Annotated in this window: 181 protein-coding genes, 1 tRNA gene and 1 pseudogene; 103 read left to right on the top strand and 80 right to left on the bottom strand. The window is 46.4% G+C overall.

Annotated features, from left to right (window positions below; genetic code table 11):
- Positions 1–185: 185 nt before the first annotated feature.
- Positions 186–1454 (bottom strand): DUF1517 domain-containing protein, encoded by a 1269-nt coding sequence (locus NC997_RS01195; RefSeq protein WP_190528703.1) that lies wholly within the window; start codon positions 1452–1454, stop codon positions 186–188.
- 409 nt (positions 1455–1863) lie between these two features.
- On the opposite strand from NC997_RS01195, the gene NC997_RS01190 reads away from it, so the two are divergent.
- Genes NC997_RS01190 through NC997_RS01180 form a run of 3 tightly spaced genes read left to right on the top strand, consistent with a single transcriptional unit; the run spans position 1864 to position 4914 of the window.
- Complete coding sequence (locus NC997_RS01190; protein WP_190528702.1) at positions 1864–3030, top strand: tetratricopeptide repeat protein; 1167 nt, start codon at positions 1864–1866, stop codon at positions 3028–3030.
- Positions 3031–3070: 40 nt separating this feature from the next.
- Positions 3071–4204: a WG repeat-containing protein gene (locus NC997_RS01185; protein ID WP_190528701.1), complete on the top strand. Its 1134-nt coding sequence runs from the start codon at positions 3071–3073 to the stop codon at positions 4202–4204.
- A 41-nt stretch (positions 4205–4245) separates the two neighbouring features.
- Positions 4246–4914: a hypothetical protein gene (locus NC997_RS01180; protein WP_190528700.1), complete on the top strand. Its 669-nt coding sequence runs from the start codon at positions 4246–4248 to the stop codon at positions 4912–4914.
- Here NC997_RS01180 and NC997_RS01175 read toward each other — a convergent pair.
- The 3 genes and pseudogenes from NC997_RS01175 to trmD form a co-directional block, all read right to left on the bottom strand.
- Positions 4911–6161 carry a PQQ-binding-like beta-propeller repeat protein gene (locus NC997_RS01175; protein WP_190528699.1) on the bottom strand — a complete coding sequence of 417 codons (1251 nt, stop codon included), beginning with the start codon at positions 6159–6161 and terminating at the stop codon, positions 4911–4913. The genes NC997_RS01180 and NC997_RS01175 overlap by 4 nt on opposite strands.
- Before the next feature lie 116 nt (positions 6162–6277).
- Positions 6278–6865 (bottom strand): DUF1517 domain-containing protein, encoded by a 588-nt coding sequence (locus NC997_RS01170; protein ID WP_242031435.1) that lies wholly within the window; start codon positions 6863–6865, stop codon positions 6278–6280.
- 27 nt (positions 6866–6892) lie between these two features.
- Positions 6893–7576 (bottom strand): annotated as a pseudogene (gene trmD / locus NC997_RS01165) (tRNA (guanosine(37)-N1)-methyltransferase TrmD); the annotation flags it as partial.
- 140 nt (positions 7577–7716) lie between these two features.
- On the opposite strand from trmD, the gene NC997_RS01160 reads away from it, so the two are divergent.
- The 3 genes from NC997_RS01160 to cphA all read left to right on the top strand — a co-directional run bounded on the left by NC997_RS01160 (position 7717) and on the right by cphA (position 11821).
- Entirely contained in the window at positions 7717–7905 is a 189-nt protein-coding gene (locus NC997_RS01160; RefSeq protein WP_190429442.1) for a hypothetical protein, read from the top strand.
- A 99-nt stretch (positions 7906–8004) separates the two neighbouring features.
- Positions 8005–8856, top strand: coding sequence for a cyanophycinase (locus NC997_RS01155; RefSeq protein WP_190528782.1), 852 nt, complete (start codon positions 8005–8007; stop codon positions 8854–8856).
- A gap of 268 nt (positions 8857–9124) precedes the next feature.
- Complete coding sequence (cphA, locus tag NC997_RS01150) at positions 9125–11821, top strand: cyanophycin synthetase (RefSeq protein ID WP_190528780.1); 2697 nt, start codon at positions 9125–9127, stop codon at positions 11819–11821.
- A gap of 53 nt (positions 11822–11874) precedes the next feature.
- Here cphA and tatA read toward each other — a convergent pair whose 3' ends face one another.
- Together tatA and NC997_RS01140 are read right to left on the bottom strand one after the other, a co-directional pair.
- Positions 11875–12051 (bottom strand): twin-arginine translocase TatA/TatE family subunit, encoded by a 177-nt coding sequence (tatA, locus tag NC997_RS01145; RefSeq protein ID WP_190412322.1) that lies wholly within the window; start codon positions 12049–12051, stop codon positions 11875–11877.
- A 40-nt stretch (positions 12052–12091) separates the two neighbouring features.
- A complete protein-coding gene (locus NC997_RS01140; RefSeq protein WP_190528697.1) occupies positions 12092–13510 on the bottom strand; it encodes a serine/threonine-protein kinase in 1419 nt (472 codons plus the stop codon).
- A gap of 131 nt (positions 13511–13641) precedes the next feature.
- Here NC997_RS01140 and NC997_RS01135 point away from each other — a divergent pair, with 131 nt between their 5' ends.
- The 4 genes from NC997_RS01135 (at position 13642) to NC997_RS01120 (ending at position 17809) form a co-directional block, all read left to right on the top strand.
- Positions 13642–14382, top strand: a complete 741-nt coding sequence (locus NC997_RS01135; RefSeq protein WP_190429440.1) for a phycocyanobilin:ferredoxin oxidoreductase — start codon at positions 13642–13644, stop codon at positions 14380–14382.
- A 77-nt stretch (positions 14383–14459) separates the two neighbouring features.
- A complete protein-coding gene (locus NC997_RS01130) occupies positions 14460–15776 on the top strand; it encodes an ABC exporter membrane fusion protein (RefSeq protein ID WP_190528696.1) in 1317 nt (438 codons plus the stop codon).
- Positions 15777–15841: 65 nt separating this feature from the next.
- Positions 15842–17047, top strand: a complete 1206-nt coding sequence (gene devC, locus NC997_RS01125) for an ABC transporter permease DevC (RefSeq protein WP_190528694.1) — start codon at positions 15842–15844, stop codon at positions 17045–17047.
- Positions 17048–17098: 51 nt separating this feature from the next.
- Complete coding sequence (locus NC997_RS01120) at positions 17099–17809, top strand: DevA family ABC transporter ATP-binding protein (protein WP_190434372.1); 711 nt, start codon at positions 17099–17101, stop codon at positions 17807–17809.
- Positions 17810–18194: 385 nt separating this feature from the next.
- On the opposite strand, the gene NC997_RS01115 is transcribed toward NC997_RS01120, so the two are convergent.
- The gene (locus NC997_RS01115; RefSeq protein WP_190412316.1) at positions 18195–18995 is read right to left on the bottom strand and encodes a hypothetical protein; all 801 of its coding nucleotides are present in this window, start codon (positions 18993–18995) and stop codon (positions 18195–18197) included.
- Positions 18996–19504: 509 nt separating this feature from the next.
- Positions 19505–20965: a hypothetical protein gene (locus NC997_RS01110; RefSeq protein WP_199306243.1), complete on the bottom strand. Its 1461-nt coding sequence runs from the start codon at positions 20963–20965 to the stop codon at positions 19505–19507.
- A gap of 23 nt (positions 20966–20988) precedes the next feature.
- On the opposite strand from NC997_RS01110, the gene NC997_RS01105 reads away from it, so the two are divergent.
- On the top strand, positions 20989–21162 hold the full coding sequence (locus tag NC997_RS01105; protein ID WP_348257751.1) for a hypothetical protein: 174 nt from the start codon (positions 20989–20991) through the stop codon (positions 21160–21162).
- A 66-nt stretch (positions 21163–21228) separates the two neighbouring features.
- On the top strand, positions 21229–21810 hold the full coding sequence (gene rdgB / locus NC997_RS01100; RefSeq protein ID WP_190528689.1) for an RdgB/HAM1 family non-canonical purine NTP pyrophosphatase: 582 nt from the start codon (positions 21229–21231) through the stop codon (positions 21808–21810).
- Positions 21811–21944: 134 nt separating this feature from the next.
- Here the strand turns inward: rdgB and NC997_RS01095 are convergent, their stop codons facing one another.
- The 3 genes from NC997_RS01095 to thiD form a co-directional block, all read right to left on the bottom strand.
- Positions 21945–22283, bottom strand: a complete 339-nt coding sequence (locus NC997_RS01095) for a P-II family nitrogen regulator (protein ID WP_190412314.1) — start codon at positions 22281–22283, stop codon at positions 21945–21947.
- 354 nt (positions 22284–22637) lie between these two features.
- Complete coding sequence (locus tag NC997_RS01090) at positions 22638–23267, bottom strand: DUF3450 domain-containing protein (RefSeq protein WP_242031431.1); 630 nt, start codon at positions 23265–23267, stop codon at positions 22638–22640.
- Positions 23268–23420: 153 nt separating this feature from the next.
- A complete protein-coding gene (gene thiD / locus NC997_RS01085) occupies positions 23421–24248 on the bottom strand; it encodes a bifunctional hydroxymethylpyrimidine kinase/phosphomethylpyrimidine kinase (RefSeq protein WP_190412313.1) in 828 nt (275 codons plus the stop codon).
- Between the two features lie 289 nt (positions 24249–24537).
- Between thiD and NC997_RS01080 the strand changes: the two genes are divergently transcribed.
- Positions 24538–24741, top strand: a complete 204-nt coding sequence (locus NC997_RS01080; protein ID WP_190412312.1) for a hypothetical protein — start codon at positions 24538–24540, stop codon at positions 24739–24741.
- A 12-nt stretch (positions 24742–24753) separates the two neighbouring features.
- Here NC997_RS01080 and ftsZ read toward each other — a convergent pair whose 3' ends face one another.
- Positions 24754–26034: a cell division protein FtsZ gene (gene ftsZ, locus NC997_RS01075; protein ID WP_190412850.1), complete on the bottom strand. Its 1281-nt coding sequence runs from the start codon at positions 26032–26034 to the stop codon at positions 24754–24756.
- Positions 26035–26294: 260 nt separating this feature from the next.
- Positions 26295–27164: an FtsQ-type POTRA domain-containing protein gene (locus tag NC997_RS01070; protein WP_190528687.1), complete on the bottom strand. Its 870-nt coding sequence runs from the start codon at positions 27162–27164 to the stop codon at positions 26295–26297.
- A 686-nt stretch (positions 27165–27850) separates the two neighbouring features.
- Here NC997_RS01070 and NC997_RS01065 point away from each other — a divergent pair.
- The 3 genes from NC997_RS01065 to murD all read left to right on the top strand — a co-directional run bounded on the left by NC997_RS01065 (position 27851) and on the right by murD (position 33262).
- Positions 27851–29188, top strand: coding sequence for a P-loop NTPase fold protein (locus NC997_RS01065; RefSeq protein ID WP_190412310.1), 1338 nt, complete (start codon positions 27851–27853; stop codon positions 29186–29188).
- A gap of 322 nt (positions 29189–29510) precedes the next feature.
- Positions 29511–31661, top strand: a complete 2151-nt coding sequence (gene glyS, locus NC997_RS01060; RefSeq protein WP_190412309.1) for a glycine--tRNA ligase subunit beta — start codon at positions 29511–29513, stop codon at positions 31659–31661.
- Between the two features lie 227 nt (positions 31662–31888).
- Complete coding sequence (murD, locus tag NC997_RS01055) at positions 31889–33262, top strand: UDP-N-acetylmuramoyl-L-alanine--D-glutamate ligase (protein WP_190412308.1); 1374 nt, start codon at positions 31889–31891, stop codon at positions 33260–33262.
- 33 nt (positions 33263–33295) lie between these two features.
- On the opposite strand, the gene NC997_RS01050 is transcribed toward murD, so the two are convergent.
- The 5 genes from NC997_RS01050 to NC997_RS01030 form a co-directional block, all read right to left on the bottom strand.
- Complete coding sequence (locus NC997_RS01050) at positions 33296–33571, bottom strand: DUF1830 domain-containing protein (RefSeq protein ID WP_190412307.1); 276 nt, start codon at positions 33569–33571, stop codon at positions 33296–33298.
- A 115-nt stretch (positions 33572–33686) separates the two neighbouring features.
- Complete coding sequence (locus NC997_RS01045; protein ID WP_190412306.1) at positions 33687–34004, bottom strand: hypothetical protein; 318 nt, start codon at positions 34002–34004, stop codon at positions 33687–33689.
- A gap of 391 nt (positions 34005–34395) precedes the next feature.
- Positions 34396–34758, bottom strand: coding sequence for a winged helix-turn-helix domain-containing protein (locus NC997_RS01040; RefSeq protein ID WP_199302601.1), 363 nt, complete (start codon positions 34756–34758; stop codon positions 34396–34398).
- A 465-nt stretch (positions 34759–35223) separates the two neighbouring features.
- Complete coding sequence (locus NC997_RS01035; RefSeq protein WP_190528685.1) at positions 35224–35907, bottom strand: response regulator transcription factor; 684 nt, start codon at positions 35905–35907, stop codon at positions 35224–35226.
- Positions 35908–36043: 136 nt separating this feature from the next.
- Positions 36044–37111 carry a M20/M25/M40 family metallo-hydrolase gene (locus NC997_RS01030; protein ID WP_190528683.1) on the bottom strand — a complete coding sequence of 356 codons (1068 nt, stop codon included), beginning with the start codon at positions 37109–37111 and terminating at the stop codon, positions 36044–36046.
- Between the two features lie 131 nt (positions 37112–37242).
- On the opposite strand from NC997_RS01030, the gene NC997_RS01025 reads away from it, so the two are divergent.
- Both NC997_RS01025 and NC997_RS01020 read left to right on the top strand, forming a co-directional pair.
- Complete coding sequence (locus NC997_RS01025; RefSeq protein WP_190528681.1) at positions 37243–38520, top strand: sulfite exporter TauE/SafE family protein; 1278 nt, start codon at positions 37243–37245, stop codon at positions 38518–38520.
- On the top strand, positions 38495–39178 hold the full coding sequence (locus NC997_RS01020) for a hypothetical protein (protein WP_199306242.1): 684 nt from the start codon (positions 38495–38497) through the stop codon (positions 39176–39178). Before NC997_RS01025 ends, NC997_RS01020 begins: the two co-directional genes overlap by 26 nt.
- Before the next feature lie 215 nt (positions 39179–39393).
- Here NC997_RS01020 and NC997_RS01015 read toward each other — a convergent pair whose 3' ends face one another.
- Both NC997_RS01015 and smc read right to left on the bottom strand, forming a co-directional pair.
- Positions 39394–40383 carry a PRC-barrel domain-containing protein gene (locus NC997_RS01015; protein WP_190528679.1) on the bottom strand — a complete coding sequence of 330 codons (990 nt, stop codon included), beginning with the start codon at positions 40381–40383 and terminating at the stop codon, positions 39394–39396.
- A gap of 52 nt (positions 40384–40435) precedes the next feature.
- Positions 40436–44122 (bottom strand): chromosome segregation protein SMC, encoded by a 3687-nt coding sequence (smc, locus tag NC997_RS01010; RefSeq protein WP_190528676.1) that lies wholly within the window; start codon positions 44120–44122, stop codon positions 40436–40438.
- Between the two features lie 221 nt (positions 44123–44343).
- Between smc and NC997_RS01005 the strand changes: the two genes are divergently transcribed.
- On the top strand, positions 44344–46461 hold the full coding sequence (locus tag NC997_RS01005) for an NACHT domain-containing protein (RefSeq protein ID WP_190528675.1): 2118 nt from the start codon (positions 44344–44346) through the stop codon (positions 46459–46461).
- Positions 46462–46722: 261 nt separating this feature from the next.
- Positions 46723–49464 carry a protein kinase gene (locus NC997_RS01000; protein ID WP_190528674.1) on the top strand — a complete coding sequence of 914 codons (2742 nt, stop codon included), beginning with the start codon at positions 46723–46725 and terminating at the stop codon, positions 49462–49464.
- A gap of 107 nt (positions 49465–49571) precedes the next feature.
- On the opposite strand, the gene NC997_RS00995 is transcribed toward NC997_RS01000, so the two are convergent.
- The 4 genes from NC997_RS00995 to pheS all read right to left on the bottom strand — a co-directional run bounded on the left by NC997_RS00995 (position 49572) and on the right by pheS (position 54144).
- The gene (locus NC997_RS00995; protein WP_190528673.1) at positions 49572–51026 is read right to left on the bottom strand and encodes an adenylate/guanylate cyclase domain-containing protein; all 1455 of its coding nucleotides are present in this window, start codon (positions 51024–51026) and stop codon (positions 49572–49574) included.
- Between the two features lie 146 nt (positions 51027–51172).
- Positions 51173–51655 (bottom strand): hypothetical protein, encoded by a 483-nt coding sequence (locus tag NC997_RS00990; protein WP_190528672.1) that lies wholly within the window; start codon positions 51653–51655, stop codon positions 51173–51175.
- Positions 51656–51722: 67 nt separating this feature from the next.
- Positions 51723–52772: a molybdopterin-dependent oxidoreductase gene (locus NC997_RS00985; protein ID WP_190528671.1), complete on the bottom strand. Its 1050-nt coding sequence runs from the start codon at positions 52770–52772 to the stop codon at positions 51723–51725.
- 376 nt (positions 52773–53148) lie between these two features.
- Complete coding sequence (gene pheS, locus NC997_RS00980) at positions 53149–54144, bottom strand: phenylalanine--tRNA ligase subunit alpha (protein WP_190415893.1); 996 nt, start codon at positions 54142–54144, stop codon at positions 53149–53151.
- Between the two features lie 152 nt (positions 54145–54296).
- Here pheS and surE point away from each other — a divergent pair, with 152 nt between their 5' ends.
- On the top strand, positions 54297–55097 hold the full coding sequence (gene surE / locus NC997_RS00975) for a 5'/3'-nucleotidase SurE (protein ID WP_190528670.1): 801 nt from the start codon (positions 54297–54299) through the stop codon (positions 55095–55097).
- Between the two features lie 155 nt (positions 55098–55252).
- On the opposite strand, the gene NC997_RS00970 is transcribed toward surE, so the two are convergent.
- The 3 genes from NC997_RS00970 to NC997_RS00960 form a co-directional block, all read right to left on the bottom strand.
- Entirely contained in the window at positions 55253–56158 is a 906-nt protein-coding gene (locus NC997_RS00970) for a cistern family PEP-CTERM protein (RefSeq protein WP_190528669.1), read from the bottom strand.
- A 254-nt stretch (positions 56159–56412) separates the two neighbouring features.
- On the bottom strand, positions 56413–58101 hold the full coding sequence (gene hflX / locus NC997_RS00965; protein WP_190528771.1) for a GTPase HflX: 1689 nt from the start codon (positions 58099–58101) through the stop codon (positions 56413–56415).
- 125 nt (positions 58102–58226) lie between these two features.
- Positions 58227–58649: a tetratricopeptide repeat protein gene (locus NC997_RS00960; RefSeq protein WP_190528668.1), complete on the bottom strand. Its 423-nt coding sequence runs from the start codon at positions 58647–58649 to the stop codon at positions 58227–58229.
- A 55-nt stretch (positions 58650–58704) separates the two neighbouring features.
- Here NC997_RS00960 and NC997_RS00955 point away from each other — a divergent pair, with 55 nt between their 5' ends.
- Positions 58705–58842 carry a hypothetical protein gene (locus tag NC997_RS00955; protein WP_190528667.1) on the top strand — a complete coding sequence of 46 codons (138 nt, stop codon included), beginning with the start codon at positions 58705–58707 and terminating at the stop codon, positions 58840–58842.
- A gap of 218 nt (positions 58843–59060) precedes the next feature.
- On the opposite strand, the gene NC997_RS00950 is transcribed toward NC997_RS00955, so the two are convergent.
- Positions 59061–59318 (bottom strand): hypothetical protein, encoded by a 258-nt coding sequence (locus NC997_RS00950; RefSeq protein ID WP_190528665.1) that lies wholly within the window; start codon positions 59316–59318, stop codon positions 59061–59063.
- Positions 59319–59467: 149 nt separating this feature from the next.
- Positions 59468–60445, bottom strand: coding sequence for a 7,8-didemethyl-8-hydroxy-5-deazariboflavin synthase subunit CofG (gene cofG, locus NC997_RS00945; RefSeq protein WP_190528663.1), 978 nt, complete (start codon positions 60443–60445; stop codon positions 59468–59470).
- Positions 60446–60595: 150 nt separating this feature from the next.
- Here cofG and NC997_RS00940 point away from each other — a divergent pair, with 150 nt between their 5' ends.
- The 4 genes from NC997_RS00940 to NC997_RS00925 all read left to right on the top strand — a co-directional run bounded on the left by NC997_RS00940 (position 60596) and on the right by NC997_RS00925 (position 64648).
- On the top strand, positions 60596–63538 hold the full coding sequence (locus NC997_RS00940; RefSeq protein WP_190528660.1) for a glycerol-3-phosphate acyltransferase: 2943 nt from the start codon (positions 60596–60598) through the stop codon (positions 63536–63538).
- Between the two features lie 108 nt (positions 63539–63646).
- On the top strand, positions 63647–63910 hold the full coding sequence (locus tag NC997_RS00935) for a PEP-utilizing enzyme (RefSeq protein ID WP_347276141.1): 264 nt from the start codon (positions 63647–63649) through the stop codon (positions 63908–63910).
- A gap of 46 nt (positions 63911–63956) precedes the next feature.
- Positions 63957–64244, top strand: a complete 288-nt coding sequence (locus NC997_RS00930) for a Ycf66 family protein (RefSeq protein ID WP_190528656.1) — start codon at positions 63957–63959, stop codon at positions 64242–64244.
- Between the two features lie 11 nt (positions 64245–64255).
- Positions 64256–64648: a hypothetical protein gene (locus NC997_RS00925; protein ID WP_190528655.1), complete on the top strand. Its 393-nt coding sequence runs from the start codon at positions 64256–64258 to the stop codon at positions 64646–64648.
- An 11-nt stretch (positions 64649–64659) separates the two neighbouring features.
- Here NC997_RS00925 and NC997_RS00920 read toward each other — a convergent pair whose 3' ends face one another.
- On the bottom strand, positions 64660–65538 hold the full coding sequence (locus NC997_RS00920; RefSeq protein WP_190528653.1) for a DUF72 domain-containing protein: 879 nt from the start codon (positions 65536–65538) through the stop codon (positions 64660–64662).
- Between the two features lie 75 nt (positions 65539–65613).
- Between NC997_RS00920 and NC997_RS00915 the strand changes: the two genes are divergently transcribed.
- Together NC997_RS00915 and NC997_RS00910 are read left to right on the top strand one after the other, a co-directional pair.
- Positions 65614–66126: a DUF393 domain-containing protein gene (locus NC997_RS00915; protein ID WP_190528651.1), complete on the top strand. Its 513-nt coding sequence runs from the start codon at positions 65614–65616 to the stop codon at positions 66124–66126.
- A 90-nt stretch (positions 66127–66216) separates the two neighbouring features.
- On the top strand, positions 66217–66429 hold the full coding sequence (locus NC997_RS00910; protein ID WP_190528649.1) for a hypothetical protein: 213 nt from the start codon (positions 66217–66219) through the stop codon (positions 66427–66429).
- Positions 66430–66647: 218 nt separating this feature from the next.
- Here NC997_RS00910 and NC997_RS00905 read toward each other — a convergent pair whose 3' ends face one another.
- The 5 genes from NC997_RS00905 to NC997_RS00885 form a co-directional block, all read right to left on the bottom strand.
- Positions 66648–67256 (bottom strand): Uma2 family endonuclease, encoded by a 609-nt coding sequence (locus tag NC997_RS00905; RefSeq protein ID WP_190528647.1) that lies wholly within the window; start codon positions 67254–67256, stop codon positions 66648–66650.
- A 299-nt stretch (positions 67257–67555) separates the two neighbouring features.
- Positions 67556–69769 (bottom strand): nuclease domain-containing protein, encoded by a 2214-nt coding sequence (locus NC997_RS00900; RefSeq protein WP_190528645.1) that lies wholly within the window; start codon positions 69767–69769, stop codon positions 67556–67558.
- Between the two features lie 3 nt (positions 69770–69772).
- On the bottom strand, positions 69773–71488 hold the full coding sequence (locus tag NC997_RS00895; RefSeq protein WP_190528643.1) for an AAA family ATPase: 1716 nt from the start codon (positions 71486–71488) through the stop codon (positions 69773–69775).
- 16 nt (positions 71489–71504) lie between these two features.
- Positions 71505–71714: a type II toxin-antitoxin system HicB family antitoxin gene (locus tag NC997_RS00890; protein WP_190528641.1), complete on the bottom strand. Its 210-nt coding sequence runs from the start codon at positions 71712–71714 to the stop codon at positions 71505–71507.
- The gene (locus tag NC997_RS00885; RefSeq protein ID WP_190528639.1) at positions 71714–71926 is read right to left on the bottom strand and encodes a type II toxin-antitoxin system HicA family toxin; all 213 of its coding nucleotides are present in this window, start codon (positions 71924–71926) and stop codon (positions 71714–71716) included. Before NC997_RS00885 ends, NC997_RS00890 begins: the two co-directional genes overlap by 1 nt.
- A gap of 41 nt (positions 71927–71967) precedes the next feature.
- Here NC997_RS00885 and NC997_RS00880 point away from each other — a divergent pair, with 41 nt between their 5' ends.
- Both NC997_RS00880 and NC997_RS00875 read left to right on the top strand, forming a co-directional pair.
- A complete protein-coding gene (locus NC997_RS00880; protein ID WP_190528637.1) occupies positions 71968–72138 on the top strand; it encodes a hypothetical protein in 171 nt (56 codons plus the stop codon).
- A 98-nt stretch (positions 72139–72236) separates the two neighbouring features.
- A complete protein-coding gene (locus NC997_RS00875) occupies positions 72237–73952 on the top strand; it encodes an NAD(P)H-quinone oxidoreductase subunit 4 (protein WP_190528635.1) in 1716 nt (571 codons plus the stop codon).
- 214 nt (positions 73953–74166) lie between these two features.
- Here NC997_RS00875 and NC997_RS00870 read toward each other — a convergent pair.
- Positions 74167–74240 (bottom strand) — tRNA-Val (locus NC997_RS00870).
- A gap of 159 nt (positions 74241–74399) precedes the next feature.
- Between NC997_RS00870 and NC997_RS00865 the strand changes: the two genes are divergently transcribed.
- From NC997_RS00865 to NC997_RS00820, 10 genes are all read left to right on the top strand, one after another.
- On the top strand, positions 74400–74903 hold the full coding sequence (locus NC997_RS00865) for a DNA recombination-mediator protein A (protein WP_190415828.1): 504 nt from the start codon (positions 74400–74402) through the stop codon (positions 74901–74903).
- Positions 74904–74954: 51 nt separating this feature from the next.
- A complete protein-coding gene (locus tag NC997_RS00860) occupies positions 74955–75365 on the top strand; it encodes an MAPEG family protein (RefSeq protein WP_190430638.1) in 411 nt (136 codons plus the stop codon).
- Between the two features lie 43 nt (positions 75366–75408).
- Positions 75409–75900, top strand: a complete 492-nt coding sequence (locus NC997_RS00855) for a YajQ family cyclic di-GMP-binding protein (RefSeq protein ID WP_190528633.1) — start codon at positions 75409–75411, stop codon at positions 75898–75900.
- Between the two features lie 173 nt (positions 75901–76073).
- Complete coding sequence (locus tag NC997_RS00850) at positions 76074–76553, top strand: paraslipin (protein ID WP_190415834.1); 480 nt, start codon at positions 76074–76076, stop codon at positions 76551–76553.
- Positions 76554–76648: 95 nt separating this feature from the next.
- The gene (locus tag NC997_RS00845) at positions 76649–77137 is read left to right on the top strand and encodes a DUF202 domain-containing protein (protein WP_190528631.1); all 489 of its coding nucleotides are present in this window, start codon (positions 76649–76651) and stop codon (positions 77135–77137) included.
- A gap of 579 nt (positions 77138–77716) precedes the next feature.
- The gene (locus tag NC997_RS00840) at positions 77717–78076 is read left to right on the top strand and encodes a response regulator (protein WP_190415835.1); all 360 of its coding nucleotides are present in this window, start codon (positions 77717–77719) and stop codon (positions 78074–78076) included.
- Between the two features lie 68 nt (positions 78077–78144).
- Entirely contained in the window at positions 78145–78603 is a 459-nt protein-coding gene (locus tag NC997_RS00835; protein WP_190415837.1) for a chemotaxis protein CheW, read from the top strand.
- Positions 78604–78627: 24 nt separating this feature from the next.
- Positions 78628–82947 carry a PAS domain S-box protein gene (locus NC997_RS00830; RefSeq protein ID WP_190528629.1) on the top strand — a complete coding sequence of 1440 codons (4320 nt, stop codon included), beginning with the start codon at positions 78628–78630 and terminating at the stop codon, positions 82945–82947.
- Between the two features lie 287 nt (positions 82948–83234).
- Entirely contained in the window at positions 83235–86300 is a 3066-nt protein-coding gene (locus NC997_RS00825) for a hybrid sensor histidine kinase/response regulator (protein ID WP_190528627.1), read from the top strand.
- Positions 86301–86307: 7 nt separating this feature from the next.
- Complete coding sequence (locus NC997_RS00820; protein ID WP_190528625.1) at positions 86308–86757, top strand: chemotaxis protein CheW; 450 nt, start codon at positions 86308–86310, stop codon at positions 86755–86757.
- Positions 86758–87071: 314 nt separating this feature from the next.
- On the opposite strand, the gene hemL is transcribed toward NC997_RS00820, so the two are convergent.
- The gene (hemL, locus tag NC997_RS00815) at positions 87072–88370 is read right to left on the bottom strand and encodes a glutamate-1-semialdehyde 2,1-aminomutase (RefSeq protein WP_190415898.1); all 1299 of its coding nucleotides are present in this window, start codon (positions 88368–88370) and stop codon (positions 87072–87074) included.
- A 486-nt stretch (positions 88371–88856) separates the two neighbouring features.
- Here hemL and hisIE point away from each other — a divergent pair, with 486 nt between their 5' ends.
- Positions 88857–89507 (top strand): bifunctional phosphoribosyl-AMP cyclohydrolase/phosphoribosyl-ATP diphosphatase HisIE, encoded by a 651-nt coding sequence (gene hisIE / locus NC997_RS00810; protein ID WP_190528623.1) that lies wholly within the window; start codon positions 88857–88859, stop codon positions 89505–89507.
- Between the two features lie 37 nt (positions 89508–89544).
- Here the strand turns inward: hisIE and NC997_RS00805 are convergent, their stop codons facing one another.
- Complete coding sequence (locus tag NC997_RS00805) at positions 89545–90813, bottom strand: MFS transporter (protein WP_348257750.1); 1269 nt, start codon at positions 90811–90813, stop codon at positions 89545–89547.
- A gap of 303 nt (positions 90814–91116) precedes the next feature.
- Here NC997_RS00805 and NC997_RS00800 point away from each other — a divergent pair, with 303 nt between their 5' ends.
- The 3 genes from NC997_RS00800 (at position 91117) to ruvA (ending at position 92888) form a co-directional block, all read left to right on the top strand.
- On the top strand, positions 91117–91296 hold the full coding sequence (locus NC997_RS00800; RefSeq protein WP_190415851.1) for a chlorophyll a/b-binding protein: 180 nt from the start codon (positions 91117–91119) through the stop codon (positions 91294–91296).
- Between the two features lie 190 nt (positions 91297–91486).
- Positions 91487–92236: a sucrose-phosphate phosphatase gene (locus NC997_RS00795; protein ID WP_190528015.1), complete on the top strand. Its 750-nt coding sequence runs from the start codon at positions 91487–91489 to the stop codon at positions 92234–92236.
- A 28-nt stretch (positions 92237–92264) separates the two neighbouring features.
- Positions 92265–92888 (top strand): Holliday junction branch migration protein RuvA, encoded by a 624-nt coding sequence (gene ruvA, locus NC997_RS00790; protein ID WP_190429000.1) that lies wholly within the window; start codon positions 92265–92267, stop codon positions 92886–92888.
- Between the two features lie 103 nt (positions 92889–92991).
- On the opposite strand, the gene NC997_RS00785 is transcribed toward ruvA, so the two are convergent.
- Positions 92992–94998 carry an AAA family ATPase gene (locus tag NC997_RS00785; protein WP_190528013.1) on the bottom strand — a complete coding sequence of 669 codons (2007 nt, stop codon included), beginning with the start codon at positions 94996–94998 and terminating at the stop codon, positions 92992–92994.
- Between the two features lie 676 nt (positions 94999–95674).
- On the opposite strand from NC997_RS00785, the gene NC997_RS00780 reads away from it, so the two are divergent.
- From NC997_RS00780 to NC997_RS00755, 6 genes are all read left to right on the top strand, one after another.
- Positions 95675–98290, top strand: coding sequence for a DUF4157 domain-containing protein (locus NC997_RS00780; protein ID WP_242031394.1), 2616 nt, complete (start codon positions 95675–95677; stop codon positions 98288–98290).
- Complete coding sequence (locus NC997_RS00775) at positions 98290–99138, top strand: AAR2 pre-mRNA splicing protein (RefSeq protein WP_190528011.1); 849 nt, start codon at positions 98290–98292, stop codon at positions 99136–99138. The genes NC997_RS00780 and NC997_RS00775 overlap by 1 nt, the downstream gene beginning before the upstream one ends.
- A gap of 283 nt (positions 99139–99421) precedes the next feature.
- Entirely contained in the window at positions 99422–101152 is a 1731-nt protein-coding gene (locus NC997_RS00770) for a M48 family metalloprotease (RefSeq protein ID WP_348257749.1), read from the top strand.
- Between the two features lie 200 nt (positions 101153–101352).
- On the top strand, positions 101353–102018 hold the full coding sequence (locus tag NC997_RS00765) for a class I SAM-dependent methyltransferase (RefSeq protein WP_190524437.1): 666 nt from the start codon (positions 101353–101355) through the stop codon (positions 102016–102018).
- Between the two features lie 118 nt (positions 102019–102136).
- A complete protein-coding gene (locus NC997_RS00760; RefSeq protein WP_190524434.1) occupies positions 102137–103003 on the top strand; it encodes an NAD(P)-binding domain-containing protein in 867 nt (288 codons plus the stop codon).
- 212 nt (positions 103004–103215) lie between these two features.
- Positions 103216–104538 (top strand): alkaline phosphatase PhoX, encoded by a 1323-nt coding sequence (locus NC997_RS00755; protein WP_190524430.1) that lies wholly within the window; start codon positions 103216–103218, stop codon positions 104536–104538.
- A gap of 90 nt (positions 104539–104628) precedes the next feature.
- On the opposite strand, the gene NC997_RS00750 is transcribed toward NC997_RS00755, so the two are convergent.
- Positions 104629–105369, bottom strand: coding sequence for a class I SAM-dependent methyltransferase (locus NC997_RS00750; protein ID WP_348257748.1), 741 nt, complete (start codon positions 105367–105369; stop codon positions 104629–104631).
- 453 nt (positions 105370–105822) lie between these two features.
- Positions 105823–106329, bottom strand: a complete 507-nt coding sequence (locus NC997_RS00745) for a hypothetical protein (protein WP_190524425.1) — start codon at positions 106327–106329, stop codon at positions 105823–105825.
- Positions 106330–106486: 157 nt separating this feature from the next.
- Between NC997_RS00745 and NC997_RS00740 the strand changes: the two genes are divergently transcribed.
- The 5 genes from NC997_RS00740 (at position 106487) to NC997_RS00720 (ending at position 114459) form a co-directional block, all read left to right on the top strand.
- A complete protein-coding gene (locus NC997_RS00740; protein WP_190429335.1) occupies positions 106487–107071 on the top strand; it encodes a thioredoxin family protein in 585 nt (194 codons plus the stop codon).
- A 60-nt stretch (positions 107072–107131) separates the two neighbouring features.
- Positions 107132–108151 (top strand): molybdopterin-dependent oxidoreductase, encoded by a 1020-nt coding sequence (locus NC997_RS00735; protein ID WP_190524422.1) that lies wholly within the window; start codon positions 107132–107134, stop codon positions 108149–108151.
- Positions 108152–108318: 167 nt separating this feature from the next.
- On the top strand, positions 108319–109737 hold the full coding sequence (locus NC997_RS00730) for an adenylate/guanylate cyclase domain-containing protein (RefSeq protein WP_199299567.1): 1419 nt from the start codon (positions 108319–108321) through the stop codon (positions 109735–109737).
- Between the two features lie 760 nt (positions 109738–110497).
- On the top strand, positions 110498–112120 hold the full coding sequence (locus NC997_RS00725) for a ferredoxin--nitrite reductase (protein WP_347276034.1): 1623 nt from the start codon (positions 110498–110500) through the stop codon (positions 112118–112120).
- 92 nt (positions 112121–112212) lie between these two features.
- Complete coding sequence (locus NC997_RS00720; protein ID WP_190524416.1) at positions 112213–114459, top strand: nitrate reductase; 2247 nt, start codon at positions 112213–112215, stop codon at positions 114457–114459.
- Between the two features lie 59 nt (positions 114460–114518).
- Here NC997_RS00720 and NC997_RS00715 read toward each other — a convergent pair whose 3' ends face one another.
- The gene (locus NC997_RS00715; protein ID WP_190524412.1) at positions 114519–114752 is read right to left on the bottom strand and encodes a hypothetical protein; all 234 of its coding nucleotides are present in this window, start codon (positions 114750–114752) and stop codon (positions 114519–114521) included.
- Between the two features lie 1010 nt (positions 114753–115762).
- Between NC997_RS00715 and NC997_RS00710 the strand changes: the two genes are divergently transcribed.
- The 8 genes from NC997_RS00710 to NC997_RS00675 all read left to right on the top strand — a co-directional run bounded on the left by NC997_RS00710 (position 115763) and on the right by NC997_RS00675 (position 124108).
- Positions 115763–117271, top strand: a complete 1509-nt coding sequence (locus NC997_RS00710; protein WP_190440015.1) for a NarK family nitrate/nitrite MFS transporter — start codon at positions 115763–115765, stop codon at positions 117269–117271.
- A gap of 302 nt (positions 117272–117573) precedes the next feature.
- Positions 117574–118971, top strand: coding sequence for a chloride channel protein (locus NC997_RS00705; RefSeq protein WP_190524410.1), 1398 nt, complete (start codon positions 117574–117576; stop codon positions 118969–118971).
- Between the two features lie 141 nt (positions 118972–119112).
- Positions 119113–119583, top strand: a complete 471-nt coding sequence (locus NC997_RS00700; RefSeq protein ID WP_190524407.1) for a nitrate reductase associated protein — start codon at positions 119113–119115, stop codon at positions 119581–119583.
- 66 nt (positions 119584–119649) lie between these two features.
- Positions 119650–120666 carry a peptidoglycan-binding protein gene (locus NC997_RS00695; RefSeq protein ID WP_242031222.1) on the top strand — a complete coding sequence of 339 codons (1017 nt, stop codon included), beginning with the start codon at positions 119650–119652 and terminating at the stop codon, positions 120664–120666.
- A 340-nt stretch (positions 120667–121006) separates the two neighbouring features.
- A complete protein-coding gene (locus tag NC997_RS00690) occupies positions 121007–121891 on the top strand; it encodes a TIGR02587 family membrane protein (RefSeq protein WP_190524404.1) in 885 nt (294 codons plus the stop codon).
- A complete protein-coding gene (locus NC997_RS00685; RefSeq protein WP_190415885.1) occupies positions 121888–122313 on the top strand; it encodes a TIGR02588 family protein in 426 nt (141 codons plus the stop codon). Before NC997_RS00690 ends, NC997_RS00685 begins: the two co-directional genes overlap by 4 nt.
- 54 nt (positions 122314–122367) lie before the next feature.
- The gene (locus NC997_RS00680; RefSeq protein WP_190524401.1) at positions 122368–123504 is read left to right on the top strand and encodes a serpin family protein; all 1137 of its coding nucleotides are present in this window, start codon (positions 122368–122370) and stop codon (positions 123502–123504) included.
- Between the two features lie 4 nt (positions 123505–123508).
- Positions 123509–124108 (top strand): DJ-1/PfpI family protein, encoded by a 600-nt coding sequence (locus tag NC997_RS00675; RefSeq protein WP_190415889.1) that lies wholly within the window; start codon positions 123509–123511, stop codon positions 124106–124108.
- Positions 124109–124471: 363 nt separating this feature from the next.
- On the opposite strand, the gene NC997_RS00670 is transcribed toward NC997_RS00675, so the two are convergent.
- Positions 124472–124867 carry an S-layer homology domain-containing protein gene (locus NC997_RS00670; RefSeq protein ID WP_190524398.1) on the bottom strand — a complete coding sequence of 132 codons (396 nt, stop codon included), beginning with the start codon at positions 124865–124867 and terminating at the stop codon, positions 124472–124474.
- 231 nt (positions 124868–125098) lie between these two features.
- On the opposite strand from NC997_RS00670, the gene NC997_RS00665 reads away from it, so the two are divergent.
- Both NC997_RS00665 and NC997_RS00660 read left to right on the top strand, forming a co-directional pair.
- Entirely contained in the window at positions 125099–126637 is a 1539-nt protein-coding gene (locus tag NC997_RS00665) for an FAD-dependent oxidoreductase (protein ID WP_190524396.1), read from the top strand.
- Positions 126638–126768: 131 nt separating this feature from the next.
- Positions 126769–127629, top strand: coding sequence for an SDR family oxidoreductase (locus NC997_RS00660; protein WP_190429986.1), 861 nt, complete (start codon positions 126769–126771; stop codon positions 127627–127629).
- Between the two features lie 344 nt (positions 127630–127973).
- Here the strand turns inward: NC997_RS00660 and NC997_RS00655 are convergent, their stop codons facing one another.
- Together NC997_RS00655 and NC997_RS00650 are read right to left on the bottom strand one after the other, a co-directional pair.
- On the bottom strand, positions 127974–129023 hold the full coding sequence (locus tag NC997_RS00655; RefSeq protein ID WP_190524392.1) for a hemerythrin domain-containing protein: 1050 nt from the start codon (positions 129021–129023) through the stop codon (positions 127974–127976).
- Positions 129024–129566: 543 nt separating this feature from the next.
- The gene (locus NC997_RS00650; protein ID WP_190415051.1) at positions 129567–130604 is read right to left on the bottom strand and encodes a hemerythrin domain-containing protein; all 1038 of its coding nucleotides are present in this window, start codon (positions 130602–130604) and stop codon (positions 129567–129569) included.
- 461 nt (positions 130605–131065) lie between these two features.
- Here NC997_RS00650 and NC997_RS00645 point away from each other — a divergent pair, with 461 nt between their 5' ends.
- Positions 131066–131812, top strand: a complete 747-nt coding sequence (locus NC997_RS00645) for a DUF2993 domain-containing protein (protein ID WP_347276033.1) — start codon at positions 131066–131068, stop codon at positions 131810–131812.
- A gap of 127 nt (positions 131813–131939) precedes the next feature.
- Entirely contained in the window at positions 131940–132458 is a 519-nt protein-coding gene (locus tag NC997_RS00640; protein WP_190415052.1) for a DUF2231 domain-containing protein, read from the top strand.
- Positions 132459–132569: 111 nt separating this feature from the next.
- Here the strand turns inward: NC997_RS00640 and NC997_RS00635 are convergent, their stop codons facing one another.
- Positions 132570–132971 (bottom strand): hypothetical protein, encoded by a 402-nt coding sequence (locus NC997_RS00635; protein ID WP_190415053.1) that lies wholly within the window; start codon positions 132969–132971, stop codon positions 132570–132572.
- A gap of 285 nt (positions 132972–133256) precedes the next feature.
- Between NC997_RS00635 and NC997_RS00630 the strand changes: the two genes are divergently transcribed.
- Positions 133257–133682: a DUF2809 domain-containing protein gene (locus tag NC997_RS00630; protein WP_190524389.1), complete on the top strand. Its 426-nt coding sequence runs from the start codon at positions 133257–133259 to the stop codon at positions 133680–133682.
- Positions 133683–133737: 55 nt separating this feature from the next.
- Here the strand turns inward: NC997_RS00630 and NC997_RS00625 are convergent, their stop codons facing one another.
- A complete protein-coding gene (locus NC997_RS00625; RefSeq protein WP_190524387.1) occupies positions 133738–134085 on the bottom strand; it encodes a hypothetical protein in 348 nt (115 codons plus the stop codon).
- A gap of 153 nt (positions 134086–134238) precedes the next feature.
- Positions 134239–134520: a hypothetical protein gene (locus NC997_RS00620; protein ID WP_190524384.1), complete on the bottom strand. Its 282-nt coding sequence runs from the start codon at positions 134518–134520 to the stop codon at positions 134239–134241.
- 422 nt (positions 134521–134942) lie between these two features.
- Between NC997_RS00620 and NC997_RS00615 the strand changes: the two genes are divergently transcribed.
- The 6 genes from NC997_RS00615 (at position 134943) to NC997_RS00590 (ending at position 141223) form a co-directional block, all read left to right on the top strand.
- A complete protein-coding gene (locus tag NC997_RS00615) occupies positions 134943–135167 on the top strand; it encodes a DUF167 domain-containing protein (protein ID WP_190440034.1) in 225 nt (74 codons plus the stop codon).
- A gap of 321 nt (positions 135168–135488) precedes the next feature.
- A complete protein-coding gene (locus NC997_RS00610; protein ID WP_190415056.1) occupies positions 135489–135878 on the top strand; it encodes a response regulator in 390 nt (129 codons plus the stop codon).
- Positions 135879–136041: 163 nt separating this feature from the next.
- Entirely contained in the window at positions 136042–137352 is a 1311-nt protein-coding gene (locus NC997_RS00605) for a HAMP domain-containing sensor histidine kinase (protein WP_348257747.1), read from the top strand.
- Positions 137353–137880: 528 nt separating this feature from the next.
- Positions 137881–139404 (top strand): ABC transporter substrate-binding protein, encoded by a 1524-nt coding sequence (locus NC997_RS00600; RefSeq protein ID WP_190524381.1) that lies wholly within the window; start codon positions 137881–137883, stop codon positions 139402–139404.
- Between the two features lie 125 nt (positions 139405–139529).
- Complete coding sequence (locus NC997_RS00595; RefSeq protein WP_199306008.1) at positions 139530–140348, top strand: ABC transporter permease; 819 nt, start codon at positions 139530–139532, stop codon at positions 140346–140348.
- Between the two features lie 50 nt (positions 140349–140398).
- Positions 140399–141223 carry an ATP-binding cassette domain-containing protein gene (locus NC997_RS00590; RefSeq protein WP_190524453.1) on the top strand — a complete coding sequence of 275 codons (825 nt, stop codon included), beginning with the start codon at positions 140399–140401 and terminating at the stop codon, positions 141221–141223.
- A gap of 84 nt (positions 141224–141307) precedes the next feature.
- On the opposite strand, the gene NC997_RS00585 is transcribed toward NC997_RS00590, so the two are convergent.
- On the bottom strand, positions 141308–143317 hold the full coding sequence (locus NC997_RS00585; RefSeq protein WP_190524375.1) for a LysR substrate-binding domain-containing protein: 2010 nt from the start codon (positions 143315–143317) through the stop codon (positions 141308–141310).
- Positions 143318–143556: 239 nt separating this feature from the next.
- Between NC997_RS00585 and NC997_RS00580 the strand changes: the two genes are divergently transcribed.
- The 4 genes from NC997_RS00580 to NC997_RS00565 are packed head-to-tail and all read left to right on the top strand — an operon-like array spanning position 143557 to position 147563.
- Positions 143557–145245 (top strand): fumarate reductase/succinate dehydrogenase flavoprotein subunit, encoded by a 1689-nt coding sequence (locus tag NC997_RS00580; RefSeq protein ID WP_190524450.1) that lies wholly within the window; start codon positions 143557–143559, stop codon positions 145243–145245.
- A 33-nt stretch (positions 145246–145278) separates the two neighbouring features.
- Positions 145279–145506, top strand: a complete 228-nt coding sequence (locus NC997_RS00575; RefSeq protein WP_071958132.1) for a ferredoxin family protein — start codon at positions 145279–145281, stop codon at positions 145504–145506.
- Between the two features lie 10 nt (positions 145507–145516).
- On the top strand, positions 145517–146485 hold the full coding sequence (locus NC997_RS00570) for a HEAT repeat domain-containing protein (RefSeq protein WP_190524372.1): 969 nt from the start codon (positions 145517–145519) through the stop codon (positions 146483–146485).
- On the top strand, positions 146478–147563 hold the full coding sequence (locus NC997_RS00565) for an Mrp/NBP35 family ATP-binding protein (RefSeq protein ID WP_190524369.1): 1086 nt from the start codon (positions 146478–146480) through the stop codon (positions 147561–147563). Before NC997_RS00570 ends, NC997_RS00565 begins: the two co-directional genes overlap by 8 nt.
- A gap of 542 nt (positions 147564–148105) precedes the next feature.
- Here NC997_RS00565 and NC997_RS00560 read toward each other — a convergent pair.
- The 6 genes from NC997_RS00560 to NC997_RS00535 all read right to left on the bottom strand — a co-directional run bounded on the left by NC997_RS00560 (position 148106) and on the right by NC997_RS00535 (position 153614).
- The gene (locus NC997_RS00560) at positions 148106–148555 is read right to left on the bottom strand and encodes a hypothetical protein (protein ID WP_190415064.1); all 450 of its coding nucleotides are present in this window, start codon (positions 148553–148555) and stop codon (positions 148106–148108) included.
- 347 nt (positions 148556–148902) lie between these two features.
- The gene (locus NC997_RS00555; RefSeq protein WP_206753338.1) at positions 148903–149910 is read right to left on the bottom strand and encodes a hypothetical protein; all 1008 of its coding nucleotides are present in this window, start codon (positions 149908–149910) and stop codon (positions 148903–148905) included.
- Positions 149911–150073: 163 nt separating this feature from the next.
- Positions 150074–150601 carry a hypothetical protein gene (locus tag NC997_RS00550; protein WP_190524363.1) on the bottom strand — a complete coding sequence of 176 codons (528 nt, stop codon included), beginning with the start codon at positions 150599–150601 and terminating at the stop codon, positions 150074–150076.
- A 144-nt stretch (positions 150602–150745) separates the two neighbouring features.
- A complete protein-coding gene (locus NC997_RS00545; protein ID WP_190524360.1) occupies positions 150746–151396 on the bottom strand; it encodes a retron system putative HNH endonuclease in 651 nt (216 codons plus the stop codon).
- Positions 151393–152652 carry an AAA family ATPase gene (locus NC997_RS00540; protein WP_190524357.1) on the bottom strand — a complete coding sequence of 420 codons (1260 nt, stop codon included), beginning with the start codon at positions 152650–152652 and terminating at the stop codon, positions 151393–151395. Before NC997_RS00540 ends, NC997_RS00545 begins: the two co-directional genes overlap by 4 nt.
- A gap of 8 nt (positions 152653–152660) precedes the next feature.
- Complete coding sequence (locus tag NC997_RS00535) at positions 152661–153614, bottom strand: metallophosphoesterase (RefSeq protein WP_190524354.1); 954 nt, start codon at positions 153612–153614, stop codon at positions 152661–152663.
- Between the two features lie 144 nt (positions 153615–153758).
- Here NC997_RS00535 and NC997_RS00530 point away from each other — a divergent pair, with 144 nt between their 5' ends.
- On the top strand, positions 153759–154799 hold the full coding sequence (locus NC997_RS00530; RefSeq protein ID WP_190524351.1) for a hypothetical protein: 1041 nt from the start codon (positions 153759–153761) through the stop codon (positions 154797–154799).
- 89 nt (positions 154800–154888) lie between these two features.
- Here the strand turns inward: NC997_RS00530 and NC997_RS00525 are convergent, their stop codons facing one another.
- Both NC997_RS00525 and NC997_RS00520 read right to left on the bottom strand, forming a co-directional pair.
- Positions 154889–155044: a hypothetical protein gene (locus NC997_RS00525; protein ID WP_190524348.1), complete on the bottom strand. Its 156-nt coding sequence runs from the start codon at positions 155042–155044 to the stop codon at positions 154889–154891.
- A gap of 222 nt (positions 155045–155266) precedes the next feature.
- Positions 155267–155959: an N-acetylmannosamine-6-phosphate 2-epimerase gene (locus tag NC997_RS00520; protein WP_190524345.1), complete on the bottom strand. Its 693-nt coding sequence runs from the start codon at positions 155957–155959 to the stop codon at positions 155267–155269.
- A 136-nt stretch (positions 155960–156095) separates the two neighbouring features.
- Between NC997_RS00520 and cobN the strand changes: the two genes are divergently transcribed.
- From cobN to NC997_RS00505, 3 genes are read left to right on the top strand one after another with little or no spacing between them, the layout of a single operon-like run.
- Positions 156096–160211, top strand: coding sequence for a cobaltochelatase subunit CobN (gene cobN, locus NC997_RS00515; RefSeq protein WP_190524341.1), 4116 nt, complete (start codon positions 156096–156098; stop codon positions 160209–160211).
- Positions 160212–160248: 37 nt separating this feature from the next.
- Positions 160249–161379 carry an AAA family ATPase gene (locus NC997_RS00510; RefSeq protein WP_190524338.1) on the top strand — a complete coding sequence of 377 codons (1131 nt, stop codon included), beginning with the start codon at positions 160249–160251 and terminating at the stop codon, positions 161377–161379.
- Positions 161379–162050 (top strand): DUF3226 domain-containing protein, encoded by a 672-nt coding sequence (locus NC997_RS00505; RefSeq protein WP_190430185.1) that lies wholly within the window; start codon positions 161379–161381, stop codon positions 162048–162050. The genes NC997_RS00510 and NC997_RS00505 overlap by 1 nt, the downstream gene beginning before the upstream one ends.
- A 53-nt stretch (positions 162051–162103) precedes the next feature.
- Here NC997_RS00505 and NC997_RS00500 read toward each other — a convergent pair whose 3' ends face one another.
- The 4 genes from NC997_RS00500 to NC997_RS00485 form a co-directional block, all read right to left on the bottom strand.
- On the bottom strand, positions 162104–166561 hold the full coding sequence (locus NC997_RS00500; RefSeq protein ID WP_190524336.1) for an EAL domain-containing protein: 4458 nt from the start codon (positions 166559–166561) through the stop codon (positions 162104–162106).
- Between the two features lie 441 nt (positions 166562–167002).
- Positions 167003–168805: an ATP-binding protein gene (locus NC997_RS00495; protein WP_190440094.1), complete on the bottom strand. Its 1803-nt coding sequence runs from the start codon at positions 168803–168805 to the stop codon at positions 167003–167005.
- Positions 168806–168816: 11 nt separating this feature from the next.
- Positions 168817–169782, bottom strand: coding sequence for a phosphate/phosphite/phosphonate ABC transporter substrate-binding protein (locus tag NC997_RS00490; protein WP_190524333.1), 966 nt, complete (start codon positions 169780–169782; stop codon positions 168817–168819).
- A 451-nt stretch (positions 169783–170233) separates the two neighbouring features.
- The gene (locus NC997_RS00485; RefSeq protein ID WP_190524330.1) at positions 170234–173047 is read right to left on the bottom strand and encodes a PAS domain S-box protein; all 2814 of its coding nucleotides are present in this window, start codon (positions 173045–173047) and stop codon (positions 170234–170236) included.
- Between the two features lie 687 nt (positions 173048–173734).
- Here NC997_RS00485 and NC997_RS00480 point away from each other — a divergent pair.
- Positions 173735–174235: a hypothetical protein gene (locus NC997_RS00480; RefSeq protein ID WP_190415077.1), complete on the top strand. Its 501-nt coding sequence runs from the start codon at positions 173735–173737 to the stop codon at positions 174233–174235.
- A gap of 91 nt (positions 174236–174326) precedes the next feature.
- On the opposite strand, the gene NC997_RS00475 is transcribed toward NC997_RS00480, so the two are convergent.
- Both NC997_RS00475 and dnaK read right to left on the bottom strand, forming a co-directional pair.
- The gene (locus NC997_RS00475) at positions 174327–175325 is read right to left on the bottom strand and encodes a J domain-containing protein (RefSeq protein WP_190524327.1); all 999 of its coding nucleotides are present in this window, start codon (positions 175323–175325) and stop codon (positions 174327–174329) included.
- Positions 175326–175474: 149 nt separating this feature from the next.
- Positions 175475–177622: a molecular chaperone DnaK gene (dnaK, locus tag NC997_RS00470; protein ID WP_190524324.1), complete on the bottom strand. Its 2148-nt coding sequence runs from the start codon at positions 177620–177622 to the stop codon at positions 175475–175477.
- A gap of 105 nt (positions 177623–177727) precedes the next feature.
- Here dnaK and NC997_RS00465 point away from each other — a divergent pair, with 105 nt between their 5' ends.
- On the top strand, positions 177728–179152 hold the full coding sequence (locus tag NC997_RS00465) for a hypothetical protein (RefSeq protein ID WP_190524322.1): 1425 nt from the start codon (positions 177728–177730) through the stop codon (positions 179150–179152).
- Positions 179153–179288: 136 nt separating this feature from the next.
- On the opposite strand, the gene NC997_RS00460 is transcribed toward NC997_RS00465, so the two are convergent.
- Complete coding sequence (locus NC997_RS00460) at positions 179289–179690, bottom strand: hypothetical protein (protein ID WP_206753608.1); 402 nt, start codon at positions 179688–179690, stop codon at positions 179289–179291.
- 198 nt (positions 179691–179888) lie between these two features.
- Here NC997_RS00460 and pds point away from each other — a divergent pair, with 198 nt between their 5' ends.
- Both pds and crtB read left to right on the top strand, forming a co-directional pair.
- Positions 179889–181322: a 15-cis-phytoene desaturase gene (gene pds / locus NC997_RS00455; RefSeq protein ID WP_190524315.1), complete on the top strand. Its 1434-nt coding sequence runs from the start codon at positions 179889–179891 to the stop codon at positions 181320–181322.
- A 125-nt stretch (positions 181323–181447) separates the two neighbouring features.
- Positions 181448–182377 (top strand): 15-cis-phytoene synthase CrtB, encoded by a 930-nt coding sequence (gene crtB / locus NC997_RS00450; RefSeq protein ID WP_190410266.1) that lies wholly within the window; start codon positions 181448–181450, stop codon positions 182375–182377.
- Positions 182378–182632: 255 nt separating this feature from the next.
- Here the strand turns inward: crtB and NC997_RS00445 are convergent, their stop codons facing one another.
- Both NC997_RS00445 and NC997_RS00440 read right to left on the bottom strand, forming a co-directional pair.
- Positions 182633–182992, bottom strand: coding sequence for a DUF952 domain-containing protein (locus tag NC997_RS00445; RefSeq protein WP_190524312.1), 360 nt, complete (start codon positions 182990–182992; stop codon positions 182633–182635).
- 234 nt (positions 182993–183226) lie between these two features.
- The gene (locus tag NC997_RS00440; protein ID WP_190524309.1) at positions 183227–184114 is read right to left on the bottom strand and encodes a PhzF family phenazine biosynthesis protein; all 888 of its coding nucleotides are present in this window, start codon (positions 184112–184114) and stop codon (positions 183227–183229) included.
- A gap of 160 nt (positions 184115–184274) precedes the next feature.
- On the opposite strand from NC997_RS00440, the gene NC997_RS00435 reads away from it, so the two are divergent.
- A complete protein-coding gene (locus NC997_RS00435) occupies positions 184275–185573 on the top strand; it encodes a septal ring lytic transglycosylase RlpA family protein (RefSeq protein ID WP_348257746.1) in 1299 nt (432 codons plus the stop codon).
- Positions 185574–185649: 76 nt separating this feature from the next.
- Here the strand turns inward: NC997_RS00435 and NC997_RS00430 are convergent, their stop codons facing one another.
- The 3 genes from NC997_RS00430 to NC997_RS00420 form a co-directional block, all read right to left on the bottom strand.
- Positions 185650–187197 (bottom strand): anthranilate synthase component I family protein, encoded by a 1548-nt coding sequence (locus NC997_RS00430; RefSeq protein WP_190524306.1) that lies wholly within the window; start codon positions 187195–187197, stop codon positions 185650–185652.
- Between the two features lie 437 nt (positions 187198–187634).
- The gene (locus NC997_RS00425; protein ID WP_190410263.1) at positions 187635–188060 is read right to left on the bottom strand and encodes a photosystem I reaction center subunit II PsaD; all 426 of its coding nucleotides are present in this window, start codon (positions 188058–188060) and stop codon (positions 187635–187637) included.
- 171 nt (positions 188061–188231) lie between these two features.
- Positions 188232–190481 carry a DICT sensory domain-containing protein gene (locus NC997_RS00420; protein ID WP_190524303.1) on the bottom strand — a complete coding sequence of 750 codons (2250 nt, stop codon included), beginning with the start codon at positions 190479–190481 and terminating at the stop codon, positions 188232–188234.
- Positions 190482–190955: 474 nt separating this feature from the next.
- On the opposite strand from NC997_RS00420, the gene NC997_RS00415 reads away from it, so the two are divergent.
- The 6 genes from NC997_RS00415 to NC997_RS00390 all read left to right on the top strand — a co-directional run bounded on the left by NC997_RS00415 (position 190956) and on the right by NC997_RS00390 (position 200340).
- Entirely contained in the window at positions 190956–192491 is a 1536-nt protein-coding gene (locus NC997_RS00415) for a ferredoxin--nitrite reductase (protein ID WP_190524300.1), read from the top strand.
- An 80-nt stretch (positions 192492–192571) separates the two neighbouring features.
- Complete coding sequence (locus tag NC997_RS00410) at positions 192572–193906, top strand: CmpA/NrtA family ABC transporter substrate-binding protein (RefSeq protein WP_190524297.1); 1335 nt, start codon at positions 192572–192574, stop codon at positions 193904–193906.
- A gap of 90 nt (positions 193907–193996) precedes the next feature.
- Complete coding sequence (gene ntrB, locus NC997_RS00405; protein ID WP_190524295.1) at positions 193997–194839, top strand: nitrate ABC transporter permease; 843 nt, start codon at positions 193997–193999, stop codon at positions 194837–194839.
- Between the two features lie 181 nt (positions 194840–195020).
- Positions 195021–197021, top strand: a complete 2001-nt coding sequence (locus NC997_RS00400; RefSeq protein WP_190440143.1) for a nitrate ABC transporter ATP-binding protein — start codon at positions 195021–195023, stop codon at positions 197019–197021.
- Positions 197022–197100: 79 nt separating this feature from the next.
- On the top strand, positions 197101–197946 hold the full coding sequence (locus NC997_RS00395; RefSeq protein WP_190430024.1) for a nitrate ABC transporter ATP-binding protein: 846 nt from the start codon (positions 197101–197103) through the stop codon (positions 197944–197946).
- 102 nt (positions 197947–198048) lie between these two features.
- Complete coding sequence (locus NC997_RS00390; RefSeq protein ID WP_190524293.1) at positions 198049–200340, top strand: nitrate reductase; 2292 nt, start codon at positions 198049–198051, stop codon at positions 200338–200340.
- 276 nt (positions 200341–200616) lie between these two features.
- Here NC997_RS00390 and NC997_RS00385 read toward each other — a convergent pair whose 3' ends face one another.
- Complete coding sequence (locus NC997_RS00385; RefSeq protein WP_190524289.1) at positions 200617–201558, bottom strand: DUF5996 family protein; 942 nt, start codon at positions 201556–201558, stop codon at positions 200617–200619.
- A 253-nt stretch (positions 201559–201811) separates the two neighbouring features.
- Here NC997_RS00385 and NC997_RS00380 point away from each other — a divergent pair, with 253 nt between their 5' ends.
- The 3 genes from NC997_RS00380 (at position 201812) to NC997_RS00370 (ending at position 203373) form a co-directional block, all read left to right on the top strand.
- Complete coding sequence (locus NC997_RS00380; RefSeq protein ID WP_199324082.1) at positions 201812–201874, top strand: DUF4351 domain-containing protein; 63 nt, start codon at positions 201812–201814, stop codon at positions 201872–201874.
- A 13-nt stretch (positions 201875–201887) separates the two neighbouring features.
- A complete protein-coding gene (locus NC997_RS00375; RefSeq protein ID WP_190524287.1) occupies positions 201888–202727 on the top strand; it encodes a M28 family peptidase in 840 nt (279 codons plus the stop codon).
- Between the two features lie 73 nt (positions 202728–202800).
- Complete coding sequence (locus NC997_RS00370) at positions 202801–203373, top strand: metalloregulator ArsR/SmtB family transcription factor (protein ID WP_190524283.1); 573 nt, start codon at positions 202801–202803, stop codon at positions 203371–203373.
- Between the two features lie 47 nt (positions 203374–203420).
- Here NC997_RS00370 and NC997_RS00365 read toward each other — a convergent pair whose 3' ends face one another.
- Together NC997_RS00365 and NC997_RS00360 are read right to left on the bottom strand one after the other, a co-directional pair.
- The gene (locus NC997_RS00365; RefSeq protein ID WP_190524280.1) at positions 203421–205403 is read right to left on the bottom strand and encodes an alpha-amylase family glycosyl hydrolase; all 1983 of its coding nucleotides are present in this window, start codon (positions 205401–205403) and stop codon (positions 203421–203423) included.
- A 129-nt stretch (positions 205404–205532) separates the two neighbouring features.
- Entirely contained in the window at positions 205533–206462 is a 930-nt protein-coding gene (locus tag NC997_RS00360; RefSeq protein WP_190524277.1) for a ribonuclease D, read from the bottom strand.
- Between the two features lie 248 nt (positions 206463–206710).
- Here NC997_RS00360 and NC997_RS00355 point away from each other — a divergent pair, with 248 nt between their 5' ends.
- From NC997_RS00355 to NC997_RS00340, 4 genes are all read left to right on the top strand, one after another.
- Entirely contained in the window at positions 206711–210439 is a 3729-nt protein-coding gene (locus NC997_RS00355) for a hydantoinase B/oxoprolinase family protein (RefSeq protein ID WP_190524274.1), read from the top strand.
- A gap of 720 nt (positions 210440–211159) precedes the next feature.
- Positions 211160–215866, top strand: a complete 4707-nt coding sequence (locus NC997_RS00350) for an MHYT domain-containing protein (protein WP_190524271.1) — start codon at positions 211160–211162, stop codon at positions 215864–215866.
- Between the two features lie 272 nt (positions 215867–216138).
- A complete protein-coding gene (locus NC997_RS00345) occupies positions 216139–217950 on the top strand; it encodes a GGDEF domain-containing response regulator (protein WP_190524267.1) in 1812 nt (603 codons plus the stop codon).
- A gap of 182 nt (positions 217951–218132) precedes the next feature.
- Complete coding sequence (locus NC997_RS00340; protein ID WP_190524264.1) at positions 218133–219431, top strand: response regulator; 1299 nt, start codon at positions 218133–218135, stop codon at positions 219429–219431.
- 107 nt (positions 219432–219538) lie between these two features.
- On the opposite strand, the gene NC997_RS00335 is transcribed toward NC997_RS00340, so the two are convergent.
- From NC997_RS00335 to NC997_RS00320, 4 genes are all read right to left on the bottom strand, one after another.
- Entirely contained in the window at positions 219539–221086 is a 1548-nt protein-coding gene (locus NC997_RS00335) for an ATP-binding protein (protein ID WP_190524262.1), read from the bottom strand.
- Positions 221087–221094: 8 nt separating this feature from the next.
- Positions 221095–221541 (bottom strand): response regulator, encoded by a 447-nt coding sequence (locus NC997_RS00330; RefSeq protein WP_190410245.1) that lies wholly within the window; start codon positions 221539–221541, stop codon positions 221095–221097.
- Positions 221534–222991 carry a sensor histidine kinase gene (locus NC997_RS00325; RefSeq protein WP_190524259.1) on the bottom strand — a complete coding sequence of 486 codons (1458 nt, stop codon included), beginning with the start codon at positions 222989–222991 and terminating at the stop codon, positions 221534–221536. Before NC997_RS00325 ends, NC997_RS00330 begins: the two co-directional genes overlap by 8 nt.
- A 365-nt stretch (positions 222992–223356) precedes the next feature.
- On the bottom strand, positions 223357–224814 hold the full coding sequence (locus tag NC997_RS00320; protein ID WP_190524256.1) for a heme peroxidase family protein: 1458 nt from the start codon (positions 224812–224814) through the stop codon (positions 223357–223359).
- A 775-nt stretch (positions 224815–225589) separates the two neighbouring features.
- Between NC997_RS00320 and NC997_RS00315 the strand changes: the two genes are divergently transcribed.
- Positions 225590–225802: a DUF2945 domain-containing protein gene (locus tag NC997_RS00315; RefSeq protein ID WP_190410242.1), complete on the top strand. Its 213-nt coding sequence runs from the start codon at positions 225590–225592 to the stop codon at positions 225800–225802.
- Between the two features lie 9 nt (positions 225803–225811).
- The gene (locus NC997_RS00310; RefSeq protein ID WP_190524253.1) at positions 225812–226141 is read left to right on the top strand and encodes a DUF3140 domain-containing protein; all 330 of its coding nucleotides are present in this window, start codon (positions 225812–225814) and stop codon (positions 226139–226141) included.
- Positions 226142–226432: 291 nt separating this feature from the next.
- Here NC997_RS00310 and NC997_RS00305 read toward each other — a convergent pair whose 3' ends face one another.
- Together NC997_RS00305 and NC997_RS00300 are read right to left on the bottom strand one after the other, a co-directional pair.
- On the bottom strand, positions 226433–227422 hold the full coding sequence (locus NC997_RS00305; RefSeq protein WP_190524250.1) for a pentapeptide repeat-containing protein: 990 nt from the start codon (positions 227420–227422) through the stop codon (positions 226433–226435).
- A 399-nt stretch (positions 227423–227821) separates the two neighbouring features.
- On the bottom strand, positions 227822–228061 hold the full coding sequence (locus NC997_RS00300) for a hypothetical protein (protein ID WP_190410239.1): 240 nt from the start codon (positions 228059–228061) through the stop codon (positions 227822–227824).
- Positions 228062–228237: 176 nt separating this feature from the next.
- Here NC997_RS00300 and NC997_RS00295 point away from each other — a divergent pair, with 176 nt between their 5' ends.
- Positions 228238–228963: a TPM domain-containing protein gene (locus tag NC997_RS00295; protein ID WP_190524247.1), complete on the top strand. Its 726-nt coding sequence runs from the start codon at positions 228238–228240 to the stop codon at positions 228961–228963.
- Here the strand turns inward: NC997_RS00295 and NC997_RS00290 are convergent.
- On the bottom strand, positions 228960–229343 hold the full coding sequence (locus tag NC997_RS00290; RefSeq protein ID WP_190410237.1) for a DUF4346 domain-containing protein: 384 nt from the start codon (positions 229341–229343) through the stop codon (positions 228960–228962). The two genes, NC997_RS00295 and NC997_RS00290, sit on opposite strands and share 4 nt — an antisense overlap.
- Before the next feature lie 110 nt (positions 229344–229453).
- Entirely contained in the window at positions 229454–230635 is a 1182-nt protein-coding gene (locus NC997_RS00285) for a GNAT family N-acetyltransferase (protein ID WP_190524244.1), read from the bottom strand.
- Between the last annotated feature and the right edge of the window lie 51 nt (positions 230636–230686).

The raw sequence follows: 230686 nt of genomic DNA, 5'->3' as shown, positions 1-230686 counted from the left end.
TTTCAACAACAATACTTGGCTTGGCGACTCGAAGCCGCAGCTACACAAACGAAGTCCGCGCAACGCGAGACTATAAAATTATTTCGGCTTGAAGCCTGGGTCGGCAGGCTTTGTTTGTATAGCCCCAAACTTACAGTCTGAGGGCATTGAAGGACTTTTGCAAGCGGTAGGACTAAACGCTGCGGCTATATCTGTGCCATCTCCGTGTATTCAGTTAATAGCTCATCGTAGGTAAGGCTATCGGTTTCCGCTTGGGGACTCCATAGCAGTTCAAACACCATCAGGTAGTCAGGGGAGATGGACGCTACTTTCTCTAAAGCTGACTTCAAAGCTTCAGCGGTGCGAATTTCTTCAAATAACGGCTTGTCATCCGCTGTTCCGACGAGCAACGTGACCACAATATAAGCTGCTGGGCCATCATCCAAGTCAGGCATCGCGGGTTTTTGTTGTCTGACTCTACCACCCACATTTGTAAGGGTTTCCGCACTAAATTTGCTGCGTTCTTGTATAGAAACTTGGTTGAAAATTGCCTCGGCGTCCTCTCGACTTTTCACCGTCTGCGAACTCGCTAGAACATGAGTCCAATTTTCGGGCGAGCGCAATAACGCTAAAGCTGATTCTTGTAGTAGCTGCATCAACCCTTCAGAAGTATCTGTATCTACATTCAGGCTCAGTTCCGTCAGCTGAGATTGTATGCTTCGAGCTTGAGCCAGCAACGCCACCTGTATCTTGCTGACCGTAACCGTATCATTCTCTAGCTCATGAGCCGCACTCCCACCCTTCTTCTTCAAAAAGATAAAATAAGCCCAAAGCCCAATACTCCCAACTGCCAACAACATCAATAAGAAAAGCCAAGGAAAGTCACTCGATGAGTTACTAGCGGTGGAAGAATAGCCAGAATTGGTTGGTACTTGAGCAGGAACAGAATTTGCCGTTCCCGGCGCAGTTTGAGGGTAAGTTGATTGATTCGCAGGAACGTTATTGGGATAATAATTCGGCGGAACGGTGTTGGGATAGGTATAGACGGGCGGCGGTGCAACAGGAACCGGCACGATGACAGTGCTTCCCGGTTGTCTATAGTAAGGTTCATTCCAAGACGAGTTCGGACGCGTCGGTTGAGTTCTCACTGAGGACGGTAGGGGAGTGGTTCTTTGAAAAGAGCCGCCGCCTGCTCGTCCACCTGTATTGCCCCCGCTCGACTGCGACGGTGTAGAGTATCTGGGAGAGGAGCTACTACCGCTACTGGAGCGACTGGGACTGGAACTAGAACGCGACGGTGAAGAGCGAAAAGAGCCGCCACCGCTTCGTCCACCACTACTTCTAGCCTCGGCTTCATTGCCAATCTTCAGCCCGGTTTCTTGATTGCCAATGGGCAGATGAATATTCACACTGTTGACTACCGTGAAACTCAGGACTGTAGCCCAAAGCAACTGAAGTTTTACGTTTCGTAGCATTTTCGCAGTTCCATTCTTCTCCTCCACGCTAGCTTTTCCTTGCCGCTATTGTCGAGGTGATAAGGTTGCAGTCAATCTGCTGATATCTTTACATTAATTCATTAAAAGAAGATTTTAGAATTAATTTAGGTTTGGAGTGCTAGATTAATGGCTAGATATCAGAATTCTGGGTGAGTGGACACTTACAATAAAGCGGAGATTATTATGTGAATAAAACCCGGCGGCAAAATTTTCACTGAGTCGAGAAAAAGCTCACGCTTAGGAAAAATAAATTATTTTTTAGTTTAGTTCATTGAAATCAAAGAATACTTAATAATCTATTAAATTTATACGTCAAAAACAATTTTCACCTATTATCTTACCAATTCCTGATAATCGGATTAGAGTCAGTAAATATTAAAAAATAATTATGATTTTTAAAATCAAGCAACCTCGGAAAATTTTTATTTTCTCTATTCTTGGTTTGGGTCTAGCGGTAGGAGCTTACTACGGCTGGTTTTTTCTCAGAGACTACCAGACCTTGAGGCAGGTGCAAGCAGATCAAAAAAAGATTGCTGCCTATCGCCAAAAGACTCAAGCGATGCCTACAGATCCTCAAGCCTTTCTTAACCTTGGCAATGCCTACATGACATTCTGGGAAAGTTCAGGTAAAGGCATTCGGATCGCTAGCCAGTTACAACAACAATCTTTGGCATGGGAGTGGCTATTCACCAAACCGAAGATGCTCAGCGAAGCTGTAATAGCTTATAACAAAGCTCTACAACTTGACCCAACGTTGGTTGATGCCCACTTTGGTCTGTGTTTTGCGTTAGTGGAACAAGGAGAAAGTGCAAAAGCGATCGCACCTTGTCGCAAAGCCGCTGAACAGCAACCCACAAAAGCTAAGAGTCATCTATGGTTGGGGCTTGCTCTCACTTACGAACGTCAATGGGACGAAGCAGAGGCAAGTTTTCGCAAAACTCTTGAGCTAGAACCGAAGAATGACGATGCATACTACCACTTAGGTAACGTCTTGCTGGTAAAAGAAAAAACAAATGAGGCAGTCGCAGCTTATCGTCAATCGATTGAATTAGACCCCAATGCCAACCTGACGTACCTGCGTTTAGGTGACGCTTTTACTGTACAGAAAAAACCAGAAGAAGCCATTGCTGCCTACAAAAAATCAATTCAGGTTGTACCTAATTATCATCTGCCTTACGAAGGGCTGGGGTGGATACTGGCTGAGCAAAACCGATTAGATGAGGCGAGCGCGGCTTACCGCAAAGCGATTGAACTCTATCCTTCCTATACAGATGCTTATCAAGGGTTGGGACAGGTTCTAGTTAAACAAAACAAATTAGATGAGGCAGTTGCTACTTACCGTAAAGGGATTGAATGGAAATCTAAAAAGAAAGATAAAAATGGTGACATCTATTACCTTTTGGGAATAGCTTTGATGAAACAGAAAAAGTTACCGGAAGCGATCGCAGCTTTTAAGCAAGGTCTAAAACTCAGCCCTAACGATGCAGATGCGCGTCAGAGTATGCAACAGGCAGAGAAACAATTAGCATCTACTCAAGGGAAAAAACAGCGATAATTCTTCAATCCATCATCTGCAACGTTGAGAGATTTTGCTCGTGAACAAAAAATCCATACATTCCTTAAGTGCAGCTGTCCTATCTGGTGGATTCTTGCTACTGGCTATAAGTCTGTGTCCTCAAACTCAAAAAGCTTCCGCCGATGTAACAGATGAGCAGATGTTTGTAACCAAAGCAACTCTGAATCTGGCGATCGCTCCTCAGTTTGATGATGTCTACCCATTTTCTGATGGGCTGGCTAAGGTTGAAAAAGAGGGCAAAAAAGGCTTTATCGACAAAACTGGTAAGTTCATCATTCCTCCCAAATTTAGGATTGGACCTGACAATGGCGAAGGAGAGGAAGCACCTGATATTGTTGGCTCGTTTTCTGAGGGACTGGTAGATGTGCAACTGGGCGGTTTTACTGGCAAATGTGGCTATTTCAGTAAAACAGGTAAAGTTGTCATCCCGTTACAGTTTGAGCGTTGTAGTGGATTTTCCGAAGGGCTGGCAGCCGTCCGGCAGGGTGGCAAAACTGGCTACATTGACAAAACTGGCAAGTTTATCATTCCTCCTCAGTTTGATTCCCAGATTTTACCCGCTATGCCTTTTTCTGAGGGATTGGCAGAGGTTCAGCAGGGCAAGAAATGGGGCTTTATTAATAAAACTGGCAAGTTTATTGTTCCACCCAAATTTGAGGCGACAGTCGCATATTCTCAGGGTTTAGCAGCCGTCAGACAAGTCAAGAAATGTGGCTATATTGACAGTAAAGGTAAGGTTGCTATCCCACTCCAGTTTAATGACTGTACTCCTTTTTCTGAAGGATTAGCTGCTGTCCAAAAACAGGGAAAATGGGGCTATGTTGATAAAGCAGGAAAGATGATTATCTCTCCTCAGTTTGACCAAGCGATAAATTTCTCTGAAGGACTGGCAGCCATCAATCAGGCGGGTAAATGGGGTTACATCGGTAAAACAGGGAAAATCCTTATTTCACCGCAGTTTGAAGAGACAGACCAATTTGTTCAGGGGCTGGCACCGGCTGCTCAGGGTGGTAAATGGGGTTTTATTGATAAAACTGGCAAGTTTATGATTACCCCTCAATTTGATGTAGCGACGAAGTTTTCTGAAGGTCTGGCAGCTGTTTATCAGGACGGCAAATGGGGGTTTGTCGCCAATAATCTGCCCTTAAAATAAGCCACATTTGACAGAATAAATGACTTAAAGAGTGATTGAGCGTGACGATAGACAAATCTTTGGCATGGAAGAAACTTTTGTGGCAATGGTTAGTTGCCTGTGTCGTGGCTAAACTGCTGCAAATCATTGTGGACGGAGTTGCCGGAGCGGTTGCATCAGCGACAGGGGGAGGATTCACTGGAGGTAGCACTAGCCTTTTGTTGATCCTCATCGTATTTAGATTGATCGGCGGTGCTTTAGGTGGAACTGCTCAATGGCTGGTTTTAAGGCAGTGGCTCCCATCTATTCGCTCCTGGGTGCTGGCAACCAGTTTGGGAAGTGCGATCGCCCTAGCGGTAATCAACGGGCTGTGGGCAGCGACACTCATGCCCCCAGCTTCCGGCTTGATAGGTGGCATGATGCCCCCCATGTCTGTGCTGCCTCAGTTTTTGTTTGATGGTACCTACGGCATCTTGCTGGGGGTAGCTCAGTGGCTAGTGCTGAGAACAAAAGTGCCGCAAGCAGGTTGGTGGGTACTGGTCAGTGGTGTTGGCGCGATCGCAAGTAGTATCGGTATCGATGTGCTGCAAAGGTTTGTCGGCCCGATGGGGATTGATGTCAGCCAGAGTGCTTGGAATCCATTCTTTTGGGCGATCGCAGCTGTCAGCGTTGTGCTTTACGCTGCGATCTCAGGCGGGTTTCTGGTCTGGAGTTTGCGTCAGCGGTTCTAGCGAGTAGAAAAGGACTGCACAACACTCTGGACATTGTTTTCTAGCCCGTTACTGCTTAAGAACAAGCGATCGCCATTCAGAACAAATCGATAAATATGGCTTTCACGGAGTGTCGGGGTGTGCCAAAGCACCTGTCCGCTTGTGGCATCGAAGGCATTCACCCGACTATGGTTCTTTGCTGAACCATAGAAACCAAGAGCTCTGACACCTTCGATTTCCATATCAGCCGTGTAAATAATATTGTCCGCCAGAGCGATGGGTCTGGGTTCTTGCCGATCCTGGCGAGATAAGGTAAATTGCCGAAGCATAGCCCCAGTCTGCCGATCCAAAACGACAAATCGCGTACTCGTCTTGACATCACCATCCCAGATGAAGACTTCGCGATCACTCGCTAGCTTGGCTTCACCGCCCCGCATCGTATGAGTCCAGCGTTCCTTGCCCGTTTTTAAATCGAGTGCCTTGACCCAACCAGGTTCCTTTCCTGTACGGTCTTTGCTATACACTGCCGGATATACAGTGTCTCCTAAAACTGTGACATCCGTTAGCTCAGCTGAGGTGTTCCAAGTCCAGAGGACTTTGCCTGTAGCGGCATCCAATCCGGTGAGTTGGTATCCTCTTTGCGGTGTACTGGGATTAACTAAGATGGGCAAAAACACTACCCCATTTTGAACCACAGGCGATTTGGAGTCCACACTCTCAAAGGTAGAAACCATACTGTCTTTGGGGGTGACAAACTTCCAGAGCAGTTTATCTGGAGTACGGGCAGAAATTTCGTTGCGATCGCTCTCTACTCCCTGTCTGACATAGCTGTTGAGAATGAAGGCTCCCTGAGATACTCCAATCATTCCCGCAAAGTCTGAATTGTCAAGTGGCAATACTGCTTTTGTCTTGCCTGTGTTGGCATCAAGCGTCACCAGGTTTTTGGGATCGTTAACTAGTGGCAGTAGCCCGAAATCGCTGGCATAGATAGTATTACCCTCTATAGCAAACACCCTGCCAATCGGCTGCTGGCTCCGCCATTGCACCTTCCCGGTTGCCGGATCGAGTGATTGAAGTGCTGAGGGCTTTGTATTCCCCGTTGGCACCAGCAATCGGTTCTGTGTTGCGATTGGTGCCGTACTAGCGTGTAGGTTTATTGACCACACAGGCTGACGAGTCGATGCCGCACTAATGGCAGAAGCGATCGCGTGGTAGCCCAGCACCAGCACTACACCTACCAGTACATATTTGAAAAGCTTTTTTAACACCGGGACGACTCCACTTCAACCTGAGAAAATCATAATTTGGAACAAACTAAACCCGGCTGATTTTCCCCATAATTTAAGCTTTTTAGCCTGCAAGCAGTCAGTTGTAAAACTTGAGATTAAGCGATCGCTATCAGGTCACGGTACTCGCTCAAAAGCTCCTCTTGAGTAAGTGCATCAGTTTCTACCTGAGGACTCCAGAGTAGTTCAAACACCATTAGATAGTCGAGGCTGATGGCTGTAACTTTCTCTAAAGCAAGCTTTACAGTATGTGCAGAATTGAGGTTTTCAAATAATGGCTGATCGTCAGCCGTGCCGATTAGCAATGTTACGACGATGTATGCAGGTTGTTCTTCATCTGGATCGAGTTCAACTTGTTGCTGGGTAACTTTGCCATCTACGTTAGAGAGGGTTTCAGCCGTAAATTTGCTACGTTCTTGTAACGAAAGTTTGTTGAAGACTGTTTCAGCTTCCTCCCGACTAGAAACTGTCTGTGAACTCCCCAACACATGAGTCCAGCATTCGGAATTTTCTAGCAGTGCTTGCACAGATGCTTGTAGTAGCTGCATCAACCCTTCCTGGGTTTGAGTATTAGCCGTAAGACTTAATTCAGACAATTTTGATTGAATCGTACCCGCTTGGGCTGTTAGCGCGATTTGTAGTTGGCTAATGGTGACGATATCATTTTCAAGCTCATTCTGATTCATGGTTTTTGGTTTTTGGTTGGAACTGGAATCTTGCAACCAAGCAGCAAATAAATCGGGACGGCGATCGCGCGTTCTCTCGATTTGTCTGTCTCGCCGCCAGCGTTCAATCTCCGCATGATTCCCCGATAGTAAAACATCCGGCACCTTCCACCCGCGAAAGTCAGCAGGACGGGTGTATTGAGGATAATCTAACAACCCCGCCTCGAAACTTTCTGCTTTTAAAGACTCTTCCTTCCCCACCGTTCCCGGTAGTAGGCGAATGGTGCCGTTGAGTAGTGCCAGCGCCGGGATTTCTCCACAAGTCAAGACAAAATCCCCTAAAGATACCTCCCGTGTCACCAAATTCAGCACCCGCTCATCGACACCTTCATAATGACCGCAAATAATTACCAATTGGTCATAATTGGCTGCCAATTCTCGAAACAGCGGTTGCTTCATCGGTTCTCCCTGCGGCGTCATCAGGATCGTCTCGCGTCTGGCTAGAACTGGCAGTGACTCCACAGCACCAAATATCGGCTCTGGCTTCATCAACATCCCTACTCCGCCGCCGTAAGGCTCATCATCCACTCGGCGGTGTTTATCGGTGGCAAAGTTACGGGGATCGATCAGATGCACAGAAGCAATCTGTTTGGCTAAAGCTTTCCCTAACAGTCCCGAACTCAGAGGAGAGGAGAAAAAATCTGGAAAAAGAGTAACAATATCAAATCGCACAGCAGAAGTCGGTGATAGTTAAGTAGTAGGTTGATTTTACCCATTCCCTACGAATTCCTACCGATTACCCACTACCCGGTATCCCTAATCGCAAGATAATGTTAAATATTTTATAAAAAAAGTTGACTCGATCTGGCATTATGCATATAGGATTAAGCCCAAAAGCGACAAGCTATGGGCGATCTGTAACGTTTGTTACTCAACAACCTAGAAAAACAATTAAATTGTTTGGTGATGTTGATGGAACGCCTGCCAGAAAGATTGATAAGGAAATTGAGACGATTGACAAGCGTGAAAAGAGAGATTGTCCTGGTGAGCAAGGGGGTTAGAGGGAGTTGAGCAAGAACCATGCATCAGGATAAATTGGCATTCCTATCAACTGGCAGAACGATAGTATTCGATATCACCCTATGCTCAAGAGCAACATGATGCTGCAGTTAGAACCTCAATCCTTAGTACAGAGGATGCCCCAATCAACGAAAACCGCCATCATGGTGATCGGCGGTGCGGAAGACAAAGTTCACGGACGAGAGATATTACAAACCTTTTTTAATCGTGCTGGCTCGACAGATGCCTGTATTGCGATTATTCCGTCAGCATCCAGAGAACCTGCGGTGATTGGCGATCGCTACCTCACCATCTTTCAAGAAATGGGTGCGAAAGTAGTGAAAGTGTTAGATATCCGCGAACGGGAGCAGAGTTACGATCCCTTGATGCAGGAGTACATTGAAGAGTGTACAGGGGTTTTCATGACTGGAGGCGATCAACTGCGACTCTGTGGACTGCTTGGCGAGACGCCATTTATGGAAAGAGTCCGATACCGCGCGCAACTGGGAGAGATTACGCTGGCAGGAACCAGTGCAGGAGCGGCGGTGATGGGACATCATATGATTGCGGGAGGCGGTAGCGGCGAGTCTCCCAATCGTTCCCTAGTCGATATGACGCTAGGGTTAGGGATTTTACCGGATGTGATCGTAGATCAACACTTTCACAATCGCAATCGCATGGCGCGTCTGATTAGTGCGATTTCGGCTCATCCAGACAAATTAGGGATTGGGATTGACGAAGATACTTGCGCCTTAGTGGAAGCGGATGGTCTTTTACAGGTAGTCGGCAAAGGCACCGTGTCTATCGTCGATCCTGGGGAGATATCTCACACGAATCAATCTTTAGTGGGAGCAACCGATCCGATTAGTATTTTCAATCTACGGTTGCATATTCTTAGTTATGGTGATCGCTACCATTTACAGCAGCGAGTCATCCTGCTACCCGATGGCTGATGAGTGAATATTACTAGCGGTACTTCAATTCCAAATTTAAAACTTGTCATGATTGCCTTTTTGGCAAAAAACTGTTCGTGGAGAACAGTCTAGTGACTTTTTAAAGCTGGAAACTAGGGAATTGCTTAAAGTAGCAGCGGATTCAGTAAGGGCGAAGCCTTTCTGGCAAAGTTTTCTCTTAAAAGCAGCAGATGTGAAATCGCTTGCATCTTCGTCCCTACCCGCGATTCGACAGCCCACATCCTCTGAATCACCCGCAAAAGTAGCCATGAGAATTTTAAAAATCCAGACATTACGGGGTCCCAACTACTGGAGTATTCGACGGCAAAAATTGGTCGTCATGCGCCTAGATTTAGAAGAACTTGCAGAAAAGCCATCCAATCAGATTCCTGGCTTCTACGAGGGATTAATCCAGGTGCTGCCAAGTCTGGAAGAACACTTCTGTTCCCCTGGCTGTCGAGGTGGTTTCTTGAGCCGAGTCAAAGAAGGCACGATGATGGGACACATCATCGAACACGTTGCCCTAGAACTCCAGGAACTCGCTGGGATGCCATCTGGCTTTGGTCGTACCCGCGAAACAGCCACCCCAGGCATTTACCAGGTGGTCATTGAGTACCACGATGAACAAGCCGGTCGCTATGCCTCCAGAGCCGCCGTGCGCCTTTGTCAGAGTATTGTAGACACCGGCACCTACTCCGCTCAGGAGTTAGCACAGGATCTCAAAGACCTGAGGGATTTCGCACGGGCTGCTGCCCTCGGTCCCAGCACCGAAACCATTGTCAAAGAAGCCGAAGCGCGGGGAATTCCCTGGATGCCTTTAAGCGTTCGCGCCATGATTCAGATAGGGTATGGCGTCTACCAGAAGCGGATGCAGGCGACTTTGAGCAACCACTCTAGCATTTTGGGTGTCGAACTTGCCTCCGACAAAGAAGGCACCAAAAAAATGTTGCGCCAAGCCGGGGTGCCGGTTCCGCGCGGCACGGTAATTCACTACCTGGACGAACTTGAAGACGCCATTCAAGAGGTGGGGGGATATCCAATCGTCCTCAAGCCCCTCGACGGCAACCACGGACGGGGCATTACTATCAATATCACCGACTTCCAACAAGCAGAAGAAGCCTATGATGCTGCCAAGAGTGCTTCTAAAACTCGCTCGGTGATTGTTGAACGCTACTATACTGGAAGCGACCACCGAGTATTGGTGGTCAACGGCAAATTGGTGGCAGTTGCGGAACGAGTCCCCGCCCATGTGGTAGGAGATGGCACATCCAGCATCGAGCAATTGATTGAGCTAACCAATAGCGATCCCCATCGGGGTGAAGGGCACGATAACATCCTCACCAAAATTGAAGTAGATCGCACCACCTTCACGCTGTTGCAACGGCAGGGGTATACCCTGGAGACCGTGCTACCCGCCGGAGAGATTTGTTATCTGCGGGCAACCGCCAACCTCAGCACTGGCGGGATTGCTGTTGACCGGACTGACGAGATCCATCCCGAAAATATCTGGCTTTGCGAACGAGTCGCCAAGATTATCGGGTTGGATATTGCTGGAATTGATGTGGTGACATCCGATATCAGCAAACCCTTGCGAGAAATGGATGGGGTGATTGTTGAGGTGAACGCCGCCCCCGGATTCCGGATGCACGTTTGTCCCAGCCAGGGTTTGCCGCGAAATGTAGCTGCCCCAGTGCTAGATATGCTCTTTCCGCCTGGAGCGCCCACTCGCGTTCCCATCATTTCCATTACTGGCACCAACGGTAAAACAACAACGACTCGTCTAATTGCCCACATCTTCAAGCAGACGGGGAAAACGATTGGCTACACTACCACCGATGGCACTTACATTGGGGATTATATGGTGGAACCGGGGGATAACACCGGCCCTCAAAGTGCCCAGCTGATTCTTTCAGATCCCACGGTAGAAGTGGCGGTGCTAGAAACGGCGCGGGGGGGGATTCTCCGCTCTGGTTTAGCCTTCAGTGCCTCTGATGTGGGTGTCGTCTTAAACGTGGCTGCCGACCACCTGGGAATTGGCGATATTGAAACGATCGAAGATATGGCTCATCTCAAGAGCGTCGTGGTGGAATCGGTGATGCCAGAAGGCTATGCCGTCCTGAACGCCGACGATCCCTTGGTAGCAGCGATGGCGCGGCGGGTGCAAGGACAAGTAGCTTATTTCACCATGAATCCAGAAAATGAGCTGGTGCGAGAACATACCCGTCGGGGCGGTTTGGCAGCGGCTTATGAAAATGGCTATTTGTCGATTTTGAAGGGAGATTGGGTACTACGGATTGAACAAGCGGTGAATGTGCCGCTGACGATGGGGGCACGGGCACCTTTTCAGATTGCCAACGCGCTAGCGGCGAGTTTGGCGGCTTTTGCGGAAGGGGTGAAGATTGAGGAAATTCGTCAGGGCTTAAATACGTTCCGCGCTTCAACCGCTCAGACACCAGGACGGATGAATATGTTCGAGATGGGCAAATATAATGCTCTGATCGATTATGCTCACAATGCAGCCAGCTATGAGGCGTTAGGTGGTTTTGTCCGCAACTGGCCTGGTGAGAGAATTGGTGTGGTAGGTGGCCCTGGCGATCGCCGCGACGAAGATTTCATCACGCTGGGCATACTCTCGGCTAATATGTTTGACCGCATCATCATCAAGGAAGATGATGATACGCGGGGGCGTCCTCGCGGTGAGGCAGCTGCCTTAATCTCTCAGGGAATTCAGCAAGAAAAGCCAGATTGCCGGTATGAAACCATTCTGGATGAGACAACCGCCATAAATACGGCGCTGGATCAAGCACCAGAAGGCAGTTTGGTGGTCATTTTGCCAGAAAGCGTCACCCGTGCGATTAGCTTAATTGAGGCGCGTCGTCCTCAAGGGGAAAACGGACATCAGCCGGTTGCACCGTCGATAGAAAATCAAAATAGCTTGAAGGCGTCTGTAGCACAGACCCTTTAAACGCTCATCAGTTATGTATTTGTAGGGACACGGCAATGCCGTGTCCCTACCCGTTATTTGAGGTCTTGATTTTCATCTGATGGTTCCTCGTCCACGCCCCTTACTCCGTCCTTGAAGCCGCGTAAAGTCTTACCCAGCGAACTTCCCAGTTCGGGAATCTTCTTGGGACCGAAAATTAAAATCGCTGCGATCGCGATTACTCCCACTTCAGGCCATCCTAAACCAAACATACCCGTTTCCTGCGAACTATCCACAATCAACTATAGGAGACTATCGAGCGGCTGGAGGAAGATAATCTCTTGTAATGGGTATTTCCAACCATTCGCTAAGTTCTTGGGTTAACCATTCGAGTTCCGCTTCATGGATGCCGCCACTCTCAGCGTTAAGTTCATACTGCCTTAATCCTGCCTCAATAATGATTTTGCCTGGAACATCAACCCGGTTTCCTTCTGAGTCTTTTTTATGGTGTTTCGGGATGTATACCAACCTGTTAATATCCTGTCTCAATGCTGGACGAGGACGATGGAATTTAAATCCAAATATTTCCCATGTCAGTGAAATTTGCTTTTGATTGCTGTAAAGCTGCGATCGTCCAAATAACGCAAAGAGAATCTGCCAGCTCATACTCACGCCAGCAAACCAAAAGGGTAGTGAAAACAACACCATAAACAAGTTGAAGCCTAGTGGTGCAAATAGGACAGAGCTTGTCCACACGAAGATGAATGAATTCCAAGCGATCGCAAAAAAGCACAACCCTATCGTAGAAGCAGTAAGTCCCTTCGGAGGGATACTAATTTTAATAAAATCTGCATTTTTAGTCAGTGAAATTTTGCTACCAGTTGGTTTCTTGACAACTAGAGGAAAGCTATCTGCTGTTGGATGTTCTTGTTTTAATGCTTGTAGTGCTTCACTAGCAGAAGCCAAGCGTCGATTTAAGCTGGGATGTGTCATCCGCTTTAACCAATTGATTAAAACAGGACTGAGATTGGCAGTTTTTTCAAATTTAATTTGCAGGTTATCTGTTTGAGGTAAATCAGCAGGATGTTGACCTATTGCCAGATAAATTAAAGTTGCGCCTAGACTGTAAATATCGGATGCGGGAACTGCACGTCCGCCAAATTGTTCTGGCGGCATATAACCATAAGTTCCCACAACTGTAATTGTCCCGCCTTCCCTGGCGACGAGAGTCTGCACCGCCCCAAAATCAACTAAATAAACTCCGCCAACATTATTACCAGAACGGCTGGTTAATAAAATATTGCTGGGTTTAATATCTCGGTGGATAACTGGAGGTTGACGACTATGCAAATAGTTGAGAATTTCGAGAATTGCAGTGCTAATTTGCTTGATATCTGCTTCGCTGAAAGTTCGTCCTCCTTTGAGATGTTCCTCTAGAGATTTCCCTTCCACGTAGGTTTGGACGAGGGCAAATCCTTTGTAGTTCGGTGAATTTAGCTCAAAATAATCCAGGTAGCGCGGAATCGCCGGATGTGTCAAAGATTTTAAAGTTTCCGCTTCCCGTTCAAATAACTTAAGCTCCTCCCACTCAAAATCACTGCCAAAAGTCAATAGTTTGATTATTACTAATTGTTGCGTTTTTTGGTCACGCGCTAGGAGTGTGCGTCTTCCAGCGCGTTTTCCAAGCTGTTGTTCGATTTGGTAGCGATCGCCAAAGACTTCACCCTTCATACTTATCGCCTGCCCCTAGCTATTAGCTGTTGTTATAACTCTGGGTTATCGCGGGTGGCAAGCTGATATCCTTAACCTACCTGCCTTTATTACTGGATTCTTGTACGCTAAAGAAAACAAATTTTAAAAAAATGCTCGAAACTTCTAAGCCTTCCCTACGCGAACAACAACACCCTCTGATTCGCAATTTAGCGGACACTATCGAGGCAGTTTGGCACCGCCATCTCGACCTTTCTCCCTACCACCTGCCAGAAGAGTTGGGGTATGTGGAAGGGCGATTAGAAGGTGAAAAGCTAACGATTGAAAATCGCTGCTACCAGTCGCCGCAGTTCCGCAAAATGCACCTGGAATTGGCAAAAGTCGGCACAATGCTGGATATTTTGCATTGCGTGATGTTTCCGCGTCCAGAATACGCGCTGCCAATGTTTGGCTGCGATTTAGTCGGGGGACGGGGACAAATTAGTGCTGCGATTGCAGATCTTTCTCCTACAAGCAGCGACCGCACCTTACCGGCAAACTATACCGCTGAACTTCAGGCGCTACCTGCCCTTCAATTTTCCCAACCGCGCGAACTACCCGCTTGGGGCGCAATCTTTTCAGAATTCTGCATCTTTATTCGACCCAGTAATCCAGAGGAAGAAACCCAGTTTCTCTCTCGCGTCGAGGCGTTTTTAGAAATTCATTGTGTTAATGCCAAAGCCGCCAAACCCGTTTCTGCCGAACAACAAGCTGAAATTTTGCAGGGTCAACGCAACTACTGCACCCAACAGCAGCAAAACGACAAAACCCGTCGAGTGCTAGAAAAAGCTTTTGGCGAGGAGTGGGCAGAACATTACATGACGACAGTTCTGTTTGACTTACCGAGTGCTTAATCTGCTAGTAAGATTCCCTCGCCAGATTGATGCCTACCTCTTAAGATTAATTAATAAAAATAATTTCCTTAAAGGCTATGGCACAGGAATCTGGCTCCAAGAATCAACCATTCGTAAAACCTGTAGGGCGGTGGGCGATCGCGGTTGTCGTGGCTGGTGCTTTAGCAACCAGCGGCGTTACCGTTTACAACCTCTATGCCTTGCGAGAGGCTGCTCAGCAGCCGGTGCCAGCAGTAGAGCCGAGTACGCCTCCTAAGCTTGCTGTGACTGCCTTAGGGCGTCTGGAACCACAAGGGGAAGTGATCAAACTCTCTGCTCCCATGTCAATTCAGGGCGCTGCTCGCGTGGAGCAACTTTTGGTCGGTGAGGGAGATAAGGTCACAAAAGGTCAAGTGGTGGCAATTCTCGACAATCGCGATCGCTTACAAGCAGCTTTGGACAAGGCAAAACAACAAGTCAAAGTCGCCCAAGCCGATCTCAATAAAGTTAAGGCTGGAGCGCAAACCGGGGAAATTACCGCTCAGAAGGCAGCGATCGCTCGTACTCAAGAGGAGTTACGCGGGAGAATTGCCACTCAACAGGCGACGGTAGCTCGTTTAGAAGCCGAACTGCAAGGGGAAAAAAATGCGTCTGTTGCCAAGATTGCCCGCCTGACTGCCCAGATGGATAATGCGAAAAAGGAGTTTGAGCGCTATGAGCAGCTATATCAACAAGGTGCAGTTGGAGCTTCTCTCTTTGACACCAAGCGCTTAGAAGTAGAAACGGCACTTCGGCAACTCAACGAAACTCAAGCCACTGCTAACCAGAAAGTAGCCACCCTGGAACAGCAAATTAACGAAGCCAAAGCCACTGCTAAAGAGACAATCGCCACTCTAGAACAGCAAATCAACGAAGCGAAAGCAACGTTAGAAAAAATTGCGGAAATTCGTCCCGTCGATGTCCAAGCAGCGCAAGCCGAAATTGAGAACGCGATCGCATCCGTCAAACAAGCGCAAGCCGACTTGGAATCAGCCTATGTCCGCGTACCCGTTGCTGGTCAAGTTTTGAAAGTTCATACCCGTCCTGGAGAAACCATTGGTAATAATGGAATCGTCGAAATTGGTCAAACCGATTTAATGGTTGCTGTCGCAGAAATCTATGAAAGTGATATCGGAAAAGTGCGGCTAGGGCAGCAAGCGACGATTAACAGCGAGGGCAATGCTTTTGCCGATGAACTCAAAGGAACGGTCAATCAAATTGGCTTGCAAATTGGGAAAAAAGATATTTTAAATACCGATCCAGCCGCAGATGTAGATGCCAGAGTGGTGGAAGTAAAAATTCGCTTAAATGCAGAGTCCAGCCGCCGCGTTGCCGGTTTAACTAACTCTAAAGTTACCGTCAAAATTCATATTTAGCTATTTTTGCTAATGGCTTTTGAACAATTAGCCATTAGCCCCTTGCCAACAAGTTTTGTAGAATCATGCCAAAAATTCCTCTAGCCTGGTTACAGCTTACCCGTGAAAAAATGCGGCTGCTGGTGGCACTTGCCGGTATTGGTTTTGCTGACATTTTGATGTTTGTGCAGTTAGGGTTTCGCGATGCCCTTTTTCAAAGCTCCGTAAGCTTGCATGAAAATATGCAGGGGGACGTTTTTTTGGTCAGTTCCCAGTCCACGGCTTTGATTGCCATGAAAAGTTTCCCACAGCGGCGACTGTATCAAGCTCTCAGCTTTGACGGAGTAGAATCGGTCAGTCCAGTATATCTTGGCTTTGGCTTGTGGAAAAATCCAGAAAATCGCCGCACTCGCCAATTGATGGTAATTGGATTTAATCCCGCAGCAGAAATTCTAAATTTACCCGAAGTTAAAAATAACCGAGATAAAATTAAACTTCCAGATGTTGTTTTATTTGATGAAGCGTCTCGTCCAGAATTTGGGGCAGTTGGTGATTGGTTTAAGCAGGGAAAAACTGTTGAAACAGAAGTAGAAAGCCGTCGCGTCAAAGTACAAGGCTTATTCACGCTAGGCGCATCATTTGGAGCCGATGGTAATCTGATAACGAGCGATTTGAACTTTTTTCGGATGTTCCCTAGACGACAGAGAGGATTGATTGATATTGGAGTGGTTAATTTAGAAGCCGGTGCGGATGTAAGTCAAGTTATTCAAAATATGAAGGAGTCCTTTAATTTAAAGAAGAATGATGAAAAATGCCAAGACTTAAAAAATATGGATAAAGATTGTACAGATGTACAAATTTTGTCCCATGAAGAATTTATTGAGTTTGAAAAGACATATTGGCAAACCAGTACATCAATTGGATTCATTTTTGGTTTAGGAACCTTAATGGGATTTGTTGTTGGTACAGTTATTGTCTACCAAATCCTATACACTGATGTTGCCGATCATCTAGCTGAATATGCTACGTTAAAAGCGATAGGCTATACGGATTTATACTTACTAATTGTTGTTTTTCAGGAAGCTTTAATTTTATCAGTTTTAGGTTATATTCCTGGCTTTTCGTTAGCGTCAGGGCTTTATATTTTTATAAAAGGCGGTACAAATTTACCGATTGCAATGACTGTTGTTCGAGCAACCGTAGTGTTGCTTTTAACTATTTTTATGTGCTTGATTTCAGGTGCGATCGCAGTCCGTAAGCTCCGAGCTGCCGACCCCGCTGATATTTTTTAAATGGTATTTTTTAACATAGCTAGTTGCTAATTTTAATGTAATTGAAAAATTATGCTGCAAGAACCGATTGTTGCAATTAAAAATCTCAATTATTACTTTGGCAAAGGTTCGCTCAGGAAACAGATTTTATTTGATATAAATCTGGAAATGCAGCCGGGAGAAATTACAATCATGACTGGGCCATCAGGGTCAGGAAAAACTACATTATTGACTTTAATGGGCAGTTTAAGGTCTCCTCAAGAAGGTAGCCTGAAAGTATTAGGACAAGAACTAATTGGAGCTTCTAAAAGCCAAATGGTGCAGGTACGGCGGCACATAGGCTATATTTTTCAAGCTCACAATTTGCTGAAGTGCCTAACAGCGCGACAGAATGTACAAATGTCGGTGGAACTGCATCGGGATATTCCGTCACAGGAAGCTGCAACCAGGTCAGCCGCGATGTTGGAAGCGGTGGGGTTAGGCGATCGCATAAATTACTACCCGGAGAATCTTTCTGGGGGACAAAAACAACGGGTAGCGATCGCGCGTGCTTTAGTGAGTCATCCTAAATTAGTATTAGCTGACGAACCTACTGCTGCTTTAGATAGTAAGTCCGGTCGCGATGTTGTCGAGCTGATGCAGCGATTGGCAAAGGAACAAGGATGTACGATTTTGATGGTAACTCACGACAATCGTATTTTAGATGTTGCTGACCGAATTATTCACATGGAAGATGGGCGTCTAGTCCGCGATACAATTATTTCCGAAAAAACGCCTGCTTAAGTCAGATTTCTGAGTGAAAAATTCGATTGAAGTGGGTTGATTTCTCTTTACACACTACATAGTTTTGGCGAATGGCTCATTCTACAAAAGGCAATCTTTTCATTTGCCATCTACACTTCAAGAAAGCCTGTTGTTTAGAGCTGATTGTAGCTAAGCTCATATCTTGCATCAAGCTCTCAGAATAGAATGCTGGGACGATTGCATTCCAAATCCAAAAGCGCGGACTAACCGAAAACAAGGGTTTTGTAACCTGCTCTCGGCAGGCTTCGTTTGCGTGCTTCCTATCGCTGTCCGGTTTCAACCGCCCGGAGCAAGATGTCACTAAAGGATAACCAAGCAGAATCTACCCTGGTTGCTGATGGAAAATAACTTTTTTCTCAACATCCTAGCGCTTCGTGCGAATAGTGACATTGCCACCTTCACTCAATTGTTCTAGCACCAATAAAGGTGTCGGTTTGGCTTTTTGATCCCATTGTAGTTTTGCAAGACGACCCTGAATTGTGGGTTGCCAAGTATCGTGGTCTTCCGCTGGACTGAGGAATGTTTCAATACAATCAATAATTTGGCTAATCGTAGCAGAAGTTGCTTGGGTAGGTAATTTCATTAACTTGATTTGAATGCGGAAAAGCACCCGCTTAGAGCGCTTCGTACCCTCTCCCGTCTCATAAATGACATCAAAAATCTCATCAACTTGGCGTCCCGCTGTACTGGCAATGCCCACTGAGGCTTGTGATGCTTGGGTAGGACGCAGGGCGATAGTGATTAAGTCTTTTACTCTGACTTTGATTTGATTAACAATGGCAAAGTGAAATACCTCTTCATCCATTCGCATTCTGAGGTAATCCAGGTTGAATTCGCGTGAGTTAACCAAGTCAGGATTGCTTTCCATTCTATGAATAGAGTCAAGCGCCAACTTTAACTTTTTCTGGAGGTCTTTGACTTTAAAATCCTGGATCTTGGCTTTCTTTGCCATCTCATCCTTTTTAAGCTTGACAAATACTGCCCCAGCAATGAGAAGTAACAGCAGTCCTCCGGAAGTGTACATCCAGATGGGCGCAGGTTGAGCGTTGGCGGCTGCGGCTGCTGGTTGGGCGGTTTGAGTTTTTTTGGCAGGGGCTTTAGGTTGAGCCTTCTTGGCAGGGGTTTGAGCCAATCGCAAGTCTACAATAAGGAACGGAGTGGACATAGTCGCTAGCCTAAAAAAATTCATGTCTATTTTCAGGATGCCCAAAAAAGCAGAAATTACAAAGTAAAAAGTATGAAAGATAAATAATCAAGTGTGAAATTCTGTCAAATCCTTTTTCGGAAAGCGGCTCGACTCTTAGTTTAGACCCAAATCACACTTCATTAGAGCTGACTTTAACGTGCTGTTAGCGCAAAGGCGCGATCGCGCGGACTAGGCAAAACTACAGAGACTTTCATTGTTGGGTGTGAAGTACGCTCAGGGGAGCTTTTGCAAAAATACCGATTGGCAAGACTCTCTAAAACTCTTGAAACCCTTGAAAAGTCGTAGCGATCGCCAAAACACCTTCCTCAAGGATCGGTAGTCGGAATTGTTTAGCGATCGCCAAACAGCAATCCCTGTGTTATTCAGTTGCTTCACTGGCAAGATATCAGCCAATAGGGAAAGCAGCCCCAGACTGGGGCTGCTTTCCCTATTGGCTAAGAATGAGAGTATCTAGATTCTGCCCGATCTTATCTTTGGGCGCTGCTGCCAAGCTGATTCCAGGTTTGGATCACCTTCTCTAAAGGTGCAGGTAAACTCCCTTGATTAATCTCGGTGTAGCGAACTGTACCTTTGCGGCTGCTAAGGGTGTAGGTGATGTGATCGGCAGCACCGCTGGGTGCTGGGTAGCTTAGGTTCTTAAATTGGGCAAATTGCTGCCGTTCTAGCATTTGCTGAAACTGTCGTACCTGTTGCACAGGAATGCGGAGAACGCTACGTTCGGAGTCATTAGCATCGCCGATGCGAACCCGCATCAAGCTTCCGTCATTCAATAAAACAGTTTCGTAGGTTCTGCCAGTAAAACCGCCACTGGCGATCGCTCGAAACACCACATTTTTATCTAAGGATGGTGGTAGTTCGCTAGTCGGGATTGGCATTGGCTTGAGGATGCCAGCATCGCTTAGTTTACTTGCTGCTTGATTGAACTTAATAATGGAACCATCGCTGTTGGTGTGATAAACCAACAGTTGTAGCTTGCTTTGTACAGTTACCTGCCACCCAGGTATTGCATTAGTAAGACAACTCTCGTTAATACCGCCCAAACCCAGACAGCTATCCCAATTGTACTGTTGAGCTTGAACGATGCTGAGTTCGGTAGTGGGCACTTTGAACTGTCTGGAAGCTTCCCTTAAGACTGCATCTCGAACGGAATTCGGCAAACTCGCGAGTTGATCCACCTTCACTACAGAACCAGCTGCATTCGTGCGATAGACCAAGCGTTTTCCGCTTGCTTCTACCGTCACCTGCCACCCTTCTACTGTCGCTGGCGCACACAAAATATCAGGTGCGTAAATCCCTAGACACGCATCAGGCCAAGTCTTCTGTTCGGCCTGGACGACGCGAATCTGGTTTACCGGCAAACCCAGCTGCGTGGAGGCATCAGAAATCACAGCATTGGCAACAGATTTGGGGAAGTTTCCTGGGATGTTACTGCCAGGAGTATTCGACTTTTCTTGACGTAAAACTTGCCCTGTAGAATTGGTGCGATAGACCCAAGTTTTGTTATTGCTAGACACGACAACACGCCAACCGGGAACTAATGCTTGAGTACAAAATTCACCCGATTTCGGAAGTCCTAAACAGCCATCAGGCCAAGTTTCCTGGCTAAACTGAGTAATCTTGAGCTTTCCCGGAGCGATGCCAGTTTGACGCGACAAATCTTGACGAACAGCGTTAGCAATTCGAGGCGGTAAGCGATTAGCTTGCTTACGGTCAAGATTTTGCCCCACTTTCTGGTCTTTAACCTTAACCAGTCTGGTGATAGACTCAGAAAGTCCGGCTGGGGCAGCAAATGCGGTTTGTAACAGTGTCAGACCTGCGCCTAAAGACAAGATGCCAGTTAGAACTAAAACTGCAAAAACCCGATCGGATTGGTGAACTGTTTTACCAGAGTTTACGGGTTTGGAGTGATTTTTGAAAATCTGTCTCATAGAAACCTCAAATAGATTTTTTTTTGCAAGCGGAGAGCGTGTTTGTGGAGACGAGCGGCACTCCAACGCTCGTCCAATGCGATATAGCAGATAAGAAGCTTGACGCTGCTATCCTGCGAGTTAGTTCCGCTGTTTGGTTCACCCGAATGGGTGATTTTTTAGAAGTTTCAGATAGCGATCGCACGCAAAGAAGTTAACTTCTGCAAAAACAGGTTTCTATAATCGTGTAGGTGTGTATTTATTCCAGCAAGGGAGCGATCGCGATGACTGTGTTGGTAGTCGCTACGGGAAATCCAGGCAAGCTGCGAGAGATGCAGAAGTATTTAAGCGGATTTGGCTGGGAATTGACCCTGAAGCCAGAGGAACTGGAGATTGAGGAATCGGGTGACACCTTCATGGCTAACGCTTGTCTGAAGGCATCCCAGGTGGCAGAGGCGACTGGAGAGTGGGCGATCGCAGATGATTCTGGCTTGGAAGTAGACGCCTTAGAGGGCGCACCCGGTATTTATTCCGCTCGTTACGGCAAAACCGACCCCGATCGAATTGAACGCCTGTTGAATGAACTCGGCAACGAACTGAATCGGGAAGCCCAATTTGTGTGTGCGATCGCGATCGCTCGTCCCGATGGTGCGATCGCCCTGCAAGGCGAAGGAGTTTGCCGTGGCGAAATTCTCCACGCCCCTCGCGGTACGGGAGGATTCGGCTACGATCCGATTTTTTACGTTCCTAAAGAGCAAATGACCTTTGCGGAAATGACTCCTGAGTTGAAGCGTCAGTGGAGCCATCGCGGTCAAGCTTTTAAAATTCTCTTACCCCAGCTACAGACTTTAAAGACTGAGGGTTGAGTCCAGAAGTTAGAAATCCAGTAACCAGAAATCAGAATTTTGCGATCGCCAAAAATTCTAATTTCTGATTTTTAATGACTCCTGACTTCTAACCTTGATGACTCACTCCTCAGTCCTCAGTCCTCAGTCCTGACTTAGACAGCTTCCAGATTCTTTTCCCCCGTCCGAATTCTGATGACCTGCTCTACCGGGCTGACAAAAATCTTACCATCACCGATTTCACCCGTTCGGGCAGCGGCAATGATTTTCTCAATCACCATATCAACCTGGCTGTCTTCAACAACGATCTCTACTTTAAGTTTTTGCAGAAACTCAACCGTGTACTCGGAACCGCGATAACGTTCGGTTTGACCTTTCTGCCGCCCAAATCCTCGGACTTCAGAAACGGTCATTCCCACAATTCCCGCATTGACTAGCGCAATTTTAACTTCGTCGAGTTTAAAAGGCCGGATAATCGCTTCAACTTTTTTCAAGCTTCTAACTCCTCAGTTCGTTCTGGATTTGATCTGTACAATCAATTTGTACAACCAAAGGTACTCGTAAAGCGGCGGCTATGTTTTATCACTGCTCAAACAAAGATTTTTGTATTATATGATACATATTGCTCTTCACTCCTACCAGAGGCATCCATTGTGCCAACCCTAACTAAGGGGTTTCTCTAGATATCGCTGACTCGTTAACTAGACATCGTTGACTAGACAGTACAGTGAAGATGCGCGGGTTTAGCAATATTTTCCCCATTTGTATCAAAGCGGTTGTTCCAGGCAGATGCACCCGGTTCTTCCGACTCCTAGCAGAGTTAATCTTTCAGCCGTCAACCAGCAAGCTCAACGACTATTATTCAAAAGCGGACGCACAATCAAAAAGCCAGTGCCAAACGCTGTCGCCACAATCAAAAAGATGACGATGATTAACCACCAGCCACTCACATCTGCGGAACGCTCTGGCTGAGTTGGGCGACGATACCGACCTTCTTCTTGTTCGATTACCAAGCTTTCTGAAAAATCAGGTAATGGTGCTGGTTCCGCTTTGGGAGGGGAAGGAGGTAGAACTTCCACTGGCGGAGCGATCGCAGCCGAACGAGGAGGACGAGGAGGCTGCGGAGGACGCCGCTTAGGTGTTGCGTTTGATCCAGTCCGAATTTCCGGTTCAATGGGGGGAGGGGGAACTTCAACTCGACCCCCGGAGGGAAACGAAGTTACTACCTGTTGTGCGTGCAAAGCTGACTGAACAACTTTTTCGATTTCTTGGCGCAGCTGTTGATTTTCTTTGGCTAACTGCTGATTTTGGGAATTCAGCGAGTCCAGCATCGCTTGCGCTGTTTGTAACTCTGCTGAGAGTTCTTTGTAAACCGAAATTGGCACTGAGGGACGGTAGGTATTCATTGGGCTTTGGGGAGTCTGCTCAGAAATATAAGCATTTTGCATTGGCGAGCGGGTCGAGGGATTAGACATCATGGATTTAGTTTAAGTTTGGTAAGGCAACAATAATGGAAAGTGAGGCGACTCTGACAGCCATTTTTTAACAAATTTGCTATTTAATCAACTAGGAATGTGCCCCAATCGATCTTTACGGTGTCATTGCTATAACCTTTGTATTCTCCGATTGTTTTAATTCTCCGATTGTAGGAGGGGAAAAAAGTGTCCCACTGGCCCTTGACCCTGACCAATGGCTAAAGCGTATTTTAGAGCAGTGGTGACATAATCTTTGGCTTTTTGAACCGCAGACCACCGATCTTTGCCCAAGGCTAGATTAGCCGCGATCGCGCTACTGAGCGTACACCCTGTGCCGTGAGTATTGGTCGTCTCTACGGTTGCGGTTTTCAAGGTTTCCAGATGGTGCCCATCGAACCAGATATCGATGCCGCGTAGATTCCCCTCCATTCCGCCTCCTTTCACTAATACAGCCGCACCACCTCCCAAATGATAAATCCGTTGGGCAGCAGAGCGCATATCATCCAAGTTATGAATCGGCAATCCGCTCAGTAATTGAGCTTCGTAGCGGTTGGGGGTCACAATCGCTGCTTTGGGGATTAAGACATCCCGCAACGTTGCCACAGCGTTATTGTCAATCAGCTGGGCACCCGTGCGCGATACCATGACGGGATCGACGACTAATTTGTCCAGTTTGAAACCTTCCACAGCTTGCGCTACAGCCGCAATAATCTCCCCATTCAGCAACATCCCCGTTTTCGCTGCTTGGACGCCAATATCCGTCACCACAGCCTCAATCTGGGCGACAATTGCTGCTGTCGGTAAAGCATCCACCCGCGTGACTCCCAGCGTATTCTGCGCTGTCACGCAAGTAATGGCACTGGTGCCGTGAACGCAGTGAAAGGCAAATGTCCGTAAATCGGCCTGAATGCCAGCACCGCCGCCGCTATCTGAACCGGCAATTGTGAGAGCAACAGGTACGCTTGAAGGGTTTTTAACGGTCATAGGAATGAGGAATGGGTAATTAGTTAATACCCGCAAATTAAGGACTACTAACAATTACTTTTACTCTAAATTTTCATGAAACCAATCCCAATCTAAATTGAGTTGAATGATTAGATTTTACAAATCGCTGCAAATCGGGTACTGCTCAATTTACAATTTGCCGACAAATCGGCAAATTATTGCAATGCTGCCCTTGAGAAGCGAGTAGAACTGAGTTATGTGCCTAAAGACCTAATTAGAGGAAATATACGATGAGCCGCACTAATTTCCAGTTTAGGAGGGGAAATTCGTGCGGCGTGAGAGCATGGATGTAGCGATCGCTCCCGTAATCAGTCAAGTCTTCCCACTTTTGGGACAGGTCATCATTGAATTCGGAACTTCTACCGAATTCAATCGGCTTCGTGGAAGTTTAGAAGAATTTCGCACCCTGCTAACTAAGGCTGGATTGCCCACGCATCAATTAAAAATTAAAAAGGAAATGTTCCATTTTTAATTTTTAATTCTTCTAGCGTTGCGGACGCCGTCTTTGGAGAAATTCCGGAATATCCAATCCTCCACCTTGTTGTTGAGGTTTAGGCTCAAACGTGGGGGTAGAAGGAGGAACGGGTGACGGTGCAATGGGTCGCTGTGGCTGTCTAGAAGTGCGTGCCTCCCTCGCCGCCGGTGTAGACTGAGTTTCCCCGCTAAATCCAGTCGCAATGACGGTAATTCTTACCTCACCTTGCATCCGGTCATCAATCACTGCCCCGAAAATGATATTCGCATTCGGATCGACCACTTCATAGATTGTTTCGGCTGCGGCATTCACTTCGTGCAGCGTCAGGTCGCTACCGCCGGTAATGTTAAAGACCACCCCTCTGGCTCCTTCAATCGAAGACTCTAGCAAAGGTGAGGAAATTGCGGCGACGGCGGCTTCTCTGGCTCTCGATTTCCCAGAACCCACACCAATCCCCATCATTGCCGATCCCGCATCTGCCATCACGGCTCGGACATCAGCAAAGTCCACATTGACCAGTCCGGGAATCGTAATAATATCCGATATCCCTTGCACACCTTGACGCAGGATATCATCGGCGACGCGAAAGGCATCTTGAACGGGCATGGTTTCTGGAATCACTGCCAGCAGCTTATCGTTAGGGATGACGATGAGCGTATCTACCCGACCCTGCAAAGCGGCAATGCCTTCATCTGCCTGAGAAGTGCGACGGCGTCCCTCAAAGGTGAAAGGACGAGTGACAACACCCACCGTTAAGGCTCCCATTTCTTTGGCAACTTCTGCCACAATCGGGGCTGCACCCGTACCCGTACCGCCTCCCATCCCAGCGGTAATAAATACGAGATCGGTATTTTCTAAGGCATGAGCGATCTCGTCGCGCGATTCTTCCGCTGCCTTTTGACCAATGGCAGGATTACCTCCAGCACCTAAACCTCGCGTTAACTTCTGTCCCATTTGCAAGCGTTTAGCAGCTGAGGAGTGAGACAGCGATTGGGCATCAGTATTGATTGACCAAAACTCTACGCCGCTGACATCACTGGCAATCATGCGGTTCACCGCATTGCCCCCACCCCCACCAACACCAATGACTTTAATTTTGGCGACGCTACCTAGCACGATGTTGTCACTCCTAGATTCTTCCCTGGGTGTTCCGTTAGCATCGTGATTATGGCCTAAATGTAACACGGTGTTATTAAAAGGATTCGCGCCGTCCACTGCGGGTGAACGACCTGCGTTCCCTGAGGGATTTGAGTTTTGGTGGGCAAGCCCTGGTTTACTATTGAGCGTCATTGCAATAGAAAGGGTCAATAAACAACTTTTTAGTTTAGGTAGCGATATGAGTCAACTATAGGGTAAGTTGACCCTTAAAACCAATGAGAGTCATAGTGCATTGACGTTCTTGAAGAGGTCTGGAGTCAACTGTCTGAAGGCTGATCCTACTAAAAGATGAAGGATATTCGTAAAGTAGATGCGCTCTTGGCAGGATGAAGAATGAATTTAGCTCAAAAGACGCCTTCTGCCTAAAGCCAGAACTCGCGTTCCTTCCAAGCTTATAAGGTTTTGGTTTTTTTGGAAGGGTTGCCTTTTTTCATTTGAATTGCTGGGGATTCGGGGTTTTTGAGGTCAATATAGGCAATTTCGCTGGTTGAAAAATGTGCTGGCAAATCTCGCATTCGATCGAGGACGGTGAGCTGATAGGCAAACCGAGAAGTGTAAGCACCACAATGTACCCATCCTTGCTCGGTTTTCAGAATTAAATTGGCTGGGTTTTGCCAATCAATTTCAAATACTTTGACCGGACTGCGGCTAACGGCTTGGTAAAGTGCCGACCAGTAGGGGCGATATTCATCCCGATAGCCAATGATTTTTAAGGTCGGCAAGGGAATGGTGCGCTCTAGCTCGGTGTAGCTTTCTAAGGGCATCCAGACGCCTTGTTCGTCCAACAATCCCAATACCGGCTGCGATCGCGTTTTGCTATTTGAGGAGGTTTGGCTGGAAGCAGGAGTCTGGCGCGTGCGCGTGCGGAGGGCGATCGCGACTGGCTGTCGTTCCGTAACTTGTACGGTGAGTCCTGGCGGCAACATTTGCCGGGTAACGGTAGCTTCCTTGATGGCAGGTTGTAATTCCAACTTATCGGCGATGATTTGCGGCTGTAGCCGCAGCAAATACTGAGGGTAAGATAGAGGCAGCAGCGACCGAATCGCTTGGATTGAAAGCGTTTTATTGCCCTCAATCGCAATTTGATCGGGTTTGCGGATTACCCAAGCAGGTAAAGTTGTCACCCAAACTAAACTGCCTGCTAAACCGGCGACGAAGATCGCTCGCCACATCGCTTGAAAAGATTTTATCCGTCGTTGGCGACGTAGTTTTTGACGCCGTTGGCTCAATTCGGTTTGTGATACTGATGCGATGCTTGTCATCCTAACTTCTCAATCGGGAGTTTGTGGTGCTTGAGGTAGACTGCACTCAACACAGCTTGATGGTGGTTCGCCGTAAGTTTAGGCGCGTCCTTCTTTAACTTAAACAGAGCGCTTGGGAGTTCCGACTATCCCCTCCTGACGGGGCTATCGCCCTATGCTCGCCAATCCGCTGACCGGGGAGAAAGTCACGATCGGTTCCCTCGGCAATTTCATCTAACAGGACGTTAACAGAATCTCTTTCTCTTTTCAGTACGGCTCATCAGGAACTGTAGCGGGAAATTCTAACGTCTAAATATTAACGTGACCGGGTCATTATGAACTCTGTTTAGCCTACGGAAAAAGAATTTAAAATTGGGGATCGCTCTTCGCCGCCAAAATCTGGGCTTTTTCCATCGCTTTTTGGCTCACTCGGCACGATTCGGCGAGGCAATCATCGCAATTCGACCTGAATCGAAGCGCATCTGAGAACCAAGCTGAGAGCGATCGCGTTATAGCCGCAAAGTAGCCGGTGGTTATACGACTCAGGGCGAAGCATTCCTCTCAAATCCCCTCAACTCTACCAGGATGTATCTATCTCAGTGCAAGAGGGGTGCGCCCCTCCAGTCCGACTAGGGTCGCTTTAACGGAAGCTGTCTAGCAGTACAAAAATCAGTACAGGGATTGATCTGCATACTCAAGAGGTCGGCATGAAATTGGATTTGGAGAGATTCTATAAGGCTTGTAACCCTGCGAAGACGCTCATCTTCTCTAGGGCGGAAGATCGTCCCTACTATATCGATTTCTCAGCGGTGCGAGGTGGCAAAATTATTGAGGCGGTGGGGCGAACCATTGCCCGGATTTCACCCGACGATCCCACCAGTCAGCTATTTACCGGACACATCGGCTGTGGGAAGTCTACAGAGCTATTTCGCTTGAAAGCCGAGTTAGAACGGCAGCAATTTCATGTGGTTTATTTCGAGTCCAGTCAAGAATTAGACATGGCGAATATCGATATCAGCGATATTTTGCTGGCGATCGCGCGTCAAGTCAGTGAAAGCCTGGAAGAAATTCAGATTCGGCTCAAACCGAGTTACTTTTCCAATCTCTTCAACGAGATCAAAGACATCTTGCAGACTCCGATTGATGTCTCCGCTGAAGCCCAATTGTCTGTGGGGATTGGCAAAATTACCGCCAAAACTAAAGATAGCCCTAAGCTGCGGGATCAGTTGCGGCAGTACCTAGAACCCCGCACCGAAGGCTTTTTAAAAGCAATCAATGAAGAAATCCTGAAACGGGCGAACGAAGAACTGAAGCGACGCGGTCAAAAAGGCTTGGTGGTGATTATCGATAACCTGGATCGGGTCGATCCTCGACCGATGCCTTCGGGAGGTACCCTGCCAGAATATCTATTTATCGACCGGGGGGCACAGTTACGCCGCTTGAGTTGCCATGTCGTTTACACGATCCCCTTGTCCTTAATTTTCTCTAACGATTACGAAGCTTTGAAGAATCGTTTGGGGGGTGGGGTGGCTCCCAAAGTGTTGCCAATGGTGCCGGTGCGGAACCGCGATGGTCGGGATTGCGAGGCAGGAATGACGTTGCTGCGAAAGATGGTGATGGTACGAGCCTTCCCAGAAGCGAACGAACAGCAGCACCTAGAGCTATTGACCAAGGTTTTTGATGCGTCTGAAACCCTGGATCGGTTGTGTCGTGTCAGTGGTGGTCATGTGCGGAACTTACTGGGATTGCTTTACAGCTGTCTTCAGCAAGAAGATCCACCGTTCTCCCGTGCTTGTTTAGAGAACGTGATCAAAGAATACCGCGATGATTTGGCGCTGGCGATTGACGAAGAGGAGTGGGACTTATTGTTTCGGGTGGTGCAGCAGCAAAATGTGAAAGGCGATAAAGAATATCAGACGCTACTCAGAAGTATGTTTGTGTTTGAATATCGGGATGAGAATGGGCGTTGGTTTGGGCTGAATCCAGCTTTGATGGAGACGCCAAAATTCAAGTCTTTAGTGGCTCTTCACCCCTTAGAAGCGTGATATATCGAATTTTGTCAGGATCGCGCTCCGATTGTTTTGCGTAGGGGCATGGCAGGGGCATCGCAATGCCACGCCCCTACAGAACGTGAATGCGTGAATGAGTGTAAGTTGATTTGATCCACGTTCCCGATCGGAGAGATTGACTTAAATCTAGGTACGGAGGAGGCGATCGCTTCCTCAACCTGATTACCAGTAGGGGCACGGTATTGCTGTGCCTCTACTCGACATCGTTTTAGATGCAGCCTGTCTGGATTCCCAGCGCGGTAAACTGTTTAAACTAGCTGGTAACGTTCAGCCCCCGAAGAATTAAAGATAGTGCGCTATGAGTTCATTTTTATTGGAAGTCGGTACAGAAGAATTACCTGCAAGCTTTGTGAATGATGCGATCGCGCAATGGCGATCGCGCATTCCTGCCAGTCTTACCGAAAATAGCTTGGCTCACGAGGCGATTGAAGTTTATGGCACACCCAGACGCCTCGCGGTGCTGATAAAAGGGTTGCCGACTCAGCAACCGGATCGAGAAGAAGAAGTCAAAGGGCCACCCGCGCAGGCAGCGTTTAAAGATGGGCAACCAACAAAAGCAGCAGAAGGGTTTGCGCGGAAGCTCGGTGTGGAAGTCAACGCTTTAGAAATTCGCCCCACCGACAAAGGCGATTTTGTCTTTGTTCGGCAAACCATCGCCGGACGCCCAACGGCTGAAATTCTCACCCAGTTAGTTTCCCAGTGGATTTTTGGATTAGAAGGCAAGCGGTTGATGCGCTGGGGCGATGGGGACATCAAGTTTCCGCGACCGATTGAGTGGTTGGTGGCTTTATTAAATGATGCCGTACTGCCTATAGAGTTAGTCAATGGTTCGGAGACGATTAAAAGCGATCGCATTACACGCGCTCATCGGGTTTTGCACCCCGAATCTGTGACGATTTCTCAGGCAGATGATTATGTCGATTCTCTACGTTCTGCTTCAGTGGAAGTGAATCCAGAATCGCGTCAAACCAAAATTCGAGAGCAAGTCCAGGCTGCGGCTCAAAAGATGGATGGCTACACCGAAATCTACCCAGATTTGCTGCAAGAAGTTACTCATTTAGTAGAGTTTCCCACAGCAGTTGTCGGAAAATTTGATTCTGAGTTTTTGAGCCTTCCGACTGAAGTGATTACCACAGTGATGGTAACTCACCAGCGTTATTTCCCAGTTTTTAAAACTGAAAAATTTAAAGAATTACTTCCCTATTTCATCACAATTTCTAATGGCGACCCGGCGAAGTCGGACATTATAGCCGAAGGAAATGCACGAGTAATTCGGGCACGATTAGCGGATGGTCAGTATTTTTATAAAGCTGACTTGTCCCAATCTTTAGAGAACTATTTACCTCAACTGGAAAAAGTAACCTTTCAGGAATCTTTAGGGTCAGTTCGGGAAAAAGTGGAGCGGTTGGTTAAAATTGCCGGTCACATTAACGAGCAACTGCAATTAGGCGAGGATGAAAGGAACAATATCGAACGAGCTACCTTGTTATGTAAAGCGGATCTCGTGACCCAAATGGTGGGAGAATTCCCGGAATTGCAAGGCATTATGGGACAGAAATATGCCTTAGCAAGTGGCGAACCGGAGGCTGTAGCAACCGCAATTATTGAGCATTATTTGCCGCGAGGTGCAGGGGATTCTTTACCCCAAACGATAACAGGGCAAGTTGTTGCTTTAGCGGATAGGTTGGATACTTTGGTCAGTATCTTCGGGTTGGGAATGCTACCTACAGGTTCTTCCGATCCCTTTGCTTTACGTCGTGCGGCGAATGCAGTGATTAATATCACTTGGGCAGCAGATTTACCAATTAATTTGCATCAATTGCTGCAAAAAATTGTTGCTGATTTTGTGGCTAAATATCCGAAGACAAAATCGGAGGAATTAGTGCGGCAATTGCAGGAATTCTTCTTGCAACGCATTCGCAATCTTCTACAAGATGAGCGCAATACTGATTATGACTTGGTGAATGCAGTTCTGGGAGAAAACGATCCGGAGTACACAGAACGAGCGTTAAAAGATTTATTGGATGTACGCGATCGCGCTTTATTCCTCCAGACAATTCGCAATAATGGCAAGCTGAATGAAATCTACGAAACTGTCAACCGTTCGACTCGTTTAGCAGCCCAAGGCGATTTAGATAAAGCTCAGTTACAACCAGAGACGGTGGTGAGTCCAGAACTATTCCAGAAAGCATCAGAGCAAGCTTTTTATGATGCTTTAGTGCAGATAGTTCCGCAAACTCAAGCATCTCAAGAACAGCGAAATTACCAGCTATTAGTGGATGGTTTGGCGCAGATTGCCCCGACTGTTAGCACTTTCTTTGATGGTGCTGAAAGTGTTTTGGTAATGGATGCCGATCCCAATATCAAGCGCAATCGGTTGAATATCCTGGGTTTGCTTCGGAATCATGCCCGTGTGTTGGCTGATTTTGGGGCGATTGTAAAGAGTTAGTCGGCGGTTAGGAAGGTTTGATTTTGGGAATTTTCTTGCTGAGCAAGCAGAAATTAAAAAGAAAAAAACCGCGAAGGCGCACTAGCGGAGCCATGTGCTCTCTTCGCTATAAAGAGCGAAGGAAGAATCAGGAAGGAGGCGATTGGTGGGATATGAGTTTTTAAATACCGTTATCGCGGTATGATACAGGATTGCTAAACCAGGGACTTTGCACTGCCATTGAGTTTATGCCCATCGCTCATATTATCGGTCTAGGAAAATCGGGAATTGCCGCTGCACGGTTGTTAAAACGGGAAGGTTGGGCGGTGACGATTAGCGATCGCAATTCGTCCGAAAATCTTCGCCAAGAGCAACAACAGCTTGCCAACGAGGGCATTGACGTGAAGTTGGGCTATTCCTTGGAACTTAACGGTTCCGATTTGCCCCAGATGATTGTCGTCAGTCCCGGCGTTCCTTGGGATGCACCGATATTAATAGAAGCGAGGAAGCTAGGTATCGAGACAATTGGAGAAATAGAACTCGCGTGGCGATATCTCCAATCTTGTCCTTGGGTAGGCATTACTGGCACTAACGGCAAAACTACCACGACAGCTTTAGTTGCTGCGATTTTTCAAGCGGCTGGTTTCCATGCTCCCGCCTGCGGCAATATCGGCTATGCTGCTGGGGAATTAGCGCTGGCGGAAAAGCCTCCAGATTGGGTAATTGCAGAACTCAGCAGCTATCAAATCGAGTCCTCTGCTACAGTTGCTCCGAAAATCGGGGTTTGGACAACCTTTACGCCGGATCACCTCAGCCGTCATAAAACCCTAGAAAACTACTACAACATTAAGGCACATCTACTGAGTCAGTCTCAGCAGCAAGTATTGAACGGAGACGATCCCGAACTGCGGAAAACTGCACGCGATCGCTTTCCCAATGCTTACTGGACAAGTGTGAATAAAGCCGATTTGATTGGGGAGAAAGGTTTCTACATCGAAGACGGGTGGGTTGTAGAGACGCAAATGGAATCTCCACAAGCTGAAAAACAAGGTGAAAAAATCGTGCAAGCATCGGCGTTGCGGATGGTGGGAGAACACAATCTGCAAAATCTCCTGATGGCGGTAGCGACGGCGAGACTGGCAGGAATTGAGAAAGAGGCGATCCAAGAAGCGATCACAAACTTCCCCGGCGTTCCCCATCGCCTGGAACACATCTGCACGCTGGCGGGGATTGACTTTATCAACGACAGCAAAGCCACCAACTACGACGCCGCCCAAGTTGGATTAGCTTCCGTTAACAGTCCCGCGATTTTAATTGCTGGTGGTGAAGCCAAAGCGGGTGATGACACCAGTTGGCTAGAGACGATTCAAACCAAAGCCACCGCCGTATTACTCATCGGTGACGCCGCCACTGTTTTTTCCCAGCGACTACAAGACGTTGGCTATTCCAGTTACGAAATTGTACAAACGATGGAGAAGGCTGTCTCTAGAGCGGCTGAATTAGCTCAAGCTCATGGCGCTAAAGTTGTCTTACTTTCTCCAGCCTGTGCCAGTTTCGATCAATACCAAAATTTTGAGCAACGCGGCGACCATTTCCGCCAACTTTGCCTTGAGTTATTGTAGCAATTAGAACTGTAGCATTTAGAACTGTAGCAATTAAACGAGTTCAGCTGTCAATTCTTGAATATATAGCTGATTGCAAGGGATTGTATCCGCTAGACTTGCATCGAATATCATACCCGTATGAATTTCTAGCTGAGCATCCGGTAACGCTTCAAAGAAAAAACGTTCTTTTGGAAAAACAATCCGCTCAAAGTACCAATTTGGGATATTCGCAATCCGAGCGATCTGAATTTGGCTGGTGGAATTGATATAACAGCAGAGAATTCTATCAGACGAATTTGGAGGAAGAGAATCAAGTATCTGAGTCATAACTATCCTACTTCTGTAAGGCTGATGATGAATGAATCTGGCTTTGCCGAAAACTCATACCAATTCGGTTGCTAATTTATAAAGCAGGGAATCGGTAATTTGTAATGTCTTTTCTTTACAGGATAGGGGTAATGCGAAAAGGCTGTCGGGTAAAATCCTGCCTTAACTGGGTGCTTATCCCATCAAGATTAAACTGAGCAACAGTCATTTTGTTATACTCATCTTGCATAAATTCATGCAGCATCCAAAACCATCTATCTCGATAGGGGGTTCCTTCAGTAAATCTTGAAGCAAGTTTGTAAGCATCTCTCATGGATACCAAGAACCCGTATTTATCGATGTCTTCTTCTTTTATACAATTTTTCTGCCAATAGACTGTAAGAGCATTCAGAGTTGCTTCATCAAGTAAATAAATTTCTTCTTTTTGACTCATTTTGTATTGTTCAACAGAATCTGTTGCCCTGAATAAACTGCTGTGAAAAATATCTTAATATTAACCAATTAGATAAATGAAGAAGCAGTATCGCAGATGATTTTTTGAGATCGTTCGCTCAATGTTGGTTGTTTAAGCTTCTTCCCATCTAACGGTCTATGTGAAACCCTGGTTTAGCTTTGACAAGAGTGATTAAATTTGGCATTTCCTGGTAACAATAGCTACAAAACCAGTAAACTTTCCCCAAAGCAGCATGGCGGACTAAGGGCTGGGAACAGCAAGGGCAAGAAGGCATTTTTCTTTTCTATTCAAACGCTTTATCTAAAAGTTAACGCCTAAAAGTGAAGAAGTCGGGAAGAAGGAAAGTTAGATTTTGTCAGCGTAACCATGCTTAAGGTCGGGGCGGGCTGTTTTGGAGACGATAACCTACGCCATAAACGGTTTCAATTAAATCAGCGGGTGCGCCCACTGCTTGCAGTTTCCGCCGTAAATGCTTAATGTGAGCCTTGATGGTCTCTTCATGAGGCATTTCTTCAGGCTGCCAAAGGCGTTGGAGAATCTCATCTCGCTTTAATATGCAGCTACCCTTTTTCAAGAACAGTTCTAGTAAGCAACACTCTTTTGCAGTTAAATTCAGAGGTTGACCGGCATAGGTAGCTTCATGGGTAGCTGGATTGAAGTGTAAGTCTCCCCACTTCAACACCGACTGCAAAGCCGAACCCTCTGAGTCCATTACCGTTTTGGCAGAAGCCAATAGCCTTATCAGTTTTTCTCGCTCTTTTCTTAGTTTTCTTAGGCTATTTCGCTGAGTGATTAGGAGCTTTTGTTGCTCAGTTAGTGCTTTTTGTCGCTTTTCATGGTTATTTTGACATGTAATCAAGTTTTTTTGGCTCCTTATCCTCGCTTGTTGTTGTCTTTCACTGGCTTCTGATTGATTAAGAGAGTTATCTGTATCGCTACTATGTGTGAAATTCATTTGTTTTAGGTGTAAACAAAAACGACACTAGCAGAGTAAAAGTTGCATTACAGCTAGAAGATTTATGGCTGTATGGCTGTAACGAACTTCGATTTTTTTAACTTATCTACGATCTATGACATTAGTGCCAACTATGACGTTAGTGCCAAAAAGTGAAAATCTGAGGTCAGGGTAAGATTCAATCGATAGTTTGGGGGACTTCCCTTCCGATGAAGCGATCGCCCTCGTTTCACTGAACGCTACTTAAACCTGAGACTCTTGTTTCAAGCGATAGCCCAAACCATAAACAGTTTCAATCAAATCACTCGGGGCACCAATCGCTTGCAATTTCTGCCGTAAACGCTTGATGTGGGTCTTGATTGTTTCTTCTTGCGGGATTTCTTCAGTGGGCCAAAGGCGGTCGAGAATCGCACTCCGACTCCACACCCGGCGACCATTTCGCACGAACAGCTCGATTAAGCGATACTCTTTTGCCGTCAATTCCAGAGGATGACCGCCATAGGTGACTTCACAGGTAATCGTGTTACAGCACAAGCCTTCCCAGTTAAGGATGGGTGGTACCGTCAAACTACCCCGACGCAGTAAAGCACGGATGCGAGCGAGTAACTCTTGCTGGTCATAGGGGTAAACAACATAATCATCTGCGCCTGCATCTAATACCATTACCTTCTGAGCAGCGCTATCCTGAGTCGCCACGATGAGGACAGGGGTGCGATCGCCCATGCACCGCAATTGTCGGCAAAAGTCGATACCGTTCAAGTTCGGCAAGCACAAATTCAAGATAATCAAGTCGTAGGGAAAGGTTTGCGATTGCTCCCATCCGGCTTGACCATCAGGGGAAAAATCAACTACATAATTTTGGTCAACGAGCGCTTGGTTCAGGGTTTTAGCAAGGTATTGCTCATCTTCCACTAGCAGAATTCTCATAGGAGCTTCACTGAAAAAGTGAAAAACTAGGGAAAAGTTAGGTGTTTCCCTAGAGTATCACCGAGAAGCTGATTAAAGCATTGCTCTTTAGCATAGGATATAAAAAACGTCAACTATTTTTGGGCAATGCCAGCCGTTATTGCCCGAAATTGCTGCCAGCAGATGGTGAGGAGGTGGATGGCTCCGATTCCAGGCGATCGCTTTCCAAAAGCCGAGCGATCGCGTTCGCAACGAGCTGGGCGGCTCCTTGGAAGAAGGGTCGATCTAAATTGGTCGGCGTATCGCTGGGCTGATGATAGTGGGGAGTCCGCAGATTCGCTGTATCGGTCAACAGCACTGCACCCACTCCCCGATACCAGAACGGCGCATGATCGCTACGCAACACATCGGGGGTCATGAGACCTTTTAAAGGCACGGGTACGGTGAGAACCAGGGGTAAACCGGGTTGAGCGGACTTTTTAAAAGCGTCTAGCAGTGGCAAGTGTTCGGTGTCCCCAACGACCGCTAGAAAGTCGCCTTTATCGCTGGGTGGAGTGATGGGCAAACCAGGGGGAAATTTCTGGCAGCCTGGGGTGTAGCAAGCATAGCCCACCATATCCATGACGATGACGCCGCGCAGGTTATCTAAATTTGTCTGCTTTGCGGCAAAGGCAAGACTGCCCCGGAGTCCCAATTCTTCTTGGTCAAAGAATGCTAATTGTAATGTCTGGGGAGTGGGGCGGGAACCGAAAAGATGAGCCATTTCCAGAATTACGGCAACACCGCTAGCATTGTCATCGGCACCAGGAGAACCGGGAACGGTATCGTAATGGGCGGCGATGAGAACGGTTCCCGCTTTCTTATCGGTGCCTTTGCGAGTCGCAACAACGTTGACGCCGCCCTCGAAAGTTTGTAATTCGGGCGACCAGCCCAACTTTTTGAGCGATTGCGTCAGGTATTTGCGAGTGCGATCGCGTTCTGTCTGGGTGTAGCGCTGAAAGTTTAATGCGTTGACGTGCGCCATCAGCCGCTTTGGGTCTACATTCGGGGCATTGACGGGTTTCTCAGACGCCACTGCTATGTCGAAATGCTGGACTGGAGGTGCTGGAGTGCTTTCTACCCGGCTTTCAATGACTGGTTGCGATCGCGGCTGGAAGAATTCATGGCTGCTGACGGCGACTGCGATCGCGACCAGTGCTAACACCGAGACTATCCATTTCCTCATTTTTCTACCTAAAATTACCGTTTGTTTATCGCCGCCCCCCGTCCAGACCTAGAATAACGACTGAGGGAGTTGGGTCTATTCCAGCTTTCGACCGAACAAGCCGCTGGAGAGGTTCCTAAGAAACAAACATAATGTTGGATTTGTTGCTAGTCATGGCTCTGGGATTTTTGGGGAGTTTTGGTCACTGCGTGGGAATGTGTGGCCCTCTCACCGTAGCGTTTTCCCTGTCCCATCAGCAAAATACCGCTCCCCGCTGGCAGCAGCAACTGTATTTTCACGGGCTATTAAATTTGGGGCGGATTGTTAGTTATACCCTCACGGGTATTGGACTTGGGGCACTGGGTTCTCTATTAATTGCCGGAGGGCAATTCGCTGGAATCGGAAGTGACTTGCGCCGCGCGATCGCTATTTTGACCGGACTGATGCTGATCTGGTTTGGCTTGGCACAGATTAAACCAGATTTCCTGCCTCGGCTCCCGATTTTACATCCCCTCAAGCAAGGCATCTGGCACAATCGTCTGAACGCCGCAATGGTCAAGCTGTCACTGAAATCGAGCCAGCCGCCGCCCGGAGGGGTATCTACAAGCGATCGCCAAAATCGTCCCTCCTTAACACCGGCTTTATTGGGGCTGGTTTGGGGCTTAATTCCCTGCGGATTCTTGTATGCGGCTCAACTCAAGGCAGCGGAAACGGGCAGTCTCTGGATGGGAGCCGCAACCATGCTGGCTTTTGGGCTAGGAACGCTCCCAATGATGCTGGGCGTCGGAGTGTCGGCATCTAAATTAAGTGCTGACAAACGCAGCCAGTTGTTTCGGTTGGGCGGTTGGGTGACGCTGACGATTGGTATCCTCACCCTGATGCGAACCGGCGACACAATGGTAGATTACACAGGACACGCGGCGTTACTGTGTTTGATGCTGGCGCTGATTGCCCGTCCGGTTAGCCGCTTCTGGGCACAATTGTTACATTACCGCCGCGCCTTGGGAGTGGGAGCTTATGTGCTGTCCCTTGCCCACATTTTTCACATGGTAGAGCATACGCTGAACTGGAATTTCAACGCGGTGTTTTTTATGCTGCCGGTGCATCAATGGGGAGTGGGCGCGGGAGCGATCGCTTTGGCGTTGATGACTCCAGCGGCACTAACCAGTTTTGACCGGATACAGAAATCTTTAGGCAAACGCTGGCGACAGATTCATCTGCTGAGCATTCCAGCGTTTCTCCTGTGTGTAATTCATGCGGTGCTAATCGGTTCCCATTATCTCGGTACTTTAGGGGGGGCTTGGGCGAATCAGCTGCGGGTAGTCTTACTGGGAATGGTGGCGTTGGCTGTATTGCTGGTGCGAGTTCGCTGGATTTGGTCACTTTTTTCACTTGAAAAATTATATGTCCCTCCTTCCCAGTCTCGGTAAAAGCTCTTTACAAATTGACCAACCGTATCTTAATCAAAAGGGTTGGGGGAATCGCAGGTATTTGTTGCAGACAATGGGTGAAACGGTGTTCTTCCTGACACTACTGGTTACACCCGCTGCTGCCCATAAGGTGCAGATTGCAGAAGATGTCGGTGGCACCCTGCACATCGAACCCAATGACAACCCCAAAGCTGGAGAACCTTCTCTTACCTGGTTTGCACTCACGCGCAAAGGGGGTCACGTCATCCCCTTGCAGCAGTGTAATTGTCAGTTAACTGTCTACTCTGAACCCCGCCCCCCAAACGCCGTCCCCGTCTTGTCACCCCCACTGAAAGCCATTTCCGCAGAAGGGTATCAAGGCATTCCGGGTGCCGAGATTGTTTTCCCCAAGCCGGGGACTTATCAGCTGCAACTCAGGGGAACACCCACATCGGGAGCAAATTTTCAGGCGTTTGAGCTGAAATTTCCCGTTACCGTGGCAGCAGGGACGGCGGTGCCAAAAGTCAGTCAATCTAGCCAGCCGTCTACTCAGGAGCCAGTTCCTGGGGATACCTTGGCTTCCGCTAGCGCGAATCGCTTGGCATTCCCTAGTGCGATCGCTTTATTTGTCCTTCTCGGACTGGGAATCGCTTGGTTTGTCTGGCGGCGAAGAAAGTAAAGATGCTAGGAGACATTGCAACGCGATGTGGAATTTTCCCAAATGAAAATCCCAGCCGATGCTTCTAAAGCAAGTTAGAAGCATCGGCTGGGACTTAGATTCTCACTCTTTGTGGATAGACTCGGAACCTCACCCCCAACCCCTCTCCGTTCACAGAGAGGGGCGAATATTGAACCCCTCCCCGTGAACGAGGAGGGACTGGGGTGGGGTTCACCTTAATAGGTGCCGTCTTCGTACTCCGGCGCTTTGGTTTTTTCAGGAATGTTTAGGCGGGGCGCTTTGTAAGGTTCTGGCTCCTCAGCATCTTCCCAAACATCTTTCTCCTCATATGCGTCTTCTTCGTAGTCCTCTTCGTCGTCGTATGGCTCAGATTCCACGTAGGGTCGATCTTCATAGCGAACGCCCCGCGTTTCGGTTGTCGCCTCGCTCCAGTTATCCTCTTCGTCGTCTTCTTCGTAATAAATGGATTCGGCTTGGCGCTTCCGAACTGGCTCTGGTTCTGGTTCGTCCCACTCGTCCTCATCCCAGCGGTTTTCAACAACCGGGGTGGAAGTGCGGAGTGGCGTGACAGTCGGGGTGCGAATGGGGATGCCAGTTCCCAGCTGCTTGTCCGATGCAACCGTCGGCTGGAAGTAAGCTTCCTCGTCTTCTCGTTCCCAAGGCGCTCTGCCAATGCCCAGACGCTCTAAAACGCCCACCGTTAGCTGAACGAGACGCTCTTCGGAGCCTTCAAATACAATTAATCGATTCGGGCCACTGCTGACAATTTCCTCTATCGGCAGCTCATAGGTGCTAATCACCTGGTCGGGAATTTGCGGCAACCCCAAAGATGCAACGATCAAGGAGTAAACTTTGCCACTGTCAGGATCGAACTTGAAACTCCGGACTCTCCCTAGAAGTTCGCCCGTTTCCGTAATCACTTCGCTGTTGATCAGGGTGCTGTAGGCATCAACGTCGATATCTTCAATAACGTCGTCATCTTCAACCAAGATCACATCGCCCATCTGACGGATGCTATCAAGGAGCATATACCGGGGCATTCCCGCAATCGAGAGCAGATTGTCTCGCAAACCGAGCGCCACAACCTTGCGCTGATCGATGTCTACCAATAGCTCCTTGACAACACCCACGCGCTTACCAGTGTCGCGGGTGATGACTTGGGTATTTAAAATGTCGGAGCGTTGACGGATTTGTTCAGATGTCATTGGAGGCCGAATCCCGATCTCGAATCCTATTAGTTACTAATACTAATTCAAATCATACAGACTCTTTTTGAGACTGCAATTTTAGTCCCAAAACTTGGGTGTAAGCTCCTCGCGCCTGAGTGACGCCGATCGTGCGTTCAGATGACTCAATCATAGGGCGTCGGAGACTCACAACAATAAACTGCGCCTGCATCGCTTGTTGTTTAATCATTCTAGCTAATCGCTCTACGTTTGCCCCATCCAAAAACATATCGACTTCATCAAAAGCATAGAATGGCGAGGGACGGTAGCGTTGCAGGGCAAAGATGAAACTCAGGGCGGTGAGGGATTTTTCGCCGCCGGACATGGAAGCAAGCCGCTGTACGGGTTTGCCTTTGGGGTGTGCAACGAGGTTTAAACCTCCAACGAAAGGATCTTCAGAATCGTCGAGTTGTAAGTAGCCATCGCCATCGGAAAGTTCGGCAAATATTGACTGAAAGTTTTGATTGACTGCATCGAAGGCTTCTTGGAAGGCGCGGCGTCGGAGGGTGGTGAAATTTTCAATTCGCAATAACAATTCGGTGCGTTCTGCTTCTAATGTTGCTAATTTCTGAGTGAGTTCTTCTAATCGGGTGGTGGTACGTTCGTATTCTTCTAACGCCAGCATATTGACGGGTTCCATTGCTTGCAGGCGTTTGGCGATCGCTCGCATTTCTTTTTGCAATTGTTCGAGTTGAGCGATTAAGGAGTCAAAGGCGATCGCTTCCGTCTCAGTAGAACCCGGATTGACAAGCATGGGCACTTCTGGCAGCGGATCGGGTAATTCTGCTTGTTGTGCTTCTAGCTGCGGTTGCACGGTGGCTAAGGCTTCCCGATGCTGTTGTTGGGTTTCTTGGAGTTTTTGCAGTTGCCATTCCAGCTGCTGTTGGGAAAGATGACGCGATCGCAATTCTTGTTCGGCGCGATCGCGTTGTTGTTTAATTTCCCCTAATTTCTCCTCTTGCTGTTTTAATCCGGCTTGGGTTTGGGCAATTTGAGTGATAAGTTCTTCGGCTTTAGTGTTGAGTGCTGTTAGCTGATTTTGTTGCTCTATCTGTTGCGTGCGATATTCTTGCAAGCGCTGCTGACATTCTTGGATTTTTTCTTGCGATCGCTGTTGCTGATTTTCCAAATCTTTTAATCTTTGCTCAGCAGCCCGAAGCGCTTTTTCTCGTTCTTGTAGTTGTTGTTCGCCAGTTTTAATCGTCGCCTGAATTTGTTGCCATTCGCTTGAAGTTTGAGATTGTTCTAATTCTGCTAAAGCTTGCCGCAATTGTTGCAGTTGCGCTTCCTGCGCCGGTAATTCGGCATCGAGAGAGGCTAAGCGAGACTCAGCAGTGTGGAATTCTTGGGTATTTTTAGAAAGAAGCGATCGCCCTTGTTCCGCTTGGGCAATTAAGTTCTTAATTTCCTTTTGCAACTGTTGGCATTGCAGTTCTTGTTCCCGCCGCTTCGCCTTCGCCTCCGTCAATTCTTGACTCAGATGCTTGGTTTTTGCGGTCAGAGAATGGATAATCTCACCACAGCGATCTAAAATTCGCTCAATCTCTTGCAAGCGATTTCTTAACGCCGCTGCTTCTGCCGATTCTGCCGCGTCAGCCGTTCCAAAATGCAGCCCAGAACGTTGATTGCTACTGCCACCCGTCATCGCCCCGCTGCTCTCCAACAGTTCCCCATCGACGGTGACAATCCGGTGCTGCCCCAAGTGACGACGCGCATCACTGAGCGTTTCAAAGACAACGGTACTGCCGAAGACGTAGGCGAAGATATCCCGATATCGCGCCTCACAGTCAATCAAATTCACCGCATAGTCAATAAATCCATTGGCATAACTCAGCGCCACCGTTTGGGAAAATCGCGGCGGCTGAATTTTATTCAAGGGTAAGAACGTGATCCGCCCTGCCCGTTTCTGTTTCAGCAGTTCGATTCCCGCCGCTGCCACACCGTCATCTTCTACTACGAGATTTCCCAGACGCGCACCAGCAGCGGTTTCTAGCGCCAGCTGATAGCGGGGTTCCACGCGCCCTAGCTGGGCAACTAAACCACAAACGCCGGGTAATCCAGATTGGAGAATTACTTTGGTGGCGAAAGTGCCTTGGGCTTCTTGCTCGGCTTGGGCTTGCGCTTCGAGTTTATCCAGTTGGCGCTGTTTGTCTCGTTGCTCTTGTAGCAGTCGCTTCTGAGTCTCTTGCTGGATTTGCAGTTCGTGTTCGGCTGCTGCGAGAGATTGGGCTAAAGATTGGATTTCTTGGGCATAATCATTGAGTTGGATTTCAAAATCAGCCAAACGGGACTGTTTTGTGGTAATTTCTGGCTCGATTGTTTGTAAAAGCTGGCTTTGCTCCTCGATTTGCCGCCCCAAGTTGGCATAACGCTCTCTCAATTGCGCTTGCTCTGTCCGTTGCGGTTCGACCGTTTGCAGTAAAGTTTCGATTTGGCGGTTTACCAGGGTTTGTTGCTGCACCCAAGCTTCTGAGGCGGCAGCGATCGCACTGGCGGCTTCCCGTCTTTCCTCTAACACTTGCTGCGCTTCATCCCGTGCGGCACGTAGAGAAAAGAGCGATCGCGTCTCTACATCGTGTTTCTCCTCAGTCAGATGTTGCAGTGTTTGCTGGTGTTGTTGAAGACTTCGCTCCTCGTGTTCTATATTCGCTGTCGTCGTCCCAAGGGCTATTTCTAACTCGCGCTGCTGGCGTTGAGCCGCACGCCGTTCCGCTTCCTGAGTCGCGAGAACCGATTGCAAAGCCAGAAGTTCTTCTTCCCCCAGCGCTTTCACTTGGATATTCAGTTGGTCGAGTTCTGCCGTGGCTTGCTGGATTTGAGCATACAGGGCAGTTAGTTGGGTGGTTAACTCAACGGAAGTGCGATCGCCTGCGGCGATTTGCTCTTTGAGGCGTTGCTCTTGTTGTTGAAGACTGCGCCATTTTAGAACAACTTCCCACTGTTCTTTCTGCTGAAGTTCGGCGCGAAGTTTTTGGTATTTTTCAGCTTTGATGCGATCTTGAGATAAGCGATCGCGTTGGGCAACCAGTTCCGCCTCGACAATCCGACAGCTATCTTCCCGCTCTTTAACCGAATCTAGCGTGTTCTTCGCCTGCACAATTTTTCGGTCAAAGGTCGCCACACCAGCCAATTCATCAATAATTTCCCGCCGTTCTCGCGGGTTCATCGAAATAATCCCGGTGACATCCCCTTGCAACACCACGTTGTAGCCTTCTGGATAAATCCGCAGGCGGTTCATTTGTTCGTGGAGTTCGGTAAGGTTGCAGGATGCGCCGTTGATGTAGTAATTCGAGGTGTACGTGCCTTGCTGAGTGACTCGCAGTTTCCGCGTCACACTCCAGTCTGAGTTATCATTTCTCCCCCCCTTTTTAAGGGGTGGCAGGGTGGGATCGTCAGGATTTTCTCCTTGCCCATTGTGCGTTTCCTCCTCCTCATCTGAGAAAGCATCCGGTACATCAGACAAATCAAACGTCACCGTCACGCTAGTTTCTACCGTGCCGCGATGGGTTTGGTTGTGATTCACCAAATCTGGCAAGCGTTCCGCCCGCATTCCCTTAGAACTGGCGAGTCCGAGGCAAAACAGCAGCGCATCGAGAATATTCGACTTCCCCGAACCATTAGGGCCAGAAACCACGGTAAACCCCGGCAGCAACGGAATTGAGGTGGTGCCGCCGAAGGATTTGAAGTTACTGAGTTCCACTCGCTTGACATAGACCATAGGTGCTGGTCAATTAGGCTGTTCGGGTAGGTACAAGTGTATCAGCGTAATGATTCTCAACAGGTTAGCACGGGGATATCGGTGGATGAAAGATTATCGCATCGCAGAGGCACAGAGGAGGAGAGGGATAGAATAGCGACGAATTTATTTGTGTGAGTATAGTGCGATTATGCCCAGATTGAGGTTGCGATCGCACTATATCTGTATCTGTATCTGCAAATATGCCAACACTTAACCTGCTTAATCTGCTGCTTTTGTTAATTTGTGTATTGCTTAGTACGATTGTGGCGCTTCTGCCAAGTGCATTTGACAAACAAAAATCATTACCTGGAAGGTGCTTTATTTTTGGGCTATTGGCAGTCTGTGGATTTCTAGCTTTCAGCGGCACGGGACTAATCACTACAGAACAGGCAAAGCAAAACGCCGACTGGATTCAGAAGCTTCGCTGGACTTTGGGGATTGGGTACGCCGTTGCACTGCCAACAATGGTCTATTTGCTTGTCAACAGGCAAAGTAAAAACAACAAGATATCCAGCGATACGCCAGACGTACATTCACAGCGATGGCGGCAGGAATTGCTGGCAATTATGCTAACTGATGTAAGAGTGCGGATGGAAGACTCTCTGCATGATGATGAGTTGATTCCGCTACTGATGGAAGACAGACGGGAAGAGGTGGGACGACTTCCAGAAGTAACGGTGAATGCTAAACCGTCTCCTGATTGGTGGGAGATGCTACGGAAATTTACACGAGTAACCGCCGAATCTGAACCGGGCAAAAAAATTATAGATGTCTTTGAGCAAGATGATATTGCTGGCAGATTGCTAATTTTAGGTGCGCCCGGATCTGGCAAAACCACGATGCTGTTGGAACTAGCGCAAGACTTGATTTTAGCTGCCCAACAGCAGCCAGAAAAGCCAATCCCGGTAATCTTTGAACTTTCTAGCTGGAAAGATGATCGGCAACCTATTTCTGACTGGCTGGTTGCCGATCTCAAGTTTCGCAATAATATCCCAGAGGCAATTACTCGTGAGTGGTTGGAAACAGGTAAATTGTTGCCCCTGTTGGATGGTTTGGATGAATTACAAAGCCGCCAGGGACAATGTATTGAAAGAATTAATGAGTTTCTGCAAACAACTTCTCGCCTATCTCAAATTGTCGTCTGCTGTCGTGACGAAGAGTATAAAACAGGTGAGGAAATTTTGACACTGCGGGGAGCAGTTTGTCTAAAGCCACTCGAAGAAAAGCAGATAAAAGGCTATTTGCAACGGTTAAATTGCGGACATCTCTGGCATGGTATCCAGAACGATCCAGATGGTTTGCTGGCGTTAGCAAAGATGCCGCTGCTGTTGCATCTCATTCCGGTAGCTTATCCAAATGGTCTAGAAAGCAAAGCTGAACGCTTCAACTCTCCGGCTGAACTCGAAGCATACCAGGAGAAATGCCGAAAAGACTTGTTTGATGCTTATATCAAACGCCGCTTAGAACTGCCTCACGACTGTCAAGGATATGAACCGAAGGATAGTAAACGCTGGTTGATTTGGCTGGCTAAAACTCTTAAGAAGCAGAAGCAGACAGAGTTTTTTATTGAAAAAATGCAGCCAAGTCTTTTAGACACCACTCAAGAAAAATTACTTTATGGGTTGATTATTGGGTTGATTCTTGGGCTGGTTACTGGGCTGATTTTTGGAGTAACCTTTGAGCCGCTTTTTGGGCTTATTACTGGGCTGGCAAATGGAATAGCTGGATTGATTATTGGGCTATTTTTAAATGGCATAAAACTTAGAGACGACTTAAAAATTACTTGGGAGAGAACTCAAAATGGGCTAGTTTTTGGGCGGCTTAGTGGGCTTTCTGGGTTGAGTTTTGGACTGGGTTATGGGCAAAGTGACGCGCTGTTTTTCGGGCTATTTTTTGGGTTAATTGGGCTAATTCTTGGGATATTTTTTAGGCTAATTGAAGAGAAAATAAAATATCGAAATGAACCAAATGAAGGAATTAAAAATTCAGCCAAAAATACTATAATTATTAGTTGGATTATGTTGCCTGCGGGAATGCTACTTTATGCATTCCCGTTGGTAGCTATAAAGAAGCCAGTTGAGCCTATCAGTACAGTAATTCCTGGGCTTGGTTTCGCGCTATTTTTTGGCATCCTCTGTGCTGGTTTACCTGTGATTCAACACTTTGCTTTGCGCCTAATCTTGTGGAAGAGCGGGGCGATTCCCTGGAATTATGCCCGTTTTCTCAGCTATGTAAATGAGCGTAGGTTGATTAAACAAGTCGGTGGACGCTATCGCTTCATTCACGACTTACTCCGCGAATATTTCGCCAAAATGTAACTGTATATAGCAACCCCATTTGAGTAGTGAGATGCCAACTCTTCAGATCCCCGACTTCTTGAAGAAGTCGGGGATCTTGCCTTCACGAATTATTTAGGATTACTATCTGCCTCAGAGTAACAGTAGTTGTAAGAAGTGAGAGCGCAGCTTCGCCTCAAACTGCGTCCTACACATCTTCATCTCCTCTTCAACTGAGCGCGATCGCTCCCAGCTATGATGCTTGTATAGAATCACCAGCAACCAGTAACAGCGTAAACTGAGATGACACCGACGCTCTTAAATAACCGCTATCGCATCATTCGGGCGTTGGGAACAGGTGGGTTTGGCGAAACCTTTTTGGCAGAAGACACCTATATGCCTTCCCGTCGTATTTGTGTCATCAAGCAACTGAAACCTGTATCCAATAACCCCCAAGTTTATCAACTCGTTCAAGAGCGATTTCAGCGAGAAGCAGCTATCTTAGAGCAACTGGGTGAAGGGAACGAACAAATTCCTCGGTTGCACGCTTATTTTGAAGAAAAAGGGCAGTTTTACTTAGTTCAGGAATGGATTGAAGGTTTCACCCTGAGTCAAAAATTGCAACAGCAGGGACTTCTGGGCGAAGATTTAGTCAAGGAAATGCTAGCAAGTCTCTTGCCAGTTTTGGATTATATCCACACCAAAGGAGTTATCCACCGAGATATCAAACCGAGCAATATTATTCTGCGACAACAGGATGACAAGCCTGTTTTAATCGATTTTGGCATCGCTAAGGAAATCATTGACAGGACGGTAGACGCCCAAAGCGATATCAGTCAATCAATTGCTGTCGGGACGCTGGGTTATATGCCCCCAGAACAAGCAGCGGGTAAACCTGTCTACGCAAGCGATATTTATAGTCTAGGATTGACTGCGATTTATCTGCTGACAGGTAAACGTCCTCAAGACTTCCATATCAATCCTCAGACGGGCGAGATGATGTGGGATGCAGACGCCCTAGGATTTAGCCCGAATTTAGTAGAGGTTTTGGATAAGGCAGTGCGATGCCATTCGAGCGATCGCTATCCAGATGCCAAAACCATGCTATCAGCTTTGCAACCTCACGACCAAGCCTTGCCGCACGCCCAAAAGCTTTCCATATCTGATGTAAATACGATTAACTTTGCAGAGATACCAACCTCACCCCTTCCATCTGTTAGACAAGAGAAATCAGAACCTAGAATTCCCCACAGCCGTCAGGAGTATCGCCATCGCCAGATATTGATCAATAAGGTCAAAAATTACTGGATAAAAGGCGTTCTTGAAACTTCCTTACATGGCAAAGCGCTAATAGAACTCGGCTTAGAAAAACGCTTGGATGCAATCGATAGACCTTGGGGGATTGTCTGGGAAACTGCCGACCAACCCAGACAAACTTTATCTAAAAATACTAGAGTCATCGACCTTTTCAATCAAATGGGAGAAGGGCGAACTTTATTAATATTAGGCGAACCGGGGGCAGGAAAAACAACAACCCTTCTAGAACTCGCCCGCGATCTGATTAATCTTGCCGAAAAAGATGTCAATCAGCCAATTTCCGTAGTATTTAATCTTTCTGCCTGGACAAATGCCAAAGAAAAAATTGCTGACTGGCTGATTCGGGAACTCAATACTAAATATCAAGTTTCTAAAGAAATTGGGAAGAATTGGATTAAGGAGCAACAACTACTACTGTTACTAGATGGCTTAGATGAAGTCAGTGCCGAACGGCGGGAGTATTGTGTTGAAGCAATTAATCAATTTAGCCAGGAATACGGGCAAACTGAAATTGTTGTTTGTAGCCGCATCAAAGATTATGAATTGTTATCAAACCGCCTCCGATTTCAAGGCGCAGTTTTTATCCAACCCCTAACTTTAGAACAAATTTATCAATATCTAAAAAGTACGGGAACAGAACTAGCAGCACTCAACACCGCACTGCAAGCAGATACGACACTGCAAGAATTAGCCAAATCCCCGCTAATACTCAGTATTATGACCCTCGCTTACCAAGGAATGTCAATTACTGACTTACCCGGTCTAAATTTAGAAGAACGCCGCCAACATTTATTTGATAAATATATTCAAAGAATGTTTGAGCGCAGAAGTGGGAATACTCAGTATTCAAAAGAACAAGCAATTCACTGGCTCAGTTGGCTGGCACAAAGGTTAGTTGAAAAGTCACAAACGGTATTTTTAATTGAACGGATTCAGCCTAGTTGGTTGCCAACAAACGGGCAAAGAAGAATGTATGCTGTTACCAATGGTTTGCTGATTGGACTGAGTGCAGCATTGGGGGCTGGCATAATTTCTGGGCACGCGGCGGGGCTGCAAGTTGGACTAATTGTTGGACTCATTAGTGGACTATGTGGTTTTCTGGGTGCAGGGTTAATTTTTGGAGTGATTAGTAATCAAATCAACCCAGTTGAAACCCTGAAATGGTCAAGTGCAAAAGCAAAAGATAACCTAAAATCTGGGCTAGTTGTTGGGCTGATTGCTGGGGTAATCTTGGGACTAAGTAGTGGGCTAGTTTCTGGATTAGTGTTTAATCTCCAATCAGGGTTAACTGATACTTTAATTTCTGGGCTAAGGGGTGGTCTGGGTGCGTGGCTAATTTTTATATTGATGCGTGGGTTGATGGGGCCAGGAATCGCAACCAGTACAGTTCCGAATCAAGGAATTTGGCAGTCAGCAAGAAATGCAACATTCTTTGCAATTGTAGGAATTCTGGGGTTAGAAATCATTGCTGGATTGATGGGGATTCCTCTCTTTTGGGGACTAATTATTGGGTTATTTTTCGGAATGTTTGCAGCAGGTGAAGCTTGCGTGAAACACTTTGCTTTACGAGTTATTCTTTATTGCAACGGTTACATACCTTGGAACTATGCGCGTTTTCTAGACTGGGCAACTGAGCGCATTTTGTTACAAAAAGTGGGCGGCGGTTATATTTTTGTTCACCGATTGTTGTTAGAGCATTTTGCTCATAAATCTAACACTCTTAAATAACTTGTACAACCGATATCCCAGACTTCTTAAAGAAGTCCGGGATCTGAACTGCTGGCGTTGTTTTTCGTTGTTAAAAGCTTAATTATAAAATGATTAATTTAAATCATTTATATCTTGACTTCGTAAATAGCGATCGCTTCATCTTTCCCCTTCACTTTCACTGACTTATCTACCAATCCTAAGGAGAATGATTCTCGATGGTACAAACTATTCACTACTGATTCTGTCACCAAGATATTACAGTTATATTGCTTCGTTAAACCCTCAAGGCGAGAAGCTAAATTCACTGCATCGCCAACCACTGTAGAGTCAATACGGGAAGTAAATCCCACGGTACCCATCACTACCTCACCGCGATGGATACCGATCCCGATAGCGATCGCTGGTAAACCTTTTTGCATCCGCGCCTCATTGAAGCGGGAAAGCGTCTGTTGCATCAAAATTGCCGCACGCACAGCGGAATCAGTTCCTTCATCATCGAACAATGCCATGATTGCATCGCCAATATATTTGTCAATAAAGCCACCACTCTCTTCAATCGGCAATCCCATACATTCCAAAAAGTCATTCAAAAACGAAAATGTTTGCTGTGGCGTCATTTGTTCCGCCATTGAGCTGTAACCTCGGATATCGCAAAACAAAATCGTCATCGTTCGCGTTGCCGATACACCCACTTGAATGTTTTCAATTCCCTCTGGTGCAATAACTGCAAGAAATTTGTCCGGTACGAAATGTTCAAACGATTTCAAAGTTTTCTGTAACTTACTAAACGATGTCTGCAATGCGACTGACATCTCGTTAAAAGACTTTGCTAAAGCACCAATTTCATCAGACAAGTTAATTTCCGCACGATGATGCAAATCCCCAGCAGCAATTCTGGCAGCACTCACCTGCAAACGCTGCACTGGATCGCTCAACCGCTTTGCCAAAATATACGCATACACTAAACCAACGAAAAGTCCCACCGTACCCACCAGCAACGCCTGATTTACCGCATAGACAACAGCGCGGTTAATTTGTCGTAGCGACATCCCAATCCGCAACGTGCCGATTTTTTCACCAGATACCATTTGGACATCCGAACTTACCTCTATAATTCGTTCGCCACGCTTCGCGCGTATGCTCTCCAAAAACTTGATATCCCGCAAAGCAAATGTTTCTACAGCAGAAGACTTTTGCGATAAATCTAGGGCGGCATTCGTCACTTTTACTGGCACAATATCTGGAATGTACTGGTTTTGGAAATCGCTAGGAGACGACGCGAGGATCTGATTTTTTTTCCGAACATCAGAGACGAGAATGTATAGGAAATCCTGATTTTCTTTCATCAGCAAATCCAGATCCACGCGGATTTGACTCCAGTTATCTTCAGAAAGTTCGTTCGCTAAGGCATAAGCTGATAGCTTGACTAAGGACTTTGCTTGACTCTTCTGCTGCTGGCGGTAGAGGTTACTCTCGGTCTCTGCCCAAACCCAAACGATTGAGCCAACTAGCGTGACTATCAACAGCGTTGTCGCAGTCATAATCTGGGTGCGGATTGAGTGGAAAGCAAACACTTTCATGGTGCTTCAGCGCTCGTGATTCTCATTTTTATTACATCCCACTAGCGTCATCTAGCATCCGGTTTAAGTTTTAAAATTGGTAGGTCAGTTTGAGACACTGATATTCTTGGTGTCTGATGACTGTTAATAAGTTATTCTTTCTAGACTCAAGTAGGTTCGCTCTCTAAGTTAGTCTTCTTTTTGGGTTTATTCAACTCTTTGCACTTAGCTTGAGCCTCGTTATATGCCTCCGAATAGTTTTTCCCGCCCATCATCACATTGCCGTAATACTCATGCGGTAAAGCATCATAAACAGGTAGTGCGTCATCTTCTGGATAATCTTCCTGAGCTTCTTCTACCGCTGCAATCAGTTTTTTTATGGTTAAACGTTGTGCCGGAAAGTAGTAGAGTTCTTGAGGATTTCTATTGAAATGTGGCAGAGTTGGATCGACAATACAATTATCCAGCTCCAGCCAACCATGCTCAATTGGTTTGTATGGCTGGTCATCCCAAACTAAAAAACCTTGAACATACATACACCCTTCAGTTAACAAGGCTGCTTTATAGGCATTATCAAAAGGAGTTTTCGCTTTGCTTTTAATGCGTTTAGACAGTTCTGTTGAAAGAGTTTCATCTAATGGTTTGCTCATATAAAATCCTTAAAAACAGTTGATATCTTCTGGAAATTTGGTTGTGATAGTTGTGTATTAATTTCTATCAAAAATTGGACAAAATTTCAACCACGAATGTCACCCATCTCTGTTTGCTCAAAGAGAAAGATTTCTCTTCCCTATCTTGACACTTAGAACCAAAAGCGAGTGTCAATGGGCCACCCATTTTTGCGGGGATAGATTCTTGGTTATCGCCCCATCTAGTTGCCAGCAAAATGTCGCAGTCGCGCAGGTCGGCGGCTGCCAAGCGGACTGGATTAGAGGGGTCACGGGAAATGGGTGCCTTCCCTTGAACCACAATTTCGCCATTAACGGGCAACTGAACACCCGCGAAGGCTAAAACATCGCGCACGCGCACTCCGTGAAGTTTGACTTTGCCAGTAGGCCAGCCCATTCTATACCCAACATTGTCCGAAATTGTGACTTGGGGCAGTTTGTCAAGAGTCGCTAAATCTAGTTCGCGCTTTCCTACACGTAATCTTACGGGTTCAGTACCAATTATCATGTGGCTAACGTAAAATGCCCAAGATAATTCGTTATACTTCTGTTTCAATTCTGGGTATCGTCTATACGGAAATATTAAATAAATTGGGCCGCCTTGAGCGCGAGGAATTGGTTTGCCATTTCTGGCGATCGCTAATGTAATCGGGTAGGCAAGCAAATCCTTGACGGCAATTGTCACTTGGTAGCCATCAAAGCAGACAAAGGTAACATCCCTGACATCGGAGGCGATCGCTAACTGTTTTAAGAGGCTAGAGACACGAATGCCGTGAAAGTCAAAAATCTCTTTTGGGTTGAGTACAAAATTCGGATCTGTGGTTTTTACACGCTCGGTTGCCAATGCTTGTAGCTGTTGCCAATTCAATTGCACAGATTCCCTCTGAGCAATTTGCCCCCCAATCTCTAGATTCCATTCAGTTTCCTGTGACTCTTGGGTATTGGCTTTTACCTTCTGGGCATTGAGAGCGATCGCTTCCGTTCGCCATGTTTCCAGTTGCTTGTCTGTTAGCTGATCTGTACAAGCTCCACAAAAGATACTCGCGATCGCTAGCGGCACTAAAGCCAAATTTTTCCCTAGGTTTGGATTCAACCGCATTTAAAAGAATACTTCTTTCGATACTTGGCTGATTAGCGATCGCTCTTACAAGTGCAGCGACTTAATTCTTTTTAACACAGTTAGATCCCTTCATCCGGGAAAATACTAGGTCGGGAAAATATCTAAAACTTATCCGGGGGTTCTCACTCTTAGTGAAATATATACACTCGGAACCTCACCCCAGCCCCTCGACCTCCACGGAGAGGGGAGAATATTGATGGGAGGGAGTATTGAACCTTAGGATGCGGTATGACCGGAAGCATCACCTCCAACCCCTACCTGCTCTTTAGGGAGGCGAAAAAATAGCACCCCATCACCCAAGGAAATAGCCCCCTCTCCGCCTGCGGAGAAGGGTTGAGAGTGAGGTTCCCTCTACTTAAAACTGCCGCAAAAAGCGCAAATCGCTGCTGTACATCCGGCGCACATCATCAATTTGATGCAGTACCATCGCAAAGCGCTCAGCACCAAAGCCAGCAGCAAAGCCAGTATAAACTTCTGGGTCGTAACCTACTTTCTTGAGAACATTGGGATCGACCATCCCGCAGCCCATCACTTCTAGCCATCTCCCTTGCCACTGCACATCCACTTCCGCAGAAGGCTCAGTGAAGGGGAAATAACTCGTCCGGAAGCGAATTGGCAACTCTGCGCCGAACATCTCCTCCAAAAACACTTTAATCGTGCCCTTGAGGTCAGTGAAAGTCAGTCCTTCATCTACTGCCAAAATTTCGATCTGATGGAAGACTGCCGAATGGGTCGCATCGACGGTATCCCGACGGTAACAGCGTCCGGGTGCAACAATCCGAATCGGCGGCTCATTTTCTTCCATGTAGCGAATCTGCACCGAAGAAGTATGAGTCCGCAGCAGATTACCATCCGGCAGGTAGAAAGTATCCTGCATATCGCGGGCGGGGTGGTCGGCGGGAGTGTTCAGCGCCTCGAAGTTGTAGTAGTCTGTCTCCATTTCCGGGCCGTTGGCGACCGTGTAGCCGAGTCCGACGAAGATATCTACAACCCGGTCGATCGTGCTGTTGAGGGGGTGCTTGCGACCGAGGGGACGATAAACTCCCGGCATCGTGACATCCAGGGTTTCTGATTCTAGCTTTGCCTGGATTTGTGCTTCCTGTAAGTTTGTCCGCTTGCGATCCAAGTCTTGTTGTAGCGCTTCTTTGACTTCATTTGCTAAAGCACCAATGCGGGGGCGATCGCTTGCGTCTAATTTGCCTAAACCCCCTAGTACCTTCGAGAGCTGCCCTTTCTTGCCCAGATAGCCAACTCTGAGTTCCTCTAGGCGTTCCAGGGTATCGGCGGCAGCGATCGCTTGAGTTGCTTCCTGTTTGAGCGCGGCTAATTGAGCCTCAAGCTCGTTGAGCATCGTGGTCATTTTAGAGAGGGTCATTTTTAGTGGCAGTAAGCTTGAGTTTAGCGCGATTTTGACTCATCCATCTGCCACAAGCTGCTACAGACTGCGATGCAAATTCATCCACAATAGAGTGAACTCCTCGATAGCACCCCTTGATTGAATTGATGAAATTGCTAATCAGCAACGATGATGGCATCTTCGCTCTGGGCATTCGCACCCTCGCCAATGCTCTCGCAGAAGCCGGTCACGATGTCACCGTAGTTTGTCCCGACCGAGAACGGTCCGCCACTGGTCACGGTCTTACCCTCCACGACCCCATTCGCGCCGAAGTCGTTGACTCGATTTTTCATCCCACAGTTAAAGCTTGGTCTTGTTCGGGAACCCCCTCCGACTGCGTGAAACTGGCACTGGGTGCTTTGCTCGATGCTCCCCCGGATTTTGTCCTTTCTGGTATTAACCACGGCTCCAATCTCGGTACCGACATTCTTTACTCTGGTACAGTTTCAGCAGCAATGGAAGGCGTGATTGAAGGAATTCCCAGCATTGCTTTTAGCCTGACCAGTTACACTTTAAGAGAATTTCAACCCGCTGCCCGGTTTGCCACAATTCTGCTTTCTCAGTTATCGAAGCAGCCGCTACCAGAGGCAATGTTACTCAATGTCAATGTACCGCCTGTGAAGTGGGAAGAGATTGCTGGTGTTGCCCTCACTCGCCAAGGAATTCGCCGCTATTTTGATATCTTTCAAAAGCGAGTAGATCCTCGTGGCAAAACTTATTATTGGTTAGCAGGTGAGGCTATAGAAGAGGTAGAACAACCAGAAAATCCTCTGTTACCGAGTCACATAGAAACAGATGTTCAGGCGATTCGGAAAAACTACATTACGGTAACACCTTTGCAATACAACCTTACCTATGCCGCTGGGATAAATAGCTTGCAAGAGTGGGAGTTAAATTTCCATTTATAGCAATTCTCTAGCACGGTTTAATCCCTTCCCGGCTCCTCCCCGTTCACGCAAATGGGTTCAATATTCCCCTCTCCGTGAACGGAGAGGGGTTAGGGGTGAGGTTCCGAGTGTATATATGAAGATTAAGGAATCCTCAATCTTCAACAAAAAGCGAATTATGGCTGCACTACATTTTTCCGCTTTAACGCTCTAGCAGCACCAGCAGCAACCAATCCTAAAGCTACTGCTGTACCAGGCTCAGGCACAGGCTTTGGTGGCTTAGGCTTGGGCTTGCCAGCTAGCTCGTAACTTCCATTCTGAGTTTGAAACTTGATGGGAAAAGAATCTAAAGTAGCAGCGTAATTTACGCCGAAATTTCCGGTAATGTTGACCTTAATCGTATCAGACTTACCGCCTGATTGCAGACCATCTTTAACATCGCCACCATTGCAACCATTTGCTGCGTAGATGCAAACATCAATGTCTTTAAAGCCCCCAGGAAACTGCTGATTACTAGAATTATCAGGCGGCTTACCAGACTTACCAGATTTATTGGCCTTAACAGTTTGAACCTCAGCCTTTTGAACCTCAGCATTGTCAAAAATGCTTCCTGGTTTAATCAATGACACAGAAGTTGCATCAGGAGTTACGCTAAACCCAGTACTGAGTATCGCTGCCTGGAAATTAGCAGAGGTTGTATTAGTGATTTTGACTTCCAAAGATAGCAAATTTTGAGTAAAATCAAGCACCTTAAAGATACCTGTAGCGCTTAAATCTACTGGAGTGCTTTTACCATCCGTGTTTTTAGTACCGCTGGCAAGGAACCAGTCAACTAAAAAGGAATTACCAATATCATTTTTAGTAATACCAACATCGTATAGCTGTTGACCGGCTGGATTTCCCGCTGTACTATCGGCTCCCGTCTTTGTAGTGATTGTGAAGGCGCTAGCAGGGGAGAAGGTAGAAGATGCGGTGGCAATTCCTGCGGCAACTACAACCGAAGCGAAAATCGAAACAGAACGGCTACCAACAGCAGATAAAACAGGTAATCCGATATTTAGTTTTGAGAGGATTTTTGCCATTATATTGACTTCCTGTATTTTTGCCTGATTTATCTAACTAGCCGTAGACATTTTTATGGTGTGTAAATATATGTGTAAGTGATTTCGGTAGATAGTGTCTAGAGTACGGTAGTGGTTTTTACTGACTCTTTAAGAATATAGGGGCTTGCTTTATCAAAACTTCAAAAAGAAAATATGTAATTCTCCGCTAGAAAACAGAGCTAACGGAGAATTACGTAAGTTTTCACTTTTCGGAGAAGTTATTTTTAAGTGATCTACTCCTGTGCAACTGCATACTGAACCAGTTGACTCATGCGCTGGCGCAAGGTTTCTAAGCCGAGGCGCTGACTCGCTGAAATAAACACCGCTTGCGGAAATTCTTCCTGTGCCAGAACCAACGTATCGCCATCAACTTCGTCGATTTTATTAAACACAACCAGCACTGGGCCGGGTGTTATAGGCATTTCCGACAAGATAGTCATCACAGAACGAATCTGACTTTGCCACGCTGGATGAGATAAATCCACGACATGAAGCAGCGCGTCAGCTTCCGTCACTTCTTCTAAAGTGGCGCGAAAGGCATCTACCAAAGAAGGCGGCAACTCGTGAATAAATCCCACCGTATCTGTCAGCACAATCTGCTGAGGTTCAGCCGTCACAGCGTCAGGAATCGTTAAGCGTCGCGTGGTGGGGTCGAGAGTCGCAAATAGTTGGTCAGCCGTGTAAACTTCGGCATTTGTCAGTACATTCAATAGGGTTGACTTCCCAGCATTCGTATAGCCAACTAAAGCGAGGGAAGGAACTTCCTGATGTTGGCGCGAAAGTCGCAGCCGCGAACGGTGTGCTTGCAGCTGGTTCACTTCCTGTTGCAGTCGGGCAATGCGGCGCGCGATCGCACGGCGTTCGGTTTCCAATTTTGTTTCCCCTGGCCCTCTAGTGCCAATACCGCCGCCTAGTCGGGACATCGCTTGACCTCGACCTGTCAGGCGGGGCAGCATATATTCCAACTGAGCCAGTTCTACCTGCAACTTACCAGCACCGGATTGGGCGCGTTGGGCAAAGATATCCAAAATCACCTCAGTGCGGTCTACCACCCGGATGCCAGTTTGCACTTCCAGGTTGCGGACTTGTGCGGGTGAAAGGTCGCGGTCAAAGACGATTAGGTTCACTCCGAGAGTCTGGGCGGTGAGGGCAATTTCTTGTACTTTTCCTTCACCCACGACTGTCTGAGGATGGGGACGCGGGCGCTTCTGCTGCATTGTCTCCAATACTTGTCCGCCAGCCGTATCCACTAACCGCGCTAATTCTTGCAATCCGTCTTGGAACTGCTGGGGCGTCCTGTCACCCGTCATCAACCCGACCAGCAGCACCCGGTCGTGGTCGATGTCTACTTGTTGGGCAACAAATTCCCGTTGGAACTCGGCTTCTAGTCCATCGACCAGTTCCAGAAAGTCCTGGTTCGCCAGCACATCTAGGCTCATCGGCGGCGACAAACTCCAGGGAGTTTCGGGGTGAGGAACTAGGTGAGCAATATAAGTTTCTTTAATATAACCTGTAGCTCCGCCGCCACGACGCTCAAAACCTGTCCCAGTGAGGGATATCACCACTAGCGCATCCAGACGTTGCATTGCCATTGCAGTTAAGGCAGCTTCATTGGGTGCTTCTGGTTTCAACTGGGTGGCGATGCAGCGAATGCCGCTAAGTCGTTCTGCACCGTAGCGAGGCAATTCTAGAGGGGGAATCTGCGTTTGCCTGGGGGTTCCCACTCCTACCCGAATCACCTGTCCCCGGCGATTGATGTAAGCGCACATTGGCTGGTTAATTTCGGTGCTGATTGCTGCCAGCCTCTGGGCAAATTCTGGCGTAGTCAGACAATCGCCCGGTAGCCGTTGATGATACAGTCGCTGTAGCTGCTTCAGATGGCTGGACTTAAGACCTTGAAGATTGCCGTAGATAGTCTCGATAGGGGTTTTATGCCAGTAAACTGGCTCCTGAATTCGATAACTCTATTTTACTGACTTCATCCCTGATGAAAAGGAGCGGGCAAAGGGACTCTGGAAAGCGGCAATTACGAATGGACAATTACCCATTACCGATTACCCATTACCCATTTCTGAATAAGTTTTCGCCATAGTGGTGTCTTTGGGTTTCCCAAAGCTTTGTCGTAGCTCGCGTAAGTTTCTTTATACCGTCCCAATCCATGCAATGCTGCACCTCGGAACGTCCAAGCTTCTTTATCTTCTGGTGCAATTTCTAGCGCCTTGTCGCAGCTAGAGAGGGCTTCTTCGTAGCGGTTTAAGTGAATTAGCACAACGCCTCGAAATACCCAAGCAGCGTGGTCTGATGGTGCAAGTTCTACAGTTCGCTCGAAGCAGACCAGTGCTTCTTGATAGCGACCTAAGTTCGCTAGCGCTTCGCCTCGGTTGTACCAGATTTTGTGGTCGCTGGAGTCAACTCCCAGTGCTTGATCGATACTCGCGATCGCTTGCTCGTAGCGCCCTAATCTACGCATAGGTATTTTTACTCTAGAAACTTAGCTTCTGAATGAGTGAATCTATTGTACAAAAATGCGGTTAGTCGTCGAGGGGATGAATGGGAGCGATCGCGCTTTGCGGCGAGTAGGGATGCGACACATAGCGTTTTGCGTCGCACATTACACTTATCTACCTTTCACCAGTGACTCGGTTGCCATCAGTTTAACTTAGAAAATCAAAACTTTCGATGGCACTTTATATGCTTTCTAAGTAACTGGGTAAAACTAAATGTAACTTCTGAAAATCGTTCATCATTGATTGTTCGCTGTAATTTTTAATCCTCCTATAAACCATGAACAGTCCCACCCGTCAAGTTTATTTGTGCCCAGCAACTTATTTGCTAATTTAACCATTATTTTGTTAAGTAATCTACTGATAAAGCAAAAGAACTAGGCAATTGCACGAACTAGACGTATTAAAAAAGCTCCGATTATCCCCTTGACTAAAAATATTATCCAATCATTAGGTCGTTGAAAAGTTTCTGAGGCAACCTTATATCCAATTCCTGCCATTGCTCCCAAAATTACAAGCCTACCGAAATCTACTATTAATTGATTACGGTTATTACTTGTTGTTATTTCTCTAAATAAATTAGTTGTATCTACAATCAAAAAGTAACCAATACTTGAAAAAACTACTAAACCCACTAAATACTGCATATAAGTATATATTTTTTATGATTGCGACTCTATAACGTTCTTTATGTAAAATAATTATAAAGATAAATTTTAAAGGTTATGCCTGCGTTGATAGAGGGCGCGATCGCGCTTTAGGGTGAGTGAGGACGCGATCACTTCTATTTAATGCTCTCTTCTAATAACGTAGCACTCCGCCATTGATTGACGGCACTTTGCAACCTATCTGATAACCAATCATCATACTGAGGATAAACGGGCAATCGCGGCGCTAATTCCCAACCCGCAGGTTCTAAAATTTCTTTTAATTGATGATACTGAGGATGAGGATAATCCGGATTTACTTCATCTTTTGGGCCAATCCCTCCTAAATCTCTGGCACCGGCTTCTACACAGGCGAGTAACCAACCCGAATCTGGAACTAAATTGGGCGGGATTTGGATAGTAATATCTGGGGGGAGAATTTGACGGGCTTTGGCGATGACTTCTGGTAACTGATGGGGGTCAAAAGGTGGGGCGTCGAAGGTTTGTTGAGTGCCGGGGCTGTGGGGTTGGAGGATGACTTCTTGAATGTGATTATAGCGTTGATGGAGAAGCGCGATCGCTTCTAGGGTTTCCCACCAATCTTGCTCGGTTTCTCCAATTCCCAAAAGCAATCCAGTTGTAAAGGGAATTCGCAATTCTCCTGCCCACTCTAACTGTTGCAAACGTAATTCTGGGATTTTACTCGGAGCGTGTTTGTGAACGGTTTGCAAGAGCTGTGGTGTTAGCTGTTCTAACATTAACCCCATCGAAACATTAACCTCCTTCAGCTTTTGCATTTCCTCAAAGCTCAATGGCCCTGCATTAGTGTGAGGCAGAAATCCCATTGATAGCGCTAGTTCGCAAAGGTCATAAATGTGCTGAAACCATCCCTGACGGCGTGAGGAATGGGGATGCACTTCGCCGCTAAGGATGAGGATTTCGCAGACATTTTGAGACGCAAGCGATCGCAAGACTCTCTGGGCATCTGATAGGGTAAGCCAAGGACTTTTACCGGGATCGGTGCGAAAGTTGCAGTAACTACAGCGATTAAAACACTCGTAGGTGGGGACAACTGTGTAAGCGGGGCTGTAGGTGACAATGCGGGAAGATGACATAAATTTAGATTTTTAGCGCAACGGTACGCAAAGGTAAGCGCAAAGGAAAGACGCCATAAATGGGCATTTCGACAACTTTGCGAACTTCTGTTGCTCTTTGCGTTGAGAAACATTACTACAATTCATGTGTTGGTACTGCTACTCCCAGCCATGACTCTGACTCAAGTTTGGGGCGCTCTCCTCATTTTTATTGTCTGTCCTCTCTTGGGCGGATTGCCTCTCATTGCTTGGATTGTTCGCGCCCTGACTGGGCGGCGACTGGCAAGACTTGGCACGGGCAATGTGTCCGTCTCTGCTGCTTTCTACCACGGGGGACGCCTTGCGGGTATTTTGGCGGTGCTGTCGGAAGCTTCTAAGGGGATTGCTGCCGTTTTATTGGCGCGGAGTTTCTTTCCGACGAACCCCGAATGGGAGTTAATCGCGCTGATTGCGCTGGTGCTGGGGCGTTATTGGATGGGGCGGGGCGCTGGCACAACGAATGTTGTGTGGGGGATTGCGGTTCATGCTCCGCTGGTGGCAGTCTTAGTATTTGTAATTGGGGGAGTTAGTTTTACACTGGTGCGGGAGAGGAAACAGGGGCGCATTTTGGTTTTAATTTTGTTGCCCGTATTCATGGCGCTATTGCCCAATCACTCAACAGCGCAAGTTGTCGCCGCGATCGCTCTTAGTGGGATCATTGCCTGGATTTATCAGAAAATCCCCGATGATTTAAACCTTCCATCCGAACAAGCTCAAACTGGGAATAAAGCTGTGTTTCGTTTTTTCCGAGGTGATAAAGCGATTGTTTCTCTCGATCAAGCGCTAGAAGCCAGCAAGGTTGGACAAAAAGCCGCAACGTTATCTCATCTGAAACGCTGGGGTTATCCGGTGCCGATGGGCTGGGTGCTGACGCCTGGAGACGATCCAGGGGTGATGATTGAGTTTCTCCAAGTTTCCGAACAACAACCCCTCGCGGTGCGTTCTTCTGCTGTGGGGGAAGACTCGGAACAGTCTTCGGCGGCGGGACAGTACGCGACGATTTTGAATGTTACGAGTGCAGAAGCGTTGGAGGAGGCGATTACTCGCGTTCTTGCTTCTTACGATAACCCGGCAGCAAAGACTTATCGGCGCGATCGCAATTTGCCAGAAGCTTCAATGTCGGTGTTGATTCAAACACAAGTCCGGGGCGTCTTTTCTGGCGTTGCTTTTAGCCGAGATCCGATTGCCCAGCAAGGTAATGCAGTCGTGATTGAGGCATTACCAGGAGACGCGGTGCGGATTGTATCTGGGCAAGTGACGCCAGAGCAATATCGCGTGTTTGTGGACGATCTCCAGGCACAGGATGTCGCGTCTTTACCCGTGGAAGGTAGCGGCGATGTCCCTCCGGCGTTGATTCAGCAAGTCGCTTACTTAGCGCGGCAGTTAGAAAGTCAGTATCACGGCATTCCCCAAGATGTTGAATGGAGTTACGACGGGCAAACCCTGTGGTTGTTGCAATCGCGGACAATTACTACTCTGCAACCTATCTGGACGCGCAAGATTGCCGCTGAGGTGATTCCGGGGTTAATTCGTCCGCTGACGTGGTCGATTAATCGTCCTCTGACTTGCGGTGTTTGGGGAGAGATTTTTACTTTAGTTTTAGGCAAAGAAGCCGCTGGGTTAGATTTTAATGAAATGGCGACGTTGCACGCCTCTCGCGCCTACTTTAATGCAACCTTGTTGGGACAAACTTTCCGTCGTATGGGTTTACCGGCAGAAAGTTTAGAGTTTTTAACCAGAGGTGCTAAGTTCTCAAAACCCCCTCTGGCTTCTACGCTGCGAAACGTGCCGGGGTTACTGCGATTATGGGGGCGCGAATTGAGTTTAGAAAAGGATTTTGCACGGGATGATCGGCGTTTATTTACCCCAATTTTGGAACGGCGATCTGCTTATTTAGACGCGGGACTGGATTCTGCAAGTCAAAAGTCGGACGTGATCGCCCTTGTCTCTACCAGTCAACCTGCGGTACTGCTGGAACGGATAGATACTTTGTTAGAAGTGCTGAAACGGGCGACATATTACAGTATTCTCGCTCCGTTGAGTTTTGCGTTGCGACAAGCGCTGTTGAAAGCCAAGGATTCACAATTAGATAACAGCCAAACTCCGGAAGTGGCTTCATTGCGATCGCTCGAAGATATCGCACTAGATGCTCGGAAGTTACTTCCTCATTCGCTATCATCTCCTGAAAATTCATCCTCTTTCTTTACCCTGCTGGCTGAAATGCCAGATGGGCAAAGTATTCTAGAACAGTTCGAGCGATGGCTCGATCGTTATGGCTACTTGAGCGATGTGGCAACCGATATCGCAGTACCTACTTGGAAGGAAGATCCTCATGCGGTTCGGGAATTGTTGACGCAGTTTTTTGGGGAAACTGAACATAGGCAAAGAGAACTCAAAGAAAAGCCGGGATGGAAGGTTGATTTCGTGCAGCGACGGCTCAATTTGAAGGGTAAGGTTACAGATATCTATAGTCGTTTATTGGCAGAAGTGCGTTGGAATTTTGTAGCGTTAGAAAAGCTTTGGTTGAACTCAGGTTTACTATCTCAGTCAGGAGATATTTTCTTCTTAGAATTTCATGAAATTAGGCAAATCATTCAACAATCTGACCAACAATTAATCGACCGATTACCGCAGTTGGTGAAACAAAGGCGATCTCAACTGGAACAAGATAGTCAGATGGCGAGTGCGTCGCCTTTAGTCTACGGTAATGCGCCACCTTCTACATATTTCAACACCGCCAACCGGCAAATCAGTCAAAAGCAATTGCAAGGCATTGGTGCCAGTCCAGGGCAAGTAGAAGGGAAAGTCAAAGTTCTCCGCAGTTTACAAGCAATTCCAGATATTGACCGCGACACTATTTTAGTCGTGCCTTACACGGATTCTGGTTGGGCGGCGCTGCTGTCTCGCGTGGGTGGGTTAATTGCAGAAGTGGGAGGGCGTCTTTCTCACGGTGCGATTGTTGCCCGCGAGTATGGCATCCCAGCGGTGATGGACATCCACAATGCCACTCAGTTATTACAAGATGGTCAGCGAGTACGAATTGATGGTCAGCAGGGAACGGTGGAAATTTTGTGAGTTATAAGAACAATAGTCGTGAAAATTTATTGTTGAAAAATTCAGTATGGTTAACTTCGGTATCAACTCAGCCAGCATTCTTGGGATTGTACTAATACTGTTTGGCCTATTACTTATATCTTTAGAGCAATTCCAGATATTGACCGCGACACTATTTTAGTCGTGCCTTACACGGATTCTGGTTGGGCGGCGCTGCTGTCTCGCGTGGGTGGGTTAATTGCAGAAGTGGGAGGGCGTCTTTCTCACGGTGCGATTGTTGCCCGCGAGTATGGCATCCCAGCGGTGATGGACATCCACAATGCCACTCAGTTATTACAAGATGGTCAGCGAGTACGAATTGATGGTCAGCAGGGAACGGTGGAAATTTTGTGAGTTATAAGAACAATAGTCGTGAAAATTTATTGTTGAAAAATTCAGTATGGTTAACTTCGGTATCAACTCAGCCAGCATTCTTGGGATTGTACTAATACTGTTTGGCCTATTACTTATATCTTTAGGGTTATTGCTTCGCAGACCTTTTCGAGTTGAAAATCTAATTCAAGATAGTGTTCTGGCTTCAGTTTATTTACTGTGCGGATTGATTTTGTTTTTTCAGGGATGGCGACTCGATCCAATTTTACAGTTTGGTCAAATTCTACTAACTGTTTCCAGTATGTATTTGATTGCCAAAGATATATTCCGCCGTTCTTTAACTTCTAGAGGGTAAATTCATCTTTTATGAACAATCGCGCCAAATTCACTCTAGCCATCATCCTGGGTTTTTCGTTTTCTGGCATCCAAACATTGTGCTTAGACCAACACCGCTTTGCTAGCGCTCAAGCAAATGCAACGAACTGTCCTTCTTTTGCAGGAAAATGGTTAGTTCGAGTTAAAAATTCTAATCGAACTGTTCTGCAACGGATAACTAGAGAATACCCAAGTATCCAAGTTCGCTCTTGTTACTGGAGAGACACGAATAATCGAGTCGATGGCATCCAAGTTGGCCCATTTCCGACTCCGCAATCAGCAGGGTTATTTTACCAGAAGCTCACTGCTTCTAGAGTTCGTTCGACCGATGTAACCATTGTTCCTCCTAAACAAGTTCCAATCGTTAGACCGAGGAATCGGTAGATATAATTCTTTCAAAACAGACTTAGCTGGGTAGGCGGTACCTCAATCCCATTCCAGGGAAGGGGTGGAACGGGTGCGTTATGTTGTTCCAGCAACTGCTGAAAGTGACGGGCATTTCCGGGCGATCGCTCTTCTAGAGGACAATGGACAAAGAAGTAAATCTTTGTCCCCTGACGCAACCACCCATCTAGCAAACTCACCCACTCTTCCATAAAAGGCTGATTCACCGACTGCTCTGGATGGCTGATAAACCGGATTAAGCTAAAGGAAGCCGTGACAATCGGTTGCACAGGCACGTTGGGTTTTCGCGATTCTGGACACTCTTGAGAATTCGCCGATCCCGTGTAAACAGGGCGAGTATCCAGCAGTACCCGTCCCACACCCAACTGCTGCAAAAGCGCCGTCAGATGGCTGCTGTGGGGTTCTTTGAACCAGTCGGAATGACGAACTTCTAGCGCTAAAGGCGCTTCATTGCGAGGCCATGCTTCCAAAAAAGCGGTTAAGTCATCCAAATATGCCGGGGGATAGTTAGGCGGTAATTGGGCAAAAATGGGGCCAAGGCGACTCTCCTGAGGAGACGCTGCATTAACGCCTAAACCTTGCATCTGTTCTAAAAACTTTAATGCCTCTGGAATCGACGGTTGTAGCAAGCCATTGTGTGTCACATTCCGAGGCAACTTCAGGCAAAATTTAAACCCTGGTGGTGTTTCTTGTGCCCAACGCGCTACAGTATCGGCGTCAGGTACGGCATAGAAAGTCGTATTGCCTTCAACGGTCGTGAAACGCTGACTGTATAGGCGCAGAAAATCTTTGGAACGGCTTCCAGCCGGAAAAAGGTCGCCTATCCAGCCTTTATAACCCCAAACTGCACATCCCAGAAGAAAGCTCATATCTTTAAGTTTCTTTACAATATTAAGGTGTGCTTGTTCTCCTCATGTGAGGAATCCGTTAATTGAGAACCACCTATGTCCTCTTCTAAGACTCCGTTCCCCGAATCGCTTGAAGCCTCTACTCCACCTCAATCTTCTTCACCATCATGGCAAATAGAGTTGCTGTATGACGGTGAATGTCCCTTGTGCGTGCGAGAAGTCAATTTTTTGAGGAGACGGGATGCGGGTCGAGGTTTGGTGGCGTTTGTGGACATCGCAGGCGATCGCTATACCCCAGAAGCGCATGGCGGTGTTGACTTTGAAACGGCGATGGGGCGAATTCATGCCGTGCTTCCTGATGGCACAGTCGTCAAGAATGTGGAAGTCTTCCGCCGCGTCTATGAAATCTTGGGGATGGGGTGGATCTATGCGGTGACTAAATTGCCGATTATCGGTTCTATTGCGGATACGCTGTATGAAATTTGGGCTGATTGGCGACTCGCTCTGACTGGACGACCCGATTTAGCCATGATTGTTAGCAAGCGCCAGAAGCACATTGAGTGCGAGACGCAGGGGCGCTGTCGGCTAAATGACGATAATCAACCTTAGTCAATCAGAATAACCCAACTAAAGGAAGTTAACTGCACAAATAGGTCAAGCTAACCTAAAACTAGACTACTTTCGCTAGTAGGGAAAAAAATGCAAGACTCAGCATATATTATCTTCATTGTCTTTGCTTGTATCTGGATATTAATGGGAGCCGCTGCTGTGATTGCACTCCTCAAATCCGAGAATCAAGAGCTTCGGTTTGGCAAATGGGGACTGATAGTAGCTCTCCCGATCGTTATCCCGTTTATCCTGGCTCTGCTCTATCAAGTAGCAAGACCGTTTATTCTGAAATACCTTTTTTGAAAATTTGGGCTAAATCCTAACATTAATCTTGTGTTAGCTGGAAAAGTTGGGTGGAAATGAATAAGCGATCGCTAACAATCGCATTGAGGGCGAGACGCAGGGGCACTATTGACTAAATGATAAGGAAGATCGACCTCAATTAAAATAAGACTACTGGATCAAAATCTGAATTAGAATAAAAAGCTTTTTAGGATAATCAAGATTGACTGCCTGAATACTTACCCAGCATTAAAAAATTGCTTTGCAGTCACATTGAGTTCTGGAAACACCACCGACTCAACCCTTTCATTCTCTCGAAACAGCTTAATTTGATACTCACCATCTACTAACTGATAAATCGATAAAGTAGGCTGTTTAGGTGAACCAATATAACGGCTACCACCTAAACCCAAATAATCTACAATCCAATATTCACCAATGCCTAAGGCTTCATAGTCAATCATTTTGTGGGCATAATCATCGCGCCAATTTGTGCTGACAACTTCAACAACTAATTTTACAGAATCTCCCCTAGTAATAACTGACTCTTTTTCCCAGCGAGGCTCATTGGCTTCTACGAGTTGCTTATCTAATACAACCACATCTGGATCGTAGCCAAAGTTATCGCTAAATTTAATTGTACATTCCTTGGGAATAAAGTAAGGAAGTTGTAATCGCCTGATTTCTAAACCAAATTCGAGCGACTGAAAACCTGCGATCGCTGAATGTTTACCCGTTGGATTTGGCATTTCAACAATCACTCCGTTATGTAATTCATAGCGTCCGTTTTCGGGTTTCCATTCTAGAAACTCATCAAAATTTATTAACTTGGATATCGCTTGAGTCATGGTGAAGTCTCCAATACTCTACATTACCTTGATAGGATTCGATTCAATGCCTATACCTCGATACTAAGGGGAGCCGAAGCTCTTGCTCGCACTACTCAAATCGATAATCAAGAACTTCAATTTGGCAAATGGGGACTGATCGTGACTCTCCCGCTCGTTATCCCGTTCATCCTGGCTCTGCTCTATCAAGTAGCAAGCCATTTATTTTGAAATAGCTTTTTTGAAAATTTGGGATAATTTATAATATCAATCTTTTCTTAACTGAGAAAGTTGGGAAGGAATGAACAAGTGATCGCATTTTAAAACCCTATGTCCATAGGTTCTTCGTTACACATAATCGGTAATTCTTCTGAATCTACTGAAAGCTTACCACCGCAGACAGGACAATCATATAGCCATTTACCAGAATTGGGATTAGATTGTTTGTGAAAACTATCTTTGAATTTAAGAAGGCGATGATGGTTTCCTTGGCAGTGAGATACAACCCAAAAATCAGCACATTGTTTACAAGAACAGTAGAGTGCAGTTCTTCCCACATTGGGGTTGCCAGCTAAGACAGACTGAATAAGTTTTTTTTCTTCTATTCTCTTAGGTAGCCAGCTAGTCCGAACTTCAGTTCCATACTCAAGCTTATGTCCACAGGCAATGCAGACTGTTTTTAGGGAAGCGTGATATTGCAGTAAAAGCCGAATGATCTTTTTGATCTGCTTTTCTGTATCTCTTTTTGGTCTTAATGCAATTGCGCCATACTTATGACCACTATAACCAACTTTATCAGAATCAGAGCGATGCTCGCTTTTAGTAATTAAAGGATAACTTTTATAGTTTTGTCCATCTTTACCTCGTATCTCTCCTAGAGGATCTATGTCAAGATTGAGCTTTTTTTGAAGCGTCTGACTGAAAGGAACTTCCCCCCAATAATCAATTGATTCATCTGTTTGTAAAATAAAGCTAGCCGCCGAATTAAGAAGATGAAGATATTTGTCTCTTGCTACTCCAAGTACATCTCCAACGAAAGTTTCATAACCTTGGTGTTTATAGTTTTTATATTTAGCATCAAAGCAATATTGCTTAGGTTCTTCATCACCTATAGCTATCTCCATTCTTATATCTGGTTTTTTATCACGAAACGAAGTATCATACCAAAAATCAATTGTGAAACTCTGGCTATTATCAATATTCCCTTGAAGCTGAAACCTCTTATTAGTAGGAAGTTTAAGACCTTCGGGAGTGTTCTCTAACACTTCAAAAATAAAAGCCTCATTACCAGGAGGCTTCATGTTGGCATATAAAATAAATGCACTATATAACCTAACGAAGCACCAAAGCTCATATATTTCCCAAGTGGTACGGACTTGATCTTCATAAATGCACTTAAATAAATACAAAACTTTCTGAATTGGCTGAAGAACATTTCCTTTACAGTTAGAAAATTTAGTAAAGATAGAACCGTAAGCAGATGAGCCGCTTAAACGCAAAGACGGTGAGGGTAGTTCGCTGGGAGTATTAACTGTTTTTAGGAACGCCGAATCTCGTACTTGAGTTGCCCAGGTAGCACAATCCCGAAGCTGTGATATTTTGTCTTGAATGTGCTGCCTCCCTTCTTTCCTCTGCTTATTGAAGCATTGAGCTTTATTTTTAGACTGTTCTTTAAATTCCCTGAATTCTCTATCTCCTCTAGACTTCGGATTTGATTGAACAATTAGAGAATCATCAATAGTTTCTATATCTAATGATTCAAGGCTATCAGCTAGCCCATTGGCTAACTCTTTGAGATAAATATCTAGAACATAACAAATAAATTCATTTTCAGGGCATTGGGTAGATTCAACACGAGCAAATCCAAGTATTTTTTGCTTGGCTGGCTCCACTTTAGCTTTAATCAGAGATTGTGGAGAAAAGCTCGCCCTGTTTATACTAACTGGCTCTACTTGAGTAACGAAACTTTTTAAAGGGCGTTTTTTCAATACATTCCAATTATTTTTAACCACTTCTGCTAACTCCAATAAAGAAGTTGCAGTAGTTAATAAACCTTCGCCCGGATACCATTGCAGTCCAATACCTTCTATTCTGCAAGCTTCACCCTGACCTCCTTCAATCGATCTATATACACAACTTGCGGTAGAAAGTGCCAGTTGACCAATTTCTTTGATCATCTGGTCTAATTCTTGCTCAGTAACGTTGCTAGGAAATACTAAAAGTGTCGCTTCACAAAGAACACTATCTGTCTGGTCAAGTAGTAAGGCTGTTATGTACCCAGCACCCGTAACATTTTTCCTCTCCTCGAATGACATTTTTCGGGGTAATTCCCACTTATTACTGCTTCCAGCAACCTTATCCAGAAGAAACGGAGGAAACGGTTGACTTCGAGCCAGTACGACTCTGCCCTGATCTGCTCCCTGTACCCGAACACACCAGCGTTCATCGTATTGCCTTATATGCTGGATTCCATCTTCATTTTTCTCAAGTTCCCTTCCTTTACTGTCAATAAAGCAAAGTCTTGAAGAATTCATAGATTATGCCCAATAGTTAATATTCTGTCGTTGTTGGTCAGTCAGTTGTTTGTCTAAACTATCAATAATGTTCGCTGGATCATGTTTTTGATAGTATTCGAGCTGTTCTAACCACTCTCTAAATACAAGTTCTGTATCTTTGTTTCTAAAGAAGTAAACTCTAGGGATTACTTTAGTAAATAAGAAGTGAGCAAGACACTCATCGCTTGAAAGCCCCAGGATATGTGCAGCAGCGCTAAAAACTTTATAATCTCCTTTAGCTCTGTATCCTAGAGGTCTACCAAGTTTACCTTCACAAAAATATTTTTCATTCCATTCTTGAATAGTAGTCCACTCTGGTAGCCTATCAAAACTATCTATATTATCCTCAATGGGTTTTATGATGTCTAATATTCGCTTTTTCAAAGATTTAACCGAAATTAATCTTTGTTCGGTTTCCTGTAAATTGGAGATAGTCCCTACCTTTAGGTTAGCTGGAGGATAGGTAATTACAAATGAACGATCAATAAGTTTAGGACTCAAGTCATAGGTTGTTTCATCAGAATTTAAAGTGCCTAAGAATACCAGGTTGTTTGGAATCTTAAAAGTTGAGGCAGGATAATCTTCAAACAGTGTGTCTAATCTTTCAAGCCGTTGAATTTCCTTAAAATCCAATTTCTCCTCATGATTTCTATCTTGTAATTGTTTTCTTTCCTTTCCTAGAGCTTTCCAAATATCTCCAGAATATAAGAATAGCCCTTCCTCATCTGTATTTTCTTTACTTCGAGAGTATTCTAAAGTAGATAGTAAATCAGCACCATAGTTTTCTATTTTAGCTAGATTAAGCTCATCTAAACAAACTAGATGGAGTCTGTCTGGCTTTTTCTTAGCTTCATTAAGTGCGGTCAAAAAAGTAGCAGGACGAAAAATGTCGTTGATTGGATCGAAAAAGCCCAGTAAGTCCGAAGGATCGAGCCAAGCTGGACGAACAGGAATAATTTTAGATGTACCTCCAAGTAATCTAGCTGAATGCTTGACGATGCTAGTTTTACCGACACCTACGCTACCATTCAGGAGAATGAAACGACCTGAATATAATGCAGTTATTAATGCCAGTAAATAACTTTTTGCAATTTTTTCATTAACATACATTCCATTAAGGTTTAATATTTCTGCCCATTCTGTCCCTAAATTCTCAGGGATGGTAATTTCCTCATTTATTGCACTGCTTCTATTTTCAGATTGAGGTGGAATTTGAATTCCGTAAGGTTCTAAATAATTTAACTTAAAAGTGACTTCTTTCTCTCTTTCAGCAAGACTCTCTCGCTCTTGCTTCAGCTTTGTCAGTTCTTTTGCCAGCTCGTCACGCAGCTCATCTGCTATGTTTTTTCGGATTTCTTCAGCTAATCCATCTGCCTCTTTTTGGCTTACTTTTTTTACCTCTACCGCTTTTGGATCGCCAGGTTGCCCGTCTTTATCTGTTGCTCGTTCACCAGGTTTATGCCAACTAAATGTTACATAATCCTTATAAGGTATAAGTTCCCTATCTTCTACATCATGGGCAAAAGCAACAAACTCTTCAACTTTTGTTCCGTCTGTCAATGGAAGATTAGTAAATAAGGGCTTTATCTTGTAGTGTCCTATACCAAATTTTTTAATGATTTTTCCAGGAAGTCTCTCAGTTAGAAGTTGAAAAATTAACGGATTAGTCTTGAAAGGTTCATCTTGGCTAACTGTCATACGATTATCTGTTCCCTCAGCAAGCTTCGACATATTCACATAGAGTAGTTGGTTCGGGAATGGGTAAACCCTCTTCTCGCAAACCATCCAAATGAAACGCGATCGCTTCTTTTATCTGCTGTTCCATCTCTTCAAGAGTTGCGCCTGTTGCCACACATCCCGGTAAATCTGGAACATAAGCTGAATAGTTGCTCTCTAGCTTTTCAATCACAATTGCATAGCGCATTACTCTTGTTCTCCTGTTTCCTTCTCTTCCTTGAGTTGAGCTTGCGTCATTATGCTATTTAACGTGCCAGGTGCTAGATCGTCAGACGGTTTCCCTGCAATTGTGACTAAACCGGACTTAGTTGGATGCTTGAACTGACGATGGCTACCCCTAGTTCTTGCCAGATACCAACCATCTTCTTCTATTAGCTTAATCACTTCCCGAACTTTCATGCTGAGCCTCTAGCACCATTGCACCCTTTCATCCTGCCAAAATGCGATCGCGCCAATCCAATACAGTTGACAAAATCAGTAATTTGTGGTGTTGGAATGGGACGAAAGCGATCGCATCTTCCGAGTTAGGCTCCACGAGAAGAGAATGCGATCGCCTTGAATCTGCTGCCGCCGTCTACCATACGCTTAAGGTTCTTAACCTCTACCTATAGATCCGTCTATAGTGATCTACAAGAAAAATTTATAACCAAGTGTTTACAAAGTTTAATAAAATAATTACATACAGAAATAAGTATTTTTTCCTACTGCCATGATAGCGGATCAATTTCCTTGGCTTAGCGCGATTGTCCTGTTCCCACTCGTTGCTGCACTGCTGATCCCTTTTCTGCCGGATAAAGACGGCACGCGAGTGCGCTGGTATGCACTCGGCGTGGGGATCGCAGACTTTATATTGATGTGCTACGTCTTTTGGAAGCATTACGATCCAAGCAGCGCGACTTTTCAGCTTGTAGAGAAATATGCCTGGGTGCCTCATTTAGGCTTGAACTGGGCAGTTTCCATCGATGGAGTTTCAGCCCCGCTGGTGCTTCTGGCAGGATTAGTGACAACACTCTCCATGTTTGCGGCGTGGCAAGTCAATCTCAAACCCCACCTCTTCTATTTCCTGATGCTGGTGCTGTATTCCGCACAGGTTGGGGTATTCGTCGCCCAAGACGTGCTGCTGCTGTTCATTATGTGGGAAGTCGAACTAATTCCCGTCTACCTACTCGTCTCGATTTGGGGTGGTCAGAAGCGTCAGTACGCCGCGATGAAGTTCTTGCTCTATACCGCCGCCGCTTCCATCTTTATTCTGGTCGCTGGTCTGGCAATGGCATTCTACGGTGACAATCTAACCTTTGATATGGTCGAACTCGGCTTAAAAGATTACCCGCTGGCTTTAGAACTGCTGCTTTATGCAGGATTGCTTGTTGCCTTTGGTGTCAAATTAGCTGTTTTCCCCCTGCACACCTGGCTACCGGATGCACACGGCGAGGCATCCTCTCCCGTATCAATGGTACTCGCAGGCGTATTGCTAAAGATGGGCGGATACGGGTTGATTCGCCTCAATTTAGGACTTCTGCCTGATGCACACGTTTACTTTGCACCTGTTTTAGCGATTCTGGGCGTTGTCAATATTATCTACGGAGCCTTTAACTCCTTTGCCCAGACGAATATGAAGCGTCGCCTCGCCTATTCGTCGGTTTCTCACATGGGATTTGTTCTGTTGGGGATTGCGTCCTTCACCGACTTGGGAATCAACGGCGCAATGCTGCAAATGATTTCTCACGGTTTAATTGCATCATTACTATTCTTTTTAGCCGGAGTAACTTACGATCGCACTCACACGATGTCGATGAAAGAAATGGGCGGGATTGCTCAGGCAATGCCCACTGTGTTTGCCCTGTTTACAATGGGTGTGATGGCATCAGTGGCTCTACCAGGAATGAGCGGCTTTGCTAGCGAACTATCGGTGTTTGTCGGTGTCACGACAAGCGATATCTACAGCTCAACTTTCCGCACCGTGACCGTCTTTCTAGCCGCCGTGGGTGTTATCCTGACGCCGATTTATCTGCTATCGATGCTGCGACAGGTGTTTTACAATTCTGGTGAAGTACCGACCTGCGACATTGCACCGACCTGCGACATTACGGATGTAGATTTGCAGAATCAGGGAAATCAGGAGCCGGTTTGCTTTGGTACAAACTGTAGCTTACCTATCGATGCAGCATTTATCGATGCCAGACCTCGTGAAGTGTTTATTGCTGCTTGCTTTCTGGTGCTGATTATCGGTCTTGGCGTATACCCGAATATGGGTATGCAAATGTACGATGTCAAAACTGTTGCAGTGAATGCTCAGGTTCGCCAATCTTATACCCAAATTGCAGCCATGAATCCCCAGATTTATGCGGGAGGATTTTTAGTTCCGAAGGTTGCAGAGTCGGAAGTAAAGCCTGTTTTGGGAATCGTGGAGCGCTATCCAAGGTAAGCGCCGCATGAATAATCCTTTGGTAGCCGATTGTAGGGGCGTTTTGCTCCCACCGAGAGGGTTATCAGCTACCAAGGTGTTTTTTTGGCTGCGCTTGTCGGCTCAAATGCGATCGCCTTTACCTCTGTAGTTCGTTAAAAGTGACACTAATTTGTTATTAGTGTCAAATAATGTGGCAATCGACAGCCACCTATAGCGGCACCAAAAAAAATAATGGACACAACTGGATTCGAACCAGTGACCCCCACGATGTCAACGTGGTGCTCTAACCAACTGAGCTATGCGTCCGTCCGACGATTTATAAATATAGCATAGCTTTTTATAAAAGTGCAAATAATTCTCGCTAACCAATGGAACTTAGAACTAGGCAACTAAGATGCAGAAACTCCATCGCTGTTGTCATCCGGGTCTGATAAAATAGCGAGGTTGTTCAGACAGAAATCGTCATTGAGCCAATCCATTGACATTCCTAAGCTTGATGCCTTAGCACAAGAACTGGCGACTATCCAGCAAACAGGTTCCAAACGGATTGCCCTGCTGGGGTCGCGTCACGTTCCGATCACCCATCAAAATCTCATTGAGATGATGAGCTATGCCTTGGTTTTAACCGGGAATCGACTCATCACCTCTGGTGCTACCGGAACCAATTTTGCCGCCATCCGAGGGGCGATGCGAGCCGATTCTAGCCTGCTGACTGTAATTTTGCCCCAAAGCTTAGAGCGTCAGCCACGGGAATCGCGGGAGCAGTTGGAACAGGTAATGCATTTGGTAGAAAATCCCGAAAACGACAATTTATCGCTGGCTGAAGCCAGCGCTCTATGCAATCAAGAGATAGTTTCTCGGTGTCAGCAGCTAATCTGTTTTGCGTTTCACGACAGCCACACCCTGCTCAAAACTTGTCAGGATGCGGAAGAACAACGCAAAGTGGTGACTCTGTTCTACTTTGATTAAAAAGACGCGATGCATTAAGAGCGCTACCGCTGGCGTCTCTACAATAAAGCTATGATCCCAGTACCTGCTATTCTGCTCGACTGCATTGCCGCAGCCGCTGTTCTGATTTATATCCCCTTTTTGGTGGTGGGTTACGCCCGTGTGACTGTGGGGTATGACACGGCGGCTCCGCGAGCCATGTTTGATAAGCTGCCTCCCTACGGACAACGAGCCACTTGGGCGCACCAAAACTCGTTTGAAGCATTTATGATATTTGCGGCGGCAGCCCTGATGGCTTATGTGACAGGTGTAGATTCGCCCTTGGCAGCGATCGCTGCGATCGCCTTCGTTGTTGCCCGGTCATTATACTCCGTTTTTTATATTCTCAATGTCCCAATCGCGCGATCGCTAATGTTCGGCATCGGTACCCTGAGCAGTAGCACCTTATTTGTCCTCAGCCTACTTTCTGCCAATAGCAATTAGCGATTTTTCTAATATCAATTTAGCCAACCACTAACGATTCTTTATGGCTTCTACATACTCTTTTGATATTGTCAGCGATTTTGACCGGCAAGAATTGGTCAATGCCGTAGACCAAACTGAGCGGGAAATAAAAAGCCGCTTCGACCTCAAAGACACTAAAACTACCCTTGAATTAGGCGACGACGTTATTACAATTAGCACCGATAGCGAATTTACCTTGGATGCTGTTCATACCATCCTGCAAATTAAATCCGCCAAGCGCAACCTTAGCTTGAAAATCTTTGATTATGGCAAACCTGAATCAGCGGGTGGTAATCGCATTCGGCAGGAAATCAAACTGCGTAAAGGACTCAGCCAGGAAATTGCTAAACAAATCACCAAACTAATTCGGGACGAAATTAAAAAAGTGCAACCCTCAATTCAAGGTGATGCCGTGCGAGTTTCTGCTAAATCCAAAGATGACTTGCAACTGGTAATTCAACGCTTGAAGCAGGAAGATTATCCGGTTGCTTTGCAATTTAATAACTATCGCTAAACGGTTTTTAAACGCAAAGAACGCGGAGGTTTTGCAAAAATATGCAAAATTTTGGTTATTCTCTGCATTTTTGGAGTGGTTAAAACTTAAGGTGAACAGTGCCCTTGAGTTAACATCATTCTAAAAATAAAAGCCCAATTGCTTTGTGAAAATATCCCAGCAAGACAATACAGATGAAGTTATTCCTTGCTGCTCTTGGTGCAGTCATCATTGGTTACGTGCTGGGATACTCTGTCAAAATTATCCGTCAAAGTAATGAAGCCTTAGTAGAGCGCTTGGGTCGATACCATCGAACGCTGAAACCAGGTATCCACTTTATCTTGCCTTGGCTCGATACGATTGTCTATCAGAATACAACCCGCGAACAGGTTTTGAAAATTGAGCGCCAGCCAGCGATCGCAAAAGATAATGTGTCCCTGGAAGTCGATGCAATTGTGTATTGGCGCATCCTAAATTTAGAACGCACTTATTACACTGTTGAAAATATTGAGATAGCGTTAAAAAACTTGGTTATCTCTATCCTGCGCTCTGAAATTGGTCGAATTAAGCTAGAGCAAGCGGTTCATTCTAGAAGCGAAATCGCTCAAACTTTATTGCAGCAATTAAATGAGGCGGTTGCGAATTGGGGGATCAAGATTACCCGTGTCCAATAGGATATTGCTTTTTTAGAAAAATACTGGAGCCTCTGAAATTGGGAAAGCTGCTGAAATTAAGACTAGAACCTGCTAATGTCTGAGCCAGAGGAGAAATGGATAAACAACGAAAAATCGACCGCCAGCGAGAGCATCAAGCCAATGAGCGGACATTTCTGGCTTGGTTGCGTACCTCAATTGCATTGATTGGATTTGGGTTTGCTTTAGCTCGCTTTGGTTTATTTCTACAGCAACTGCAAACCGCCGTCACAGGTCAGGATAGCACTTCTCACTCGTTCATCAGTTCCCAGAGCCTTGGCATCAGTCTGGTGGTTGCTGGCATTGTCCTAATTGCCTTTGCTGCATGGCGCTACAACCAGGTTTTTTGGCAAATTGAGCGTAGCGATTATCAGGCAAATCGTCTGTTTGTCTGGATAACGGCTGGAGTGGTGATGATTTTAGGTGTCCTCAGTATCCCTGTCCTCCTCTGGCGACAGCTACCCGTTCCTCATACTCCCTCTTCTAGCAAAAGTGGTAAAGTTTATCGCCAGCTTAAGCAGCCTGCTGCCTCTTTTGCACAAACTGTAAAGCATCAAAATTTTTAGAAAAAGTGCCTTTCTTTTTATTTGCATCAAAAAAGTGAATCAAAATTATTTGAAAATCGTAAAGTTTGTTTTTGAAAGTCTAAAAAACTTTACTTTGAATTAAGGAGCTTGAAAATCAGGGTTGGCGAAATCCTGCAATTTTATTTATGTGTTTTATAATTTTAAGGGTATCAAGCTGATAACTTAATTAAGTTTTCAGCATTCAATAGATGTGATGGGATATTTAACTACGAGTTTGGATTATTTTTAAGTCGGTGATTCAAATCACATCTAGGCATACAAGAACCAGATGAGATGCGGGTTTTAAACTCTTGATTTAACGTGATTTGGTGCAGAAAAGCTTAGTTTGCATCGCTGCGAATTCTATTTGAACCGGCTCTGGTGCAAGATGTAAATTGAAGCAACAAATATTTAACAATACAGCTAAATTTCTTGGGACGGAAACGAACTTTGGCAAGGTTTATTTTTCAGTAAATGAGAACAATATTAAAAGATGTTTCGGTGAAAATACTGAGGCTTTTTGAGCGGGAATAGACTCAGATAGAATCGAGTTAACAATAAATACTTGTGAGGGTTGCGATGTCGAGAGTATTAGTCGTCGATGATGTGCCGACTGAACTAGAGATGATTTGCCGAATTTTACAAGAAGCGGGGATGGAAGTGGTGAGAGCGAGTGATGGAGAGGAAGCGATCGCTCGCATCCAGGAGAAGCCACCCGACCTCGTGATATTGGATGTGGTCATGCCACGAATGAACGGATTTGAAGTGGTGCGGGAGTTACGAGAGAACGAGGAAACCAAACACTTACCTGTCGTGTTTTGTACGCAAAAAAATACAGAGATTGATAAAGCTTGGGGAATCGAGCTGGGAGCCGATGCTTATGTAAGTAAGCCACTTGAGGCGAAACAGTTTATTAATCTGGTACGACGCCTTCTCTAAGAATTAAAAATTAAAAATTAAAAATTAATCAATAATTATAATTTTTAATTTTACATTTTTAATTGTTTATGCCTCGCCAATTCGTTCTCTTTGGTCAAGACAAGAGCCTGTTTGCAGTCGAACTAACGGCAGTCAGAGAAGTGCTGGTTTTGGGCGATCAAACCATTACCGCTGTTCCGAATACGCTTCCTTTTTTATTGGGTTTAACCAATCTGCGAGGGGAAATTCTGGCAGTAGCAGATTTTGGTCGGTTCATGGGTGCCGACCCTGTGGAAAGTCACGAAGCTCGGAGTCGGATTTTAGTCGTAGAAGCGCCCGACCCGCGCGATATCAATCTCCCATCGATGCGGATGGGATTAGCAGTTTCTCATGTCGAGGGTGTGCTATCTCTCGATCCCGATCAAATTGTCTCGGCAGCAGAGGTGAGTGAGGAACTGGCTCCTTTTTTGCGAGGCTTATATGACTGTCAGGGACGCTTACTCATGATTGTGGATGTAGAAGCGATCGCGCATTCGGATCGCTGGTAAATCATAGATTGCCGGAGCCATAAGATGGAAAGTTCATATCAGCCGATAGAGGTGCCTCAGTCTTCCGACCTCATCGGGACACTTCAATCCTTTTCTAAAAAAGCCACTATAGCAGTCATTGCAATCGGTTGTGCGGTACTACTAGGTTGGATGTTTAACATTCCCATCCTGAAAAGCATCTTGCCAGGTCTGGTAACGATGAAAGCAAACGCAGCGGTGTGTTTTATCCTCAGCGGTACATCGTTGTGGTTGTGGCACCGTTATCCCGCTGACGAGTCGAAGCGCCGCTTGGGACAATGGTTTGCCGGGATCGTTATGGTCGTCGGTTTGCTCACGCTGATGCAGTATGTTCTGGGGTGGGATTTCGGCATTGACCAACTTCTGTTCAAGGCGTCGTCAGACACCTTTGGCACTTCCTCCCCTGGTCGGATGGCTCCCAATACTGCCCTTAATTTTTTGATGTTGGGGGTGGCTCTACTGCTGTTTCTCGGCCCCTATATTAATTATCAAGCCGCTCAAATTCTTAGCTTAGCGGCATTCTCAGTCGCCTTGCTGGGGGTACTGGGCTACCTTTATGGTGTGAAATCCCTTTATGGGATTAGCTCTTACACCCAAATGGCCTTGCACGCAGCAGTGGGATTTGCGCTTCTTAGCACCGGCATTCTGTTTGCTCGTCCAGATCGAGGGGTGATGGCAGTTGTCACCAGTCAGAATGCAGGGGGTATGATGGCGAGGCGGATGTCACCGGCTGTACTTGGAATTCCGCCACTTTTAGGTTGGATAATCTTAGCCGGGTACCGGGCGAAGTCTTTGGAAACCGAGATCGCCATCTCGGTTTTAGGTAGCTTGAATATTATTGTTTTTGCCGTTCTGATTTGGTGGAATTCTCGAAACCTGAATGGCATTGATATCAAACGCCAGCGCGCAGAAACGGAACTTCGCACCCTGAATCAAGAACTCGAACAACGCATTGATGAGCGCACGGCAGAATTAACGGAAGCGAATCAAGAACGCGATCGCTTCTTTACTCTCTCTCTTGACCTGCTGTGTATTATCGGATTTGACGGCACTTTTAAGCGCCTCAATCCTTCATGGACAAGAATCCTGGGCTTCGCGGTCGAGGAACTTTTGGCTCAACCGTTTATTGAGTTTATCCATCCAGATGACCGAGACAAGAGCTTAGCCGAAGCCGAAAAACTGACTATTGGTTCGCAGGTACTGTATTTTGAAAATCGCTATAGGTGTAAGGATGGCTCCTACCGATGGTTGGCATGGACTGCGAACGCGGCGACTGATAATCAAGTCATGTACTGCATTGCCCGTGACATCACCTCCAGCAAGCAGGCGGAAGCCGAACTTAGGGAAAGTCAAGAACGCCTAGAGGCAATCATCGACAATTACACTGCTGTCATCTATCTCAAAGATTTGGAAGGTCGTTACATTCTGGTCAACCGCCAGTATGAAATCCTGTTCCACAAAACTAAAGAGCAGGTTGTCGGCAAGACTGACTATGATTTCTTCCCGAAAGAGATGGCTGATGCCTTCCGGGCTAACGATCGCAAGGTAATTGAAACCGGAATCTCTTTAGAAATGGAAGAGATTGTGGGTCAAGACGATGGACTCCACGCCTACCTTTCCACGAAGTTTCTCTTAAAGAATTCTACTGGCGCGGCCTACGCCCTCTGTGGGATTTCCACCGACATTAGCGATCGCAAGCGGACAGAAGAAGCATTGCAGCAACAGGTGCAGATGCTGGATTTAGCCAATGACACCATCGTGCTTCGGGATCTCGACGATCGCATCGCTTACTGGAATCAAGGCGCAGAAAGACTCTACGGCTGGGCAAAGGAAGAAACCGTAGGACAATACATCCACGCATTTTTAAAAACCATCTTTCCCCAACCCGTCGAGGAAATTAAAGCCGCGTGTCTGCGGGATGGACGTTGGGAAGGAGAACTCATCCACACCAAGCGCGATGGGACACAGATCGTTGTCGCGAGTCGCTGGACATTGCAACGGGAGGAATCCGGTCAGCCCAAAGCAATCCTAGAAATCAACAATGACATTACTGAGCGCAAAGCTGCTGAGGAAACCATCCGTCAGAACGAGGAAAGGTATCGCTCATTGATCGCCGCCACCTCGCAGATAGTCTGGGCGACAGACGCCCAAGGACAAGTGGTTGATATGCCAGCTTGGAGAGCGTTTACAGGTCAAAGCGAGGAACAAGTGAAAGGCTGGGGATGGTTAGACGCCGTGCATCCAGAAGATCGCGATCCCACTGCTCGTATTTGGAATAAAGCCCTTGAAACGAAGAGTCTCTATCAGGTTGAGTATCGTATCCGAGCCGCAGATGGCAGCTATGGATACTTCTGGGTTCGCGGGATTCCCGTCTTAGCAGAAGATGGTAGTATCCGCGAGTGGGTTGGCGTCTGCACCGACATTAGCGATCGCAAACAAGCGGAAGCAGATTTACAGAGAACAGCAGCAGATTTGGCTCGTTCCTCGGCTGAACTTCGGCAGCAAACCAGTATCTTGCAATTAGTCCTCAACAGCATGGGTGAGGCAGTCATCGTCGCCGATGAAACCGGAAAGTTTTTACTGTTCAACCCCGCTGCGGAGAAAATGTTCGGATTGGGTTCAGGAGATGCCCCCCCCGATCGATGGTCAACGCAGTATGGCTTGTTTTTGCCCGATACCGTGACCGTTTACCCAACCGCAGATTTACCGATGACAAAGGCAATCCGAGGCGAAGCTGTTGACGACGTAGAGATGTTTACCCGTCATGCTGGTATACCAGAAGGTTTGTGGGCAAAAATTAACGGCAGACCGCTGAAAGACGACAACGGTGTCCTCAAAGGCGGGGCGATTGTTTGTCGCAACATCACCAGCGACAAGCAAGCCCAAGAACGTTTACAACAACTCGCGAAGGAGCAGGAACGCCTGCTGCAAGAACTGAAAAACCGGCAAAATGCCCTTGATGAATCGGCGATTGTCAGCGAAACCGACTTAAAAGGAACCATTACCTATGCTAACGAGCGGTTCTGCCAAATCTCTGGATACACCCAGGAAGAACTAATGGGGCAAAACCATCGCATCGTTAACTCTGGCTACCACCCAAAATCCTTTTTCCAAGACTTCTGGGCTACGGTTTATCGGGGCGGTGTGTGGAAAGGAGAAATCAAAAATAAGCGCAAAGATGGTTCTTTGTATTGGGTTGACACTACAGTGTCCCCAATCTTTGACACTAATGGCAATATCATCAAATATATCGGGATTCGCTTCGACATTACCCAGCAAAAAGAAGCGGCTGATAGACTTATCAAATTAGCAGAAGAGCGAAAAATTGAGGCAGATTCTCTAACTCAACAAGTCGTCAAGCTTTTGGGTGAAATTAAAGGTGCAGCCAAGGGAGATTTAACGGTTAAAGCTCAAGTCACCAATGACATCTTAGGAGCATTAGCAGACTCTTTCAACTACCTTGTCACCTCTTTACGGAAAGTGGTCATTAATATCCAAGATGCAGCAGCACAAGCTAATCAAGCTACAACTGCATCGATTGGTAACACTAACGAACTCGCACAGCAAGCTCGCACCCAAGCCTTGCAAATTGAGTCCACCTTAAAACAAATTGAGCGGATGCTCAACTCGATTAAAGATGTCTCAGATGCTGCAAAACGAGCCGAACAAGTGGCACAGCAAGCCGCTACCACAGCAGAAATGGGAGGGCAAGCGGTAGACCGCACGGTTGATGGAATTAACGAACTCCGCCAAACGATTGCCGAAACTTCAAAAATGATGAAACGTCTAGGCGAAGGGTCGCAACAAATTGGCAAAATTGTAACATCTATTTCTCAAATTGCTTCTCAAACAAACTTGCTGGCATTGAATGCCACAATTGAGGCAGCACGCGCCGGAGAACAAGGGCAAGGCTTCGCAGTCGTAGCGGAGGAAGTTCGCAAGCTCGCAGAACGTTCTGCTTCAGCAACCGAAGAAATATCGGAGATTGTGAAAACAATTCAAGATGAAATTAGTCGGGTGATGAGGGCAATGGAATCCGGTACTCAACAAGTTGTTGAAGGAACGCACATTGCCGCAGCTGCCAAGACGAATCTGATTGCGATTATTGAAGTCAGCCGCGAAATTAATGCTTTGGTACAAAACATTACTCGTGCTGCTCAAAAACAGACAATTTCGGCAGAAGAAATTGCAGGCAGTGTGAAGCAGGTGAACGCTATTTCTACCAACACTGCCCAAAAAGCGGAAGACGTAACGAATTCACTTGGTGGGTTAGCTGTTGTCGTGAATAAACTCCAAAGTTCAGTGACAAACTTCCGTTCGCAATAAGCAGTCAAGGATTCAGAACCTCACTCCAGCACCCCTTATCGCTTTTTGGCGAGGGGTGCCGGAGGGAAACAGAAAAATGCCAGCTCAATCAAATGGAGTAATTAAAATTAATAACTTCATTTTTTATTTAATATCATTGCGATTTATGTTTACAGTAGGCAAGTTTTTTAACTAACAATTAAGCAATAACTAGCATATTTGATATGTAGCATTGTTACAAAGATGGGAATTAATTAAATAAAATCTAAAGTCACGTCTAAAGGCTGACTGATTTAAAGGAAAAAAGTATGAATTCGGATGATTTCAATGAGCTAATCGGTATCTTTGTAACTGAAACTCAAGAATTCCTGCAATCCCTAGAAGCCAATCTTTTATTGATAGAAAGCAGCAGTGAAGTTGAAGCGCGATCGCAAGCGGTTCAAAACCTATTTCGGGCTGCCCACTCGATAAAAGGTTCGGCTTTGATGTTTGGTTTTGAAACCTTATCGACAGCGGCTCATTGCCTGGAAGATAGCTTTGCAATTCTGCGCGATCGCGCTGATTTATCCCAAATCAATCCAACGACGATTACCGCTTTGCTGCAAGGGGTCGATCTCCTGAGAACCATCGCCAACCAAGTCTGTCAGCCGGAAGGCAAGGATAATGGAGCAACAATGCAGGCAACCTCTGTAGCTGAAGTGGAAGCAATCGCCCAAATTCTAGCCCAGCTAGAAAATCAGTATACTAAGCCCGCTGCTTCCAGTAATGGCTCTAGCCTTAACAATCGGGCAAACCTGCAAACTATTAAAAGAATTTTTGAACAAGATTTACTTCCGGTTTTTAACCATTTGGAGACGGAACTTTCTCAAGTTAAACCAGAAACTTTAGAGCAAACAATAGCGACGCTTAACCAAGTTTATTACCAACTTTCAGGGGTTGCTGGGATGCTGCAACTGGCAGAATTTGGGCAAATTGTTGAGTATTTGAGAACTTTGATTGACACCCCCCATCTGAGTGTAGAACTCCTCCAAAAACAGGGATGGGAAATTGCCCAAAACTTGCAATCTGCCCGCACTCAGCTATTGCAGGGAGAAGCCATTACTATACAGCCTTTGAATGGGACTGAGCTAAAAGGACTGAGGACTGAGGAGTTAGGACTGAGGAGAGAGGAAGCAATACTCTCCACTCCAGAATCACCAGTTGATGATTCCTCAACACCCTTCAGTAATAGGACTGAGGTGACAGGACTCAGGACTGAGGAACCAGCCATCTCCACTCCAGAATTACCAGTTGAGGATTCCTCAACTCCAGCCTCTCTCCTCAGTCCTCAGTCCTCACTCAGTCCTCAGTCCTCAGTCCTAACTCCTCACTCAGTCCTCTCTCCTCAGTCCTCAGTCCTAACTCCTCAGTCCTCAGTCCTCTCTCCTCAGCCCTCACTCAGCCCTCAATCCTCACCTGTTTCTTCCCCCACAGGTTGGCAACGTCCGACAATTCGCGTAGATCTAGAACGCTTAAGCGAATTAGTGAATTTGGTGGGCGAATTAGTGATTAACCGGACAAATTTGGAACTACAAGAAACTCAACTACGCACTGAAGCGAAGCGCATTCGGAAGAGTATTGTAGCTTTAAATCAATTTGGAACGCAGCTCCGAGAAGAATATGACCGCCTTAGCACTGAAAATAGCAAAAGCGATCGCCCAAAAACCACAACTGCTTTTACTAAATCTTTGCCTTCGACTTTCGATTTATTGGAATTAGATCAATATACAGAATTTCACTCCACCGCTCAATCTGTGATTGAAACGACCGAAGCGATCGCGCTATCGGGAACGAAGATTGACGAAATCGCGGTGAAATTTGAACGCAGCACCGATCAACTCCGGCGGATCACCGACCAGTTGCGATCGCGCGTCATGCAACTGCGAGTCGTCCCCTTCAGTCGGGCGGTCGATCACCTCCCTCGCGCTTTGCGAGATTTGTGTCGCCTCCACAACAAAGAAGTTAATCTCCTCCTCCTGGGACGAGACACCACCATTGATGAAAGCCTGCTAGACGCCCTGCGCGACCCCCTAGTGCATCTGGTGCGAAATGCCTTCGATCACGGCATCGAAACTCCCCAAGCCCGCCTCGCCCTGGGGAAACCCCCCAGCGGTCAAATCGAAATTGAAGCCTTTCACCAAGGCGGACAAACCATCATTACCATTACCGATGATGGACGGGGAATTGACCCAGAAGCCATCCGCGCCAAAGTCGTAGCAGGCGGCTTTGTGGCAGCCGAACAAGCTGACGAACTATCTATTGCCGACCTCTACGAATTCCTCTTCTGGCCTGGTTTCAGCACCACTAGAGAGGTCACGGAACTCTCTGGTCGGGGGGTCGGTCTGGATGTGGTTCGCACCAATCTGCGGCAGGTACGGGGAACTGTCAAAGTAGATTCACGACCGGGCAAAGGCACTAGCTTTATCCTGAAGCTACCACTCATGCTATCGATCAGCGATGCCTTAATGGTTAAGGCAGATCGCAATACGGTAGCAATCCCTTTAGACGCCGTAGAGGAGATTCTCCACATTCAAGGGCATCAGATTCAAATGGCTGGGACGCAGACCATGTTGTGGTGGCGAGAAGAATTCATCCGCTTGGTGCGTTTGCAAGAATTACTCCACTATAGTGTCCCCCATCCCGACGGCCCCTCTCCCGACCCAATTGCCCAAGACTATATCCCGGTAATGGTTTTAGCTTCCAGTGAAGGTGTTCTCGCTGTAGTCGTGGAACGTCTCATCGGTCAACAAGAAGTCGTGGTAAAAGCCCTTCCGCTTCCCCTCTCAAAGCCTCGTGGGATCGTTGGTTGCACGATTATGGGAGATGGTCAGGTCGTGACGATTTTAGATGTGGACGATCTCATCGGGCAATTTTATACTCAAAGCGGCACCACAATTTCAGTTGATAATAAATCAGATTTAGGGACACGACATAGCACGCCACTCCTTGCCCCGACAGGAAGTTCTCAACCCCAAATTTTGGTTGTCGATGACTCCTACACGATCCGACAGTTACTTTCGCTAACGCTAATTCGCGCCCGTTACCGAGTCGCGCAAGCCAAAGATGGTCAAGACGCTTTATCTAAATTAGAGGAAGGCTTAAATTGCGATTTAATCATTGCCGATATAGAAATGCCCCGGATGGATGGATTTGAACTGTTGCGAAATCTGAAATCTCAGCCTCAATTTGCCTCGATTCCCGTTGCTATGTTGACTTCTCGGAGTGGGTTCAAACATCGCCAGATGGCATTAGAGTTAGGAGCGATTCAATACTTTACTAAACCCTACAACGAGGTTCAGTTATTAGAAGCGATCGCTAAATTAATTAAACATTAAAGAATTTATGAATCGCCGATTCCGGACTAAAGCCCTTGTCTCAACTCGGATTGCCAAGCGAAAACTGGTCTCGTTTCAGATGGGAAGCGAACAGTACGCGATCGCAATTGACCGAGTTCAGCGCGTTCTCAAAGCCTTTACACCCCACGCTGCCCTAATCAACGGTCGCCGGTTAATGGAATACGAACAGGAAGCGATCGCGCTTATCGATCTATCAGCGCTATTTCTAAAATCCCACGAAACAGACTACCACTATCTAATTGTTTGCACCATCAAGCAAAAAGAAAAATTAGGCATTCCCGTCTCTGAAATGCCTAAAATATTAGAAGTATCAGAAGAAAAATTTGAGAAAATCCCAGCTTTTTATCAACCCGAAGATTTACCCGTCGCTATTGAACAAATTATCCACGCACCTGAGGGTGGTCTCGTATTCTATCTCAATTTAGATCGCCTATAAGTAGGCAGAATTAAGTATTTTTAGATGGATAAGCGATAGCGTAAACTATGCAGAAATTAGGTTTTCTCGCGTTTTAAATTACTGTCTAGATAGCAATCCTAATTCATTTATTAAGTCTTGGATCTCTGCGCTTACTTTTCCCTGGCGCTCTATATAGCGCTAACGTGCATGGCTGATGAAAATCAAGTTTCTGGCTAATCGCAAAATTCAGGTTTATCCAACTCAAATTTAATTTTCCCCGTCCGTTAAAACGGGCTTGAGCGATTAGCCAGGAACTTAAGTTCCTGGCGGGATGAAAGCGTAGCGAGACTAACTTACAGCCCAGACATTACTTCTCTCGCTGCTGCCAAAGTGCGGTCAATATCTTCATCTGTGTGCGCCAGAGAAGTAAATCCAGCCTCAAACTGAGAAGGTGCCAGATACACACCCCGCTCTAACATTCCGCGATGGAAGCGGCTAAACTTGTTCGAGTCAGACTTTTTAGCATCTTCGTAGTTATGGACTGGCCCTTGAGTGAAGAACAAGCCAAACATCGCGCTGATGCTACCGCCGCAAGCCGCATGACCTGTTTCCTTAGCAATTTGCAGCAAGCCATCACTGAGCTTCTTTGTCATCTTGTCTAACTGCTCGTAGCTGCCTGGTTTTCGCAGCAATTCCAGCGTTTTGATTCCGGCAGTCATCGCCAGAGGATTCCCCGAAAGCGTCCCGGCTTGATACACTGGCCCGGCTGGAGCAATCATCGACATAATATCGCGGCGTCCACCGTAAGCACCCACCGGCAAGCCACCGCCGATTACTTTACCCAGCGTTGTCAAGTCAGGGGTAATCCCAAATCTCTCCTGTGCCCCACCGTAGGCAATCCGGAAGCCGGTCATGACTTCGTCAAATACGAGTAACGCGCCATTTTCTTGCGTAATCATTCGCAAGCCTTCCAGGAAACCCGCGTCCGGCGTAATAAAGCCAGCATTGCCCACCACTGGCTCTAGAATCACCCCAGCAATCTGATCGGGGTTTGCGTCAAATAAAGCTTTGACGGCTTCCAGGTCATTGTAGGGGGCAGTGAGCGTGTTGCTGGTTGTCGTCTTGGGAACGCCTGGAGAATCCGGCAAGCCGAGGGTAGCGACACCGGAACCAGCTTTCACCAGGAACATATCAGCGTGACCGTGATAGCAGCCTTCAAATTTAATCAGCTTGTCGCGTCCGGTGAAAGCTCGCATCAGGCGCAGAACTGCCATGCACGCCTCGGTTCCGGAGTTGACAAAGCGCACCATTTCAATGCTGGGTACGGCGTCAATCACCATCTCTGCCAGCACATTTTCCAACACGGAGGGGGCACCAAAGCTGGTGCCTTTTTCCAGGGCTTCGTGCAAGGCACTAATCACTTCTGGATGGGCATGACCGCAAATCGCGGGTCCCCAGGTGCCAACGTAGTCGATATATTGGTTGCCATCGACATCCCAGATATAGGCACCTTTGACGTGGTCAAAGACGATAGGTTGTCCTCCCACCGATTTAAACGCCCGGACTGGTGAACTGACACCTCCTGGCATCAAATGTTGAGCAGCGGCGAATATTTCTTCTGACTTGGTGGTTTTCAAATTTGTAGAAGTAATCAATGTTATCTCCTCGTTTTGATGATAAAATCTCTGCCTCAAGATAGGCGGAAGCTGCGATCGCAGAGATTACGCTGTTCAATTATCCTACTGAGGGTAATGCCAATCATGTCCTACCAAACGAATCAGAATTTACCTGTGAGTGTTTGCTCTTGTTTCTGGAAGGCAGCCTAGGAGTTCCGATCGGGTAGCATTCAACTTGGTAGTTCGATTCAGCGATTCAGTTCGACGGTTCAATGGTAGCTTCGATGGTAGACAGAGGACTTCAAGGCTCACAAGGTTCTCATTTACGCTGTCAGAAGTCAATCAGCCAGCCTGGTTAGCCAGCTTAAATAGCATCTTTGGCAAATGCCTGGAACTGCTTCTTGCAACCTCTTATTCACTTTAGCGAACAACCCGGAAGAATATCTGAGGCATCTAGAACGGGTGCTGAGCAGTTGGTGGTGAGGAGTGATATCTTGTACAAGTGAGTCATTTGTACTGAAAATGCCAGCTGCTGAACCCTCTGCTTTAAGCCAATCCATCCCTGTCGATCGAATCCGCTACAACGAGCAGGGACTGGTGCCAGCGATCGCGCAAGATTATCTGGATGGTACGGTCTTGATGATGGCTTGGATGAATCGGGAGTCGTTACAGAAAACGCTGGAAACGGGACAAGCTTGGTATTGGAGCCGTTCTCGTGGGGAGTTGTGGCATAAAGGGGCGACTTCGGGGCATTTACAAAATGTGCGAAGTCTCCGTTATGACTGCGATAGCGATGCGCTGCTGGTTACTGTGGAACAGGTGGGAGAAATTGCCTGTCACACCGGAGAACGCAGCTGTTTTCATCAAGTAGATGGGGAAAAAGCGCCGCCTCCCGCAGATACCTTGTCGGATTTGTTTGCGACGATTTGCGATCGCCGCGATAATCCTAGCGAAAGTTCTTACACCAGCAAGCTATTTGCCGGTGGAGATAACAAGATTTTGAAAAAAGTTGGCGAAGAATCTGCTGAAGTGGTGATGGCTTGCAAGGATGACGACAAGAACGCGATCGCGGGTGAGGTTGCTGATTTGTTCTATCATACCCTGGTTGCTTTAGCTCACCATCATGTTGATGTTAGAGATGTTTATCGCAAGTTGCAAGAAAGACGGCGATAAAGCATTTTAAACGCTCTCGGTACCCAGAGTCTTGGCGTTACTTTACGTTACCCTCTGCGTTCTTTGCGTTTAAAATCTGGTTGAGGTATTGCAAAATGGCAATAGTTATGGCTACGCTGAATGCGAAGCCCAGCCACAGACCATGCGCCACAACGGGCGGTTGATCTAATGCCCAGCCACCCACTGTAGGGCCAATGAAATAGCCGATTGCCCAACAAAGAGAATTGATTGAAAAATATACGCCACGTTGAGATTCGGGGGCTAAGACTGTAATCAGAGAAGATGCTGAGGGAGTGTAGGAGACAAGGGCGATCGCAAAAACTCCCATTGCTAAAATTGCCCACAATAACTGACTTGATGCTGCTACTCCTGTAAACCAAATTAAGCTAAATCCTAATCCCCAAAATAGGGCGGAAATGCACAAGGCGTAGGGATGGCTCAAACGTTTAAACATTCTGACAACTGGCAGCTGTAAGAGAATGGCTAAGACAAGGTGCCAGGTAAATAAAGCACTAATGGTTGTGGGGGAAAATCCTTTTCCAGATTCTTCTATACGCAAGAAATTGCTGAAGTACAGGGGCATTGTACTTTGGGTTTGCGAGATATAGGTGGTGAAGATGATGTTCACTAAGCAAAAAATCAACAGACTGCGATCGCGCAGTGCCGTTGCCCAACTGCTAAATGCTTGTTGTTGGCGTTCTCCTGGTTTGTAAGTTTCTGCGATCGCTGCATAGACGACCCCAAAGAACACCACAAATGAAATCGCATCAAGCACAAATAGCTCTCGATAAGCCCCCGTGGTGCCAATTAATACACCTCCCAATACAATTCCGATGCCCATCCCCAAATTGTCTGCCAGTCGCGTTAGGGCATAAGCTTCATTGCGCTGCTCTCCCTGTGTCAAATCTGCTACTACGGCTTCTGTGGCAGGCCAATATAAACCGATGCCCATGCCCATGAGCAAGTTACCAACCACGAAAATGTGAAAATTGTTGCTAATCGCCAAGACTAGGGAAGCAACTGCCGAAACCGCTGCTGAGAGTAACAGGGTGCGTCTGCGTCCCCAAAACTGCGAATCTGCAAACGAACCGCCCAAAATACGCCCAACTACGCCAGAAATGGAGGCGCTGCCTAAGCCAATCCCGACTTGCGTGGCGGAGAGTCCCACTTGATTGACAAAAAAAATCGGGGCGTAAAACAAAGTAAACCCAGTGCCAATCCCGGATAAGAATCGACCAGCGGCAAGAATCCAAACTTGGGAATTTAGCTGAGGCAACCAGGACGTGGCTTTGCGGAAAAATGTCATGGGGGAGAGGAATTAGAGGGATTTCTGAAGGCAATTCTGCGGGTAAACGGACTTGTCGCGTATCCACTTCAATACAGAATTGCTTGAATTGAGCAGAATCGGTTTTTCTCAGGTGATCAAGAAAGATAGTGAAAGCAAAAACGCGATCGCGCGATTCCTCTCAAGCTTTCGGTTCAAGCTTTCGGTGCGATCGCTCATAGCTCTAACCTCAGATAGAGACCACCCTAGCTTCTTATCGTTACATTTAGTTACATAAGCTAAACATTGCTTAACAAACGTAGCGATAAACCCGGAGTTCCCACCATGCAAGAGACACAGAAAGTAACCACTCCCGTCATGGACGATCGTAACGCTTGGAGATACGGCTTCACTCCTCAAGCAGAAATTTGGAACGGGCGTCTAGCGATGATTGGCTTTTTAGCCGCTGCGCTGATTGAAATCTTCTCAGGTCAAGGCTTCCTGCACTTCTGGGGTCTGATCTAGAATTAATTCCCTCCCATTCTCGTCATCATGTCACCTCAAGTAATCCGCCTGGGAGTTATCAAAACGCTCCCAGGTTTTTTTTATCTTCAATTGTCGCTAAGGAGTGATGGGAAGCGATCGCTCTCTATCCCCCTAATGAACTCCCATATAGGAAAATAATCCAGTAGCCAAATCCCAAGCAATGAGCAACGTGAAGCCATTTCTCTTCTTGACCGATTTAGACAATACCTTAGTAGGCGATGACGAGGCTCTAGAAGAACTCAAGCGCCGCCTGAGCCAGCATCGGCAACAATACGGGACAAAGATTGTTTATGTAACAGGTCGTTCCCCCGTCCTCTACCAAGAACTGAAGACCGAACAGGAGCTATTAGAACCCGATGTCCTCGTTCTCTCTGTTGGGACGGAAATTTACCGAGATGGCAGCGATACACCAGATCCAGCTTGGGTAGAGCAACTTTCTCACAACTGGGATCGCGATTTGATCGTCGCCACAACCGCTCATTTTTCTGACCTCGTTCCCCAACCGCCATCCGAACAACGCCCCTTTAAAGTTAGCTACTTCCTCGCCGAGGAAGCCGCCGTTGAAGTTCTCCCTCAGCTAGAAGATTTGTTGGAAGAACGCAAGCTAGATGTCAAGTTGGTCTATAGCAGTGGCAAAGACTTGGACATCCTACCTCGCGGTGGCAATAAAGGAACTGCAACCACGTTTCTGCGACAGCAATTTCAGATGCCTCCCGAACAAACCGTTGTTTGTGGTGATTCTGGCAACGATGTAGCTTTCTTTCAGTCCGGTGAGGAACGAGGAATCATTGTCGGGAATGCCCAGCCAGAACTCCTAAAGTGGCATTACGCCAATCCTTCGATTAATCGCTATTTAGCAAAAGCGGATTGCGCTGGAGGTATTCTAGAAGGTCTGAAGCATTTCGGCTTTTTAGAATGAACTTATCCTACATCCTCAACATCTTTGCATGATCGGCTATCTCAAAGGGACGGTAGCTGGCATCCAGAAAAGCACCGCCAATCGCGTCATCCTGATTCTGGAAGTTAATCAGATTGGGTACGAACTGCATATCCCGCCGCGCCTGGAGGCTGAGCTACCGGCGGCGGGAGAAATGGTGCAAGTTTTTACACACCAACAAGTTCGGGAAGATCAAGTCCTCCTGTATGGCTTTGGCTCCGCCGCTGAGCGGGATTTATTTCGCGCCCTCGTCAGCGTCAGCGGGATTGGTGCCAGAGGCGCGATCGCCCTCTTAGACACCTTAGGGCTATCAGATTTAGTTCAAGCAATCGTTACAGGCAACACTCGCACCTTAGCGAAAACTCCTGGCATTGGTAGCAAAACCGCCGAACGTCTGGCGCTGGAACTGAAAACTAAACTTGCAGAATGGCGACACTCGGCAGGGGTCACTAGCACCGCGACTGGTCCTTCTGCCGCGATTTTAGAAGATGTGGAGATGACACTACTGGCTTTGGGATATAGCAATAGTGAAGTTGCCCAGGCGATCGCTGTCGTCAGACAAGATACTCTGCTAGCAAAAAGCACGAATGCAGAAGATTGGATTAGAGGTGCGATCGCTTGGTTGAGTCATTGACCTCCTCCCAGCATTCTCGTTGGAGTTTCGATTTAGGTCAGGTTTCTAAATTCACAATCGAAATTCCCACCCTGTAAGGAATCGGCACTTCAACTTAAACAGATCAGAGCCAACCTTTAATTTCTACATCAGTGAGCGATCGCTCTAACTTGACATATTCACTTTTGGTCGCTTGTAGAATATGTTTCATCATCACCGGCTCTCCGGCATTGGCTGCTAGAAAAGCGGCATTCAAGGAAATATTGCGGATATTTCCTCCCGCTACATTCAGCTTTGCCAGCTTGCTCATATCTAGCCCTTCAGTCGGGGTCTTTTTGGGGAAGATACGCTGCCAAATTTCCGCCCGTTGGCTGGCATCGGGGAAGGGAAACTGCACAATAAATCGGATGCGGCGTAGGAAAGCTTGGTCTAACGAACCTTTCAAGTTAGTCGTCAAAATCGCCAAACCCTGATAAGCTTCCATGCGCTGTAGCAAATAGCTAACTTCGACATTAGCGTGGCGGTCGTGGCTATCTTTCACCTCAGTGCGTTTCCCAAATAAGGCGTCAGCTTCATCGAATAGCAAAATAGCACCGCCTGCTTCAGCAGTATCAAATATCCGCCGCAAGTTCTTTTCGGTTTCTCCAATATATTTGCTAACGACTGCACTCAAGTCGATGCGATACAGGTCTAACCGCAATTCCTTCGCCAGTACATCTGCTGCCATTGTTTTACCTGTACCGGAAGCCCCTGCAAATAAGGCGCTGATACCTAAACCCCGATTGCTCTTACCAGCAAATCCCCAGACTTCGTAAACTTTAGCGCGTTGCCGAAGATGAGCGGAGATATCACGCAGAATCTGGCGTTGTGCTTCTGGCAGCACCAAGTCGTCCCAAGTAGAAGTTGAATCAATGCGTTGAGCTAAATCATCTAAGCGTGGACGTGCTTGGACGCGACAGAAATCCCATAACTGATTTTGAATTGGAGAATCTACTTCAATTTCTAATTTTTCACTTTTAATTTTTAATTGTTCGCAGGCAGATTGAATGGCGGGACTGCTGAGATTGAATTGAGAGACTAGCTCCTCTACGTGTCCGTTTAGTTCAGCAGCGACTGAGCCTAGATTAGTTTTCCAGATAGCAAGTTGTTCGCTGCGGGTAAGTTTGGGAACGTCGAAGGCAATGAGGGGGCGTTGTGGTGAATGCAGCCGTTCTTCTGTAGTAATAATTAGTGGGGTCGTGGTGCCTTGAATGAGCTGCAAAATTGAGGTTGCTCGGACTGAATCACCCGCATTGAAGCGATCGCAATCCAGCAACAGAACACTACCTGTCAAAGCGACTTCGCGTTCCCAGCGTCGGAACAGATGAATCAGGTCGTCCGGATCGGTTGGTAAGCGATGGGCGGATATGAGTTTTAAGGGATGCCCCATGAGGGCGCAGGCAGCGACAGCGATTGCCCATTTGTCGCCTACGTCTAAACCACACAGTTGCGGGATAGAGAAAGTAGAAGAATTTCCCGCTTCAGACAAGATAGCTGCTAGCCTGTCTGCTAACTGCTGGTGGGACGGTTGTAGGGGTGTATGGCAATACGCTTCTACAGGCAAGGGCTGAATTAGACTCATCAGGCGATCGTCCTGATACGGTTCGCCAAAGAGATAGTGCAGCACGCTCTCATCAATCTGCAAAGAACAGAAGGTAATGACTTGACCTGTACCGACTTGCAGTAATTGCCAGTGACGCAGAGGTGCTTGGGGGGTAAAAGCACTCCAATGACTTTGGGGAAACACTTCCAAAGCTAAACCAAAGGTCGGATAAGCCATTTCCCGATTTCCTTGAGCGTTAGCGCACAGGGCTGAGAAATTAGGAAAAATTGCCATACCGACGCACAACAGCAGAATATTGCGCTCGAAGGGAGACAGGTTGAAGGTAGTGCAGAGTTGCTCTAATGCTGAGGGGGTTGACATAGAGGCAGCGATCGCATCTAAATTCAATTGCTCGTCCGCAACTGCTTCAACGGCTCGATTCTGCTGGCGATCGATGTACTGCTCTAATTTCCGATGCACTCCCGCTACTGCGGTCATCAGATAGTGGGAATTGCTTTTATACCAGCGGTCGGTGGTTGTGATATTCATTAGTTTTCTGACTTCAAACCGCCATGAGGAAATTACGGATTTATCCTCTAGAACTAAACGCCTTCAAATTTCTCTGGATTGATGAATATATTTAGTGGCAAGTTCAAATCGTAAAGTTAAGTATTTAAGCTTAAAAAATTATTAATTTATTTTGTAGCAAATTTGGTTATTCTAAGCCCCTTTTCATGACAGCCCGCGTAGGCAAGCTTTGTTTGTGTGGTTCCGCTCCTTTTCATAGCAGCCTGCGTAGGCAGGCTTTGTTTGTATAGTCGCGACTTTAGTCGTTTGGCTAAAGTTTCGGGATAAAGGAAAAAGGCTTTTAGAACCAGCTTGGCTATTAAAGCACAACAGCAAATTTACGATTTTTATTTTTTCATACTTCTCAGTAATTCTCCGGGAAAGATGGAAAGAAGCTGTAACTATTAGGTCTCTAATGCTCGATGTATCCCTGCCACTGCGGTCATCACATAGTGAGGGTTGGCTTTGTACCAGTTAGAAGTGGCTGCTATATCCATTGATTTTTCCACCTTTACCCGAAATCGCCTAATTTACAGATTTTATCTATCTAGAGGAGTATCTATTTTATTAAAATTTATTCCCATGCGTCCTTGACGATTTAAGCAAAGATATGATCTAAAGGCTTAAAAATTTCCCACGCTGGCACGAGAGGCTCAATATGACCTACAAAAGAGTGCAAAAATCTTCCTCTTGGACTCCGCAAACCCAGGCGAAAGCCTCTCGCTTTGCCCCACCTCCAATGACCGTGCAGGCAAAACAACCTGTTGACGAGCATCAGTCAGAGTCGCAAATGCCCAGCTACACCCCCTTGCCAGCAGACTACGTTCATCCTTTGATGAGAAGTTTGAATTCGGTTGAGCCAATGCAGGAGCGAGCAGAAACACTACAATCTGAGTCTGAGTCCACTGTTGAAGACAATATCCAGATGTCAGACGGGGCGGAGGCTATCCAGCGCCAGCAAGAGTTGGAAGACGAAGGCGAGGAAAAACTCTCGGTTCAGACGAAGCTTACGATAGGGCAGCCAGGAGATAAATATGAGCAGGAAGCTGACCAGATGGCAGCGCAGGTAGTGCAGCAGATAAATGCGCCCTCTCCTCAGTCGTCAGGTCAGAGTAACGCACTCCAGCGGCAAGAGATGCCTGAGGAAGACGAACTTCAGATAAAGCCAATGGTGCAGCATCTGCAAGCCAGCGGAGGAATGGTTACGCAAGATGTGGAAGCCTCCATTCAAGGGGCGCGGGGTAGCGGACAGCCCCTGGAAGATAGCATCCGCGTACCGATGGAAGGCGCGTTTGGAGCTGATTTTAGTAGCGTTAAAGTCCACACCGATTCTCAATCTGACCAGCTTAATCAATCAATTCAGGCGAAAGCTTTTACTACAGGACAAGATATCTTCTTTCGTCAGGGAGCTTACGAACCTGGAAATCGGGAGGGACAAGAGTTAATTGCCCACGAGTTAACTCATGTGGTACAGCAGAGTGGCGGTACGCTATCCGGAGCAGTACAAGGTAGGTTAATTCAGCGCACGCCGGATGACCTTTGGAACGCGGTGAATAGCGAGCAGGACGTTGACACTATTAGTCAGGAAAAAGCCAAACAAATATTAAAGAATGATTTCTACTCAAACTGGTTTCTTGTGAGAGATTACTTGGTAGAGGGTAAATGGAAAGGCAAGGAGCAAGCAGAGATTGAGAGAAAGCAGCCTTGGTTCAAAAAGCTAATGCGAGAGAGTTTCATCAAACTGCGCCAGAAGGAAACTGACGAGCTTCTGACATATATACGAGATAATGAACTCACAACTGGTGAATTCAAGAACTTAGGAGAGGACGATCGACTGAAGTGGGGTAGCGCAGGCAGCCAAACACTAACTTCAGACATTGATGTCAATCTCAAAGGTGCAGGCTCAATCGCAGCCGTCACGCTGTTCAATCAACTGTTCAAGACAAAACTTCAATGGCCTAATGAACCTGGCACAGTCTTTGATGTCAACGTCTATGCTCAAGACTTCATGGAAAAGAAGCCATTCACGCTTGATAAGAACGAAAACGAGAATACCGCAAAAATTATTCCGCAACAGGAAGTCGAGCTAAAAGGTGATGTCTTTACTAAGTTTGCTGCCGATCAAGATATGTGGTCGATCTTAAAGATGCGAATCCACATGACCCAAGGAGAATGGGAACAATATCAAACCTCTATTGTAGGAGATAGCTTAAAGCCATACGACGAAGGCGCTCAGTACCAAGAAGGGATGGACGTAGAAACATACCATAAGCAACAAAAACTCCGTATACGCTTTGCAGAAGCTGAAGGTTACTACAACGAGTATCAGTGTTTACTTCAGGAGAAGATTCTCCAAATCAACACCAGCACTGATGAGGTTTATGTCACCCTGCGGAAGAATCTCGAAGCTGGTAAACAGTATCTCTCCAAGCATCAAGCTGCTGATACGAAGAAGATGGCAGCAGCTAACCTAATTTACCAGGAACAACTGGATGAGGTTGCAGCAATTCGTCTGTATTTGCAAGACCTTAAAGATTCTAGCAAAAGCAAAAATACTATAGCTCTTCAGAAAGAAATTGATCAATACTCCGTGCGTCTTAAAACAGCACTCTCACACTCGATTGTTTATGCCAATGAAGCCTATTTTACGCAGGGTGCAGTTCACTTCTCCGTAATTGGTCAGCAGATTGGCAACAGCATTAAAAAAGATAAAGGATTTGATAAGGTCGAACTTCAATTATCTGACGAAGAATATCTCCATTCCTTCCGAGAACAAGTAGGAGACACGCTTAAGGTATTGCACGAGTACAGTGAAGCAGAAATTTGGAAAGCTGCATATAAAGCTGGTAAATATATAGACCGTATGCTCAAATCTGCTGCTCCTTTAGTAGGTTCTTCTACAGTGAATTGGTTTAATCGTTTGTCAGAGGTAGGTAGCATCGCGATCGCGCTCAAGGATGAAGGCGCAAATAGTGAAACGCAACAGAGTAGGCTCAATCCGGTTGCTGGAGTAATGGCAGATAGCGTATCCGGTTTCCGCAATCTGATCCTTCAGTTTGGGGTAGATGTTGAAAAAACCTATCAAAATAACCAGGAAGCGAAAAAAGCAGCCGAGAAGAGTAAAGTCGAGGAACAACCTAATCTTGATGAAATTCAACGACCAAAAGCAGATAGCAATAATTCTGTAGGGGCGGAAATGCAACAAAATATTGAACAAGCAGAAGACAAATTTGCTGGTTTGGTCGAACTAGCTCGTCAGATGTGGGGGATTTAATGGCTAGTCTTTTCACTGCAATTGTCTTGCGCGATGTGCCGAAGTTGTCTGCTCAGATTGACTTATTTAAATATCCGCTTAAAGGAGGTTTTCGGGGGTTTTCTTTGGTTCCGCCTGGAGTTCATTATGTAAGCGTTCAGGCTGAGGCAACACATCCAGGATTTTGGTGCTATCTGCATGCAGATGAGGTAGTTGTTAAAGTTTTTGACTATACTTTACAACAGTTTGTGGATGACAATTCCGAATCTGTCGCTACCTATCAACAATTAGCCATCAACGGTTCTATGGGAACAGCACTCTTTCCTTATCCCCAAGAACAGTGGGAAAAGTGGAGGAAATTGACCCAATATATTAATTCCAGCGATTTTCCGCCGCAACTTCATCAAGAGATAGTTAGCGAACCACCAGTCAATCTGCCAATAGCAGAATTATCTGATTGGATGGAAAAACATCACAAGTCTCGCTTTGAACTAGCTCTATTTGATACCCATAAAAGTGATAAAGAAGCGTTTTTGGGAGAACTTCAGTTTTCTTTTGTGCGCTGGTTGGTTACTTCTGAAAATGATGGAGATGCAGAAGCTTTTAACCGCTGGCAGCACTTACTTTTATCCATCTATAATGCAGGTGAAAGAATAATCTCTCAAAATTCTAATTGTTTTGTGGCTGTAATCGATACCCTGATAGCACAGTTTGAATGCTTGCCCGATAGTATGTTTGAACCAAATAGCTTTGTTAACCACGATGCTAGTTATCTGGTTGAAGATATGCTGGATACGGATATCGAGGAATTGGGGGCGAAAGGTCGAGAATTTGCTGCTTATTTGGAAAAACGGAGGACGAATGGGTAGCATGGCATTCTATCAAGAGATAGCCAGCACCAAGGCGATCGCAAACTCGGCAGATTAATTAGATAGACGAACTTTATGCCTCAATGAGCGAAATTTCCTCAGAACTGCTTTAGGATGCGATCGCGCTAACGAAAACGCAAATACAGGAAATGCGATCGCGTCTCTAAAATAAGTTTGCGTAAATTGGCACAATCCCGCCTCTGCGTTCGTGTAGTCCCAGCGAGATAGGTCGGGTAAACTCTAAACATAATATAGAAAACTAGAGTTTCCATTTTCTTCTGCCATGAAACCTGTCTGGAATTCCCTGGCTTTTGCGCTTGTGCTATTGTCCGCTTCCCCCACAGCAGTGCTAGCGGAACCGACATCGCCTCCTACGGTGATTGTGACTCCAGTTCCCAAGAAAACTGAAACCCCAACGCCTCAACTAGAGGATACCAACACGCAAAAGGATTCACCTCCGACGGTAATCGTCACTCCAGTTCCGACGACGCCGAAAGCAGAAGAACCCAGCACCCCTGAAGTCAAACCCTCTGCTGAGGAAACAAAACCAGAACCCAGTCCGGAAGCAAGTGAAAAGCCGGAAACAAAACCAGAATCCGATACAGACGAAAAAGCTGAGGAGGAGAAACTAACTCCAGAAGAAATTGCTCAGCAAGAGAAAATAATTGAAGCGGATAAGCTTTATCTGGGGGGACAATTTGCTGCGGCTGAAAAGCTTTACCGGGAGGCAAAAGTTCCTTTTGCTAATGCAACCGAGAAAACTGAGCGAAAAGAAGCCATTACTGACGCGGATAAGTTAGCACCAGCGGGGAGAGTTTATTGGCGCGAGGCTCAAGCGGGTATACAACAAAAACTGGAAAGCAAAATTTTTGTGCCGCTGCAATTTTTAATAGAGCAGTATCCTGAATTTATTCCCGGTCAGGTAGAGTATGCAAAAGCGCTGCGGGATTACAATCAGGTAGAAAAATCTTTACAAGTTTTGGAACGGGCAAGCACTCTTTATCCCGCCGAACCGATGTTGCTTAAAGCAAAAATTGCAGCATACGGTCAAAATAAAAAATGGTTGGAAGCTTCGCTGTCAGCACGTCAATTTGCGTTGCTTAACCCGAATCATCCAGAGGCGACGGAGTTTGCAACGCTAGCGGAAGAGAATCTAAAACGTTATCAATCGCATTTACGCGCGGAGTTGAGAGGGAATGCGATCGCTAATGCGATCACGGGTGCTTTAACCTATGCTGTCACTGGCAGTTTGTTTGGCCCTCTGACTGCCGTTGAAAGCGCCGCACTGATGCTGCGGGGAGAATCTGCGATTGGTCGATCGGTGGCAAAACAAGCCAAACGCGAACTGCCACTGGTTGAAAATGAAGAGGTGTTGAATTACGTTCGGGAGATAGGAAATAAATTAGCAACGGTAGCGGGACGCCAGGATTTTGAGTATGAATTTTTTGTGGTTCTAGATGACGATCTCAATGCTTTTGCGCTACCAGGAGGCAAGGTTTTTGTCAATGCGGGTGCGATCGCTCGCACTCATTCTGAGGCAGAATTAGCCGGTTTATTAGCTCATGAATTATCTCATGCCGTCCTCTCTCATGGGTTTCAATTAGTCACGCAAGGAAATCTGACGGCTAGCGTGACCGGATTTATTCCTTATGCTGGGAATACCGTCACCAATCTGATTGTTTTTGACTACAGCCGTGACATGGAACGACAGGCGGATATTCTCGGAACTCGCATTCTCAGTGCTACCGGCTATGCGGCGGATGGGATGCGGAATCTGATGGTGACGCTAAGCAAGCAAGATCGCGATCGCCCGATCTTCAGTTGGCTTTCCACGCACCCGATCACCGATGAGCGGACTCGCTATTTAGAAAGTTTAATTCAGACTAACGGCTACAACCGCTATGCCTATGAAGGAGTAGCGCGACACAACGAAATTAAGGCAAAAGTGAAGAAAATTCTCGACGAGGCAAAGAAGAAGGAAAAAGAACGCAAACGAAAGCGCGATCGCAATTAGCAATTCAGCGAGTGGACACGATCAACCTAAACATCTGATGTAGCTTAGATTCAGGAACGAAACCCAATATGGACAACGCTTTGATGGGGTACTATCCCTAGAAGGCTAAAGCCTTATGGCATGAACGCGCCTCCGCATCTGCTCTATCTAGCCGGCAAACTATCCGACAAATACGAGATCATCTACTTAGCCATTAAGCCATGCAAAGAGTATTAGAACCCGAAGTCATGGACAGTTTGGAAGAAGCTGTTGAATATGACGCGATGGACTTTACAGAAATCAACGGGGCATTTGCTCAACGGGCAATTGAGCTAGGAGCAACAAATGCAACTGTTCTAGATGCCGGAACCGGAACCGCTCGAATTCCTATCTTAATTGCACAGCAACGCCCTGAATGGCAAATTATCGGCATTGATATGGCAGAATCAATGCTGCAACTTGGTAGAGAAAATGTAGAAAAAGCTGGGTTGCAAAAACAAATCATTCTGGAATTTGTTGATGCCAAGAAGTTACCTTATCAAGACGGACAATTTGATATGGTAATTTCCAATAGCTTGTTTCACCACCTACCCAATCCACTCCCATTCTTGCAAGAAGTGAAACGAGTAATAAAGCCGCAGGGTGCTATTTTCATCCGAGATTTAATTCGTCCTCCTAGCGAGGAAATAATGAATAAGTTGGTGGAAAGTATCGGTACAAATTACAACAAACATCAAAAGATGTTATTTCACGACTCTCTCCACGCTGCGTTTACCTTGAATGAAGTGCAAGACTTCTTGCAACAAGCTGGTTTGGAGGGTGTTACAGTTTATCGATCGAGCGATCGCCATTGGACAGCCGAACGAGCCTGGGTTGATCCCTCTTAAATCCGCTTGAATCGCCGTTATCTTTCCTGAGCCTCATTCCCAACCCTCTTTAGGCTGAGGAGTGTTGCAGACGGCGTGAGGTTCTTCAGCAACAAGAATTAGAGAGGTCAAAGCAATCGTGAAAGTAGGATTTTTAGGAACTGGGTTGATGGGACAGCCGATGGCTAAAAGGTTGTTAGACGCTAAAATTCCAGTAGTTGCATACAATCGTACTCAGTCAAAATTAGCACCTTTGCAGGACGCTGGCGCTAAAATTGCTGATACCCCACAAGAGGCAATTCGTGAGTCTGAGTGCGTAATTTTGATGCTGACAAACGCTACAGCAATTGATGAAGTTCTGTTGTCGGAGGCTTCCCGACCAGAGTTAAAAGGGCGTACAGTCATTCAAATGGGAACGATCTCATCTACAGAAAGTAAAGCGATCGCTTCCCAAATTGTTGCAGCGGGTGCAGAGTATATTGAAGCACCCGTGTTGGGCAGTATTTCGGAAGCAGAAGCCGGTAAATTAATTGTCATGGTAGGTGCTTCCGATGAGCAATTTCAACAGTGGTCGGATTTTCTAAAACATTTTAGCTCTGAACCTCTACATATTGGCTCAGTCGGTGCTGCCGCTGCTGTCAAATTAGCATTAAATCAATTAATCGCTTCCCTTACCAGTGCTTTTGCCCTTAGTTTAGGTTTTGTTCAACGTCAAGGTGCCGACGTTGAGCTGTTTATGCAAATCTTACGGCAAAGCGCCCTTTTTGCTCCCACTTTTGATAAGAAATTGCAGCGGATGTTAGATAGGAATTATGAAAATCCCAATTTCCCAACTAAACATCTGCTCAAAGATACTAACTTATTTCTCAATGAAGCTAAGTTAAATGGCTTGAATGTCAGCAGTTTGGAAGGTATTCGCCAAATTTTAGAAATGGCACAGGACATGGGTTTAGCGGATGAGGATTATTCGGCGCTATTTTCTGCAATTAATCCTGAAGATGAATGAGTGTTTTAACGCAAAGCTACGCTAAGCTAAGCGCAAAGGTTCGCGAAGATTCTTAGCGTACTTCTACGTTCATAATTTTTTAGTAAAAACGGAATAAACTAGGCAAGCAATAATATTTTCTGAATAAAAAATTAACCAAGCCTTAATCAAAGCTTTGCCGAAGGTTGATGAACGCCAATTAAGCTGTTCAACGCATAAACGCGGAGAACACCATGTCTTTATCACGGCGGCAATTCTTCACCCTGGCAGGCGCGAGTGCTGCGGGTGCTGTATTAATGTCCCCTCTAGAAGCGCTCTATACCAAAGCAGCCAGGGGTCAATTAGTGAGTGGGGGAGGTTATGGCCCGCTGATTCCAGATCCCAATGGTTTATTGGATTTACCGCGCGGATTTCAATATCGCGCTATCTCTCGGACTGGAGACATGATGAACGATGGTAATCCAGTACCGGGTGGTCACGATGGAATGGGTGCTTTTCCCGGCCCTAATAACACAACTATCTTAATTCGCAATCACGAATTAAGCCCAAATTCTGCCACGCAAGTTGTCGGACTCAAATACGATAATCTCTGTAAAGGTGGGACAACAACTCTAATTGTAGGGGCGAATCGCCAAATACAAAGTCATTTTGCTTCCCTAGCAGGAACATACCGTAACTGTGCAGGTGGCACGACTCCTTGGGGTTCGTGGATTAGCTCTGAAGAAAATACCTCAACTCCCGCTACAAACGATCCAGTTAATATTACGGGAAATGTCAACCAACGTCACGGTTATAACTTTGAAGTTCCGGCGAATGCAAAAACAACTGTGACTCCCGTGCCTTTGAAAGCAATGGGGCGTTTTAACCACGAAGCGGTTGCAATCGATCCAAAAACTGGAATTGTTTATGAAACTGAAGATAGAGGCAATGGTCTCTTCTATCGCTTCATTCCAAATCAACCGGGCAAACTTGTAGAAGGCGGTGTTTTGGAAGCTCTGAAAATTAAAGGAATGCCCCAAGCAATTACTAAAACTAACTTCCCGGTGCGTCAACCAATGCAAGTTGAATGGGTTCGCATCGACAATCCCGACCCGGATACAGATACTGTCCGCGTCGAAGGCTTTAGTAAGGGTGCAGCCCAATTTACACGTGGGGAAGGCATCTGGTACGGCAACGGTGAATTTTACTTTTGTTGCACAGATGGTGGCACTGCCGGACTCGGTCAAGTTTGGCGCTACGTTCCTGGGAAAACAGCACAAGAAGGCGGCACTCTTGAACTTTTTGTTGAACCAAATGATGTAAATGTATTAGATAGTCCTGATAACATTGTTGTGGCTCCTTTTGGCGATTTGATCATCTGTGAAGATGGTGACGACGAGCAATTTGTAGTCGGCGTCACTCAAAAGGGCGAACTCTACCAATTTGCTCGGAATGCTATCAATGATAATGAGTTCGCTGGTGCCTGTTTTTCGCCTGATAGTCAGACCATGTTCGTGAATATCCAAACTCCTGGCATTACCTTTGCTATTTGGGGACCTTGGGCGAAAGGAAAATAATCGGTAATTGGTGATTGGTAATTGCTAATTCTTGTAGAGATGCGAAATGTCGCGTCTCTACATTTGCATCTCTACAGTCCCCAGTTCCTATTACCCATTATTTGCAAGGTAAACATTCGTGCGGTAGACCAAATAGACATCGCCACGCTCATTACAAGCGCTTGCATACAGTTCTTGCAAATCTACCACAAGTTGCTGGTATGCCGATCCTTCTTTGGGGATGTACGATACACTATTTACCCTGCCAATTAGCCTCTCTAAATCTAACTGTTGCCGGTACTCAAAGGTATGGCAGCGGACATCAGGAAAATGCGGACTGGTTAGCAGTGGAGTAGCTGAAACCATCCGCTTTTCTGCTGGATGATGGTTTGATGCAATCTCAACTAAGCGGCTGTAATTTGCTGTGAATTCATCCTTTTGATCGCGGTCGTTCCATACTACCGCTAGTCGTCCGCTTGGCCTGAGAATGCGACGAAATTCTAGCAATGTTGGTTTGGGATTAAACCAATGGAAAGATTGGAAGCAAGTCACTAAATCAACGGATGCGTCGGGTAAATTCGTCGCTTCTGCTGTTCCGTCACGAAACTCTACCAACGAATGCGGCGATGCAGCTTCTCTCATTGCGATGTTTGGCTCGATAGCGCTCGCATTCACTCCACGTTGAGCTAACAAACGCGAGGAAATTCCCGTTCCTGCACCGATATCTGCGGCGACCAGTTGCGATAGATTTCCCAATCCCTTCAGGATAATATCAATAGCGGCATCTGGATAGTTCGGTCGGTACTTGGCGTAATCCTCTGCTCGATTGGAAAATCGGCTTAGTGGATTCATTGTGTGTAACGGTGTGTCTTTTGAGTTACTATTCCCCATTGCCGATGACTGCTCTTCTACCTGTGCTTTTGTTGATTTTTACTTAAGTTAAGTGCTTATTAGTAGAATATAAACGAAGTTTTTTCTTTAAGATAAGGAGAAACTTTTTATCTTAAAGTCTAGACTTCGCACAAGTTTTTATGATATTATAAATTCGATAAGGAAGAACTATCACAAAATATTTATTAGAGATATATTTTGATTATTTAAATAATATCACCAAGCCTAAGGATTTGTAGTAATTTCAATCCTATTTCCTAAATTTTAGTTTTTAGTTAGGAGCGATCGCGTGAGTTGATTGCGATCGCTCCTAACTGATTCGGGAAATATAAGCGATCGCAAATGCAATAGCCGTTGAAATACACCCCAGGACGGGAGCCTGGGGTGTATATTTGCTTTAGACAATTAAAGCTCTCAGCGGGATTTTTTTCCGGTTCGTCGCCGCAGTTTCTGTGCTAGCGACGAAGCTTCCCGTTCGGCTTTGTAGAGATCGATGGATCGAGCCGTCAGCACTAACGATCCATCAAGCTTTTGCCCGACGTAGGGGAGACTGGTTGCTTTATACTCGCAAATGTCAGCTTTACCCCGAAGGGATTTCAAGTCTGTATTAACTTGAGCTGAGATTGCCTTGAGTTCCTGTATTGCTGCCTCTAACTCCGCTGAAAGCCGATTGACTTGGGTTGCTTGCGCCTCTAGGTGTTTTAACTTTTCATTCAGATGTTCCTGTAGCAGTTCCTGATAGGTTTTCACCCGTAGTGACGGAATTAACCTTCTGGAATCGCCTGTCTTTCGAGGTCGTCTTTCAGTATTGGCGATCGCTGGCGATGGAACGCGCTTGTGTTTGGCATCACCTTTTACGGGTTGGCGGTCTTCGCCACGTTTCATCTGGACTACTTTGAGGCTGGCTTGCAGTTTTGTCATGTCGATGGCTGGATGGCTACCTAACGACTTGGATGCGGACGCAATCAGTACAATTGTACTATAACGGGAGGCGATCGCTACTTACTCTGGTTTTTTTTTCAGTGGTAGAGCAATATAAGTGGGAGCGCAGTCTACCAAAACCTAAGGAGTGCATACAATGGTGCGAACCGCCTCAACCATGTTGGCGCTGGGCACTACAGCCCCAGATTTCCAGTTGCCGGATGTGGTATCTGGTCAAACCATTTCCCTTGCCACCTTTGCCGATAAGCAGGCATTGCTGGTCATGTTCATCTGCAAGCATTGCCCTTTTGTGAAACACATCCAGGGAGAACTGGTGCAGCTTGGCAAGGATTACGTCGGAGAAGAGATTGGAATTGTGGCAATTAGCGCCAATGATGCCAGCAACTATCCAGATGATGCCCCCAACTCACTCAAAGCAATGGCGAATGAGCTGGGATTCACCTTTCCGTTGTGCTACGACGAAACTCAAGAAACTGCTAAAGCTTATACCGCTGCTTGTACCCCAGACTTTTTCCTCTTTGATGCCAACCAAAGTTTGGTTTATCGCGGTCAATTAGATGACAGCCGCCCCGGTAACGATCGACCCGTCAACGGCAAAGATTTACGAGCCGCAATAGATGCAGTGTTAGCCGGTCAATCAATCCCCTCAGACCAGAAGCCTAGCATCGGCTGCAACATCAAGTGGAAGCCGGGGAATGAACCGACGTATTTTCCTCATTAATCGCAGCAACAGGGACTTGTGGAAGGGTGCAGAATCAAGTTTGAAGGTTATAAAGATGACATGAAATCTTCCCTGCTCCCTCTTTCCATCTGCCTCTTCCTGCTAGCCTTCATGAGCGGATGTCAAAATCAGAAACCAACGAATGCCGAGATGGAGGCGTGGAGAAATGAGGCGATGCAAAAAAACGCTGCAATGGTTGCCGCTCATACGAACAATCGACAGCGGCAACAGTGGAATCTAGAAATTCAGGGGAAAACGGCGGCGGGAAAATCCGTGCGGTTGACCATGCAAGAACTAGACGCGATCGCAACCACCCATGTCCGGACGCGATCGCCCCATAATACCAGCAACAACCCCGATCGGATTTTTGACTTTCGGGGTGTTGCTATCTCTAAACTGCTCGACAAGTTCGGCATCACTAATAGTAAGGAAGTAACGCTTGTCGCTTTCGATTCCTACCGTGCCACCGTCAGCATTGCAGACTTGCGTGCGTACCCGATTATCATTGCTTTAGAGCGCGATGGAATGCCCATTTCCCGCAGCGAAGGCGGCCCGCTTTCTCTGGTATTTCCTTACACCGAGTACCCGCAGCTTGAGCAAAAGTATCCCGACCGTTTTTGGGCATTTTACGTGACCAACCTGATTGTCGGTACCGAGCCAGTACAACTGCGCGTTGGCGAAACCCCGCTTGATGCCAAAACCATTAGCCAACTGCCACAAGTCACCATCGAAGAAGCTGTTGGCTACCCGATTGGGTGGCCGATTGGTAAAGTCAAGCTCACGGGCGTGCGGGTGCGGGACGTTCTTGCGGCTGCCGGTGTTACCCTGCCAGAAAACGGTATGGTTATCGTTCGGGGAAAAGCGCCCGTTTCTCGCAATGCCCTGAATCCAACTCGTTTAGCAGCCAATGAGGTAAGAGACTGCGATATTTTGTTTGCCACGCACTGGGGTAACGAACGCAACCCGATTCCTGCCAAAATGGGTGGTCCGGTGACGCTGGCTTTTCCCAGCAATTGTCAAGCTAGGTACGAGAATCAGCGCTGGCTCACGTTTGTGGAACAACTTGAGGTTAGGAAATAATGGTTAATGGCTAATGAGAGTTTGAAATTTTGAGTTTTGAGTTTTGAGCTACCAGAAAATTCTTTCATTCAAAACTTAGAATTTAAAACTTTTTGGCAATTACAAGTAACGATTACCCATTAGCCCTTATGAAAGTTGCCCCGTTCCGCTCAATTCACACACGAATTATGACCGCCACGACACTCTTGATTGTGGCGATTGTTGGTTCTGTGGTATGGCTGTGGGCGAAAAACGAGAGACAACTTTACCGGGAACAGAAGCGGCGTGAAGTCCAGCAGCTAGCGATCGCTTTATCTAATACCTGGACAAACGAACTTGAAGACCAAAATTGGGGTCAGATTCGGCTCGGTTTCAATCTGCTACTGAAGCGCAACCCAGATTTCGTTTACATTCTGATCTCCGATGTGCGCCTGTCTAATCAAATCGTCGCCGCCAGCGAAAGCGAACTTCAGGAACAGTATGTTCCCGATATTGTGCCTGTGTGGGTCACGGACTCAGCGCTGGCAGTATATGACGATACCCGTGTTGTCGAGACATTCCTCCTGCGCGACATTACTTTCAACCGCAAAGTGCGGGCACGCCAAGGTGAAACTGCCATCGAAGTTGCCGCCGCGATTCGCAACTCTTCGGGGCAAAAAATTGGGACGTTGCGGATTGGGATGTCACTGCGGCAGGTCAATCAAGCGGTCGCGATCGCTGTCGAAAAAGCGCTGTTTGTGGGGGTTTTTGCTCTCTCCTTGGGTCTTTTCGGTTCCTACCTGTTGGCAACAGAACTCAGTAGTCCTGTGCGGCGGTTGCAAGTGAGTGCTGCCAAAATTGCCGCAGGCGATTTACACCATCGGGCTGAAATTTACCGCAAAGATGAAATCGGCGCTTTAGCGATCGCGTTCAATGATATGTCGGCGGCGCTACAAGGTTTGTTTAGCCGACTACAGAAAACTATCGAGTCTTTTCATCGATTCGTACCAGAGAAATTTCTTCTGGTGATTGCACCCGACGGCATCGAGAACATCCAAGTCGGCTTTGCCTCGACGCGCACGATTACGATCCTATTTGCCGATATTCGGGGCTACACGGCAATGTCAGAACAAATGACGCCCTTAGAAACCTTTTCATTTTTGAATGACTACCTCGCCTGCATGGGACAAGTGATTGACAAGTCCGGCGGTTTCATAGACAAGTATATCGGCGACGCGATTATGGCGCTCTTCGATGATGAAGCGACGGACAACGCTCTGCACGCAGCGTTAGCAATGCGACAGCGACTTAAAATCTTGAATGAAGAGCGATCGCACCAAGGTTTGCCAACCATCGATATCGGTATTGGCATTCATCGAGGCGAAGTCGTCATGGGTACCGTTGGATTTAGCTCCCGTATCGAGTCTACAGTTGTTGGGGATGCCGTAAACGTAGCCGCTCGTGTCGAAAGCCTCACCAAAAACTACGACAGCACCATCCTCGTCACCAAGCCAATCGTCGAAGCGCTGCGCCACCCCGACACTTTCCCCCTGCGCTTAGTCGATAAGTTTGTTCGGGTGAAAGGTAAGGAAGAGCTAGTAGCGATTTACGAACTTGATGCAGTGTAGGTTATTTACCGAGTCTATTTCCTCGATAAGCTCCTCTCTTCTCTTCCTCTGCGCTCTCTGCGTCCTCTGCGGTTCGTTTTTCCCAAATTAAAGAAGACTGTTATATATTCCAGGAAAGGCTGAAATTTTAAAAATTCTTAATGTCCCCGCTTCAAGGATTTTGAGGATTTTGACCCGATAAGGCAGCGCTCAAGAATCTTCAACTAGACAAACTGATTAAGATTTTAAAAATGTATCAAATGCGCCAGTTTTTTTTACAGAATGGTGAATAATTTACTCATATAAATCTTGCTAATTACTCAGTATTCTAGGAGAGCCTCACCCCTTCTCTTGCGCCCCTCTGTATCTGAGGGAAATTGGCTGGGTGAAAATTTCAAATGATGCCTATTTAAACGGGTTTCCTTTCAGATGAATCCCTTCATAAGTTTTGCCCGTTAAAGCTTACAGCTATTTTGAATAATACCGAAAGAGAAAACGAAACCCTGGGAAATAGAGGTTACAAGCAGGTGTGGCTTGAAATTTAATCTTCAGTGCCCCAATAATATCCTGTTTGGCAAGTAATCATAAAGATAGACTTTTAAAATTAAAAATATTTCAAAAGAAAGGTTTCATTGGCAATAGGCAGCTTCTGTAACAAAGTCTACCGTTTCAATTTTTAAAAGCGCCTAACTTAGCATAAAAAGCAGTATTTAACAGCGAGAGCAATAGCTGTGCGGTTACACGTGCAATTGCGCCAGATACAGGTACGCAAGGAGGAACCGTGACAAACGTAACCACCCCTACAGAAGCAATAAAGGCAACCAAGCCTACAGAAAAACTAAATAAGATTGAAAAAGCCAAAGCTGTAAAACATCCCCTATTGCTGAAGCAAGAACTGGAGCATTTTGCAGAAATTGGCTGGGAGGCGATGGACGACTTTGACCGGAACCAAGGGCTAAAGTGGTTGGGTTTTTTCCATCGCACGGTGACACCCGGCAAGTTCATGATGCGAATGCGGATACCCAACGGCATTTTGACCAGCACTCAGATGCGAGTACTGGCTGAAATCGTGCAACGCTACTGCACGGGTTCGGGATTTCAAAACCAGGGAAATGCCGACATTACCACCCGACAAAATTTCCAATTGCGAGGGATTCGGATTGAGGATATCCCAGAGATATTCAACCGTTTGTTAAAAGCCGGTCTGACTTGCATTCAATCGGGAATGGACAACGTTCGGAACATCACGGGTTCGCCAGTTGCAGGCATTGATGCGGCTGAATTAATTGATACGCGGGGGATCGTCCGCAGCCTTCAGGACATGATTACCAATAACGGTGAGGGCAATCCCGAACTCAGCAACCTACCCCGAAAATTTAACATTGCCGTTGCCGGGGGTCGGGACAACTCCGTTCATGCCGAAATCAACGACCTTGCCTTTATCCCCGCATACAAAAACCACACCATTGGATTTAACGTCATCGTCGGCGGCTACTTTGCGCCGAATCAGTATGTAGAAGCCATTCCTCTCGATGTTTGGATTCCTCCTGAAGAGGCTGTCTCTTTAAGTAAGGCAATGCTGGAGGTTTTCCGGGATAATGGTCCCCGCGAGAATCGGCTAAAGTCCCGGATTATGTACCTGATTGAGGGCTGGGGCGTTGAAAAGTTTCGGGCGGAAGTCGAAAAACAACTAGGGCATTCGCTGGAATCGGCGGCTGAAAAAGATGAAATTGACTGGGACAAGCGCGACCATATTGGCGTTTATCCTCAAAAGCAACCCGGACTGAACTACGTCGGTTTGCACGTCCCTGTCGGTCGCTTGTATGCCCATGAAATGTTTGAACTTGCGCGAATGGCGGAAGTTTATGGCGGCGGGGAGATTCGTCTGACTGTCGAACAAAATTTGATTATCCCCAATATCCCCGACACGCGCTTAAGTCCCTTCTTAGAAGAACCACTGCTTCAAGAACGGTTGTCTATCGATCCAGCCATCTTGAATCGGGGGCTAGTTTCTTGCACAGGTAGCGAGTTTTGCGGCTTTGCGCTGATTGAAACGAAAAACCGGGCGCTTGCCTTGATTCAGGAACTGGAGGAAGAGTTAATTCAACCGCATCCGGTTCGCATTCACTGGACAGGTTGCCCAAATTCCTGCGGTCAACCACAAGTTGCAGATATTGGCTTCATCGGTACAAAGACGCGCAAAGATGGTCAAACCGTAGAAGCGGTGGATATTTGGATGGGTGGCAAGGTCGGGAAAGATGCACACCTTGGCAAAGAGATTATGAAAAAGGTTCCTTGCGAGGATCTCAAGTCAGTGGTGAGAGACTTGCTAATCGAACATTTTGGGGCAATCCCCAAGCAGCCACAAGAAAAGCTAGAAGCAGAGATTGCCGTTAGTCGTTAGTCATGCGTCATTAGTCACTTGCTAATTACGCATGACCGATGACCGATGACTAATGACCCATGATCCATGACCCATGACTAATAACGAATGCCATGAGTGACTCAACAAAAACCCTCTGCCCCTACTGTGGCGTTGGCTGTGGCTTAGAAGTTTCGCCGCCTGCGGCTGCAAATCGGGAGACCAATCGAGATAGTCAAGGAAATCCGATCTGGAAAGTGCGAGGCGATCGCTCTCATCCCTCCAGTCAAGGTATGGTATGTGTCAAAGGAGCGACGGTTTCAGAATCGATTGATAAAAACCGTCTCCTCTACCCGATGATGCGCGACTCTTTGGATGCACCCTTCCGTCGCGCTTCCTGGGAGGAAGCCTTAGATGCAATTGTCAGTCGCATGGGTTCCATCCTGAACTCCACTGGCCCAGATGCCTTATGTCTCTATGGTTCGGGTCAGTTCCTGACGGAAGACTACTACCTTGCCCAAAAGCTTTTTAAAGGAATCTTGGGCACGAATAACTTTGATACCAACTCGCGCCTGTGTATGTCTTCCGCCACGGCGGCGTATTTTTACAGCCTGGGTTCGGATGGTCCGCCTTGTTGCTACGAAGATTTAGAACTCACCGACTGTGCGTTTATCATCGGTAGCAACACCGCAGAGTGTCACCCGATTATCTTCAATCGGCTGCGGAAACACCATAAACAGAACCATCACGTCAAAATGATTGTGGTCGATCCGCGTCGCACCACCACCGCCGAAGCAGCTGATTTGCATCTAGCCATTCGACCCGGTACGGATATCGATTTACTCAATGGCATCGCTCATTTGCTTCTACGATGGGGCAAGATGAATGTTGAATTCATTGAGGATTGCACCGCAGGCTTTTCCACCTACGCTGAGGTGATTCAACACTATCCACCGGAAGCGGTCGCCGAACGCTGCGGCATTTCCGTAGATGAGTTGATAACCGTTGCCAAAATGTGGGCTGATTCTAACCGAGTCCTCTCTATGTGGACGATGGGTTTGAACCAATCTTCCGAAGGAACTGCGAAAGTCTCCAGCTTGATCAACTTGCACCTGATAACGGGTCAAATTGGCAAACCCGGAAGCGGCCCTTTTTCCCTGACGGGTCAACCCAACGCGATGGGGGGACGGGAAGTAGGGGGTTTGGCTCATTTGTTGCCCGGATATCGTTTAGTCAAGGATAACCAGCAGAGAACCGAAGTTGAGCAGTTTTGGAAGCTTCCCGCTGGGAAGATTTCGCCGGTTCCCGGTCGCAGCGCTTGGGAAATTATCACCGGACTAGAGACGGGAGAGGTAGAGTTTCTCTGGATTGCAGCGACGAACCCGGCGGTAAGTATGCCAGACCTGGAACGAACGAAAGCGGCGCTAAAGCGATCGCCTTTTACGGTCTATCAAGACGCCTACTATCCCACGGAAACCGCTGCTTTTGCTCACGTTCTACTCCCGGCGGCGCAGTGGGGCGAAAAAACGGGGACGATGACAAACTCTGAAAGAGTCGTCACCCTGTGTCCAGCTTTCCGCAAAGCTTTGGGGGAGGCGAGGGCAGATTGGGAAATCTTTGCAGAAGTGGGTCGTCGGTTGGGATATCCCGAACAGTTTGCTTATACTCACTCATCGGAAATTTATGATGAATTTGTGCAGCTAACCCGCGATCGCCTCTGCGACCAAACGGGCATTAGTCACGAACGTTTGAAAAAAGAAGGCCCGATTCAATGGCCCGAACCCCTTAAAAAGGAAAAATTAAACATTAAAAAGGAACCGGGAAAATCTTCCCACAGCACTCCTAAAAGGCTTTACACTGACTTGCGCTTCTCGACACCGGATGGACGGGCGCGTTTTGTTGCCAAGCACTCGCGGGGACTCGCAGAACCCCCCGATCCAAACTTCCCCTTTGTGCTGACGACGGGCAGGCTGTACGGGCACTGGCACACGCAAACTCGTACCGGACGGATTGCAAAAATCCGCCAAATGCATCCGCAACCGTTCATTGAGATTCATCCCCGCGATGCTGCGAAGTTGGCGATTCAGGAGAATGACTGGGTGGAAGTGCGAAGCCGTCGCGGAACTTCTCGATTCCCAGCCAAAGTCACTCAGACGATTTCTCCCGGTACAGTTTTTGTCCCCATTCACTGGGGCGATCTTTGGGCGGATGATGCCGAAGCGAATACCCTGACTCACTCCGCATCCTGTCCCGACTCTCTGCAACCCGAACTGAAAGCTTGCGCCGTGCAACTGGTGCCGATTGCTGCCCATCTGATCTCTGAGGAGTGTTTGCTTCCAGAGACTCAATCCAAAGCTTTGTCCTCACCGCTGCCTGTTTGAAGCGATCGCAAAAGCTTTGATTTTCTATCTGCTTTCACGCCTAAATTTCTACCAAAAGCTTACTGTTCTGGGTTAACCCGAACGCTATCTGCTTTTTCTCCAAAAGCGCTCCACAAGCCTGCCTCTCCCAGGGCGATTGGTGTCTGGGATTGGAGTTTTGCAAACGTTGAACTATAAACAACCGGAATCAACCCGAAGCTCAAAGATACCACCGTAACCAAAAGCACCACCATCAATGGATTAGAGGGTTCTTCCTCCGCTATCAATACTTGGGGGCGTTCTTGCGTTTTCATTACTAAAACCTTTTGATTAATTTCTAAAAATTGTGCGTCTATTTAAATCTAGCAAAAATTCTGTAGCTGAATATACAAAAATCTTCTTTTACAAAAGTTTAAAATAGCCTGAACTCGATTTTCTCGGTAGTGATGAATTTAAGCGAATACTGCACCTATCAAAAGGAGGAAATCAGATTTAGCAAGTTTGCAGAACCCGCTGAGGGATGCAACCACCATCCGTGTCTAGAGAGGAGTCAATGTCAGGAAATGCTCACATAGGATTAATCTAATTTGGCTTGAGATTCTGAGCATTCGACCAAATAACGCGATCGCATTCTGAAAATATAGAGACTTATCAATATTATTTAATTTTTTTAAGCCCTTACAATCTAATGGCTCCAAGACTATCTGCAAAACCTATTAATAAATGCTGACTTAGTAAGATGTGACAGATGTAAACAGATAGCTTCTAGAGGGCCTAACTAGAAAATAGCAGCAGAGAAATCGGTCTAAAAATCCAAGCTGAGGAAAGCAGCTTTAGTAAAAACTTCTCATAACTTCCCTTTGATCAAAGGGAAGTTATTTGCTTTAAAAAATCAAACGGTTATCGCTCAGAAAATACTCAAAAATAATCACTCTATTACACATTTTGCATGAGTTGAATGCAAAATGTGCAATGGAGAAGAAAGAATACTTCACAATACAGATACAATACCTAACAAGATAGAGATTTCAAAAGAAATCTGTCTTTTGTAACAAATTCTACGAACTCAGATTATTCAGTTCATTACTCTAACAGAAGCGCTTATTGCTAAAAAAACTAACGTTCGGCAGCTCGGCTCGATAAGGTGAGATTTTATGTTTGAAAACTTTCAAGCAAAAAATAGACCGAACCCCGTGGCAAGCGCCTAATTACGTAAATTTTTTACCTAGGATTTATATCCCCGATTGAATCTATAAAATTTACGCTAACCCAAGAACAGTTCCCGCTTTGATGCATACTTTACTTGAAAAGAAGAGGTTCTGAAATGTCCGGATTATGGTCATTTAGCGGTCGATACCGCATCTTACACCTGACCTGGTTTGCATTCTTTTTAACCTTTGTCGTTTGGTTCAACTTCGCCCCTTTTGCCACAGCGGTGAAAGCAGATTTAGGTTTAAATGAAGCCCAACTCAGAACTCTCGCTATTTGTAACGTTGCGCTCACCGTTCCGGCTCGAATTATTGTCGGCATGATTCTGGATCGCTACGGTCCTCGGATCACCTATTCATGCCTTTTAATTTATGCGGCGATTCCTTGCCTGATGTTTGCATTTGCACAGAATTTTTCCCAATTAGTATTAAGCCGCTTAGCGCTGAGCATCGTTGGGTGTGGATTTGTGATTGGCATTCGGATGGTGGCGGAATGGTTTCCCCCGAAAGAAATTGGCTTAGCAGAAGGCATTTATGGCGGCTGGGGCAACTTTGGCTCGGCAGGTGCAGCGTTTACCCTCCCGACAATTGCCACAGCAGCTGCCTTTTTAGGGGCAGGTCAAGTTAACTGGCGGTTTGCGATCGCGCTCACCGGAATTGTTGCCGCTATCTACGGAATTGTTTATTACTTAAACGTCCAAGATACCCCTCCAGGTAAGGTTTACCAACGTCCCCAAAGCAGCGCCGGAATAGAAGTGACTACCCAGAGAGACTTCTGGTTTCTATTACTTAGCAACATTCCCTTAGTCGGCGTTTTGGGCGTCATTGCTTGGCGCTTAAATCAAGTTAAATTTCTTAATATCACTCAACTGTATGTCACCTGGTTTCTGCTGCTGTGCTTGTATGTATTCCAAGCTTATAACTGTTGGAAAGCAAATCACAGCTTGATGACTGGTAAAAAGCGCTACTCTGCTGAAGAGCGCTATCAATTTGGTCAAGTCGTCAATTTAGAAATTGCTTATCTTGCCTGTTTTGGCTCAGAGCTAGCTGTTGTTTCCATGCTCCCAACGTTTTTTCAAAGAGGCTTTGGATTGACAGAGGCGCTAGCAGCGGGAGTTGCCGGAACTTATGCCTTTATGAACTTGGCGGCTCGTCCAGGAGGTGGCTTAATTTCTGACAAGATTGGCAGCCGGAAGTGGACGCTGGCAGCAACGCTTGCTGGCACAGGAATTGGCTATCTAGTGTTTAGCGGTTTGGGTGCAAATATACCCCTGTTCGGGGTAGTTATTGTGACCATGATTGCTTCCTTCTTTGTCATGGCAGCGGAAGGTGCGACCTTTGCAATTGTTCCTCTAATTAAGCGGCGTGTAACGGGTCAGATTGCTGGTAACGTGGGTGCTTATGGCAACGTAGGAGCGGTAATTTACCTCACCGTCTATAGCTTTTTACCTCAGGATGCTGCGGGCGATCGCATATTTTTCCAGATGCTAGGAATTGTTGGCTTAATTTCGGCTAGTCTTTGTGCGTTTCTTCTCAAAGAACCGGAAGGCTCTCATGAAGGTGAAGAAGTCGGAATAACATCCTCAAAAACGCCCGTTTTCTCGCACGAACGCGAACAAAATTAATTTTGGTAGAAGTCCTAATTGGGAATAAATGAGGTGTTAAAAGTTATCCCAACTTAGGTTTAATAACTGTCTTTTTCTAAAACCAACCGAGTAGGGGTGAGATTGAAAGTCACCCCTATATTTTTATGGCGTGTTGAGCGGGTTTAGAGATATGCTTGGCTACTCATGCTTCCTTACCAATTTAGATAGATTATTAACATTCTTTCGGGATAAAGTTGTTTTTAATACACCTAAACGGGTGATTTGGGATTAAGTTAACTTTGCTTTCCTACTCACACTGCTAGTGACTTTGAGGAGATTTTATGTCGTCTCCCGATCGAACAACTGCCAGCAACGAGCATAACGTATATACTGATACATTACCTAACGATTCCAACAGTGCAGGCGAACTAACTTATCAGCAAATTATTCTCTGTTCGGCAGTCATTGGAATTGCTGGAGGATTAGTTGCAACGGTTTATTATTACGCACTGGAATTAAGCCTGCATTTTGTTTGGCACACGCTCCCTGATATTTTGAATCCTTACTTCCCTAGCGGATTTCCCTCCTGGAATTACGTGTGGATTGCTACCACAATTGGGGGATTTTTTGTCGGTCTCACACTGCACTTCATGGGGCTTCCCGGTGAAGTTTCTCTAGTCGTTGATAAGGTACACGATCCAGGACGAATTTCCCTACGCCAAACTCCGGCAATGATTGTCGCTTCCCTGTTTTCGATTACAGCCGGTGGCAGTGCGGGTCCTGAAGCCCCGCTAGTACAAATCAATGGCAGTTTTGGCGGCTGGCTGGGTCAAAAGCTCAATTTGACCCTGACGACAACTCGCGTGCTGACTTTCTGCGGCATGAGTGCGGCACTGGGTGCCTTCTTTGGTGCGCCTCTTGGTGGCGCACTCTTCGCCCTAGAAATTCCCCATCGTCGGGGATTAGAATACTACGAAGCGCTCATTCCTGCCGTGCTTTCGGCAATCTTAAGCTTTTTTGTGTTTCGATTTAACACGGGGTTGACGATTGGGGGGATGTATCATTTTGTCGCACCTCCTAAGCTTTCCCTGATGAATTTGGGTCAAGGCGCACTGCTGGGGGCGCTAGGGGCGCTGATTGCGATCATCTTTATTGTTCTGTTCCGGAGTATTGGGTACTTGACTCAATACATCGAACACCACACGATTGCGCTGGCTACTTTGGGAGGGTTCGCAATTGGGCTGATTGCTTTAGTGTTTCCCCAGACCCTATTTTTTGGCGAAAAGGAAATTCATACGATTGTCGAAACAGGTTCGACGTTTGGAGTAACGATGTTGCTCGCGATCGCATTCGCGAAGATGCTAGCAGTTAGTTTCACTCTCCACTCCGGTTTCCGGGGAGGCTTCATCTTTCCGCTGTTTTACATTGGTGCAGCAGTTGGCTTGGCAATTTCTCTGGCTTTTCCACAAATCCACCCGACAATCGGTATGATTTGCATGATGGCGGCAGTGAACGTGGCGGTGACGAAAACACCGATTAGTTCCACTGTAATTCTCAGCGTGCTTTCAGACACCGCAATGGTGCCGGTTCTGGTGATTGCCAGTTTTGTCAGTTTCCTGTTGACTACCCAAGTCTCGTTGATTCAAACGCAGCGATCGCGCACGCCGACCGGGTTGCAAAACCCCACCTCGCTGCCCCTATATACTGCTGCTAGGGACTTTCCACAAACCAGCCCTTGAATCCTGCCGATATTGAAAGCTTTTCACGATTGTGGTAATGCTCCTATTAGTCGCAGTTTATGCCTTTAGGAGCTTTTTCTTTGGAGAAGTTATTCATCAAAATTTTTGTTATTTTTAATGAATTAATTACCCAGAAAATGAATGAAGACTGACAAATCTACAAATAATTTCTTTCAATTTGAAGCCGATTTTGTAGAGTCCTTGCGTTGCATTCCGATGCAGGTGCGGATGAAATTAGACACTTGCGGCGTCAAACTAAAATTGCCTCACTGGCACCAATTTAGTCAAGCGGAACGACAAACCCTGGTAGAGATGCCCTGTACCACAACAGATGAAGCTCAAGCCTACCGGAAATTACTGCACCAATTCGTTGTAGAACACACGGGCGTCTCTCCAGGCGACCTTCCGATAGAACCTCATCCAGATTGGATGGATGCTACAAAAATACCGGCTAACATTCAGGAAAAGGCAGCAGAATTTGGAGCAATACTGACACCCCAACAATGGGCAGAACTCACTCCCGCCCAACGCTTTGCCCTCATCAAACTCAGCCGCCCCAGTCACGAAAACCAAAACTTTTTAGCCGCACTCCAAGAATTTCACTTAATCTGAGCTATCAAGAAATGTGAAAAAAATTGCTACTTACCTTGCTGCGGCATAGTTATTAGGTTACAAACGATGCTGGCAGTGCTAGAGAAAGCGTTTGTGGTTTGTCCCATCGCGCTCATTATTCATCTGCCGTCAACTTTACAGGACATCTTCAACATGCCTTTTACCGCTAGCGTTATTTCATGTCAGGAGTGGGGGGCCAGACCCCCCAAACAGTGGTCAGAGGAAACCACACCTAAATACGTGATCGTTCACCATACCGATACGCCCAATCCCCCCAGCCATATATCGAAAGGAACTGTGGATGGAGCGAAAAAATTTGCCAAAAGTGTTCAGAATACCCACATGGATGTTTTCGGCTGGTGGGATTCCGGTCATAATTTTTTGAATACAACGGACGGCGTTCTCCTAGAAGGAAGAAATGGCACTTTAGCAAAAATTAAACGAGGTTTGTGTATTCGCTCGTCTCATGCTGGCAGTGCTCTAGGCAATGAATCGCCGGGAATTGAAAATGAAGGCAGATTTATGACCCATCAGATGGGTGAAAAACAATGGAATAGTTTAGTCGATTTATGCGTTTCAATTTGCAGTTCCTGCAAAATTTCTCCTGATAATATCAAAGGGCATCGAGATTTTTCTGCTACTGATTGTCCTGGTGATTGGCTATACGCTCAACTACCCCGTTTGCGTCAAGCCGTTCGTCAAAAGTTGAGTGCAATCGGTGTTCCGACAGACGATGGTTCCTTAAGAGTTGGATCGCGAGGAGAAAAAGTCAAACAATTGCAGCAGTTGTTGAAGGACAAAGGTTTTAATCCGGGTCCCATTGATGGTAGTTTTGGTACGGGCACAGAAACGGCTGTGATTGCTTTTCAGAAATCCCAAGGGTTAAAGGCGGATGGAGTTGTGGGAACAACTACCTGGAATGCGCTCACCAACCCCACACAAGTGCCTCCAGTTAATCTGGTGAATATGTGCAAATACTACCAAGGGTTGCCTCATCAAGATGATGCGCTGGAGTGGCTTCAGACGCAGATTCCGAAAGCAACCCTCGATGAGTTTGGGAAAAGATGGCGTAAAACAACTTAAAAATCGGGTAGAAAAGCCAGGAGTTAGGAAAACAAACGATTCAGAATTTTCTCTTCCTCCTGGCTTTTATCTGCTTCGACAGCAATCCTTGCAGTAGTTATTAAATTCTCTATTGTCTTGTTGGATCGCCCTGTGGGACTTGGAGCAGTTCATTTCTTCCGAAATCAAATAAGACGGCTATTGAATGATTTACATTATTCGAGAGTCAGGGTTTGATAACATTTAAGGAATAAGTTGACGAACGGCTTACCGCTAGCTTCATCTGTTATTGCCTCTGGCTTGGTTGCTTGAGAATGACTTTTGGCTTGGCATAAGCGGATGAAAAGTCGATGCCCCCCTAATGAAGATTAAACGCGCTCCAAAACATAAACCCGAAAACATTTGGTCGAAAGAATGGGATGATCTACTGCGGGGTGCCGCGGGTGGGTTTTTATTCGGAATTCCGCTACTGTACACGATGGAAGTCTGGTGGATTGGGTCGTTCACGGAACCGCCGGTGATGCTAGCTGCGATCGCTGCCACGTTTATCGTCGTTTTCCTGCTCAATCGCACCGAAGGCTTTCGCAAATTTAAGGATATTCGACCGGGTGAAGCCGTAATGGATACCATTGAAGCGATCGCTATCGGCGTCGTCTGCGCGACAAGTATCCTAATTTTATTGCGCGAAATCACCTTCGATACCTCTTTGGGTGAAGCATTAGGAAAAATAATCTTCGAGAGTGTACCGTTTGCTTTGGGTGTGGCACTAGCACGTTCTTTTTTAAGTGGCGATCGCTATCAATCTCCTAACAGCGATGAAAATCCCCCACAACCAGACAAAACCCGTCTCAATGCGACCTTGGCAGATATTGGGGGTACTTTGATTGGTGCCACGATTATTGCCTTTAACATTGCGCCTACTGACGAAATTCCCATGCTAGTCGCTGCTTCTTCCCCTCCGTGGCTGATTGCGATTATTGTTGCCTCGCTGTTAATTTCTTATGGGATTGTCTTTCAGGCTGGCTTTACTAATCAACAACAACGGAAACAACAGCAAGGACTTTTTCAGCGTCCCTTAAGCGAAACTGTTTGCTCCTATTTAGTGTCGCTTCTGGCAGCCACATTTATGTTGTGGTTCTTCCACCAGCTGAGCTTTGACGATCCGTGGCAAATGTGGTTGAGCTATACATTGTTACTAGGACTCCCAGCCACTGTAGGTGGCGCAGCAGGAAGGTTGCTAGCATGAGCCAAACGAATCAAGATAGCAATTCATCCCAACAGCAACGACCGCCGCGATCGCTTGCGGAATGGGTTTCCTTTGCGATCGCGACATCTATTGTGGCGCTACTCGTAGGACTGGTGCTGTATGACTGGGCAACCCAGAAAAATGAACCCCCGACTCTATCAGTCACCGCGAAGGAAAGAGAACTTCGTCAAACTCAAGAGCAATTCTACATCCCTTTTGAAGTGACGAATACTGGTGGAGAAACTGCTGAATCAGTCCAGATTATTGCCGAGTTGCGGGTTAATGGGAAAGTTGAAGAAACTGGCGAACAACAAATTGACTTTCTCTCCGGCGGCGAAAAGGAAGAAGGCGCATTTATCTTTAGCCGGAATCCCCGCGATGGCGAGTTAGTCGTGCGAGTCTCTAGCTACAAGTTACCTTAAGTTTTTTGATAACTGCTCATTTCCCGGTTCGCTGTAATTATTGGAAACGATGCAATGGTTAATAACAAGCTTGTCGCAGCGAATACTCGATTTGCCTTCAAACTATTTAGGGAACTTACAAAGCAGGAGCCTGACAAAAACATTTTTGTTTCTCCAGCAAGCATAGCGATCGCGCTCTCAATGACCTATAACGGCAGTGTGGGGCAGACACAAGCGGCAATGGCGATCGCGCTGGAATTGCAAGAAATGAGCTTGCAACAAGTCAACGAAGCTAACTTACAGTTGAAACAATCGCTAGAAAATCTGGATAACGAGGTGGAGTTAGCGATCGCTAATTCGCTTTGGGCGAATCAGAATGTGGAATTTAAACGGGATTTTTTGAAGCGAACCCAAGAGTTCTACGGTGCAAAAGTAACCAACCTGGACTTTAGTAGTTCCGATGCTTTGGCAACTATTAACAACTGGGTAAGCGAAAACACCCACGGCAAAATCGAGACAATTCTCCAAAAGCTTGACCCTCAAACCGTTTTAATCCTAATTAACGCTATCTATTTTAAAGGTATTTGGGCAAGCCCTTTCGATAAAGAAAATACACACGATAGAGCCTTTACATTACTTGATGGGACGCAGAAACAGTACCCGATGATGTCTCAGCACAGAACCTACCGCTACTACCAAGGTAAGAACTTTCAGGCGGTTAATTTACCCTACGGTAGTGAACAGGTGAGTATGTACATCTTCCTTCCAGATCAAGACTCAAACTTGCAAGCATTCCACAAAAATCTGAACGCTGAAAACTGGAATCAATGGATTTACCAATTCTGGCGAGAGGAAGGAACACTCGTTTTACCCCGCTTTCAGCTAGAGTATCAAGTAGCACTCAATGATGCCCTGATTGCCTTGGGGATGGGAATGGCTTTTGAAGGAGGTTTCCAGCAGATGTCTGCCCAAGACATTGCCATTGCCAGCGTCATCCATAAAACCTTTCTCGAAGTCAACGAAGAAGGAACCGAAGCCGCCGCCGCAACTGGTATAGAAGCCTCATTCGGTCCCCCCGACCCTCCCTTTAGCATGGTGGTTGACCGCCCGTTTTTCTGCGCGATTCGGGATGATGATACTGGAAGTTTGCTGTTTATGGGTTCTATTATGGAGCCACAGACTGCAACATCCAAGCAATCAAACAGGAGTTAGGAAAATGGCGGGAAAAAAAATCTTGATGCTCGTCGGTGACTTTGTTGAAGACTACGAAGTAATGGTGCCATTCCAGGCATTACAAATGGTTGGGCATACTGTCCATGCGATTTGCCCCAATAAGAAAGCAGGGGACGAGGTGCGAACCGCAATCCATGACTTTGAAGGCGACCAAACCTATAGTGAAAAACCCGGTCACAACTTCACCTTAAACGCTACCTTTGATGAAGTGGAAGCGACAGAATACGACGCCTTAGTCGTTCCTGGTGGACGTGCGCCAGAATATATCCGTTTGAACCAGAAAGTATTAGAAATCACCCGCCACTTCGCCGAAGCAAATAAACCGATTGCTGCAATTTGTCACGGGTTACAAGTTTTGGTGGCAGCGGGAGTGCTAGAAGGCAGAAGTTGCACCGCTTACCCCGCGTGCGGCCCGGATGTTAACCGGGCAGGTGGGCTTTACGTGCATATTCCACCAGATGAGGCAATGGTTGACGGTAACTTAGTAACAGCACCTGCATGGCCTGCTCATCCTAACTGGTTGGCAGAATTCTTGAAACTTTTGGGAACGAAGATTGAGCATCAAGAAATGGTTGCGGTTTAACGGTCTCAATCCTATCGAAGTTAGATAATTTACTTGTCTTAGCGCTATCTACACTTGCGATTCGGTCTTAGCTCCCCTTTTAAGGCTACGGTGTACGCACATCTTGGGTTAAGGGGCAAAAAGTTGATTGATCCCCTAAATCTCCCTTTTTAAGGGGAACTTTGACTGAATTCGCCACCTTTTTTAAGGGGGGTTGGGGGATCAAAACGGGACTTGCAAGTTAAAGAAGTCTTGTGCGTATACGGTAGCTTTAAAAGAGGGTTTGGGGGCTTTCTTTGGATGTAACATCACTAATCGAGAAGTATTTGATTAGAAATCCAGTTCCTCAATCACAACCGTTCTTTTTTTCTGTTTTTAAAAAAACTACTGATTCGACTGTTCTCTTGTCTGGGTATCCAGCTTATCTACTCGATTACGCAAACGTTCCAACTCTAATCGATAGGTTTCTAATTGACTTCTTGGAACCGTTAACCCTTCTTGAGTAACTCGATTTCCAGCAGGATTATCAATGAGTTGTTCAACTTGATTTAAGCAGGCATTTAAACCGGCAGCAAATTCATACCGAGTTACAGGCCGATTGCCTTGAAAAGTTCCATCGCCATTTCCACTGAGACACCCATAACGCTCTGTTGGAGGTGGCATTTGAGAATTTGGATTATTGGGAATCGCTTCTTGTGCAACTGCACTGTTTGCTAACAGCAAGGCCATTCCCGAAACGGCTGGACTATATAAAAGTAGAGTCTTAAAAAATTTAGACATTTTAATTCTTTCCACTTAATTTGCAAAAAGGTAACTTGAAGTCTGCTGAAAAAGAAACTTTTATATCTTATTGTAATGAAAATCAACTAGCTATGTGTTGATTGCTGCCGGGAAAAGTATCAAAGTTTACTTACTTCTAATTACAGATACCAGGTTCCGCCTTCAGACGTTATCCCAGTAATAGGTAAAGCGCTAGATATAAAAATTTATACTGTCTCAGGAGAACGCTGAATGAATTTACCAGGAACCTCCGTCTCTGTTTGGCTCGACACTACAGAAGGGACAAAATACCCGCAATTGACCAGTGATATTACCGTAGATGTTGCCATTGTAGGCGGCGGCATTACTGGCTTAACCGCTGCGTTGCTATTGAAACGCGCTGGATTAAGGGTTGCAGTAATCGAGGGATCGCAAATTGGCAGTGGTGTCACCGGCTATACGACTGCCCACCTCACCGAAGCTGCTGACGAACGCTACCAAGACCTGATTTCCTCCTTGGGCGACACGGATGCGAAGCTGGTAGCAGAATCCAGTCGTGCGGCGATTGAACGCATTGCTAAGTTTGTGGCAGAAGAGAAGATTGATTGTGATTTTCAGCGAGTGCCGGGATATCTTTACACTGAAAAATCCCAGGATGTGTCTGAAATTGAGTCAGAGGCGGAAGCGGTTAGCAAGTTAGTGATTCCGGCTGCTTTGACCAAGGATGTGCCACTGCCATTTCCGGTAGAAGCGGCGGTGATGTTCCCCAATCAAGCGCAGTTTAACCCGATTCCCTATCTCCAAGGGCTTGCGAAGGCGATTGACGGTGGTGGCAGTTTTATTTTTGAGCAGTCATCTGTTGTCGATATCACCGGAGACAAGCCGAGTCGAGTTTCTACCGAACAGGGGACGGTAACGGCGCTAGATGTGATTATTGCTACTCATACGCCGATTCACAATCTGAACAGTCTCCCGGACTTGTATGTAATGACCACGAAAATTGCCCCGTATCGCTCTTACGTTATTGGAGTGAGATTGCGATCGCCATTACCGCCAGGACTGTTTTGGGATACCGAGGAGCCGTATCACTATACACGCAGCTACAAAGACCTGCTGATTATTGGCGGTGAAGACCACAAGACGGGTGAGGATGTGGATAATGAGGCGTGTTTCGAGCGCTTGGAAGTGTATGCGCGATCGCTCTATGATGTCGCCTCTATCGATTATCGCTGGTCAGCTCAATTGTACGAGCCGGTCGATGGTCTACCCTATATCGGGAAAACCGCAGCGAATTCTAATATCTACGTTGCTACCGGCTATTCTGGCAACGGCATGACCTTCGGCACCGTTGGCGGGATGCTAACAAGCGACTTGATTCTGGGACGGACGAATCCCTGGAGCGACCTTTACGACCCCAATCGCGCGAATATTCTAGCCAGCGCCCAGCGGTTTGTGACGGAGAATCTGGGCGTCGCCAAGCACTTTGTAGCGGATCGGCTTTTTAAGTCGGAAGGCAATGAACCCTCGGACGTAGCACCAGGCGAAGGCAAGATTCTTGACATCAACGGGAAGAAATATGCCGTCTACCGCGACGAGACAGATTATCTCTGTTCACTTTCTCCGGTGTGTACTCATGCTGGATGCATTGTTGACTGGAATAACGCCGAAAAAACTTGGGATTGCCCTTGCCACGGTGGACGTTTCAGCCCTACGGGTGAGGTACTCAATGGCCCGCCGATTACGGATCTCGATCAAAAAGAATTGCCCAGTCAATTTACAACGAAAAGTTAACTCCATTCACTTTTCTTTTCCCTCTCCAGATTGATTAAGTCAATCTGGAGGGTTGCTAGCGTGTTGGGTGAATAGAAACAAGAAATCCTCTCTGGATTTCATTTTTTTAGACACAGTTTAAGGACACACTAATGCCAGCAGAACAACAGCTACAACCACCCCAACATCAAGACCATCGACCGGGTACCGAATCAGAAATGACGCCTAGCCCCAAGGCGGATGATAGTAAATATCAAGGTAGTAACAAATTACGCGATAAAGTGGCGTTGATTACTGGCGGTGATAGCGGCATTGGTCGCGCAGTTTCTATCTTTTTTGCCAAAGAAGGCGCTGACGTGGCAATCATGTATCTGAACGAACACGATGATGCCCAAGAAACGAAACGGCTGGTAGAAGAACAAGGGCGCAAATGTATTACGATTCCTGGCGACATTGGTGACGAAAAATTCTGTCAGCAGGCTGTAGAAAATACGGTTGCGGAGCTTGGGAAACTCGATATTCTTGTTAACAACGCTGCCGAACAGCATCCTCAAGAAAGCATCGAAGACATCACTGCCGAACAGCTTGAGCGCACGTTCCGGACTAACATTTTCTCAATGTTTTTCTTGACGAAAGCTGCACTCAAGCACCTCAAAGAAGGCAGCGCGATTATCAACACCACTTCGGTGACAGCTTATAAAGGGAATCAGCAGCTGCTCGATTATTCGTCTACTAAAGGGGCCATTGTTGCCTTTACGCGATCGCTCTCAAAATCTCTGGTGGAAAAGGGAATTCGCGTGAATGGCGTCGCCCCAGGTCCCATCTGGACGCCGCTCATTCCCTCAACTTTCCCAGAGGAAAAAGTTGCCTCTTTTGGTAAACAAGTGCCGATGCAACGGGCTGGACAGCCAGAAGAAGTTGCGCCTAGTTACGTCTTTTTGGCGTCAGACGACTCTTCTTATATGTCCGGTCAGATTTTGCATCCCAACGGTGGCGATGTTGTCAATGCTTAACGCTAAGATGACTACCGATTTTTCTTGAAAGAATAGAAACCCGTTTTCTAACTAGAAAACGGGTTTTTTGATAGATGTTAGGAGTTAGCGATAGGATGCATCCTAGTGCATGCGCCTATACCTTGAAAGGTGGGTCTTGTGCGTACAAAAGCTGCTCCCCGTAGGCTGAAGAATTTTTAGTTGAGTCTGCGTAGGCAGGCTTTGTTTATGTACACCTACGCTTCTAGTGCGGGGGCGTGTATTTGCTTAGTGAACTAAAAAAACTCCCACCACGTAAGTGGCGGGAGTGCAAACGTCAGTTAAGTTTAGAGAGGTATGGCGTCAGAGGTTGAGTGTGCTTCCGATTACTTCGTCGAAGCTGCCATTTCTTGCTGAATTTTGCTCTTGGCAGCTTTGAATTCGCTAGACATTTGCTCTTTTTGTTCGGTGCTGCAATTGTTGTCAATGGCTGCAAACATCGTGCTTTCTTCTTGACGAATATGATCGCCAACCGCATCCATCAACTGCTTAATTTTTGATTTGAATTCGTCTTTGGAAGAAGCAGGGTTGATCGCTTTAATTTCATCCAACATCCGCTTCATCTCGGCTTGCTCATCGTACAGCTCTTGAGTATTGTCGTCCCCGTAGAAAGAGCGAACTCTGGGATAAACGATTTCTTCTTCGGCTTGAGCGTGTGCCAATAAATCTTTGTAGAGCTGCCCAAAATACTCTTGGAGTTTTTGAGGATCGTCAGTAGCCCCAATTTCTGTAAAGATGGTGTTGGTCTTATTGTGATCCAGGCGGATGAGCGTCTGGATGTTCATATCTTGCTTATCGGTGTTTTGGGTGACGGCGCTACCAAACACACCAGACAAGGCTGCAACAGCGTCTTGAACTCGTGCCCACAGTCCCTGATCTGCGTCTTTTCCAGTCAGTTCGCGGACACCCACGAGTTCTAGCAGTCCTTTGAGTTGTTCCTGGTGAGCGCGGTTCTCAAAGTTAACAGCATTTAAAGGTCCAATCGCCAGTTCAATATCAGCACCCACGACTTGAGCAGCTTTGTGAACTACGATACCGCTCATCGCCTGAGCGTGCTTCAGGAGTTCGTGTTGAACTAATTTCTGGTAGAGAGACAGCTTATCACCAGACATTAATTCTTGGGTCTTCTGAACAAATTCCTGAACTGTCTCGTGGGGTTCAGAGGGAACGCCGTACTGAACAATTACCGTTTCTAGAACGCCCAGGTTTTTCTGGTCGTCCTGGAGCATATTCTGCAAGCGATCGCGCACATCTTGATCGTGAGTGGCACCGAGCAGTGTTTGCTCGTTAGAGATGATTAAATTTTGCGTCGCTTTCATGTCTGCCAATTTTTGAGCGATCGCAATGCGCTTTGTATCGTCCAGTGTTGATACCATTTTTGTTCCTTCTTTGAAATATTATGATTTTTGAATCTTTATGAATAATCTCACAATCTCTTAAGGTAATTCATCTTTCCCGCGACTGAATCCAAAAGTATGGTTCATAGAGGAGATAAATACTTTTAACTTATAGATTTTTATTTGGAATTCAAATTATTGAAACTTCTACTTTTGATAGTTTGCAAAATTAGGGTTCTTGAGTATAGTGATGATTCATCTAAATAAGTTTCAAGAATATATCGCTGTAAATGATTTGTGAACGGGAGTTCTCCGGCTTCTCTAAAAAGCTGGATAGCTGAACCAATGGTATCTCACACCTAAAAAAGGATAGATATACTTTATTCCTTCAATAGAAAACGTAAAGTTACGCGCTCAAGAAAAATTAACTCGTCAATAAAATAAATCTAGGAGCATAGCTTATAGACCCTCCTAGATTTAATTGCTTTCTTCCAGCGATGGCAGTTAGCGATCGCACTTATTAACTATAGGGAAGCTACGTTCCAAACCTCCCTACAGAGTTAATTCTGTTCGCGCGCACTACTACTTGCTAGAAGCTGCCATCTGGTCTTGTAGCTTGCTCTTAACAGATTTGAACTCGGTTGCCATTTGTTGTTGCTGCTCGCTGCTGAAATTATCGCGCAGCTTAGCGAACATCTCGTTCTCTTCTTGATTAATGTGATGGTTGGTAGCGTCGCTTAGCTGACGAACTTTCGCTTTGAACTCAGAAGAAGAAGGACTCATCGCCTTAATTTCATCCAGCATCCGAGCTTGCTCAGCTTGCTCGTTATACAGATCCTGCGTGTCCTGATAATAGGAGCGCACTGCTGGATAAACAACTTGCTCTTCGGCTTTAGCGTGAGCCATCAAGTCTTTGTAAAGCTGACCGAAGTATTCTTGGATCTTTTGAGCGTCGTTGGAATTCTCAATTTCCATAAACAAGGTCTTCGCCTTGCTGTGATCCATGCGAAGAATTTCACCGATGGTCATATCAGAACGGTCGGAGGTTTGGGTGACAGCACTACCAAATACCCCTGATAATGCAGCAACGGCGTCTTGAACCCGTCCCCACAGTCCTTGATCGGCTTCTTGTCCGGTTAGTTCGCGAACACCCAGAATTTCCAGAATACCTTTCAGTTGCTCTTGGTGAGCGCGGTTCTCAAAGTTAACGGTATTCAAGGGAGTAATGGCAGCTTCAACATCAGCACCAACTACTTGAGCAGCTTTGTGAATCAGTAGACCCGTCATGGTTTGCTTATGCTTAAGCAATTCATGCTGAGATACTTTTTCAAACAAAGTCAGTTCAGAACTTTCCATTAGCTTCTGAGCTTCACCAATTATCTTGGTTGTGGATTCCTTGGGTTCGGCTTTGACACCGTACTGAATAATTACAGTATCGAGAACACCGAGGTTTTTCTGATCGTCATCAAGCATATCTTGTATGCGCTTGCGAAGATCATCATCGGCGAGCGCAGAGATGAACTTTTGCTCGTTAGCAATTAGCAAGTTTTGCAGCGCTTTCATATCTGCCAACTTCATGCCAATCGCTATGCGCTTGGTATCATCTAGTGTCGTTACCATTCTTTTGTTCTCCACTCAATAATCATAGGATCGGAATCTATCTCGAAGATAGTCATCTCTGTCGAGTAGATTCATCTCTCTTTTGAGAGATACCCCTTATTTATCCTCTTTATAACGTCCAATTTTTATTGGCTCTATCCAAAGATAGAAAAGATTCAAAACCTTAGGACTTTTCTCTTTTTTAGTTGGCTTAGTATATTCTTATTTTGGTTATTCGGCATCTATCGTAAATCATATTTGAAAAGTTAAAATAGCCTGAACTTTGATGACGGAGATTTGACAAGCTAGTTATTATAAAAATAGCTTCGTGCCACTATCTTAAGAATGAAATATTGAGTTTAAATTTGTGTATAGCCGATCACTTTGTCACCATTCCACCATCAGGCAGATACACTTCTTAATACGGGTCGCTAGATTGACTCAATAACAGACTCAATTAAGACAAGGGCAGGAGACAGGGCGTGACGACGAATAAGGATGCTTCTCTGGGGCAGCAGGCACTTAACAAAGCAGCGGAAATAGGATTATCTAGCCAACTCGATGAAGTAGAAGAATTAGCGGTAGATATCCAGAGCGATCCACTGAAAATGGTTCAGGGACAGGTGGATTCAGTCACCGTTGAAGGTGAAGGTTTGGTTATGAACAAAGACCTCCGGATGCAGGAAATGAAAATGGAAATGCGTGGCATCTCCATCAATCCCCTCAGCGCTGCTTTTGGCAAAATTGAATTAACCAAACCTACTGATGCAACGACCCACGTTGTCTTGACGGAAGCAGACATCAACCGGGCATTCAACTCGGAATTTGTCGGTAGTAAGCTGCAAAGTATGCAGGTATCAGTCAATGGACAACCGATGACCATTGACACTAAAAAGGTAGATTTTCGCCTACCTGGTGAGAACAAAATTGCATTAAGTGCCGACGTGCTGCTGCGCGAATCTGGAGAAACCACGCAAATTGCCTTTACAGCAGTGCCCCGAGTTGGTGCAAATGGGCAGAAGGTCAATTTGGAAGACGTTGAGTATACCGAAGGCAAGGAACTCTCCCCGGAACTGACGGCGGCGCTATTAGAAAAATCGAGCGAACTATTGAACCTGAGTAACTTCGATCTACAAGGAATGTCGCTTCGCATCAAACAATTAAATCTAGAATCGGGAAAAATGACGCTTTTGGCGGAAGCGCGCGTGGAGCAAATTCCTTCAGGCTAGTGATGAACTGTTTGCGGTTCGCTATTCGCGGTTAGCTGAGTAGGTTACGATCGGCAACCCAAAGCTAATAGCTAATAGCGATCGCTTGCTTTCACTCGTCTAACTCCTAGAATCCATAGAGAAGAACATGACACAAACTCCCAATATCCCGCCGCTGATTGAAAGTGATGAGACCGATTATCAAGATAGCGGGGTGACAAGCACAGTCGCGATCGCAGGACATCCCCTGCATCCACTGATCGTCACCTTTCCCATTGCTTTTTTGACTACACCAGCAGCCGCGGATCTCGCCTACTGGTGGACAAAAGATCTCTTCTGGGCACAAGCCTCCTTTTGGCTAATCGGCATTGGCTTGGCAAGCGGGGTGCTTGCAGCCCTAAGCGGCATGATGGACTTTCTGAGAATTGAACGAGTTCGCAAGCGCAGTGCTGGCTGGGCACACATGGTACTGAATGTCGCCGCCCTAGGGCTGACAATTGCCAACTTTGCACTCCGTTGGGGCAATACCTCAGGAGCCATATTGCCTACAGGGCTTACAATCTCAATTATTGTGGCAACCCTTCTCGGTTTGTCGGGTTGGTACGGAGCCGAGCTAGTCTATCGGCATAAAGTTGCTGTGATCGGCTACGGGGATTCAAATAGATAGAAAAAATAAGCAGGCGACATCCACGTCGCCTGCCAATTAATTTAAAAATTTCCTCTACACTTGTTTAGCATCGCTAAAAGGTAGAAGCCGCAAAAGCTAAATTTTTCTGCGTTATATCAATCCTGGCCCTTGATGACGCTTGTCACCTTCCATCGTCAGCTTCCCTTCTTCATCGTCCTGTAATTCTGAGACAGTTTCAGCGCGTTCGGCAGCCTCGGCTTCTTCTTTGGCTTTTAAGTCTCCAGGTTCGTTCACATACATTTCGGGTTCGATGGCATAGTTATTTAAAAGACCCTCTTTGTCTACCGTGTAGCCATCTGTAGTATCGATACTTCCATCATTTGTTTGATCGTTAGTAGGGGATTTTTCCTCATCATCTTTTCCGGGAGTTGTTTTAAATGCATTCCCCTCTCTTTCTCTACGTGCTGCGGTTTCAGCAGGTACAATCCCCCGATCGTAGTTATCTTCACCAACTCGTTGACTGCTGTCTACGTTATCTGTTTGATTATTCATGACTATTATTCTCCCAACAATATTCAGCTTTAGAAACTAAGAATATAATTTTTGGTATACCTTTATACTCTACCTTGAGTATTAGATCGTCTAAGTATAAAAAATTTATATAAGATTGCGTAATTAATAACAACTAGGATATAAATTAATCTCCTACTTAAGAAGGAAATATTGAACTCTTCTGTGTGCTATGAAGCTCAGTTGGATGCAGAAGCCTGCTCGTTGGCGCGGCTTTAGTCTAAATGTATAGAATACAGAACTGAGAACTGCTTGGAAGTGTAGCCAATGCTTCGAGACGCCAAATATATCAAGCGGATTATCCTCTCGCTGCTGATTATTGTGCCCCTGGGATTGCTCTCCAAGAGATACACTGGATTCGGTCGCGGCTGGGTCAACGATTTCTCAGGTGATATCTTATACGAAATATTTTGGTGTTTGTTCGGGTTTTTCCTGTTTCCGAGTCGCAAAGCAATGAACCAAATTCCAATTTGGGTATTCGGTATCACCTGTACGATCGAATTTCTGCAACTGTGGCACCAACCTGTTTTAGACTCGATTCGCTCGACTTTTCTGGGCAAACTGTTGCTTGGAACCACCTTTTCTTGGTGGGATTTCCCCCATTATCTGCTCGGTTGCATCATCGGGTGGCTATGGTTACAGCAAATTGTTAGAGGTTACAAAGATAAAACCCCGATTCGCTCGGATAAATAGATAGGATGATTAGATGAGGGAGAATTTTCAGTAGTTTTTAGCCTGTGTTTGATGGCTAATCAGATGTAACTGAATTAACCCGAACGGGATGCCCTAACCTTGATTTAAGTTTTGATCTTTCTCGCCAGCTTTTCAGCATCAAGCTGTTTTCTTTCAGCATCAAGCTTAGGGTGATTAGCTGTTCGGATAGTAATATCAGCTCTTGGCTCGTGGCGATTAGCTCCTGACTTACGCAGATAAGCTCAGACGATCTGCTGAGCAGATAGTCTGTTCTGGTTGTTATATTTTGCTGGGATATCTCAGAATCTTGCTGTTTAGATTCTGCCAAATCTAAAGGATATGGGGGAACTTCAAAACAAGTTGATTTTTGCCACTTCCTGTTGCTCAGTTTGTGTTTTGTCATGCTCTGAATCCAGTTAACGGAGATGTTAGCAGGTATTGTAAAAGACAAAATTTGAACTTACTAGTAGATTTTAAAGGTGAAAGCGATCGCGTAGCACCTGCGTAGCAGGTGCTACGCGATCGCTCGAATTTTTGGACGGGTTGTAGTATCTACTTATCTATATATTAGTTGCTTGGATTGTACGAGCAGCTTTTTCCTTGTGGCGATTAGCGCTTCACTTGTAGCGATTAGCGCTTCACTTGTGGCGATTAGATCCTGACTTTCGCCGATCAGCCTAGATGATTTGCTGAGCAGATAATCTGTTTTAGTTATTATATTTGGCTGATATATTTCAGAATCTTGCTGTCCAGATTCAGCTAAATATAAATCATCTTGATGAATTTTACAGCAAGATAGTTTTTGCCACTTCCTATTGCTAACGTTATATTTTGTCATGTTAGGAATCCAGTTGATGAAGATGCTGGTGTGGTTTTGTAAAAGAGTGAAGTTGGTTCAGTGGATGCCAAAAATCGAGCGCTCGTGTGGCAACCGCTACGCGGTTGCCACACGAGCATTTAAAATTTAGAATATCGTCGTACTATCTACTCATCTAGCAATTTTAGATCAATTTTTCTGGATAAATTTTTTTCGTCAAAACTTATTGACAATGGATTAAATTCGTAGATTTAGCTTTGCCCTTTCAAATAAAAGATATTAGAGACTAATCCAACTAAACTTCTATCTCCAGGCAGAAGTTAATACGAACGATATTTGTATACTACACTACACGAAAACCTGTGTTGAGCGATCGCTATGGTTATGAAATTTATCGTTAACCCGCATGATAGCTACAACCAGATTACCATCACCCCAGCCAGATGAAGAAGCAAGTAAAGGTTAAACCCAATTCAAAAAACCAAAGAATTGAGGAAGCTGAGGACGGTAGCCTTACGGTTCATTTAAAGTCGCCACCTGTAGATGGTAAGGCAAATGAAGAGTTAATTCAAATACTCTCTAAAAAATTTAACATATCAAAATCAAGAATTTTTATCAAATCGGGTTTATCGTCAAGAAATAAGCAAGTCGAAATAGACGACGGTTGAACCTAACTAGAAAATCTAGCAATCTTATTGAAGTTGTGAGCCAGCCCTTCAGATACCTGACTGCTCTAGAAAGTTGGGGAGCTGAGCTTCCCGAATCATTAAGTAAGATTCTATAGCAGTTGCTCGGTAAAGGTGTTGTTCTGACTGCACGCGATCGCTATTTTCATTTTCCGTTTAAACTCATCCCCGTTAGCTTTAAATTAACAAAAGATTAATTTTAGAAACTATCTATTGGTAGATTTCAAAAGCTCAAAGTCAAAATCTAAAATTCAAAAGGGAATAACTCAACCTGGTACACTTGAACGAAGAGGTCAACTCAGCATGCCACACGTCTTACTGATCGATGATGAAGAGGCATTACGTGCCAGTCTCAGCTACGCCTTAATTAAAGAAGGCTATCAAGTGACAACCGCAGGGGATGGACAGACTGCACTCAAGTTGTTCCACAAGCAAGTGCCGGACGTGATTATTTTGGACTTGATGCTACCGGGCATTGATGGGATGGAACTCTGCTGGCGCATCCGAGCATTTTCTAATATCCCGATTTTGATGCTGACAGCTAAAGACCAAGATATTGATAAAGTTTGGGGATTAGAAGCGGGTGCAGATGACTATATCACCAAACCCTTCAACACTCGCGAACTTCTCGCACGCATAAAAGCTGTTCTCCGGGGTCGCGCTGTGGGTCAACAGTCTCTACAGGGAGATTAAAAAAATTGAAGTTGCACCTTTGAAAAATTCAAGGAGCTGGTTAGCAATTCATATCCGATGGAATTCGATTTACCGGAAACTGTTAGTTACCTATTTAGCACTCACCGCATTAGGAACTTCTATTCTGGCAAGCTATATTCTGTTCTCTTTCCATGCCTATTTCATGAGGACGAGACAGGCTGATTTAGATGCCTGGACAACAGCCCTCAGCGAGAGCGTCGCTGACGCTTTAGAGGAAAATAATCTTGAGCGGGTAAGAGTGCTAGTGCAACGCTACGGTTCACCGGAAGCAGTCACCCTGCGCGTCTTTGCACCTGATGGTCGCCTGCTATTCACCTCCGCCCCCCAGCTAGATCGGCAAGTCCCTAACTGGTTGGCGATCGCTGGCGTGAGAGAAGCGCTACAAAATCAGCCAACGCAAGGAGTCGCGAAAGGGATTCTATCCAACGATGACCGAGTGTATGCAGTGCGACCGATATTTCGGAAGGGTCGTCTGCTCGGTGCGCTGCGGATGTCGATCACTTTAGAACAGTTTCAGCGTCAGTTTCGCCGCGTCATTTTCACCGTTCTTGGAACGCTCTTCTTGACGCTCTTGCTTTGTGCGCTGATTAGCGAAAGCCTTGCCCGTAATATTGCCAGACCGATTCAGGCGATGTGCCACTTTGCAATTGAGGTGGGTGGGGGTCATTTAGGTGAGAAGCTGAACATTCATCAAGATGATGAAGTGGGTCAATTAGCCAGTGAATTGAATCGCATGAGCGAACGGCTGGCTTCCTTAGATAAAGAGCGGCGGGCATTCCTCGCAAATGTGTCCCACGAACTGCGGACTCCTGTTAGCAACGTCTATGTCACCCTAGAAGCACTCGCCAATGGAGCGGCGGAGGAGCCGGAGTTACGCGATCGCTTCATCCAGACTGCACAGGATGAAACCCTGCGCCTGTCCAGACTAATTAAGGATCTGCTGGATTTGGGACGACTCGAAGCAGGCGTAACGCCACTAGAACAGCAACCGCTAAAGCTGCGAGACTTGATCGAACGGGCGGTGCGAGCAATGGAGTCCCGCATGATAGCCAAGGAAGTTGGCATCAGCGTGGAGGTTGCGGATGTTCAAATCCAAGGCGATCCAGAACGGCTATTGCAAGCTTTTCTAAATATATTGGACAACGCGATTAAGTTCTCAGTACCAGAGTCTAAAGTTTCTGTCTCAAGCAATATAGAAGGTGCCCAGGTTTCAGTAAAAATTCGCGATCGGGGAACCGGAATCACAGAGAGCGATTTGCCCCGCATTTTTGAACAATTTTATACAGCAGATCCCTCGCGCAAAGGCAGCGGAACGGGTTTGGGGTTAGCGATCGCGCGACGGATTGTGGAAGCACACGGCGGCACGATTACGGCTACTAGCACTCCAGGTCAAGGCGCAACTTTTAGTATTCGTCTTCCCCTCGACACCGCCGCAGAGAAACGAAAGAGTTAATATCCTGTCCGGCTTATCCCTTTATTTATAGTCGGCTTATCGTCGGTTGGAAATTGGGGCGTTGTTCTGTTGGACAAGGGCAACCTGATGCAGGAGGACACCTCATTCTGCTCCCCCTACAAATTGCACTGTCGTGGCGAGGGAGTCTCCTAGACTGGGACTTCCTCCGGAAACTCGATCTGCTTGACCAGCAGTATTGATTCAATGACGTTGAGCGTTATAGCTGATCGCGGGAATTGATAAAAACCAAGTTGAATAAGCGTTTAGAGCCATAACTAGCATCATAAAAGGTGCTTCCCTCCACCGCGAGTTTCCAAATCTGGCAGCTTCAATTCAAAAAATCTATCTATAAATACGAAAAGTCTATCGATAAACCGGGGATTACATCTTGTCTTCGGTGTTTGACTATGGCATTCTGTTAAAACAGTCGTATTCCGACCGATAAACCGGAGATTAAACTAGCTACTGCTCCAACATGATTTGCGTGAAACAAGTGGGGCAGTAGATTCAATGCGGGAATGGAGCCGTATGCATATCAAACTATTGTCTTTAAAGAGTGTTCTTTTTTCTCTGCTAGTTGTTTCCTTAACCTTTACCAGCGCTTGTAGTAACACTTCAGCAAATACTTCTGCAAATACTTCTGCAAATACTTCAGGTAGTTCCTCTGGCAAAAAGGTGATTCGGATTGCGATTGGTACCCAAGACCAAACCATTAACACCGTGACAGGTGGTGCAGTCATCCGAGAAGAAAAGCTGCTGGAGAAGTATCTGCCAAAAACAGGAAAATACCAAAATGTTGAGTACAAAATTGAGTGGTCTAGCGCCACATCAGCTCCACCAATTACCAACAAAATGTTGGCGAATCAAATTGATATCGGCAGCATGGCGGACTTTCCGGCGACGATTAACCTGACGACTTTTCAGAAAAAAGGCAATGGCGTTAAGACTGTTTTGATCTCATCCCTTGCCTACAGCCCTAATGGAGCCGGAAATGCGGTTGTTGTCCCCACCGATACACCTTACAAAAAACTAGCAGACTTGAAGGGGAAAACCATTTCAGTTCCCTTTGGAACCTCGGCGCATGGGATGCTGCTGCGGGCGCTGAAGAATGAGGGCATTGATGCACAGAAAGAAGTGACGTTAGTGAGTCAATCACCAGAAGTAGGTGGAACGAGCCTGAGAAGCCGTCAGATCGATGCTCATGCGGATTTTGTGCCCTATGGTGAGTTATTTCCCTTTAGAGGCTTTGCTCGGAAGATTTACGATGGTGCACAAACGGAAACTCCAACCTTTCATGGAGTTGTAGTGCGCTCGGACTTTGCGAAAGAAAATCCCGAAATTGTGGTGGCTTATCTAAGGGCAATGTTGGAGGCGAATCAGCGTTTCCGGGAACAACCAGAAGCCCTTAGTGCGAAGTTAGAGAAATGGACAGGGGTTGAGAAAGAAATCTTTTATATGTTCCTCGGTCCATCGGGTATTCAAAAGCTCGATCCGAGAATTCAACCATACCAAATTACTGCGCTCAAAAATAGCGTAACGACGTTGAAGCAGATTGGAAAATTAGATGCCAGCGTGAACCCAGATGATGTTGTAAGTTGGACGGACGATAGTTACCTGAAACAAGCGCTCAAAGAGAGCAACATTAGCGAACAGGATGTGGCTAAGTCGGCGGATAATTTGATTCGTGGCAATGATGCACTCACTCAAGAATCGATTCAAGATCCAAAACTAGCAGCTCAGATTTGGGTAGAAGGAGAAGATAAAGTTCTCAGTTTTACCTCAATCAAGAATATGCTGACAAAGCTACAACAGCTAAAGTCTGAGGACAAAACAGCGGCTGTAGCCTTTGTACACGATCGCGACAAAGGTTGGAAGTTATTCGCTCAAAATTCGTTCTATGTTCGGAATGGCGACCAGGTATCTGCGTTCTTACTAGAAAAAGATGCACAAGCATTTGCCGGGAAAGCTGGAGCAAAGGTGGCAAGCTTCCAAGAGTTGCAGCAGCTTTATGCCAAAAATACGCATTCAAAGGATTTAGCGGTTGCGCGATGAATGAAGGGGAGCGATCGCAACGATAGAACTATATTGAGTCAAATGAGAGGTTTGTAATGGCTGTATCTCCAAAATCAGCACGAAAGACAAAAGGAGAGAAGTACAGTGTACTGAGGAGCAAATTTTTGAAGCAGCGCTCCTTGTCAAAATTAGCGCTTATAAGTCTGGCACTGCTCAAAAGTCGCAATTTAAAGCGAGCCATTTCCATTGTTTTATTCTTTGGAATCTGGCAGTTTTTGTGCGTCACTCAGTTCAATTTCTTCATCAATTTTACCTTTTTACCCTCTCCAGTTGAAGTTTGGAATGCAACGGTTGAATTCTTTTCTGGCAATGCATCTGTGCATATTACTGCCAGTCTTCAACGAGTTTTGCTGGGATTTGGAATTGCGGCTATTCTGGGCGTTAGTTTGGGCATTTTGATTGGCTGGTTTCGGCAGATTGAAGATTTAGTTTTTATTCCATTGGAGTTGCTCAGACCAATTCCTGCCGTCGCCTGGATACCGCTGGCAATTCTCATGTTTCCCAATGCAGAGTCAGGGATGGTGTACATCACATTTCTAGGCGCATTCTTCCCAATTTTGATCAGCACAATTCGGGGAGTAGAAAGCACGGATATAGTGCTGCTGCGAGTAGGACAGTGTTTGGGAGCTAAACAGTGGCACATTTTTAAAGATATTGTGGTGCCAGGAGCGATGCCTAACATTGCCAGCGGTTTGGTTATTGGTATGGGAAATGCCTGGTTTTGTTTGGTAACAGCTGAAATTCTGGCAGGTCGCTTTGGAGTGGGTTATCTGACCTGGGAGTCTTATGTTACATCGAATTATCCACCAATCGTGATGGGAATGTTGCTGATTGGTTTGATGGGTTTGATAAGCACGTTGATTGTCGATCTCTTAACGAAGTTGCTGATGCCTTGGCGAGTAACGAAAAAGCAGGGTGTGTAGTTCCCTGAAAATGAATATTCAAGTTGCCTATTTTTGGAGGTTTAGAAGCTGTGGCAACCCTAGCAAAAAAGCAGGTTAGCGCCTTGGCGAAAGGGTCAGTTGAGGTTAAAGATTTATCCGTTTCCTTTAAGCGACGAGACCAGTACGGGCCTTTGCTGGTTCTAGAATCGACAAACTTCAAAATTAATCCTGGTGAATTTGTCTGTTTGTTGGGACCATCGGGCTGCGGCAAGTCAACGATTCTAAACTTGATTGCTGGTTTTCTGAAGCCAACAAGGGGACAGGTATTGGTGGATGAACAACCCGTTGAAAGACCGGGAGCAGATCGCGGATTTGTTTTTCAGCAATACTCGCTCCTACCCTGGAAGACCACCTTTGAGAACGTGGAATTTGGTTTAAAAATTCAGGGTATTTCTAGAGTAGAACGAACTGAATTGGTAAATGATTACTTAGACCGAGTCGGCTTGTATAAGCATCGTCATTCTTATCCTCATCAGCTATCAGGAGGAATGCAACAACGTGCAAGCATTGTGCGGGCACTGGTAAATTCACCCTCAGTATTGTTGATGGATGAACCGTTTGCAGCCTTGGATGCTCAGACTCGGCACATGATGCAGGAGTTGCTGCTGAACATTTGGAGCGATTTGAAATCCACGGTTATTTTTGTCACCCACGATATTGAAGAAGCCATCTTTTTGAGCGATCGCATTCTGGTCATGGGCGTTCGTCCAGGGCATATCAAAGAAACAGTTGTGGTGAATCTCGATCGACCCCGCCATATAGATACGATGCTTTCACCGGATTTTGTGAATCTCAATCGGCAAGTCTTTGAATTGATTCGCGAAGAAACTCTCAAGAGTATGGAGTTGGGTTGATTGAAGCAAACCGTATTTGTACTGCTCGTACAGCCCAAGTGTGTTGCTTTCGATAGCGGCTTGGCGTGCCCTTTGTTGTCCCTTTTACCAACTGCTTAAGTTCTGAGATTGATGGAGAAATTCGGTTTGAATCCAGCGATCGAGGTTAATTGTCTCTAGTCCTTCATTTCCGGGAACTAGACGCAGTTGGGCAATGTGTTGAGTAATCCAGTCGGGACGAATCATCATCTCGCAGAAAAAGCGCCCAGGTTGATTCTGGTGATAGACATTGCTGAGAATTTGGGAGACGATTTCGGCATCCAGGTTTGTCCACTGGCTGATCAGAGAAAGCGCTGAGGGCGTAATAGTATACCAATATTGGGCAGCGCTTAAGGCTTTTAGGTAAGCGATTACAACTTCCGGATACTGTTCCACTAACTCTGCACTCACCACTACACCATGAAAAGCCGGTAACACATTCAAATTGTCGCCTTGCAAATAACGAAACTTGCCTTGACGATAGGCAATATCGTGAAAGGGAGCAAAGTGGGCGTATCCATCTGCTTGAATGGAATAACCAAAGGGGTGAGTAATGTTGGAGTTCTCTAAGGAAGCAAGCTTAACCTCGTTAAGTAAGTTCGCAGAATTGAGCGATCGCATCACCATCCCATGTGCCGAAGAACTGAAAGGAACCGCAATCACACCTCCTCGTAAGTCTTCGATACTTTGCAGTTTGGACTTATTGGGAACAATTACGGCATTACAGGAACCATCGGGATTCGTTGAAACAAAGCTAACCAGGCGCGTCTGTCGAGTTTCACTACCGGAATTATTTTGCTGGATAGCACTCAGTAACAAGGGATAATCCCCTAAAACGCCAATATCTAATTTTCCGGCGTGCAATCCTTGAATAATCGGCGCTCCTGTGGAAAAATCGCACCAATGAATGCGATACTGCGTGGAACTGTATCGCCCTTCTCTGGGTAAGAAGTGTTCTAGCAAGCCTAAGCGCTGAATCACTAAGCCCGCCGTTACTGTTGGAATCGTGCTGTTTTGAATCCCGATCGCTAGATCAATTGTCTCAGGATGTTGCAGGGAGTTGGAACGAATGATTAGGTTAGGCGATCGCAAACGCACTGGGGTTGAATGAGGGCGAACAGAGGCGTGCTGTTGCTCTTGACCATTCTCAACCAGAGCAATAAATTTTTGCATCGGGTTTGAGTTGCGCGAGCGCCGATTTTGCGATGATGAGTCTGCGATCGCAGATTGGCTTAATCGTTTGGGTAACACTAGGAAAACATTACCGGATAAGGCAAATTCTTGCAGGGGAATTGCAACAAGCATTCCCGATTGACATTCAGACTTAAATTCAAAGTTAGAAGCAAATCCTAAATAATCACCCTGCATCATATAGGTTCGCATCAAACTGAGAGTATCAACAGTTTCAACTTGAGCGAAATCCGAAAAATTTATCCCTAATTCAGTTAGCCGAGATTCAAACACTAAACGGCTAGGGGAGCCAGTATTTAGCATCACCCATCGCTCTTTTTGCAGTTCTTTTAAGCTCAACCAGCTTTGATTCGCTAAAGGATGGTTCGCCGCAACCACTAAAGAATAGTGAATGGGAGCAATTGGGGTTGCTGAAATTTCAGAAAATTCTGCAAAACTAATATCTGAAAATCCTATATCAATCTGACTGCTGGTAATAGCTCGATAGAGAAATTCAGCCGAATCAAATACGACACACTGAGTTTGAATCCCAGGATACTGCTGACGGTACTGGAAGAGAATTTCAGGTAGCCATCCATTAGCTATCGCGGCTGTGCAGCCGATTTTGAGATTGCCAAATTTGCCTTTTTTGATTTCTTCGACTTTGGCAAACAATTGATTTTCAATCTCAATCAGTCTTGGCCCTTCCTCCAATAAAAACTGTCCCACCTCGGTTAGCTGAATCTTACGACCAAGACGATAAAACAGGTCAGTTCCTAGTTCAGTTTCCAGGGATTTTATTTTGGCGCTGACCGCAGGCTGAGTCAGATTTAGAGCATCAGCGGCTTCAGTAAAACTGAGGTGCCTAGCTACCTCCAGAAATACTTTAACTTGATAAACCTCCACGTTCTCTAACCCCCCAGATTGGAATTTATATTTTACAGCTTAATGAATGAATTAAACTAATTTATAAAAGTATAAAAAATATGAATAAATAGATGGTGTTTTTGGTTACAAAAAAGCTTGTAAGTTTCTAATTTCTTCCCTAACATGAAAAAGTCAAGAGGCGATTTCGATTAATTTATCAGTACAACTTATAAAAGTTTTTGCTAACTGAAGAGGAGTCAATAGTGGATACTCAATGGATGAAGACCGATGTTTTAGTCATCGGTGGTGGTACTGCTGGAACGATGGCAGCCATCAAAGCAAAACAGGCAAATCCTGAGGGAGAGGTGCTGATTTTAGAGAAAGCAAATATCCGTCGCAGTGGGGCGATCGCAATGGGTATGGATGGGGTCAATACAGCCGTCATTCCTGGTAATTCTACCCCAGAGCAATATGTTCGCGAAATTACGATTTCCAACGATGGCATTGTGAACCAAAAAGCCGTCTATCAAACCGGGAAACTCGGCTTTGAAGTCATTCAAGAACTGGAAAGCTGGGGCGTGAAGTTCCAAAAAGACATTCACGGCAATTACGACCTGAAGCAAGTGCATCGCGTAGGGAAATACGTGCTCCCGATGCCAGAAGGAAAAGACCTCAAACAAATTTTGACCCGGCAAGTAAAGCGCCACAAAGCGAAAGTCACGAATCGGGTGATGGCGACTCGTGTTCTAGTGAAGGACGGACGCGCTATTGGAGCGGTAGGGTTTGACGTGCGAAACGGTGATTTTGTCGTGATTCAGGCAAAAGCAGTCGTTTTATGTACAGGAGCTTGCGGACGCTTAGGTTTACCCGCCTCTGGCTATCTCTACGGCACCTATGAAAACCCCACCAACGCTGGTGACGGCTATTCAATGGCGTATCACGCAGGCGCAGAACTCACCAATATTGAGTGTTTTCAAATTAACCCCTTGATGAAGGACTATAACGGTCCTGCCTGCGCCTATGTCGCTAGTCCCTTTGGAGCCTACACTGCTAATGCAGAAGGGCACCGCTTTATCAGCTGTGACTACTGGAGCGGTCAGATGATGCTGGAAATCTGGAAGGAGTTGAATTCTGGAAAAGGCCCGGTTCAGCTGAAGATGACCCACTTAGATGAAGACACTATTTCAGAAATTGAGTCGATTCTGTGGTCGAATGAACGACCCAGCCGAGGACGCTTCCATGAAGGTAGAGGCGAAAATTACCGCACGAATGGCGTGGAGATGAATATCTCAGAAATCGGTTTGTGTAGCGGTCACAGTGCTTCTGGAGTCTGGGTCAACGAGAAGGCGGAGACGACGGTTCCAGGATTATATGCAGCTGGAGATATGGCGAGTGTCCCGCATAACTACATGATTGGGGCGTTTGTATTTGGTCGGTTGGCGGGTACAAATGCGGTGGATTATATCGAAGGATTAGAGCATATTGAACCCGATCCTGATGTTTTAGAGGCGGAAAAACAACGAATTTATGCTCCATTGAACAACCCCAATGGTGTACCGCACACGCAGGTGGAGTATAAGTTACGGCGCTTGGTCAATGACTATCTCCAGCCGCCCAAAGTAGACCACAAGATGGAAATTGGGCTAAGAAACTTTGTGCGCTATCACGAAAGCTTAGAGATGATGGGCGCACGCGATCCGCATGAATTGATGCGCTGCATGGAGGTTCACTTTATTCGCGATTGTGCTGAGATGGCAGCACGCGCCTCACTGTATCGTCGGGAAAGCCGTTGGGGACTCTACCATTACCGCGTGGATTATCCCGACAAGAACAATGAAGAATGGTTCTGCCACGTCAATCTCAAGAAAGACGAATCAGGCGAAATGGCTTTGTTCAAGCGTCCAGTTGAGCCGTATGTGGTGGACGTTGATATTGAACGAGAAGTTTATGACGTGGCGGTGCGCTAAGTCGGTCAATTTGTAGCAAACAGAGGAAGAGTTATGGCTTTAGCTATGCAACGGGTGGATGTACCCGTAATCGTGGATGAATCGAAATGCCTAGAAAAGTGTACGGCTTGCATTGAAGTTTGTCCGCTGGATGTATTGGCGAAGAACCCTGAAACGGGCAAAGCGTATATGAAGTACGACGAGTGCTGGTTTTGCTTGCCTTGCGAGAAGGAATGTCCCACCAACGCGATTACAGTACAAATTCCCTTTTTGTTGCGATAGAGGAGTGAAGATGTCTGTGGATACTGAATTGAACCAATGGTTGGAAATGCTGCGATCGCCCGACGCTAGCGATCGCCTAGTTGCCGTCAAAATGCTGCAACATTTGGGCGATGAGGATGCTCTGGAACCCTTGATTACAGCCCTGCAAGATGAGAGCATGGCTGTGCAAAAGCTAGCGGTGACGGCACTGTGGGAGTTAGCTAATCCCAAGGCGGTTCCGGCTTTAGTGGAATGTCTGGCTTCAAGCGATGAAGAGATTCGGGAAGAAGCGCTATCCGCCTTGGGCGAATTAGTTACCCCCGATCGCTTGTTGTTGCTGCTAGATGCCTTGCATCGAGATGACATGAATATGCAACTGAACGTGTTAATTCTGTTGCGGAAGATTCACGATGCTCAGTCTCTACCCTACGTGCTGCCGTTCTTTGAGTCAGAAAATGCTCAGTTACGGGAAGCGGCAGTGACAACGCTACGCTATCTCAATCAAGTGGAACGCTGCAAAGAAGCGATCGCCTTAATGTCCGACCCCGATGAGAACGTGCGGCGTTCTGCTGCCCTAACGTTAGGACATTTAGCAGATGCAGAAGTAGTTCCCCGTCTGTGTCAAGCACTCACTAGCGATGCGGATTGGCAGGTGCGGCGTAATGCAGCAAAATCGTTGGCACTTCACGCTGATGTTGCGGCAGTTCCGGCTTTAGAAACGGCTTTGGCCGATGAGCATTGGCAGGTGCGGAAGTTTACACTTCAGGCTTTGCAGAAAACACCTGCCGATCAAACCTTACCCGCGTTAGTGAAAGCATTGGCAGATGAGTACTCGGATGTGCGTCGAGATGCAGCGATCGCACTCGGTATCCTAAAGAACCCAACGGCCCTGAATGCACTCCAGCAATCCCTGGACGATCCAGACAAAGACGTGTGTATTTACGCACAACGAGCGATTCAGAAAATCCAGGAGTCCACGCCAGAGACATCCAATGCCTAGCCATCAATCTCCCTTCCGCCAAACTCATTCAATAGAGGAAGTTGCCACTCCTCCTGATCCGGTGACTGAATCTCGGCAACGAGAAGTTGTCCAGTGTCTCAAACAGGTAGTTGAACCCATCCTCAAAAACGACATCGTTAGCTTAGGGATGGTGCGGAATCTGCGGGTTGTGGATGACTATATTTATCTACGGCTGTATGTGGGGAAACATCAGCATCACCTACAAGCAGACATTCAATCGGCGCTTTCGCCCGTAACCTGGTGCAAGAAAACTTATATCCAACTCTGCACCATTCCCGGTGTCAGAACAACGTTGGCAATTTCCAGTGGCAAGGGAGGTGTAGGCAAATCCACAACATCGGTTAATTTAGCCGCCGCTTTGAGTTTGCAAGGGGCGAAGGTGGGTTTACTCGATGCTGATGTCTATGGTCCCAACGTCCCCCAGATGTTGGGACTGGGACAAGCAGATGTCAAGGTGATTGATACACCCAACGGTCAAAAGTTTCTCCCCCTAGAAGCCCACGGTATCAAAGTTATGTCAGTAGGACTGCTGGCCGAACCCGATCATCCCCTAGCTTGGCGCGGCCCCGTCCTGCACAAAATTGTCACTCAGTTTATTCAGGAGGTGGAATGGGGAGACTTGGATTACTTGCTGATTGATTTGCCTCCTGGCACAGGCGATGCTCAAATTACGATTGTGCAAGAAAGTCCGATTTGTGGCGTAATTTTAGTGACGACTCCCCAACAAGTTGCGGTTTCGGATGTTCGCCGCAGTGTCCATATGTTTCGTCGTGTCGGCATTCCCGTGCTTGGCATTATCGAAAATATGAGCTATTTAATCTGTGGTCATTGTGGCGATCGCACTCCGATTTTTGGGAGTGGTGGAGGGCAGCAGCTATCGACAGAACTCCATGCCCCTTTACTTGGACAGGTTCCGATTGACCCTAGTATTTGTATGGGTGGGGATACGGGAACGCCTTTGACCCTAACGCATCCAGGTTCCACAGTGGGGCAAGTATTTGTACAAATGGCTAGGGCGATCGAGACGACTTTTCGCCCTTGTGAAGTTCTGACTTGACTTGATAATTGATTTGGGAATTGCACAATCGAAGCATGATCCAATGTCCACATTGTCAATCTAACCAAACCGTCAAGAACGAACGACGCAACCGTCAACAGAGCGATTGATGATGCAGTTGCGATCGCCAATTTTGCGAAACTTCCACGAAACGCTGACGACCCCGAAAAAGTTGAAGAACACGGCTTAAAACTCTATCGTTCTTCCATCATTATTCTCAGATGAAAAGATGTAACCCTTCCCACACAAGCATTTTAGTTTTACGCAACAACTATATCTAGAAGATTAGAAAATAAAGCGATAAACCCAATTCCAGTCAGAGTTAAAAAATCGTCTTAAATTTTTGTTTTCAGAGAGTGACAAGACAGGGAGAGCGGCGAGTAAGCTTAAGCTTAACTCAGTGCCATTCGAGTTAAGCTTGTGTTTCGTTTCTTTATTTTGATTTCTCTTGCCGAAGTAGAATTGCAAACAGCCAATCAATGTACATCCATCCTTCAGGTTTAAATGAACGGAATAATGTACATTGACCTAATAACTATTCTCTAGTTACCAAGGGCATCCTTGATGCTATCAACAGCCTTTTCAACAAGACCTTTTGTGTTGTCTACTGCTTCCTTAGTCCGAGCCGCATCTTCATCTGCTCTTTTCTCAATTCGCGCTGCATCTCTGTTGGCTTTACGCTCAATGAGATTCCCATGCCCATCCGTTCCTTCCTCGACTCGGTCGGCATTCTTATTGGCAGTTGCTTTTACCTTGTCTTTGACATCGTCAATGAAATTCTTGCTTCGGTTCAAATCTTCATTGGCTTTTCCTTTAACCTGGTCGCTCGTATCTACAGATGCGATTAGGTTTGCACTAGGAGCAGCCATTGCTGCGCTGGTCGAGAAAAAGGCACCCTGCCAAACAAACGCGATCGCTGACACGCAAAACAGCGTTGTAGCCAGCCAACGTCCTACAGTTGAAAGTCCTTTCGTAAAATAATTTGGTTGCATAGAACACAATCTCATTAGGTTTAGCAATCCTATATTTACTTCATTTGGCTTATCAGCTAAACCGCTCTCTAGACAGATGTTGCCTTATTACAAATTGTTCAAATAATTCACTCTTCCGATAGATTGAACAAATATCATCCAGCCTGCATACGTTTAAACTTAATATATTAACAACCTAATAATTCTATTTCTATTAGACTACAATACCCCTACTGGTTAACTAACAAAACTCAAGAGATCGAACGACAAGATTTTACTGTAAAGTTTTATTACAAGTAGTGTTAATTCTGTTTTTTCAAGGCAACTGCATCGGGCAGGATTAGCTTATCCGTGTGCTTGAATTTATTTCAGTTGTGAGAAGAAGTACTGCCTTCTGCGGGTGGCGTCGGCTTAGATGCTAATTCAGCAGTGCTATCATTTGCGGATGTAGCCGTTTCCGTGTCTTTTTTAGCTTGCCACAAAAGTGTTTTTATCTTCTGTAAATGCTCAAATGGTAAAACGGTACCCTTCGTAATCTTTAGTTTAGTAGTCCCGCTAGGACTTTCGGAGTGCTTTCGCACTTCCTCCACCAGCTCTTTGAAAATCTCAATCGCCTCGTCAACTTTAGGATTTACTCCTTGAATTTGATTCAAATGTTTGCTGACTTCCTCGAAGTCGCTGGGGTCTAAAGTCGCGTCTCTGGTAAACTTTAGCTCAGTCAATCCTCTGGGACTTTCTGAATGCTTTCTTACTTCTTGTACTAGCTTGTCAAAATCTTTAATCGCTTCATCGATTGGTTGTTGCGGTTTAATACTTCTTGCACTGACCTCGTTTATCCCAGTTTGAAGTACCGCGACTAATAACCGATCCTGTAGAGCGCGAAAGATCAAAGTACCTGCGGAACCAGCAACTGCGGAGGTTGCTAACAGGATAAAAGCCGTTTCTGGTCGGACAATCGCGATAGCTGGAGGTGCAGCAAGGGCACCAATGAGTAACCGTGCCACTACCCCTAAATCAATCACATTCGTAGAATGAGCATAGGCAAACTTTACTGCTAAATCATCATCGGTCGGCTTATGAGGTAACTCAATATTTCCCTGGAGATTGAGCAGTTCGTAGACTAACCCACCCAGGCTTCCAGCAGCGAGGATTACCCCAAGCATCATCCAAAATTTGCAGTCAGCCAAATTAGGAGTTTCTAAAATTTCTTTTACATTTATCTCCCAGTTGTTGGGTTTAATTTGATTTGAATTTGGAATAGGGCTGGATGTGGGAAGTAGAGTTGGGCGTGGGGAAACGCTTTGACTGTAGGCTGCTGTAGCCGTCAGGCTCGTAGTTAGAAGAAAACCAGAAATAAGAATGTTTATGTGCTTCATCTTTTAGTTATTTGCCTCTAATTTGATATAGTTATAGTTAAAAAAATGCTATAGCAATCGTATTTGAATTGCGATATGCCAGCGGGTCAGAATCCCTCACCTCTTGCAGGGATGGTTGAAACCGCACCTACACAAATGAAACCTGCCTACGCAAGTTACAAGACTAAATCTTGTCTGTTGTTTTAGAAATCACGAGAGCAGCAGTATAAGCTGATTTTTGAGTTTCTGATCCACTAATGGGAGCTGGCTGAAGCTCTACAAACTTAATATTATAGTTGCTGTCAAAGTTTTGCACTGCTAATGCTGGATTTCCGCCACCAGTGGTCAAAACAAAATCTCCTGTATTTTGACTGTCTTTCCAAATATTTACCACAATTTTTGCTCGTCCTGCCCAAATACACTGGATATTAATAGGACAGCGCGAATCTTCTGTGATGTCAGTAAATTTCACCCAAATATTTTCATCAGGTAAAATAGCGGTTTCGTTTAAATTTATCTGAAACTCACGATTTAATTGAGTAATAATTAACTTCCCGTTTTGTTGAGCGAGTAATTGGGAAGCAGGTGAAGTAATCGGTTCGGTGGCTAGTTGAGCGTCTTTTTGTGCTAAAGATAAGGATTGAATACTGAAAACAACTGCACAAGCCAAGACGAGAAGGAATAATCTAATTTTGGGATTCTGCAATTTCATGATTGTTGTTTTTTCTCATCCTTTTTAAGAAAATAAAATATTTCGTCTTATTCGGAGGCTAAAAAATTAGTGACTCGCAGTGAAATAGGCGGATGAACTAGATGCGATCGCGTATTTCCTCCTATCCATTAATCTAGCTCAATATTAAGGATAGTATGCCTTAAAGATATAAGCGATCGCAGCACAAAACGGCGTGTATTGTCCCTTTGCATCTAACTGCTTGTAGCTTTGAGCAAACTGTTGTATCTCTTCGTCCGTTAGTCCCTCAATCGCTAACAAGACTCCATTAATCGCCTCGCGACGCATTGCCCTCAGCTTGTCAATGTCGAGTCCAAGCTGAGAAATCGTTGTTGCTGCTGTTGCTTGCTTACCTAAATCGTCTGTTGGTAGGATTTCTCCTGAACCAGAGTACCTAAAGAAATTAGTGCAGTCCGCATCTAAAGGAGAAACCATTAAATGCTCATCGTACCAGTCATCTTTTTTGCGTCCACAATGAACCGGGAGTGGGGGTGGTTCTTCACTTTCTCCCTGGCATGAAGCCAACAGATTTGTGTACTCTAGCGCTAGATGTGGATAGGAGCTTTGGGGTTTTAGATGTTCGATATGGCTATTTTCTCTAGCAATACGCATTCCGCAATAGCAACAGGTATAACCTTGCTCTTGCAGCAGCCTATTACAAACATCTGTTTTCTCTTGTCCGCGTAGGTCATCATAAGTGGGTATCCAGTCTTCGTTAGCGAGCGCTTTCCACTTGGTGAAACTTTCCGGCTCCTTGTTTTTTCTGATGTACTTCATCGGTTAAGAATTTCTTTTCGCCGCATGAGTACATCTGCCCTAACAAACTCTGGTTCATCAGTTCCAATTTGGTCAGCGATTTGTTGGCGCAATTGTTTAGCACCGTCAAGATCCCCCTTATCGATGAGTCGAAATAGCTCCAGGAGTTCGTCTTTGATTTCCTGCGGACGGGCTGGAACACCCATGAGGTCTTCTAAAATACGATTGCTGTCTCTACCAAAAGAACTTTCTGGACGTTTAGCAACAACACCTTCAGATGTTGCCTCTAGAATATAGATTCCATTAGGTTTAACTTCGCTGATTACCTGTGGGGAATGGGTTGTAACGATGAACTGACAATTAGGAAATGTTCTTGTTAACGCGGGAATAATTTCGCGTTGCCATTTCGGGTGAAGGTGCAGTTCAATTTCGTCAATGAGAACAACGCCTTCGCCTTGGAGTGGATCAGGTAAACCTGGGTTTGCGATCGCTAACCTTCTCGCTAAATCTCCCACCATTGCCAATAAGCCTTTCTCACCATCAGACAGCTGCTCGATGATAAGTTCCTGACCTTGTTTTGTGGCAATCATTCGTAAAGGCGATCGCCTCACCCGCAAGTTAGAAAAATCGGGCATCAGTGAATATATGGCTTGCCTTACTGCTTCTAGTCGATTATCTCTGTAATCAGTATTATCTCTCCGTTCTTCGTTTTCCAAATCTTCTACCGCTCTGAACCATTGGAAAAAGCTACCGAAGTCAGTTTGTACCCCGGTTAGTGACCACTCGTAGGGATCTATCTGCTCAAGCAGGTTTCCCTTAGGAATTTCCAGGAGAATCTCAAAAACGGCACGATTGACCGGGTAATATACTGCCAAAGGTGTGTTGTTTTCGGGAGTGATTGCTAAATGATTGTATATTTCATCGTCGTCAATAGCCGCTTCTAACTCAGTAAGTTCGCCGCTTTCATCTGTGCTGCCTTTTTGACGAACTTGGGCGAGAGACCACCTTACTTCCCGTGAGGCGATTGAAATTGTAATCTCGTTGTCTGTTCTTTCGTGTCTATTTTTGATGTCTTGACTTCTAAAGAAACGTTCAAAGCTATAATTAAATTCAATTCTCGCTAGCAAGTGAGATAGAAGAATGGCGAGACAATCAAGAATGCTTGATTTTCCCACTCCATTGACGCCGATGAAAACCGTTGGCTCATCAGTATCGAACTCTAGCGTCAGATCGCCAATGCCACGGAACGAACTCATTTTTAGGCGCTTGACTTTCATAGTTTGAATCAGGCTGAGTGCAGCGGAATGATGCCTTGGTCGAAAATGCGGTTATCGCTGCCGATACCGCTAATGATTATTCTGTCTGCATATACATTAAGTGCCGCAAAACTCAATTGACTAGTAGAATGCGCCGTCCATTCTGAACGTTCCACCGGGCGGAGTCCTGCCCCTGCCCCACAGATGAGGTAGGTAGTACCATTGATGGGCTGAGTGCGCTCATAATGGTGGTCGTGACCGTTAATGTAAAGTTGCACTCCGTACTTTTTAAATAGTGGCGTCAAGGTTTGTATAAAGGGTTGATTAACCCCGTATGCACCCGATGAATAAATCTGGTGATGACCAACAACTACTTTCCAAGGGGCATTACTGCGAGTGAGTTCTTTTTCTAACCATTTTAGTTGAGTTTCCCAGTCAGCATTCTCATTAGTATCTAAAGCAAAAAATTGTACGGGGTTGCGGCGGAATGTGTAGTAGCGTTGTCCCTGCATATTAAAGCCTGGATAGCGCACTTGGGGTTCTCCGTTATCGGTGCGGATGTCGTGATTGCCAAGAACCGCCTGAAATTTTACTCCGCGCCGCAATAAAGCTTGATAGGGGCGCTCAAAGACATCGACAATTTTCTCGATTTCACCGTTGTTGTAAATATTGTCACCCGCAAGAATTGCTAAATCAAAGGGCTTTAGCGCGTGGTAACGAGCCATTGACGCTGCTACAGCATACTGGCTTGCCGAACCAGTGCCGGTGTCAGCGACGGAGACAAACCGCAGGAGAGGGGATTGTGATGAACTAACGGTTGTCGATTTGGAGCCTAAGTTGGAGGAAGGGGAGGTTTTTGACGTCTCTCCTGGGTTGATATCTTGACTCTGAGCGATTTGGCTGCGGAATTTTCTGACCAAAAAAGCTAAGCCGAAGCCACTGAGGCTACTTAAAATTAGAAAGTCACGGCGTTTAAGGGGCATGGATTACTTGATTAAGAGTTACGTAAGTTGGGCGCAAGTCGATTAAAGCAGAATAGCAAAGTGGTAGATTAGGGCTGTGAAGGCAGCATTCGGTAAAAATTTACCGTAATTGCACCTATTTGCACTGCCCTCAGGGGAAATTCGATGCCAGAAGATCAACCGAAACAGCCAACTTCTTCAGCTAAACCGGCACCCCAAACGCCGACGCCCACGGGGGCAAAAAGCCAATCGGGAAAAGCCCTCCAGCAAATTTGGGCTAGATTCCAACCCGTTCTGAAAGTGCAAAGCCTTAAAACTCTGCGTGGCACAATTCAGCTACTGGAAGGGGTTGTCGAAAAACTGGAGGCAGAACCTACCGAACAGTTACCCTCAAGGACTCCTTCTCCTCCGGAAAAGGTGGTATTTCAACCTACTGAGGGGGTGACAGAGCTGACGCCAGAAGTGACGCCAGAAGTGACGCCAGAAGCACCAGCATTGGCTACAGAGACGTCAGCCCTAGAAACCTCTGCGGACACGCCAGCACCAGAGACACCCCCTGCTGAGGTGGTGCCTTTGCCACCGACGCCGAGTCCTCTAGAGAGGTTCCGTCAGAGTTGGATGCGCTTTGTGATGTTGTGGAATGCGACGCTAGGGAGAATCCGCTCAATTCTGCCGGAAGCAATCAGTCAAAAGCTGTCGAATACGGCTTTGTCGGGAGCGATCGCAGGCGTTCTTCTCGTAGTACTCTGGACAACAGCCGCCCTAATACCTGGGAAGCCTCCGACTGACGTGGCGAATCTTCCGACTTCACAAATTACCACTCCACCGGAATTAAAAGCGCCTGAAGCACCGGAACCCGTGGAAACGGTGACGCCGCCTCCCCCAGTGCTGACTCCAGAGCAAAACCTGATTGCCTCTATCCAAAATCGAGTCACTGAAATTACCAGCCAATATGAAAATGGGCTGATTCAGTCGATTGAAGCTAACTTTCCAGGCAGTTTGCTAATCGTGAAGGTAGGAGATGCTTGGTACAATCTCTCTGTCTCTAAGCAGGACAAATTAGCTGCTGAAATGCTGCAACGTGCTAGAGAACTCGACTTCAGCAAGCTACAAATCGCCGATTCTCAAGGCGACGTGCTAGCGCGTAGTCCAGTCGTGGGAAACACGATGGTGATTGTGAAGCGGCGTCAAGTGGCGGCGACTTAGTTGTTGCGCGGGTGCCGCCAAATCTACCTAAAATACTTTTTCTGGTTATACCTTCGAGGCATCGAGGGTATTTTTGTTTTTGCACGTAACTACCGATTTCCCGCACGCACCGATTGGGGCGAATTGTTAAAGTTCAAACTTTGGGTTGGCAGCATCCAGGTAATCAGCAATCCCTGAAATGCACCTACTGCAACCAACGCCCATAAAAAGCCGGTTTTCCTGATAACTCGTGGTAAAGCGTGCATAAAAATTACCCTAGGTAGCGCCCTGGCACATTCACAATTTTTTAGACCACAAAGATAACTAGAGCAATCTTTGTATGCCTCTACCTAAAGAAGTATATCCCAATAATTACCTACGTGCTGAGACTAAATCTAGAAAAAAACTGCTGTTTCACGAGAAATACTGATAATTAAGTAGTCAAAGTTTTAATTATTACAATTATTTTTAGCTAAAAATTATGATTTTTATGAATTTGGGAAAGCAGTACGGTACATCTTTACGTTGTAATCTATACCTGTAATTGCGGTGCCGACGACAACAGCATAAGCTCCTAATTCCAAGGCGTGTTTAGCTTGCTGCGGTGAGGCAATGCCACCTTCACAAATTGCTGGAACGCTTAGCTGTTCGACTATTTGGGCGAGAAGATCGAAGCCGGGAGGAGCCAGATTTTTCGTTTGGGCAGTGTAGCCATAGAGCGTGGTACCGACAATGTCTGCACCAGCCGCCGCCGCCGCGATCGCGCTCTCTATCGTATCCACATCAGCCATCACCGGCTTGCCTAATTCATCGTGAATCCGGGTAATGAGTGTTTCTACTGTTTCCGCGCCTGGGCGATCGCGTAAAGTAGCGTCAATGGCAATAATATCCGCACCGGCTTGAGCGATCGCTTCCGCGTGTTCAAACTGCGGCGTAATATAAACTTCGTACCCCGGTATCTGTTGTTTCCACAGCCCGATAATCGGTGATTTTACCCGTTCCCGGACTGCCTTCACATGAGCGGGCGTATCAATTCTGACACCGACGGCTCCGTTAAGGATAGCGGCTTGCGCGATCGCGGCAATTACCGATGGCTCATGTAAAGGCGAGTCAACCGGAGCCTGACAAGATACAATCAGACCTTGACTCAGCGCGTTTAATCCTTGGGAATTTTGGTTCATGGTTTATCGTCAAATGCCATGAACATTGAACAACGAACCATGAGCTTTGAGCAATCCACTTTCAGCTAAGTATGAGAAAGTCATACCTTGGCAAGAGCGAATCTCAAGAGCCAATCTAAAATCTAAAATCGCTATTATGCATCGTCTAGCCGCTACTCCTGGGGGATGGAATCCTGACGCTGAAGGCGTCATTTTTATCGAACAAACCCCTGCCCCGATCGTCCTTCTCACCGCAGCGGACACCGATATTCAAACGCTCGCCGCAGCCGTATCCAAATTACCAGAGGGATTTCCAGCGCTACGAGTCGTCAATCTTTTGCAGTTGCAGCAACAGCTCAGTATTGATACTTATGCAGAAGAAGTGCTAGAGCAGGCACAGGTAATTATTTTACGGCTACTGGGAGGACGTTCTTACTGGTCTTACGGGTTAGAAGTAGTACGCGAGACAGTGCAGCGAACGGGTGCAGCATTGATTGTCCTGCCAGGAGACGATCGCCCAGATCCTGATTTAATCAGTCATTCTAGTGTTTCTCTATCAGTTGTGAACCAGTTGTGGCGCTACCTCATCGAAGGGGGCGGGGAAAATTTCGCCAACGCCCTAAAATTTATTGCTGATGTTTGTCTAGAAGGTAGTTACAATCCACTCCCACCCCAAGAAGTTCCTCGCGTGGGGCTTTATCAATGGGAAATGGGGGATGAGGGAGAAAATTCTCCTTTCCCATCTCCCATTAATTGCGCGAATAATATTAATAAAAACCTAACCCCCCAGCCCCCTTCCCTACGAGGGAAGGGGGAGAACGAGTCCCTTTTCCTTGCAGGAGAGGGATTGGGGGAGAGGTTAGATCCGAAAGTTGGGATTTTGTTCTATCGCGCTCATTATTTAGCGGGAAATACCGCTGTAATTGATGCGCTTTGCCAAGCTTTAGCCGCACGAAAATTAGAACCCGTCCCCGTTTTTGTCTCTTCTCTGCGAGATCCGGATGTGCAGGAAGAAGTGTTGCAACAACTCCAACCTAAAGATGCAGAACCCATACAGGTTTTGCTGAGTACCACCAGCTTTGCGATTAGCTCATTGCCAAGCGCGAATGGTCAAAAATTAGCGATGAGCGATGAGCCATTAGCACTCAGTACCTTAGATGTACCAGTGTTGCAGGTAATCCTCAGCGGTGGCACGGTGGAACAATGGGAATCTGGGTTTCAGGGGCTATCGCCACGGGATATGGCGATGAATGTAGCGCTACCAGAAGTGGATGGGCGGATTATTAGCCGTGCGGTTTCGTTTAAGGCGGTGCAAACCCGGAATCCTCAGTTGGAAACGGATGTGGTGGTTTATGAGCCAGTACGCGATCGCATTGAGTTCGTTGCTGACTTAGCTTCTAATTGGGCAAAACTACGCCAAACGCCACCATCTGAGCGCCGAATTGCCTTGATTTTGGCTAATTATCCCAACCGAGATGGGCGTCTTGCCAATGGTGTTGGGTTGGATACTCCAGCAAGTTGTGTGGAAATTCTCAAGGCGTTGCAGTTGGCTGGGTATCAGGTTGAAAATATCCCGGAAACTGGAGATGAATTGATTGGGCGTTTAACGGCTGGGGTGACGAACGATCCGGAGGGGGGATTGCGCCCCGTCGGGCAATTTGTCTGTGGGGAAGAATATCAGGAGTATTTTGCGACGTTGCCAGTGGACGTGCAGAAGGGAATATGCGATCGCTGGAGTTCGGTTTTGGAGATGAACCGCACTAGCAAAGCCATGCGCGTTAGCGCTTTAGACGCTAAGAACGCGAAGGAAGAGAGGGAAGAGAGATTTATTGAGTTAACTGGTTCTGTTTCTGAATTCCCGATTCCTGGTATTTATCTGGGTAATGTGTTTGTAGGGATTCAACCAGCGCGGGGTTACGATATTGATCCTAGTTTGAATTATCACGCCCCAGATTTAGAACCGCCTCATCGTTATCTTGCTTTTTACTATTGGGTGCGGCAACATTTTGGGGCAGATGCAATCGTTCATGTGGGGAAACATGGGAATTTGGAATGGTTGCCGGGTAAAAGTGTGGCACTCTCTGAAAATTGTTATCCAGAGGTTGCTTTTGGCGCATTACCTCATCTTTATCCTTTTATTGTCAATGACCCTGGCGAAGGTTCGCAAGCTAAACGTCGCGCCCAAGCGGTAATTATTGACCATTTAACGCCGCCGATAACTCGCGCTGAACTTTATGGTTCTTTGCAACAATTGGAAGGATTAATTGACGAGTATTATGAAGCCCAGAGTTTAGATCCGTCGCGCCTGCCAGTGATAAGCGATCGCATCACTCAGCTAATCCTTGAAGAAAACCTCCATCAGGATTTAGGGTTAGAAACTCTTAACAACAGAAGTGAGGAAATCCAAAATTTCCTTACCCGCGCTGATGGGTATCTGTGCGAATTAAAAGAGGCTCAAATTCGAGATGGTTTGCACATTTTTGGGCAATGTCCGCAGGGGCGACAACTCAGGGATTTGATAGTAGCGATCGCTCGTCACCCCGGTACTCATCGTATCGGTTTAACTCGCGCGATCGCCCAAGATTGGGGTTTAGATTTCGACCCCTTGACAGCAGATCCGGCTCAACCTCTCCCTATCCCCCCCGTTCAAAAGGGGGACAACGAGCAAACAATTGCAGCCTATCGCACTGTTGGTGACGCAGTTGAAGCATTAGAACAACAAGCAGCTAACTTGGTGGAATATCTACTCATCGCCCCCTCCCTTTCCACTCCCTCTTACCCTCTCCCCGTTAACGGAGAGGCTTGGGGTGGGGTAGACGGTGATGCCACGCAAAGAGAATTGGAGTGGATATGCAGCTACCTTCTGCCTTCCCTGCAACAAACTACCCAAGAAATCACCAATTTATTGCACGGCTTAGATGGGCGCTTTGTCCCTAGTGGTGCCTCTGGCGCACCAACACGAGGACGCCCAGACGTTCTGCCTACGGGTCGCAATTTTTACTCGGTTGATATTCGGGCAATTCCCACAGAAACCGCTTGGCTGGTCGGGCGCAAAGCAGCAGAAGCTTTAATTGAACGATATACGCAAGAAAACGGCGAGTATCCCAAAACACTCGGATTATCCGTATGGGGAACTTCCACGATGCGGACTGGCGGCGATGATTTGGCAGAAGCACTGGCATTGTTAGGAGTACAACCTGTGTGGGATAGTCCATCGCGGCGGGTGGTAGATTTTGAAATTTTGCCAATTTCCGTTTTAAATCGTCCCCGCGTCGATGTCACGCTAAGAATCTCTGGCTTTTTCCGCGATGCTTTTCCGAACTTAATCGATCTATTCGATCAAGCGGTGGCAGCGGTAGCGGCGTTGGATGAACCGCCGGAACAAAACCCCCTAGCAGCGCAAGTTAAACAAGAAACCGAGTTATGGGAAGCGGCGGGGTTAAATCAGGAACAAGCAGAAATGCGATCGCGCTATCGCATCTTTGGTTCTAAACCTGGTGCCTACGGTGCGGGATTGCAAGGCTTAATCGAAGCCCAAAACTGGACAGATGACGAAGATTTAGCCCGTGCCTACATCAACTGGAGTAGTTACGCCTACACTAGCACCGCAGATTCCTCGCCTCCCTTGTCAAAAGGAGTTGCGGGAGATGTTTCTTCTCCTCCCCTGAACAAAAGAGGTTTAGGGGGAATCGCCGCTCCAGAAGCCTTTGAGCAGCGTCTACGCCAGATGCAAATCGTATTGCACAATCAAGATAACCGGGAACACGATTTATTAGATTCAGATGATTACTATCAATTTCAAGGCGGTCTAACAGCAGCAGTTCGAGCAATGAGTGGCAAAAATCCTCAAACTTACTTTGGGGATAATTCCCTTCCTGAAAACCCAAAAGTGCGGCAACTGCGAGAAGAAATTGCGCGAGTATATCGTTCTCGTGTCGTGAATCCAAAATGGATTGCTGGAGTCATGCGCCACGGTTACAAAGGTGCTTTTGAAATGGCAGCAACCGTTGATTATCTCTTCGCTTATGATGCCACAGCAAATTGTGTGGAAGATTTTATGTATCAAGGAGTTGCAGAAGCGTACTTATTCGACCAATCTGTGCAGGATTTCATCCATCAGAAGAATCCTTGGGCATTGCGAGATATGGCAGAACGTTTGCTAGAAGCTAATCAGCGCGGTTTGTGGCAAAACGTCAATCAAGAAATGGTGGATAAGTTGAGAAGCTTAGTTCACCAAGCCGAAGCCGTCATCGAATCTACCACTGCCCCTTAATATAGAAGATAACAACCGCTGCACAGCAGAAGAATCTATGTTACGCGATCTCACTATCCAAAACTATCGCTGCTTCAAGGATTTCTATATCGACGGTTTGGCGCGTGTCAATCTTCTGGTCGGCATGAACAACAGCGGTAAAACCAGTCTACTGGAAGCAGTTTGTCTGTTAGTTAATCAGAATAGCCCCTCGCTTCTTCTGGATTTACTAGATAAGCGAGGTGAGTTTGCTGAACAGCTTTTTATACGTGAATCTGGCGAAGTAATACATCGCTTGAATCGATATCAAATTAGACATATCTTTCATAGCCATCAGTTTCAGCCTGAACAAGACATTCATTTTAAATCGCGGCAAGAAAGCCCCCTTTCCCTTTCACTTAGCATCGGCCTATTTCCTTCAGTTCAGAAGGATTTACATTCTGAGGATGAAGGCATAAGTGAACAAGATGATATTGATACAGATGCTTTTAACCTTGTATTTATTTACATTTCAGACGAGCGAGCTACAAGACAGGATATATCTGTCGATGAGGATGGCTCGATTGAATCACGCTCCTTTCAATTACTAAAACAAGCGCCATCCAGTGTCTTTTTAAAGACTAGTATTAAAAGCCTGTTTTTGACAACTGGTATGATGAGCTTTGAGCAATTAGCTGCTTTATGGGACAAAATAACACTCACCCCCAAAGAAAACAGCATAATAGAAGCATTGCAAATTCTGGAGCCAGCTATAGAGCGCATTAATTTCACTAGCCGACAGACTTTTAACAGTGGCATCCTAGTCAAGCTGCGCGGACAGCCTAACCCAATTCCTTTAGGTAGTATGGGTGATGGGATGCGCCGGATTCTAACTCTAGCTATGGCAGCAGTGACAGTTGAAAACGGGTTTTTAATTGTAGATGAGATTGATACAGGTCTTCACTATCAGACGCAAACTGATATGTGGCGTTTAATATTAGAAATATCACAACGGTTGAACATTCAAGTATTTGCTACTACCCATAGTTGGGACTGTATAACTGCATTTCAAGAATCTTTGGCTCAAACAAAAGATAGCTCAATAGGAAAGTTATTTCGCTTAAGCCGGAAGGATGAAAATATACGTGCTGTTGAATACACTCCTGATGAATTATCTATTGCTGTGCGCCAAAGTATTGAGGTGCGTTGATGCCTTTATCACGAAAACCACCTAAACCAAAACCGCAGCAATTATTGGTTGAAGGAAAGAATGACCGACACGTTATTTGGGCTTTGTGCGAACAACATAAACTTCCAGAAACCTTTTCTGTAGAAGTGCCTCAAGAAGATGAAGATCCAGGAATAGAAGCACTTTTGATGAGCTTGCCTTTAAAACTGAAACAAGAAAACTTGCGTACATTAGGAATTGTAGTGGATGCCGATCAAGACTTACTGGCACGATGGCAAGCGGTACGCGATCGCCTGAGTGCAAGTGGCTACAAAGACATTCCCAAATCTCCACCTGCTGAAGGCTGGATTTATGCTCCGCCAGACTTACCACGAGTAGGGGTTTGGCTGATGCCAGATAATCAAATTCCGGGAATTTTAGAAGATTTCGTTGCCCATCTAATCCCACAAAATGATGCCTTGCGTCCGAAAGCAGAAGCAATTTTGCAAGAAATTGAACAGGATTGCCTCAATTGCTATACATTAGTTCACCGTCCCAAAGCCTTGATCCACAGTTGGCTAGCTTGGCAACAAACACCAGGAATGCCTATGGGGCAGGCAATCACAGCACAAGTGCTACGTTACGATTGTGCGATCGCACTCATCTTTGTTGCTTGGTTAAAACTACTGTTTGAGTTGCCTAATCCGTCATGAGCAAGACGAAAATATAAGTTTTGTGCGATCGCTTCCGTATCCATCCTAAGCCATCATCGCATCGCTTCCGCTGAAAGTCTAAAGCTACAGGAACAGTTAGCAACGGATACACAACTTGAATGTTTGGCTATCTTTGAGAAAGATTTTTCGAGTATTTTGGTAATCTCCTCAGCCGCTTGAGGTCGCCAGAAAAAGTACCCTTGCATCTGTTCGCATTGGAGATTTTGCAAGAAATCTTTTTGCGCTTCTGTTTCCACGCCTTCCGCAACCAGTCTCAGATTGAGTACCTTTCCTAACGCTGCGATCGCTGTAATGATGGCTGCATCATTGGGGTCGCTTGTCAAGTCTCGAACAAAGGATTTGTCAATTTTTAAGGTATGGAAGGGAAACTTTTTCAAATAAGTCAGAGAAGAATATCCCGTCCCAAAATCATCTAGAGAAATGTAGAGTCCTATCCGATGCAACTCACTCAAAGTTTTTCGGGTAAATTCTACATTTTGCATCGTGATTGTTTCAGTAATTTCTAACTCCAAAAATGGCGCTTCGAGTCCAGTTTCTTCCAGAACTCGCGTCACCATTTTGACTAAATCAGGTTCCTGAAACTGTCGGGCAGAAAGGTTAACCGCCACTTGTAAGTCTGCAAATCCTGCATCGTGCCAAGCTTTATTTTGAGCGCAGGCAGTCTTTAACACCCATTCCCCAATTGGTACGATGAGTCCGGTTTCTTCCGCTAGGGGAATAAATATTCCTGGAGAAACTAGCCCAAACTTTGGATGCTGCCAGCGCAACAGGGCTTCAACGTGGGTGATTTCTCCAGTCGTTGTATTGACTTGAGGTTGGTAGTAAACGACAAATTCTCCCCGTTCTAGAGCATGGTGCAAATCGTTTTCGAGTACCAATAACTCAGAATTCTGAGAATTCATTGCTGGATTATAAAATTGATAGTTATTCCGACCTTTTTCTTTGGCACGATATAAGGCAGCATCGGCGTTTCTCAAAAGTGTTTCAGCATCTGCGCCATCACTGGGATAAAGTGCAATCCCAATACTGCTACTGATATGCAGGGAGTGCCCTTCTAAATAAAATTCTGGCTTTAAATCTTCTAAGATTTTCTGGGCAATCTTAGCAGCGTCCTCTTTACAACGAATTTGGGGGATAAGTAGGGTAAATTCATCCCCTCCCCAACGAGCAACGGTGTCATCCTCCCCCAGACAGCCGATCATTCGTTCAGTCACGCTTTGCAACAAGCGATCGCCAAAAGCGTGCCCCAATGTATCGTTAATCGTCTTAAAACGATCCAAATCCAAAAACATTACGGCAAGCGTACTTTGGCTTTGACGTGCATACGCCAAGGACACAGACAGCCGCTCATTGAATAGCATCCGGTTCGGCAAGCCAGTCAGCAGGTCGTGCAACGCTTGATAGCGGATGGTTTCTTCTGCCTGTTGGCGCTCGGTGACATCGCGGAAGCTCCACACTCTACCGACGACTTTTCCCCCAATCCGTTGAGGCTGGGAATAGCGCTCGAAGATTCTTCTATCTTTAAATTCAAGGAGGTCGTAGCTTTCTGCGTCTGGTTCGCTATAGAGTTCCTGAATTTTGGTGATAAAGGTTTCCGGGTTTTTTAGCTGCTCTAGGACAAATGCTAAGGCTTGGTTGCTATTCCCTGCCGCGACAATAGAGTCGGGGATGCGCCACATTTGGACAAATTTTTGATTGAAACTGGCTATTTTTCCGGTTTTGTCAACTACGAGAATCCCATCAGCTGTTGATTCGAGCGTCGCCTTGAGCAGGGACAGGGATTTTTCCAGTTCCTCTTCTGCCCACTTGCGCTCGGCAATCTCGCCCTCCAATTGCGCGATCGCATTGTTTAATTCTGCTGTACGCTCAAGGACTCGTTTTTCTAAGTCTGCGTTGAGCTGTTTGAGAGCGTTTTCTGCTTGCTTGCGATCGCTAATATCGCGGGAGATGGTAGAAAGAAAGTCAACGCTTCCATCCAGCTTCTTGTGGGCAATAATCAGCTGCAAAACTGGAATCTCCCGTTTGTCGCGGGTCAAAAGTGCAGTTTCGCCACACCAGACGCCATCGCGAATCGCACTAGGAATTCCCTCCTCCAAGATGATTTGACCCGCCCATTTCGGGTGGCAACTGGCAACGCTGAGGTTTGAGATATCCTCTTCGAGAGGAATTCCGACCAAGCGACGACCTGCCTGGTTAATGTAAAATGCGCGTCCTCGATTGTCCGCACTGCCTACGAAATCACTCGTTGCTTCCAAAATCCCGGCAAGGCGTGTTACTGCTTCCTCTGCTTGCTTGCGTTCTTGAGTAAGAGAGATGGCGGCTGCCGCTGCACGCAGCAGGTTGATTTCCAAAGGTTCCCAAGCACGCGCTTCTATGCAGTTGTCAAAGCCGATAAACCCGAAGAATTCGCCCTTAACCATGATGGGCAAAATTAGGATGGAAAGAATTCCCTGAGGTTCTAAGATAAAACGCTCTGATTCGGGTAATTCAGCGACAATTCCGGCAACAATGTCACCTTTTTCTAGCAAATATGCCCAGCGGGGGAAGAAGTCGTCATAAGAAAGGTTTTGCAGCGCCGGATTGTCGATTTCTGGCTGAACGCCCTCGGCACACCACTCGGCACGCTGACTCATCAGCAAGTTGCCTATTTGCGAACGATGGTTCTCGAATACGTAAACGCGACTTGCGCCTGCTGCTTGTCCGAGTTGTACCAATATTTCCGTGTAGCAATTGACGCTGCCATCAAAAGTCAGCAACCGGCGCTCAACTTCAACCAATGCTGATAAGTAGCGTTCGCGCTGCGCGAGTCTTTCCTCTGCTTGCTTGCGCTTGGTGATATCGCTGAAGGTGCAGATTACTTGTTCAAGGCGACCATCCGCTGCCAACTGAGGTTCGGCATTGACTAATAGCCAGATGCGATCGCCCACACTGGGACGATAAACGCCCATCACGACATTCCGCACGGCTTGACGAGTTGCGATCGCTTGCGACACCGGATGGGTTTCTCCGGGGAACGGCGTACCATCTTCATGAATGACATTCCAATCCAGATCGAAGGAAGTTTTCCCCAGCAGTTGGCTGTCAGTGATACCGAGAAGGTCGATAGCTGCTTGATTGCTCAGCAGGATTTCTGCGTTGGCTCCTTGCAGTAAAACGCCGACGTGAAGCTCCTGTATCAGCGTCCGAAACCGCTCCTCGCTTTCGCGCAGTGCTTCCTCTACCCGCTGACGCTCGACAATCTCGCCCTGAAATTGCCCAATTGCACGCTTTAACTCAGTTGTGCGCTCCTCAACTCTAATTTCTAGTTCTTCTTTCGCTTGTTTGATCGCCAACTCCGCTCGCTGCCGTTCCGTGATATCTTGGGCTACACAAACGATTCCCTGAATTCTATCCGATACGCTTGCGATCGCTGCACAGGAAAACAGCACCGAGATTCTTCTCCCGTCTTTGGACAGGTAAATTTTTTCTGCATCTCGGACAACCCTTTTTTGAGTTAAATCATCCAACTCCGACGCTGTAAAAGGAAATTTTTCATCGGCAAAAATAACTCCTATCGGTTGCCCAATTAACTCCTCTTTGTGATACCCCAAAAGTTCGCAGGTTGCTTTATTAACTGACTGAATCATGGTATCGGGCGTTACCACGATCAGAGATTCCACCATGCTTTCACAAACATTGATTACATCCGCTGTTTTCTGCCGCAAATCCTCAGCCATTTTATTGAAAGCATCAGCTAAGGCGCTCAGCTCATCTTTGGTGGAAGCGTCTATTTTTGTCTCTAGCTTGCCCTTGCCTATCTCTACCGCAGCCGCTTTGAGTTTGTTTAGCCGACTCAATATAGACCGCGAGATAAAAAGACCAAGAAATATAGCGATTAAGAGGGTAGATAAACCGACGCCAAATATCATTCTGTCGGTCAAGAGCAGAGTTTCATGAATCTTCTTTCTTTCCGTTTCCAACTCTTGCGATTGAGCCTGAATTTTTTGGTTAATAGTTCCTATAAATTGTTGGCTGGTTTTTTCCAGTTCGTTTTCTTTTGCCAGTAACTCTGGAGTTACCCTTCCCTGCTTTTTTAAGCCGATTACCTCATTGGATAATTTTAAAAGTCTCTCACCTGAAGTTTGGATTTCTTCTGACAATCCTTGTTCAGATGGGAAAAAATAGTTCGCTAATTCTTTATAATCATTCAGAGCCTTGCGATAATTTTCCTGGCTAGTCTCCACCTTTTGATATTTTTGCGTCAATACAATATCTTTTGCAGATGGATTTCTTTCTATCTCTTGGAATTCTAATTCTTTAGTATACAAAACTACTGTATCCGAAACATATTGCAACCGCTCTAACTCATAGTGAAAAGGAATTGTTCCATTAATAACTTCGTTGTACTTTTTTTCAAGATTATTCGTTCCTTTAATTCCGACATATCCAACCACTTCAACAAGTAGAGCAACGGCTAAGTAACCTGTCATCAATTTGTGGCTGATTTTCATCTAAATGGGTTCCTGATGCTAAACCGTCTTGCTACTTGAAATAGTGTTTCAATAATAAATGCTTAGTAACAATTACCTATTCGTGAATTCTGGAATAGGCAAGGTAATGCCAGTTTAGAGAAGTCATCTCTCTGGCATAGAACTGGAAAACCTTAAAAAGACTTCCAAAAATATATGATTTTTTTATAAAAGATTAATAAAAAAGATACTAAAGTTAAATTTTAGACATAAAACTTTTATGAAAAGCCAGAAACCTAGAGGTAGCATTCATCGTTTGTAGAGACGCGGGATATGGAGTCTCTAGAAAATCAACGTCAAGAAGGAGATAGAGAAACTTAATATCCAATCGCTGCGGCGTCGCCTAGAGGAAGGCCAAAAGCAAAGAGCGATCGCCTCCTTAAGCTTCCCTAATACATCCCTTCAACAATAAGAGGACAACGCTTAAGAAATTGCCATAGGTTTTGACCGATTTGACCTCTCTCGAACAGTTGCAGTAGAGCCTCTCTGGCTTTGACGCATCGGGATTTCAATCCAAAACTCTGCTCCCTGTCCCGCTTCGGAAATGCAGCGAAGCATTCCTGAATGCTTCTCTACTACAATTTGATAGCTAATTGATAGCCCCAGCCCCGTTCCTTGCCCAACTGGCTTGGTCGTAAAAAACGGATCGAATAGCCGTTTTCTTACCTCTTCCGTCATGCCTAGTCCATTATCAGCAATTCGCACAGCAACACGGTCGGGGTGCAAAACTTGAGTGCTAATCCGAATCGTTGGGGATGGTTCAAGATTACTTGTCGATTGTTCATTGTTACGAGCAATGAACGATAAGCCATCAAAGGCTTCTAGGGCATCAATAGCATTGCTAATAATATTCATAAATACCTGATTCATCTGACCCGCATAACACTCAACTAAAGGCAAATTTCCGTATTCTTTAACCACCTCAATAGCGGGATGCTCCGGCTTAGCTTTTAATCGATTTTGCAAGATTAAAAGAGTGCTATCTAATCCCTCGTGAATATCAACTGGCTTCATGTCTGCCTCGTCAAGGCGAGAGAAATTCCGCAAAGAAAGAACAATTTGACGGATACGTTCAGTGCCAATTTTCATCGAAGATAGGATTTTGTCTAAATCTGCAATAATAAAGTCAAGTTCGACAGTTTCTGCTTGCTCCTCGATCTCGGTAATTGGGTTAGGATAGTGTTTTTGGTAAAGCTGCACCAGTCTCAACAAATCTTGTGTATATTCACCCACATACACAAGGTTGCCGTGGATAAAATTAACGGGGTTATTAATTTCATGAGCTACCCCAGCAACCATTTGACCAAGGCTAGACATCTTTTCGGTTTGAATGAGCTGAGCTTGGGTTTGTTGCAAGTTTTGCAAAACTTGCTGAAGTTCTGTTTCTGCCTGCTTGCGTTCGGAAATTTCAATTTCTAAGTTTTGGTTTAACTCAATCAATTCGGCAGTCCGTTCAATTATCTTTTGCTCTAAAAAATAGTAAGATTCTGCAAGTTTTTTTGCCATTTGGTTGAACTCGCAAGACAATTTTTCAATTTCATCTCCTGTTTGAATATTTAGGCGATAATCTAAATTACCTGCACCAATTTTTGTCGCTCCTAACTGGAGTTTTTTTATAGATAAAATGACTGGGATTAATATTAATATCATCTGCCCAGTGAGAATTATAAGAATTAAACCTGTAGTGGCATATCTAATAATATGGGTGGTCTCTTTAAATTTATTTGATTCTTGCCTTGCTAGAGCATACTGTTGCTGAATATTACTAACTAGAGAGTTTAAAGAGAAATCAATATCTTCTTTGAAAGAATTGATGGTTCTGAAATCCTGCTGAGTCTGTTTAAGAGTAGAAGGTGTATCGCGAAGCTCTGTTGCTAAGCGGACGAGAAAACTATGGCGACGGCGAACAACTGTCAGGCCTGAATTTTCTGGCATCAGACTTTCTAAGTCATCCAAGCTAAGGATAAAGTCAGACATCGCCTTGTGATATTTTGCCATATCTGAGGGGTCGCGGTTGAGGATGAGATAGTTCCTCAGTGCTGCGATCTGGTCTCTTAAAGAAACTTTTAGATTCAAGACTATACTGTCAGCTTGAGCGGCTCTTTCTCGGCTCGTTTCGGTGGATTTTTCTACTTCTTTGAGCCAGTCTTCACTGCCAACTGTAAGGCATAAAATTAGCCCTAGTACGGCAATAGAAGATCCAATAAACTTAGTTAATATTTTCATTGCATTCGGCTTTATTTCAACTTAAGGCGCTCTTGGAGTTTTCTAATCGGTGTATAGTCTCGATCTTCTACCAGAGTATATCCAGCCGACTCAGAACCACTGGGATCTAGCAGTCCCTCTGGAGAGTTGACAAATGCTTTCTTGAGGTCGATTACCAGTTGGGATGGAAGCTTACTAGAGACGACAATGGGCGAAAGAGGAATTGGGTCAGATTCCCAAATAATTTTGTATTTTAAAGGGTCAATATTTCCCTCTTTCTGTTGCTGAAGATACGAGCGTTTATCATCCGCGATCGCATCCACCTTTCCTGCTAGTAAATCCGCTTTCACCTTGTCGTGACTACCCGCATACTTGACTGTAGCAAAGTCGCGTTCGGGGTTAATACCAATGTCTTGAAAGTGAGCTAAAGGCACTAAGTAACCCGAAGCTGAGGATTTACTGACGAAGGCAAATCTCTTACCTTTTAAATCTTTAATAGTTTTGATACCGCTGGCATTATTAACAACGATGGTGCTTGTATACCAAGGTCGTCCGGTTGTTCTTTCAATTGGCGCAACAATTGGCTTAAGTTGGGGATCTCGAAGATGTGCCTTTATATACGACAGGGGACCTAGAAAAGCCATTTCTACTTTTCCTTTCACCAGTAAATCTATCGATGTGTCGTAGTCTTTTGTAATCTGAAATTTAACAGGTTTTCCTAATGTCTTGCTTAGATAGTCCGCTAGTGGCTGAAGTTGCTTTTCCTGTTCTGCTGAAACCTGCCACGGAATCACCGCCATATTTATGGTTTTTAGTTCGTCTCCTGTATTCCTATAACTATCGCTCAGTGGCTGAGAGCTGGGGCTTATTGGCGTTGTGGTATTTTCACTTGGCTGAGTACAGGCTACACAACTGTACGTAACGGACAAGGCTAGGATGAAGCAAGTCACTGCTCGTTTGTAAGAGCGATTCCGTATCCAAGATAGATGTTTTTGCATTCTGTTTAAGGCTATGTTTACCTTTTAACTTTTTACCGTGTCTGGAGAATAATACCGCTTTCCAAAATTATGAAAGTAACACTTCAAAAAATGTTATTTTTTCACATCTTAAGTTAAGTGGTAATATGAGAGATTACTACTTAAATTTTGAGTCTGCTAATTTAGATTCATGTTTTCACTCAATCCTCATTCTCAGGAGGATTGGAGAAAATAAACACTGTGTTTTTACGGGTTTTTAAGATTTTCTTTCTCAAACCCAGAAATCTAGTTTTAAGCCGCTCATCTATCCACCCATAGATGCTCCTCAAGGGGAGGATTAACTTAGTATCAGGGAAAATTACTCGGAAGTCTGGCGATCCAAGGGATTGAGAGGTTCTCCCAGGATTACAGCATTAACCAAAAAGGATTGCCTTTGAAATCCCTTCTGTCGTTTGAAATCGCGGAAAATGTGTCAATTCCCTTGCCTTGGACTTTGTGTGACTGGAATCTCTACAACGAACTCGGTTCCCTCTCCCACTGCTGATACACAACTGATCGACCCTCCATGTTTTTCTGTAACAATCTGATAGCTGATTGCTAATCCTAGCCCGGTGCCCTGACCGATTGGCTTGGTCGTGAAAAATGGGTCAAAAAGTCGCGCCTTGACATTCTCACGGATGCCGGGGCCGTTATCTGCAATTCGCACAACAATTTTGTTCGCGTTCAAAACTTCAGTGCAAATCTGGATGGTCGGTAATTGAGAATTAGGAATGGGGAACTCGCTATTAGAACTTGTTTCTCCAGAATCCATGAGCTTTTGACGATTAGAGGGCAACCCTTCTAAAGCATCTATGGCATTGCTCAAGATATTCATAAATACTTGATTCAGTTGTCCTGCATAACACTCTACTTCTGGCAGCGTGCCATATTTCTTAATAACTATAATTCCTGGAGAATCTGGTTTAGCTTTCAGCCGATTCTGCAAGATTAAGAGGGTGCTATCAATACCCTCGTGAATATCAACCGGCTTCATTTCTGCTTCATCCAGGCGGGAGAAGGTTCGCAAAGAGAGGACAATCTGGCGGATGCGGTCAGCGCCTAACTTCATTGAAGCGACCATTTTGGGTAGGTCTTCAAGAACAAACTCAATGTCTAAAGCCTCAACTTCTTCTTGAATCTCTGGCGCGGGATTGGGATAGTACCGTTGGTATACTTTCATTAGATTGAGCAAGTCTTGTGTATATTGCTCGGTGTGGATGAGATTGCCGTAGATAAAGTTAACGGGATTATTAATTTCATGCGCCACTCCAGCAACCAGTTGACCCAAACTGGACATTTTTTCAGTCTGAATCAGTTGAGATTGGGTCTTTTTGAGTTCGTGCAAAGTTTGTTGCAACTGCTGGGCTTTTTCTCGTTCCTTCGCTTCCGACTGGCGCAAGGCATCAAGAGCTTGCTTGCGATCGCTAATATCATTGTTAATTTCTAGTCTGGCGGACACCTGACCAAATTCATCTAATTGCAGCGTCCATCGGCTGGCTACCGTGATTTGAGTGCCATCACGCTTGGTGTGAATCAATTCGCCTTCCCAATTCCCTTCACGCAGGCATATCTCTAGAACTTCCTCTTTTGGTTGGGGAAAGACAGTTTCCAAGAAGGTGTGGATGTACTGACCGAGTGTTTCTGCTTTTGTCCAACCATATAGTCGTTCAGCGCCCTGATTCCAATAGCTAATCTTGTCATTCAAATCCCGAATGATAATTGCGTCCGTGGCTAAGTCAAGCATCTCCATATTCTGCCGCAAGGCTTTCTCCGCCTGCTTGCGTTCGGTAACGTCTTCTATGGTGCTGAGGATACCGATTACTTTGCCCATCGCATCGTGAATGGGAACTTTGTTGATGTCTACCCAGAGTTCTTCATTGTTTGGCTGAATCAAGCGTTCGATAATATGCAGTTCCGGGGTATCCGTTGCCATCACGCGACGGTCGTCTTTGCGGTATTTTTCTGCTATTTCTTGCGACCACAAGTCATAATCCGTCTTGCCAATAATGTTTTCTGGATTGCTAATCCCAGTGATTTGACATGAAACCTTATTACAGCCTAAATAGACAGAGTTTCTATCCTTCCAGAAGATATATTGGGGAATATTATCCAAAATCAGTTGCAGCAGTTCTGCGCCTTTGCGAATGTCCTCAGCTGCTTTGCGATCGGTGATATCATTGCCAAATTGAATCACATCAACCAATTTGCCTCGCTCGTCAAACCGCTTCAGAACATTCCAATTGATAATCCGTTTTTCTCGATTCTGGATGGTCAAAACTGTTTCATAGTCGCGGACGCCTCCGTGCTTCAGGGTGGATAATAACTGCTCGATACCTCTGTATTCATCGTCAGCATAAAAGATTTCCCACCAGTTGCGTCCAATTAATTCTTCTGCGCAGTAGCCTGTCACCTGCTCAACAGCAGGATTGACAAATGTAATCACCCCATCAAGCTTTAGCCCAACGACCAGTGCTGGTGTAGTCTGAACAATAAATGATGTATAGTCGCGTTCTTTCTGAAGTTCATTTTCTGTCCGATAGCGATCGCTCATTTCCCCATAAATAAGCCTGTAAACCCATAAAGCAATAATAAAATTTAGAAAGACACCGCTTAAAAATGTAATTAGAGAGTCACGAGCCTGGTCTTTCGCTTGTTGGTACCGCTCCTTCAACAAATGCTTTTGGTCATTTTCCAAATCATTGACAAGCAGGCGGATGTTATCCATCACTACCTTGCCTTCATTCGTCTTAACTAATTGCTGCGCGGCTTCAAATCCCTTGTTTTTTCGTAATTCGATTGACCGTTTCAATTCAGAAAATTTACTTGCACTCAGAGATTCCAGAGTGCCGAGCTTCTGCTGTTGATTGAGGTTATTTCCCGCTAATCCCTTGAGAAACTCAACCTGTTGATTAACCTTAGCTGTTGCTGTGTAGTAGGGTTGTAAATAAGCCTCGTCTCCAGTGATTATGTAGCCACGCTGCCCAGTTTCTGCGTCCTTGATTCCGGAAAATACATCATCAAGCTGATTAATGAAGGTAAAGGTATCGTCTACTGAGTTATTCGCTTGCACAAGTTGCGTGATACTCCGGTACGAAATCCCACCAATGCTAACCAGTAGGACAGTTGCCACTCCCAGACCTCCCGCAACCTTGTAGAAGAATTTCCGATGCAAGTGCTTCGTTGAGCTGCCCTCAGTGGGTACATACACTAGATCAGCTTCATTTTTAGGCAGAATCGCTTTCATCATGGCGTGTTTCGGTGAACTAAGGTTGAGGGTGAACGATAACCAGTAGCAGCTTCCAGACTTAGAAAGCGAAGCTTGATTGCATTTTTCGGATAGCGATGAAAAGCCTATAGTGTTCTCTTGATGAGGATTTTACTTGGGCAAGGGCATCGAGAAAAGATTTTGTAAATCTGATTCCATCCTTGTCTTAAAGGTATATTTGCCTAATAAAGTTCATTCTTTAGACAGATGTTTTCTGTTGATTTTATTCGTAAACACAAGTTGAACAATATCGGCAGAATGAGGCAAATGTTAAGCCTTTTTGCGAGATAGAGTCCAAAAAACTTTTAGAGCCGCGTCATCAAACTCGGCTGCGACCTAATTTCGACTCAAAAAACGTCTAGATGGAAATCTCCGTTTCAGGGTTTTACACATCTTAAACGGGTCTAGAGCGCGATCGCCTTCTTGGTAGGCGGCGATGCAGCGACTCGCACCTGTTTTCTTTGCAAGCGATCGCACTTTACCAAGCCGATGGTGCCCTCCTGACTCAATTAACTAGCTTAGGAATTTACTAAAATTCTTAATGATTTGGAGAATTTAACTAAATGTAAATTCCTAACAGCAAAACTGCCAAAAATCGAAAAGATACTTCATATCGTTTCTAAAAACAATTCGATAAGCTGAAAGAAGACAGAAAGTTGAGGAAATTATATGACCGCTTTTTCTAGCGCTGGATTAAAGCAACCAGCATGGCAAACAACCGTCACCTTTACGTTGGCTTTCTGGCTTAGCGGAAGCTTGCTTTTGGACTGGGTAATTATGCCCAGTTTGTTTGCAACCGGGATGATGACTCAACCTGGATTTGCAACAGCAGGTTATTCAATTTTCTGGATTTTTAATCGGATTGAATTATTATGTGCAGCCTTAGTGTTAACGGGGCTGTTGGTTCTTCACCGCACTCAGGCTGCTTCTAAGCTGGGAGGGCGCAAAGTAATTTTCTTATCCCTGTTCTTGCTGACAATTGCCATTATTGATACATATTTTTTAACCCCACAAATGAGCGCGCTGGGGCTACAGCTCAATCTTTTTGAACCCGTTGCTGAGATTCCTGCCGGGATGAATCAAATGCACGGGGGCTACTGGACATTAGAAGCGTTGAAGTTGATTGCTAGCGGTACGCTGTTAGGTTTGTGCTATCGCGATCGCGCTTAAACGCCAGTATTTCAATTAAAGCCCATCTCATCCGTCAGACTGAAGTCTGCGGCTAGACAAAAAATTAGCCCTGCCTGCGCGGGCTAATTTTTTAGCGTTGAACTGGCAAATCGAGACGGGGTTTAAAGGTTTCGATTTGCCGCAGCTTTTCGTAGAGTTCCCGTTCTTGGGAAGTGACCGTTTTGGGAACCACAACCTGAATTTCAACTAACTGATCGCCGCGATCGCCTCTACCTGTCGGGTAGCCTTTTCCGGCAAGGCGCAGGCGCTTCCCGTGCCCGACACCGCTAGGAAGCGTCATTTTCACCAAACCATCCAAGGTAGGAACTTCCACGGCTCCCCCCAAGACTGCCTCGCTGGGAGTGACTGGCAATTGGCAGAAAATATCCGAGCCTTCTACTTGAAAGAAGGCGTGGGGCGATACGGTAATTTTGAGGTACAAATCGCCACCTTCAATGCCCTGACCCTTCAGCCGGATGCGTTGCTCGTTGACCATTCCGGGTGGCATATCCACTTCCAGCGATCGCCCATCTTCCAGCCGAATCCGCTCTCGTCCTCCCTGATAAGCTTTTTCGAGGGGCATCGTCAGTCTAGCTTCAACATCGCGCCGACTAGGGCGCGAACTCACGGTGTAGGATGTTTTTGTGTTACCAGGACGGAAGGTATCGGCTGAGGCAACTCGGTTGTTGGAACTGGGTGCCTGAGTAGCTACACGGGTTTCCCGACGTCCTAGCAGAGTATCGACAAAGCTGTTGAAGTCCGGGTAATCGTCATATTTTAATTCTTGTGTGCCGTTGCGACCGTTGGAGCGCGTCCCCCAGGCTTTAGTCCCCTTCGTCCCTTTAGCGCCCTTGAAACCGCTCCGGTTCCAGAAACGGCTGAACTGATCGTATTGCGATCGCTTACCCGGATCGGAAAGAACTTCGTAAGCCTCGCCGATATCCTTGAACTTTTCTTCTGCTGTTTTGTCGCCAGGATTTAGATCGGGGTGATACTGCCGAGCTAGCCGCCGATAAACTTTCTTAATTTCGTCGCCGGAGGCATCACGAGCAACGCCCAGCATCTGGTAGTAGTCCCGAAAATTTTGCATAGTTAATTAACGATTAGCTGTTACCGATTAGCTGTTACCGATTAGCTGATTGAGCGTTGGATATTCACAGTTTTAGCAGACTAATCCTCTACTATTTGTGCCAGACCGCTTCAATAGCTAACAGCTAATCGCTAACAGCTATAGCTAATTTACAGCCAATCATCATCATCATCCCAATCATCCTCAGGTTGAACAATTCTCGAAGTCCGGCGGGGAGCCGCGTCACTATCCCGACTATACCGCTGACCGCCTGTAGAGCCGCTATTGCGACGGTCATCGTCATAGCGATCGCGCGAACGGCTACCCTCCGAGCGATCTTGATAGCGGCTACCCTCCGAGCGATCTTGATAGCGGTTACTTTCATAACGATCTTGATAGCGGCTACTCTCATAGCGGTCTTGTGTCGAGTTGCCAAACAAGGAATCGCCTTCGCCGGAAAACGTGCGACGGATCGATCCGAAAAAGTCGTCCTCGTCCTCCATTGATTCCATCCGCACCTCTCGGTTCAGCTCGTAGAGTGCATCCTGGAGATCGCTTTGTGCCCGATCCACAGACCGATCGTCATCGCGGGCAATGCTCTGGCGCAGTTCCTGCACCATGTTCTCAATGCGACGGCGCTGACCGGCAGCAAACTGCATTCCATAGGTCAGCGCCACTTCTTTCAGTTGCCGTTCCGCACTGAAAGCCAGTGCTTCGGCGCGGTTGCGCTTCTCCACCCGTTCGCGCCGTTCCCGATCTGTTGAGGCATATTGCTCGGCTTCCTGAATCATCCGGTTAACTTCCGATTCGCTTAAAGTGGAAGCCCCTTGAACGGTGATGCTCTGCTCTCGCCCTGTCGTCCGGTCTAACGCCGTCACCTGCAAAATCCCGTTGGCATCAATATCAAAAGATACCTGAACTTGGGGCACTCCTCGCGGTGCTGGGGGAATGCCAGTGAGCTTAAACCGCCCTAGCGACTTGTTATCAGCCGCCATTTCCCGTTCCCCTTGCAGGACGTGAACTTCCACCAAGGTTTGGTTATTTTCAGCGGTCGAGAAGATATCCGAACGCCGCACGGGTATCGTCGTGTTTCGGGGGATGAGTTTCTTCATCACGCCGCCTATCGTTTCCAATCCTAGGGACAAAGGCGTGACATCCAGTAGTAGCACGTCTTTGACTTCACCGGCGAGGATTCCTGCTTGAATTGCGGCACCCACTGCCACGACTTCATCTGGGTTAACGTTCTCGTTTGGTTCCTTGTCAATTAAGCTACGAACCAGCTGTTTCACCAAGGGAATGCGAGTAGAACCGCCCACTAACACCACTTCATCAATCTTGGAGGGGTTCAGACCAGAATCCACTAAAGCGCGTTTGACGGGTGCCTTCAATCGGCTCACCAAATCCCCACACAATCCTTCAAATTGCGCCCTCGTCAACCTGGTTTCTAAGTGTACGGGACCTTCTTCCGTGGCAGTGAGAAAAGGTAAGTTAATATCTGTGACCGTGACGCCAGACAGCTCAATTTTGGCTTTTTCGGCGGCTTCCGTGAGGCGTTGTAAGGCTTGGCGATCGCGTCTGAGATCTACCCCTTCTTTTTCCAGAAATTGCTCTGCCAGCCAATCCACAATTTTTCGGTCAAAATCGTTCCCGCCCAATTGGGTGTCGCCACTGGTGGCTTTTACCTCAAACACTCCATCCCCCACTTCCAGGATGGAAACGTCAAATGTACCGCCGCCCAAGTCAAACACCAGAATCGTCTGAGTATCCTTGCGATCCAAACCATAAGCCAAAGATGCAGCCGTTGGCTCGTTAAGAATCCGCAATACATCCAACCCGGCGATTCGCCCAGCATCTCGCGTCGCTTGCCGTTGGGAATCATTGAAATAAGCCGGAACTGTAATCACCGCGCCCGTCACCGGCTGTCCCAGATAACGACTCGCCTCATCTGCCAACTTTTGCAGCACCATTGCCGAGATTTCTTCTGGAGCAAATTCCCGCTTCAGTCTGGGGCATTTGACTTTAATATTGCCCTCGTCATCCCGCCGAATCGTGTAGGGAACTTGCTTCGAGGTGGGGCTGAGTTCCGCATACTTGCGTCCGATGTACCGTTTTACCGCATAAAACGTATTCTGCGGGTTTAGAACGGCTTGCCGCCGTGCCATTTGTCCAACTAGGCGTTCCCCGTCTTTGCTGAAGCCTACCACGGAGGGAGTAGTCCTCATGCCTTCCGCATTGGCAATGACAACGGGCTTGCCGCCTTCCATGACAGCTACGACTGAGTTGGTTGTTCCGAGGTCAATGCCGACTACCTTGCCCATGCGATTCGTGTTCTCCTTACCTAACTTAATATACTGAGAACAATTTGCTGGATTTATTCTATCTTGCTGTCAGGAATGAGCAGTATCAGGCAAGAGAGAAACTCAATGATATATCGACTCTTTATTATTTTTGCTGCGAATCATCGCTTCTTGTCCCGCTTTACTGCCGTCGTGGCAGGATGTTTGCTGGCGATTGGCTGTTCGACAACGCTAGTACCCCAAATTACCCATAGGAACCTGCTGGTTCAGCCCTTAGCTGCCACAACAGCAGCGACTAAGAGCGATTCCTTGTCGGAGGCAATTAACTACGCTAACAGGGCTGCTACCCTGGCTCAAACGGCTAGATCGGCGGCGGACTGGGATGAAGTTGCCCAAACATGGCTAAGCGCGATCGCATCCCTGCAAGCCATACCACCCGACAGTCCCCAACGAGTCTATGCCCAGAAGAAAATTATCGAGTATATGGCTTTTTTGCAGGTAGCCCAACAAAGAGCCGCTGCAACCAGCTTTCAGTTTAAATACCCCACCTTTAACAACCAATTGCTTGATAATCAGCTAGTTCTTTATCTGTCCTACATCGCTGCCCTTGGCCCACCCGATATTTTAATTGTAGGCAGTTCCCGCTCTTTGCAGGGAGTCGATCCCAAACAGATGCAGCAAGCTTTAGCGGGTAAAGGTTTTGGGGGATTGAAAATCTTTAACTTCGGGGTGAATGGTGCGACTGTCCAAGTGATTGATTTGTTGTTGCGGAAAATTTTAACCGAAGAGCAGTTGCCGAAACTCATTGTGTGGGCGGATGGAGTGAGAGCCTTTAACAGTGGGCGTGTAGATCGGACTTATAACTTGATTTTGGCTTCTCCAGGCTACAAGCGCTTATTAACGGGCAATCGCCCCTTAAGTGGTATTACACCCTCTAACCGCCCGGATACACTCTTAACGGCGACCCCACCTCCAAACCTCAACTCAGTTGCTGATACCAACCTAGACGAAATTCCCCAGAATGAAAGCCAGTTTAATATCACCCTTTTGAATTCTCAGCCGTCCAGCGAGACAATACTGGCTCAAAATACTCTAGGAGGATTGACTCCCGACTACTCGGCAGAGGCAATCGACGCCAATGGATTCCTTCCCGTAAATATCCGATTTAATCCTGCTATTTACTATCGACAAAAGCCGCGAGTTGCAGGCGCTTATGACAGTGATTACAGTGCCTTCCAACTCGGAGGTAAGCAGGAGGTGGCGTTGAATAATTTAATGGTATTTGCCAAGCAGCGTCGGATTCCAGTATTCTTCATCAACCTGCCTTTAAGTAGAGATTATTTAGACCGAACTCGTCTTAGAGCTGAGCAACAATTTAGACCTTATATGGTTCGCCAATCTAGTGCTAAAGGATTCATCTTTCTCGACTTATCCAGACAGTGGACAAACCAAAATGGCTATTTTGCCGACCCCAGCCATCTAAATCGCTATGGTGCGGCTGTCATCGGTCGCCAAATTGCTGCCGATACTAGAATTCCCTGGCCTCGCTAGACAAAATATGGTCGGCACTATCCAATGCTAGAGCTAAACAAACAAAGCCTGCTTTACGGGCGATTACTATTTCTTTTGTTTTTGTTGTAGTTGCTGAGATTATGCCCTTGCGATTGAATTTGTTCTCTCTAATCCGCTAAAACTCCTCGTTCTCATCCCCGTCTAAATAAGTATTAGGATTCAACCCCTGCTGTATCGTCACTTCATGCTCATAAAAAGCTTGAGGATTTGGAGGATAAGAGAGAATAAATCTGGTCTGTTTAATTTCGACAGTATCTTCGAGCCGAGTTTGAATGGAAATTACTTTTTTTAATAGCCGTTGATAAATGACCAAGCTAGGGCAGATGACAACTAATTCTGTCATTCCAGTGTCGTGATGAGTGATTCTCCACTCACAATGGCTAAACAACGCTTTTAGGGAACCATTTAGCTTTTCATACAGGCGTTGTCTTTGAGCGCGTACTGCTGCAAGCTCCTTTGCCAGTGCCCTATCTCGTTCGCTGAGTGGTTGAGGTGCATCGGGATTGTCGTGACTCATCGGTCTTTCCTGCGGGTTCAGCTCTGGACGATAATTTCTCATTATTGCCCCGATGCGATCGCAGCTAGTATTCATCGATCGGGAGAGGGTGACAACTTTACAGAGATTTGCAGTGGGGTAGCGCTATCTTCTGTAACGAAATGCAACGTATAATGAGAGCGACCAAACACGCAAGCAGCTATAAGGGTAGACCATCAGATGCGAGTTGCGATCGCTGGGGCGGGTTTAGCAGGGCTTTCCTGCGCCAAATATTTGACAGATGCCGGTCACACTCCCATCGTTCTAGAACGTCAGGACGTTCTAGGCGGTAAGGTGGCAGCATGGAAAGACGAAGACGGCGACTGGTACGAAACCGGACTGCACATCTTTTTTGGGGCTTATCCCAATATGTTGCAGCTATTTAAGGAACTCGGTATTGAAGATCGATTGCAGTGGAAAGAACACACAATGATCTTCAACCAACCTGATGCCCCCGGTACTTATTCACGCTTTGACTTTCCGGACATTCCGGCACCATTTAATGGCGTCACAGCGATTCTAAGCAACAACGATATGTTGACTTGGCCTGAAAAAATTCGCTTCGGGATTGGTTTAATTCCGGCGATGGTTCAGGGGCAAAAATACGTTGAGGAGATGGATAAATACTCGTGGTCGGAATGGATGAAAAAGCAAAACATCCCCCCACGGGTAGAAAAAGAAGTTTTCATTGCCATGTCCAAAGCACTGAACTTCATTAACCCAGATGAAATTTCTGCCACGATATTGCTGACCGCTCTCAATCGCTTCCTTCAGGAAAAAAATGGCTCAAAAATGGCATTTTTGGATGGTTCCCCGACCGAGCGGTTGTGTCAGCCAATGGTAGATTACATCACCGAGCGCGGTGGGGAAGTGCGGTTGAATATGCCGATCAAGGAATTTTTGCTCAATGCCGATGGCACGGTGCGGGGATTCTTGATTCGTGGGTTAAATGGTGCTGCGGATGAAATTATTACGGCGGATGCTTATGTATCTGCGATGCCGGTTGATCCCCTGAAGGTGATGTTGCCCCAATCTTGGCGTCAGATGGAGTATTTCCAAAAGCTAGACGGCTTAGAGGGTGTCCCGGTCATCAACGTGCATCTGTGGTTTGACCGAAAATTAACTCAAATTGACCATCTGCTGTTTTCGCGATCGCCCTTGCTTAGTGTCTACGCGGACATGAGCAACACCTGTCGCGAATATGCGAACCCCGACCGCTCAATGTTGGAATTGGTGCTGGCACCAGCAAAAGATTGGATTAGCAAATCGGATGGGGAAATTGTAGACGCCACCGTCGCAGAATTGGAAAAACTTTTTCCCGATCATTTTGGGGGTGAGAACCCAGCCAAGTTACTGAAATATCACGTTGTCAAAACCCCTCGTTCAGTCTACAAGGCAACTCCAGGGCGTCAGCAATATCGTCCTTCCCAAGAAACACCGATTGCGAATTTCTATTTGACGGGTGATTACACCATGCAGCGTTACCTAGCGAGTATGGAAGGTGCCGTACTTTCTGGTAAGCTGACAGCGCAGGCAATTGTGAGCAGTCAGTCGTCAGTAGTCACCGATCAATCGTCAACGGTCACCGATCAGGCGTTAGTCGTTAGTGGGTAATGGTTAGGGGGAAAGAGTCTACTCCCGAATATCTGACTATCTATTACCTGCTACCAAAGAACAACAGACTCAGGACAATTGACAATTGACAACGGAAAACTGACAATCTCTGGTGCCTGTACTGAATGCTGCAACTGTCTAATTTCCCGCGCATGAGAACGCTGGCTTCAATAGAGGACGCTTACCAACTCTGTCGCCAGATTACGGCTAAGTACGCAAAGACGTTTTATCTGGGTACGCTGCTGATGCCAGCAGCCAAGCGCCGTGCCATCTGGGCAATTTATGCTTGGTGTCGTCGCACCGATGAACTGGTAGACGGTGCCTCAGCTGCGATTACGACTCCTGAAACTTTGGATCGATGGGAAAAACAACTAGAATCTGTTTTTGCTGGCGAACCCCTAGACGACCCGGATGTGGCTTTGGTAGATACGCTGAAACGCTTCCCGATGGATATTGAACCATTTCGGGATATGATTGCGGGTCAGCGGATGGATCTCTACCGGAGCCGATACAAGACCTTTGAAGAACTCAATCTTTACTGCTATCGGGTTGCCGGTACGGTGGGGTTGATGTCTACTGCGGTGATGGGTGTCGATACGGAACCGTATACAGCACCCTGGAAACGCAATCAAGAGATTTATATTCCGACCTCGGAAGCGATCGCACTTGGCATTGCCAACCAACTCACTAACATCCTGCGAGATGTCGGAGAAGACGCCCGTCGGGGTCGCATTTACCTGCCCCTCGAAGAATTAGCGTTATTTAACTACACCGAACAGGATCTGATGAATGGCGTAGTCGATGAGCGATGGCGCGAATTGATGCGTTTCCAAATTCAACGGGCACGCAAATTCTACGTTGAAGCCGAACAGGGAATTGGTGCCCTTAGCCCCGATGCTCGTTGGCCCGTTGCGGCGGCTTTAATGCTCTATAGCCAAATTCTCGATCGGATTGAACGCAATCAATACGATGTATTTAGCACCAGAGCTTACGTCCCGACTTCCCGGAAGCTGCTGAGTTTGCCAGCGGCTTGGTTGAGGGCGCAGGTGCTATAACTCTGTGGCGCTGGCGGCTTGTGGCGCTGGCGGCTTGTGGCGCTGGCGACAACCAGAGGAAAATCAACTCACGTCTGTAAACTTTATGTTTTTTGGGATTAGCCATTCCCGATTTCAAGTCCGTTTATTGAGCAATCGATAAGCGGACTTGCTCCTATTCAATCCATAGATAGCCCCAAATCAACCAGGAATGCGGCTCAGGTTGCCTCTAATGGACAACGGATGCGGCTAGATGAGGATGCTCGCTCTCGTTCTTCAAGCCTTATTAGCACTACCAGCAATCTCTGGCGGCAATTCAAAGCAGCCATCATCCCCCGGAGAGAAATCCAGCACTTGCACCACAGCATTGATATTTAAAGATCCATAGATATGAGGAAACCGTTCTCCTTCGTCGAATCCCTCGTATCGGATTTCTGCCTCAACTGCCTCCGAATCAAGGCACAGGAGGACTAAGCCACTTTGGGAATGAAAAAAGCTATTCGCTACATTAATAACTTGCTCTGGCGTTGAGCAGTGGATAAAACCCTCCGATTCCAGGGTATCGCCACAATATTTTTTAGTTGATTTTGCTTCTTCCCACTGTTCGCGCTTCGTGATGTGCAAAATAATACTCATAAAATTTCTCAAAAATTGTTAATTTTACAGTTAAATTGGTAAGAGATAGGCTCTTCTTTACTTGCACAAATAGAGGCAAAATCCGGTTGACTTAAGACTAAAAACCTTCCCTGTGTAGATTGCCTTGAGACCTGTAACCACGCATATTAAGGCATCTGATGGGTTTGGACAACCCGAATCCAATCTATAATTATGCCAAACCAAACCGGATTGAGTCAAAGCAAATCTTACCAATTAGACGAATTCCCCTTTGGCAACTAAAATTACTTTACCACCCACCGATACTTCAATGAAATCAGCCTTTTTGTGAGCTTTTAACAACAACAAAGAAGGTCTGCCAATTTCATACCCTTGCTCAACTCTGACATCAATTGTCTCTGCTCCAAAATAGGAATGCTGAACCAAATAACCAGCTAAACAACCATTCGCACTTCCTGTAGCCGGATCTTCGGGAATTCCTGCATACTCGGCAAACACTCGCACGCTCAAGTTATTCTCTGGATGATAAGTTTCAGGGCAGAAAACCAATATACATTTGCCTTGAGTATGACTAACTAAATCAAAATATTTATCCTTATTTACCTTGATTCGCTTTAAGGATTGGTGCGTTTTCAAGGGAACGATAATAAAGGGAACTCCCGTAGAAACTTCTTGAATCGGGAATCGAGGATCTATCTCGCTGGGTTCTAAATTCAAAACTTGGGCGAGTGCCTCTCCCTCGAAGGTTTGGGTAAAAATAGGTGGTTTTTGCTGCATCCACAACCATTCTACTGCTTGCTCTCCGTAATGCAGCGATACAGGAATCTGTCCGACTTTTAGATTTAAAATTAAGTTTTCAACCGGCTGATTAATAATTTCTTGTTGCAAAATATAAGCAGTCCCTAAGGTAGGATGCCCTGCAAACGGTAACTCTTGCTCAGGCGTAAAAATCCGCACATCATAACCTCCATCTCGAACCTCTGGAGAAGTTATAAAAGTGGTTTCCGAGTAGTTCGTTTCTTTAGCAATTCTTTGCATTTGAACATCAGAAAGCTCACCGGCATCCGTAAAGACTGCTAGTTGATTACCCGTGTATTTTTCTACGGCAAATACATCAACAATGTAAAAGTGAAGTCGCTTCATACTTGTCAAAATCGCTGCTATATGGTTTATTAGCAAGAGGCTGGGATCGCGTCTAAATGCACAACTCAGCCAGAGGGCAGATATACCAAATAAGGAGGTTGGTATACTAGAGAACGTTTGCAAATCCAGAGTGCATTGTAACTAAAGATTTTTTTTGCCAATGCCATTTTTCGGACTTGTTTGGGTAACTTCTTGGGTCAGCTGTTTTTTCTCTAACCAGGCGTTGTCGAGTATACCTGATTACCTCTCGATAACACTTCCAGCCAAGGTTTTTTCATCTGTCAATAATCCCCTGGATAGCGATAAACCTCTGTTTGTTTACGCTGTAGGAACGGGGAAACCCTACTCTTATTTGAGCGGTTTACATTCTCAAAAATTCAGTGCGTTCTTGCCTTCCTGGGATTTCCAGATAGGAGGAAATCAGAGCCAATCTTCATCAAACAAAGCCAAAACGCCTGAACAATCTAGGCGGAAGCTAGCGACGGTGGATAATGTGCTTTGCCGCCCCGGCTCGGCACCCATGAAGGAAGCGCCAGTAGCGCCAACTATCCTATCTCAGTCGGCTTCATGGGTTGAAGTTCCTGTCAGTCGAGCGTCAAAGCCGAGTATTCCAGACAGAATCATGCAGGTGATGCAGAATTTATTGAAATTGCCTGCTTGGGCTGAATCTCGCGATACAAAGCCTTCGCAGGTTGCAGTCGTTCAGATTCGCGACCAAGGCGCATTGGGCGATCGCTTAATCAATGAAAAAATTGGAAAACGGCAAGGTCTGTGGATGTCCTTGGCTGGGCGCAAAAGCAAGAGCGTTGCCACATCTAGCGGAGAACCGGAGCAGTTTCAAGTCTGGGTGAAGGGACATTTGGTGGCTCAAATCCCCGAAAAACCCCAAGCTGAGCGATTTGCCAAGCGAATCGCGCAACTCCTGCAAAACTCCAATGTAGACGCTTCGCAACTGAAACCAGCGCTGGTGGATGGGAAGCCGGGGGGTAAGCTAGGCAACAACCAGTTGTTTGTAATTGACGACGCGATCGCTACCGACTTCAATCGCGATCGCCAACTCTTGGCAATCGAATGGGTAAATAATCTCCGCCTCGCCTTGGGTGAAAAGCCCTTAACCTTGGTAGAAGCTCAAGCCCAAATGCACGGCTTAATCCAGACAGATACCAAACTAGAGGGTTTAGCCTCTTGGTATGGCGGTTATTTTCACGGACGCCAAACGGCAAACGGCGAAATCTATAACCAGGATGCACTCACGGCGGCTCATCCCTCTCTGCCTTTTAATACCTTTCTGAAAGTAACAAACTTGAAAAATGGGGATGCTGTCATCGTGCGGGTGACTGACCGTGGCCCCTACATTGCGCCGAGAACGCTGGATTTGTCGCGGGGAGCCGCTCGCTGCGTTAAGAGCGAAGAGGTGGGCGTGATTCCCTATGAAGCGGTCGTAATGAAACCGCTCTAACCTCGATCGAGGGCTGTTCTTGAAAAAAAGACGCGATTAATCATCGCGTCTCTACACTCCATTAACGGTTTAGCCTCTATTCAAGACAGCGGATAGCCTCTAGCAAGCCTTTGGCTTTGTTAAGGGTTTCTTGGTACTCAGTTTCGGGGCGAGAATCGGCAACCAAACCTGCCCCCGCTTGGACTGACACCTGATGTTTCCCACTGGCTTGAGAACGAACGACCATCGTGCGAATCGCGATCGCTGTATTTAATTGCCCCTCAAAGTCATACCAGCCATATGCCCCTGAATAAGGGCCACGACGGCAGGGTTCGAGTTCGTGAATAATCTCCATCGCCCGAATCTTGGGGGCACCGCTGACGGTTCCGGCGGGGAAGCAGGCTTTGAGTAAATCCCAGGCGGTTTTATCGGGCGCGAGTTCTCCTAGCACGTTGCTGACGATGTGCATTACATGAGAGTAACGCTCGATTAGCATCAATTCATCGACTCTCACCGTGCCGCTGGTGCAGACGCGCCCCAAATCATTGCGGCCTAAGTCAACCAGCATCACGTGTTCGGCAATTTCCTTTGGGTCTTGAAGTAAGTCCTCAGCAAAGGCGTCATCTTCTTTTGGCGTCTTCCCTCGCGGGCGCGTTCCGGCAATCGGGCGCACGGTCGCGCTCATCCCCTCCTCTGTTAGCGCCGCATCGCCTCCGTAAGAACTCAGCACCGCCTTCACCATCACTTCCGGGCTAGAGCCAATAATCTGCCAATCGCCGAAGTTGAAATAAGCCATATAAGGCGAGGGATTAATGAGGCGCAAAGAGCGATATAAGGCAAAGGGATCGCCGCTATATTCGGCACAGAGTTGTTGAGACAGGACGACCTGAAATATATCTCCGGCACGAATATAATCTTTTGCCTTTTCCACATTGGCGCAGAATTGTTCGCGTCCGGTGTTGCTGGTGTAGGTGAGTTGCTTCTCCCGATTTTCAGGGGGCGTCCATTGCAACAAAGTATCTTTTCCTGACAGAGGTAGCTGGAGTTTGCTGACCAGTTGAGTAACGCGATCGCACGCTTGTTGATATGCCTGAGCCAAATCAACCTCTGGGTCGCGCAAATCCGCATACGCGATCGCCCAAATCTTCCGCTTCACCTGATCGAAAATAATCAGGTTATCGACCTGCATCCACAATCCATCCGGCAAATCGTCCTCTGAGGCGGGATAAATCGGCACGCGCGGCTCTATCCAGTTAATCAGTTCATAACCCCAGAAGCCAAATAATCCGCCGATTCCGGGCGGCAATTGGGGCAACGTAACCGGATGAAACGGCTTTAGACAATAAGCTAATGCCTGAAATGGATCGCCTTCAAACGCGATCGCTCTCCCGTCACGGTGGGTTTGCGTCGTTTTATTTCCTCTCGCCTCCAACACCCACAAAGGATCGCAGCCGACAAAACTGTAGCGACCTACTTTTTCCCCACCTTCCACGGATTCCAGTAAAAAGCTATAAGGCTGTCCAGCACAGACTTTGTACCAAGCAGACACGGGTGTATCTAGGTCTGCCACCCATTCTTGATACACCGGCACAAAATTACCCTGTTTAGCCAGATCGGAAAATTGGGAAAAATCAGGAAAAATCATAATTTTCTTGCGTTCTGGATCGAGGCGATTCGCCTAGCGCCGCCATTATTCATCCAGGTTAAAACAGAAATGGGCGCAAATGGGAAAAGGGAAGAACCAGACGCTTTAGTTCATCCTTCATCTTTCTCCTTTAGACTCTCGTATTTTTGTTTTATCTAATTTCCCCAACTTATCGGGGAGTCTTGGAGGATAAGTCGTGGGGAGCAAATATAGCAGTTCTCAGTTGGGTGGAATATCTTGCGGTTCTAATGTTTGATAGGCGCTTTTGGATTGTCATGCTCCTACAGATGTATCGCACCCAAATGAGAATTGCGATATCTGAATTCAAACTGTTAACCCAACAGAATTGCCCTTGCTTGGCCCATTTATCGCATCATCTTTAACGGACAAAGTAGGGTGGATGCCCACCCTACTGATGCTAAATAATTAAAAAGGTGCTAAACGTCGTAAGTCGCACGACCGCTAAACTTAATCGTTGGCGGTTCCGGGTTGCTGCCAATGTTCCGTTCTACCTTATTCACATAAGGACGACCTTGATTGACTTTCTCTGGGAAGACGCCATCCTTCGGATGCAGATACTCCATTTCACCGTTCGGGAAGACACGGTAAATCTTGTAGTTGTTGATTTTGAACTTGGCTCGGAGTACCTGACCGCCTAACATGATGCAGTATTCTTTACGTGCTAGGTATAGCAAGTTATCACCTTGGTTCATGATGGCAGAGCCACCAGTCGGCAATTCAAATACTTGCTGTTTCGGGCTTGTCCAAGTGATGGCGTACTTTTCTTCTAGTTCAGCTTTGGTGAGCAAACCGCCGGTACCGCCGCCAAATATGGGGGTTTGTCCAGTAAGAGTTTCTGGCATAGATTTTTCTCCCAACGTTTTAGGGCATCCTATCACCGAGGCAAGGCCTGTCTTGCGAGTCTGTCAAGAACTGTAACAGTTTGTCATTAGCCATTTAGTCATGAGTCATTTAGTCATTAGTCATGGGTCATTAGTCAAGCACTCCTGACTACTAATTGCTGACTAATTTCATCAAAGACTACTGACTGCTGAGTGCCTTGCCGCGATAGGGACGGTAAAGTGAAACTGACTACCTTGGTCTTTCCCAGCGGATTCAGCCCAAATTTCACCGCCCCAACCCGTGACAACTTGGCGACAAATCGCAAGTCCCAGACCAGTACCGCCAGTAGTTCGCCGCAGAGCGCCTTCTTCCTGATAGAACCGATCGAAGACAGCCTCCAGCCGGTTGGGTTCAATGCCACGACCTGTATCGGCAACCGTAACTTCAAGCATTGAGCTGTCGTTACACTCAGCGAGTATCGTAATTTTTCCTTGAGCCGTTGTAAATTTGCAAGCGTTGTCCAGCAGTTTGGCAAGCACCTCGACCAGCCACTCCCCATCCGCTCGTACTAAAGGCAGCGAATCAGACACTTTAGTAATAATCTTTGGTAGCTGACCATCGGAATTGCGGGCGCGGATACTGCTGAGGGCAAGATCGATGCACTCTGGCAGGGCTAGGGGTTCTGGATGCCATTGCACCCGACCACTTTCTAGGCGAGAAAGGGTGAGGAAATCTTGAACCAGTTTACGCATCCGCTCGGCGTCGGTGAGAGCGGTACTGAGCATCACTTGCCGCATCTCCGGGGGCATATCAGGTTCGCTCGCTAGACTTTCCAGGCAGACTTGGATAGTAGAGAGGGGGGTGCGGAGTTCGTGACCCGTAATTGCGACTAAGTTGCTGCGAGTGCGATCGAGAGCTTCTAGCTGTTGGTTGAGGTCTTCCAGGTTCGCGTAGGCTTCGGCTTGAATCAACGCCCCGGCGATTTGAATAGAAATGGCTTCTACAAGTTCTAGTTCGTCGTCCTGCCACTCGTAGGGGGTAGCACCGCAATGATGCAGCTCTACTATCCCCAGTAGTCGATCCTGATATAGCACTGGCATCATCAGCCAAGACTGAATAGCAAAGCGGCTCGCCAGAGTTTGAAGTGGGCGATTGGAAGGAAGTTCCGACACTCCTACCGATATTCCTGCCGACACTCCTACAATGCGAGGGTCGATATGAGTATCGGCAACATAAACTCGCTCTCGGTTCTGCACAACTTCCTGAAATAGAGGATTTTCCTGTAAAGGCCAATTCTGACCGAGTGCAGAGGCAAGTCGAGAATTCCCGTTATCGGTCACTTTCAAAAATTCATGGTTAATCGTGGCAGAAGTATCGATTTCCCCGGCACGATAAATTAGACACCGGCAAGCAAACAATGCCTGTCCTAATTCCTGTACGGCAATGGATAGAATTTCATCCGGGTGTAACGGCTGTCCCGTATGGCTACCCCGCCGGATGGCAGCCGTAATCGAGTTGACTAGGCGTTCTTTGCGTTCTTGGGCGGAAATTGAGCGATAAGCTTTGAGCAGCTTGTACTGCCCCGCTTGCAAGTAAGTGACTAGGCACTGAACAAAGGGGTCGGGATTGTCGGTTAGAGACTCTGGAGTTTGGGCAGAGGGTTCCTTTGCCGCCTGTGGCTGTACGGAGTTTTGAACTAAAAAATTCTGCCGATTCGCTGCTTCCCGATCGGTTTTTCCAAAGGAATTTTCTAAAAACTCTCCCCTCGAAGGAATGCCGTAAATATTTCGTGCTTGAGCGAGCTTTTGAGCCAATTCCGGACGGTACTGCGAAATCCGATTGAGTAATAATTCAGCAACGATGCAACTGACTTGCCGATCGAACGTCCAGATTCCCTCAAACCGGCGGGCGGGGTCTATCCCTTCAAACGATGACATCCGCAATCGGGAGGTGGTTCGAGGAAGGTCAGAAGTGCGGCGGCTAGGGGAAAACGCGGGTGCGATTCCTTTTCTAGCTGCGGTCTTTCCTCTTACACCCTGACGCGATCGCCCATCCTCTGTTAGGTTTCGTTCTCGACAAACCAAGCAGGTAGCATAATTCTGCCCGATCACCACTAAGTGCCACTCTTGACTTAAACCATCGGTTGGCTCAAACGCAACAGTTTCGTAAGCTTCCGAACTGTTGCTAAAGTCGGTTTCTGGGGCTGCCAGCACATATAACTGCTCTGTCCGTTCTGCAATCCGTCGGTAACGGTGAGCCTCCTGACGATAGAAGCGCTCTCGCTGGAAACTGGCAATCACCAGATGCTGGTCTAAAGATGCCAGAACCTGGTCTTCCATCGCATGAGATAAGGCGATTAAGGAAGACTTGAAATACATTTGCGGTCGCAGCTGGGGCAGGACTTGCAGCAAATCTGCCAGCACAGAAGTCGGGATGATCATTTAGTAATTTGCCGAGTTTCGTACCCGTTCTATGCCTATCGTACAAAAGAGCGTTCCCTCCGAACGTTTTGAATATTTCCTTGTAATCCGGTTTTATCGAGGGGAAATTCTCACACAACTGGTTAACTCCACGTTCAAGAGGAGGAAAATCACGTTTTTGTGAGTTCTAGTATTGGATGGCTGTGAGTTGAGGGAAACTCAATGGTTGCATTAATAGGGGTTTTGGGGAAGCGATCGCTTCCCCAAAACCCCTCGCCACAAGAATTTCTTATGTAAATCATTAATCCTCCTTAAGGGGGATGTCATGACTAAATGGCATCCGATCGATGCAAAAACTTCATTTGTATTAACATTTTGTAATTTCTTATACGAATTTCACAGTTCAGTTTGCATAACTTATCATCAACGAGCAATTGACAAACACAAGATTATCCGTTTGCGGGCATTCGAGCGCCACGTAATGAGGACACACCCATGACAAGCACAGCCACGCCCACAGCAAGTCTTAATAAATTTGAAAAATTCAAAGCAGAGAAAGATGGTCTGGCGGTAAAGGCAGAAATTGAACATTTTGCCCAGGTTGGCTGGGAGGCGATGGACGAAACAGACCGCGACCACCGACTCAAGTGGGTAGGGATTTTCTTCAGACCCGTTACGCCCGGAAAATTTATGATGCGGATGCGGATGCCCAGCGGTCTCCTCACCAGCGATCAAATGCGAATGCTCGCCGAGATTGTGCAGCGTTACGGCGAAGATGGCAGCGGCGACATCACCACCCGGCAAAATATCCAACTGCGGGGAGTCCGAATCGAGGATGTGCCAGAAATTTTCCGACGGTTAGAGCGAGTCGGGATGACCAGCATTCAGTCGGGAATGGATAACGTCCGCAACATCACAGGTTCGCCAGTTGCGGGGATTGATGCGGATGAATTGTTTGATACGCGAAGTCTGGTGCAGCAAGTCCAGGACATGATTACGAATCATGGGGAAGGCAACAAAGCTTTCAGCAATCTGCCCCGGAAATTCAATATTGCGATCGCCGGTTGTCGCGACAACTCGGTTCACGCTGAAATCAACGACCTTGCCTTCGTCCCCGCTTACAAAAATGGCGTCTTCGGGTTTAATGTCCTCGTCGGTGGTTTGTTCTCTGCCAAACGGTGCGATGCTGCCATTCCCCTCAACGCTTGGGTGCATCCCGACGATGTTGTAGAGGTATGCCGAGCTGTTTTAGAAGTTTTTCGCGATCGCGGTCCCCGATCGAATCGGCACAAAGCACGGCTGATGTGGCTGATCGATGAATTGGGGTTAGGACAATTCCGAGCCTTGGTAGAAGAATATCTGGAGAAGCCCCTCCAACCAGCCGCCGAAAAGGACGAAATTGACTGGGAAAAGCGCGACCACATCGGCGTGTACCCCCAAAAGCAACCCGGCTTAAACTACGTCGGCTTACACGTTCCCGTGGGGCGTCTCTATGCCCAGGATATGTTTGACCTGGCTCGGATGGCTGAAGTTTACGGCAACGGCGAAATGCGGTTCACCGTTGAGCAAAATGTCATCATCCCGAATATTCCTGACTCGCGCTTAGACGCCTGCTTAGCCGAACCCCTGCTAGAACGATTCTCGATCAATCCCGATCCTTTAGCGCGATCGCTAGTCTCCTGCACCGGGTCACAGTTCTGCAACTTTGCCTTAATTGAAACTAAAAACCGCGCCCTGGCAACGATTGAAGAACTGGGAGCAGAATTATCTCTAACTAAACCCGTGCGGATTCACTGGACTGGTTGCCCCAACTCCTGCGGTCAGCCTCAAGTCGCCGACATCGGTTTGATGGGGACGAAAGTTCGCAAAAACGGCAAAACCTTAGAAGGTGTCGATCTTTACATGGGTGGCACAGTTGGTAAAGAAGCCCATTTGGGTACCTGCGTCCAGAAAAGCATTCCCTGCGAAGACCTCAAACCTGTATTGCGGAATTTATTGATCGAACAGTTTGGGGCGACCCCTCGTTTCTAGGGATTGCAAAGAAGCTTTTAGCGACTCCCTACCACCAATTCCCGACTACGTACCACCGAGTTACCACTTCCAAGAGAAATATGAGCAGAGTTTCTAGACGGCAATTTATCATTACAGCAGGCGCAGCCACAGCCGGAAGCTTGCTAGCTCATGGCTGTAGTTCCGGCCCGACCGATAGCGCCAAGTCCGCTTCAAAATCCTCCCCCGTTGCCACCAGCACGGCAGCCAACGCGCCGAAAGTAGAAACAACCACCGCCAAGCTAGGATTTATTGCTCTAACGGATTCCGCGCCCCTAGTTGTAGCCCAGGAAAAAGGGTTGTTTGCCAAATACGGCATGACAGAGGTTGAGGTTGTCAAGCAAGCTTCCTGGCCCGTCACCCGCGATAACTTGGAGCTAGGCACAGCCGGTAACGCCGGTGGGATTGATGGGGCGCATATTTTATCCCCCATGCCTTACTTTATGAGCTTGGGACAAACCAAGAACAAGCAGCCAGTGCCGATGTACATCCTGGCGCGGTTAAATACCAATGGTCAAGCAATTTCTGTTGCCAATACTTACAAAGAATCCAAAGTTGGCTTAGACAGCAAAGGACTCAAAGAAGCCTTTGCCAAAGCTGGGGGCAAAAATGACTTCAAGGCAGCTATTACCTATCCTGGTGGTACCCACGACCTCTGGATGCGCTACTGGTTAGCAGCAGGCGGCATCGATCCAAACAAGGATATTTCTACAGTCCCCGTACCACCGCCTCAGATGGTAGCGAATATGAAAACGGGCAACATGGAAGCCTTCTGTGTAGGCGAACCGTGGAACGCCCAGCTGGTGAACCAAGGGCAGGGTTACACCGCCTTGGTAACGGGAGAACTGTGGAAAGACCATCCCGAAAAAGCTTTTGCGATGCGGGCTGATTGGGTAGATAAAAATCCCAATTCTGCCAAAGCGCTGCTAATGGCAATCCAAGAAGCCCAGCAGTGGTGCGACAAGGCAGAAAACAAAGAAGAGATGTGCCAAATTGTCTCCCAAGCAAAATGGTTTAAAGTCCCAGCCAAAGATATTATCGAACGCTCCAAAGGCAACATTGACTACGGCGATGGTCGCCCGGTCGTGCAAAATAGTCCGCTACTGATGAAGTTCTGGTCAGATAACGCTTCTTATCCCTACAAGAGTCACGACACCTGGTTTCTAACTGAAAACATCCGTTGGGGGAATATTCCTGCTGACACCAATGTTAAAGAACTCGTTGACAAAGTGAACCGGGAAGACCTCTGGAAAGAGGCAGCCAAAGCACTAGGCGTTCCTGCTTCAGAAATTCCGACTAGCAGTTCTCGCGGTGTTGAAACGTTCTTTGATGGCGTCAAATTTGACCCCGAAAAGCCAGAGGAATACTTGAAGAGTCTCAAGATTAAGAAGGCATAAATCACGAATAGCGAATAGTTCAAGAGGAATCGGCTATTCGCTGTTCGCTAGCCAATGACGAATCAATATGATTAACAATTAGGAGCGAGAATGACCGCTAGAACTGAGAATCGCCTTTCAAGTAATAATCCCCAGAAATTAATCGGAACCTTCTTTCAGAAGAAACTTAAACATATTGTGCCACCGCTGCTAGCACTTACAGCTTTTATGATCCTTTGGCAAATCCTCTGCCCTCCGGGTTCTAAAGGTTTGCCAGGGCCAATCCAAGTACTAAGAGAAACTTGGAATCCCTATATTATCAATCCATTTTTTGATAATGGCGGTACGGATAAAGGCTTGGCGTTGCAAATTTTCGCCAGTTTACAACGGGTAGCGATTGGCTTCTCTCTGTCTACCTTAGTTGGGATTGGGTTGGGGATTTTGATTGGTACCAATCAGTTTACTTACCGCGCTTTAGACCCCCTCTTTCAGGTTCTGCGTACCATTCCCCCTCTGGCATGGCTACCGATTTCTCTGGCAGCATTTCAACAAAGTAATCCCTCAGCTATTTTCGTGATTTTTATCACGTCGATATGGCCCATTATTATTAACACCACAGTGGGAGTACAGCAAATTCCTCAAGATTACCGAAACGTTGCCAGAGTGTTGCGGCTTTCTAAGCAGAAGTATTTCTTTAAGATTCTCTTTCCCGCAGCGGTTCCTTATATCTTTACTGGACTGAGGATTGGTATTGGTTTGTCTTGGCTGGCAATTGTTGCGGCTGAAATGCTAGTCGGCGGCGTGGGAATTGGTTTCTTCATCTGGGACGCTTACAACAACTCTTTACTGAGCCAAATTATTCTCGCACTTGTGTATGTCGGTGTTGTTGGTTTGCTGCTAGATAGGCTAGTAGGCTTCGTCGCCTCCAAAGTTGTACCAGAGGAACAGAAGTAAGGACTGAAGACTCAGGACTGAGGGCTGAGTAGGAAGTATTAAGTAAACTCTTCGCCCTTAACTTCTCAACTCATCCTCAATCCTTATCCCTGACTCCTCTTTTAGTTCCTTCTCTCAGTCCTCAGCCCTCATACCTCAGTCCTCACTTAGTCCTCAGTCCTCATACCTCAGCCCTATTGCTATGTCTGTCTTTGTAGAAATTGACCATGTTGACCGGGTGTACTCGCTTGCCAATGGCGGTACTTATGTGGCACTCAAGAATATTGACCTGAAAATCAAACAAGGTGAATTTGTTTCTTTAATTGGACATTCTGGATGCGGCAAATCAACCCTACTAAATATGGTGGCTGGTCTAGATAGACCGACGAGTGGGGGTGTGATTTTAGAAGGGCGACAGGTGACTTCGCCGGGACCAGACCGAATGGTAGTGTTCCAAAATTATTCGCTGCTTCCCTGGCTCACCGTGCGGGAAAACATCGCTCTGGGGGTAGATGAAGTATTACAGGACCGGCCCAGAGGTGAGCGCAAAGGGATTGTGGAGCATCACATCGATTTGGTGGGATTGCGGCACGCTGCGGATAAACGACCCGGTCAGCTATCGGGGGGAATGAGACAGCGGGTAGCGATCGCGCGTGCCCTCGCCCTTCGTCCTAAGTTGCTGCTACTCGATGAACCGTTCGGCGCGCTAGACGCCTTGACACGGGGCGGCTTGCAAGAAAAGTTGATGCAAATCTGTCAGGAAAGCAAAGTCACCGCAATCATGGTGACGCACGATGTGGACGAAGCGCTGCTACTATCTGACCGAATTGTGATGCTGACTAACGGCCCAGATGCCCATATCGGGCAAATTCTGGAAGTCTCCATCCCTCGCCCACGCAAGCGCATGGAGGTTGTCAATCATCCCAGCTACTACGGCTTGCGAAATGAGATGATTTACTTCCTCAACCAGCAGAAAAAAGCCAAGCAGCGCAAAGCTACGCAACCGGCGGTGGTTGCCCGGAATGGGTTGGAGAAAGTCAATCTGGAAATTGGCTTTATTCCCCTAACTGACTGCGCCCCTTTGGTGGTGGCAAAAGAAAAAGGTTTCTTCGCTAAGCACGGGTTAGAAGATGTGACGCTGAACCGCGAACCCAGTTGGAAAGCGATCGCGCAAGGGGTGGCGACGGGACGCCTAGACGCTGCCCAGATGGTTGCCGGAATGCCGATGGCAATGACCTTGGGAGCCGATGGCCCGCCACTGCCTGTGTGTACGGCGATGACTTTATCGCGCAATGGCAATGCGATTACCTTCAGTAAGGATTTGTACGATCGCGGCGTTCGCACCTTGGCAGATTTCAAGGAAGCGATCGCGCAAACTCCCGACAAGATCCATACGCTCGGAGTGGTGCATCCTGCCTCCATGCACAACATGATGCTGCGCTACTGGCTGGCAAGTGGCGGCATTGATCCCGACCGAGATGTCAGTTTGACGGTGATTCCACCCGCCCAGATGGTCGCTAATCTGAAATCTGGAAGTATTGATGGCTACTGTGTCGGCGAACCTTGGAACTCTCGCGCCGTTCATGAAAAACTCGGTTTTGTCATCGCCACCGATATGGAGTTGTGGGCGGGACATCCGGAGAAGGTACTCGGATGCCAGGAAGAATGGGCAAATAAGTACCCGCAAACTCATATCGCATTGATAAAAGCGCTTTTGGAAGCTTGCGAATACTGCGATGACCGACGCAATCGGGAAGAAATTGTCAACTTACTGTGTCAGCCGCAATACATCGGCTCCGCCCCAGAATACACCCGTCCCGGCTTTATCGATCCCTACATTCGCGGGACGGGCGCAGCACCCGAACAGATGTTGCGTTATAACCAGTTCTTTGTCGATAAAGCGAACTTTCCAGAACCGGAGGAAGGACTGTGGGTGATGACTCAGCTAGCACGATGGGGAATTGTTCCGTTCCCCAAAAACTGGCTAGAAATTCAAGAACGAGTGCGGCGCATCGATGTATTTAGGGAAGCGGCGCGGGAACTCGGCTTAATGGATATCGGACGCGATCGCGCACCCATGCAAATGTTTGATGGCACCATTTTCAATCCCGACGATCCCATTAAGTACCTCAATAGCTTGGAAATTAAGCGTCCAATTCGTATCGAAGAGATTAACATCGACCCCTTAGTTGCGAGTCGTTAGTAATCAGTCATTAGCCATTCGCTAATGGAACTATGGCAAGAACAATTCGCGATTAGCGATTAACAACCTTCACCTCCCCATGCACACTTTGAACAACACTGGCGTCGTCACCCAACTAACCCAAGAAACCGTCAACCGCGACCCGTTTTTGGTAATTGAAGATGTTTCCAAGGTTTATCCCACTCCTACCGGGCCGTATACCGTTCTAGATGGGGTAAACCTCACCGTCTATGAAGGCGAATTTATCTGCCTGATCGGTCACTCTGGTTGCGGCAAATCCACCCTGTTAAACATGGTGTCAGGTTTCAATAAGCCAACTGACGGTGAAGTGCGCCTGGAAACCCTGAAAATCCGCGAACCCGGCCCAGACCGGATGATGGTATTCCAGAATTATTGCTTGCTTCCCTGGCTGACTGCCTTCGAGAACGTTTACCTAGCAGTGGATTCTGTTTATCCTGGCAAACCCCGGTCAGAAAAAGTCACCATCGTTCGGGATCACCTCGCAATGGTGGGGCTGACTGAAGCAGCAGATAAAAAACCATCTCAGCTGTCTGGAGGGATGAAACAGCGAGTCGCGATCGCGCGTGCCCTCTCGATTCGTCCTAAAGTATTAATTCTGGATGAGCCATTCGGAGCCTTGGATGCCATCACCAAGGAAGAATTACAAGAAGAACTGCTGACCATCTGGCGCGAACATCAAGTTACTGTCTTGATGATTACCCACGACATCGACGAAGCACTCTTCCTAGCAGATCGGCTGGTGATGATGACCAACGGGCCATCGGCAAACATCGGTGAAGTTTTGAAAATTCCCTTCGCCCGCCCCCGGAATCGCGCCCGGATTATGGAAGACCCGGAATATTACAACCTGCGAAACTACGCCCTCGACTTCCTGTTCAACCGATTTGCTCATGATGATGATTAGTCATCGCTTGTTAGGTATTATCCAATGGGTAATACCCAACAAGCGATGAAAGTATGGCTAATCGCAATTAGCAATTAGCAATTAGCAACGGACGACTGACGAATGACAACTGACAGTACAAAAACCCTTTGCCCTTACTGCGGCGTCGGCTGTGGATTGGAGGTGACACCTCCAGCGCAAGCCGGTAAGCCAACGCATCGGGATGCTCAAGGGAATCCCATCTGGAAAGTGCAGGGCGATCGCGCGCACCCTTCCAGTCACGGGATGGTGTGTGTCAAAGGTGCTACCGTTGCCGAGTCCCTTTCCAAAGACCGCCTTCTCCATCCGATGATCCGCGACTCCCTGGATGAACCTTTCCGCCGCGCCACCTGGGAGGAAGCCTTGGATCTCGTCGCGAGCAAGATTCAAAACGTTCTGGCAACTCAAGGATCGGACGCCGTGTGTATGTACGGCTCCGGGCAACTGCAAACTGAAGATTACTACGTTGCTCAGAAACTGCTCAAAGGGTGTCTGGGCACGAATAATTTTGATTCCAACTCGCGCTTGTGTATGTCCTCCGCCGTTGCGGGTTATATGCAAAGCTTTGGTTCAGATGGCCCCCCTTGCTGCTACGAAGATTTAGACTTAACCGACTGTGCTTTTATCATCGGTAGCAACACCGCCGACTGTCACCCGATCGTTTTTAACCGCCTGCGGAAACACCACAAGAAAAATTCCCACGTCAAAATGATTGTGGTCGATCCGCGCCGGACGAACACGGCTGAGGCAGCAGATTTGCACTTAGCGATTCGCTCAGGCACCGATATGGATCTACTCAATGGCATCGCTCACCTGCTGATGCGTTGGGGCGCAATTGATACTTATTTCATAGAGGACTGCACGACGAATTTTCCAGCTTTTGCAGAAGTCATCCAGCACTATCCACCGGAAGTGGTCGCCGAACGATGCGGTATTTCCATCTCTGACCTGGAAACAGCAGCTCGATACTGGTCACAGTCGAAGCGCGTGCTGTCTCTGTGGTCGATGGGCGTGAATCAGTCTTCTGAAGGCACTGCCAAGGTGCGAACGATCGTGAATCTGCACCTGATGACGGCTCAGATTGGCAAACCCGGTGCAGGGCCGTTTTCGCTGACGGGTCAACCGAATGCGATGGGCGGTCGGGAAACCGGCGGTCTTTGCCACATTCTGCCCGGATATCGAGTGGTCAAAAATCCCCAACATCGAGCGGAACTTGAAGCGTTTTGGCAACTCCCCGCCGGACAAATTTCGCCCTATCCGGGTCGCACGGCGTGGGACATTATTACGGGTTTGGAAACCGGAGATGTGGGCGTTCTCTGGATTGCCGCTACGAACCCGGCTGTCAGTTTACCTGACTTGGAACGTGCGAAAGCTGCATTGCAGCGATCGCCTTTTACGGTCTATCAAGACGCCTACTACCCCACTGAAACCGCCGCCTTTGCTCACGTTTTGCTCCCGGCAGCGCAGTGGAGCGAGAAAACCGGCACAATGACTAACTCCGAGCGAGTGGTCACGCTGTGTCAGGCATTTCGCACTCCCCCAGGAGAAGCCAAACCCGATTGGCAAATATTTACAGAAGTCGCACGGCGCTTAGGTTTTGCAGACAAATTTCCCTACGAGACGCCAGCGTCTATCTATGCCGAATATGTGAAGTTGACACGCGATCGCGTCTGCGATATGAGCGGTCTCAGTCACGAACGACTGGCGCAAGAAGGTCCGCTTCAGTGGCCCTGTCCCGATCGTAGTTTTGATCCCCCAAGTTTGAGTTCTCCGTTAAACTCTTCAACTCAAAACTCAAAATGTGCTATGCACCGCTACGCTAACAAAACTCAAAACTCAAAACGGCTTTACACAGATTTTCGCTTTCCGACACCGGATGGTCGGGCGCGGTTTGGTGCCTATCATTCGCGGGGGCTGGCAGAACCGCCCGATCCCAATTATCCTTTTGTTCTGACGACGGGCAGACTTTACGGACACTGGCACACCCAAACCCGTACCGGACGAATTGATAAAATTCGGCAGATGCACCCGCAGCCATTCATTGAAATTCATCCCCGCGATGCGGCTTCTCTGAAGATTCAGGAGAATGATTGGGTGGAAGTGCGAACCCGTCGAGGCACGGCGCGATTCCCTGCCAGAGTCACCAAGGCGATCGCTCCCGGTGTTACCTTTGTCCCCATGCACTGGGGCGCTCTTTGGGCAGATGGTGCCGAAGCGAACGCCCTCACCCATGCCGAATCTTGTCCCGAATCACTGCAACCGGAACTGAAAGCTTGTGCGGTGCAACTGGTGCCCTTGACTGCTGAAAAAGTTGACTCTGAGTATCTACTCCAGCCTACTCAGTCCAAGGCTTTTTCCTCCGCTTTGTCTGTTTAAAATAACCGCTCAGTTGAGGTTATTTGTTCTCAGTTCTGGTATTTGAAATTCAATTTTTTTAGGTTTAAAAAAGGGTACGGCATTACCGTATCCCTTTTTTTATTAATCAAGTAATATGCGAATATAGGGGCGTGCATCTGGGCGCTCCTACAAAGTTGCAAGTACAAAGCTTTTTTATATATGTTATCTACTAATACCAATTCCCTATAAAGTGGCACTGAATAAAGCGCATATCATGTCATCTCATATGCAAATAAAAGCGATCGCAGACTCGCCTTATTTTCTCACTACTGGAGTATCTTCCAACGCACCTCGCTCCCAATCTCCCAAATTCGCCCCTGCCTCATAAGTGCTTTGTAGGAATTGCAGCACGGCTGTATCTGGATCGTCTGCTTGTCGCACCGCCTCATAGGGCAGGACAAATTCTTGCAGCTCCGGGCTATAGAATGCAGACTCTGGTTGAATTAGATAATCCTTGAATCCTTCTGGTGTTGGGTAGGCGTAAGCATAAAATAAGGCTTCTGTTGAACCACCCCCAAACCAAAAACCACAACTGCTGACTTCATGGGAATAAGCCTCTCGCGTTACCCAATCTGCCATGTTGGGTACACCCCCTGGATGTTCAGGTGCCCTTCGTCCAGAAAAGCGAGTCACAGCCAGATCGAAACTGCCCCAGAAGAAATGGACAGGACTGCACTTTCCGATATAGTGGGAGCGAAACACCGTCATGATGCGATTGGCTTGTACCAGAATTTGCCAGAAGCGTTGAGCAGATTCCGGATTGTAAGCATGATGTTGATGGTCTTGCTCAAATGGGATCGCATCGGCAATTTCTTGGGGCATTGTCCAGATTTGCACTTCGATACCGAGATCCTTCAGGGTGTTCATCACTTCCTGATAAAAATCAGCTACCGAGCGAGGAGCAAGTGCCAGACTTTTGGTTGTACCTTCGCTTGTCTCGATTTTGAGTTGGTGAGCGAGAAAATCAAAGGTGATTTGAAAGCTGCGTGTTCCGTTAGGAATTGGGCCAGAGGTAAGTCCAGGGGTGGTGACATACAGTGTCGAGTGCCACCAATGGTTGATTTTCGGGGCTAATGCTAACCGAATTTTACCAATAATTTGTGTCCACAAATGCAGCGTTTGATAGGTATCTTGCCAAGCTGAGAGTGACAAAGGGAGCCAAACAGCGTTCGATGAGCGGTGAGCGTAAGTCGTCATCAGATGAATCTCCATGCTCAGGCTTGGCGGTAGATACTATAAACAGTATCAGGCTTTGAAAAAGATTTGATTAGCCAATTATTTAGAGAGGAGATTATGCAAGGTTCGGTAATTTATCAAAATATCCGCCAAAAGTGACAGCAATGAGAAAGGGTAGCATTGATTATGCATCAGCTTACCCGTCGGTTTGGCGCGATCGCTCCCGAACTACAAACTAAAATTCAGCAATTATCCATTCCCCCAGTAAGAAGATTTGGGCGAGGCGCTGTTGGATTTCTCCTCTGTAAATGATTTGAGCGCTTGGTTAGAAACTTAGGAGCAATAGACAATTGGATTTAAAAGAAAACTTGCGATCGCATCTCACCCAGATAGTACGCGATCGCGACCCTTATCTCGCCAGTTCGGGGCATTTCTACGTACAGCATTACATCCGCGAACAACTGCAACAATGGGGAACTGTAGAAACCCACGAGTTCAGCATTCGCGGTCAAAATCATCAGAATCTCATTCTGAATCTACCAGCGGCGACAAATAATCAGAAGCCACCGATTCTTATTGGCGCACATTATGACGCTGCACCTGGAACCCCAGGCGCAGATGATAATGCCACGGGTGTCGCCGCGCTATTGGAATTGGCGAGAATTTTCGCAGCAGAACCTGCAAAATACCCGGTGCGATTGGTTGCTTTTGATATGGAAGAATACGGGATGCTAGGGAGTCAGCAATATGCATCTGATTTAAAGCAACAAGGACAATCACTTCGTTTGATGCTTTCCTTAGAAATGCTGGGATATTGCAACTCCGCCCCTGGTTCGCAACGCTATCCGGCCGGATTAGAACGCTTTTACCCGAATCGAGGTGATTACATTGCTTTGATTGGCAATTTGCCGAGCATTCCCGATCTAATTCACCTTAGCCGCAACATTCGTAAAGTTGGAGTTCCAAGCGAATGGTTGCCGGTGCCGAATAAAGGTTTAATCGTCAGCTCAACGCGACTGAGCGATCATTCGCCCTTCTGGGATTTAGGCTATAAAGCAATGATGGTGACAGATACAGCATTTATGCGAAATCCCCATTACCATCAACCGAGCGACACAATAGAAACCCTGGATTTAGACTTTCTGACCGGCGTCTGTCGCGGTTTGGCTTCCGGCATTAGCCATCTGTGAAAGATGACTTGCATACCGCAAAACTAATTAGATAAGCTTCTAATTAGATGTGCATCTAATTAGAAGTAAAACGATGGAAAAAGCGGAATTTCAAACCCTGCTACGCTTCTTTAAGGTTCTCGCTGACGAAAGCCGATTAAAGATTTTGGGGATTCTGGCGAATCGGGAATGCAGCGTCGAGGAATTAGCCGCGATTGTGAAACTGAAGGAGCCGACTGTCTCCCATCATTTGGGTAAACTGAAAGAACTAAATTTGGTGAATATGCGCCCTGACGGCAATACGCACTTGTATCGACTCAATAGCGAGGCGCTGCAAAACTTTAGCAAAGAGATTTTCACCCCAGATAACATGGCTTCTCTCGTCCAAGATGTAGAGGGGGAAGCATGGGAGAGCAAGGTATTGAAAAACTTTTTTGAAGGCAATCGCTTGAAAGAAATTCCTGCCAGTCGTAAAAAACGCCAAGTGATTCTCAAGTGGTTGGCAAACCAATTTGAAATCGGGATTAATTACCCAGAACTTCAGGTGAATGAAATCATCAAGCGCCACCATCCTGACTCCGCCACTCTGCGACGAGAGTTGATAGCCTCTAAACTGATGCAGCGGGAAAATGGTGTGTATTGGCGTTTAGAGACCAGTATTGAGTAAGTAGGGACACGACACTGCCGTGTCTCTACCTCTGAGGGTGAGTAAGTTTAAACTAGCGCGTAAACCTTCGCTTCCCACGGGAAGATGCCTTCTCTGCCTACCCATTCAGCAGGAACCATACGATCTTGCGCGATCTCTTTCCACTGTTTACCTGCCGGAGTTGCAGGCCAATTAGGTATTTTATACTCAGAACCTGGAGGAGTCCCGTACTCGGAGAAATTCGCCACCACAATCACTAATCGATCGTCTTTGCCTCGCTGCCAAACGATAACTCGCTTGCCTTCATTGAAGTCAGAATGGATAAAATGAGTGTCATTTACGGCTAAAGCATCAGAAGTAGTCCGAAACTTCACTAATCTACAAACATAATTGAAAATACGCTGTCGCCAATCATCTGTCAGACGGCTGTAGTTGACCGGATCAACCTGTTTTTTATGGTCATCTGAAGTTGGCAAGTCATTTTGATCGGCGAATTCATCTCCTGCCAAAATCATCGGAATCCCGACAGCAGTGAGCAAACAAACAAATGCTAGCTTGATGCGCTTTTCTGTATCAAAAACTTGATTATTATTTAGGTAGCTGTAGAAGCGTTCGTTGCCAAAGCCTCCTACATCATGGGAAGTCAGATAATTAACTGCTTGAGAACCATCTGCAAACCCTAAATTACGACAGTCAATGAGTTTGCGGACGCTCCATTCAAAGCTAGGCTCATCAGACGAATTTTGTCCTAGAATGACGCTACGGATAATATGCTTAAACTTTTCGTTCCACAACCCATCGAGACGATTCTGTGAAATTAAAGCTAGCGGTACGCTTAATTCTTCACCGACTACGAGAAATTTATCGCCGCTTCCTTCCCGTTCCTGCCAAAGCGATCGCGCATAATCTTTGAATTCCTGTAAAAAGTCATAATTGCCGATATTGTTAACGCTATCGAGGCGCAAACCATCTACCCGATAGTAATCCATCCAGTGGGCGATGTAGGCTTTCATATATTCGCGGGCAGGAACAAAACGCGATCGCGTACCTGCAAGCGGATGATACCCTTCTACCCAATAGTTGTACTTAAACAAATCACCGCCAAATCCGTCCCGATTTCCTTGTTCTGGATCGCCACTATTAAACTTGATATAAAATTCTAGATAATTAACGTTGCGGTAAGGATTGTTGTAAGAAAAAGCCATTACCGCATCAACAAAAAAGCGCACGCCGTGTTGATGACAAACTTTGATGAGATTGATTAAATCGGTGGAAGCCGTGGGTGCTTCTTGACCGTCCGGGCGACCTAAGTCATAATCGGCTGCAAAATAATTAGCCGTACCATAGCCCCAATTATCTGTTTGATTGCTATCAGATGGCGGTAAAAGTTCCAAAGCATTGACACCTAATTCCACCAGATGAGCGCGGTTTTGTAAGGCGCGGACTGAGGAAAAAGTAGGTGCGATCGCTTCTTCCACAAATAGAGAAACTACGTCTCGAAAAGTCCCGTTTCCTTCTTGAATTCCCCCAGTTGAACGAATTCGAGTCCAGCGAGTGGGCAACTCGTAAATCACTAGCCGATTATTCGGTTGTAGGTTTTCTATCGTATCTCCTTCCCAGTCCGCTGTTTGCCCCTTCGGATCGCACGGAACCAGCATTTTATCTCGGTAGAGGATGACGCTAGCTGGATCTAGGTCGGACATTCCCTCTTCTGAAAGGATTTTCGGTGCAGAGAAACGCCGATCCACCGTGTAAGCGGTAGGATCGGTGCAGTAGAGAATTCGATGGGTGTTGGTGTAGGCGTCAGTGTCGCGGACTTTAAACCAGTAAAAATAAACCTCTCCGTCTGTTAAATTGCAGTTTTCCGCTGGTATTTCCCAAAGTTCTGGAAAATCTGTTGATTGGATTAAGTCGAATTCTTGAAAATTTTCAAATGAGCTTGGATTATCTCCAGCGAAGTCGCCGATGTAAAGCGTTGGAGGGGGTTTAATATCTCCTGGACGCCACAAAACGAAATGTGTCTGTTTGCGATGCAATAAATCAGGAAGCATTACAGAAACCCCTTGAATACGAAGGTTAGCTACGAGCTTTTACACACGAGAACAGACTGCTATTCCAGATAAAAGGTGAATCCCAAGACTGGAAGAAAGAGATAGTTACTTGAATTAACAGAATATTCTTTAAAATGGAATCCCATCATCCTCTTCATCTTCCTGCTCTTTGGGATTCAACCGCCAGATAGTAGTTTTCTCTTCTTCCACGGGAAGTTCCGCGACCAATTCTCCTAAGTCCTTCTGAAGATTTTGGGTTAGCGTTACCGGAAACTCTAAATCAATTCCATGAATTTCCGCTATTCTTGCCAACTGGTTAAACGGAATCTTTTTTGTAGTTCGCTCATAACTGGATAATTGGAAATATTTCGTCTCTGATAGTTCCTGTGCCTGCATTGCGGCTTTGAGCCTATTTTGGATGTGGTCAATTTCGGTATCTAGCAACTTCCATTCCTGCTCAATTTCTCGATAGCGTTGGGCTAGAGCTGTTACATCTTCCTGTTCTGGATCTGGACTACTCAATTGAGTTAATTCCAACAGCCGCTGATGCACGTGAGCCAGATAAATCGGGTCCATTTTTGCATACTGTAGCTGACTTTCTGTCAGCGGTCGCTGTCCCCAATCGCTGCTTTGTTCGGTTTTGTCTATATTGGGAAAATAGCACAGATTTTCTGCCAGAGTTCTCAATTGTAAATTTGGTACTGGCAATAAATAGTAAGGGATTGATTTGGCAATCTCTAAGGTGCAACTTACATTTTTAGCTTTGGTTTTACCTAATAACTTCAGATCGTAGCTGGAATTGTGGAAGACCTTTTCAATTGCAGGATTAACCATGATTTCTTTAATAAAGATTTCTGCAATTTCAGGATTATCTAAAACATCTAAAATGCAAACGCTATCTCCGCTTACATCGGTAAAGTCATCTAATATTTGAATTAAAGAGAGTTTAGGCTTGCGAGTATTATAATCGGCAACTTCCGTATCTAAGTACAAAAGCTGGCGTTTTGAATATTCATCAATTAGAACTTTAGCTTTCTCTGTTTCTGTGAAGTAAAGCATTCTCTAAAACATCCTTTTTGTAAATAAAAGTTAAATAAAAGGTTAGATTATTTATTTTACTTTTAGAAGTTACAGCAATTAATATTTATAAATATTACTGCTACAAAAGCTATTTTTATATCAAAAAATATGTTTATTAAAATAGGTTGGATGTTTTCAAACTAAAACCGGACAAACTAGCAACGGTATTTATAATAAGAATTAATTAGAAAGATTTTATCATCAACATCGCGCAATTATTTTTTATTATGCATTCCAATCTACCTTCCGACGTAAATAACCGCTGGCAATTCTGGATCGATCGGGGTGGTACGTTTACTGATATTGTGGCGCGGCGTCCGGATGGACAACTGGTGATTCATAAGCTGCTGTCGGAGAATCCCGAACGGTATACTGACGCGCCGATACAGGGAATTCGGGACATTTTGGGAATTGCGGCAGATGCACCTATTCCATCGGAACAGATTGCAGTTGTCAAGATGGGAACCACTGTGGCGACGAATGCGCTACTGGAACGCAAGGGCGATCGCACTCTTCTGGTCATTACTCAGGGATTTCGAGATGCCCTTCGCATCGGCTACCAAAATCGCCCCGATATCTTCGCCCGTCACATTGTATTGCCAGAGATGCTCTACGAGCGAGTGATTGAGGTCGAGGAACGCTACAGCGCCCAAGGCGAAGAATTAATCCCCGTAGAAACAGGATATATCGCATCTCTACAAGAAGCGTACAACGACGGGATTCGCTCCTGTGCCATTGTCTTCATGCACGGCTATCGCTATCCCGAACACGAGAAACAAATAGCAGATGCAGCGCGGAAAATTGGATTTACCCAAGTCTCGGTATCGCACGAAGTTAGCCCGTTGATGAAGTTGGTGAGTCGCGGTGATACTACCGTTGTTGATGCTTATTTATCGCCTATTTTACGGCGTTATGTAGATCGAGTTGCCAGTCAGCTAGCCAGTTTGGAATCGGAATTTTCAACTCAAAACTCTCCCCAGTTGATGTTCATGCAGTCCAACGGTGGACTTACTGATGCCCAACAGTTTCAAGGGAAAGACAGTATTCTATCTGGCCCTGCTGGGGGCATCGTCGGCGCGGTACAGACAAGCTTGATGGCGGGATTCGACAAAATTATCAGCTTTGATATGGGCGGAACTTCTACGGATGTCGCCCACTATAACGGCGAATACGAACGCACCTTTGAAACGGAAGTTGCCGGGGTACGACTGCGAACGCCGATGATGGCAATTCATACGGTTGCTGCTGGTGGCGGTTCGATTCTCTTTTTCGATGGGGCGAGGTATCGCGTGGGACCCGAATCAGCGGGGGCAAATCCGGGTCCCGCTGCCTATGGAAAAGGCGGTTCGCTGACGGTGACAGATTGCAATGTGATGGTGGGCAAGTTGCAACCGGAGTTTTTTCCGAAATTGTTTGGATCGAACGGAGATTTGCCGCTAGATGCAGAAGTAGTGCGGCAAAAGTTTAGTGAACTGGCGGCAGAAATTGGGGACAATCGGACGCCGGAACAAGTGGCGGCTGGATTTCTCGCGATCGCAGTTGAAACAATGGCGAGTGCAATTAAAAAAATCTCTCTCCAGCGCGGTTATGACGTTTCGGAATATACTTTGTGCTGCTTTGGGGGCGCGGGGGGACAACACGCTTGTCTGATTGCCGATGCGTTGGGGATGAAGCAGGTGTTTCTGCATCCCTACGCTGGCGTGTTATCGGCTTATGGTATGGGTTTGGCAGATATGCGGGTGCTGCGAGAACGGGCGGTGGAGGCGCATCTGAGTGAGGAGTTAGTGCTGAGTTTGGAGGGGATGTTAAGCCAGTTGGCAAGGGAGGGGGAGGAGGAAACGAACCGCCACGACGCCAAGGACGCAGAGGAAAGACAGGAAGAAGAGAGAAGGGAGGATGTTGAGATTGAGGTTTTTCGGAAGGTGCATTTACGGTATGAGGGGACTGATTCGGCGCTGATTGTAGATTTTGGGGATACGGCGGCGATGAGGGGGTGGTTTGAGGAGTTGCACCGGCAGCGTTACGGCTTTGTTGTGGAAGATAAAAGGCTGATTGTAGAGGCAGTTTCAGTTGAGGTGGTGGCGAAGACGGAGAGAGTAGAGGAAGCAGTCATTCAGCGTCGCAGTGATGAACTTCCCTCGCCGGTGGCAACTGTACAGATGTATGCGGCGGATCGGTGGCACGAGACGCCAGTGTATAAGCGAGAGGATTTGCAACCCGGAGACTGGATTTCTAGCCCTGCTATCATTGCCGATGCGACGGGTACGAATGTCATTGAACCCGGTTGGCAAGCACAGCTAAGCGATCGCAATCATCTGATTTTGCAGCGTTCGGCAGATTTACAATTCTCAATCCAAAATCCAGAATCCAGCATCTTAAATCGTCCCGATCCGGTGATGCTGGAGATTTTCAATAATTTGTTTCGCGCGATCGCCGAACAAATGGGTATCACTCTGCAAAATACCAGTTCCTCAGTCAACATCAAAGAACGCTTAGATTTCTCCTGTGCAATTTTTGACCAACACGGGCAGTTAGTCGCCAACGCCCCCCATATTCCCGTACATTTGGGTTCCATGAGTGAAAGCGTCAAAAGTTTAATTGACGCCTGTGGCGACACGATTCAACCCGGAGATGTCTTTGCCTCAAATAATCCCTACAACGGCGGTACGCACCTACCCGATATCACTGTAATTACCCCTGTATTTGCTTCCTCTCCAGACGCAATAAATCGCGTTACAATCTCCCCTCCTACGCTTCCCCTCTTCTACGTTGCCTCGCGGGGACATCATGCAGATATTGGGGGGATTACCCCAGGTTCCATGCCTCCAAACAGCACCACAGTAGAACAAGAAGGAGTGCTACTTGATAATTTCCAACTAGGAGAGGGAGGACATTTTCGAGAAAAAGAATTGCTGGAACTGCTGGCATCCAGCGCTTATCCAGCCCGAAATCCCAGTAAAAATATTGCAGATTTGCAAGCACAAATTGCGGCGAACGAACGCGGCGTGCAGGAACTCCACAAGATGATGGAGCATTATGGTTTAGAGACTGTGCAAGCGTATATGGGCTTTGTACAGGACAATGCGGAAGAGTCGGTACGTCGGGTTATCGAAGTTCTCAAAGATGGCAGTTTCACCTGTCCTCTGGATAATGGCAGCGCGATCGCAGTTACCATCACCATTAACAAATCGACTCGCAGCGCCAAAATAGATTTTACCGGCACTTCTCCTCAGCAACCGAGTAATTTAAACGCACCAGCAGCCGTGTGCAAGGCAGCAGTATTGTATGTCTTCCGCACTTTAGTGAATGACAATATTCCCCTCAATGCGGGTTGTCTCAAACCTTTGGAAATTATTATTCCCGAAGGCTGTATGTTAAATCCGCGTTATCCTGCTGCTGTGGTGGCGGGAAATGTAGAGACTTCGCAAAACATTACCGATGCTTTGTATGGGGCGCTGGGGGTGATGGCAGCTTCCCAAGGAACGATGAATAATTTCACCTTTGGAAGCGATCGCTATCAATATTACGAAACCATCTGTGGCGGTTCCGGCGCTGGCGCTGACTTCGACGGCACCGACGCCGTACAAACTCACATGACAAACTCCCGTCTTACCGACCCAGAAGTATTGGAATGGCGATTTCCTATCCTTTTAGAAAGTTTTGCGATTCGTCCCAATAGTGGCGGAAATGGGCATCATCATGGAGGGAATGGCGTTATCCGTCGCCTGCGTTTTCTTGAACCCATGACTGCTGGAATTTTATCAAGTCGTCGCGTCATTTCTCCCTTTGGTTTGCATGGTGGTGAAGCGGGTGCAGTCGGGAAAAATTATGTGCAGCGTACTGATAAAAGTGTAGAGGAATTAGGAAGTACAGCGGTTGTAGAAATGCAGCGTGACGATGTATTTGTTATCGAAACACCGGGAGGTGGAGGTTATGGAATTGCCAAGAATCTATAACTTAATAATTGATACATGATAAAAGCGCGATCGCAACCCTTGACCTTTGATAGATGATTATATTCGACCCAAACAGCAAGTAGGAAAAGTAGGAAAAGTAGGGAATTATACTTAGTAATTTATTTGCTTAAATTGGGAAAACTGCTGAAATCCTTTGTTTGCAAGGCTTGTAAACGAATCGCTTAAAGCAATAAGGTTAGCGCCTATCTGTAAGTGATTCTTAATAAGGCATATTTAATTAAAGAATGCTAGTTTAGGTAGTTGACAGAACTTTATACTGCCTCCATCCGACGCTTTAGTTGAAGTAATATCTTATGAAATCAAAAAAATCAAGTACAAACTTACGGATTTTAAAGCAAATTCTCAAAAAAATTTAATTGTCCGATTCGGGCAATGTTTACTGATTCGTCTAAACACAGAGGAAGTTCTTTCTTTCGGCGGCCTAATTCGATACGACTTACACGGAGGTTCCCCTAAATCTCATTTTTCAAGGGGAACTTTGACTATATTTCCCCTCCTTTTTCTACCGTTTTGTAGCAGCGCGAATGCGATAGGCTATGCCTGCCATTATGGGGGGGTTGGTAGGAATCGAAACGGGACTTGTAAGTTCAAAAAAACTCGTGGGGCGAGATTAAGGAAGCCATTCACAAATGCATTCCTTTCGCTGAAAAACTTTTTTATATCGATTGATTTTTAGAAATCCGCGACATTGAAAAAGATATGCATAGCGCAATGGCTGGCACTTATAACCTAGGTTTAGTAATCCTTTCTTTTGCGATCGCGGTAATTGCCTCTTATACAGCCCTAGACTTAGCCGGACGAGTGCGGTCTGCTGTGGAACGGGGACGATGGCGCTGGCTTCTGGGTGGAGCAGGGGCAATGGGAACTGGAATTTGGTCAATGCACTTCATTGCCATGCTGGCTTTCCAACTGCCACAGTCTGTCAATTATGATGTGTGGATCACCCTGTTCTCCTTGATGTGCGCGATTCTTGCCTCAAGCATTGCTTTGTGGCTGCTGAGTCGCGCTGTTTCAATCCCGCTGGTCATCGGCGGCGGGGTTTGTATGGGAATTGCCATTGCATGGATGCACTACACAGGGATGGCAGCCATGCAAGTCCAGGCGACGATTGAGTATGACTGGAGATTGGTGAGCCTATCGGTAGCGATCGCTATCATTGCTTCTTTTGCCGCGCTTTGGCTGGCATTTCGGCTACAAGAGCAATCCTTAAAAGGTCTGCTGTGGCAGAAATTCGGCAGCGCTCTCCTGATGGGAATTGCCATCAGTGGGATGCACTACACGGGAATGTGGGCGACTCACTTTACTCCTCACAAAGTCTTTCCACTAGAGCCGTCTCCCCCCATCACTCAGTCTTGGTTGGCGATCGCTATCGGGATTGCTACCTTGTTCATTTTGAGCCTAGCCCTATTAACCTCTCTATTCGATCGGCGTTTAACAGCGCAGTTAGTTCGACAGCAAGCGTTACAGGAAAGTGAGAACCGCTTTCGGATGCTGATCCGAGAAATGCAGGTAGGAGTATTACTGCTCAATGCTAATGCCGAAATTCTCACCTACAATCAAGCTGCGATTAATCTGCTCAATCTCAACTCAGAGGATTTATCGCATCAGGTATTTGGTGCAAATTGGCTGTTGCAGCGAGAAGATGGTACACCCTTCCCAACGCCAGAGCTACCCGTGCAGTCCAGCATTGCCCAGCGCCAACCGATTCATAATATTGTCGTGAGAATCGACCATCCTGAGAGCCATAATCAACGATGGCTGCTAGTAAATGCCGACCCGCAACTAGCAGAGGATGGGAGTGTAGAACGAATTGTTTGTACCCTCAGCAATATTACGAACCAAAAGCAAGCGGAAGCCGCACTCCGCCAAAGTGAAGAACGATTTGCTTTAGCGGTAGAAGGAGTTAATGGCGGGATTTGGGATTGGAATATTCCAGCAAATTATGTATATCTGTCGCCTCGCTGGAAAAGTATGTTGGGCTATGAAGACTTAGAAATTCCGAATAGCATCGATACTTTCAACCAAATTCTGCACCCAGAAGACTCAGAGCGAGTGTTAGCGGTGATGCTTGCCTATTTAACTAAGAAAATCCCCAACTACGAGGTAGAGTTTCGGGCATCCCATAAAGACGGCAGCTGGCGCTGGATTCTTACCCGTGGCGTGGCATTGTGGGATGAAACCGGCACAGCCTATCGCATAGCAGGTTCCCATACTGATATTACCGATCGCAAGCAGAGGGAAGAGGCACTGCACTTAATGGTTGAGGGAACAGCTTCTGCAACTGGCAATGAGTTCTTTCGCTCTTGTGTCCGCTATCTCGCCCAAGTTTTGGGAGTCCGCTACGCTGTAGTCGGTCAATTTGCAGATGATACTGAAACTAGAGTGCGAACTTTGGCATTCTGGACGGGTGAGGGCTTTGGCGAAAATTTCGAGTACGACTTGGCGGGTAGTCCTTGCGAAAACGTCTTGAAGGGAACGAGCGGTTTTTATCCATCCGAGGTACAAGAACTTTTTCCTGACTTCCAAGCGTTAGAGAAGTTAGGCGCACAAAGCTACTGGGGAATTCCGTTAAGAGACTCGGCTGGCAATACAATTGGCAATTTGGCGGTGTTGGATGTGCAGCCAATGGCTCACGATCCTGGCAAAGAAATGATTATGAAAATTTTTGTTGCCAGAGCGGGAGCCGAGCTGGAGCGGAACTTAGCGGAGGAATTGCTGACAAAACGAGCAGCGATGGACAGTTGCTTGAGCCGGATTTCTGGGATGCTGATTGACGAAAACTTAGATACTGCGATCGCTTTCACGCTGCAAGCCGTTGGCGAGTTTTTGGGGTGCGATCGCACTTACCTGTTTGATTACTCCGATCGCCAAAACGGCTGGAATATGACCCACGAGTGGTGCGGCTTTGGCATTCAGCCAGCGATCGAGCGGTTTCAAGGTTTACCTGTTGAAAATCATCACTGGATTCACAACCAACTTTTGAGTGGCAAAACGGTTCAATTTCCTGCCGAACGCCCACCTGTCACCGCCGAACCAACCTTGACGAAACTTCAGTGTATCCAGTCCCGGCTTGCCGTTCCGACGCTTTACGCTGGTACGGTTGTCGGTTTTATGGGTTTGGATGCCATCAGCTCTTCCAAAATCTGGAGTCAAGAAGAAATTAATTGGCTTAAATTAGTCAACGAATTCATTGCAGTGACTCAGGCACGTCAAGCAGCACAAGCCGCATTACGGGAGAGTGCAGAACGGGAAAAAGCGATCGCTTTCGTGATTCAGCGAATGCGCCAAACCTTAGAAATTGACAAAATTTTTAGCGCTACGACTGAAGAATTACGCCATGCGATTAATTGCGATCGCGTTGGTCTCTATCGTTTCCATCCCGACTGGAGTGGGGATTTTGTATCGGAGTCGGTAGCAGAAGGCTGGAATTTGCTAGTTCCCGAACAAATTCATCAATCTCAGCTGCCCAAGGTTGCCGTTAACCAGGTGGGTTGTGCTGGCAAAACTTTGGGAAGTGCAGAGGAGCCAATCCAAGATACTTATTTGCAAGCAAATCAAGGCGGGACTTATCGCCAAGGAACCAGTTATCGTTGTGTCCCAGACATCTACCAAGCTGGATTTGACGCTTGTTACCTAGAACTGTTGGAGCGCTTTCAAGCACGAGCTTATATCATTGTTCCGATTTTCCATAGCAATCAACTGTGGGGCTTGCTAGCAACTTACCAAAATTCCGGTTCTCGCCAATGGCAAGAGGCAGAAATCAAGATGGTTGTTCAAATTGGGGCACAGTTAGGCGTTGCGATCCAACAGGCAGAATTGCTAGCGCGAACTCAACAGCAGTCAATTGAATTGATGATCGCCAAGGAAGCCGCTGATGCTGCCAACAGTGCTAAAAGCGAATTTCTTGCCAATATGAGCCACGAACTAAGGACACCCCTCAATGCCATCCTTGGTTTTACCCAATTGATGAGCCTTGATACCTCCCTATCTGCCGAACATCAGAAATACCTGGAGATCATCAGTCGCAGTGGCGATCATCTGCTGGCATTGATTAACGATGTTTTAGAGATGGCTAAAATCGAGGCAGGGCGAGTCACGCTACATGAAAATGACTTTGACCTGTATTGTCTGCTCAATAGTCTCGAACAGATGCTACAACTCAAAGCCACAAGCAAGGGACTCTTGCTTAACTTTGAATGCACGGCTGCTGTCCCCCAGTACGTCAGAACCGACGAAAGTAAGCTGCGTCAGGTCTTGATTAACCTTCTCGGTAATGCCATCAAATTTACTGACAAAGGGAGCGTAACCCTGCGTGTTACAGGGGAGGAAGGAGAGGCGGAAAGCAGGAGTGTTGGGGAACAAGCAGACTCCTCACCTGTGCCTTTTATCCGCTTGCTCTTTGAAGTGGAAGATACTGGCCCCGGTATTGACCCGAATGAATTCGATCGGTTATTTGAAGCTTTTGGACAAACCTCAGTTGGGCTGAAGTCCTGTCAAGGCACGGGTTTGGGCTTACCGATCAGTCAAAAGTTTGTCCAACTGATGGGGGGAGGAGCGATCGCAGTCAGTAGTCATCCAGGTCAGGGAGCCAAATTTACCTTTGACATTCAGGCAGGTTTGGTTGAGCAGATGGAGATTGAAACATCCCAATCTATCTATAAAAAAGTTATTGGTTTAGCTCCTGACCAACCCATCTATCGTGTTCTAGTTGTGGAGGATAAGCCCACAAATCGTCTCCTCCTAGTTAAGCTTCTTACTTACTTGGGCTTTGAGGTGCAAGAAGCTGAAAATGGTCAAGAAGCTGTGGCAATTTGGGAGAGTTGGGAACCCCATCTAATCTGGATGGATATGCGGATGCCTGTGATGAACGGCTATGAAGCTACCAAAAAAATTAGAGCTTCCTTAAAAGGTGAGGCAACCATAATTATTGCCCTAACTGCCAGCGTTTTTGAAGAAGACAGACAAATTATCTTGTCAGCGGGATGCGATGACTTCGTGCGTAAACCTTTTCGAGAAGAGGAACTACTCTTTAAAATGAATAAATATCTAGGGGTGCAATATCTCTATGAGGAGGAAGCATTACCCACCGAAAGCAGGAAGGAAAATTTACCAGAGACTTCCGATTCTGACATCCCCCTTCAGATTTCCACTATGCCCTCTGAATGGATACAACAGCTACACTATGCAGCTTCCCAAGGCAGCGATTTCTTGCTCCTTCAGCTCCTTCAGGAAATTCCCCCAGAAAATTCGTTTGTTATAAATGCTTTGACCAATTTGGTCGAAAATTTTCAGTTTGAGCAAATTATGGAATTAATTCAATCAACTGAAACACAGCTTCCTGGTAAAAACTCACAGCAAACCTCCCTCAATTTTTCGCCTCTTCTATCACATTCCCAGCAGGAGTAGGATATTGAAAAATTTTGTTGCAGGATGGCAAATAGGTTTTTTCCCATTGCCTTCCTCTACTCTCACACCTGTGGAAGATGATTGCAGAATGTCTAAGATAAGTGGTTAAATAATATTTAACGCTGCAATCAATTAGTTCAAAACTTTTTAAACCTTTATCATTAACTGCAAACAGGAAATAGAAGAAAAATGACTTTTAAATAATATTCTAAACTAACGAATTTTCCAAAATCGATGATAAAAGAATTGAAATAAATAATTTCTCCCTCGTTATGGCAAAAGAAGATATTCTCATCGTTGATGACACCCCTGAAAACTTGCGTTTTCTGTCTGGTCTGCTAATGAAGCAAGGCTATACCATTCGCAAGGCATTAAGCGGGCAAATGGCACTGACAGCGATACAAACTGTTATCCCCGATCTAATTTTGCTTGATATTATGATGCCTGGTATGGATGGTTATGAAGTTTGTGAAAAACTGAAATCCGATCCAAAAACTGCTGCAATTCCTGTAATTTTCTTAAGCGCTCTCAGCGAGGCTTTTGATAAAGTAAAAGCTTTTTCGGTTGGCGGAGCAGATTATGTTGCCAAACCTTTTCAATTTGAAGAAGTTTTAGCTCGTGTTCAGAATCAACTAGAGTTAAGAGCCGCAAAAATCCAAAACCAACAACTAAATGCTCAACTTGAAGAACGAGTTAAAGAGCGGACTTTTCAGCTAGAAGTAGCAAATCAAGAACTGAGGCGGGAAATCAACGAGCGGATGCTCCTTCAAGAACAACTCATAAAAATGGCACTTTATGACGATCTTACAGGATTGCCCAATCGAGCTTTATTCATGGAGCGTCTAGAACAAGCTCTCAAACGCACCAAGGAACATTCAGGAGAGGCGTTTGCCGTGTTGTTTCTTGATTGCGATCGCTTTAAAGTAGTCAATGATTCTCTCGGTCATCTTGCCGGTAACGAACTGTTAATTAATTTAGCTCGCCGCCTAGAAAAATTACTCAGTCAACATCATACTTTGGCCCGGTTGGGCGGTGATGAATTTGCGATTATCTTGACAGACGTTGGAAATATCAGCAGTGTACTCCTAATCGCAGATCAAATACTTCAATCTTTTGCTTCTCCGTTTCAACTAAATAAACAGGAAATTTTCATCAACGCTAGTGTTGGAATTGCTATGAGCAATCCTAATTATGAGCGAGCAGAACATATATTGCGAGATGCAGACATCGCAATGTATCGTGCCAAAACCTTAGGAAAAGGTCAATACCAAATTTTTGACCCAAAGATGCACGATGCTGTGATTCAAGTTTTACAGCTTGAAAATGACTTGCGTAGAGCCATCGAACGACAAGAATTCATTGTCCACTATCAGCCAATTATTGCCCTTGATACCAGCAAAATTGTTGGGTTTGAAGCATTAGTTCGCTGGGATCATTCTCAACGAGGAATGGTATCGCCTGGATTGTTTATTCCTGTAGCAGAAGAAACAGGTTTGATTAACCAACTTGGCAATTGGGTTTTGCGGGAAGCTTGCTATCAGCTTCAGCAATGGTATCAGGAAAAACTGATCGATCATCCCCTATTTATGAGTGTCAATCTTTCAGCGCGGCAGTTTGCTCAGCCAGATTTAATTGAGCAAATTGACCAAATCCTCGCGGAAACCCAACTGAATCCTCAAAGCTTGAAGTTAGAAATCACAGAAAGTGTTCTGATGAATAATACTCAATCTGTAAAAGCGATTATGCAGCAACTTCGAGAACGTAAGATTCAGTTATGTATTGATGACTTTGGTACCGGGTATTCTTCTCTGAGTTATTTATATAATTTCCCGGTTGATACTCTCAAAATCGACCGTTCTTTTATTAGTTATTTAGATGAAAAAACAGATAGTTTGGGACTGATTCCGGCGATTATGAAGATTGCTCAAACTCTAAATATGAGTGTAATTGCTGAAGGAATTGAGACGGGCGAACAGCTATCTCAGCTAAGAAACTTAAATTGTGAGTTTGGACAGGGATATCTGTTTTCTAAACCTGTAGAAGGAAAAAAAGCCACAAATTTAATTGTATCGGATACACAGTAAGAATATTTAGGGTGAAAGTGTAGTTTATGTTAATAAAGCTAGGTTTATTCAGTTAAAGCCAAACTAAAAAAGATAGTTAATAAAGCTAAAATAACAATTAATTTTTTACGAATATTAACTACTTGGGATGCAGCGATAATAAGCAGGTAAACAATTTTGATACTCTTTTAATTCAAAGCCCAATGGATTCCAAATTAGCAAATACCTTCAAAGCCGATATTCTGATAGTTGATGATACACCAGACAATATTCGCTTTTTATCTTCCCTGCTGTTAGATAAAGGATATAACGTTCGTAAATCGATTAATGGTCAAATGGCTTTAACCGCAGTTAAGACACTTCAGCCGGATCTAATCTTGTTAGATATTAATATGTCGGGCATGAATGGTTATGAAGTTTGCGAAAGGTTAAAGGAAGATACTGAAACTTCCTCTGTACCTGTGATTTTTTTAAGTGCTTTGGATGATGTTTTAGATAAACTGAAAGCTTTTCAAGTTGGGGGCGTAGACTATATTACTAAGCCTTTTCAAATTGAGGAGGTTTTGGCGAGAATTCAAAATCAACTAACAATTCAAAGCCTTCAAACTCAGTTGAAAAATCAGAACTCACAACTTCAACAAGCCTTAGGCGATCTCAAGAAGGCTCAAGCACAACTGGTTCAAAAAGAAAAAATGCTTGGGTTGGGTCAATTAGCCGCAGGAATGGCTCACGAAATCAATAATTCTATTGGCTTTATTTCTGGCAATCTCGATCCAGCACGCAAATATATTCAAGACTTGCTAAATCTGGTTCGTATCTATCAACAAGAGTACCCAAAGCCTACTCTTTCCATTCAGAAAGCAATTCAAGAAATCGATCTAGATTTTCTGAATTCAGATATTCAAAACCTTGTAGGCTCAATGCAAACGGGTGTAGAGCGAATCTGCACAATGCTCCTGGCTTTACGCATTTTCTCCCGCCTTAATGAATCAGATATTAAAGCTGTAGACATCCATGAAGGATTGAATAGCACTTTATTATTGTTGCAGCATCGACTTAGAGGAGAAGGGAAACGCCCGGAGATTCAGGTGATCAAAAAATATGAAGATTTACCTTTAGTTAATTGTTATGCTAGCCAGCTAAATCAGGCCTTTCTTAATATTTTAAATAATGCTATTGATGCTCTAGAATTGAGGATTGGGCAAGAGTTTTCTGAATCTTCCAGCCCAACAATTTGGATTAGTACAGAGTTTAGTGCTTGGGAAACGATAATTATCCGAATTAAAGACAATGGAATTGGCATTGCTGAAGAAATGCGATCGCGTTTATTCGACCCATTTTTTACGACAAAGCCTATAGGTCAAGGCAGCGGGTTAGGGTTATTGACGACTTATGAGATTATAGTAGAAAAGCATAAAGGTCAACTGACGTGTCATTCATTCCCCGGACAGGGTGCAGAGTTTACGATTGAAATTCCAGTACATCTTGTTAAGACCACATAGGCTTAAACGAAGCCGAAAGCGGAAGAGACGCTACGCGCAACTTTTTTAGTCTCCAATTTATCTTCGGGTGGAGGCTCGAAATGTCAAGCAAAATTTTTTCAAATTCCCTAAGATTGGTGATGTAAATGGTGTTCCTGTGGAGGAACCCGTCCCGACGGCTGATTGAATGGCAACGTGACGATAAATGTTGTTCCAATACCGACTTCACTTTCTACTTGAATCTCTCCTCGATGTAAATCTACACACATTTTGGCAATGGAAAGACCTAATCCGGTTCCTTGAATTGGTCCCACATTGCTACAGCGATGGAAGGTTTCAAACAGGCGTTGTTGATCTTTTAAAGGAATACCAATTCCTTCATCTTTTAAGCGAAAAGTAGCTTCTCCGTTTTGGAAAACTAAATCAAAGTAGATATTGCCACCTTGGGGCGAATACTTAATCGCGTTGGAAAGTAAATTAGTGAAGATATGCCGCAGCAAGACTTCATCCATTTCAACTTGGGGGCGTTTCCCTTGACAGGTAAAGATAATGTTGTGCTGTCTAGTAGCACAAGCTTGTAAAGTTGCTGTGAGATCCCAGCAAAATTTTTCTAAATCGAGTCGTGCGGGTTTAAACTGAAGTCCACCTGCCTGAGTTTGACCCAAGATCAATACCTCATCTAATAGGTGGAGCATATTGCCGATGGCACCTTCAATCCGCTCGAAGTATTCATTTCTCTTCTGTTCGGTTAAGCTCTGATTGTAGGCTCGAAGTAACTCCGCAGACATCCGAATTGTCGTCATGGGAGTGCGGAACTCATGGGAAACGATGGAAACGAAGTTTGATTTGAGTTGGTTGAGTTCTCGTTCCTGTTCCAGGGCTTTGAGGATTTCTGTCATTGCGAGTTTGCGATCGCTAATATCTCTGCCTTCCACAATCAGCAACACCACTTTCCCCGTTTCGTCCGTCAAGGGCTTTAAGGAAAAATCAATCCACAGCATCACATTCAATTCGCCCTGTACCTGGATCTCATGGCGGACAAAATGACCGTTCGCGGCGTAGGCGATCGCATTTTTCAACCAATCCTGGCTTTCCTGGCAATAATTCCAACATTTTGTCTGCCACATCAAGTGACCAACATAATCTTCTAATTGAAGACCGCTGAAGTTAAGAACTGTTTGGTTAACTTCCAGGATCTTTCCTTCTGGTGTCAACAACCCCATTAATTGAAATGTCTGCTCAAAAATCCCTCGGAAGCGTCGTTCGCTTTCGTGCAGCTGCTTGAGAATTTGTCCGCGTTCAATGGCGTAGCGGATCGTCCGCACTAGCAATTGCATTGTAATTTGATTTTTGACGAGATAATCCTGTGCCCCTGTTGCCACCGCTTGTAGGGCAAGTTCCTCATCATCAAACCCGGTCAGCACCACAATGGGGATATCTGGTGCAGCTATCCGGAATTGTGCTACTGTGTCCAATCCATCCGAGTCAGGAAGAGAAAGATCCAATAAAGCAACATCCCAGGAATCAGCGCTACAAGCCTCAATTGCGTCGCCCAGCCGCTCAACGTGTACTAATTGCCATCCCTCCTGATTTGAGCGCGAGAACAGTTGGCGTAGCAAGTTGGCATCGCTGGGGCTATCTTCCACTAGGAGGACTTGAATCGGCGTTTTGTACATAACTGGGGTTACTCTAGTGGGAGTCTTACTGCTGCCAGCCAGAAATCATTGATCAATTGCACAATCCGAATAAATTGCTGCATATCAACCGGCTTCGTTACGTAGCAGTTGGCACTGAGGTTATAAGACTTAAGTACATCCTCTTCATCGGCTGAGGTGGTGAGAACGACAACTGGGATACGTTTAAGATCGGGGTCTGATTTGACTTCCATGAGGACTTCTCGCCCATCCATCCCTGGTAAATTGAGATCGAGTAAAATCAGGTCTGGACGTGGAGCATTGGCATATTCACCTTCCTGTCGCAGAAATTCCATTCCCGCCTCGCCATATTCAACCCAGTGCAGGTTGTTAGCAATCTTAGCTTTTTTAAATTCTCGGATGGTTAAATTCGCATCGCTGGGAGAGTCTTCAATCAGCAAAATTTCCACGGATCGGAAGGTATAGCGGCTATTCATGCGAGTTCGTGGCTTCTAAGAGTGAAGGGTCAGGCGTGAGGGGAATGGTAAAGTAAAATGTCGTTCCTACTCCTGGTTGCGATTCGGCCCAGATGCTTCCACCGTGACGCTCGACAATTTTTTTACACATAGCCAGACCAATGCCAGTACCAGGAAACTCTCGACGGGTATGAAGACGCTTGAATATCTCAAAAATGCGATCGAGATACTGTGGCTTGATACCAATTCCATTATCACGTACCGAAAAAAGCCATTCCCGATCTTTTAACTCCGCTGTAATGTGAACTTGGGGCGGTTCCTCACGGCGGAACTTAATGGCGTTGGCGATTAAATTTTGAAATAACTGGAGCCATTGGGTTTTGTCACCGTTTACTTGGGGCAGAGGGTCGTGGGTGATGGTGGCGTTACTTTCTGCGATCGCGACTTGCAAATTGTTTATCGCCTGAAGCAACACCTTCTCCCCATCAATGGAGACAAATGCTTGAGTGCGAGTGCTGACGCGGGAATAGGCAAGCAAGTCTTGAATCAACTGCTGCATCCGCGTTGCACCGTCTATTACATAAGCCATATATTCCTGTGCAGACTCATCCAGACTGTTTTGATACTCCTGCACTAACAGTTGGGTATAACCTGACACTGCCCGTAATGGCTCTTGCAAATCATGGGAAGCTACATAAGCAAACTGCTCTAGTTCTCGATTGGAGCGCTGCAAGTTGGTTGTGAGTTGCTCTAATTTGCGCTCTGCTTCTAACCGTTCCGCAATCTCAGTTTCTAAAGCAGCGTTTGTCTGAGCAAGTTTTTCGGTTGCTAGGATGCGATCGCGAATTTGCTTTCGCAATAGAAAGTAAATCGCAATCAGTAGGCTGAAACTCAACAAACCGCCAATACAAACAACCAGAATGGTATAACGAACGCTTCTATTTGTTGCCGCTGCGCGACGCTGCAATAACATTTGCTCTTCTTTTTGCATTGCAGCCAGTAGCTCTTTAATTTTTTCGTATATCGCTGAGTTCCTATCTGTAAAGGCAATTTGAGCGTTCCTGTCTTCTCCTAAATTCCGCTGTCGCAGCTCAATGGATTCTTGCAGCCCCTTCAGTTTTTCGGCAATCAGAGGTTCGAGGAGAGCGAGCCTCTGCTGTTGGAGAGGGTTATCAGCCGTTAATGTCCGAAGGGTTGTGAAGCCCCGGTTACTTTCTTGAATGCCCTGCCGGTAATTGATCAGGTAAGTGTCTTTTCCCGTGATGATGTAGCCTCGCCTTGCTTTTTCGGCACTGTTGATTCCCGAAAGGGTATGCTCGATCTCTTCCCGGACTTGATAAGTGTGATCTACCCATCTAGAGTTACTCAGCAGCCTTTGGACGCTCCAGGAGAAGGTGACACCGACGCCAAACAACAAAAGCAGCGCCAGAGTAAATCCACCGCTAACCATTTTTTCTGATGGTTCTTTCATGCCTGTTTTTTCTTTCGAGCGATTGACTAGTGCAATTGGCAACGCTGGGAATAGGGGGCGACTGAGTTTCCGTCCCAACGAAGGCTCAATCTCTTTGAGCAGATGAAGATGACCTAGAAATACTATAAACAACTAAAAAAAATCTAGCAGTCGATAGATTCATTTGAACAACACCCACTTAGGGAACAAGCCGGACGCGAATCGCTAAACCTTGCTACAGAAAAAAAGCGGGCAGATTTTCATCCAACCGCTTATCTCTTAGTGGAGAATAGATTTTGCTTGCGTGCGTAGCTTGTGAGAGATTGGCAGCACGCACAAGCGCGATCGCGTACCCAAAAATTAGCCGTTCAGCACTCAGTCGTTCCTTATGGAGCAAGTCCCGCAAACTTTAACAAGTCAACCATCTTGAAGTCGTGCTTTTGCCCTAAAATCGGCTTCCACTTGGGGTCTTGCCGAAGATAGGATTTGCGATCGCCTTGTAGCAGACCGATGAACACCTCCGCAACAATGCGTCCGCCGACAGGCCCCAGTGTCTTGCCTTGCGCTCTCAGCTCCGCTTCCTTCAAAATATAGAACCACAAGGGTGTTCGCTTGTCGAATCCCAAATCTTTGAGGTCGCGCAGATCGGATGGACTCAGAGGCTCGATTTCCATCGCTCTGGCTACATCCTGACCAGACGGCAAGCTGAAGGTGAGGTGACGCAGCAGATTGCGCTGCGCCAGCGACCGGATTGGCTCTTCTTGTCCTGGCAAACCGGGTGCTGGAAAAGGCAGCGTGAATAATGCACTTGAGAGTTTAGGATCGATCTTTTTGTTGGGCTTGACTTTTCCGTTTTTGAAATCAAAGAAGGTATCCCAGTCAACAAATCGTCGGGGTGCGCGTTTCCCACCGCGCAGGTCATCCGGGTCACAAAGATTAGGGTCTAAACTGAAATTGAAAATTGGTGCCCTAAACTCTGGCATATCCTGAGTGCCATGATTGGCGATGTATCCCGGTCTGACTTGGCTGTGACCGAAGCGATAGGCAGCGACCGAGAACTCAACTGGGATAAATGGCTGGTTGCGCCAGTTGTAGAACCGCCGACCTTTTTTCAGAATGTCATCCACCAAATCCTGTCCTACGGTTGTGGGCAGGAACTCATGCACGATAATCCACTGGTAGTGCCAGCGAACTAGCTTCTGTGCCTCGGTGAATGCATCATTCGGATCTTTGATTCCACTATCGATGACGTAATCCACAACATGATTGTGGAATTTAAGAAATGCCAATTGCATCTGAGAAATAATCGTGTTCTCATCATTCCTTGGGTCGCCGATGAGCGCCATATTTTGGCTATTTCGAGGGAGATCGTCCTTCGACCCTTCCCCACCCAATTTCTCAATCAGGAACTTGATGCCTCCCGTTGTTTTGTCATACAAGTGAGGACTGGCTGCACGACCCGAACCATAAACGTTATCTAGCTCTAAGAAAGGCGTTCGGAAATTTTCAATAGATTCCGGGTCATTTTGTCGCTCAAGGCTAGAGGTGGAATCGAAGGTCATATCATGATCTAGAAACTGCCCCAAAAAAGTGAACCCTGCGGTCATATTGGGGTTATCGGTGTTGCTAGGACTTCCAGGTACGGGGTCTGTTGCGTTTAAATCGTCTTTTGCATCCATCAAACCGCCTGGTTTCCCAAGCTCCATCAGCCTCTGGCGCACTGATTTGGAGTCGCTAGCAAAGGGAGGTAAGGACGGGAATAGCCGACCAAATTTTCCTTGATCGTAAGCAGTGGAACGAGGTGGAACTTGGTCTCTTAGATAGAGTTGTCCGTGTCTAGTCATTATGTTTCCTCCTTGTTGATTACCGTTTTATGTGGCGCTGGTTTTGACCTCTACCTCGATCGAAATTTCTGTTTTTCTTGCGTCCAGATTCCACAAAATTGAATTTCAGTGTTTCTAATCGCCTAAGTTCTTTGAAAAATCACGATCTGATTATCGATTTAGGAAGAGGTCGCAAAATTCGGATTCCTCAAAATAAATTTGGAATTTACCCTACTTATCAGTAATTTAAAAAAAGGGGATTTATGAAACTGGTATCTAGTTAGACGATTTAAAATTGCAGATTGTGAAAGATTAGACAGTAATTAATTTCGGCAATTTAAATCGGCAATCGTAAAATAAGATGGTACTGCTCTCAGGCGATACTAATTTTCAGGTTGCCAGCCAAATCCCTTTGCTTTACAGATATAACCTTTGCTGAAAGTTTCTTGCCAGTCGCTTATTTTTGGTAACTCAGTTGGGTGTCAGTCGATTGGGCGACTTGAAAAATTTTTAATATTGTGCTAGCAAAATCAAGCAATTGGGCGCGATCGCTACCAGGTAAATTTAAGTACTAACTAATGTATTGAGCTGTACTCGCATCTAGGCGCACTTGCGATCGCGCAATTTACTCTGCAATTAAGTAATCACTTTCCTAGCAATCAACCACTTACAAAAGGCATATTTGTGGTAGCAAACTTCGGGCGGCTAATCTGCAACTAGACTGATTACTCCCTGGAAATCAGCCACCATAATGTGACAGTTAGTAGATAAAGAAATATTAAGCAGGAGTCAAACTTTGAGCGATCAATTGAAGAAAGGTGACAAGGTTACATGGAAGACCTCACAAGGTGAAACCAGCGGCACTGTGAAGAAAAAACTCACTTCACCCACAGATATCAAAGGACACCATGTCGCCGCATCCAAAGATAATCCTGAGTATCTAGTTGAAAGCGAAAAAACTGGGAAAGAAGCTGCTCACAAGCCTGAATCCTTAAAGAAAGAGGAGTAATGCTGAATTATGAATAATGATGTGAAATCAGTTATCGACGAGTTTCACAGCGTTGTTAATATGACACCGCAGGAAATTGAGTCCTGGCTAAAAACAGACGATTCTAAAGCTGTTGGGCAGAAGGATGGAGAGGAAGAATCAACAGGTCACAAATCCGGTAAGCGTATCATCGAGCTGTTGCACAAGAAGAAGGATGAGTACAGCGAAGATGACATATCGCACATTAAGAAAGTGATTAGTTACGTCCACCGCCACAGCGCACAGCAGCCGTCAGGCGATATAGAACACACGCGCTGGCGCTACTCACTGATGAATTGGGGTCACGATCCGCTCAAGTGACTGTAGTTTTACCAAGAAATTGCAAAAACTCTCTCCAATTTCCCAAAATAAAATTTCTCGTTTCTTACGCTTGGAAACGAGAACCTACAACTAACAGCACCAACATAGAATTGGAGCGATACGCTTAGCGCGTATCGCTTCGAGTGTTAAAACCATTTTTTCTATAAATGCTTGCTACAAATAAATGCTCATGAGCTGTAACGAGAAAACAATTACCAATTACCCTTTAGTTCATGTTGTAGCCACAGATACAAATGGTAGAAGTATCGCCCAGGATGCCCGCCAGATAACTTATTCGTGGACTGTGCCATCCGGAAGGATTGCACCCGTTAAGATTGCTTGTTGCCAATCAGAGTCTTCCAGGTAGGCTCCCCGTAGGCTAGCACCAGTCAAGTCGGCTCCACGCATTTCTGCCACATTCAAGTTAGCTCCCCACAAATAGGCTCCCCGCAAACTTGCTTCACTCAGGTTGGCTTCACGCAAGCTTGCCATATTTAGGTTTGCTCCCGTCATGTCAGCTTCACTCAAATTGGCTTGACTCAAGTCTGCCTTACTTAAGTTCGCTTCACATAAGTCTGCTTTGGCAAGTGAGGAGTGATTTAGATTGGATGCGTGCAAATTTGCTCTAGATAGAATCGTTACACGCATCTGGGCTTCAGACAGATTTGTGGCTGCTAGGTTGGCACCACTCAGATTAGCTCCATTCAGTTTGGTCTCGCTGAGGTTGACGCCATCCAAGTCTATGCCATTGAGATCGACGCCATTTAAGTAAGCTCCTCTCAGGTGTACGCCGTTGAGTATCGTTCCTCGCAGCAATGCGCCGCTCAATCTGGCTCCACTCAGATTTGCCCAACTTAGGTTAGCATCCACCAAGTTAGCCGACCGCAAGTTTATCCCCCGCAGGTCCGAACCGCACAGGTTAACTCCGCGCAAGTTTGACAAACGCAGATTTACTGATGTTAGGATTGCACCACTTAGTTTTGCTCCGACCAGCACCGACTTAACGAGGACAGCTCCTCTTAAGTTGGCTTTTGTCAAGTCTGTCTCGATGAATCGTGCTTCGTTGACTTTGGCAAAACTCAAATCGGCTCGATGCAGGCAGGCTCCACTGAAGTTTGCTCCGATTAGGACTGCGCGACTAAGGTTTGCCGCTGATAGATAGGCTCCTGAAAAGTCTGACCCGGATAGATTGGCTCTTTCCAGGTTTATCCCTATAAGATTTTCGCCGCTAAAATCTCTTTGTCCTTCTTCATAGCGCTGTTTCAGTTCTTGTGCATCCATAGGATTTCTCCAGATTCACTTACAGATAACTTGTCTATTTTTAGAGTTCCCAAATATATCGCCAAAAATGCATTAACTTTTGGATCATTTTTTGATTTAAGTAGTTTAAATTTTATGAATTTTTTTACATAAAAATTAAGACAATGCGATCGCTTTGTTAGTGGCTCAATTCTCTTTACTGAAGCGAACCGAATTTTGCCACTCTAGATGCGATCGCTCTCTTTCCATTGCCAAGAGCAAGTCGCGGACTACAGCCCCGAACTAAATGGGCTAAAAGCTAACATCCGTTGAAACGGGTTCAACCGCTTACCAGTAAGCTAAAGCTTACTTTAGCTTCTCGTCGAAATTTATTTCTAAGCTCGCGTCAGTGCGATGAGATTACTCAAAGGATGCGATCGCTCAAAACGGAATATCATCGTCGTAGTCAATCTCATTGGAAAATGGATCGAACGAGTTGGGCTGAGGATTTTCTGGTGCTGTTTGCAGGTCGATCCAACGCTTCGCCAACTCCAGTGCTTCTGCCTCAGTTTTGGCATTATGGACGGGAATCAGGCATTCTCCACCAGCACTCCAAACCTGAACGCAGAATACTGGTCGTGCTTCAATTAGCCAACCCCTGTAAATTTCTGGTGAACTCATAGCTGATACCACCCAGAGCGATTTTATTGATTATTTTGCTAACCTATCGCGCTCACTTTCGATATAACCGAAAAAAGGCTATTTTTAAAAACTAACACGTTCGCTTCACCGAAAGTGAGTTTTCGGGGAGTTTGTGTAGTATTTTTTGAAAAAAGTCATTTTTGTCATTTCATCCAATGAGACAATTCCTCACTCAAGTCTTTCGCCGAATAAAATTCCAGACGCGCCTGATAGTAGCCATTGCCCTGATGGTTCTGGCTACTCAGCTAATCGCAGCGCCAGTAAATGCTACAGGCGTTTATCAAATTCCCAATTTAGCAGCAGGCGATCGCAACTGGATTCTCGATAAAGCTGAAATTCTCAGTCGCCTTACCGAAGGTCAAATTAATACCGATTTGGATAAATTAGCCAACGACACAGGCAATCAAGTCCGATTTGTGACCATCCGCCACCTCGATTATGGCGAAACAGTGGAAAGTTTTACCAATCAGTTGTTTGAAAAATGGTTTCCCACGCCAGAAGCGCAAGCGAATCAAATTTTACTGGTGATTGATAGCGTTACGAACAACACTGCGATTCGCACAGGTGAAAAGGTAAAGTCTATCTTGAGCAATGATATCGCCAAGAGCATTGCCGAAGAAACCGTGCTGGTGCCACTGCGGGAAGGCGACAAATACAATCAAGCTTTTTCGGATGCAGGCGATCGCTTAATTGCCGTACTAACAGGTGAGCCAGACCCAGGTCCGCCGGAAGTCAAAGATACGGTTAACGTCGAAAGAACCTTTAAAAAGGCAGAAGAAACCGACACTGGCAACGCGACTATCTGGGTGGTTGGCTTACTGCTCGCTGCCACTGTCATTCCAATGGTGACTTACTTTTTCTATCAAGGCTTCTCCGGCTAGTCTTGAACGTACTCCTGCCCGTTAATTAGAGCAAACTCAGCCCTGACAAATTCGCGCCCCAAATAAGCGGCATGATCCAGCATGGTGAGTGGGGCGGACTGAGTTTGCTCAAAAATTTTTATGCAAAGCTCTTTAGCTGTTCTGCCACTATAGACAGCGGTGTGGGTACGTTCTACCTTGCCTCGCACCGGGATGGGTTTGCCAGTTTCGGGATCGACTGCTAAACCGCGTTCGTTAATGATATTCGTGAAATGTTTAGCGCAAATTAGCCCCGCTTCCCGATCCAGGTAAATGATGAAATATCCAGCCGGATCGAGGTGAATATAACGTTTGGAAAGCTGGTCATCAATGGCAGCTAAATCTTGAGCAGTTTGAGGCATAAAAATCAAGAGATTTCTAAACAATCGACACTGTAAACAGGCTTACAGCCTATCTCAAGTTTAGTTCGTTCCTCTATTTCTCCAGAGCTTTCGTGCCTCTTAAGGTTGTTTTATTCATCGCGCTGGGCAAAAGGTAACTCCTGGTTAATTGCATCAATTTCCAGTTGCTCCATTTCGTTGATTTGATGGATGTGAGTCCGCAGAACTTGACCCAAACGCGGATTATAGAATCGATGCATACTGTAGTTGGAAGTAGCTGGGAAACCGCGACGTTTTTTATGACGTCCACCAGCACCGGGGTCGAAGCTTTGGATGCCATGCGCGATCGCCCACTCAATTGGTGCGTAGTAGCAGGCATTAAAATGCAGACAGTCAATGTCCTGGTAGCTACCCCAATAACGCCCATATAGTTGCTCACCCTTGGTGAGGCAAAAAGACATTCCGATGGGGTGCAGGTCATTCTCCTCGTCGTAGGCGGCAACAAATAACACTCGATGACGATACTGGGGATACAACTGTTCAAAAAATCGCCGAGTTAAATACTTACTTCCCCACCAGCCAAACTTGTCGCACGTATCGGCGTAGAAGTCATACATTAACGAAAATAGTGGCTTCGGAATCTCATCACCCGTGAGGGTTCTGATTTGCAAACCGGCTTTTTCTACCGCCTTGCGTTCCCGTTTGATGTTACGGCGCTGATTGGCGTTAAAAGCCCCCAGGTAATCATCAAACGTATTAAAGCCCGTGTTTTGCCAAATGAAACTATGGTGCAGCCACGGCGTAAAACCGTGTCGTTCCAGAATCGGTCGCCATTCGGGGTCTACATAGAGGAAATGACATCCACTAATCCGATTTTTTTGGCAAAAATGGTCAATCGCCTCCACCATTAGCTCGGTTAGCTCATCCTCATCTTCACCAGGGGCGATTAAGAAGCGATAGCCTTCCGCTGGGGTCATCGGAGACATTCCCAGCAATTTTGGATAGTATTGCACCCCTAAGCGTTGGGCTAAATCTGCCCACTGATGGTCAAATACAAATTCACCATAACTATGCCCTTTCAGATAAAGCGGTGCAGCCCCAATTAGCTGCCTGTCTCGCCATATCGTTAGGTGAGTGGGTAGCCAACCCGTTTTAGCGCCGACGCTACCAGAAGTTTCCATATTGTTGAGCCAATCCCATTCTAGGAAAGGCGTTTTCAACGGCAGAGCGATCGCGTCCCACTCGGCTTGGGGCACTTCAGCGATTTTACTAATCCAAGCAACAGAATAGCGGGGTTTAAGTTGTTCCACCATTTCAGAAATCGGGGGTAGAGCGTTGGTTGCGACTCAGACTGGATGAGAAAG

It is taken from the genome of Trichocoleus sp. DQ-A2, assembly GCF_039961915.1.
Lineage (GTDB): Bacteria > Cyanobacteriota > Cyanobacteriia > Cyanobacteriales > FACHB-T130 > FACHB-T130.
The sequence above is the reverse complement of the archived record's forward strand: the minus strand, read 5'-3'. Positions and strand labels throughout refer to the sequence as shown.

What these genes read in the sequence shown, in the direction of transcription:
- NC997_RS01195 (WP_190528703.1), bottom strand. Translation starts at nt 1,454, where the DNA reads ATGCTACGAAACGTAAAACTTCAGTTGCTTTGGGCTACAGTCCTGAGT.
- NC997_RS01190 (WP_190528702.1), top strand. Translation starts at nt 1,864, where the DNA reads ATGATTTTTAAAATCAAGCAACCTCGGAAAATTTTTATTTTCTCTATT.
- NC997_RS01170 (WP_242031435.1), bottom strand. Translation starts at nt 6,865, where the DNA reads ATGAATCAGAATGAGCTTGAAAATGATATCGTCACCATTAGCCAACTA.
- NC997_RS01160 (WP_190429442.1), top strand. Translation starts at nt 7,717, where the DNA reads ATGCATATAGGATTAAGCCCAAAAGCGACAAGCTATGGGCGATCTGTA.
- NC997_RS01155 (WP_190528782.1), top strand. Translation starts at nt 8,005, where the DNA reads ATGCTGCAGTTAGAACCTCAATCCTTAGTACAGAGGATGCCCCAATCA.
- cphA (WP_190528780.1), top strand. Translation starts at nt 9,125, where the DNA reads ATGAGAATTTTAAAAATCCAGACATTACGGGGTCCCAACTACTGGAGT.
- tatA (WP_190412322.1), bottom strand. Translation starts at nt 12,051, where the DNA reads ATGTTTGGTTTAGGATGGCCTGAAGTGGGAGTAATCGCGATCGCAGCG.
- NC997_RS01140 (WP_190528697.1), bottom strand. Translation starts at nt 13,510, where the DNA reads ATGAAGGGTGAAGTCTTTGGCGATCGCTACCAAATCGAACAACAGCTT.
- NC997_RS01135 (WP_190429440.1), top strand. Translation starts at nt 13,642, where the DNA reads ATGCTCGAAACTTCTAAGCCTTCCCTACGCGAACAACAACACCCTCTG.
- NC997_RS01130 (WP_190528696.1), top strand. Translation starts at nt 14,460, where the DNA reads ATGGCACAGGAATCTGGCTCCAAGAATCAACCATTCGTAAAACCTGTA.
- devC (WP_190528694.1), top strand. Translation starts at nt 15,842, where the DNA reads ATGCCAAAAATTCCTCTAGCCTGGTTACAGCTTACCCGTGAAAAAATG.
- NC997_RS01120 (WP_190434372.1), top strand. Translation starts at nt 17,099, where the DNA reads ATGCTGCAAGAACCGATTGTTGCAATTAAAAATCTCAATTATTACTTT.
- NC997_RS01115 (WP_190412316.1), bottom strand. Translation starts at nt 18,995, where the DNA reads ATGTCCACTCCGTTCCTTATTGTAGACTTGCGATTGGCTCAAACCCCT.
- NC997_RS01110 (WP_199306243.1), bottom strand. Translation starts at nt 20,965, where the DNA reads ATGAGACAGATTTTCAAAAATCACTCCAAACCCGTAAACTCTGGTAAA.
- rdgB (WP_190528689.1), top strand. Translation starts at nt 21,229, where the DNA reads ATGACTGTGTTGGTAGTCGCTACGGGAAATCCAGGCAAGCTGCGAGAG.
- NC997_RS01090 (WP_242031431.1), bottom strand. Translation starts at nt 23,267, where the DNA reads ATGATGTCTAATCCCTCGACCCGCTCGCCAATGCAAAATGCTTATATT.
- thiD (WP_190412313.1), bottom strand. Translation starts at nt 24,248, where the DNA reads ATGACCGTTAAAAACCCTTCAAGCGTACCTGTTGCTCTCACAATTGCC.
- ftsZ (WP_190412850.1), bottom strand. Translation starts at nt 26,034, where the DNA reads ATGACGCTCAATAGTAAACCAGGGCTTGCCCACCAAAACTCAAATCCC.
- NC997_RS01070 (WP_190528687.1), bottom strand. Translation starts at nt 27,164, where the DNA reads ATGACAAGCATCGCATCAGTATCACAAACCGAATTGAGCCAACGGCGT.
- NC997_RS01065 (WP_190412310.1), top strand. Translation starts at nt 27,851, where the DNA reads ATGAAATTGGATTTGGAGAGATTCTATAAGGCTTGTAACCCTGCGAAG.
- glyS (WP_190412309.1), top strand. Translation starts at nt 29,511, where the DNA reads ATGAGTTCATTTTTATTGGAAGTCGGTACAGAAGAATTACCTGCAAGC.
- murD (WP_190412308.1), top strand. Translation starts at nt 31,889, where the DNA reads ATGCCCATCGCTCATATTATCGGTCTAGGAAAATCGGGAATTGCCGCT.
- NC997_RS01050 (WP_190412307.1), bottom strand. Translation starts at nt 33,571, where the DNA reads ATGACTCAGATACTTGATTCTCTTCCTCCAAATTCGTCTGATAGAATT.
- NC997_RS01045 (WP_190412306.1), bottom strand. Translation starts at nt 34,004, where the DNA reads ATGAGTCAAAAAGAAGAAATTTATTTACTTGATGAAGCAACTCTGAAT.
- NC997_RS01035 (WP_190528685.1), bottom strand. Translation starts at nt 35,907, where the DNA reads ATGAGAATTCTGCTAGTGGAAGATGAGCAATACCTTGCTAAAACCCTG.
- NC997_RS01030 (WP_190528683.1), bottom strand. Translation starts at nt 37,111, where the DNA reads ATGAGGAAATGGATAGTCTCGGTGTTAGCACTGGTCGCGATCGCAGTC.
- NC997_RS01025 (WP_190528681.1), top strand. Translation starts at nt 37,243, where the DNA reads ATGTTGGATTTGTTGCTAGTCATGGCTCTGGGATTTTTGGGGAGTTTT.
- NC997_RS01020 (WP_199306242.1), top strand. Translation starts at nt 38,495, where the DNA reads ATGTCCCTCCTTCCCAGTCTCGGTAAAAGCTCTTTACAAATTGACCAA.
- NC997_RS01015 (WP_190528679.1), bottom strand. Translation starts at nt 40,383, where the DNA reads ATGACATCTGAACAAATCCGTCAACGCTCCGACATTTTAAATACCCAA.
- smc (WP_190528676.1), bottom strand. Translation starts at nt 44,122, where the DNA reads ATGGTCTATGTCAAGCGAGTGGAACTCAGTAACTTCAAATCCTTCGGC.
- NC997_RS01005 (WP_190528675.1), top strand. Translation starts at nt 44,344, where the DNA reads ATGCCAACACTTAACCTGCTTAATCTGCTGCTTTTGTTAATTTGTGTA.
- NC997_RS01000 (WP_190528674.1), top strand. Translation starts at nt 46,723, where the DNA reads ATGACACCGACGCTCTTAAATAACCGCTATCGCATCATTCGGGCGTTG.
- NC997_RS00995 (WP_190528673.1), bottom strand. Translation starts at nt 51,026, where the DNA reads ATGAAAGTGTTTGCTTTCCACTCAATCCGCACCCAGATTATGACTGCG.
- NC997_RS00990 (WP_190528672.1), bottom strand. Translation starts at nt 51,655, where the DNA reads ATGAGCAAACCATTAGATGAAACTCTTTCAACAGAACTGTCTAAACGC.
- NC997_RS00985 (WP_190528671.1), bottom strand. Translation starts at nt 52,772, where the DNA reads ATGCGGTTGAATCCAAACCTAGGGAAAAATTTGGCTTTAGTGCCGCTA.
- pheS (WP_190415893.1), bottom strand. Translation starts at nt 54,144, where the DNA reads ATGCTCAACGAGCTTGAGGCTCAATTAGCCGCGCTCAAACAGGAAGCA.
- surE (WP_190528670.1), top strand. Translation starts at nt 54,297, where the DNA reads ATGAAATTGCTAATCAGCAACGATGATGGCATCTTCGCTCTGGGCATT.
- NC997_RS00970 (WP_190528669.1), bottom strand. Translation starts at nt 56,158, where the DNA reads ATGGCAAAAATCCTCTCAAAACTAAATATCGGATTACCTGTTTTATCT.
- NC997_RS00960 (WP_190528668.1), bottom strand. Translation starts at nt 58,649, where the DNA reads ATGCGTAGATTAGGGCGCTACGAGCAAGCGATCGCGAGTATCGATCAA.
- NC997_RS00955 (WP_190528667.1), top strand. Translation starts at nt 58,705, where the DNA reads ATGCGGTTAGTCGTCGAGGGGATGAATGGGAGCGATCGCGCTTTGCGG.
- cofG (WP_190528663.1), bottom strand. Translation starts at nt 60,445, where the DNA reads ATGTCATCTTCCCGCATTGTCACCTACAGCCCCGCTTACACAGTTGTC.
- NC997_RS00940 (WP_190528660.1), top strand. Translation starts at nt 60,596, where the DNA reads ATGACTCTGACTCAAGTTTGGGGCGCTCTCCTCATTTTTATTGTCTGT.
- NC997_RS00930 (WP_190528656.1), top strand. Translation starts at nt 63,957, where the DNA reads ATGGTTAACTTCGGTATCAACTCAGCCAGCATTCTTGGGATTGTACTA.
- NC997_RS00925 (WP_190528655.1), top strand. Translation starts at nt 64,256, where the DNA reads ATGAACAATCGCGCCAAATTCACTCTAGCCATCATCCTGGGTTTTTCG.
- NC997_RS00920 (WP_190528653.1), bottom strand. Translation starts at nt 65,538, where the DNA reads ATGAGCTTTCTTCTGGGATGTGCAGTTTGGGGTTATAAAGGCTGGATA.
- NC997_RS00915 (WP_190528651.1), top strand. Translation starts at nt 65,614, where the DNA reads ATGTCCTCTTCTAAGACTCCGTTCCCCGAATCGCTTGAAGCCTCTACT.
- NC997_RS00910 (WP_190528649.1), top strand. Translation starts at nt 66,217, where the DNA reads ATGCAAGACTCAGCATATATTATCTTCATTGTCTTTGCTTGTATCTGG.
- NC997_RS00905 (WP_190528647.1), bottom strand. Translation starts at nt 67,256, where the DNA reads ATGACTCAAGCGATATCCAAGTTAATAAATTTTGATGAGTTTCTAGAA.
- NC997_RS00900 (WP_190528645.1), bottom strand. Translation starts at nt 69,769, where the DNA reads ATGAATTCTTCAAGACTTTGCTTTATTGACAGTAAAGGAAGGGAACTT.
- NC997_RS00895 (WP_190528643.1), bottom strand. Translation starts at nt 71,488, where the DNA reads ATGACAGTTAGCCAAGATGAACCTTTCAAGACTAATCCGTTAATTTTT.
- NC997_RS00890 (WP_190528641.1), bottom strand. Translation starts at nt 71,714, where the DNA reads ATGCGCTATGCAATTGTGATTGAAAAGCTAGAGAGCAACTATTCAGCT.
- NC997_RS00885 (WP_190528639.1), bottom strand. Translation starts at nt 71,926, where the DNA reads ATGAAAGTTCGGGAAGTGATTAAGCTAATAGAAGAAGATGGTTGGTAT.
- NC997_RS00880 (WP_190528637.1), top strand. Translation starts at nt 71,968, where the DNA reads ATGCGATCGCGCCAATCCAATACAGTTGACAAAATCAGTAATTTGTGG.
- NC997_RS00875 (WP_190528635.1), top strand. Translation starts at nt 72,237, where the DNA reads ATGATAGCGGATCAATTTCCTTGGCTTAGCGCGATTGTCCTGTTCCCA.
- NC997_RS00860 (WP_190430638.1), top strand. Translation starts at nt 74,955, where the DNA reads ATGATCCCAGTACCTGCTATTCTGCTCGACTGCATTGCCGCAGCCGCT.
- NC997_RS00855 (WP_190528633.1), top strand. Translation starts at nt 75,409, where the DNA reads ATGGCTTCTACATACTCTTTTGATATTGTCAGCGATTTTGACCGGCAA.
- NC997_RS00850 (WP_190415834.1), top strand. Translation starts at nt 76,074, where the DNA reads ATGAAGTTATTCCTTGCTGCTCTTGGTGCAGTCATCATTGGTTACGTG.
- NC997_RS00845 (WP_190528631.1), top strand. Translation starts at nt 76,649, where the DNA reads ATGGATAAACAACGAAAAATCGACCGCCAGCGAGAGCATCAAGCCAAT.
- NC997_RS00840 (WP_190415835.1), top strand. Translation starts at nt 77,717, where the DNA reads ATGTCGAGAGTATTAGTCGTCGATGATGTGCCGACTGAACTAGAGATG.
- NC997_RS00835 (WP_190415837.1), top strand. Translation starts at nt 78,145, where the DNA reads ATGCCTCGCCAATTCGTTCTCTTTGGTCAAGACAAGAGCCTGTTTGCA.
- NC997_RS00830 (WP_190528629.1), top strand. Translation starts at nt 78,628, where the DNA reads ATGGAAAGTTCATATCAGCCGATAGAGGTGCCTCAGTCTTCCGACCTC.
- NC997_RS00825 (WP_190528627.1), top strand. Translation starts at nt 83,235, where the DNA reads ATGAATTCGGATGATTTCAATGAGCTAATCGGTATCTTTGTAACTGAA.
- NC997_RS00820 (WP_190528625.1), top strand. Translation starts at nt 86,308, where the DNA reads ATGAATCGCCGATTCCGGACTAAAGCCCTTGTCTCAACTCGGATTGCC.
- hisIE (WP_190528623.1), top strand. Translation starts at nt 88,857, where the DNA reads ATGCCAGCTGCTGAACCCTCTGCTTTAAGCCAATCCATCCCTGTCGAT.
- NC997_RS00805 (WP_348257750.1), bottom strand. Translation starts at nt 90,813, where the DNA reads ATGACATTTTTCCGCAAAGCCACGTCCTGGTTGCCTCAGCTAAATTCC.
- NC997_RS00800 (WP_190415851.1), top strand. Translation starts at nt 91,117, where the DNA reads ATGCAAGAGACACAGAAAGTAACCACTCCCGTCATGGACGATCGTAAC.
- ruvA (WP_190429000.1), top strand. Translation starts at nt 92,265, where the DNA reads ATGATCGGCTATCTCAAAGGGACGGTAGCTGGCATCCAGAAAAGCACC.
- NC997_RS00785 (WP_190528013.1), bottom strand. Translation starts at nt 94,998, where the DNA reads ATGAATATCACAACCACCGACCGCTGGTATAAAAGCAATTCCCACTAT.
- NC997_RS00780 (WP_242031394.1), top strand. Translation starts at nt 95,675, where the DNA reads ATGACCTACAAAAGAGTGCAAAAATCTTCCTCTTGGACTCCGCAAACC.
- NC997_RS00775 (WP_190528011.1), top strand. Translation starts at nt 98,290, where the DNA reads ATGGCTAGTCTTTTCACTGCAATTGTCTTGCGCGATGTGCCGAAGTTG.
- NC997_RS00770 (WP_348257749.1), top strand. Translation starts at nt 99,422, where the DNA reads ATGAAACCTGTCTGGAATTCCCTGGCTTTTGCGCTTGTGCTATTGTCC.
- NC997_RS00765 (WP_190524437.1), top strand. Translation starts at nt 101,353, where the DNA reads ATGCAAAGAGTATTAGAACCCGAAGTCATGGACAGTTTGGAAGAAGCT.
- NC997_RS00755 (WP_190524430.1), top strand. Translation starts at nt 103,216, where the DNA reads ATGTCTTTATCACGGCGGCAATTCTTCACCCTGGCAGGCGCGAGTGCT.
- NC997_RS00750 (WP_348257748.1), bottom strand. Translation starts at nt 105,369, where the DNA reads ATGAATCCACTAAGCCGATTTTCCAATCGAGCAGAGGATTACGCCAAG.
- NC997_RS00745 (WP_190524425.1), bottom strand. Translation starts at nt 106,329, where the DNA reads ATGACAAAACTGCAAGCCAGCCTCAAAGTAGTCCAGATGAAACGTGGC.
- NC997_RS00740 (WP_190429335.1), top strand. Translation starts at nt 106,487, where the DNA reads ATGGTGCGAACCGCCTCAACCATGTTGGCGCTGGGCACTACAGCCCCA.
- NC997_RS00735 (WP_190524422.1), top strand. Translation starts at nt 107,132, where the DNA reads ATGAAATCTTCCCTGCTCCCTCTTTCCATCTGCCTCTTCCTGCTAGCC.
- NC997_RS00730 (WP_199299567.1), top strand. Translation starts at nt 108,319, where the DNA reads ATGACCGCCACGACACTCTTGATTGTGGCGATTGTTGGTTCTGTGGTA.
- NC997_RS00720 (WP_190524416.1), top strand. Translation starts at nt 112,213, where the DNA reads ATGAGTGACTCAACAAAAACCCTCTGCCCCTACTGTGGCGTTGGCTGT.
- NC997_RS00715 (WP_190524412.1), bottom strand. Translation starts at nt 114,752, where the DNA reads ATGAAAACGCAAGAACGCCCCCAAGTATTGATAGCGGAGGAAGAACCC.
- NC997_RS00710 (WP_190440015.1), top strand. Translation starts at nt 115,763, where the DNA reads ATGTCCGGATTATGGTCATTTAGCGGTCGATACCGCATCTTACACCTG.
- NC997_RS00705 (WP_190524410.1), top strand. Translation starts at nt 117,574, where the DNA reads ATGTCGTCTCCCGATCGAACAACTGCCAGCAACGAGCATAACGTATAT.
- NC997_RS00700 (WP_190524407.1), top strand. Translation starts at nt 119,113, where the DNA reads ATGAAGACTGACAAATCTACAAATAATTTCTTTCAATTTGAAGCCGAT.
- NC997_RS00695 (WP_242031222.1), top strand. Translation starts at nt 119,650, where the DNA reads ATGCTGGCAGTGCTAGAGAAAGCGTTTGTGGTTTGTCCCATCGCGCTC.
- NC997_RS00690 (WP_190524404.1), top strand. Translation starts at nt 121,007, where the DNA reads ATGAAGATTAAACGCGCTCCAAAACATAAACCCGAAAACATTTGGTCG.
- NC997_RS00685 (WP_190415885.1), top strand. Translation starts at nt 121,888, where the DNA reads ATGAGCCAAACGAATCAAGATAGCAATTCATCCCAACAGCAACGACCG.
- NC997_RS00680 (WP_190524401.1), top strand. Translation starts at nt 122,368, where the DNA reads ATGGTTAATAACAAGCTTGTCGCAGCGAATACTCGATTTGCCTTCAAA.
- NC997_RS00675 (WP_190415889.1), top strand. Translation starts at nt 123,509, where the DNA reads ATGGCGGGAAAAAAAATCTTGATGCTCGTCGGTGACTTTGTTGAAGAC.
- NC997_RS00670 (WP_190524398.1), bottom strand. Translation starts at nt 124,867, where the DNA reads ATGTCTAAATTTTTTAAGACTCTACTTTTATATAGTCCAGCCGTTTCG.
- NC997_RS00665 (WP_190524396.1), top strand. Translation starts at nt 125,099, where the DNA reads ATGAATTTACCAGGAACCTCCGTCTCTGTTTGGCTCGACACTACAGAA.
- NC997_RS00660 (WP_190429986.1), top strand. Translation starts at nt 126,769, where the DNA reads ATGCCAGCAGAACAACAGCTACAACCACCCCAACATCAAGACCATCGA.
- NC997_RS00655 (WP_190524392.1), bottom strand. Translation starts at nt 129,023, where the DNA reads ATGGTATCAACACTGGACGATACAAAGCGCATTGCGATCGCTCAAAAA.
- NC997_RS00650 (WP_190415051.1), bottom strand. Translation starts at nt 130,604, where the DNA reads ATGGTAACGACACTAGATGATACCAAGCGCATAGCGATTGGCATGAAG.
- NC997_RS00640 (WP_190415052.1), top strand. Translation starts at nt 131,940, where the DNA reads ATGACACAAACTCCCAATATCCCGCCGCTGATTGAAAGTGATGAGACC.
- NC997_RS00635 (WP_190415053.1), bottom strand. Translation starts at nt 132,971, where the DNA reads ATGAATAATCAAACAGATAACGTAGACAGCAGTCAACGAGTTGGTGAA.
- NC997_RS00630 (WP_190524389.1), top strand. Translation starts at nt 133,257, where the DNA reads ATGCTTCGAGACGCCAAATATATCAAGCGGATTATCCTCTCGCTGCTG.
- NC997_RS00625 (WP_190524387.1), bottom strand. Translation starts at nt 134,085, where the DNA reads ATGACAAAACACAAACTGAGCAACAGGAAGTGGCAAAAATCAACTTGT.
- NC997_RS00620 (WP_190524384.1), bottom strand. Translation starts at nt 134,520, where the DNA reads ATGACAAAATATAACGTTAGCAATAGGAAGTGGCAAAAACTATCTTGC.
- NC997_RS00615 (WP_190440034.1), top strand. Translation starts at nt 134,943, where the DNA reads ATGAAGAAGCAAGTAAAGGTTAAACCCAATTCAAAAAACCAAAGAATT.
- NC997_RS00610 (WP_190415056.1), top strand. Translation starts at nt 135,489, where the DNA reads ATGCCACACGTCTTACTGATCGATGATGAAGAGGCATTACGTGCCAGT.
- NC997_RS00605 (WP_348257747.1), top strand. Translation starts at nt 136,042, where the DNA reads ATGAGGACGAGACAGGCTGATTTAGATGCCTGGACAACAGCCCTCAGC.
- NC997_RS00600 (WP_190524381.1), top strand. Translation starts at nt 137,881, where the DNA reads ATGCATATCAAACTATTGTCTTTAAAGAGTGTTCTTTTTTCTCTGCTA.
- NC997_RS00580 (WP_190524450.1), top strand. Translation starts at nt 143,557, where the DNA reads ATGAAGACCGATGTTTTAGTCATCGGTGGTGGTACTGCTGGAACGATG.
- NC997_RS00575 (WP_071958132.1), top strand. Translation starts at nt 145,279, where the DNA reads ATGGCTTTAGCTATGCAACGGGTGGATGTACCCGTAATCGTGGATGAA.
- NC997_RS00570 (WP_190524372.1), top strand. Translation starts at nt 145,517, where the DNA reads ATGTCTGTGGATACTGAATTGAACCAATGGTTGGAAATGCTGCGATCG.
- NC997_RS00565 (WP_190524369.1), top strand. Translation starts at nt 146,478, where the DNA reads ATGCCTAGCCATCAATCTCCCTTCCGCCAAACTCATTCAATAGAGGAA.
- NC997_RS00560 (WP_190415064.1), bottom strand. Translation starts at nt 148,555, where the DNA reads ATGCAACCAAATTATTTTACGAAAGGACTTTCAACTGTAGGACGTTGG.
- NC997_RS00555 (WP_206753338.1), bottom strand. Translation starts at nt 149,910, where the DNA reads ATGAAGCACATAAACATTCTTATTTCTGGTTTTCTTCTAACTACGAGC.
- NC997_RS00550 (WP_190524363.1), bottom strand. Translation starts at nt 150,601, where the DNA reads ATGAAATTGCAGAATCCCAAAATTAGATTATTCCTTCTCGTCTTGGCT.
- NC997_RS00545 (WP_190524360.1), bottom strand. Translation starts at nt 151,396, where the DNA reads ATGAAGTACATCAGAAAAAACAAGGAGCCGGAAAGTTTCACCAAGTGG.
- NC997_RS00540 (WP_190524357.1), bottom strand. Translation starts at nt 152,652, where the DNA reads ATGAAAGTCAAGCGCCTAAAAATGAGTTCGTTCCGTGGCATTGGCGAT.
- NC997_RS00535 (WP_190524354.1), bottom strand. Translation starts at nt 153,614, where the DNA reads ATGCCCCTTAAACGCCGTGACTTTCTAATTTTAAGTAGCCTCAGTGGC.
- NC997_RS00530 (WP_190524351.1), top strand. Translation starts at nt 153,759, where the DNA reads ATGCCAGAAGATCAACCGAAACAGCCAACTTCTTCAGCTAAACCGGCA.
- NC997_RS00525 (WP_190524348.1), bottom strand. Translation starts at nt 155,044, where the DNA reads ATGCACGCTTTACCACGAGTTATCAGGAAAACCGGCTTTTTATGGGCG.
- NC997_RS00520 (WP_190524345.1), bottom strand. Translation starts at nt 155,959, where the DNA reads ATGAACCAAAATTCCCAAGGATTAAACGCGCTGAGTCAAGGTCTGATT.
- cobN (WP_190524341.1), top strand. Translation starts at nt 156,096, where the DNA reads ATGCATCGTCTAGCCGCTACTCCTGGGGGATGGAATCCTGACGCTGAA.
- NC997_RS00510 (WP_190524338.1), top strand. Translation starts at nt 160,249, where the DNA reads ATGTTACGCGATCTCACTATCCAAAACTATCGCTGCTTCAAGGATTTC.
- NC997_RS00505 (WP_190430185.1), top strand. Translation starts at nt 161,379, where the DNA reads ATGCCTTTATCACGAAAACCACCTAAACCAAAACCGCAGCAATTATTG.
- NC997_RS00500 (WP_190524336.1), bottom strand. Translation starts at nt 166,561, where the DNA reads ATGAAAATCAGCCACAAATTGATGACAGGTTACTTAGCCGTTGCTCTA.
- NC997_RS00495 (WP_190440094.1), bottom strand. Translation starts at nt 168,805, where the DNA reads ATGAAAATATTAACTAAGTTTATTGGATCTTCTATTGCCGTACTAGGG.
- NC997_RS00490 (WP_190524333.1), bottom strand. Translation starts at nt 169,782, where the DNA reads ATGCAAAAACATCTATCTTGGATACGGAATCGCTCTTACAAACGAGCA.
- NC997_RS00485 (WP_190524330.1), bottom strand. Translation starts at nt 173,047, where the DNA reads ATGATGAAAGCGATTCTGCCTAAAAATGAAGCTGATCTAGTGTATGTA.
- NC997_RS00480 (WP_190415077.1), top strand. Translation starts at nt 173,735, where the DNA reads ATGACCGCTTTTTCTAGCGCTGGATTAAAGCAACCAGCATGGCAAACA.
- NC997_RS00475 (WP_190524327.1), bottom strand. Translation starts at nt 175,325, where the DNA reads ATGCAAAATTTTCGGGACTACTACCAGATGCTGGGCGTTGCTCGTGAT.
- dnaK (WP_190524324.1), bottom strand. Translation starts at nt 177,622, where the DNA reads ATGGGCAAGGTAGTCGGCATTGACCTCGGAACAACCAACTCAGTCGTA.
- NC997_RS00465 (WP_190524322.1), top strand. Translation starts at nt 177,728, where the DNA reads ATGATATATCGACTCTTTATTATTTTTGCTGCGAATCATCGCTTCTTG.
- NC997_RS00460 (WP_206753608.1), bottom strand. Translation starts at nt 179,690, where the DNA reads ATGAGTCACGACAATCCCGATGCACCTCAACCACTCAGCGAACGAGAT.
- pds (WP_190524315.1), top strand. Translation starts at nt 179,889, where the DNA reads ATGCGAGTTGCGATCGCTGGGGCGGGTTTAGCAGGGCTTTCCTGCGCC.
- crtB (WP_190410266.1), top strand. Translation starts at nt 181,448, where the DNA reads ATGCTGCAACTGTCTAATTTCCCGCGCATGAGAACGCTGGCTTCAATA.
- NC997_RS00445 (WP_190524312.1), bottom strand. Translation starts at nt 182,992, where the DNA reads ATGAGTATTATTTTGCACATCACGAAGCGCGAACAGTGGGAAGAAGCA.
- NC997_RS00440 (WP_190524309.1), bottom strand. Translation starts at nt 184,114, where the DNA reads ATGAAGCGACTTCACTTTTACATTGTTGATGTATTTGCCGTAGAAAAA.
- NC997_RS00435 (WP_348257746.1), top strand. Translation starts at nt 184,275, where the DNA reads ATGCCATTTTTCGGACTTGTTTGGGTAACTTCTTGGGTCAGCTGTTTT.
- NC997_RS00430 (WP_190524306.1), bottom strand. Translation starts at nt 187,197, where the DNA reads ATGATTTTTCCTGATTTTTCCCAATTTTCCGATCTGGCTAAACAGGGT.
- NC997_RS00425 (WP_190410263.1), bottom strand. Translation starts at nt 188,060, where the DNA reads ATGCCAGAAACTCTTACTGGACAAACCCCCATATTTGGCGGCGGTACC.
- NC997_RS00420 (WP_190524303.1), bottom strand. Translation starts at nt 190,481, where the DNA reads ATGATCATCCCGACTTCTGTGCTGGCAGATTTGCTGCAAGTCCTGCCC.
- NC997_RS00415 (WP_190524300.1), top strand. Translation starts at nt 190,956, where the DNA reads ATGACAAGCACAGCCACGCCCACAGCAAGTCTTAATAAATTTGAAAAA.
- NC997_RS00410 (WP_190524297.1), top strand. Translation starts at nt 192,572, where the DNA reads ATGAGCAGAGTTTCTAGACGGCAATTTATCATTACAGCAGGCGCAGCC.
- ntrB (WP_190524295.1), top strand. Translation starts at nt 193,997, where the DNA reads ATGACCGCTAGAACTGAGAATCGCCTTTCAAGTAATAATCCCCAGAAA.
- NC997_RS00400 (WP_190440143.1), top strand. Translation starts at nt 195,021, where the DNA reads ATGTCTGTCTTTGTAGAAATTGACCATGTTGACCGGGTGTACTCGCTT.
- NC997_RS00395 (WP_190430024.1), top strand. Translation starts at nt 197,101, where the DNA reads ATGCACACTTTGAACAACACTGGCGTCGTCACCCAACTAACCCAAGAA.
- NC997_RS00390 (WP_190524293.1), top strand. Translation starts at nt 198,049, where the DNA reads ATGACAACTGACAGTACAAAAACCCTTTGCCCTTACTGCGGCGTCGGC.
- NC997_RS00385 (WP_190524289.1), bottom strand. Translation starts at nt 201,558, where the DNA reads ATGACGACTTACGCTCACCGCTCATCGAACGCTGTTTGGCTCCCTTTG.
- NC997_RS00370 (WP_190524283.1), top strand. Translation starts at nt 202,801, where the DNA reads ATGGAAAAAGCGGAATTTCAAACCCTGCTACGCTTCTTTAAGGTTCTC.
- NC997_RS00365 (WP_190524280.1), bottom strand. Translation starts at nt 205,403, where the DNA reads ATGCTTCCTGATTTATTGCATCGCAAACAGACACATTTCGTTTTGTGG.
- NC997_RS00360 (WP_190524277.1), bottom strand. Translation starts at nt 206,462, where the DNA reads ATGCTTTACTTCACAGAAACAGAGAAAGCTAAAGTTCTAATTGATGAA.
- NC997_RS00355 (WP_190524274.1), top strand. Translation starts at nt 206,711, where the DNA reads ATGCATTCCAATCTACCTTCCGACGTAAATAACCGCTGGCAATTCTGG.
- NC997_RS00350 (WP_190524271.1), top strand. Translation starts at nt 211,160, where the DNA reads ATGCATAGCGCAATGGCTGGCACTTATAACCTAGGTTTAGTAATCCTT.
- NC997_RS00345 (WP_190524267.1), top strand. Translation starts at nt 216,139, where the DNA reads ATGGCAAAAGAAGATATTCTCATCGTTGATGACACCCCTGAAAACTTG.
- NC997_RS00340 (WP_190524264.1), top strand. Translation starts at nt 218,133, where the DNA reads ATGGATTCCAAATTAGCAAATACCTTCAAAGCCGATATTCTGATAGTT.
- NC997_RS00335 (WP_190524262.1), bottom strand. Translation starts at nt 221,086, where the DNA reads ATGTACAAAACGCCGATTCAAGTCCTCCTAGTGGAAGATAGCCCCAGC.
- NC997_RS00330 (WP_190410245.1), bottom strand. Translation starts at nt 221,541, where the DNA reads ATGAATAGCCGCTATACCTTCCGATCCGTGGAAATTTTGCTGATTGAA.
- NC997_RS00325 (WP_190524259.1), bottom strand. Translation starts at nt 222,991, where the DNA reads ATGAAAGAACCATCAGAAAAAATGGTTAGCGGTGGATTTACTCTGGCG.
- NC997_RS00320 (WP_190524256.1), bottom strand. Translation starts at nt 224,814, where the DNA reads ATGACTAGACACGGACAACTCTATCTAAGAGACCAAGTTCCACCTCGT.
- NC997_RS00310 (WP_190524253.1), top strand. Translation starts at nt 225,812, where the DNA reads ATGAATAATGATGTGAAATCAGTTATCGACGAGTTTCACAGCGTTGTT.
- NC997_RS00305 (WP_190524250.1), bottom strand. Translation starts at nt 227,422, where the DNA reads ATGGATGCACAAGAACTGAAACAGCGCTATGAAGAAGGACAAAGAGAT.
- NC997_RS00300 (WP_190410239.1), bottom strand. Translation starts at nt 228,061, where the DNA reads ATGAGTTCACCAGAAATTTACAGGGGTTGGCTAATTGAAGCACGACCA.
- NC997_RS00295 (WP_190524247.1), top strand. Translation starts at nt 228,238, where the DNA reads ATGAGACAATTCCTCACTCAAGTCTTTCGCCGAATAAAATTCCAGACG.
- NC997_RS00290 (WP_190410237.1), bottom strand. Translation starts at nt 229,343, where the DNA reads ATGCCTCAAACTGCTCAAGATTTAGCTGCCATTGATGACCAGCTTTCC.
- NC997_RS00285 (WP_190524244.1), bottom strand. Translation starts at nt 230,635, where the DNA reads ATGGTGGAACAACTTAAACCCCGCTATTCTGTTGCTTGGATTAGTAAA.